Source organism: Halomonas sp. YLB-10 (assembly GCF_003856855.1).
Lineage (GTDB): Bacteria > Pseudomonadota > Gammaproteobacteria > Pseudomonadales > Halomonadaceae > Halomonas > Halomonas litopenaei.
Genome location: NZ_RRCU01000008.1, coordinates 56,526 through 285,060 on the forward strand (window position 1 = coordinate 56,526; position 228,535 = coordinate 285,060).

208 protein-coding genes, 1 tRNA gene and 1 pseudogene (1 of these 210 running past the window's edge) are annotated in these 228,535 nt (G+C 65.4%); 90 read left to right on the top strand and 120 right to left on the bottom strand.

The annotated features are described in order from the left end of the window. Together aceK and EBB56_RS17335 are read right to left on the bottom strand one after the other, a co-directional pair. Positions 1-1,677, bottom strand: partial view of a bifunctional isocitrate dehydrogenase kinase/phosphatase gene (gene aceK / locus EBB56_RS17330; protein ID WP_108131228.1) — the 5' portion only. Its footprint begins 66 nt before the window's first position; the window shows 1,677 of its 1,743 coding nt (coding positions 1-1,677); it begins with the start codon at positions 1,675-1,677; its stop codon lies beyond the left edge, outside the window. Positions 1,678-1,842: 165 nt separating this feature from the next. Continuing rightward, positions 1,843-3,321 carry a TrkH family potassium uptake protein gene (locus EBB56_RS17335; RefSeq protein WP_124804928.1) on the bottom strand — a complete coding sequence of 493 codons (1,479 nt, stop codon included), beginning with the start codon at positions 3,319-3,321 and terminating at the stop codon, positions 1,843-1,845. A 161-nt stretch (positions 3,322-3,482) separates the two neighbouring features. Between EBB56_RS17335 and EBB56_RS17340 the strand changes: the two genes are divergently transcribed. From EBB56_RS17340 to EBB56_RS17350, 3 genes are read left to right on the top strand one after another with little or no spacing between them, the layout of a single operon-like run. Continuing rightward, positions 3,483-4,259 carry a pseudouridine synthase gene (locus EBB56_RS17340; RefSeq protein WP_124804929.1) on the top strand — a complete coding sequence of 259 codons (777 nt, stop codon included), beginning with the start codon at positions 3,483-3,485 and terminating at the stop codon, positions 4,257-4,259. Then, on the top strand, positions 4,259-5,056 hold the full coding sequence (gene tcdA / locus EBB56_RS17345; protein ID WP_124804930.1) for a tRNA cyclic N6-threonylcarbamoyladenosine(37) synthase TcdA: 798 nt from the start codon (positions 4,259-4,261) through the stop codon (positions 5,054-5,056). The genes EBB56_RS17340 and tcdA overlap by 1 nt, the downstream gene beginning before the upstream one ends. A gap of 19 nt (positions 5,057-5,075) precedes the next feature. Further along, positions 5,076-5,309 carry a DUF1653 domain-containing protein gene (locus EBB56_RS17350; RefSeq protein ID WP_045993070.1) on the top strand — a complete coding sequence of 78 codons (234 nt, stop codon included), beginning with the start codon at positions 5,076-5,078 and terminating at the stop codon, positions 5,307-5,309. A gap of 365 nt (positions 5,310-5,674) precedes the next feature. On the opposite strand, the gene bfr is transcribed toward EBB56_RS17350, so the two are convergent. The 5 genes from bfr to lptF all read right to left on the bottom strand — a co-directional run bounded on the left by bfr (position 5,675) and on the right by lptF (position 9,737). After that, positions 5,675-6,160: a bacterioferritin gene (gene bfr, locus EBB56_RS17355; protein WP_045994716.1), complete on the bottom strand. Its 486-nt coding sequence runs from the start codon at positions 6,158-6,160 to the stop codon at positions 5,675-5,677. Positions 6,161-6,510: 350 nt separating this feature from the next. After that, on the bottom strand, positions 6,511-6,717 hold the full coding sequence (locus tag EBB56_RS17360; protein ID WP_045994717.1) for a bacterioferritin-associated ferredoxin: 207 nt from the start codon (positions 6,715-6,717) through the stop codon (positions 6,511-6,513). 197 nt (positions 6,718-6,914) lie between these two features. Continuing rightward, entirely contained in the window at positions 6,915-7,394 is a 480-nt protein-coding gene (locus EBB56_RS17365; RefSeq protein ID WP_124804931.1) for an RDD family protein, read from the bottom strand. 199 nt (positions 7,395-7,593) lie between these two features. Beyond that, on the bottom strand, positions 7,594-8,658 hold the full coding sequence (gene lptG / locus EBB56_RS17370; RefSeq protein WP_124804932.1) for an LPS export ABC transporter permease LptG: 1,065 nt from the start codon (positions 8,656-8,658) through the stop codon (positions 7,594-7,596). Further along, positions 8,655-9,737, bottom strand: coding sequence for an LPS export ABC transporter permease LptF (lptF, locus tag EBB56_RS17375; protein ID WP_124804933.1), 1,083 nt, complete (start codon positions 9,735-9,737; stop codon positions 8,655-8,657). The genes lptG and lptF overlap by 4 nt, the downstream gene beginning before the upstream one ends. 194 nt (positions 9,738-9,931) lie before the next feature. Between lptF and EBB56_RS17380 the strand changes: the two genes are divergently transcribed. The 4 genes from EBB56_RS17380 to EBB56_RS17395 all read left to right on the top strand — a co-directional run bounded on the left by EBB56_RS17380 (position 9,932) and on the right by EBB56_RS17395 (position 16,422). Beyond that, positions 9,932-11,449 (top strand): leucyl aminopeptidase, encoded by a 1,518-nt coding sequence (locus EBB56_RS17380; RefSeq protein ID WP_045994720.1) that lies wholly within the window; start codon positions 9,932-9,934, stop codon positions 11,447-11,449. A gap of 241 nt (positions 11,450-11,690) precedes the next feature. Continuing rightward, positions 11,691-12,785 carry a branched-chain amino acid aminotransferase gene (locus EBB56_RS17385; RefSeq protein WP_045994721.1) on the top strand — a complete coding sequence of 365 codons (1,095 nt, stop codon included), beginning with the start codon at positions 11,691-11,693 and terminating at the stop codon, positions 12,783-12,785. A 66-nt stretch (positions 12,786-12,851) separates the two neighbouring features. Continuing rightward, positions 12,852-13,343, top strand: coding sequence for a DNA polymerase III subunit chi (locus EBB56_RS17390; protein WP_124804934.1), 492 nt, complete (start codon positions 12,852-12,854; stop codon positions 13,341-13,343). Between the two features lie 232 nt (positions 13,344-13,575). Then, the gene (locus tag EBB56_RS17395; protein WP_124804935.1) at positions 13,576-16,422 is read left to right on the top strand and encodes a valine--tRNA ligase; all 2,847 of its coding nucleotides are present in this window, start codon (positions 13,576-13,578) and stop codon (positions 16,420-16,422) included. A 135-nt stretch (positions 16,423-16,557) separates the two neighbouring features. Here EBB56_RS17395 and EBB56_RS17400 read toward each other — a convergent pair whose 3' ends face one another. Next, positions 16,558-16,803, bottom strand: coding sequence for a helix-hairpin-helix domain-containing protein (locus EBB56_RS17400; RefSeq protein ID WP_124804936.1), 246 nt, complete (start codon positions 16,801-16,803; stop codon positions 16,558-16,560). A gap of 482 nt (positions 16,804-17,285) precedes the next feature. Between EBB56_RS17400 and EBB56_RS17405 the strand changes: the two genes are divergently transcribed. Continuing rightward, complete coding sequence (locus tag EBB56_RS17405) at positions 17,286-17,879, top strand: hypothetical protein (RefSeq protein WP_124804937.1); 594 nt, start codon at positions 17,286-17,288, stop codon at positions 17,877-17,879. A 24-nt stretch (positions 17,880-17,903) separates the two neighbouring features. Here EBB56_RS17405 and EBB56_RS17410 read toward each other — a convergent pair whose 3' ends face one another. Beyond that, a complete protein-coding gene (locus EBB56_RS17410) occupies positions 17,904-18,365 on the bottom strand; it encodes an META domain-containing protein (protein WP_124804938.1) in 462 nt (153 codons plus the stop codon). 226 nt (positions 18,366-18,591) lie between these two features. Between EBB56_RS17410 and EBB56_RS17415 the strand changes: the two genes are divergently transcribed. The 4 genes from EBB56_RS17415 (at position 18,592) to EBB56_RS17430 (ending at position 22,974) form a co-directional block, all read left to right on the top strand. After that, positions 18,592-18,996 (top strand): DoxX family protein, encoded by a 405-nt coding sequence (locus tag EBB56_RS17415; protein ID WP_045991298.1) that lies wholly within the window; start codon positions 18,592-18,594, stop codon positions 18,994-18,996. Positions 18,997-19,268: 272 nt separating this feature from the next. After that, a complete protein-coding gene (locus tag EBB56_RS17420) occupies positions 19,269-20,732 on the top strand; it encodes a DASS family sodium-coupled anion symporter (protein WP_124804939.1) in 1,464 nt (487 codons plus the stop codon). Between the two features lie 602 nt (positions 20,733-21,334). Further along, positions 21,335-21,799: an NfeD family protein gene (locus EBB56_RS17425; protein ID WP_108131216.1), complete on the top strand. Its 465-nt coding sequence runs from the start codon at positions 21,335-21,337 to the stop codon at positions 21,797-21,799. Between the two features lie 137 nt (positions 21,800-21,936). Next, the gene (locus EBB56_RS17430; protein WP_045991301.1) at positions 21,937-22,974 is read left to right on the top strand and encodes an SPFH domain-containing protein; all 1,038 of its coding nucleotides are present in this window, start codon (positions 21,937-21,939) and stop codon (positions 22,972-22,974) included. Between the two features lie 175 nt (positions 22,975-23,149). On the opposite strand, the gene rpoH is transcribed toward EBB56_RS17430, so the two are convergent. The 4 genes from rpoH to ftsY all read right to left on the bottom strand — a co-directional run bounded on the left by rpoH (position 23,150) and on the right by ftsY (position 27,384). Further along, on the bottom strand, positions 23,150-24,016 hold the full coding sequence (rpoH, locus tag EBB56_RS17435; RefSeq protein ID WP_124804940.1) for an RNA polymerase sigma factor RpoH: 867 nt from the start codon (positions 24,014-24,016) through the stop codon (positions 23,150-23,152). A 130-nt stretch (positions 24,017-24,146) separates the two neighbouring features. Then, positions 24,147-25,190 (bottom strand): permease-like cell division protein FtsX, encoded by a 1,044-nt coding sequence (gene ftsX / locus EBB56_RS17440; RefSeq protein ID WP_045991303.1) that lies wholly within the window; start codon positions 25,188-25,190, stop codon positions 24,147-24,149. After that, positions 25,187-25,855: a cell division ATP-binding protein FtsE gene (gene ftsE, locus EBB56_RS17445; protein WP_045991304.1), complete on the bottom strand. Its 669-nt coding sequence runs from the start codon at positions 25,853-25,855 to the stop codon at positions 25,187-25,189. Before ftsE ends, ftsX begins: the two co-directional genes overlap by 4 nt. After that, a complete protein-coding gene (gene ftsY / locus EBB56_RS17450; protein ID WP_124804941.1) occupies positions 25,852-27,384 on the bottom strand; it encodes a signal recognition particle-docking protein FtsY in 1,533 nt (510 codons plus the stop codon). The genes ftsE and ftsY overlap by 4 nt, the downstream gene beginning before the upstream one ends. Positions 27,385-27,555: 171 nt before the next feature. On the opposite strand from ftsY, the gene rsmD reads away from it, so the two are divergent. Together rsmD and zapB are read left to right on the top strand one after the other, a co-directional pair. Further along, a complete protein-coding gene (gene rsmD, locus EBB56_RS17455; protein ID WP_108131214.1) occupies positions 27,556-28,230 on the top strand; it encodes a 16S rRNA (guanine(966)-N(2))-methyltransferase RsmD in 675 nt (224 codons plus the stop codon). A gap of 164 nt (positions 28,231-28,394) precedes the next feature. Next, entirely contained in the window at positions 28,395-28,616 is a 222-nt protein-coding gene (gene zapB, locus EBB56_RS17460) for a cell division protein ZapB (protein WP_045991307.1), read from the top strand. Positions 28,617-28,787: 171 nt separating this feature from the next. On the opposite strand, the gene EBB56_RS17465 is transcribed toward zapB, so the two are convergent. From EBB56_RS17465 to prfB, 7 genes are all read right to left on the bottom strand, one after another. Further along, positions 28,788-29,369, bottom strand: coding sequence for a GNAT family N-acetyltransferase (locus tag EBB56_RS17465; RefSeq protein WP_231498432.1), 582 nt, complete (start codon positions 29,367-29,369; stop codon positions 28,788-28,790). Then, the gene (locus EBB56_RS17470) at positions 29,341-30,282 is read right to left on the bottom strand and encodes a hypothetical protein (RefSeq protein WP_124804942.1); all 942 of its coding nucleotides are present in this window, start codon (positions 30,280-30,282) and stop codon (positions 29,341-29,343) included. Before EBB56_RS17470 ends, EBB56_RS17465 begins: the two co-directional genes overlap by 29 nt. Next, positions 30,279-30,590, bottom strand: a complete 312-nt coding sequence (locus tag EBB56_RS17475) for a BolA family transcriptional regulator (RefSeq protein ID WP_045991309.1) — start codon at positions 30,588-30,590, stop codon at positions 30,279-30,281. The genes EBB56_RS17470 and EBB56_RS17475 overlap by 4 nt, the downstream gene beginning before the upstream one ends. A 72-nt stretch (positions 30,591-30,662) precedes the next feature. Further along, positions 30,663-32,129, bottom strand: a complete 1,467-nt coding sequence (locus EBB56_RS17480) for an MFS transporter (protein WP_108131212.1) — start codon at positions 32,127-32,129, stop codon at positions 30,663-30,665. A 163-nt stretch (positions 32,130-32,292) separates the two neighbouring features. Continuing rightward, complete coding sequence (locus EBB56_RS17485) at positions 32,293-32,679, bottom strand: hypothetical protein (protein WP_045991311.1); 387 nt, start codon at positions 32,677-32,679, stop codon at positions 32,293-32,295. Between the two features lie 159 nt (positions 32,680-32,838). Next, positions 32,839-34,368, bottom strand: coding sequence for a lysine--tRNA ligase (gene lysS / locus EBB56_RS17490; protein ID WP_124804943.1), 1,530 nt, complete (start codon positions 34,366-34,368; stop codon positions 32,839-32,841). A gap of 150 nt (positions 34,369-34,518) precedes the next feature. Further along, positions 34,519-35,617 (bottom strand): peptide chain release factor 2 gene (gene prfB / locus EBB56_RS17495; protein WP_197037043.1). Its coding sequence is split into 2 segments (ribosomal slippage): positions 34,519-35,541 and positions 35,543-35,617, totalling 1,098 coding nucleotides; the frame shifts between segments, so codons are not numbered across the junction. 386 nt (positions 35,618-36,003) lie between these two features. On the opposite strand from prfB, the gene EBB56_RS17500 reads away from it, so the two are divergent. The 5 genes from EBB56_RS17500 to EBB56_RS17520 all read left to right on the top strand — a co-directional run bounded on the left by EBB56_RS17500 (position 36,004) and on the right by EBB56_RS17520 (position 43,030). Further along, entirely contained in the window at positions 36,004-37,635 is a 1,632-nt protein-coding gene (locus EBB56_RS17500; RefSeq protein WP_124804944.1) for a peptide ABC transporter substrate-binding protein, read from the top strand. 230 nt (positions 37,636-37,865) lie between these two features. Next, positions 37,866-39,479: an ABC transporter substrate-binding protein gene (locus tag EBB56_RS17505; RefSeq protein WP_260425386.1), complete on the top strand. Its 1,614-nt coding sequence runs from the start codon at positions 37,866-37,868 to the stop codon at positions 39,477-39,479. Positions 39,480-39,554: 75 nt separating this feature from the next. Then, positions 39,555-40,481, top strand: coding sequence for an oligopeptide ABC transporter permease OppB (gene oppB, locus EBB56_RS17510; protein WP_045991315.1), 927 nt, complete (start codon positions 39,555-39,557; stop codon positions 40,479-40,481). Between the two features lie 9 nt (positions 40,482-40,490). Further along, positions 40,491-41,375, top strand: a complete 885-nt coding sequence (locus tag EBB56_RS17515; protein ID WP_045991316.1) for an ABC transporter permease — start codon at positions 40,491-40,493, stop codon at positions 41,373-41,375. 20 nt (positions 41,376-41,395) lie between these two features. Then, the gene (locus EBB56_RS17520) at positions 41,396-43,030 is read left to right on the top strand and encodes an ABC transporter ATP-binding protein (RefSeq protein WP_045991317.1); all 1,635 of its coding nucleotides are present in this window, start codon (positions 41,396-41,398) and stop codon (positions 43,028-43,030) included. Between the two features lie 104 nt (positions 43,031-43,134). Here EBB56_RS17520 and EBB56_RS17525 read toward each other — a convergent pair whose 3' ends face one another. The 3 genes from EBB56_RS17525 to EBB56_RS17535 form a co-directional block, all read right to left on the bottom strand. Beyond that, the gene (locus EBB56_RS17525) at positions 43,135-44,181 is read right to left on the bottom strand and encodes an MBL fold metallo-hydrolase (protein WP_108131208.1); all 1,047 of its coding nucleotides are present in this window, start codon (positions 44,179-44,181) and stop codon (positions 43,135-43,137) included. Positions 44,182-44,228: 47 nt separating this feature from the next. After that, entirely contained in the window at positions 44,229-46,163 is a 1,935-nt protein-coding gene (locus EBB56_RS17530; protein WP_124804945.1) for a TonB-dependent receptor domain-containing protein, read from the bottom strand. Between the two features lie 364 nt (positions 46,164-46,527). Then, positions 46,528-47,841 (bottom strand): outer membrane protein transport protein, encoded by a 1,314-nt coding sequence (locus EBB56_RS17535; RefSeq protein WP_311767541.1) that lies wholly within the window; start codon positions 47,839-47,841, stop codon positions 46,528-46,530. A 394-nt stretch (positions 47,842-48,235) separates the two neighbouring features. Here EBB56_RS17535 and EBB56_RS17540 point away from each other — a divergent pair, with 394 nt between their 5' ends. From EBB56_RS17540 to EBB56_RS17560, 6 genes are all read left to right on the top strand, one after another. Beyond that, positions 48,236-48,685: a MerR family transcriptional regulator gene (locus EBB56_RS17540; protein ID WP_124804946.1), complete on the top strand. Its 450-nt coding sequence runs from the start codon at positions 48,236-48,238 to the stop codon at positions 48,683-48,685. Next, the gene (locus tag EBB56_RS17545; RefSeq protein ID WP_260425387.1) at positions 48,682-51,432 is read left to right on the top strand and encodes a heavy metal translocating P-type ATPase; all 2,751 of its coding nucleotides are present in this window, start codon (positions 48,682-48,684) and stop codon (positions 51,430-51,432) included. The genes EBB56_RS17540 and EBB56_RS17545 overlap by 4 nt, the downstream gene beginning before the upstream one ends. Before the next feature lie 95 nt (positions 51,433-51,527). Further along, on the top strand, positions 51,528-51,983 hold the full coding sequence (locus EBB56_RS17550) for a VOC family protein (RefSeq protein WP_124804947.1): 456 nt from the start codon (positions 51,528-51,530) through the stop codon (positions 51,981-51,983). A gap of 489 nt (positions 51,984-52,472) precedes the next feature. Further along, a complete protein-coding gene (locus EBB56_RS21940; protein ID WP_185696471.1) occupies positions 52,473-52,622 on the top strand; it encodes a hypothetical protein in 150 nt (49 codons plus the stop codon). Next, on the top strand, positions 52,619-53,059 hold the full coding sequence (locus tag EBB56_RS17555; RefSeq protein WP_045991323.1) for a DUF411 domain-containing protein: 441 nt from the start codon (positions 52,619-52,621) through the stop codon (positions 53,057-53,059). The genes EBB56_RS21940 and EBB56_RS17555 overlap by 4 nt, the downstream gene beginning before the upstream one ends. A 190-nt stretch (positions 53,060-53,249) precedes the next feature. Continuing rightward, the gene (locus EBB56_RS17560) at positions 53,250-54,734 is read left to right on the top strand and encodes a multicopper oxidase family protein (protein WP_045991324.1); all 1,485 of its coding nucleotides are present in this window, start codon (positions 53,250-53,252) and stop codon (positions 54,732-54,734) included. An 86-nt stretch (positions 54,735-54,820) separates the two neighbouring features. Here the strand turns inward: EBB56_RS17560 and recJ are convergent, their stop codons facing one another. The 11 genes from recJ to ffh all read right to left on the bottom strand — a co-directional run bounded on the left by recJ (position 54,821) and on the right by ffh (position 66,070). Beyond that, entirely contained in the window at positions 54,821-56,632 is a 1,812-nt protein-coding gene (recJ, locus tag EBB56_RS17565) for a single-stranded-DNA-specific exonuclease RecJ (protein WP_124804948.1), read from the bottom strand. Positions 56,633-56,763: 131 nt separating this feature from the next. After that, positions 56,764-57,381 (bottom strand): glutathione S-transferase family protein, encoded by a 618-nt coding sequence (locus tag EBB56_RS17570; RefSeq protein WP_045991326.1) that lies wholly within the window; start codon positions 57,379-57,381, stop codon positions 56,764-56,766. Between the two features lie 120 nt (positions 57,382-57,501). After that, positions 57,502-58,893 carry a threonine synthase gene (thrC, locus tag EBB56_RS17575; protein ID WP_124804949.1) on the bottom strand — a complete coding sequence of 464 codons (1,392 nt, stop codon included), beginning with the start codon at positions 58,891-58,893 and terminating at the stop codon, positions 57,502-57,504. A 91-nt stretch (positions 58,894-58,984) separates the two neighbouring features. Further along, positions 58,985-60,301 carry a homoserine dehydrogenase gene (locus EBB56_RS17580; protein ID WP_045991328.1) on the bottom strand — a complete coding sequence of 439 codons (1,317 nt, stop codon included), beginning with the start codon at positions 60,299-60,301 and terminating at the stop codon, positions 58,985-58,987. A 104-nt stretch (positions 60,302-60,405) separates the two neighbouring features. Beyond that, entirely contained in the window at positions 60,406-61,143 is a 738-nt protein-coding gene (locus EBB56_RS17585) for a DsbC family protein (RefSeq protein ID WP_124804950.1), read from the bottom strand. Positions 61,144-61,146: 3 nt separating this feature from the next. Beyond that, a complete protein-coding gene (gene xerD / locus EBB56_RS17590) occupies positions 61,147-62,043 on the bottom strand; it encodes a site-specific tyrosine recombinase XerD (protein WP_253028922.1) in 897 nt (298 codons plus the stop codon). Positions 62,044-62,199: 156 nt separating this feature from the next. Beyond that, the gene (rplS, locus tag EBB56_RS17595; protein WP_045991330.1) at positions 62,200-62,556 is read right to left on the bottom strand and encodes a 50S ribosomal protein L19; all 357 of its coding nucleotides are present in this window, start codon (positions 62,554-62,556) and stop codon (positions 62,200-62,202) included. A gap of 110 nt (positions 62,557-62,666) precedes the next feature. Continuing rightward, on the bottom strand, positions 62,667-63,473 hold the full coding sequence (trmD, locus tag EBB56_RS17600) for a tRNA (guanosine(37)-N1)-methyltransferase TrmD (protein WP_108131204.1): 807 nt from the start codon (positions 63,471-63,473) through the stop codon (positions 62,667-62,669). 42 nt (positions 63,474-63,515) lie between these two features. After that, positions 63,516-64,085 (bottom strand): ribosome maturation factor RimM, encoded by a 570-nt coding sequence (gene rimM / locus EBB56_RS17605; RefSeq protein WP_045991332.1) that lies wholly within the window; start codon positions 64,083-64,085, stop codon positions 63,516-63,518. A 50-nt stretch (positions 64,086-64,135) separates the two neighbouring features. Then, the gene (gene rpsP / locus EBB56_RS17610; RefSeq protein WP_045991333.1) at positions 64,136-64,384 is read right to left on the bottom strand and encodes a 30S ribosomal protein S16; all 249 of its coding nucleotides are present in this window, start codon (positions 64,382-64,384) and stop codon (positions 64,136-64,138) included. Positions 64,385-64,660: 276 nt separating this feature from the next. Further along, on the bottom strand, positions 64,661-66,070 hold the full coding sequence (gene ffh, locus EBB56_RS17615) for a signal recognition particle protein (RefSeq protein ID WP_045991334.1): 1,410 nt from the start codon (positions 66,068-66,070) through the stop codon (positions 64,661-64,663). A 267-nt stretch (positions 66,071-66,337) separates the two neighbouring features. On the opposite strand from ffh, the gene EBB56_RS17620 reads away from it, so the two are divergent. Together EBB56_RS17620 and EBB56_RS17625 are read left to right on the top strand one after the other, a co-directional pair. Beyond that, complete coding sequence (locus EBB56_RS17620) at positions 66,338-67,138, top strand: inner membrane protein YpjD (RefSeq protein ID WP_045991335.1); 801 nt, start codon at positions 66,338-66,340, stop codon at positions 67,136-67,138. A gap of 75 nt (positions 67,139-67,213) precedes the next feature. Further along, positions 67,214-68,509 (top strand): HlyC/CorC family transporter, encoded by a 1,296-nt coding sequence (locus tag EBB56_RS17625; RefSeq protein ID WP_124804951.1) that lies wholly within the window; start codon positions 67,214-67,216, stop codon positions 68,507-68,509. 214 nt (positions 68,510-68,723) lie between these two features. On the opposite strand, the gene EBB56_RS17630 is transcribed toward EBB56_RS17625, so the two are convergent. Further along, positions 68,724-69,353, bottom strand: a complete 630-nt coding sequence (locus EBB56_RS17630; RefSeq protein WP_409360219.1) for a 1-acyl-sn-glycerol-3-phosphate acyltransferase — start codon at positions 69,351-69,353, stop codon at positions 68,724-68,726. A gap of 74 nt (positions 69,354-69,427) precedes the next feature. Continuing rightward, positions 69,428-70,078 carry a TetR/AcrR family transcriptional regulator gene (locus EBB56_RS17635; protein ID WP_108131203.1) on the bottom strand — a complete coding sequence of 217 codons (651 nt, stop codon included), beginning with the start codon at positions 70,076-70,078 and terminating at the stop codon, positions 69,428-69,430. A 180-nt stretch (positions 70,079-70,258) separates the two neighbouring features. On the opposite strand from EBB56_RS17635, the gene EBB56_RS17640 reads away from it, so the two are divergent. Together EBB56_RS17640 and EBB56_RS17645 are read left to right on the top strand one after the other, a co-directional pair. Continuing rightward, positions 70,259-70,942, top strand: coding sequence for an SOS response-associated peptidase (locus EBB56_RS17640; RefSeq protein ID WP_124804952.1), 684 nt, complete (start codon positions 70,259-70,261; stop codon positions 70,940-70,942). Beyond that, on the top strand, positions 70,942-73,866 hold the full coding sequence (locus tag EBB56_RS17645; protein WP_124804953.1) for an insulinase family protein: 2,925 nt from the start codon (positions 70,942-70,944) through the stop codon (positions 73,864-73,866). The genes EBB56_RS17640 and EBB56_RS17645 overlap by 1 nt, the downstream gene beginning before the upstream one ends. 239 nt (positions 73,867-74,105) lie before the next feature. Here EBB56_RS17645 and sbcB read toward each other — a convergent pair whose 3' ends face one another. From sbcB to minC, 4 genes are all read right to left on the bottom strand, one after another. After that, positions 74,106-75,596, bottom strand: coding sequence for an exodeoxyribonuclease I (gene sbcB, locus EBB56_RS17650; protein WP_124804954.1), 1,491 nt, complete (start codon positions 75,594-75,596; stop codon positions 74,106-74,108). Positions 75,597-75,811: 215 nt separating this feature from the next. Further along, the gene (gene minE / locus EBB56_RS17655; protein ID WP_045991341.1) at positions 75,812-76,066 is read right to left on the bottom strand and encodes a cell division topological specificity factor MinE; all 255 of its coding nucleotides are present in this window, start codon (positions 76,064-76,066) and stop codon (positions 75,812-75,814) included. Beyond that, positions 76,063-76,884 carry a septum site-determining protein MinD gene (minD, locus tag EBB56_RS17660; protein ID WP_045991342.1) on the bottom strand — a complete coding sequence of 274 codons (822 nt, stop codon included), beginning with the start codon at positions 76,882-76,884 and terminating at the stop codon, positions 76,063-76,065. Before minD ends, minE begins: the two co-directional genes overlap by 4 nt. 172 nt (positions 76,885-77,056) lie before the next feature. Then, entirely contained in the window at positions 77,057-77,797 is a 741-nt protein-coding gene (gene minC, locus EBB56_RS17665; RefSeq protein ID WP_045991343.1) for a septum site-determining protein MinC, read from the bottom strand. A 258-nt stretch (positions 77,798-78,055) separates the two neighbouring features. On the opposite strand from minC, the gene EBB56_RS17670 reads away from it, so the two are divergent. Further along, positions 78,056-80,833, top strand: coding sequence for a DUF349 domain-containing protein (locus EBB56_RS17670; RefSeq protein WP_124804955.1), 2,778 nt, complete (start codon positions 78,056-78,058; stop codon positions 80,831-80,833). 137 nt (positions 80,834-80,970) lie between these two features. On the opposite strand, the gene phbB is transcribed toward EBB56_RS17670, so the two are convergent. Beyond that, positions 80,971-81,717 carry an acetoacetyl-CoA reductase gene (gene phbB, locus EBB56_RS17675; protein ID WP_045991345.1) on the bottom strand — a complete coding sequence of 249 codons (747 nt, stop codon included), beginning with the start codon at positions 81,715-81,717 and terminating at the stop codon, positions 80,971-80,973. 369 nt (positions 81,718-82,086) lie between these two features. Between phbB and EBB56_RS17680 the strand changes: the two genes are divergently transcribed. Together EBB56_RS17680 and EBB56_RS17685 are read left to right on the top strand one after the other, a co-directional pair. Then, a tRNA-Met gene (locus EBB56_RS17680) sits at positions 82,087-82,163 on the top strand. A gap of 403 nt (positions 82,164-82,566) precedes the next feature. Further along, positions 82,567-83,511, top strand: coding sequence for a co-chaperone YbbN (locus EBB56_RS17685; protein WP_124804956.1), 945 nt, complete (start codon positions 82,567-82,569; stop codon positions 83,509-83,511). Between the two features lie 104 nt (positions 83,512-83,615). Here EBB56_RS17685 and EBB56_RS17690 read toward each other — a convergent pair whose 3' ends face one another. Continuing rightward, positions 83,616-84,800: a MalY/PatB family protein gene (locus EBB56_RS17690; RefSeq protein ID WP_108131197.1), complete on the bottom strand. Its 1,185-nt coding sequence runs from the start codon at positions 84,798-84,800 to the stop codon at positions 83,616-83,618. A gap of 83 nt (positions 84,801-84,883) precedes the next feature. On the opposite strand from EBB56_RS17690, the gene EBB56_RS17695 reads away from it, so the two are divergent. Beyond that, on the top strand, positions 84,884-85,318 hold the full coding sequence (locus EBB56_RS17695) for a hypothetical protein (RefSeq protein ID WP_045991372.1): 435 nt from the start codon (positions 84,884-84,886) through the stop codon (positions 85,316-85,318). A gap of 16 nt (positions 85,319-85,334) precedes the next feature. Here EBB56_RS17695 and EBB56_RS17700 read toward each other — a convergent pair whose 3' ends face one another. Continuing rightward, positions 85,335-85,676, bottom strand: coding sequence for a hypothetical protein (locus tag EBB56_RS17700; RefSeq protein WP_181248579.1), 342 nt, complete (start codon positions 85,674-85,676; stop codon positions 85,335-85,337). A 56-nt stretch (positions 85,677-85,732) separates the two neighbouring features. On the opposite strand from EBB56_RS17700, the gene EBB56_RS17705 reads away from it, so the two are divergent. The 7 genes from EBB56_RS17705 (at position 85,733) to EBB56_RS17735 (ending at position 90,172) form a co-directional block, all read left to right on the top strand. After that, the gene (locus EBB56_RS17705; RefSeq protein WP_124804957.1) at positions 85,733-86,536 is read left to right on the top strand and encodes a hypothetical protein; all 804 of its coding nucleotides are present in this window, start codon (positions 85,733-85,735) and stop codon (positions 86,534-86,536) included. Between the two features lie 136 nt (positions 86,537-86,672). Then, a complete protein-coding gene (locus EBB56_RS17710) occupies positions 86,673-87,077 on the top strand; it encodes a thioesterase family protein (RefSeq protein WP_045991349.1) in 405 nt (134 codons plus the stop codon). Between the two features lie 2 nt (positions 87,078-87,079). Beyond that, positions 87,080-87,547: a Cys-tRNA(Pro) deacylase gene (gene ybaK / locus EBB56_RS17715; RefSeq protein WP_045991350.1), complete on the top strand. Its 468-nt coding sequence runs from the start codon at positions 87,080-87,082 to the stop codon at positions 87,545-87,547. Positions 87,548-87,711: 164 nt separating this feature from the next. Next, positions 87,712-88,026, top strand: coding sequence for a hypothetical protein (locus EBB56_RS17720; protein ID WP_045991351.1), 315 nt, complete (start codon positions 87,712-87,714; stop codon positions 88,024-88,026). After that, complete coding sequence (locus EBB56_RS17725; RefSeq protein WP_045991352.1) at positions 88,010-88,531, top strand: DUF501 domain-containing protein; 522 nt, start codon at positions 88,010-88,012, stop codon at positions 88,529-88,531. The genes EBB56_RS17720 and EBB56_RS17725 overlap by 17 nt, the downstream gene beginning before the upstream one ends. Before the next feature lie 54 nt (positions 88,532-88,585). Further along, positions 88,586-89,137 carry a TIGR00730 family Rossman fold protein gene (locus tag EBB56_RS17730; protein WP_045991353.1) on the top strand — a complete coding sequence of 184 codons (552 nt, stop codon included), beginning with the start codon at positions 88,586-88,588 and terminating at the stop codon, positions 89,135-89,137. Between the two features lie 66 nt (positions 89,138-89,203). Further along, positions 89,204-90,172 carry an NAD(P)H-quinone oxidoreductase gene (locus EBB56_RS17735; protein WP_124804958.1) on the top strand — a complete coding sequence of 323 codons (969 nt, stop codon included), beginning with the start codon at positions 89,204-89,206 and terminating at the stop codon, positions 90,170-90,172. 187 nt (positions 90,173-90,359) lie between these two features. Here EBB56_RS17735 and EBB56_RS17740 read toward each other — a convergent pair whose 3' ends face one another. Next, complete coding sequence (locus EBB56_RS17740; protein ID WP_108131597.1) at positions 90,360-90,866, bottom strand: hypothetical protein; 507 nt, start codon at positions 90,864-90,866, stop codon at positions 90,360-90,362. Between the two features lie 336 nt (positions 90,867-91,202). Beyond that, positions 91,203-91,658: pseudogene (locus EBB56_RS17745) on the bottom strand (tetratricopeptide repeat protein); the annotation flags it as partial. A gap of 258 nt (positions 91,659-91,916) precedes the next feature. On the opposite strand from EBB56_RS17745, the gene EBB56_RS17750 reads away from it, so the two are divergent. Together EBB56_RS17750 and yaaA are read left to right on the top strand one after the other, a co-directional pair. Beyond that, positions 91,917-92,942, top strand: coding sequence for an NADP(H)-dependent aldo-keto reductase (locus EBB56_RS17750; protein ID WP_124804959.1), 1,026 nt, complete (start codon positions 91,917-91,919; stop codon positions 92,940-92,942). Positions 92,943-93,112: 170 nt separating this feature from the next. Then, the gene (gene yaaA / locus EBB56_RS17755) at positions 93,113-93,889 is read left to right on the top strand and encodes a peroxide stress protein YaaA (protein WP_045991356.1); all 777 of its coding nucleotides are present in this window, start codon (positions 93,113-93,115) and stop codon (positions 93,887-93,889) included. Between the two features lie 124 nt (positions 93,890-94,013). Here the strand turns inward: yaaA and EBB56_RS17760 are convergent, their stop codons facing one another. Further along, the gene (locus EBB56_RS17760) at positions 94,014-94,595 is read right to left on the bottom strand and encodes an isochorismatase family protein (RefSeq protein WP_045991357.1); all 582 of its coding nucleotides are present in this window, start codon (positions 94,593-94,595) and stop codon (positions 94,014-94,016) included. Between the two features lie 138 nt (positions 94,596-94,733). On the opposite strand from EBB56_RS17760, the gene EBB56_RS17765 reads away from it, so the two are divergent. After that, positions 94,734-95,579 carry a Tim44 domain-containing protein gene (locus EBB56_RS17765; RefSeq protein WP_045991358.1) on the top strand — a complete coding sequence of 282 codons (846 nt, stop codon included), beginning with the start codon at positions 94,734-94,736 and terminating at the stop codon, positions 95,577-95,579. Between the two features lie 235 nt (positions 95,580-95,814). On the opposite strand, the gene EBB56_RS17770 is transcribed toward EBB56_RS17765, so the two are convergent. From EBB56_RS17770 to EBB56_RS17785, 4 genes are all read right to left on the bottom strand, one after another. Continuing rightward, the gene (locus tag EBB56_RS17770; RefSeq protein ID WP_052704223.1) at positions 95,815-96,564 is read right to left on the bottom strand and encodes a hypothetical protein; all 750 of its coding nucleotides are present in this window, start codon (positions 96,562-96,564) and stop codon (positions 95,815-95,817) included. 185 nt (positions 96,565-96,749) lie between these two features. Further along, a complete protein-coding gene (locus EBB56_RS17775) occupies positions 96,750-97,499 on the bottom strand; it encodes a carbonic anhydrase (protein ID WP_240184196.1) in 750 nt (249 codons plus the stop codon). 174 nt (positions 97,500-97,673) lie between these two features. Next, a complete protein-coding gene (locus EBB56_RS17780; RefSeq protein ID WP_045991360.1) occupies positions 97,674-97,871 on the bottom strand; it encodes a hypothetical protein in 198 nt (65 codons plus the stop codon). Positions 97,872-98,036: 165 nt separating this feature from the next. Beyond that, entirely contained in the window at positions 98,037-99,500 is a 1,464-nt protein-coding gene (locus EBB56_RS17785) for an aldehyde dehydrogenase family protein (RefSeq protein WP_108131189.1), read from the bottom strand. A gap of 545 nt (positions 99,501-100,045) precedes the next feature. On the opposite strand from EBB56_RS17785, the gene adhE reads away from it, so the two are divergent. The 4 genes from adhE (at position 100,046) to EBB56_RS17805 (ending at position 106,039) form a co-directional block, all read left to right on the top strand. Continuing rightward, the gene (gene adhE / locus EBB56_RS17790) at positions 100,046-102,829 is read left to right on the top strand and encodes a bifunctional acetaldehyde-CoA/alcohol dehydrogenase (RefSeq protein ID WP_124804960.1); all 2,784 of its coding nucleotides are present in this window, start codon (positions 100,046-100,048) and stop codon (positions 102,827-102,829) included. A 274-nt stretch (positions 102,830-103,103) separates the two neighbouring features. Continuing rightward, a complete protein-coding gene (locus EBB56_RS17795) occupies positions 103,104-104,042 on the top strand; it encodes a helix-turn-helix domain-containing protein (protein ID WP_045991363.1) in 939 nt (312 codons plus the stop codon). Between the two features lie 118 nt (positions 104,043-104,160). After that, positions 104,161-105,561: an amidase gene (locus EBB56_RS17800; RefSeq protein ID WP_108131186.1), complete on the top strand. Its 1,401-nt coding sequence runs from the start codon at positions 104,161-104,163 to the stop codon at positions 105,559-105,561. 106 nt (positions 105,562-105,667) lie between these two features. Then, positions 105,668-106,039, top strand: coding sequence for a DnaJ family domain-containing protein (locus EBB56_RS17805; RefSeq protein ID WP_108448480.1), 372 nt, complete (start codon positions 105,668-105,670; stop codon positions 106,037-106,039). Between the two features lie 27 nt (positions 106,040-106,066). On the opposite strand, the gene EBB56_RS17810 is transcribed toward EBB56_RS17805, so the two are convergent. From EBB56_RS17810 to EBB56_RS17875, 14 genes are all read right to left on the bottom strand, one after another. Beyond that, positions 106,067-106,531, bottom strand: a complete 465-nt coding sequence (locus tag EBB56_RS17810) for a hypothetical protein (RefSeq protein ID WP_108131184.1) — start codon at positions 106,529-106,531, stop codon at positions 106,067-106,069. Positions 106,532-106,910: 379 nt separating this feature from the next. Then, on the bottom strand, positions 106,911-108,137 hold the full coding sequence (locus EBB56_RS17815) for a benzoate/H(+) symporter BenE family transporter (protein WP_124804961.1): 1,227 nt from the start codon (positions 108,135-108,137) through the stop codon (positions 106,911-106,913). A 188-nt stretch (positions 108,138-108,325) separates the two neighbouring features. After that, positions 108,326-109,099 carry a benzoate diol dehydrogenase BenD gene (benD, locus tag EBB56_RS17820; protein WP_124804962.1) on the bottom strand — a complete coding sequence of 258 codons (774 nt, stop codon included), beginning with the start codon at positions 109,097-109,099 and terminating at the stop codon, positions 108,326-108,328. A 53-nt stretch (positions 109,100-109,152) separates the two neighbouring features. After that, positions 109,153-109,923 carry an ABC transporter ATP-binding protein gene (locus EBB56_RS17825; protein WP_108131181.1) on the bottom strand — a complete coding sequence of 257 codons (771 nt, stop codon included), beginning with the start codon at positions 109,921-109,923 and terminating at the stop codon, positions 109,153-109,155. Then, the gene (locus tag EBB56_RS17830) at positions 109,920-110,738 is read right to left on the bottom strand and encodes an ABC transporter ATP-binding protein (RefSeq protein ID WP_124804963.1); all 819 of its coding nucleotides are present in this window, start codon (positions 110,736-110,738) and stop codon (positions 109,920-109,922) included. Before EBB56_RS17830 ends, EBB56_RS17825 begins: the two co-directional genes overlap by 4 nt. Beyond that, a complete protein-coding gene (locus EBB56_RS17835; RefSeq protein ID WP_124804964.1) occupies positions 110,735-111,829 on the bottom strand; it encodes a branched-chain amino acid ABC transporter permease in 1,095 nt (364 codons plus the stop codon). The genes EBB56_RS17830 and EBB56_RS17835 overlap by 4 nt, the downstream gene beginning before the upstream one ends. A gap of 91 nt (positions 111,830-111,920) precedes the next feature. Then, positions 111,921-112,781 (bottom strand): branched-chain amino acid ABC transporter permease, encoded by an 861-nt coding sequence (locus tag EBB56_RS17840; RefSeq protein WP_045991438.1) that lies wholly within the window; start codon positions 112,779-112,781, stop codon positions 111,921-111,923. Between the two features lie 90 nt (positions 112,782-112,871). Beyond that, the gene (locus EBB56_RS17845) at positions 112,872-114,125 is read right to left on the bottom strand and encodes an ABC transporter substrate-binding protein (RefSeq protein WP_124804965.1); all 1,254 of its coding nucleotides are present in this window, start codon (positions 114,123-114,125) and stop codon (positions 112,872-112,874) included. Between the two features lie 159 nt (positions 114,126-114,284). Beyond that, a complete protein-coding gene (gene benC, locus EBB56_RS17850; RefSeq protein WP_045991437.1) occupies positions 114,285-115,304 on the bottom strand; it encodes a benzoate 1,2-dioxygenase electron transfer component BenC in 1,020 nt (339 codons plus the stop codon). 20 nt (positions 115,305-115,324) lie between these two features. After that, positions 115,325-115,813, bottom strand: a complete 489-nt coding sequence (gene benB, locus EBB56_RS17855) for a benzoate 1,2-dioxygenase small subunit (protein ID WP_108131177.1) — start codon at positions 115,811-115,813, stop codon at positions 115,325-115,327. A gap of 23 nt (positions 115,814-115,836) precedes the next feature. Next, positions 115,837-117,204: a Rieske 2Fe-2S domain-containing protein gene (locus tag EBB56_RS17860; protein WP_108131176.1), complete on the bottom strand. Its 1,368-nt coding sequence runs from the start codon at positions 117,202-117,204 to the stop codon at positions 115,837-115,839. 166 nt (positions 117,205-117,370) lie between these two features. Further along, a complete protein-coding gene (gene catA, locus EBB56_RS17865; protein ID WP_124804966.1) occupies positions 117,371-118,330 on the bottom strand; it encodes a catechol 1,2-dioxygenase in 960 nt (319 codons plus the stop codon). Positions 118,331-118,436: 106 nt separating this feature from the next. Beyond that, positions 118,437-118,727, bottom strand: coding sequence for a muconolactone Delta-isomerase (gene catC, locus EBB56_RS17870; RefSeq protein WP_045991433.1), 291 nt, complete (start codon positions 118,725-118,727; stop codon positions 118,437-118,439). Positions 118,728-118,802: 75 nt separating this feature from the next. Further along, entirely contained in the window at positions 118,803-119,921 is a 1,119-nt protein-coding gene (locus EBB56_RS17875; protein ID WP_124804967.1) for a muconate/chloromuconate family cycloisomerase, read from the bottom strand. 287 nt (positions 119,922-120,208) lie between these two features. Here EBB56_RS17875 and EBB56_RS17880 point away from each other — a divergent pair, with 287 nt between their 5' ends. Next, positions 120,209-121,111, top strand: a complete 903-nt coding sequence (locus tag EBB56_RS17880) for a LysR family transcriptional regulator (protein ID WP_124804968.1) — start codon at positions 120,209-120,211, stop codon at positions 121,109-121,111. A 61-nt stretch (positions 121,112-121,172) separates the two neighbouring features. Here EBB56_RS17880 and EBB56_RS17885 read toward each other — a convergent pair whose 3' ends face one another. From EBB56_RS17885 to EBB56_RS17935, 11 genes are all read right to left on the bottom strand, one after another. Continuing rightward, positions 121,173-121,535 (bottom strand): RidA family protein, encoded by a 363-nt coding sequence (locus tag EBB56_RS17885; protein WP_108131173.1) that lies wholly within the window; start codon positions 121,533-121,535, stop codon positions 121,173-121,175. A 131-nt stretch (positions 121,536-121,666) separates the two neighbouring features. Then, the gene (gene pcaG, locus EBB56_RS17890; RefSeq protein ID WP_083970203.1) at positions 121,667-122,305 is read right to left on the bottom strand and encodes a protocatechuate 3,4-dioxygenase subunit alpha; all 639 of its coding nucleotides are present in this window, start codon (positions 122,303-122,305) and stop codon (positions 121,667-121,669) included. A 62-nt stretch (positions 122,306-122,367) separates the two neighbouring features. Beyond that, positions 122,368-123,105 (bottom strand): protocatechuate 3,4-dioxygenase subunit beta, encoded by a 738-nt coding sequence (pcaH, locus tag EBB56_RS17895; RefSeq protein WP_124804969.1) that lies wholly within the window; start codon positions 123,103-123,105, stop codon positions 122,368-122,370. Positions 123,106-123,318: 213 nt separating this feature from the next. Beyond that, positions 123,319-124,299, bottom strand: a complete 981-nt coding sequence (pcaQ, locus tag EBB56_RS17900; RefSeq protein WP_260425388.1) for a pca operon transcription factor PcaQ — start codon at positions 124,297-124,299, stop codon at positions 123,319-123,321. 28 nt (positions 124,300-124,327) lie between these two features. After that, a complete protein-coding gene (locus EBB56_RS17905) occupies positions 124,328-124,765 on the bottom strand; it encodes a hypothetical protein (protein WP_045991427.1) in 438 nt (145 codons plus the stop codon). 456 nt (positions 124,766-125,221) lie between these two features. Then, positions 125,222-126,049: a 3-keto-5-aminohexanoate cleavage protein gene (locus EBB56_RS17910; protein ID WP_124804970.1), complete on the bottom strand. Its 828-nt coding sequence runs from the start codon at positions 126,047-126,049 to the stop codon at positions 125,222-125,224. 370 nt (positions 126,050-126,419) lie between these two features. Further along, positions 126,420-127,598, bottom strand: a complete 1,179-nt coding sequence (locus EBB56_RS17915) for an alpha/beta fold hydrolase (protein WP_124804971.1) — start codon at positions 127,596-127,598, stop codon at positions 126,420-126,422. 18 nt (positions 127,599-127,616) lie between these two features. Further along, positions 127,617-128,822 (bottom strand): 3-oxoadipyl-CoA thiolase, encoded by a 1,206-nt coding sequence (gene pcaF, locus EBB56_RS17920; protein WP_108131170.1) that lies wholly within the window; start codon positions 128,820-128,822, stop codon positions 127,617-127,619. 72 nt (positions 128,823-128,894) lie between these two features. Further along, on the bottom strand, positions 128,895-129,662 hold the full coding sequence (locus EBB56_RS17925; protein WP_331281207.1) for a CoA-transferase subunit beta: 768 nt from the start codon (positions 129,660-129,662) through the stop codon (positions 128,895-128,897). Positions 129,663-129,670: 8 nt separating this feature from the next. After that, positions 129,671-130,492 carry a CoA transferase subunit A gene (locus EBB56_RS17930; protein WP_108131168.1) on the bottom strand — a complete coding sequence of 274 codons (822 nt, stop codon included), beginning with the start codon at positions 130,490-130,492 and terminating at the stop codon, positions 129,671-129,673. A 183-nt stretch (positions 130,493-130,675) separates the two neighbouring features. After that, positions 130,676-132,064 carry an adenylosuccinate lyase family protein gene (locus EBB56_RS17935; RefSeq protein WP_124804972.1) on the bottom strand — a complete coding sequence of 463 codons (1,389 nt, stop codon included), beginning with the start codon at positions 132,062-132,064 and terminating at the stop codon, positions 130,676-130,678. A gap of 356 nt (positions 132,065-132,420) precedes the next feature. On the opposite strand from EBB56_RS17935, the gene EBB56_RS17940 reads away from it, so the two are divergent. The 3 genes from EBB56_RS17940 (at position 132,421) to EBB56_RS17950 (ending at position 135,468) form a co-directional block, all read left to right on the top strand. Next, the gene (locus EBB56_RS17940) at positions 132,421-133,212 is read left to right on the top strand and encodes an IclR family transcriptional regulator C-terminal domain-containing protein (RefSeq protein WP_124804973.1); all 792 of its coding nucleotides are present in this window, start codon (positions 132,421-132,423) and stop codon (positions 133,210-133,212) included. A 68-nt stretch (positions 133,213-133,280) separates the two neighbouring features. Continuing rightward, entirely contained in the window at positions 133,281-134,252 is a 972-nt protein-coding gene (locus EBB56_RS17945) for an AEC family transporter (RefSeq protein ID WP_124804974.1), read from the top strand. A gap of 292 nt (positions 134,253-134,544) precedes the next feature. Then, a complete protein-coding gene (locus tag EBB56_RS17950) occupies positions 134,545-135,468 on the top strand; it encodes a DMT family transporter (protein ID WP_124804975.1) in 924 nt (307 codons plus the stop codon). A 21-nt stretch (positions 135,469-135,489) separates the two neighbouring features. Here EBB56_RS17950 and aroQ read toward each other — a convergent pair whose 3' ends face one another. The 4 genes from aroQ to dacB form a co-directional block, all read right to left on the bottom strand. After that, entirely contained in the window at positions 135,490-135,930 is a 441-nt protein-coding gene (aroQ, locus tag EBB56_RS17955) for a type II 3-dehydroquinate dehydratase (RefSeq protein ID WP_108131164.1), read from the bottom strand. A gap of 260 nt (positions 135,931-136,190) precedes the next feature. Next, entirely contained in the window at positions 136,191-139,166 is a 2,976-nt protein-coding gene (glnE, locus tag EBB56_RS17960) for a bifunctional [glutamate--ammonia ligase]-adenylyl-L-tyrosine phosphorylase/[glutamate--ammonia-ligase] adenylyltransferase (RefSeq protein WP_124804976.1), read from the bottom strand. Positions 139,167-139,313: 147 nt separating this feature from the next. Then, the gene (locus EBB56_RS17965; protein WP_045991417.1) at positions 139,314-139,688 is read right to left on the bottom strand and encodes a diacylglycerol kinase; all 375 of its coding nucleotides are present in this window, start codon (positions 139,686-139,688) and stop codon (positions 139,314-139,316) included. A 37-nt stretch (positions 139,689-139,725) separates the two neighbouring features. Beyond that, complete coding sequence (gene dacB / locus EBB56_RS17970) at positions 139,726-141,204, bottom strand: D-alanyl-D-alanine carboxypeptidase/D-alanyl-D-alanine-endopeptidase (RefSeq protein WP_045991416.1); 1,479 nt, start codon at positions 141,202-141,204, stop codon at positions 139,726-139,728. A 316-nt stretch (positions 141,205-141,520) separates the two neighbouring features. Here dacB and EBB56_RS17975 point away from each other — a divergent pair, with 316 nt between their 5' ends. Beyond that, positions 141,521-142,945 carry a mechanosensitive ion channel family protein gene (locus EBB56_RS17975; protein WP_185696472.1) on the top strand — a complete coding sequence of 475 codons (1,425 nt, stop codon included), beginning with the start codon at positions 141,521-141,523 and terminating at the stop codon, positions 142,943-142,945. Here EBB56_RS17975 and EBB56_RS17980 read toward each other — a convergent pair. Both EBB56_RS17980 and EBB56_RS17985 read right to left on the bottom strand, forming a co-directional pair. Continuing rightward, the gene (locus EBB56_RS17980) at positions 142,939-143,268 is read right to left on the bottom strand and encodes a multidrug efflux SMR transporter (protein ID WP_045991415.1); all 330 of its coding nucleotides are present in this window, start codon (positions 143,266-143,268) and stop codon (positions 142,939-142,941) included. The genes EBB56_RS17975 and EBB56_RS17980 overlap by 7 nt on opposite strands. Further along, positions 143,265-143,681: a PACE efflux transporter gene (locus EBB56_RS17985; RefSeq protein ID WP_124804978.1), complete on the bottom strand. Its 417-nt coding sequence runs from the start codon at positions 143,679-143,681 to the stop codon at positions 143,265-143,267. Before EBB56_RS17985 ends, EBB56_RS17980 begins: the two co-directional genes overlap by 4 nt. A 113-nt stretch (positions 143,682-143,794) precedes the next feature. Between EBB56_RS17985 and EBB56_RS17990 the strand changes: the two genes are divergently transcribed. Next, the gene (locus EBB56_RS17990; RefSeq protein WP_124804979.1) at positions 143,795-144,700 is read left to right on the top strand and encodes a LysR family transcriptional regulator; all 906 of its coding nucleotides are present in this window, start codon (positions 143,795-143,797) and stop codon (positions 144,698-144,700) included. Positions 144,701-144,759: 59 nt separating this feature from the next. On the opposite strand, the gene EBB56_RS17995 is transcribed toward EBB56_RS17990, so the two are convergent. Then, on the bottom strand, positions 144,760-145,449 hold the full coding sequence (locus EBB56_RS17995) for a tRNA (guanosine(46)-N(7))-methyltransferase TrmB (RefSeq protein WP_045991412.1): 690 nt from the start codon (positions 145,447-145,449) through the stop codon (positions 144,760-144,762). 543 nt (positions 145,450-145,992) lie between these two features. Here EBB56_RS17995 and EBB56_RS18000 point away from each other — a divergent pair. From EBB56_RS18000 to EBB56_RS18010, 3 genes are all read left to right on the top strand, one after another. Then, positions 145,993-147,924 (top strand): beta-ketoacyl synthase, encoded by a 1,932-nt coding sequence (locus tag EBB56_RS18000; RefSeq protein ID WP_045991411.1) that lies wholly within the window; start codon positions 145,993-145,995, stop codon positions 147,922-147,924. Continuing rightward, positions 147,924-148,403 carry a pantetheine-phosphate adenylyltransferase gene (gene coaD / locus EBB56_RS18005; RefSeq protein WP_045991410.1) on the top strand — a complete coding sequence of 160 codons (480 nt, stop codon included), beginning with the start codon at positions 147,924-147,926 and terminating at the stop codon, positions 148,401-148,403. Before EBB56_RS18000 ends, coaD begins: the two co-directional genes overlap by 1 nt. 187 nt (positions 148,404-148,590) lie before the next feature. Next, positions 148,591-148,839, top strand: a complete 249-nt coding sequence (locus EBB56_RS18010) for a YfhL family 4Fe-4S dicluster ferredoxin (protein WP_045991409.1) — start codon at positions 148,591-148,593, stop codon at positions 148,837-148,839. A gap of 137 nt (positions 148,840-148,976) precedes the next feature. On the opposite strand, the gene EBB56_RS18015 is transcribed toward EBB56_RS18010, so the two are convergent. The 10 genes from EBB56_RS18015 to EBB56_RS18060 all read right to left on the bottom strand — a co-directional run bounded on the left by EBB56_RS18015 (position 148,977) and on the right by EBB56_RS18060 (position 158,326). Next, positions 148,977-149,414: a TadE/TadG family type IV pilus assembly protein gene (locus EBB56_RS18015; RefSeq protein ID WP_124804980.1), complete on the bottom strand. Its 438-nt coding sequence runs from the start codon at positions 149,412-149,414 to the stop codon at positions 148,977-148,979. A gap of 3 nt (positions 149,415-149,417) precedes the next feature. Beyond that, entirely contained in the window at positions 149,418-151,043 is a 1,626-nt protein-coding gene (locus EBB56_RS18020; RefSeq protein ID WP_185696473.1) for a pilus assembly protein TadG-related protein, read from the bottom strand. A gap of 154 nt (positions 151,044-151,197) precedes the next feature. Beyond that, positions 151,198-151,632, bottom strand: coding sequence for a DUF3613 domain-containing protein (locus EBB56_RS18025; RefSeq protein ID WP_108131154.1), 435 nt, complete (start codon positions 151,630-151,632; stop codon positions 151,198-151,200). Continuing rightward, a complete protein-coding gene (locus EBB56_RS18030; RefSeq protein ID WP_124804982.1) occupies positions 151,629-152,438 on the bottom strand; it encodes a M48 family metallopeptidase in 810 nt (269 codons plus the stop codon). The genes EBB56_RS18025 and EBB56_RS18030 overlap by 4 nt, the downstream gene beginning before the upstream one ends. Positions 152,439-152,460: 22 nt before the next feature. Next, positions 152,461-153,339: a type II secretion system F family protein gene (locus tag EBB56_RS18035; RefSeq protein WP_108448447.1), complete on the bottom strand. Its 879-nt coding sequence runs from the start codon at positions 153,337-153,339 to the stop codon at positions 152,461-152,463. 44 nt (positions 153,340-153,383) lie between these two features. Further along, positions 153,384-154,262: a type II secretion system F family protein gene (locus EBB56_RS18040; RefSeq protein WP_124804983.1), complete on the bottom strand. Its 879-nt coding sequence runs from the start codon at positions 154,260-154,262 to the stop codon at positions 153,384-153,386. Beyond that, entirely contained in the window at positions 154,259-155,539 is a 1,281-nt protein-coding gene (locus EBB56_RS18045; protein ID WP_124804984.1) for a CpaF family protein, read from the bottom strand. Before EBB56_RS18045 ends, EBB56_RS18040 begins: the two co-directional genes overlap by 4 nt. Before the next feature lie 43 nt (positions 155,540-155,582). Next, positions 155,583-156,902: a type II and III secretion system protein family protein gene (locus EBB56_RS18050; RefSeq protein WP_185696474.1), complete on the bottom strand. Its 1,320-nt coding sequence runs from the start codon at positions 156,900-156,902 to the stop codon at positions 155,583-155,585. A 205-nt stretch (positions 156,903-157,107) separates the two neighbouring features. Further along, positions 157,108-158,025 carry a Flp pilus assembly protein CpaB gene (cpaB, locus tag EBB56_RS18055; protein WP_052704229.1) on the bottom strand — a complete coding sequence of 306 codons (918 nt, stop codon included), beginning with the start codon at positions 158,023-158,025 and terminating at the stop codon, positions 157,108-157,110. Positions 158,026-158,083: 58 nt separating this feature from the next. After that, the gene (locus EBB56_RS18060) at positions 158,084-158,326 is read right to left on the bottom strand and encodes a Flp family type IVb pilin (protein WP_108131149.1); all 243 of its coding nucleotides are present in this window, start codon (positions 158,324-158,326) and stop codon (positions 158,084-158,086) included. Between the two features lie 439 nt (positions 158,327-158,765). Between EBB56_RS18060 and EBB56_RS18065 the strand changes: the two genes are divergently transcribed. The 3 genes from EBB56_RS18065 (at position 158,766) to EBB56_RS18075 (ending at position 162,245) form a co-directional block, all read left to right on the top strand. Next, positions 158,766-160,109: an MATE family efflux transporter gene (locus EBB56_RS18065; protein WP_231498423.1), complete on the top strand. Its 1,344-nt coding sequence runs from the start codon at positions 158,766-158,768 to the stop codon at positions 160,107-160,109. Between the two features lie 151 nt (positions 160,110-160,260). Then, the gene (locus tag EBB56_RS18070; protein ID WP_045991402.1) at positions 160,261-161,568 is read left to right on the top strand and encodes a short-chain fatty acid transporter; all 1,308 of its coding nucleotides are present in this window, start codon (positions 160,261-160,263) and stop codon (positions 161,566-161,568) included. Between the two features lie 173 nt (positions 161,569-161,741). After that, positions 161,742-162,245, top strand: coding sequence for an acyl-CoA thioesterase (locus EBB56_RS18075; RefSeq protein WP_045991401.1), 504 nt, complete (start codon positions 161,742-161,744; stop codon positions 162,243-162,245). 120 nt (positions 162,246-162,365) lie between these two features. Here the strand turns inward: EBB56_RS18075 and EBB56_RS18080 are convergent, their stop codons facing one another. The 3 genes from EBB56_RS18080 to EBB56_RS18090 form a co-directional block, all read right to left on the bottom strand. Further along, a complete protein-coding gene (locus EBB56_RS18080; RefSeq protein WP_045991400.1) occupies positions 162,366-162,680 on the bottom strand; it encodes an I78 family peptidase inhibitor in 315 nt (104 codons plus the stop codon). Positions 162,681-163,036: 356 nt separating this feature from the next. Further along, positions 163,037-163,168, bottom strand: coding sequence for an entericidin A/B family lipoprotein (locus EBB56_RS18085; protein ID WP_045991399.1), 132 nt, complete (start codon positions 163,166-163,168; stop codon positions 163,037-163,039). A gap of 159 nt (positions 163,169-163,327) precedes the next feature. Then, complete coding sequence (locus tag EBB56_RS18090; protein WP_124804986.1) at positions 163,328-164,074, bottom strand: sulfite exporter TauE/SafE family protein; 747 nt, start codon at positions 164,072-164,074, stop codon at positions 163,328-163,330. Between the two features lie 91 nt (positions 164,075-164,165). Between EBB56_RS18090 and EBB56_RS18095 the strand changes: the two genes are divergently transcribed. Then, positions 164,166-164,591, top strand: a complete 426-nt coding sequence (locus tag EBB56_RS18095) for an HIT domain-containing protein (protein WP_045991397.1) — start codon at positions 164,166-164,168, stop codon at positions 164,589-164,591. 108 nt (positions 164,592-164,699) lie between these two features. Here EBB56_RS18095 and EBB56_RS18100 read toward each other — a convergent pair whose 3' ends face one another. Genes EBB56_RS18100 through EBB56_RS18115 form a run of 4 tightly spaced genes read right to left on the bottom strand, consistent with a single transcriptional unit; the run spans position 164,700 to position 167,366 of the window. After that, positions 164,700-165,734, bottom strand: coding sequence for a nickel/cobalt transporter (locus EBB56_RS18100; RefSeq protein WP_124804987.1), 1,035 nt, complete (start codon positions 165,732-165,734; stop codon positions 164,700-164,702). Beyond that, positions 165,728-166,372, bottom strand: a complete 645-nt coding sequence (locus tag EBB56_RS18105; protein ID WP_231498421.1) for a DUF1007 family protein — start codon at positions 166,370-166,372, stop codon at positions 165,728-165,730. The genes EBB56_RS18100 and EBB56_RS18105 overlap by 7 nt, the downstream gene beginning before the upstream one ends. 59 nt (positions 166,373-166,431) lie before the next feature. Next, on the bottom strand, positions 166,432-166,815 hold the full coding sequence (locus EBB56_RS18110) for a hypothetical protein (RefSeq protein ID WP_260425389.1): 384 nt from the start codon (positions 166,813-166,815) through the stop codon (positions 166,432-166,434). A 17-nt stretch (positions 166,816-166,832) separates the two neighbouring features. Beyond that, positions 166,833-167,366, bottom strand: coding sequence for a hypothetical protein (locus EBB56_RS18115; RefSeq protein ID WP_108195008.1), 534 nt, complete (start codon positions 167,364-167,366; stop codon positions 166,833-166,835). 212 nt (positions 167,367-167,578) lie between these two features. Here EBB56_RS18115 and EBB56_RS18120 point away from each other — a divergent pair, with 212 nt between their 5' ends. Further along, complete coding sequence (locus EBB56_RS18120) at positions 167,579-168,715, top strand: glycerate kinase (protein WP_124804989.1); 1,137 nt, start codon at positions 167,579-167,581, stop codon at positions 168,713-168,715. Positions 168,716-168,897: 182 nt separating this feature from the next. Then, positions 168,898-169,371: a Dps family protein gene (locus EBB56_RS18125; RefSeq protein ID WP_108131144.1), complete on the top strand. Its 474-nt coding sequence runs from the start codon at positions 168,898-168,900 to the stop codon at positions 169,369-169,371. Between the two features lie 78 nt (positions 169,372-169,449). On the opposite strand, the gene rmuC is transcribed toward EBB56_RS18125, so the two are convergent. The 3 genes from rmuC to EBB56_RS18140 are packed head-to-tail and all read right to left on the bottom strand — an operon-like array spanning position 169,450 to position 174,907. Beyond that, the gene (rmuC, locus tag EBB56_RS18130; protein WP_124804990.1) at positions 169,450-170,892 is read right to left on the bottom strand and encodes a DNA recombination protein RmuC; all 1,443 of its coding nucleotides are present in this window, start codon (positions 170,890-170,892) and stop codon (positions 169,450-169,452) included. 12 nt (positions 170,893-170,904) lie between these two features. Continuing rightward, positions 170,905-172,371: an aminoacyl-histidine dipeptidase gene (locus EBB56_RS18135; RefSeq protein WP_124804991.1), complete on the bottom strand. Its 1,467-nt coding sequence runs from the start codon at positions 172,369-172,371 to the stop codon at positions 170,905-170,907. 34 nt (positions 172,372-172,405) lie between these two features. Beyond that, the gene (locus tag EBB56_RS18140; protein ID WP_124804992.1) at positions 172,406-174,907 is read right to left on the bottom strand and encodes a GNAT family N-acetyltransferase; all 2,502 of its coding nucleotides are present in this window, start codon (positions 174,905-174,907) and stop codon (positions 172,406-172,408) included. A gap of 374 nt (positions 174,908-175,281) precedes the next feature. On the opposite strand from EBB56_RS18140, the gene dctP reads away from it, so the two are divergent. The 4 genes from dctP (at position 175,282) to EBB56_RS18160 (ending at position 179,468) form a co-directional block, all read left to right on the top strand. Further along, positions 175,282-176,388 (top strand): TRAP transporter substrate-binding protein DctP, encoded by a 1,107-nt coding sequence (gene dctP, locus EBB56_RS18145; RefSeq protein ID WP_045991388.1) that lies wholly within the window; start codon positions 175,282-175,284, stop codon positions 176,386-176,388. 86 nt (positions 176,389-176,474) lie between these two features. After that, positions 176,475-176,987 carry a TRAP transporter small permease subunit gene (locus EBB56_RS18150; protein WP_045991387.1) on the top strand — a complete coding sequence of 171 codons (513 nt, stop codon included), beginning with the start codon at positions 176,475-176,477 and terminating at the stop codon, positions 176,985-176,987. Then, on the top strand, positions 176,984-178,312 hold the full coding sequence (locus EBB56_RS18155; protein ID WP_045991386.1) for a TRAP transporter large permease subunit: 1,329 nt from the start codon (positions 176,984-176,986) through the stop codon (positions 178,310-178,312). Before EBB56_RS18150 ends, EBB56_RS18155 begins: the two co-directional genes overlap by 4 nt. 196 nt (positions 178,313-178,508) lie before the next feature. Continuing rightward, positions 178,509-179,468: an alpha/beta fold hydrolase gene (locus tag EBB56_RS18160; RefSeq protein ID WP_124804993.1), complete on the top strand. Its 960-nt coding sequence runs from the start codon at positions 178,509-178,511 to the stop codon at positions 179,466-179,468. An 83-nt stretch (positions 179,469-179,551) separates the two neighbouring features. On the opposite strand, the gene EBB56_RS18165 is transcribed toward EBB56_RS18160, so the two are convergent. The 3 genes from EBB56_RS18165 to EBB56_RS18175 are packed head-to-tail and all read right to left on the bottom strand — an operon-like array spanning position 179,552 to position 184,367. Next, a complete protein-coding gene (locus EBB56_RS18165; RefSeq protein WP_045991384.1) occupies positions 179,552-182,596 on the bottom strand; it encodes an efflux RND transporter permease subunit in 3,045 nt (1,014 codons plus the stop codon). Positions 182,597-182,599: 3 nt separating this feature from the next. Beyond that, positions 182,600-183,757 (bottom strand): efflux RND transporter periplasmic adaptor subunit, encoded by a 1,158-nt coding sequence (locus EBB56_RS18170; protein ID WP_045991383.1) that lies wholly within the window; start codon positions 183,755-183,757, stop codon positions 182,600-182,602. A gap of 16 nt (positions 183,758-183,773) precedes the next feature. Beyond that, positions 183,774-184,367, bottom strand: coding sequence for a TetR/AcrR family transcriptional regulator (locus tag EBB56_RS18175; RefSeq protein WP_124804994.1), 594 nt, complete (start codon positions 184,365-184,367; stop codon positions 183,774-183,776). A 217-nt stretch (positions 184,368-184,584) separates the two neighbouring features. Between EBB56_RS18175 and EBB56_RS18180 the strand changes: the two genes are divergently transcribed. Beyond that, on the top strand, positions 184,585-186,240 hold the full coding sequence (locus EBB56_RS18180) for an iron ABC transporter permease (RefSeq protein WP_231498506.1): 1,656 nt from the start codon (positions 184,585-184,587) through the stop codon (positions 186,238-186,240). Between the two features lie 66 nt (positions 186,241-186,306). Here EBB56_RS18180 and EBB56_RS18185 read toward each other — a convergent pair whose 3' ends face one another. Then, positions 186,307-187,452 carry an ABC transporter ATP-binding protein gene (locus tag EBB56_RS18185; protein WP_045991380.1) on the bottom strand — a complete coding sequence of 382 codons (1,146 nt, stop codon included), beginning with the start codon at positions 187,450-187,452 and terminating at the stop codon, positions 186,307-186,309. A 382-nt stretch (positions 187,453-187,834) separates the two neighbouring features. Here EBB56_RS18185 and EBB56_RS18190 point away from each other — a divergent pair, with 382 nt between their 5' ends. Further along, a complete protein-coding gene (locus EBB56_RS18190; protein ID WP_108131134.1) occupies positions 187,835-188,854 on the top strand; it encodes a Fe(3+) ABC transporter substrate-binding protein in 1,020 nt (339 codons plus the stop codon). Between the two features lie 146 nt (positions 188,855-189,000). Here EBB56_RS18190 and EBB56_RS18195 read toward each other — a convergent pair whose 3' ends face one another. After that, positions 189,001-189,510 carry a hypothetical protein gene (locus EBB56_RS18195; RefSeq protein ID WP_124804995.1) on the bottom strand — a complete coding sequence of 170 codons (510 nt, stop codon included), beginning with the start codon at positions 189,508-189,510 and terminating at the stop codon, positions 189,001-189,003. A gap of 265 nt (positions 189,511-189,775) precedes the next feature. Further along, on the bottom strand, positions 189,776-190,684 hold the full coding sequence (locus EBB56_RS18200; RefSeq protein ID WP_260425392.1) for a LysR family transcriptional regulator: 909 nt from the start codon (positions 190,682-190,684) through the stop codon (positions 189,776-189,778). Between the two features lie 202 nt (positions 190,685-190,886). Between EBB56_RS18200 and EBB56_RS18205 the strand changes: the two genes are divergently transcribed. The 4 genes from EBB56_RS18205 (at position 190,887) to EBB56_RS18220 (ending at position 195,553) form a co-directional block, all read left to right on the top strand. Next, positions 190,887-192,254 (top strand): uracil-xanthine permease family protein, encoded by a 1,368-nt coding sequence (locus tag EBB56_RS18205; protein ID WP_124804997.1) that lies wholly within the window; start codon positions 190,887-190,889, stop codon positions 192,252-192,254. Then, entirely contained in the window at positions 192,251-193,705 is a 1,455-nt protein-coding gene (locus tag EBB56_RS18210) for an amidohydrolase family protein (protein ID WP_124804998.1), read from the top strand. The genes EBB56_RS18205 and EBB56_RS18210 overlap by 4 nt, the downstream gene beginning before the upstream one ends. Then, entirely contained in the window at positions 193,699-194,412 is a 714-nt protein-coding gene (locus tag EBB56_RS18215) for a sulfite exporter TauE/SafE family protein (RefSeq protein WP_197037042.1), read from the top strand. The genes EBB56_RS18210 and EBB56_RS18215 overlap by 7 nt, the downstream gene beginning before the upstream one ends. Before the next feature lie 73 nt (positions 194,413-194,485). Beyond that, on the top strand, positions 194,486-195,553 hold the full coding sequence (locus tag EBB56_RS18220; RefSeq protein WP_124804999.1) for a sodium:calcium antiporter: 1,068 nt from the start codon (positions 194,486-194,488) through the stop codon (positions 195,551-195,553). 8 nt (positions 195,554-195,561) lie between these two features. Here EBB56_RS18220 and EBB56_RS18225 read toward each other — a convergent pair whose 3' ends face one another. Together EBB56_RS18225 and EBB56_RS18230 are read right to left on the bottom strand one after the other, a co-directional pair. After that, complete coding sequence (locus tag EBB56_RS18225) at positions 195,562-196,290, bottom strand: haloacid dehalogenase type II (protein WP_124805000.1); 729 nt, start codon at positions 196,288-196,290, stop codon at positions 195,562-195,564. 79 nt (positions 196,291-196,369) lie between these two features. Further along, complete coding sequence (locus EBB56_RS18230; protein ID WP_124805001.1) at positions 196,370-197,251, bottom strand: LysR family transcriptional regulator; 882 nt, start codon at positions 197,249-197,251, stop codon at positions 196,370-196,372. Between the two features lie 89 nt (positions 197,252-197,340). On the opposite strand from EBB56_RS18230, the gene EBB56_RS18235 reads away from it, so the two are divergent. After that, complete coding sequence (locus tag EBB56_RS18235; RefSeq protein WP_124805002.1) at positions 197,341-198,087, top strand: NAD(P)H-dependent oxidoreductase; 747 nt, start codon at positions 197,341-197,343, stop codon at positions 198,085-198,087. A gap of 38 nt (positions 198,088-198,125) precedes the next feature. Here EBB56_RS18235 and polA read toward each other — a convergent pair whose 3' ends face one another. Beyond that, positions 198,126-200,927 carry a DNA polymerase I gene (gene polA, locus EBB56_RS18240; protein WP_124805003.1) on the bottom strand — a complete coding sequence of 934 codons (2,802 nt, stop codon included), beginning with the start codon at positions 200,925-200,927 and terminating at the stop codon, positions 198,126-198,128. Between the two features lie 297 nt (positions 200,928-201,224). Here polA and EBB56_RS18245 point away from each other — a divergent pair, with 297 nt between their 5' ends. The 4 genes from EBB56_RS18245 (at position 201,225) to EBB56_RS18260 (ending at position 205,878) form a co-directional block, all read left to right on the top strand. Beyond that, positions 201,225-201,494: a DUF2782 domain-containing protein gene (locus tag EBB56_RS18245; RefSeq protein ID WP_124805004.1), complete on the top strand. Its 270-nt coding sequence runs from the start codon at positions 201,225-201,227 to the stop codon at positions 201,492-201,494. Between the two features lie 166 nt (positions 201,495-201,660). Then, on the top strand, positions 201,661-202,626 hold the full coding sequence (locus EBB56_RS18250; protein WP_124805005.1) for a homoserine kinase: 966 nt from the start codon (positions 201,661-201,663) through the stop codon (positions 202,624-202,626). Further along, positions 202,623-204,542, top strand: coding sequence for a biosynthetic arginine decarboxylase (gene speA / locus EBB56_RS18255; RefSeq protein ID WP_124805006.1), 1,920 nt, complete (start codon positions 202,623-202,625; stop codon positions 204,540-204,542). Before EBB56_RS18250 ends, speA begins: the two co-directional genes overlap by 4 nt. Before the next feature lie 229 nt (positions 204,543-204,771). Beyond that, on the top strand, positions 204,772-205,878 hold the full coding sequence (locus tag EBB56_RS18260; protein ID WP_045992625.1) for an alcohol dehydrogenase family protein: 1,107 nt from the start codon (positions 204,772-204,774) through the stop codon (positions 205,876-205,878). Positions 205,879-205,913: 35 nt separating this feature from the next. Here EBB56_RS18260 and EBB56_RS18265 read toward each other — a convergent pair whose 3' ends face one another. From EBB56_RS18265 to EBB56_RS18285, 5 genes are all read right to left on the bottom strand, one after another. After that, positions 205,914-206,591: a fumarylacetoacetate hydrolase family protein gene (locus tag EBB56_RS18265; RefSeq protein ID WP_045992624.1), complete on the bottom strand. Its 678-nt coding sequence runs from the start codon at positions 206,589-206,591 to the stop codon at positions 205,914-205,916. Positions 206,592-206,739: 148 nt separating this feature from the next. After that, complete coding sequence (thpD, locus tag EBB56_RS18270) at positions 206,740-207,741, bottom strand: ectoine hydroxylase (protein WP_083970389.1); 1,002 nt, start codon at positions 207,739-207,741, stop codon at positions 206,740-206,742. A 359-nt stretch (positions 207,742-208,100) separates the two neighbouring features. Continuing rightward, positions 208,101-209,900 (bottom strand): glycosyltransferase family 39 protein, encoded by a 1,800-nt coding sequence (locus EBB56_RS18275; protein ID WP_124805007.1) that lies wholly within the window; start codon positions 209,898-209,900, stop codon positions 208,101-208,103. A 4-nt stretch (positions 209,901-209,904) separates the two neighbouring features. Further along, complete coding sequence (locus tag EBB56_RS18280) at positions 209,905-210,237, bottom strand: lipid-A-disaccharide synthase N-terminal domain-containing protein (protein ID WP_124805008.1); 333 nt, start codon at positions 210,235-210,237, stop codon at positions 209,905-209,907. Continuing rightward, complete coding sequence (locus EBB56_RS18285) at positions 210,234-211,154, bottom strand: glycosyltransferase family 2 protein (RefSeq protein WP_124805009.1); 921 nt, start codon at positions 211,152-211,154, stop codon at positions 210,234-210,236. Before EBB56_RS18285 ends, EBB56_RS18280 begins: the two co-directional genes overlap by 4 nt. Before the next feature lie 245 nt (positions 211,155-211,399). Between EBB56_RS18285 and EBB56_RS18290 the strand changes: the two genes are divergently transcribed. From EBB56_RS18290 to EBB56_RS18300, 3 genes are read left to right on the top strand one after another with little or no spacing between them, the layout of a single operon-like run. Next, positions 211,400-211,921, top strand: coding sequence for a GNAT family N-acetyltransferase (locus tag EBB56_RS18290; RefSeq protein WP_108131119.1), 522 nt, complete (start codon positions 211,400-211,402; stop codon positions 211,919-211,921). Next, positions 211,918-212,958 carry an alpha/beta hydrolase gene (locus tag EBB56_RS18295; RefSeq protein ID WP_124805010.1) on the top strand — a complete coding sequence of 347 codons (1,041 nt, stop codon included), beginning with the start codon at positions 211,918-211,920 and terminating at the stop codon, positions 212,956-212,958. Before EBB56_RS18290 ends, EBB56_RS18295 begins: the two co-directional genes overlap by 4 nt. A 51-nt stretch (positions 212,959-213,009) precedes the next feature. Further along, positions 213,010-214,068: a putative zinc-binding metallopeptidase gene (locus EBB56_RS18300; RefSeq protein ID WP_124805011.1), complete on the top strand. Its 1,059-nt coding sequence runs from the start codon at positions 213,010-213,012 to the stop codon at positions 214,066-214,068. 198 nt (positions 214,069-214,266) lie between these two features. Here EBB56_RS18300 and EBB56_RS18305 read toward each other — a convergent pair whose 3' ends face one another. Together EBB56_RS18305 and EBB56_RS18310 are read right to left on the bottom strand one after the other, a co-directional pair. Continuing rightward, positions 214,267-215,253 carry an alpha-E domain-containing protein gene (locus tag EBB56_RS18305; protein ID WP_231498416.1) on the bottom strand — a complete coding sequence of 329 codons (987 nt, stop codon included), beginning with the start codon at positions 215,251-215,253 and terminating at the stop codon, positions 214,267-214,269. Between the two features lie 4 nt (positions 215,254-215,257). Beyond that, positions 215,258-216,715, bottom strand: a complete 1,458-nt coding sequence (locus EBB56_RS18310) for a circularly permuted type 2 ATP-grasp protein (RefSeq protein ID WP_124805012.1) — start codon at positions 216,713-216,715, stop codon at positions 215,258-215,260. A gap of 583 nt (positions 216,716-217,298) precedes the next feature. On the opposite strand from EBB56_RS18310, the gene EBB56_RS18315 reads away from it, so the two are divergent. Continuing rightward, positions 217,299-218,237 carry a transglutaminase family protein gene (locus EBB56_RS18315; protein WP_108448414.1) on the top strand — a complete coding sequence of 313 codons (939 nt, stop codon included), beginning with the start codon at positions 217,299-217,301 and terminating at the stop codon, positions 218,235-218,237. Between the two features lie 76 nt (positions 218,238-218,313). Continuing rightward, positions 218,314-218,802: a phosphatidylglycerophosphatase A gene (locus tag EBB56_RS18320; protein WP_108448413.1), complete on the top strand. Its 489-nt coding sequence runs from the start codon at positions 218,314-218,316 to the stop codon at positions 218,800-218,802. A 186-nt stretch (positions 218,803-218,988) separates the two neighbouring features. On the opposite strand, the gene EBB56_RS18325 is transcribed toward EBB56_RS18320, so the two are convergent. Beyond that, positions 218,989-219,507, bottom strand: a complete 519-nt coding sequence (locus tag EBB56_RS18325) for a fasciclin domain-containing protein (RefSeq protein ID WP_108448412.1) — start codon at positions 219,505-219,507, stop codon at positions 218,989-218,991. Positions 219,508-219,910: 403 nt separating this feature from the next. Between EBB56_RS18325 and EBB56_RS18330 the strand changes: the two genes are divergently transcribed. From EBB56_RS18330 to EBB56_RS18340, 3 genes are all read left to right on the top strand, one after another. Further along, positions 219,911-220,174, top strand: a complete 264-nt coding sequence (locus EBB56_RS18330) for a hypothetical protein (protein WP_045992616.1) — start codon at positions 219,911-219,913, stop codon at positions 220,172-220,174. Beyond that, a complete protein-coding gene (locus EBB56_RS18335; RefSeq protein ID WP_108448410.1) occupies positions 220,171-220,389 on the top strand; it encodes a hypothetical protein in 219 nt (72 codons plus the stop codon). Before EBB56_RS18330 ends, EBB56_RS18335 begins: the two co-directional genes overlap by 4 nt. Before the next feature lie 382 nt (positions 220,390-220,771). After that, the gene (locus EBB56_RS18340; protein ID WP_124805013.1) at positions 220,772-222,235 is read left to right on the top strand and encodes a Na+/H+ antiporter family protein; all 1,464 of its coding nucleotides are present in this window, start codon (positions 220,772-220,774) and stop codon (positions 222,233-222,235) included. A gap of 103 nt (positions 222,236-222,338) precedes the next feature. Here EBB56_RS18340 and EBB56_RS18345 read toward each other — a convergent pair whose 3' ends face one another. Then, positions 222,339-223,229 (bottom strand): LysR family transcriptional regulator, encoded by an 891-nt coding sequence (locus tag EBB56_RS18345; protein ID WP_124805014.1) that lies wholly within the window; start codon positions 223,227-223,229, stop codon positions 222,339-222,341. A 173-nt stretch (positions 223,230-223,402) separates the two neighbouring features. Between EBB56_RS18345 and EBB56_RS18350 the strand changes: the two genes are divergently transcribed. The 5 genes from EBB56_RS18350 to EBB56_RS18370 all read left to right on the top strand — a co-directional run bounded on the left by EBB56_RS18350 (position 223,403) and on the right by EBB56_RS18370 (position 228,286). Then, positions 223,403-224,599, top strand: coding sequence for a M20 aminoacylase family protein (locus EBB56_RS18350; protein ID WP_045992613.1), 1,197 nt, complete (start codon positions 223,403-223,405; stop codon positions 224,597-224,599). A 44-nt stretch (positions 224,600-224,643) separates the two neighbouring features. Next, a complete protein-coding gene (locus EBB56_RS18355; RefSeq protein ID WP_045992612.1) occupies positions 224,644-224,868 on the top strand; it encodes a DUF3311 domain-containing protein in 225 nt (74 codons plus the stop codon). Continuing rightward, complete coding sequence (locus EBB56_RS18360; protein ID WP_108448407.1) at positions 224,861-226,336, top strand: sodium:solute symporter; 1,476 nt, start codon at positions 224,861-224,863, stop codon at positions 226,334-226,336. Before EBB56_RS18355 ends, EBB56_RS18360 begins: the two co-directional genes overlap by 8 nt. Positions 226,337-226,505: 169 nt before the next feature. Then, the gene (locus EBB56_RS18365; RefSeq protein ID WP_108448406.1) at positions 226,506-227,174 is read left to right on the top strand and encodes a TetR/AcrR family transcriptional regulator; all 669 of its coding nucleotides are present in this window, start codon (positions 226,506-226,508) and stop codon (positions 227,172-227,174) included. A gap of 131 nt (positions 227,175-227,305) precedes the next feature. Beyond that, positions 227,306-228,286 (top strand): MDR family oxidoreductase, encoded by a 981-nt coding sequence (locus tag EBB56_RS18370; RefSeq protein WP_045992609.1) that lies wholly within the window; start codon positions 227,306-227,308, stop codon positions 228,284-228,286. Positions 228,287-228,535 lie beyond the last annotated feature (249 nt).

Below are 228,535 nucleotides of genomic sequence, written 5' to 3' on the forward strand. Positions count from 1 at the left end.
CACCTGACCGTCGGTGATCGCCGCCTGCAGGCTCTTCCAGTAGTCGGCATCGAAAAGCTCCGGATGCAGTTCGAAGAACAGCTTGCGCAACTGCACATTGGCGAACAGGAAGGGCCCGAATTCCTCGGGGAAAATATCATTGGGCCCCACCGAGTACCAGGGTTCGTCGGCCAGCTCCTGCTCGGGGTAGAGGGGCTCCGGGATATGCCGGAAGTTGCACTCGGTGAGATAGCTCACCTCGTCGTAGTCGTAGAAGATCACCCGCCCGTGGCGGGTCACCCCGAAGTTCTTCAGCAGCATGTCGCCGGGGAAGATGTTGGCCGCCGCCATCTGCTTGATGGCGTTGCCGTAGTCCTTGAGCACCGCACGGGTCTCGGTCTCGTCGCACTGTTCCAGATACAGATTCAGCGGGGTCATCATGCGCTCGGTGTAGCAGTGCTTGATGATGACCTTGTCGTCCTTCAGGTAGACGTTGCTCGGCGCCACTTCCAGTAGATGCTCCAGGCATTCGGGATCGAAGTGGTCCTTGCGCGACACCAGGTAGGAAAACTCCTGGGTATCGGCCATCCGGCCGACCCGGTCATGGCGCTTGACCAGGCCGTACTTCTCGCGCACGTTGTCGCGACTCATCGCCTTGGACGGGTCGAAGCGATCCTTGATGATCTTGAACACGGTGCGGTGTGAGGGCAGCACGAACACCGCCATCACCATGCCGCGCACCCCGGGGGCGATGATGAACTTGTCCTCGCGCCGCGCGATCTGCTGGTTCAGGGCGCGGAAGAACTCGGTCTTGCCGTGCTTGAAGAAGCCGATGGCAGCGTAGAGTTCGCTGATCGGCTTGTCCGGCATCAGCATGTGTAGGTAGGCCACGAACTCACGGGGCACGGTGGCATCGACCTGGAAGTAGACCCGGGTGAAGGAGAAGATGATCGACACCTCGTCGGGCTCGATCAGCACCGTATCCAGGTGCAGCCCCTTGCCCTCCTCGTGGAGCACCGGCAGCACCAGCGGCACCTGCTCGCCATCGCGGTGGATGCGGCCGACCAGGTAGGCGCCCTTGTTGCGGTAGAAGACGCTCTTCAGCAGTTCGATTTCGGTGTCCGTGCCGTCCGCCAGCCCTTGCGGCAGGTGCTCGACCAGAAAGTCACGCGCCAGATGCCCGCAGTGGCCCAGGTCGATGAACTCCATGCCCAGTTCGGCCCCCTCCAGCGCCTCGGCGATGGCCCTCGACCAGTCCCCTTCCACCGCGATGTGTCGGCACAGCTCGATGCCCGAGTGGTGTGACGCGGCGTCCCTGGAGGAGTTGACGAACATCCAGTCATCGCGGATGTGGCGGTGATGAAAGATCGAGCAGAACAGCGAATTGAAGTAGGTCTCGGCCAGCTCGTAGTCGAGTCGCTGACCGATCAGCTCGACATAGTGCCCCTTGGCCTCACGCCAGCACTCGCAGTGGGTCAGGATGTCCTCGTCAAAGGTGCGCTGCAGGCGCCCCAGGGTCTCGTCGACCTTTTCCTGATAGAGGTTGATCCGCTCCGCCGAGGCCTGCTGGGCCTCGCGCCAGGCGGCGTCGCGAAAGCGTCTATTGGCGTCCAGGGTGATCTGCTTGAAGCGCGAGCGGTACTCGTCGAATCCATGCAGGATGGTGGCGGCGATGCGATAGGCAGGGGACAGTTTCATCACGGGGCTCCCGACGGGCGTCAGCTCAGAATGACCGCCGCCGCCACCTTCGGCGAGACGACCAATGTCGACTGTCATGTTGCCGTGCAACATGGCAGCCGCCAAGCCGTCTGTCCAACCCGGCACACTACGCCATCGATCACCTCCCCCACCGCCGCCAAAGACCTATTTGCGCCAGAACATCGGGGTCAACAGTACCAGCACGGTCAGGATTTCCAGGCGGCCCATCAGCATGCCCACACACAACAGCCACTTGGCGGCGTCGGGCAGGGTGGAAAAGTTGCCGGCTGGGCCGATGATATCGCCAAGTCCTGGCCCGACGTTGGCCACCGCCGTGGCCGCCCCGGTCAGTGCCGTGACCAGATCGAGGCCCAGCATGGCGAGGGCCAGGGCGAGGCCGGCGATGGTCAGAAAGAAGAAGAAGGAGAAGGCCACCACGCCCCGGCTGATCTCATCGGACAGCGGCGCACCGTTGTAGCGAGAGACGAAGACCCCATGGGTGTGGATCAAGAAGCGCAGCTGGCTCAGCAGCATCTTGATCGCCACCTGGAAGCGAAAGATCTTCATGCCTCCGCTGGTCGACCCACTGCAGCCACCGACAAAGGTCAGATAGAAGAACGCCATGGCGGCGAACGGGCCCCACTGGCTGTAGTCGTCACTGGCGTAGCCGGTGGTGGTCACCACCGAGACCACGTTGAAGGCGGTGTGAGTCAGGGCATCGAACATCGCCTCGCCTCGCCATACCCGATAGAGGCTGAGGATCAGCGTCACCACCACCAGTAGCCAGACCAGCCCACGGACCTGCTCGTCGCGCCACAAGGCCAGCGGCGAGCCGCGCAGAAAGCGGATGTAGAGTACGAAGGGCAAGGCGCCAAGCAGCATGAAGAAGGTGCCCATCCACAACAGATGCGGCTGGTCGGCGTAGGCCCCGAAGGAGGCATCCGAGTTGGCGAAGCCGCCGGTCGACACCGAGCTCATGGCGTGCACCACCGCGTCTACCGGTGCCATGCCACCAATGCCGTAGGCCAGGATCGCCACCAGGGTGCCCAGGGCGTAGATGCCGAGCGTGGCCTTGGCGATGCCGCCGGTGCGCGGCATCACCTTGTCCGACCAGTCCGAGGATTCGGTCTGAAAAAGGCGCATGCCGCCGACCTTGAGAAACGGCAGGATGGCGATGCCCATGACGATGATGCCGATGCCGCCGAGCCACTGCATCAAACCCCGCCACAGCTTGAGACCATCGGACAGCTGGTCGATATCGGTGAGGATGGTGGAGCCGGTGGTGGTGATCGCCGAGACCGACTCGAACACCGCATTGGTCAGCGACAGATGGGGCGCGCCAAGCACCAGCGGCAGGCTGGCGAAACCGCTGATACTGACCCAGCTCAGGGTGGTCAGCACGAACATCTGCTGGGTCTTGAGCGCCACCGGTATCCGCCAGGTCAGCCACCAGCACATCAGCACCGTGGCCAGCACCACCAGCAGGGAACGAGCGAAGGCCGGCGCGTCGGCGTCGCCTTCCCATACCAGCACCCCCCAGGGCAGCAGCATGAACAGCGCCAGCACCAGCCAAAGTACCGACAGTACCTTGAGGACCGGTGCCCAGTCCCTGCACCAGCGCAGCATCCCTATCCCTCGGGTCATAGCCTGCTCTCTCACCGATTGTCGGGGCTCATCATAGACCAAAGCCGTAGCCAGAGATGCCCCTCGACTCACGGAGTCGTCGCAATCCGGATGACAGATCGCCGCAACATGGCGACAATAGCGCGCCTCGAGCCCGCATTCACGCCATAGGTATCGCCGCGATGTCCCTGCCCTTGCCCATTCTCTACCAGGACGACGATCTGGTGGCGGTGCACAAGCCGTCAGGGCTGCTGGTGCATCGCAGCGCGCTGGCCCGTGGCGAGCGCGAATTCCTGCTGCAGCGCCTGCGCGACCAGTTGGGCCAGCGGGTCTACCCGGTGCACCGGCTCGACCGGCCTACCTCGGGGGTCATGGTGTTCGCGCTGTCCTCGGACATGGCCCGGGGGCTGGCCGAGGCCTTCACCGAGCGCCAGGTGACCAAGCGTTACCTGGCGGTGGTGCGCGGCATCGGCCCCGAGACCGAGCGCATCGACCGGGCACTGCGCGAGGAAGACGGTAGCCGGCCCAAGGCCGAGATGCCGGCGATGCCCGCGATCACCGAGGTGCGCCGACTCGACAGCGTGGAGCTGCCGGTACGTATCGACCGCTACCCCCAGGTTCGCTACTCGCTGATGGAAGCTCGCCCGCTGACCGGCCGGCGCCACCAGATACGCCGTCATCTGTCCGGCATCGGCTACCCGATCATCGGCGACGCCAAGCACGGCAAGGGCAATCACAACCGCTTCTTTCGCGACAGCCTGGACTGCGATCGGCTGCTGCTGGCGGCGACCTCGCTCGAGTTCGAGCACCCTCGCCATCGCACCCCGATGGCGCTGTGCTGCCCACTGGACGCCTGCATGACGCGGCTGTTCGACCGTTTCGGCTGGCGCGCCCACCTGCCCCGGCCAGTCAGCACCACCAACGCCAACGTGACCGCAACGACCCAGCGAGATTCCTGATGAGCACTGACCCCAGCGACAACGACTATGACCTGCGCTTTGGTGGTATTCGCCGTCTCTACGGCACCACCGCCAGCGCCCGCCTGGCGCAAGCCCACGTGGTGGTGGTCGGGGTCGGCGGTGTCGGCAGCTGGGCGGTGGAGGCGCTGGCCAGAAGCGGCGTCGGCAAGCTGACCCTGATCGACCTCGACGACGTCTGCGTATCCAACGTCAATCGCCAGCTTCACGCCCTCGACGGCACCATCGGGCGGCCCAAGGTGGAAGTGCTGGCCGAGCGCTGCCGGGCCATCCACCCCGGCATCGAGGTCGTCGCCGATGTCGCCTTCGCCACCCCGACCAATCTCGCCGAACGCATTCCCGAGGACGCCGATCATCTGATCGACGCCATCGACAGCGTGGTGGCCAAGGCCGCACTGATCGCCTGGTGCAAGCGCCGCAAGCTGCCGCTGACAGTCACCGGCGCCGCCGGCGGACAGACCGACCCCACCCGGATCAAGGTGGCCGACCTGACCCGCACGGAGCATGACCCCCTGCTTGCCAAGGTGCGCTCGCGCCTGCGCCGCGACCATGGCTTTTCGCGCAACCCCAAGCGCCGCTTCAGCGTCGAGTGCGTCTACTCCGACGAGCAGCTGGTCTACCCCGGCCAGGACGGTGAGGTCTGCCACACCAAGCCTGGTGCCGGCGACTCCACGCGCCTGGACTGCGAGAGCGGCTTCGGCGCCGCCACCTTTGTCACCGGCAGCTTCGGCTTTGTCGCCGCCTCGCGGGCGCTGGCCAGACTGACCCGGGTGAAATGAGCCAGACAAGGAACAGACCATGACAACCCCGCAATCCCCCCTTCCGGTGCCCGGCATCTATCGCCACTACAAGGGCCCGCTCTACGAGGTGACCGGCGTCGCCCATCACAGCGAAAGCGAAGAGGCTCTGGTGGTGTACCGCGCGCTCTACGGGGACTACGGCCTGTGGGTGCGCCCGCTTGAGATGTTCTGCGAGAGCGTCGACGTCGAAGGTGTCACCACTCCGCGCTTTGCCCTCGAGAAGGCGTTCTAGGGCTTGTCTGAAAACTGCCTGCACTCGGTAATACGGCGTTAAAAATCGGCTGGTGCGCCAGCCCGGTCAAAATGCTCATTTACACCCCGTAAACTGCGCTTTCTCACCGATTTTTGCCTTGTCTAACCTTCGCTCGTCGACTTTTCCGACAGCGCCTAGCAGACCGTGACGGCGCCCGGATCATGTTCGCTGGTCCGACGCTGCCAGTTCGATAACGCTGGTCCAGCAGCGCCAGCCCGGCGAGGCGAGTCCATACGCCCTGGCCAGCGCGCAGGCAACGGAACACGCAGACGCAAAAAGGGGAAGCCGCTGGCCTCCCCTTTTTGCTTGCCTGGGCGCTGTCGATGCAATGCGCCAGCGCTAAATCACTCTTCGCCGCCGGCCTTTTGCATTTGCGTCTGCAGATACGCCTGCAAGCCGACCTTGTCCATCAGACCCAGCTCGGTCTCGATGATGTCGATGTGCTCTTCCTCGTCATCGAGGATCTTCTGGAACAGGTCACGGCTGACGTAGTCCCGCACCTGCTCGCAGTAGGTGATGGCTTCGATCAGGTCGTCACGCCCGGTATGCTCCGCGGCTAGGTCGGCCTCGAGCATCTCGCGGGTGTCCTCGCCGATATGCAGCTTGCCGAGGTCCTGCAGGTTGGGGATGCCTTCGAGAAAGAGGATGCGCTCGATCAGAATGTCGGCGTGCTTCATCTCTTCGATGGACTCGTCGTACTCCCACTTGGCCAGCCGGGCCAGGCCCCAGTCCTTGTACATCTTGGCGTGCAGGAAGTACTGATTGATGGCCACCAACTCGTTGCCCAGCACCTTGTTGAGATGCTCGATGACCTTGGGATCGCCTTTCATGGAAAACTCCTCAATGCTTGCCGGACTTGTGCTTGCCGGTCATGTGCTTGCCGGTGATTGCCGACCGGCCGTGGCCAGTCGTCGTTGATCGAACCGTCTTGCATCGGACGCCGCAGAGGCGACGTCTCTCCTTGGCCTCGCCCGCCTTCACAGGGCAACAGACGCGGGGCTACAGACACACTGGCACGACAAGCAATGCCCTACCAGCTCCCGTCAAGAAGCAGTATAGGGCATCCATGAAAAAACTCAATAAAATCAGAATCTTGAAAACCGCAACTACAACGATATCGATTGCTAATTCAAAAGACTACCGCAAAGGAAGTAGCGCAAGAGCGTACCGACGACCAAGGCTATACCGCATAGGCCAGCGCTTCGACTTCCAGACTCGACGCTTCCTGGATGGCGTCGCGGGTGATCTGCTTGCCCACACAGGCGCATTTGCCGCACTGGGTGCCACAACCGGTCTCACGCTGAACCTGACGCCAGCTACGCGCGCCATCATCGACGCTCTGACGAATCTGTCGGTCACTGACCCCTTTGCACAGGCATACGTACATCGCCATCTCTCCTGAATCACTATAGCCAATGTAAATGATTCCCATAGCGACGCGCAACCTTTTCAAGAGTAATTCGTATTTACCTTAGCTAAAGATTTGAATTTACATGACTCAGCTCAAGCGCTGCCCCTGCCGACAGCCAATCGACAGCATCCAGAAAACCAGGAAGGAAACAGAGGGGAGCGACTCGTGCAGGGCTATCGCTTCGCCGCCTTCGGCAGCACTACCACCTGAGTGCCAGACGCCAGATCCGCCCAGCTGCGCCGTTCCGCGTCGAACAGCACCCACCAGTGGCCCAGCCCCAGCGGCACGAAGGAAAACGCTCCCACGGCGAAGCGCAGCATGGTCTGACGCAGGCTGATGGGCCCGCCGTCGAGGGTCTGGACGCGCAGGCGCCAGGCCTGCATCCCCAGGGTCATGCCCCCGCGGCGCCAGAAGAAGGCAAAAAAGGCAAAGGCCGCGACCACCAGCAGCAGTCGCAGGCTGAGCACCTGCCAAACGCCTGCCCCCACCTCTTCCGGGGCCAGGCCCAGCAGCTTGCGCACCACCAGCACGTGCAAGGTGGTAATCGCGATCCAGATGGCCAGCAACAGAAAACTGTCGTAGAACATGGCGCCCAGGCGCCGGCCCAGCCCCGCGGGCCAGACATCATCGAGAAGGGGAAAGCGTCGTGTCATCGGGTTTGCTCAGCAGGTGAAGTCTCGGCAAGGCGCATACTAACGTTGGCGCCGGGACTATCGAGAGTGTCCATGCCGGCGCTGGGCATGCCGCCCTTCATCCCGACCGCCTCAATAGGTGAAGTCCCAGCAGGGCGCACACTAACGTTGGGGCCGGGGCGATCGAGAGTGCCCAAGCCGGCGCCAGGCATGCCGCCCTTCACCCCGACCGCCTCAATAGGTGAAGTCCCAGCAGGGCGCACACGAGGGTGGGGGCCAGCACCGCCCAAGCCGGCGAAAAGCCGAATACCGTGGAGGCCGGTGCCAGCAGATCCTGGAGGTACTTGAACACCAGCCCGGTGATGACCCCGTAGAATACCCTCGTCCCGGCGGCCACGGTGCGCAGCGGGCCGAACACGAAGGACGCCGCTACCAATACCAGCGAGGCCATGGTCAGGGGCATCAGCATCTTCTGCCAGAAGTACAGAAGCGGCTGGGTGGCCTCCAGGCCCTGCTCGTCCAGATAGCTGGCGTAGGCCCACAGCTCGCTCGGCGCCTGGGTCTCCACGTCGCGCAGCAGACGCGACAGCTGAGTCGGCGACAGGCTGGTGTCCCAGCGCAGGCTAGCCACCTTGTCGACCTCGGTGCGGTCATCGGCAAAGCGGGTCGTCTCGACCTGCTGCAACTCCCAGAAGTCGCCCTGCCACACCGCACGCCTGGCAGTGGTTACCGAATCCAGCCGGTGGCCGTCGAATTCGTAGCGGGTCAGATCCAGCACGGTGTCGTCGGCGCGAATCGCACCAAAGCGATAGAAGTCGTCGCCCTCGCGCTGCCAGCCACCGCGTTCGGTGACCACCGCGCCCTCGCCCTGCATCTGCTGCACCTTCCAGGCGTGGGCGAACTGCTCGGTTCTGGGGCTGACGAACTCTGCCACCGTCAGCACGATCACCACCACCAGGATGATCGGCTTCATCACCCCCCAGACGATGCGCGCCAGCGACCGTCCCGCCGCCCGCATCACCGTCAGCTCGTTGTTGGAAGCCATGCTGCCGAGTCCAATCAGGGCGCCGATCAACACGCCTACCGGGGCATACTGATAAAAGCGCCAGGGCAGGCGCATGCACAGAAACAGGAAGACCTCGAAGGCACCATAGCCGCCTTCGATGTCTCCGAGGTCATCGATATAGGTGATGATCAGGTCCAGGCCCAGCAGCACCACCTGCACTACCAGAATGGCAGCGAGGACGTTGCGGGCGATGTAGCCGTCCAGGCGATCGAGAATCATCCGCTCATTCCCTTGCGTTGGGCATTGAAGGCCAGTCCCAGGCCGAGGATCAGGAAGCCTGCGTGGATCGGCCACATGCCGATGACCGCCGGCAGGCTGCCGCTGCCGATGGCGTCCATGGCCGCCAGCAGCAGACTCAGGTAGGCCACGTACAGAAAGATCGCCGGCAGCAGCTTGGCAAAGCGGCCCTGGCGTGGATTGACCCGGGACAGCGGCTGGGCCAGCAGGGTCAGCACGAACACCATCAAGGGGGCGCCGAGTCGCCACTGCAACTGGGCCCTGGCCTCGGGCGAAGTGTCATTCAGCAGGGTCGTGGTGGTGGCAAACTCCGCCGAGTCGGTCTCGACCGCCTCCACCGCCCGCGCCAGACGCACGGCGTAGGTACCGAACTCGAGCCGCTCGGCGTCGGCGCGACCGGCCTCTGCGCTATAGCGTTCACCGTCTTCCAGCACCAGATAGCGACTGCCGGTGTCCGGATCCACCGACTGGTAGCCTTGGGTCGCCCGGGTCACCACGCTCTCGGGCGAGCCATCACTGCGCTTCTGGCGTTCGCTGATGAACACCTCCTGCATGCGCTCGCCGTCCTCGGACACATCGCTTGCATAAGCGATACGCCCACTGCCGAACTCCTGAAAACGCCCTGGCGCCAGCGCCGAGAAGTCGAGCTTGCTGCGCTGTTCTTCCAGCACCAGTTCGTTGTGCAAGGCACCAGCGGGGGTCAGCCACAGGCTGAATATCCCGACCAGCAGCGCCACCAGGGCGGCGGGCACCAGGCTGACCGTCAGCAAGCGGTTGGGGCTGGTGCCGCAGGCCACCAGCACGGTGATCTCGCTGTTGAGGTAGAGCTGGCCATAGGCCAGCAGAATTCCGAGAAAGAACGCCAGCGGCAGGATCAGCTCGAGAAAGCCCGGCATGTGATAGAGCATCAGCGAGCCGAGGATGTTCGCCGGGATCTCGCCTTCGGCGGCGTTGGCAAAATAGCGGATAAACCGACTGCCCATGATCACCAGCAGCAGCACCCCGGCCACCGCCGACATGGTCAGCAGAATCTCGCGGGTGAGGTAACGGAATATGATCAATGCGCGCTCCTGCTCTCGGTCGTCCTCACCGGTCGTCCCTGATCCAGTATAGGTCCCTGATCGATGTCTCTACCCGATCGATCGCTGCGGCCACGGTGATCATGCAAACCCCGGGGGCCTTGGGTACACTGGATGGACTCGGCATCGTGCCGGCATTATCCAGAATCCCCCCACACTTGTCTTGTGGAGTCAGCATGGAATTCCCTGTAAAGACGGCCAACCCGGTCAAGATCGAGACCGCTTGCCTGGTCATCCCGGTGTTCAAGGACGGTGAACTTACTCCTGCCGCCGCCAAGCTCGACGACGCCAGCGAGCGTCTGATCGGACAGTTGATCGAGCGTGGCGATTTCAACGCCAAGCTCGGCAACGTCCAGCTGGTGCCCTTTGCGCCTGGGCTGTGCGCCGACCGCCTGCTGCTGGTCGGCTTCGGCGAGCGCGACAAGTGCCACGAAGGTGCCTTCTGCAAGGCCGTGGACGCCGCCTTCGCGAGCCTCGGTCAGCTGACCGTGGACGAAGTCTCGGTAGCCCTCACCGACGTGCCCGTCGAGGATCGCGACGCCGGCTGGAAGGCCCACAAGATCGCCGAGAGCGCGCTGCGCGCCAGCTACCGCTTCACCGACTTCAAGAAGGAGAGTGGCCCGGCTCCCAGCCTCAAGACGGTGTCGATCCTGCTCAGTGAGGGCGAAGACCAGAACGCGGCCAGCGAAGGCGCCCGCCAGGGTGCCGCCGTGGGCCAGGGCATCAACCTGGCCCGCCAGCTCGGCAACCTGCCGGGCAACGTCTGCACGCCGCGCTACCTCGCCAGCGAGGCCGAGCGCCTGGCCAGCGAATCCGATGGCGCCCTGACCACCGAGATCCTCGACGAGGCAGCCCTCGAGGAGCTCGGCGCGCACTCGCTGTTGTCGGTCGGTCATGGCAGCGACGAGCCGTCGCGACTGATCGTGATGCGCTATCAAGGCGCGGACGACGAAAACGAGTCGCCCCACGTGCTCGTCGGCAAGGGCATCACCTTCGACACCGGCGGCATCTCGCTCAAGCCCGGTGCCGGCATGGACGAGATGAAGTTCGACATGTGCGGCGCCGCCAGCGTGTTCGGCGCGGTAGCTTCGATCCTGGCAATCAAGCCGAAGATCAACCTGGTCGCCATCGTCGCCGCCGCCGAGAACATGCCCAGCGGTCGCGCGACCAAGCCTGGCGACATCATCAAGACGCTGAAGGGGCTGTCGGTGGAGGTGCTCAACACCGACGCCGAGGGCCGCCTGGTGCTGTGTGATGCCCTGACCTACGCCGAGCGCTTCGAGCCGGCCAGCGTCGTCGACATCGCCACCCTCACCGGTGCCGCCATCATTGCGCTTGGCCACCACGCCACCGGCCTGATGTCCAACGACGACGACCTGGCGCTGGACCTTCTCGACGCCGGCGAAACCGCCTGGGATCGCGCCTGGCATCTGCCGCTGTGGGACGAGTACCAGGAGCAGCTGGACTCCAACTTCGCCGACCTGGCCAACATCGGCGGGCGCCCGGCGGGCACCATCACCGCCGGCTGCTTCCTGTCGCGCTTCGCCACCGACTTCCCCTGGGCGCACCTGGACGTGGCCGGCACCGCCTGGAACAGCGGCAGCGCCAAGGGTGCCACAGGCCGCCCGGTGGGCCTGCTGACCCGCTACCTGCTCGACCGCGAGGCAGAGGTGGTCAACACCGACCAGGACTGACCCGGCAAGTCCGCCGTCCACACGGGTGCCGACAGACGTCGGCACCCGCCCCGGCGGGCTTCCCCGTCCTACAGGCTTTCCCGACCCACAGGCTTTCCCGAAAGGGCGAGCCTGTGTCATTCTGATTCCATCGGCAGGCACGATGCCTGCCCACCCCATCCCGGTCGAGCCCCCTGACTCGACCTCGATCCGCTGTCGCCGCAGAGCCCTTGCGGCGCGATACGATTCTGGAGAACGACCCGTGTCCATCCAAGGCTTCTCGCTCGAGCCCAACGCCAACGCCACCGACGCGAGCATCCGTAACACCATTCTCGAGAACCCGGGCTTCGGTCGTCACTTCACCGACCACATGGCCCACATCCGCTGGACCGAGGACGCCGGCTTCCACGGCCATCAGGTACGTCCCTACGGCCCGCTGTCACTGGACCCGGCCGCCTCGGTGCTGCACTACGCCCAGGAAATCTTCGAGGGCATGAAGGCCTACCGCCACGCCGACGGCAGCGTCTGGACCTTCCGCCCGGAAAAGAACGCCGCGCGCTTTCGCGCCAGCGCCCGTCGACTGGCCCTGCCGGAACTGTCCGACGAGGACTTCATCGGCGCGGTCAAGGCACTGGTCGCCCAGGACATCGACTGGGTGCCGACGCCGGCAAGCGCCGCCGAGGAATCCAGTCTCTACCTGCGCCCCTTCATGATCGCCTCCGAGGCCTTCCTTGGCGTGCGCCCGTCCAAGGAGGTGGACTTCTACGTCATCGCCTCGCCGGTGGCGGCCTACTTCAAGGGTGGGGTCAAGCCGGTATCGATCTGGCTGTCGTCGAACTACAACCGCGCCGCCCCCGGCGGCACCGGCTACGCCAAGTGCGGCGGCAACTACGCCGCCTCGCTGCTGGCCCAGAAGGAAGCCGCCGACCACGGCTGCGACCAGGTGGCCTTCCTCGACGCCGTGGAAAACACCTGGATCGAGGAACTCGGCGGCATGAACCTGTTCTTCGTCACCCGTGACGGCCGTCTGGTCACCCCGCGCCTGACCGGCACCATCCTCGAGGGGGTGACCCGGGATTCCATGCTCGAACTGGCCAAGGATGAAGGCCTGACCCCGGAAGAGCGCCCCATCAGCATCGACGAGTGGCGCGATGGCGTGGCCTCCGGCGAAATCACCGAAGTCTTTGCCTGCGGTACCGCCGCGGTCATCACCCCCATCGGGCGACTGGTCAGCGAGGACGGCGTGATCGAGCACCCCGAGGGCAACGAGGTGGCCAGCCGACTGCGCAAGCGTCTGCTCGACATCCAGTACGGCCGTGTCGAAGACACCCATGGCTGGCTGACCCGTCTTGCCTGATCCGGCTCCTTCCCTACCAAAAGGCCGCCCCCGGGCGGCCTTCGTTCAGCCATCAAGTCAGAGCGCATGACCAAGATCGACTTCTACATCCTGCCGGACACCACCCTCGAGGCCCGCCTCGCCTTCGCCTGTCGGCTGACCGAGACCATCGCCCGCAAGGGCTACCGGCTCTACCTGTACGCCGAAGACGAAGCCATGGCCCGGGAGCTCGACCAGCGTCTGTGGGACTTTCGTCCCGACGCCTTCGTCCCCCATGCGCTCGAGGCCGGGGGCGGGGCCGATGCAAGAGCGGCCGGCGCTACAGAATCAACCCAGCAAGAAGCAAGGCCGGTACCCGTCACCATCGGCTGGCAGGGGCCGCCGCAAAGCCTCGACCCGCCGCCCCAGGCGATGCTCAACCTGTCGCCGGAAATCCCCGAGTGGTTTTCTCGCTTCGAGCGGGTGGCCGAGATCATCAACCAGCACCAGGACGTGCTGACGGTCAAGCGCGAGTGCTGGAAGACCTACAAGCAGCGCGGCTACCCGGTCACACCGCACCACCTCAAGGGTCAGGGGTAGGCTCCTGTCACCAAATCCTCTGGACACTGCCGGTCATCCCGTCAGCCCCTGACGCCCCGCCTCGGATCAGGGTATAATCGAGCCCATTTTTCGCAGGCCTCACTCGCGCAACCGCTCTTCGGCGGGAAGCTTTCGAGCCCGAGCGCCGGCTGTCGAACTCCAAGCCCAGCGCCATGCGCGAGCCTCTGTCTCGTGCCTGGCATGCCCCGGGCTCCGCTAGCAAGAGTACCCCATGGACAAGACCTACCAACCCGAAAGCATCGAAGCCCGCTGGTACGAGCGCTGGGAAAACGACGGACGGTTCGCGCCCTCGGGCAAGGGCGACCCCTTCGCCATCATGATTCCGCCACCCAACGTCACCGGCAGCCTGCACATGGGTCACGCCTTCCAGGACACCATCATGGACACCCTGATCCGCTGGCGGCGGATGCAGGGTCGCAACACCCTGTGGCAGGTGGGCACCGACCACGCCGGCATCGCCACCCAGATGCTGGTGGAGCGCAAGGTCGCCGCCGAGGAAGGCAAGACGCGCCACGACCTGGGGCGCGAGGCCTTCATCGACAAGGTGTGGGAATGGAAGCATGAGTCCGGCGGCCATATCACCCGCCAGCTCCGTCGCATGGGCGCAAGCCTCGACTGGAGCCGCGAGCGCTTCACCATGGATGAGGGCTTCTACAAGGCGGTGCAGGAGGTCTTCGTCCGCCTGTATGAAGAGGATCTGGTGTATCGCGGCAAGCGCCTGGTCAACTGGGACCCGACGCTGAACACCGCCATCTCCGATCTCGAGGTCGAGAATCGCGACCAGCAGGGTCAGTTCTGGCACTTCCGCTATCCGCTGGCCGACGGTGTCACCACCGACGCCGGCCTCGACCATCTGGTGGTCGCCACCACCCGCCCCGAGACCCTGCTCGGCGACAGCGCCGTGGCGGTCAATCCCGACGACGAGCGCTACGCCTCGCTGGTCGGCAAGTTCGTCGAGCTGCCGCTGGTCGGCCGTCGCATCCCCATCGTCGCCGATGAGCACGCCGACATGGACAAGGGCTCGGGCTGCGTGAAGATCACCCCGGCCCACGACTTCAACGACTATGAAGTCGGCAAGCGCGCTGGTCTTCCGCTGATCAATGTCTTCTCGAAGACCGCCCATATCCTCGAAGCCGCCGAGGCCTTCGACATCCAGGGCCGTCCGCTGACCGACATCGACACTAGCCTGCCTGCGGCATACGCCGGCCTCGACCGCTTTGCCGCTCGCAAGGCCATCGTCGCCGACATGGAGGCCAAGGGCCTGCTCGAGAAGACCGAAACGGTCAACAACACCCTGCCCTACGGCGATCGTTCCGGTGACGTGATCGAGCCGCTGCTGACCGATCAATGGTTCGTGGCGGTGGAAACACTGGCCAAGCCGGCCATCGAGGCGGTGGAAAACGGCGACATCCAGTTCGTGCCCAAAAACTACGAGAACATGTACTTCTCGTGGATGCGTGATCTGCAGGACTGGTGCATCTCGCGCCAGCTGTGGTGGGGCCACCGTATCCCTGCCTGGTATGACCAGGAGGGCAACGTCTATGTGGCGCGCACCGAAGCCGAGGCCCGCGAAAAGCACGGCATCGCAGGCGACGTCGCCCTGACCCAGGACGAGGACGTACTCGACACCTGGTTCAGCTCCGGGCTGTGGACCTTCGGCACCCTCGGCTGGCCCGAGCAGACCGAAGAGCTCAAGACCTTCCATCCCAGCAGCGTGCTGGTGACCGGCTTTGACATCATCTTCTTCTGGGTCGCGCGGATGATCATGCTGACCCTCAAGTTCACCGACGAGGTGCCGTTCAAGACGGTCTACGTCCACGGCCTGGTGCGTGACGGCCAGGGCCAGAAGATGTCCAAGTCCAAGGGCAACGTACTCGACCCCATCGACCTGATCGACGGCATCGATCTGGAGGCGCTGGTCGACAAGCGCACCGGCAACATGATGCAGCCGCAGAAGGCCAAGGCCATCGCCAAGGCGACCCGTTCGGAGTTCCCCGACGGCATCGAGGCCCACGGCACCGACGCCCTGCGCTATACCTTCCTGTCCCAGGCCACCACCGGTCGCGACATCAAGTTCGACATGGGCCGGCTGGACGGCTACCGCAACTTCTGCAACAAGCTGTGGAACGCCTCTCGCTACGTCTTGATGAACGCCGAGAACGAGGACTGCGGCCGCGAAGGCGGCGAGGTCGAGCTGTCGCTGGCCGACCGCTGGATCGAGGCCCGCCTGCAGCAGACGGTGGATCAGGTCACCCGTGCGATGGAGGAGTTCCGCTTCGACCACGCCTCCCAGGCGCTTTACGACTTCGTCTGGAACGAGTACTGCGACTGGTATCTGGAGCTGTCCAAGCCGGTACTGTGGGACGAAGGCGCCAGCGAGGCCGCCAAGCGCGGCACCCGGCGCACCCTGGTGCGGGTGCTGGAAGCCATCCTGCGCCTGGCCCATCCGATGATGCCCTACATCTCCGAGGAGATCTGGCAGCGCGTGGCGCCGCTCGCCGGCACCCTGGAAGGCGACAACGACTCGCTGATGGCCAAGGCCTGGCCGCTGTCGGATGAGGCGTTGATCGACCAGGACGCGATCCGTGACATCGAATGGCTCAAGGGGGTGATCGTGGCGGTCCGCAATATCCGCGCCGAGATGAACATCGCCCCGGGCAAGCCGCTCGACGCCCTGCTGACCAAGGGCAGCGAGGCCGACCAGGCGCGCCTGAGCGCCAATCGCCTGTTCCTGTCCAAGCTGGCCAAGCTGTCGTCCATCGAGTGGCTCGATGACGCCAGCACGGCGCCGCTGTCCGCCACCCAGCTGGTCGGCGACATGGAAGTACTGGTGCCGATGGCGGACCTGATCGACAAGGACGCCGAGCTCGCCCGCCTGGGCAAGGAGATCGACAAGCAGGACAAGTTGATCGGCGGCGTCGAGAAGAAGCTCGCCAACGAAGGCTTCGTGGCCAAGGCCCCGGCCGCCGTCATCGACAAGGAGCGCGGCAAGCTCGAGGAGTACCAGGCCGCCCGCCGGGTGCTGGTCGAACAGCGCGACAAGATCGCGGCCCTGTAGTCGCAGCGCTCTAGTCGCAGCGCTCTAGTCGAGTCCCGGCCCAAGCCGGCACGACCGACGTCAGCACCACCCGAGCCGACCCCGCCACTGGCGGGGTCGGCTCTTTTTGGTCCGCCATGATCTCAAGTCAGGGTCTCAGCCTACCTTGAGTCCTTGCCTGGCACGCACGATGGCCGCCTCCACCGCCGCCAGGGCGCGTGGCGAATTCTTCCAGCAGCTGGTGTTGAGCATCGATGCCACCTGCTCGGCGATCTCCCGGGACTCGAACGTCGCCAGACGCTCGAAGGAGTCGATGCCAAGCTGCTCAAAACGGCTGACGACGGTCGGCCCTACCCCGTGAAGCGCAAGCAGCGCCACCCTTTCTTCGTTGCTGAAGGCCATCCAGCCCCCCCCTGTCGGAACGTCGCTATTGGTTCGTGCCTGCCCCTCGCCTCAGGCAACCGTCTGCGTCGCCTCAGCCTGATCGGGTACGACACAAAGATGACGGTATGACTACAAAATTCAGTTTCTTCTATTAAAGCTTTTTGCGGCACAGTGAAGCTGTCAGCACAGCCGCTCCTTCAGGCCAATCGCCGATTCGGCCGCAGATACGACAGCAGACCGAACAACGGCCATACCAACGCGTACAACAACAATAGACATTTACAACATGACGCACTCGGGCCTTTCCCCCCCTGGCGTTCCCTGGCACTGCCGGGCTCGCCGCCCTGCCACGCCTTCGCCGCCGAACACGGCGTGCCCTGCTGTACCTGGCCGAGCTGTGTGGCCGTGTCGACCTTCAACGTCGCTGGCTGAATGCCAACGACCTGCCGCTGGTCGACATCGACCCAAGGCGCATCGCGCGCTGCGTCACGCGCTCTGGCTTGAGCCGTGAGTTGATCAGTGAAGGCGACTGGGACATCAGCCATGTTGCACCACTTTGCCAGGCACGCCTGAACGAGACCGCTGCAGTCGAGGACATCTTCGCCCACGACAGGCACTTCCGCGAGACCGCCCAGTACGCCCAGATGCATCAAGCGGTGGCTCGCTATCGTTCCGGCGAGTGCACCGACCCGGCACAGCAAGGCGCCTACTGGTGTCGCAGCGAGGAGGATATCGCTCGCTACTTCGAGACGCTGTCTCGTGCCTACCACGGCATTCGCCGACACGGCTACAAGACCCAGCAAGAACTGGCTCGCCAACACCCCGACGACAGTCGCCACCCCGATGACGAAATGCAGGTATTGATTACCCGGGATGGCGAGGTCGTGCTCGGCTACGGCGGTTCACACCGCCTGGCCATCGTGCAATTGCTGGGACTAGCTTCCGTTCCGGTGCGCGTGGTGGCGATCCATCCCCGGTGGCTCGATCGCTTCCAACAGCGAAAGCACAGCCTGCGATCCTGCCTGCATCATGCAAGCCGCGCTGCAGCCGACATCTCGAGTACCGCGCTCAGGAGGGACAACCGGAGTCGCTGATCGCCCCGATGAACACTGGCCCGGTCAGCTAGCGTCGCGAAAACCGCCCAGCACCAGCGAGTTAGGGCCGAAGAACACCAGTCGGTCATGGTCGATCAGGTAGCGATAGGCGTTGTCGAGCATCTCGCGGACCTGCTGGGCCCCCTGGGGATTGGCACAGGCCATGCGGGTGGCGGTCAGTTCGCTGAAGTCGATACGCTGGCTGTCACCGAAGCTCACCGTGCCGGTGAAGCGATTGCAGCCGTCGCTACCGCTGACACTGCCATCGGAAGCCACCTCGAAGTACGGCTTCTGCGGCATCGACAGGCGATCGCTGGTGCCCACCAGCAACAGGTTCCAGCGCTTGCCGACCAGCGGGCTCGAGACGCTGCCCGGGGCCGCCGTGTCGCCCCCACCCACCGTGGGCCCAGGCTGGCTGGAGCAGGCACTGAGCGCCAGGGTGAAAAGAGCGAAAGCGGCGGTGCGGCGAAGTCGTGACGGAACCATGCTATCTTCCTTGCAGCTGAGTCATCTGGATAAAGCCTAATATGCCAGAATTGCCTGCGTGGTCCGACCGTTTCGGTGATTCTGGTGTTGCGACCGAAGGCACCATGCCGACGTCATCGCGATCATGCTGCGAAGCCACGGATAACTCGGCGCGACTGTTTTCTGCCCAACGCCAGAAGTGAAAGGCTCTCGAGTCAAAAAAGCCCCTAGTGAAAAGGAAGTCACCATGCTCAACGCCCTCGACAACGACGACCTGGGAAAGCTGATCCTGCGCCTGGCCCTTGGCGTGATGATCCTGCTGCACGGCGTCAGCAAGCTGATCAATCCCGGCAGCCTGTCCTGGATCGGTGAAACCCTGGCCTCCCATGGCCTGCCCACTGTGCTGGCCTATGGCGTCCTGCTGGGCGAAGTCGTCGCACCTGTCATGGCGATCCTCGGCTGGAACACTCGCATCGCCGGTCTGCTGATCGCCGGCAACATGGTGGTGGCCATCTATCTGGCGCATATGGGTGAGCTGTTCAGCCTGACCAGCAGCGGCGGCTGGGCGCTGGAGCTGCAGGGCATGTTCCTGTTCGGCGCCCTGGCGATGATGTTCCTGGGCAGCGGCCGCACCGCGATCAAGCCCGACTAGGGACCGTTCACCTCCTCTCGCGCCATGCCGGGCAGTTCCCGGCATGGCGTCGGCCGCAGCCCTCACCCAACTCCTGCACCGTTATCTCCTGCCTTGGCGCTGCGACCTCCTCAGCGCAAGTTGCACTCGACATGACCATTTCGACGAAAGTCGTACTTCTGCTTGATGTCCGTCATTCGGACGTCGCTTCGTCTATGCGTAAATGAGCACAACACCTTCGGATTCTCTCTGTGGAGAGGTGATCACTCGATCTTCCCCAAAGGAGCTCGCTTATGCTCGCATTCAAACCGCTCCCCGCCCTGGTCTCGGTGACCCTGGGGCTGGCGCTCTGGTTCGTAATCCCCGTACCTGACGGCGTCAATCCCGAGGCCTGGCACCTGCTGGCGATCTTCGTCGCCACCATCGCCGCCATCATCGGCAAGACCATGCGCATCGGCGCCCTGGCGATCATTGCCATCACCGTGGTCGCGCTGACCGGCGTCACCAACCCGGACAGTTCCAAGGGCGCGGTCTCCGACGCCCTCTCGGGCTTTTCCAACCCGCTGATCTGGCTGATCGGCCTGGCCATCATGATCTCCCGCGGGCTGTCGAAGACGGGTCTGGGCAACCGCATCGGCTACGCCTTTATCGCCGCCTTCGGCAAACGCACCCTCGGCATCGGCTACGCCCTGTCCCTGGCGGAGCTGACCATCGCCCCGATCACCCCCAGCAACACCGCCCGGGGTGGCGGCATCATGCACCCGATCATGCGCTCCATCGCCGACAGCTTCGGCTCCTCCCCCGAGTCCGGCACCAGCAAGAAGATCGGCGAGTACCTGGCGCTGGTGAACTATCACGCCAACCCCATCACCTCGGCCATGTTCATCACCGCAACGGCCCCCAACCCCCTTATCGTCGACCTGATCGCCAAGGCTACCGACTCCGCCATCTCGATCACCTGGACCCAGTGGGCGCTGGCCGCGCTATTGCCCGGCCTGGTCGCCATCGCCTTGATGCCGGCGGTGCTGTACGTGCTGTATCCGCCGGAGCTCAAGCGCACCCCGGACGCCACCTCCTTCGCCCGCGAGCAGCTCACCGCCATGGGCGCGCTCGGCCGCGCCGAAAAGATCATGATCGGCGTGTTCGGCCTGCTGTTGATCCTGTGGGCCGGTATCCCGGCGATGCTGTTCGGCCCCGAGTTCAAGGTAAACTCCACCGCGGTGGCGCTGCTGGGACTGTCCATCCTGCTGGTCACCAATGTGCTGACCTGGGATGACATCCTCGGCGAGAAGTCCGCCTGGGACACCATCGTGTGGTTCGCCGCTCTGGTAATGATGGCAAGCTTCCTGGGCAAGCTCGGACTGATCGGCTGGTTCTCCGGGGTCATCGAGGAGGGCATCAGCAGCTTCAATATGGGCTGGTTCGGCATGGCCCTGGCGCTGACCGGCGTCTACTTCTACGCGCACTACTTCTTCGCCAGCACCACCGCCCATATCACCGCCATGTACGCCGCCTTCCTGGCCGCCGGTATCGCCCTCGGCATCCCTACCCTGTACATCGCCCTGCTGCTGGCCGGCGCCTCCTCGCTGATGATGTCGCTGACCCACTACGCCACCGGCACCGCCCCGATCATCTTCGGCTCCGGCTATGTGGAACTCGGCACCTGGTGGAAGGCCGGACTGGTGATGAGCCTGGTCAACCTGACAGTGTGGGTCGGTGTCGGCAGCCTATGGTGGAAGGTGCTGGGGTACTGGTAAGACGCCCGGAAGGCGGGTCCGCTCTTGATCAGAGCAGGAGCCTGGTCAACCTGACCGTCTGGGTCGGTGTCGCAGACTCTCTACGGTGGAAGGTGCTGGGGTACTGGCAAGACGCCCGGAAGGCGGGTCCGCTCTTGATCAGGGCAGGAGCCTGGTCAACCTGACCGTCTGGGTCGGTGTCGCAGACTCTCTACGGTGGAAGGTGCTGGGGTACTGGCAAGACGCCCGGAAGGCGGGTCCGCTCTTGATCAGAGCAGGAGCCTGGTCAACCTGACCGTCTGGGTCGGTGTCGGTAGCCTATGGTGGAAGGTGCTGGGGTACTGGTAAGACGCCCGGAAGGCGGGTCCGCTCTTGATCAGGGCAGGAGCCTGGTCAACCTGACCGTCTGGGTCGGTGTCGCAGACTCTCTACGGTGGAAGGTGCTGGGGTACTGGTAAGCCCCGTAACACGACAGACTTCCAGGCCTCGTGATATTGGACCACGCGCCACCGCAATCGCGGTGGCGCTGTCATCTGCGGGTCTCGCCGGCTTGCCGGGTCACGGCCGGCGGCGCAGAATCGGACAGGACAGGACGTCATTTCGCTGCTTCCAAGAGGCCCCTCATGGATTTTCTATCTCCCGCGCTGTGGTGGCTGCTGGCCGGACTCGCGGCTCTGCTGGTCGAGCTGCTGACCGGTTCCTACGTGCTGCTGGCCCTGGCGGCGGCACTCGCCCTCACCGCCCTGGCCGCCTGGCTGGGCGCCACTTTCACCCTGCAACTGATCGTCCTGGCGCTCGCCTGTGCCGTGCTGGTGCCGCTGGCGATTCGACAGCTCAGACGACGCGGCCGAGGCGCGAAAAAAGGCTTCGGCGTGGCTGGCAGCGGTGGAGGCCGCGGTCAACGCTTCGTGCTGGTCAGCCGCGACTTCGATGACGCACCCTGCATCAAGCTCGACGGTGATCTCTACCGTGCCAGCCTGGCGGACGAAGCAGGGAGTGGTCCTGCCCTTCGTCCGGGTGACGAGGTAACGCTGGTCCGCTTCGAGGGCACCCAGGCGGTGGTCCGTCCCGCCGGCGAAGGTTCTTGATCCCGGTCATGCGCTCGTTCGGGCAGCGGCCGCCAGACGCTATCGCCACTCGCCCGCCCATTGCCTAAGCTGGCTTTCGGCGGCGGGATGCCGTCGGTCGCCCTGGGCGACACTCTCGATACCAAGGAGGTACCTGCATGTTGCCGTATGCCATAAACCCGGGGCTATTGATTGCCCTGGTGGTGGTCGTCATCGCCGTAATCATGGTGATCAAGGGACTGGTGATCGTTCAGGAGTCCGAGGTGATGGTGATCGAGCGCCTCGGCGCCTACCACCGCACGCTGCAGAAGGGCATCAACTTCATCGTTCCGTTCTTCGACAAGCCAAGACCAATCAAGATGGTGCGCTACCTGCGCAAGGGCCAGGAGTTCACCCCGGTGCTGAGTCAGGAGACCCGCATCGACCTGCGCGAGTCGGTCATGGACTTCCCGTCCCAGCCGGTGGTCACCACCGACAACGTGACGGTGCGCATCGACGGCGCCATCTACTTTCAGATCATCGATCCGGCCAACGCCGTCTACAAGATCGAGAACATGAGTCAGGCGGTGGAGGTACTGGCCAAGACGACGCTGCGCTCGGTGGTCGGCCAGATGGAGCTGGACAAGATCTTCGAGTCCCGCGCCGAGGTCAACGCCAAGATCAAGGAACAGATGGAGGAACCTGCCTCCAAGTGGGGGGTGGCGATCAATCGCATCGAGGTGCAGGACATCGAGATGCCGACGGAGGTCAAGGAGGCCATGCACCTGCAGATGTCCGCCGAACGTCGCCGTCGAGCCACCGTCACCGAGGCCGAGGGCGAAAAGGCCGCGGCCATCGCCAAGGCCCAGGGCCAGAAGGAGTCAGCGATCCTCAACGCCCAGGGCGACAAGGAATCCGCCATTCTGCGTGCCCAGGGCGAAAGTCGCTCCATCGAGCTGGTACTGGGTGCCATGGGCGAAGGCGAGAAGAGCACCAGGGCGGTCATCGGCTATCTGCTCGGCCAGTCCTATATCTCGATGCTGCCGGAGATGGCCAAGCAGGGAGAGCGTGTGTTCGTGCCCTACGAGAGCTCGGCCCTGCTCGGCGCCATGGGCGCCTTTCGCGATCTCAGCGCCGGTGACGAGGCGCTGGGCGACATTGCCCGCCGCGCAGCCGCCGCTGGCGGCCTGACGGGTGCTGCCAGCGCCCAGGGCTAGGCGCTGGTACCAGGGCGTGTAGCGACTGGTATAGCGGCTGGTATAGCGGCTCAGGCAACCACCCTACAGCCCTTGTGGCAGTCGCCCTGGTACAAGCTCAGCCACAACTGAAAACGCCCGAACCGTGAGGTTCGGGCGTTTTCGTCCTGCCAGCGGCTGGCGCAATCGATGGCGGTCAGGCCGCCATGTTATCACCCAGACGTTCGCGGATCTTCTTCATGGCGTTCTTCTCGAGCTGACGAATGCGCTCGGCGGACACACCATAGACATCGGCCAGTTCATGCAGGGTCGCCTTGTTTTCGGCGAGCCAGCGCTGGCTCAGGATATCCCGCGAGCGCTCGTCGAGCTCGGCCAGCGCGCCCTGGAGGCGGCGGGTGGCGTCCTGCTCCCAGTCGCTGTCCTCGAGCTGGGTCGCCGGGTCCTGGCTGGCGTCGTCCAGATAGTGAACCGGTGCCTGATAGGCCGAATCCTCGTCCTCGGACGGTGAAGCATCGAAGCCGGCATCATGGGAGGCCAGACGACCTTCCATCTCGCGCACCACCTCGGGCTTGACGTCCAGGTCCTTGGCGATGGCGTCGACCTCGTCGCTGTTCAACCAGGCCAGGCGCTTCTTGGCGCCGCGCAGGTTGAAGAACAGCTTGCGCTGGGCCTTGGTGGTGGCGATCTTAACGATGCGCCAGTTGCGCAGCACGAACTCGTGGATCTCGGCCTTGATCCAGTGCACCGCGAAAGACACCAGGCGTACGCCCTGGGTCGGGTCGAAACGCTTGACGGCCTTCATCAGGCCGACGTTGCCTTCCTGAATCAGGTCAGCCTGGGGAAGTCCATAGCCGGAATAGCTGCGTGCGATGTGCACGACAAAACGCAGATGGGACATGACCAGACGGCGGGCGGCTTCCAGATCGCCTTCCTGCTGAAGGCGATGGGCCAGGTCCTGCTCTTCATCCACCGTCAGCAGCGGAATGCGATTGACGGCCTGAATATAGCCGTTGAGGTCGTGCCCCGGTGAAAGATGACCCACCGGCAGAAGACTGTTGCTCATGTGCAGGTTGTCTCCTCGAAGACCAACAAGATTTCGGATGCACCTTGGAGGATAAAAATAGGAAGAAGTTCCCCTTTGGTCGTAGACATCCGACGAAACCGTACAAGAAACGGGTGATTACCTGTTGCCGCTAGCGTGGCTTGATGCCCGCCAAGTGGCGGCTGACGGCGATCCAGGCTCCCAACCAGCCCAATAGTGTACTACAAGTCAGCAATGTTGTAGAGCCGACAAGGCCCAGGGTCGGTAGCTGATAGTGCGCGCCGTAGCTGGCCGCCAGCGATGCCACCGGCGCCGCCAGCCAGTCGCTGCCCAGGGTCAGAAGCCCCCACGCCAGCAGTCCGCCGCCCAGGCCATACCAGGCGCCGCTGTACAGAAAGGGTCGGCGTACAAAGGCATGGGTGGCGCCGATCAGGGTCACCACCTCGATCTCCTTGCGCCGGTTCTCCACCGCCAGGCGGATGGTGTTGCCCACCACCAGCAGCACGCCCAGACCAAACAGCACCCCCAGCGCCAGGGTCAGGCGACGACCCAGCTCAGCCAGTTGCCGCAGACGCTCGATCCAGGCCAGGTCGAGGCGCACCTCGGCCACCCCGGACATCGCCGACAGGCGCTCGGACAGCGCCGCCATGGCCTCCGGAGACGGCGTCGTCGGCGAGATCACCACCGCGGCGGGCAGCGGATTCTCGTCGAGCCGCGCCAGGGCATCATCGAGCCCCAGGGATTGCTGGAATTCCGCCATGCCCTGCTCGGCGGTGATCAATTCGGTGGCGGCGACCTCCGACTGAGCCTCCAGCGCTTCCAGGATGCGACCGGTCTCGGACTCGCTCACCCCCTTGTCGAGGTAGGCCGTCAGGGTGGCGCTGGCGTCCAGCTCGGCGTCCACCAGCTTGGCGCTGTCCAGTGACAGCCACAGGGCGCTGGGCAGCACCAGGGCGATGGCGATGGCGAGCATGGTCAAGAGGCTACCCACCGGCTGGCGCACCAGCCGGCGCAGGCTGTCCACACACATGGCGCGATGGTGGCGCAGCCAGGCTTGCCACTGCCCCTGTGCGCGCACCGTCTGCTGACGCGCACCGCGAGGTGACGTCGAGGCCTCCTGGCGGCCGCCCGTACGTGCGGCGGCCGAGGCGCCCCTGGGCGTCGCCGCGCCCTTGCGCGAATGGCGAGCGCTCATGCGGCCTCCTCGTCGGCCACCAGGCGCCCCTCGCTCAGGCGCAGGGTGCGGTGACGCAGCCTGGCGATCAACGCCAGATCGTGACTGGCGATCATCACCGTGGTGCCGATGCGATGAAAGTCCTCGAACAGCCCCATGATATCGGCGGACAACTGAGGGTCGAGATTACCGGTAGGCTCATCGGCCAGCAGCAGGGCGGGCTTGTTGACCACCGCCCGGGCGATGCCCACGCGCTGCTGCTCGCCGCCGGAAAGTTCGATGGGAAGCGCCTTTTCGCGGTGCAGCAGGCCGACCTTGTCGAGTGCGGCGCGGACCCGCCGCGCGATATCCCGCGGCGCCAGGCCGCGGATCTCCAGCGGCAACGCCACATTGTGATAGATCGAGCGGTCGAACAGCAGCTGGTGGTCCTGGAAGACCACCCCGATCTGACGCCGGTAGAACGGCAACTGGCTGGGATGCAGCTTGTCGATATCGTGACCGGCGACCATCACCCGTCCGCGACTGGGTCGCTCCAGGCGCATGATCAGCCGAAGCAGCGAACTCTTGCCGGCACCGGAATGGCCGGTGAGAAACACCATCTCGCCCCGCGAGACGCGAAAATCGATATTGGAGAGCGCCTCGAAGCGCCCTCCATAGCGCTTGCCGACGTGCTCGAAGGCGATCATTCGTCGGCGTCACTCGGGCGACGATCGAACAGGGCGTCGACGAAGTCCTCGGCCTTGAACGGCCGCAGGTCATCCAGACTCTCACCCACCCCGATAAAGCGGATCGGCGTCTTCAGCTGCTTGGCCAGGGCGAAGATCACGCCCCCCTTGGCGGTACCGTCGAGCTTGGTCAGGGTGATCCCGCTGACCGGAACCGCCTCGTTGAAGGTGGCCGCCTGGGACAAGGCGTTCTGGCCGGTACCGGCGTCGAGCACCAGCATCACCTCGTGAGGCGCCTGCGCATCGAGCTTGCCCATCACCCGATGGACCTTCTTGAGCTCTTCCATCAGGTGACTCTTGTTGTGCAGGCGACCAGCGGTATCGGCGATCAAGACGTCGACGCCACGGGCACGGGCCGCCGCCACGGCGTCATAGATCACCGAGGCGCTGTCGGCGCCGGTGTGCTGAGCCACCACCGGCACGCTGTTGCGCTCGCCCCACACCTTGAGCTGCTCTACCGCAGCCGCGCGGAAGGTATCCCCCGCCGCCAGCATCACGCTCTTGCCCTCGCGCTGGAAGCGCTGGGTCAGCTTGCCGATGGTGGTGGTCTTGCCGACGCCGTTGACGCCCACCACCAGGATGACGAAGGGCCCACCGTCGGCGGTCTCGAGGCTCAGGGGCTGGCTGACCTCGCCGAGCATGGCGGCCAGCTCCTGCTGCAGCGCACGATACAGCGCCTCCGGGTCCTTCAGCTCCTTGCGCGAGACGCGATCGGTCAGCGCCTCGATGATTTCGCTGGTGGCCTCGATACCGACGTCGGCCATCAGCAGCTGGGTCTCGATGTCCTCGATCAGCTCGTCATCGATCTGCTTGGCACCCATGAACAGGTCGGCCAGGCCGTCGCTCAGGTTGGCCCGAGTCTTGCCAAGGCCCTCGCGCATGCGCGCAAACCAGCCCTTCTTCTCGCCACCCTTGCCACCCTGCACCGGCGCTCTGGGCTTTTCCTGCAGGGCCGGGCCGGTGGGACGGCTGGGCTCGATCACCTCGGCGTGCTCGCGCTGGCCGGTGCCAGCGTCGGGAGCTGGCGGACTTGCAGGCTCGGGCACCTCCGCCTCGGCCAACTTGTGCGCCGAGGCCGGCGATTCATCTTCGGCGGGCTCGCCAGCCGGCTGGGGGGCGGCAGGCGGCGCCTGGTCGGCTTGCGACTCGCCGGACTTCTGCTCGACGGGCTCTTGCTTGTCGGGCTCAGGTTCAACGGGCGCCTGCTCGGCAGGGGTGGACGGCTCGGCAGGCGCTGGCGCTGCCGGCTCGACAGGCTCCGGCACCACCGCCTCGGCGGTCTCGGTCGGCTCGGGGCCAGATTCCCGGCCCTGCTGGGGCGGCTCGGCATCCGACGGTGAGCCTTGCGACAGCTCGTCGCCGAGGGGCTGTTCAGCCTCCCTGTCAGCCGCGCCTTCCGCCTCATCTGCAGACGACTGATCGACGACTTCCTGGTCCTTGGCGGGTTCTTCGCCCGTGTGCTTCTTCTTGCGCTTGAAAATACCGAACATGGATGACCTGACGCCTCAGCCGGTGAACGAACCGCCACATCCTACCACCCTGCCCGCTCGCTGTGGACACAGGACAGCCCCGAGGCGGCGACGCGACGCTGCCCACAGCCTGCCACAGAAGCGATGGCGAAGGCATGACGGCACCCTGCCATGGGGGTAGAATCGCCGCCCATGAGTCGACAACGTCCTTCAAGAAACCGTCCGCGCGGCGGCGCCGGAAAACCCCGCTCGGGCAAGAGTCCCTCGAGCGGTCGGCCGCCTGGCAAGCTGCGCATCATCGGTGGCGAACACCGCCGCCGCCAGCTACCGGTGCTCGACAAGCCCGGCCTGCGCCCGACCCCGGACCGAGTGCGCGAGACCCTATTCAACTGGCTCGGGGGCGAGCTGTACCGCGTTCGCGTGCTCGATCTGTTTGCCGGCACCGGAGCTCTGGGCCTGGAGGCGCTATCGCGCGGCGCCAGCGAGGCCCTGTTCGTCGAGCGCGATGCCCAGGTGGCCCAGGCGATCAGCGATAACCTGGCGACGCTGGCGATCGATCGCGCCCAGGTACGCCGCGCCGACGCCGCCGCGCTGCTGAAAGACGATACCGCCAGCCCCTTCGACCTGGTGTTTCTCGACCCGCCCTTTCGCCAGGGCCTTGCCGAGCCCTGCTGCCAGGCCCTGGAAGCCGGCTGGCTGGCGGATGAGGCCTGGATCTACGTGGAGGTCGAAAGCGGTCTGACTCCCGCCGTGCCCCCCACCTGGCAGCTACACCGAGAGGTCCGCGCCGGAGACAGCATGGGGCGTCTGTATCGACGCAGCGAAAGCGACGCCGACTCGCTCAAGGACGCTGCGCCTGAGAGCTGAGCCGGCAGTACCCCAAGCACGCGACTGTCGCAATTCCTGAGCCGAATCAGCAAAGCAGCCCCGTCGCCGCCCGGCGACGCTTGTTCGCCGGCGGCGGCGGCGTTACGCTCGTTCCATCGGGGCGCGCGTCGCGCCTTCACCCCACGTCATGTCAGGAGACGAGGATGAGCACGGAACTCTTCAACCAACTCGAAAAGAAGGTCTCCAGCGCCCTTGAGGCCCTGGAATTGCTGAAACTGGAAGCCGAGGAGTTGCGCGAGGAAAACGCTCGCCTGAAGCAGGATCGCGAAGAGTGGGAACGTCGCCTGACCGCCATCCTGGGCCAGCTCGATGAGGTGGAAGGCGAAACGGGCAATACCGAACAGGCGCCCGCCCATAGCCTCTGACCTGCCTTGTGTGCCGGCAGTGTCGACTCGAACGGCCGACTCGAACGGCTGATGCGAACGATCGACACGAATGAAAAGGGCTCCCATGGGGAGCCCTTTTGCATTGCGCGTACGATGGAAGCCCAGCCGCAGGCGGCCCAGACTAAAGAAAGCCGAGCGCTTCAGGCTGTTTCAGTCAAGCGCCAGCGACATCAGCAAGGCATCGACACGCTCGCCGCCATCGGCCAGCGGCGGATAGTAGCCGCGACGCACACCATCCTCGGCGAAGCCGGCGGCTCGGTAGCAGGCGATCGCCGCGCCGTTGTCGGCACGCACCTCCAGCAGCAGTCGCTCCGAGCCCCACTGGCGCGCTACCGCAATCAGGCTTGTCAGCAGCCGTGCGGCAAGCCCTTGGCGGCGAGCTTGCGGGGCCACCAGGATCGCTTCCAGCTCGGCCTCGAAGGGCTGGCGTGCCAGCAAGGCGTAGGCGTGAATAGCCCTCTGCCCCGTCATGCCCGCATCAAGGCCGCCTTCAACGCCGACATCACCCGCCGGACCCAGCCGATCGATCCCCAGCAGCAGGCGCTGGTCATCTTCCAGTGCCTGGGCCAGCGCCTGAGGGCTGGACAACGGCGCTGACGCCATCGCTTCCAGTCGCAAGAGGGCGTCAAGATCGGCGGCGCCAAGGACACGGACAGGACCGTAGCCGCCGCTATGCGGACAGCTCTGCTGGCCCGCTGTCGCCTCAAGCGCCATCGCTGTCGTCTCTGGCACCATCGCCTCCAGCACCATCACCTCGAGTGCCGTCGCTCCACTGTGCCTGCCACTCGCCGATCTGCGACCACAGCCGGCGCTTGGCCTCGGCACCGACGCCGTCATCGGCGAGCAGTTCGTCGAGCCCCGGGCCCTGCCACAACGGCAGCGCCAGGGTCTGGCTGCGCGGAGGCTGCGCGCTGTTGTCGGTGGTGTCAGACGGGGCCAGTGCTTGCATCAGCGCCTCCTGGCGGCCGAATACCAGCACCCGCTCCGGAGCCCAGCCACGACGAGCGCGACCGGCCACAAAGGCCTTGAGCCCCTGACGCGCCTCGTCCAACGGCCGCCTGACCGGCAAGCCCTCTTCCAGCGGCCAGGCAAGGGAGTCGAACACCGGTCGCTGCGACGGCCTGACCCCGGCGCCGGTCAGGATATTGAGCAGAAGCCGCTGGTGCAGGGGCCCCAGCGGTTCGTCACGGGCAACCAGCAAAAGCCAGCGACCGTCGAGACAGGCCACCTGACAGCCGAAGCGCAGCGGCTCGGCGCCTTCCTCCACCTCATCCTCTGCCGGCATGGCCGTAGGGGCCGTCGCTGCACCGTCGTCTGCATCGGGCACGATATCACCGAGCAGCGCCCTGGCCTTGCGCGGACCAGCCGGCGCCTGGGGGGCAGGAGCCTGGACGGCAGAGGACGAATCAGCGACAGCGGCCTGCTCGGTCGCCCCGGCGGACGTGTCGCCACCGCCGGCCGAGGCGGGCATGTCATCGAGCAGCGCATGCAGGCCCTTGGCACCGGGCTGGGGCCGCTCTTCGGGTACCGGCTCGGGCCAGTCGCAGGCTTCGGTCTCGCGGGCGTTGGGTAGCTGATAGCGGGCCACCCAGGCGGTCAGCCCCATGGCATCCAGATAGGCGAGCCGTGTCGGCTCCGGCGTCACGAGCGTGAGCCGCCCATGCAGTTGGGCGAGTCCGGACGCGGTGCACTGCGGCTATCCCACTCACCGGGGGTGTAAAGGTGCAGCGCCAGGGCGTGGACCGGGCCGGACAGTTCATCGGCCAGCAGCGAGTAGATCTGCTGGTGGCGCTTGACCGGCATCAGCCCGGAAAAGCGCTCGGAGACCAGGGTCACCTTGAAGTGGGTTTCCGAGTTCGGCGGCACGCTGTGCATGTGGCTCTCGTTCTCGACCACCAGTTCGGTGGGCTCCAGGGCCTTTAGCTTGTGTTCGATGGTCGCCTGAATACTCATGATGGGTACTCGCGTCTGTGACGGTTAATTTTGTACATACTGTGCCATTGTACGCCCTCGCCCAGCTGCTGACTAAGCCCGATCCGCGACCCGGTTCGGGGAGTCCTCGCCCACTCGTTCGGAGTAGCCGGCCCGCGCGGCCTTCTTCTGCTCCCGCGCCGCACGATACGCACGATGGGCCCGGGGGATACGCACCAGGCTGATCACCAGCGCCAGCAAGGTGGTGGCAGCGCCGACCCACAACGCCTGCTGAACGCCAGCGCCGGCGGCCAGGCACAGCCCGACCAGGGCCACCCCCAGCGACTGCCCCACCGTGCGGGTGGTACTCATCACCCCCGAGGCGTTGGCGCTGCGGGCCTTGGGTACGCTGGTCATCAGTTCACGGTTGTTGGGCGGCTGGAACAGGCCGAAGCCTGCGCCACACAGGGCGGTACGCCACAGGCTGTCGATCGCGCTGGCGTCCTGCGGCAGCGCCGCCAGGCTGACCAGCCCCAGCAACAGCATGACCAGGCCGACGCTCGCCACCACGCTCGGGTTGAAGCGATCGGCCAGACGACCAGACAGCGGCCCGACCACCATGATGGTCAGCGGCCAGGGGGTAAACAACCAGGCGGTATGCAGCGCCGAGTAGCCCATCTGCTGCTGGTAGAGAAACGACAGCGCAACGAAGGTCAGCCCCTGTCCGATGAAGGCGGTGCCCTGGGCGGACACTGCCAGGCTGAAACGCGGTTCACGAAACAGCCCCAGCGGCAGCAGCGGATGGGGAGCCCGCCCCTGGCGACGGATAAAGGCCACCGCCGACACCACCGTCACCGCCAACCAGGCCAGGATCTCGGCCAGCGGCGCGCGATGACCGACGGCGTCCATGCACATGAACAGTCCCGCCAGCATGGCCATGGAGGCCAGGGCGCCGAAGGCGTCGAAGTTGCCCTCGCGGCGTTCCTCCCTGGGCAGGGCTCGCCAGGCCATGACCGCGGCGGCGGCGCCCAGCGGCACGTTCAGGGCGAACAGCCACGGCCAGTTGGCCACCGACAGCACCAGACCACCGATCGACGGGCCGGCGGCGTAGCCCCCCGCCACCACCAGCGACGACAGGCCCAGGGCGCTGCCGAGCAGGCGCGAGGGAAAGATCGAGCGATAGAGGCTCGGCCCGATCGACAGGGTGGCGGCGGCGCCGACGCCCTGCAGGGCACGAAACACCAGCAGGGTCTCGAAGTTGGGCGACAGCGCGCTGCCTAGCGCCGCCACTACGAACAGGGTGAGCCCTGCCACGTAGACCTTGCGCCGACTGAGCAACTCACTGGCGGCGGCGAACACCAGCAGCATGGCCGCGCAGACCACCTGGAACAGGTTGGTGATCCACACCGCGCGGGCATCGGACACGCCCAGATCCCGCGCCATGGAGGGCAGCGCGATATTGATCATGGTGGTGTCCACCACCGCCATCAGGGTCCCCAGCACCAAGGCGATGACCGCCAGCCGTCGCTCCGGCCCGGGCAGGCCGTCGTCGCCGTCACGGGTGGAGAACAGTCGACTCATCGGGGCAATTCCTGGTGTTGTCTAGGCGGGTGTTGTCTTGCATCGGGGTGGTCAGGCACAGGAGGTCATGCCGGCACGCAACGAGACCGGCCGTGGCCGGTCTCGTCGACACCTGCGGGGTACATCCGGCAGACACTGATCAGCGGCGGCAGGCCGCGCTGTTTCAGTCCTGCTCGAGGTCGGCCAGCAGTTCGTCGTCCACCTCGGAGATCTCAAGCGCAGCCTCGCCATCCAGATCGATCGCCAGATAGCTGTGCTCGACCTGCAAGAAGCGCTGGAACAGCTCCCAGTTCAGGGCCTCGGGCCACTGCCGTTCGTCCTCTTCCCAGGCGCGCAGTTCGTTCTCGAGCACCTCGAGATAGCGCTCGCGAACGAAGGCTTCCAGCGCCTCGGGGGTGTCCATCTCCGGGATCAGGTAGACCGTGCTTTCCCGGTCGACGTCGGCGAGCGTGAGGTCGTCATCGCCCATGGTCGGTTCCAGGGCATTGATCCAGTCAACAAAGTGCTGGGTGGGTCTGACGCTCAGGGCGGAGCGGTTGAGCAGTTTCATCGCGGTCTCCTCGACGTCGAATCGCAGCCATTATGGGTGCTAAGGGCCTCGCTTGCCAGCAAAAGCCCGGCCCCGCCGACAATCCATCGGCCCGACCCCGCCGACAATCCATCGACCCGACCACTGGGGACATTGTCCTCGGTGGCCAGGCCGAACGGCTCAGGCCTCGCCGGCTTCCGGGCGCATCGCCGGGAACAGCAGCACGTCGCGGATCGAGGGGCTGTCGGTGAACAGCATCACCAGGCGGTCGATACCGATGCCCTCGCCGGCGGTGGGCGGCAGGCCTACCTCGAGCGCGCGCACGTAGTCGGCGTCGTAGTACATCGCCTCCAGGTCACCGGCGTCCTTCTCGGCCGCCTGGGCGCGGAAGCGCTCGGCCTGGTCCTCGGCGTCATTGAGCTCGGAGAAGCCGTTGGCGATCTCACGGCCGCCGACGAAGAACTCGAAGCGGTCGGTGACGAAGGGATTGGCGTCGTTGCGCCGCGCCAGCGGGCTGACCTCGGCCGGATACTCGGTGATGAAGGTCGGCTGGTCCAGGCGCGCCTCGGCCACCTCCTCGAAGATCTCGGTCTGCAGCTTGCCGAGTCCCCAACCATCCTTGACCTTGATGCCGAGGCGCTCGGCCAGGGCACGGGCGGCGTCGAGGTCGTCGATGTCCGCGGCCTCGATGCCTTCGCCGTGAGCCAGGATCGCCTCGCGCAGGGTCATCCGCACGAACGGCTGGCCCAGGTCGTAGGTCGCTCCCTGGTAGTTCAGGGTGGTGGTGCCGAGCACCTTCTGGGCGATCTCGCGCAGCATCGCCTCGGTCAGATCCATCAGCGCCTGGTAGTCCACGTAGGCCCAGTAGAACTCGACCATGGTGAACTCGGGGTTGTGGCGGGTGGAGAGCCCTTCGTTACGGAAGTTGCGGTTGATCTCGAAGACCCGCTCGAAGCCCCCCACCACCAGGCGCTTCAGGTAAAGCTCTGGCGCGATACGCAGGTACATGTCGATGTCCAGCGCATTGTGGTGGGTGATGAAGGGACGCGCCGTGGCGCCGCCGGGGATCGGCTGCAGCATCGGCGTTTCCACCTCCATGAAGCCGCGATCCTCGAAGAAGCGGCGCATGGCGCTGATGATGCCGGCACGGGTCTCGAACACGCGGCGCGAGTCCGGGTTCATGATCAGGTCGACATAGCGCTGGCGGTAACGCGCTTCCATGTCGGTGAGGCCGTGGAACTTGTCGGGCAGCGGGCGCAGGCTCTTGGTCAGGAGCTTGGCCTCGCGCATCATCACGTACAGGTCGCCCTTGCCGGACTTGTGCACCGGGCCCTGGCCGGCCACGATGTCGCCGATGTCCCAGCCCTTGATGTCCTCGAGCAGGGCGGAATCCAGCCCCTTCTTGTCGACGTAGAGCTGGATCTGGCCGCTGACGTCCTGGATCACGATAAAGGGACCGCGCTTGCGCATGATGCGCCCGGCGACCGCGGCCTCACGGCCCAGCGACTCCAGCGCTTCCTTATCGTACTCACCGAGTTCCGCCTCGAGCTCGGCGGCCAGGCTGTCACGGCGAAAGTCGTTGGGGAAGGCGCTGCCGCCCTCGGCCTCGGCGCGCTCGCGACGAGCCGCCAGCTTGGCGCGGCGCTCCGCGATCAGGCGGTTCTCTTCGGCAACGGCGTCATTGGTGGAAGGCGTATCCTGGTTGGCCATGGCTACTCGTCTCTGTCACGGCAGGGAAGCCGCCACGGCGGTTCCCCGAACGGCCCCGGCACGGGACCCATGAATGGTGGTGGCGAAACGCCCCGGGGCCACTTGGCTCCCGGGGCGAGGTCGCGACGCGGTGGGCTTGGCGACGGTCGCTTAAAGCCCCTGCTTGAGGCTCGCGACGATGTACTGGTCAAGATCGCCGTCGAGCACCTTGTCGCAGTTGCTCGACTGCACGCCGGTGCGCAGGTCCTTGATGCGCTGGTCGTCCAGCACATAGGAGCGGATCTGGCTGCCCCAGCCAATGTCGGCCTTGGAGTCCTCGGCCTCCTGCTTGGCGGCATTGCGCTTCTGCATTTCCAGCTCCCACAGCTTCGCCTTCAACTGCTTCATGGCGAAGTCGCGGTTGGCGTGCTGGCTGCGCTGGCTCTGGCACGACACCACCACGCCGGACGGCTCGTGGGTGATCCGCACCGCCGAGTCGGTGGTGTTGACGTGCTGACCACCGGCGCCGCTGGAGCGGTAGGTGTCGACGCGCAGATCCGCCGGATTGATCTCGACCTCGAAGCTGTCGTCGATCTCCGGCGACAGGAACACCGAGGCAAAGGAGGTGTGGCGGCGGCCGCCGGAGTCGAACGGACTCTTGCGCACCAGACGATGCACCCCGGTCTCGGTGCGCAGCCAGCCGAAGGCGTACTCGCCCTGGACGTGCACCGTGGCCGACTTGATCCCGGCCACTTCACCGGCCGACAGCTCGATGATCTCGGCCTTGAAGCCGTGGGACTCGGCCCAGCGCAGATACATGCGCAGCAGCATGTTGGCCCAGTCCTGGGCCTCGGTACCGCCGGAGCCCGCCTGGATGTCGAGATAGGCGCTGTTCTCGTCCATCTCGCCGGAGAACATGCGCCGAAACTCGAGCTTCTCGAGGTTGGCCTGCATCGAGGCCAGTTCCTTCTCGACCTCGGCCACGGTGGCCTCGTCGTCTTCCATCTCGGCCAGCTCCAGCAGGTCGCGGCTGTCGCCGAGGCCCTGGTCCAGCTCGTCGATGGTGGCGACCACCAGCTCCAGCGAGGCACGTTCCTTACCGAGCTTCTGGGCGTAGTCCGGGTCGTTCCAGACCGCCGGGTCCTCGAGCTCGCGGGTGACTTCCTCTAGCCGATCTTTCTTTTCGGCATAGTCAAAGATACCCCCTCAGGACGTCTGTCCGCTCAGACAGGTCCTTGATGAGGTTGTGAATCGGGTTGGTTTCCAACATGAAGTTCGCCTTTTGTCGTCCCTCGCCGGGTGCCGGCGTGCGCTCGCGATGCGCCGGTGGCGATGGGCCAGTTGCGATGATCGTCGGCCAGGCCGCGATAAAGGGGATGCATTGTAGCCAAAACGTCTAACCCCGTCATCCTGCTCCTGCCATCGAGCCCCCTTGCCACAAGGGCTCCCACGGGGCTATCGACGAAACGCAAGACGTCATGAAAATTTTCGTCTGGACAGCACCGGAGCCACGGCGCGATGGTCGATATCGACTAAGCGGGCTTAGCCGGTGTCGCACGCCTTGTGCGGCCTTCCCACAATGGCCGTGGTCGCAGCGAACCGCGCTGCCAACGGCCCGGCCCGCGACAACAATGCCAACACGAACAAGGAACTGACATGATCGCGAACCGTGCTCGCTGGGCCCGCCGCCTGGCGCTGGCCTCCGGCCTGACCCTGTCCTCGCTGGCGGCCGCCATCAGCGCACCGGCCATGGCCGAGACCCTCGATCTTGGCGTCACCGGCGAACTCGCCTCCTTCGACACCTCCCAGATCTCTGGCGGCGTGTGGGAGTCCCAGATCCTGATGGACGTTTACGAGGGCCTGGTCAAGAACGCCCCGGACGGCGAGATCCTGCCCGGCATGGCCACCGACTGGGAGGTCTCCGAGGACGGCAAGACCTACACCTTCAGCCTGCGCGAGGATGCCCGCTGGTCCGACGGCGAGCCTGTCACCGCCGAGGACTTCGTGTTCGGCTGGCGCCACCTGCTGGACCCGGCCAACGCCTCCAAGTACGCCTACATGCTCTATCCGGTGGTCAACGCCAGGGAGGTCAATACCGGCGAGCTGCCCCTGGAGGAGCTTGGCGTGGAAAGCCGCGACGATGGCCGCACCTTCGTGGTCCAGCTGACTCAACCGACGCCCTACTTCCTGCAGCTGCTGACCCACTACACCGGCTACCCCCAGCCACAGCACACCTTCGAGGAGTACGGCCGGGACTACGTGGATCTCGACAACATCGTCACCAACGGTGCCTTCACCCCCACCGAGTGGATCTCCCAGTCGCGCATCACCGTGGTCAAGAATCCCGAGTACTACGAGGCCGACCAGGTGGCGCTGGACGGCGTGCGCTACCACACCATCGAGGATCGCAACGCCGGCGTCTCGCGCTTTCGCGCGGGCGAGCTGGACATCATGACCGAGTACTCCTCGAGCATGTATCCGCTGTTGAAGGAAGAGATCCCCGAGGCCACCCACATGGCCACCTACCTCGGCAGCTACTACTACGTGTTCAACCACCGCGACGGTCATCCCACCGCCGACCCCAGGGTGCGCGAGGCGCTCAACATGGCGGTGCGCCGCGACGTCATCGCTCAGCAGATCATGGGCGGCACCTTCCAGAAGTCACTGTCCTTCGTGCCTGACGGCATCGATCACTATCAGGTGCAGAACACCAGCTTCGAAGACGCCGACGGCAATGACATCACCGATGACATGAACGCCCGCATGGCCCGTGCCAAGCAGTTGCTGGAAGAGGCCGGCTACAGCCAGGAGTCACCGCTCGAATTGCGCCTGCGCTACAACACCACCGACGAGCACAAGAAGATCGCGGTGGCGGTGTCGTCCATGTGGCGCCCGCTGGGTGTCGAGGTGGAGCTGGTCAATGCCGAGGCCACGGTGCACTACCAGACCATCGCCGAGGGGGACTTCGACGTGGCCCGGGCCGGCTGGATCGCCGACTACAACGACGCCGAGAACTTTCTGGCGCTGCTGCGCTCCGGCGTCGGCAACAACTACGGAGCCTACGCCAACGAGGAGTTCGACGCCCTCTACGACCAGGCCGCTGCCACCCTTGACCTGGATGAGCGCAAGGCCGTCATGGAAAGCGCCGAGGCCCTGGCCATGGACGACGACGCCCTGATCCCGATGCTCTACTACGTCTCGCGCAACCTGGTGAACCCGAAGATCAGCGGCTGGGAAGACAACATCGAGGACGATCACCCGTCTCGCTGGATCTCCTTCGACGAGTAGCAGCGCTGGGTTTGTAGATAGCAGCGCCGGGTTGGTAAACAGCAGCGCTGGGTTTTGTAAATAGCAGCGCCGGGTTTGTAGATAGCAGCGCTGGGTTGGTAAATAGCAGCGCTGGGCTATCTTCAAGGACTCGCTTCAAGGACTCGCTTCAACGACTCGCTGCGAGAACTCGCCTCCACCAGGAGGCGAGTCCCCTACCGACGCTCTGCCTACCCCACAAGGACTTCGCTATGGTCTCCATGGACGCCTTTCGTCCGCTGGCACTTGCCGGCCTGATGGCAACGACAAGCCTCGGACTCTGTCTGCCCGCTGCCGACGCCCAGGCCGCCACTCTTCAGGTCGGCAACGGCGCCGAGCCCAGCACCCTGGATCCGCAGAAGGTCAGCGGCAACTGGGAGAGCCGGATCACCCGCCAACTGTTCGATCGTCTGGTCAACTATGGCCCCGACGGCGCCCTGGTGCCGGGCCTGGCTGAATCCTGGGAGCTGTCCGACAACGGTCGGGTCATCACCTTCCGGCTGCGCGAGGCACAGTGGTCGGACGGCGAGCCGATCACCGCCGACGACGCCGTCTTCGCCCTGCAACGTCTGGTGACGCCGGCCACCGCCAACCACAACGCCAACCTCTACTACCCCATCATCAACGCCCGGGCGATCAACACCGGGGAGGCCGAACCCGAGAGCCTCGGCGTCACCGCGCTGGATTCCCACACCCTGGAAATCCGGCTGTCCGAGCCCACCGCCTATTTTCTTCAGGCCATGGCAATGACCGAGGCCGCACCTCTGCCCCGCCACCTGCTCACCAGCGGCGTCGAGGACTGGACCCGGCCAGGCACCCTGGTGGCCAGCGGCCCCTTCGTGCTCGCCGACTGGAAGCCCCAGGACAAGGTCGAGGTGGAGCGCAACCCTCGCTACTACGCCGCCGACGAGGTGGCGCTGGAGGGTGTCGACTTCCACGCCATCGAGGACACCTCGGCGCTGATGAACCGTTTTCGCTCAGGCGAGCTCGACATCGCCTACGGCGCGGTGCCTTCCGCGCGCTTCGAGTGGGCCCAGGAAAACCTGAGCGAGTCGCTGCGCGTCGGGCCGCTGATCGGCAGCTACTTCTATATGCTCAACCTGCGCGAAGGCACGCCGCTCAGCGATGAGCGGGTGCGTGAGGCGCTGAATCTGGCGCTCGACCGCGAGGTGATCACCGAGCGCCTGCTGGGCATGGGCCAGACGCCGTCCTACTGGTTCGTGCCGCGCACCATCGCCTCGCCCACCTCGGCAAGCCTCGACTTCCATGACCAGGGCATGGACAGCCGCCGGGCCAGGGCCCGTGAGCTGCTGGATCAGGCCGGCTACGGGCCGGATCGACCGCTTGAACTTGAGCTGTCCTACAACACCCTGGAAGACCACAAGAAGATCGCCGTGGCCATCGCCGCCATGTGGCGCCCGCTGGGGGTGGAAATAGATCTGGTCAATCGCGAGGCGGCGGTGCACTTCGCCGGCCTGCGCCAGGGCGACTTCGAGATCGCCCGCTACGGCTTCGTGGCCACGGTCAACGACCCCTACGACTTCCTCAACGCCTACGCGGCGGGAGGCTCGGCGGCGGCCAGCACCGGCTACGCGGACCCCGAGTACGACGCCTTGGTCGAGGCCAGCACCCATGAGCTCGACGTGGACCGACGCGCCGCGCTGATGACCGAGGCCGAGCAGCGCCTGCTGGAAGCCGACGTGATGCTGCCGATCTACGACTACGTGGTCGTCAATCTGGTCTCTCCGGACGTCAAGGGCTGGCAGCCCACGACGCTCGACGTGCATCCGCTGCGCTACGTGTCCGTGGACGGCGACGCGCCCTGACGACCACTCGCCCCAACCCAATCGTGGGCGCGGCCAGGGACGGCCCGCCCTTCATGTCAACCGAGGAACGGCGCCATGCTGAGCTACACCTTGAAACGCCTGGCCCAGGCCATACCGACGATGCTGATCGTCATCACCATCGCCTTCTTTCTGATGCGCATCGCCCCCGGCGGGCCCTTCGACGGCGAGCGCGCCCTGCCGCCGGAGATCGAGGCCAACCTGATGGCCGCCTATCACCTGGACGAACCGCTGTGGCAGCAGTACTTCCGCTACCTGGGCAACCTGGTCCAGGGCGACTTCGGGCCTTCGTTCAAGTACAAGGACTTCACCGTCACCGAGCTGATCATGCAGGGCTTCCCGGTAAGCCTGCAGATCGGCGGCCTGGCGATCCTGCTGGCGCTGGCGATCGGCCTGCCGCTGGGCATCATCGCCGCGCTAAAGCGCAATACCGCCGTGGACTACACGGTGATGGGCACGGCGCTGGCCGGCATCGCGGTGCCCAACTTCGTGGTGGCGCCGGTGCTGGCGCTGGTGTTCGGGGTGCTGCTCGGCTGGCTGCCGGCGGGGGGCTGGAACGACGGCGCCCTGCCCAACCTGATCCTGCCGGTGATCGCGCTATCGATCCAGCAGATCGCCTACATCGCGCGGATGATGCGCGCCAGCATGATCGAGGTGATGGGCAGCCACTATATTCGCACCGCCCGAGCCAAGGGGCTGACCGAGGCCGAGGTGGTCTGGCGCCACGCCCTGCGCCCCGCCCTGCTGCCGGTAACCTCCTACCTGGGCCCGGCCATCGCCGGCATCATCACAGGCTCGGTGGTGATCGAGCAGATCTTCGGCATCCCCGGCATCGGCCGCTACTTCGTCCAGGGCGCGCTCAACCGCGACTACACCCTGGTGATGGGCACGGTGGTGTTCTACGGCGCCCTGATCGTGTTGATGAACCTGATCGTGGACCTGATCTACTCGGCCCTCGATCCCCAAATCCGCTATGACGACTGAGGCGACGCCATGAGTACCGATTCCCTCGCCCCGACCGCCGCCCCCGTCGGCGACAGCCTCGGCCGCGACGCCTGGCGCCGGCTGAGCCAGAACCGCGCGGCCATGGCCAGCCTGTGGCTGCTCGGCCTGATGACCCTGGCCTGCTTTATCGGTCCCTGGCTGACCCCCTGGGGGCTGGCCGACGTCGACTGGAACGCCTTCGACGTGGGCCCGACCCTGGAAGGCGGCCACTGGCTCGGCACCGACGCCAACGGCCGCGACCTGCTGACCCGCACCCTCTATGGGGGCCAGGTGTCGCTGTCGGTGGCGCTGGTGGCGACCTTCGTCAGCCTGATCATCGGGGTGCTCTACGGCGCCGTGTCCGGCTATGTCGGCGGGCGCGTCGACAACCTGATGATGCGCTTCGTCGACATCATGTACTCGCTGCCGTTCATGTTCCTGGTGATCCTGCTGATGGTGGTGTTCGGCCGCAACATCTTCCTGATCTACGCCGCCATCGGCGCGGTGGAGTGGCTCGACATGGCGCGTATCGTGCGCGGCCAGACCCTGGCGCTCAAGCAGCGGGAGTTCGTCGAGGCGGCCCACGCCCTCGGCGTCAAGGACGGCAAGATCGTCACCCGCCACCTGATCCCCAACGCCATCGGCCCGGTGATCGTCTACGTCACCCTGACGGTGCCCAAGGTCATCCTGCTCGAGAGCTTCCTGTCGTTCCTCGGCCTCGGCGTGCAGGAGCCGCTGACCAGCTGGGGCGTGCTGATCTCCGAGGGTGCCGACATGATGCAGACCTCGCCCTGGATGCTGCTGGTGCCCTCGGTGTTCCTGGCGCTGACGCTGTTCTGCCTGAACTTCCTCGGCGACGGCCTCAGAGACGCCCTGGACCCCAAGACCCGCTGATCGACGACGGAGACGCGACCATGACCGACACACAACCCAAGAACCCCCGTCGTCCCGCCCGCGAGGCGCTGCTCGAGATCGAGGGGCTCAGCGTCAGCTTCGAGCTGCCCCACGGCACCGTCCAGGCGGTCAGGGACGTCAGCTTTGCCATCAATCCCGGCGAGACCCTGGCGCTGGTGGGCGAATCCGGCTCCGGCAAGTCGGTGACCTCCACCGCCGCCATGCGCCTGCTGCCGGAGCTCGCCCGGGCCGAGGGCGTCATCCGCTTCAAGGGCGAGGAACTGCTGGGTGCCACCGCCAAGCGCATGCGCCGGATTCGCGGTGGCAATATCGCCATGATCTTCCAGGAGCCGATGACCTCGCTCAATCCGCTGCACCGCATCGGCGACCAGATCAAGGAGGTGCTCGACCGCCACCAGAGCCTCAAGGGGCGCGCCGCCACCGCCAAGGCCATCGACCTGCTCGAGCAGGTCGGCATCCCCGAACCGGCAAGGCGGGTGTCGAGCTACCCCCACGAGCTGTCCGGCGGCCAGCGCCAGCGGGTGATGATCGCGATGGCCCTGGCCGGCGAGCCGGAGATGCTGATCGCCGACGAGCCCACCACCGCGCTGGACGTCACCGTCCAGGCCCAGATCCTCGAGCTGCTCAAGGACCTGCAACGCCGCTACGGCATGGCGATCCTGTTCATTACTCACGACCTGACCATCGTCAAGCACTTCGCCGACCGGGTCTGCGTGATGCGCCACGGCGAGCTGGTCGAGCAGGGTGAGACCCGGGAGGTCTTCGCCAACCCGCGCCACGAGTACACCCGCATGCTGATCGACGCCGAGCCACGCGGGCGCAAGGCGCCGGTGGCCGACAGCGAGCCCATGGTGCTCGAGGCCAAGGACATGCGCGTACGCTTCGCCCTCAAGAAGCGCCTGTTCGGTCCCAGCGAGTACTTCGAGGCGGTGCGAGGCATCGACGTCAGCATCCGTCGCGGCCAGACGGTGGGCATCGTCGGCGAATCGGGCTCTGGCAAGTCGACCCTGGGCCGCGCCCTGCTGAGGCTGCTCAAGAGCCAGGGCGAGATCCGCTTCCACGACACCCGCCTCGACGTGCTGGACAAGACCGCCATGCGGCCGATCCGCTCGAAGCTGCAGGTGGTGTTCCAGGACCCCTACGGCTCGCTGTCGCCGCGGCTGACCGTTGGCGACATCATCGGCGAAGGGCTCAAGGTCCACGCCCCGCACCTGTCCCGCGCCGAGCGCGAGGCCCAGGTGATGGCGGCGCTCAAGGAGGTGTCGCTGGATCCCTCGATGCGCAATCGCTACCCCCACGAGTTCTCCGGCGGCCAGCGCCAGCGGATCGCCATCGCCCGGGCGCTGGTGCTCAAGCCGGAGTTCCTGCTGCTCGACGAACCCACCTCGGCGCTGGATCGCTCGGTACAGGTCACCGTCATCGACCTCCTGCGCGACCTGCAACAGAAACACGGCCTGACCTATCTGTTCATCAGCCACGACCTGGCGGTGGTGCGGGCACTGGCCGACACCGTGCTGGTGATGAAGGATGGAGAGGTAGTGGAACAGGGCAGCGCCGAGGCGCTGTTCGCCGCGCCGAAGACCGAATACACCCGCAAGCTGCTGGCCGCCGCCATGCTCGATCAGGTGGCCTAGGCCAAGCGATCTACGAGCTCTACCTACGTAACGTAACAGGCGCTGCTTGAGCAGCGCCTGTTGTGCGAAGGCAGCGGCCGCTGCTTTGGCTCGTATGAACGTCTCTACTCTGTCGGATGCTCGCCTGCGTAGACACGCTCGGCCTGGGCCAGCGAACAGCTCATCAAGAGGTCCAGGGCACCCAGCGCCTGGTCGCTGACGAAGGGATGGGGATCGCCGGCTTGCCGCTGCTCCAACGCCTCGATCCGCGCCAGGGTGTTGTCGCGGGTGGGATGGTTGGACAGGAAGACGTCCACGCCCTGCTGTTCAGAGATCGTCTTCATTCGTGAGGCGGAGGCCGAGTACTCCCGCAAGCGGGCCTCGTCCGGCCCGAAGTTGAAACCGGTACCGCCCCACAGCACCGCCCGATGGGTACTGTCGCCATCCTTCAGCGGAATCACCAGCGACAGCGTGCCGAGGGTATGGCCGGGGGTCACGTAGGCCTCGAGGGCGGTATCGCCAAGAGTCAGGGTGTCGCCGTCGGCGATGGTGATATCGCGCACTGGAGGCTCGCCCCAGCGGGGATTGTCGATGGCCAGCTCCGGCTGTTCGAGGGCGGTCCAGTCCGCATCGCTCATGACCACCTGGGCTCCGTAGTTGTCGACCAGGTACTGCTGACCACCGTAGTGATCACCGTGGGCGTGGGTCACCACCAGATAGGTGATGTCCTCGGGATCCAGGCCCAGATCCACCAGCCCCTGCTCGATAAACTTCTGCGCTTCCTCGTTGTTGTTGAGGGCATCGATCAGAATGATCCCCTCGTTGGTGGTCAGCGCCCAGCTGGCGACGCCGGGCGTGCCGACGTAGTAGAGATTGTCGAATACCTGGGTCGGCATCGGCTCGGCCGGGCCGCGCTGGCGCCGGTCATCGCGACTGGACTCACGACGCTCCCGCTCTGCCGCCTCGCCTTTCGGACGCTGGCCCGCCACCTTGAGCCTGGCCGACAGGTCACACAGGCTGGACAGCCCGGGGAAGGCCTGTCCGGCCGCCAGGCCCCGCTCAGCCAGCTGCTCGGCCAGCTGCTCGGGCAGCTGCTGGGGAGGTTCATCCACCGCCAGGGCGGTCTGACTCAGGGTGAGGCTTACCACGGCCCCTGCGATCATCGCTTTCATGGTCCTTCCTGTTCGCTGCTGTTCGTTTAGGTGGGTCGCTGCGCGCTTTAGAACTCCAGGTCGAGCCCGACCCAGTAGCGCCGTCCATCGTCCACATGACCGAAGTTATCGAACTCGATGTCCTTGTCGGTCAGATTGTAGATGCCGGAAAGCACACGGATCTGTCGTGTCGCCTGCCAGCTGAGCCCCGCGTCCCAGGTAGCGTAGGACGGGGCCCGGATGGAGGTGCTGCTGTTGCTTGAGAGATTCACCGGCTGGCTTTCCTCGCCGCGGAAGGTAAAGCGCAGCCAGGGAGCGAGGGCCTCGGTGGCCTGCCAGTTGACGGTGGTATTGAACAGGTGGCGAGGCACCTGGGTCAGCGGCTGACCCTCGTTGTCACCGCTCTTCTGTTCGGAATCGGTGTAGGTGTAGGAGGCCTGGGCCTGCCAGCGTTCGCCGATCGGCATCTGGACACCAGCCTCGATGCCCTTGGTGATGGCGTCATCGATATTGACGTTGGTACGGGCGTCCGGGTCGCCGGCCGCCGCATCACCGCAGTCGCGATCGCCACAGGCGATGGTGGAGATCTTGTCATCGAAGTCGTTGTAGAACATCGTCAGGCTGGCCTGAAGGCCGTTGGCGCCATCATGCACCAGCCCCATCTCGTAGCTACGGGACTCTTCCGCGTCCAGATCAGGGTTGCCGTAGATATCGCCGCCCCGGCTCTCCTGGACCCAGTCGCCGGACAGCTCGCGCAGGTTGGGCGCGCGGAACCCGGTGGACATACCGCCCTTCAGGGTCCAGTCGGGCAGCAGGCTCCAGACACCGTAGAGTCGCGGGCTGTAGTGCTCACCGAAGAACTCGTGATCGTCCATGCGCAGCCCGGCGGTCAACGAGAAGCTGTCGGTCAGATACCATTCGTCTTCGAGAAAAAGCGCGTACTGGTAGACGGTGATCTCGTCGGTGCCTGCCAGGGCGTTGGTGGTGGTGTCCTCGAGTTTCTCGTCCTCCCAGGTGCCCCCGAAGGTCACGAAGTGGTCGCCCAGCGGCAGTACCCAGCGTGAATCCGCCACCGTATTGCGAATTTCGATATCGCGACCGACGTTGTCGGTTTCCTCCAGCTGCACGTAGGAATCCGAGGTCAGCAACCCCCAGTTGCCCTGGTGGGACAGCGCAACGGTCTTGTGTCGATTTTCGGTCTCGGCGTCGCTCGAACGCTCGGGCAGCGAGAATCCGGCACGACTGGTGCGATCCTGCTCTCGTCGACTGACATCAAGCGAAAGTGAGTGATCGGGCGTAGCCTCCAGCGACAGCCGCGCGGCCAGGTTGGAAAACTCGCGCTTGGCATAGCCGCGCTCGATCTTGTCCTCCTGGCGATGCTGGTACTGACCGGTCAGCTGCAGCCCGAGGACGTCGTCGGCCAGCGGACCGGACACATACAGCTGATTGTTGAATTCGTTGCCGGAGTCACTGTCTTCCTGAATCGTCGCCTCGGTACGCAGTTGGGTGACCCAATCCTCCGCGACCTTGCGGGTGATGATGTTGATGACTCCACCGATGGCATCGGACCCGTACAGGGTCGACATGGGGCCGCGGATGACCTCGATACGCTCGATGGCGCTCAACGGTGGCAGCCAGTCCTTCTGGAAGCCGCCCCCGCCGCTCGGCTGGGATTCCCGCGAAGTCTGCCGGCGACCGTCTACCAGCCACAGGGTGTACTGCGCCGGCATGCCACGCAGGCTGACGTCTTCGCCATCGCCACCGCCGGTCACCACGACGCCGGGCACATCCTGTAGCGCATCGGTGATGTCCCGGTAGGCACGTTTTTCAAGCGATTCCCGGGTCACCACGCTGATCGAAGCCGGTGCCTCGGTCTGCGTCTGCTCATAGCCCGCAGCGGTAACGACGATATTGTCCAGGGCGAGATCCTGTTGCGCCTGAACAGACAGGGAAGCCGCCCCCAGGGGCAGAACAGACCAGCGAATCATCAAGCGAAGGGACATCCGGAGCACCAGGTTGTTGTATTGACCAAATACGATTGATTCGCAATGTTAACCAACCGGGATACGTCCAGACAGCGTTTAGCGATCAGAAAACCGGCAAACCGATGCAACGGGATGTTCGACAATAGTGGACTTCGCCGATTCGCGTGCTATCACCCTGACGGTGAAGCATCGCTGTTGTTACCCCCTGCCCTTCCAGAAAGGCCTCCACTTGCAACGCTGATATCTTCTCTTGGCATGGCTGGCTTCCACGAACGACAGCGCCCCCTCCTGGGAGGGGGCGCTGCGCAGGGTCTGACTATGTTCTAGCGGAAGCCAATATCGGTCGCCTGGACCGAGGTGGTGGCCGGTCAGAAGCGATAGGTCAGAAGCGATAGGTCAGCTGGGCACCGAAGGCCTGGGCGGTGTTTTCGAAGTCCGCCTCGTAGGTGCCGCGATTTTCCTCTTCCTGGGACAGCTCGGCGTCGGATTCGTGGATATAGGAGTAGGCCACGTCCACGGTCAGATCCGGGGTCGGGGTCCAGCCGGCACCCAGCGAGAAGATGATGCGATCATCAGACGGCACACGCACGCTGCGGTACTCGTCCTTGATCGGGGTCTCGTCGTAGGCGAGGCCAGTACGCAGCACCCACTGGGGGTTGAGCTGATAGGCGGTACCGATGGAGTACTGCCAGCTGTCCTCATAGTTCTGGGCCTCGACGATCTCGCGAACATCGTTCTCGACACGCAGCTCATCGAACTCGCTCCAGTTGGTCATGGCGGCGCCGGCCATCACCGTCCAGCGATCATTGAGCTCGTGGGTTACCGAGAAGTCCCACACCTCGGGCAGGGTGATCGACAGATCGGCGTCGGTCTGCTGGGAGAAGGTGCCGGCCGCCACCGATCCCGGAACGGGGCCAGGTTGAGCGGCGCGGACGTTGGTGAAGCGCGCCTTGCCTTCGAGGTCATACTCCACCTCGGAGTGGTAGGCGAAGCCGAAGGTGGTGTGCTCCCAGGGCTTGTACATGGCACCGAAGGTAAAGCCCCAGGCGTTATCGTCGCCCTCGACGTCCACGTCGCCCTCGCCCGCCAGGCCATTCCCCCCCAGCGGTGCGCCGGTAGTGCCATCGAAAAGCCCCACCGGGCCTCCCGGGGTATTGGCGGTCAGCTCACCATCGATCTGGTTGTAGGTCAGGCCAAAGCCCGCCGAGAACTGCTCGCTGAACTTCACCGAGATGGTCGGCTGGATGGTGACCACCTCGACCTTGCTGCGATCACCGTAGAAACGCCCCTCGAACTGACCTTCGTAGTCGGTGATCAGGCCGAAGGGCGCATAGACACCGAGGCCAAAGTGCAGGTTGTCGTTGATCGGCTGGACGTAGAAGCCGAAGGGAATAAAGGTGTCCGGCACCATATCGCCTTCGTTGGAACCATCGCCGGCACTATCTATATCGGTATCCACGGTCAGGAAGGCGGTACCGGCGGTGACCTGGGCACGATCGAGAAACGACATGCCGGCCGGGTTGCCGAACACGATGGTGGCGTCGGTCACGGTGGAGGCACGGCCCGCGTTGGAGGTGCCCTGGCCGCTTACGCCCTGCTCGTTGAGCTGAAAGGCGCCGGCCATCGCCTGGCCGGAAAGAGCAGCGGTGGCCACGGCAACCGCCAGGGTCAAAGGCTTGAAGTTGTTGTGCATCATGTCGGCGTCCTTATTATCAGCAAGCGTGTCGGCGTACTTGTTATGGCGTAGTGGTTATTGTGCAGTTGCGTCCGCGCACTTGTCCGGGCGCAGTTCCTTTCCAGCATTCTTTGTAATTTGTTTGACCTGAATTGCTTGGCCCTGTCGACGGGCCTGCTCGCAGTGTTTGCGAAGGCGCCAAAGAGTTCAAGGCCAAACGTTCGTTTTAATGGCCAAATTACTCATACTTTGGTCAAAGAGCATTTGCCAATTCAGTCATTTCAAAGACTTAGACAAGCTAAACAAAACGCTTCCTGCATACTTCAGGCGCCCTTGACCTTTGTGCAACACACAGGTTTTACACTATCCCCATCGTTCTCCCATGCGCAGCGCCAGTGGGCGCCCAGGAGTGCACATGAAGGTCAGTGAACTGGCAAGAATCACCGGCGTGACTGCCGAGACGGTGCGCCACTACACCCGCGAGGGCCTGCTGGCGCCCGATCGAGACCCTGACAACGGCTATCACCTCTATGGCGACCGCGATCGCGAGCGTCTGGACTTTATCCAGCGCGCCCGAACCCTGGGATTCAGCCTGGCCGAGATTCGCGACATCCTGTCCCATGCCGATCAGGGGGATTCGCCCTGCCCCATGGTGCGCGACCTGCTGGCCGAACGGCTGCCGAAGATCCGCAGGCGCATCGCCGAGCTCGAGGCCCTGGCAGCGCGCATGGAAGACGCCATGCAGAGCTGGCAACACCTGCCAGACGGCGTGCCGGACGGACACAGCCTGTGCCGTCTGATCGAAAGCGTGCCGACGGCGTCCGTACCACAATCCGCCACGGCCAGACAGCGGGAGTCGTCATGAATCGCCTCGAGGAGCACCAATTTCAGGTGACCGGAATGTCCTGCCAGGGCTGCGTCGGGCGCATGCGCCGGGCCATCCAGGAGCACGACGCCGAAGCCCAGGTCGAAGGCGACCCCGGGAGCGGCACGCTGTCGGTTGCCTCATGCCTCGGCGCCGACGAATTAGCCGCCCTGCTGTCGCAAGCCGGCTACCCCGCAGAGGTGAGTGCCACCGATGAGCAGATAGCCAGCGACAGCACGACCACGCCACTAGCGCCCGCCGAGGCGAGTGCCACCGATGAGCAGATAACCGCCGACAGCGCGCCCACGCCACAAGCACCCGCCGAGGCGCCGTCGCCTCAGGAAGAGCCCTCAGCGTCGCTGCATAAAGAGCCCTCAGCGTCACTGCAAGAAGAGCCCTCAGCGCCTTCGCAGCGTCTGGCGATCCAGGGCATGACCTGCGCCGGCTGCGTGGCCAGTGTGCAGAAGGCGCTGGCCGCCACCCCAGGGGTCGAGCACGCCGAGGTCAACTTCGCCTCCCATACCGCGCGGATCCACGGCGACGTCGACGCCGAGGCGCTGGTTCAAGCGGTGGAATCCGTGGGCTACGGCGCCGAACCCATCGTCGACCTGCGCCAGGCCGAACGCCAGCGTGCCGAACGCAACCAGCGCGAATACCGACGCAAGCTCAAGGGCAGCCTGGCCTCGCTGGCGCTGGCGGTTCCGCTGATGGTGATGATGCTGATCCATCACCCTGAGCCGACGGGTCTTGCCCGCCTTGGCTGGGGGCTGGTGGGCCTGGCGACGCTGGCCGTGCTGGCGTTCCCGGGACGCGCCTTCTTCGTCGGCGCCTGGAAAGCGCTGCGTCACCACCAGGCCAACATGGATACCCTGATCGCACTGGGCACCGGCACCGCCTGGCTCTACTCCATGGCGGTGGTGGTGGCTGCCCCTTGGTTGCCACAGGCCGCCCGAGGGCTCTACTTCGAGGCCTCGAGCATGATCATCGGCCTGGTGTTGCTGGGCAAGGCGCTGGAACTGCGTGCCCAGGGCAGGACCTCGGACGCCCTGCATCGCCTGCTCGACCTGCAGAGCCAGAGCGCCCGAGTGGTGCGTGAAGAGGGCGAGCTGGACCTGCCCATCGACGAGGTTCGCCAGGGCGATCTGATCCGGGTGCGGCCCGGCGAGCGCCTGCCCGTGGATGGTGAGGTGGTCGAAGGCGACAGCCATATCGACGAATCGATGCTCTCGGGTGAGCCCGCGCCGGTGGCCCGAGGCCCGGGCGACGAGGTCAGCGCCGGCACGGTCAACGGCCGGGGGTCGTTGGTGTTCCGCGCGACCCGCGTCGGTGCCGATACCCGACTGGGGCGCATCACCGAACAGGTGGCCAACGCCCAGGGCTCCAAGCCACCCATCGGCAACCTGGCCGATCGCGTCTCGGCGGTGTTCGTGCCCAGCGTGATGATCATCGCCGTGCTCACCGCCCTGGCCTGGTACCACTTCGGCCCCGAGCCGCGGGTCATCCATATGCTGGTCACCGCCACCACGGTACTGATCATCGCCTGCCCCTGCGCACTGGGCCTGGCCACCCCGTTGTCGACCATGATCGGGGTGGGCAAGGCCGCCGAGCACGGCGTGCTGATACGCTCCGGCGAAGCGCTGCAGACCGCCAGTCGACTGACCACCCTGGTGGTGGACAAGACCGGCACCCTGACCGAAGGTCGCCCCAGGGTCACCGACTGCCGCTGGTTCGCTGGTGAAGCCAGCGACGACCGCACCCGGCTGCTGGGTCTGGTCGCGGCCATCGAGGCCCGTTCCGAACACCCCCTGGCCGAGGCCCTGGGCCGCTATGCACACGACCATGGCCATGACCATGCCGCCGCCGACACCAACACCAGCGACGAACTTGGCAACAACGCCGACAACACTTCTCTTACCACCAACAGCACCATCGAGGCCTTCGAAAGCCTGACCGGGCGCGGCGTGCGTGCCCGGGACGCCGAGGGACGACGCCTGGCCATCGGCAATGAGGCGATGATGCAGGAGGAAGGCGTCACACTCGCTGACCATGAGCTCGACGACTGGCAGGCCCAGGCCCGCACCCTGGTCTATCTGTCGCTGGACGGCGTCCTGACGGCGAGCTTCGCCATCGAGGATCCGTTGCGCGAGGACAGCCTCGACGCGGTGGCGCGACTGCGGGCCGATGGCCTCAAGGTGGTGATGCTGACCGGAGACAATAGCGCCACCGCCCGCGCGATTGGGGAAGAGGTCGGCATCGATGAGGTCCACGCCGAACTGTCGCCGGAGGACAAGCACGCCGAGATCGAGCGCCTTCAGGCCGAGGGCGAAGTCGTCGGCATGGTGGGCGACGGCATCAACGACGCCCCCGCCCTGGCCCGGGCCGACGTCGGCTTCGCCATCGGCCAGGGCACCGACGTGGCCATCGAAAGCGCCGGGGTGACGCTGATGCGCTCATCGCTTCACGGCGTCGCCGCCGCCATCGAGATCAGCCAGGCGACCCTGGCCAATATCCGCCAGAACCTGTGGGGCGCACTAGGCTACAACGCCCTGTGCATCCCCATCGCGGCCGGCCTTTTCTACCCGCTCACCGGCACCCTGCTGTCACCGATGATCGCTGGCGCCGCCATGTCGGCCTCGTCGATCACCGTAGTGGCCAACGCCAACCGGCTGCGACTCAAGCGCCTGCGCCCCCAGAACGCGCGAGCGCCACGCCCCGCCACCCCGCCATCGCAGGAGGTGCTGTCATGAGTATCGTGGTGACCCTGACGGGACTGGGATTGATCGGCCTGATTGTGTGGTGGTTCTGGCTATCCTGAAGAGACCGCCACGCCTAGGAGCGCCCCATGAGCAAGCCTTCCGTGAGTGACCTGGATTCGAGCCCCAGCCCCCGCCTCAGGTCGGTGCTGGAAACCGCCCTGTACGTGGCCGACATGGCGCGGGCCCGAGCCTTCTTCGAGGAGGTGATGGGGCTTGAGCCCTTCAACGCCGACCATCGCTTCACCGCCTACCAGGTCGGCCCTTCGGTACTGCTGCTGTTTCTCGAGGGCGAGACCCTGGAGACGGTGGTGCTGCCGGATGACATGGGCACCATCCCGCCCCACGACGGCCGCGGCTGGGTGCATATGGCGCTGGCCATCGACCGCGAGGAGCTTGGTGCCTGGGAGACGCGCCTCGACGCCCACGGGGTCGAGATCGAGGGTCGTACCCACTGGCCCAAGGGCGGCGAGAGCCTGTACTTCCGCGACCCCGACGGGCATCTGCTGGAACTCGCCACCCCGGGCATCTGGCCAAATTATTGACGTACCCGGAACCACTCCGGTGGAAAATACGCGGCGGCTGACCATAGGAAGCCTGCTTGCGAGGTCAATCAACTCCACAAGGGCAAGTTGATGAACCCCACGGCTCGAACACTGCTTTGCAACTGCATCAAACGCCTGGCCATGGCACCGATGGTGCTCATGGTCATGCTGGTAGTGCTGACGATCCTTGCTGGACCGACTGCCGTGGCCATGGAGGACTGCGCAGGCCCCTGTATCGCACTCCACAGCGACACACCAGACCACACACACCCGGAGTGCAGCGTCTGTGCCGCCGTCTCGCCGTTGCCGACCATCCACGACACACCGCCAGCCGGCTTGATCGACATCGTCGTCCCGGCTGGCACCAGTCACATCATTGCGCCGCCGAGGCGCCCTCCTCGTTCCTGACAGCAAAAAGCGTCATGTCACCACCGCACATCACAAGGCACCTACCCCGGTGCCACGCTTCTTCTGTCAGGAGTTACACCAATGAGCACGACATGTTTCGCCTTTATGGGTTCGATGGGCTGGATCGGTTGGCTAATGCCGATCGCCTGGCTGATCCTGCTGGGTCTCGGCATCTCCGCCCTCGGCAAGTACCTTCTCACCACTCACCGCTCTCGGGAGAAACAGTCATGAGCCACCGTCACGCCTCCCTGCTTTTCCTCGCCACCAGCCTGCTGGCTGCGGCGCCCGCGATGGCGGATCTGCCCGACACTGCCACCTTGTACAAGAATCCACAGTGCGGCTGCTGTGACGAGTACGCGCGCCTGCTGGAACAACGTGGTGTCGACGTGACCATCGTCGAGACTCGAGACATCGGTAGCATCAAGCAACGCCTCGGCATTCCGTTTGGCCTCGGCGCCTGTCATACCATCGAAATGGGGGGCTACGCGGTCGAGGGGCACGTGCCCTTCGCGGCGCTGGATCGACTCTTCGAACAGCACCCCGATACAGCCGGCATCGGTCTGGCCGGCATGCCTGCCGGCACCCCAGGCATGCCAGGCCCTCGCCAGCAGGAGTGGAACGTCTACGAGTTCCGCGATGGTGAGGCCAGGCCATTCATGACGCTCTGAACGCCCTCACGGGCACGGCCCCGGCAGCTGCCGGGGCATCACCACCAGCGCCACAGCGATCCAGGGCCAAGCAACCCGGTCTTGTCGCCTTGACCTATCTGCTCTCACCTGACGAGTCAAAAGACTCGCTTGTTCGGCCACAGTCTGTCGATGTGAGCGCAACAAGATGGTTACCGTGAAGGAGAAAAGCATGTTCATGACACGCCGCTCGTTCCTGATGGGCTCCTTGCTATCGGGTGGTGCCGTGCTGGCAGCCAACGCCACAGGTCGCTTGTACTCACTGCCGCAACTCAACGAGCTTTACATCCCGGAACTGATCGATGCCCGCAGCCGTCACCAGTCGATTGCGCTGGAAGTTCAGGAGGGCTCGCGCCATTTCTTCCCTGGCCGAGAAAGCATCACCTTGGGCTACAACGGGAGCTACCTAGGTCCCACGCTTCGGGTCCACCAGGGCGACGATTCCGAGGTCACCATCACCAACACCCTGGGTGAAGACACCACCGTGCACTGGCATGGGCTGCTGGTCTCCGGCAACCTGGACGGCGGCCCTCACCAGACGATCCCCGCCGGAGCCACCTGGCGACCGGTACTACCGATACGTCAGCGGGCATGCACTCTCTGGTACCACTCACACGCTCATGGGCGCACCGCCAGACAGGTCTACGCAGGCCTGGCAGGAATGTTGATCGTCAGTGACGACCATGAAAAATCGCTGGGCCTGCCCTCGGATTACGGTGTCGATGACATTCCCCTGATACTTCAGGATAAGCAGTTCGAGCAGGGAACCCTGGTATTACCACAGGGCATGATGACGACGATGCATGGACGACGTGGCGACACTCTCTTGGTCAACGGCACTGTCAACCCAGTAGCAAAGGTTCCTCCCCGGCTGGTGCGTCTGAGGATGGTCAATGGTGCCAACGCCAGGTTTTTCGATCTGGCGTTCTCCGACGCCAGAATCTTTCACTGGATTGCCTCGGAGGGAGGTCTGCTCGAGAAGCCTGTTGCGCTGCGCTCGCTACGCCTCGTTCCAGGAGAGCGAGCCGAAATTCTCGTCGATTTCTCCAATGGTCGCCCTGCGACCCTGACTACCGGACCAGACAGTAGTCTGTCGATGATGCGCATGATGACGCCCATGTCAGGGGCTAGCGAAACGACCGTCATCGAGTTCATTCCCCAAGGCTCCGGCAGCAGTTCCCTTCAGGTACCACAGCGGCTTCACGCCCCTGAACCCCGGATTCCCTCAACGGCACTGCGCAGACGTCGCTTCGAGTTGACCATGGGCATGGAGATGGGCATGGGCATGGGCATGGGAAACATGAGGAGGGACGAAACACGGATGAGCAGGGCCAGCTTCGGCATCAATGACCGTGCCTTCTCCATGGACAGAGTCGATGAGCGGGTCAACCTGGGTGATAGCGAAATATGGGAGGTGACCGGCGCAATGATGGCCCACCCCTTCCATGTACACGGCGTGCATTTCCAGGTCATCAGCCGCAACGGTTCTGCGCCGCAGACCCGTGACAAGGGCATGAAAGACACTGTGCTGGTGCGCGAGCCCGTCGAACTGCTGGTCCATTTCAACCAGCCTTCGCTGGGTGCGCCCTTCATGTATCACTGCCATATCCTCGAACACGAAGATAACGGCATGATGGGACAATTCACGGTAACCTGAAGCCAGCAGCGCCGGGACCTCCGGGCAACGAAGACCGAGGCTTGCCGGGATCACGGACCCTCGTTCGACCGCTTCAGTCGCCCGGCTTATTCAACGGGCTCTGCGTGCTCCACCATCAGCTGCAGCGACTCGCGTCCGCGGAAGCGGTTGCGATTGAGCTTGTAGGCGCAGTGGAGGGTGGCGCCCACGTCGAAGTCCGGCAACTGGCCCGGGGTCAGGCAGCGAAACCAGATGGCCTTCAGAGTCAGTCCGCGACAGGACAGCTCCAGGGTCAGGTGACTGCCGTCACCCACCGGCTTGAGCCGCTCCACCAGAAAGCACCCCTCGAACAGCGGCGCCTCGAACTCACGGCCGAAGGGACCAAGGCCCTCGATCTCGGCCAGGGTCTCGAGGCTTAGCTGATGCTCGCCGAGTTCACCGTCGGTGTAGAGTCTGGGCAACAGTTCCAGATCGCCGAGCTGTTCGCTGACCGCGGTGATCAGCGCCTGGCGGAAGTCGTCGAGGCGTTCCTGCACCACGCCGACGCCGGCGGCGCCCCGGTGGCCGCCGAAACGCGTAAGCGCCTCGGGGGCCAGGTCGTGGGCGCGCTGCAGAGCATCGCGCAGGTGCAGCGCCTCCACCGAGCGTCCGGAGCCGGTCAGCATTCCGGCCTCGGCGGCGGGGGTCAGCACCAGGGTCGGCCGCCCGTAGGCCTGCACCAGGCGCGAGGCGACGATGCCCTGAACCCCCGGATGGCCGTTCTCCAGATAGACGATGACCACCGGCTCGTCGGCGTCCAGCGCCCGGCGGGCCAGCAGCCTGGCCTCGGCGACCATGTCGGCTTCGATGGCCTTGCGCGACTGGTTGTCGGTGTCCAGGGTCTCCAGGTGACGCCGCGCCACCCCGTCATCCCCGGCCAACATGAAGTGAAGCGCCGCGTAGGGATCGTCGAGACGCGAACGGGCGTTGATTCTCGGCCCCATCTGGAAGCCCAGGGTCTCGGCGTCGAAGGGCACGCTGTCGGCGCCCAGGCGCTCCGCCATTACCCGCCAGCAGGGCTCGCCCATGCGATTGATCAGCGCAAGACCGTGGCGCACCACCGCCCGGTTGATGGCACTGCCACCCAGCGACACACAGTCGGCCACGGTGCCCAGCGCCACGTAGGACAGCCAGGGCGAGAGCTTGGGCGTGGACGGCGACAGTACCGCCTGTTCGATCAGTACCTGGCGGGTCAGCGACATCAACAGCCAGGCCACCATGCAGCCGGCGATGGTGGCGTCCGGGTAGTCGCAGTCGGCTCGGGTCGGATTGACCGTGGCATAGGCCGAGGGCGGCGGCCCTTCCTGGGGCAGAGCGTGGTGATCGCTGACCACCACGTCGATTCCCGCCGCCTTGAGCCTGGCGATACGCGCCTCGTCGCTGCTGCCGCAGTCGGCGGTAATCACCAGGCTGGGCCGCGGCGTCAGCTTCAGGGTGCGTTCCACCAGCGGCAGACTGATGCCATAGCCGTCATGAATACGGTGACCGATCAGACTGTGCAAACGTGACTCTGGCACCCCGAACAGTTCGTTCAGGGTGCGCCGGATCACCACGTGGGAGGTGATGCCGTCCACGTCGTAATCGGTGAGGATGCCGATGTGCTCGCCCTCGGCCACCGCCTGAGCGATGCGCTCGGCCGCTCTCGGCGCATCGGCCAGACACTCGGGATGGACCAGATGACGCAGACTCGGATCGACCAGCGGGCCGAGTTCGCCCTGGTAGTCGGGCAGGCGTCCGGCCAGCAGCCGGGCCTGAAGCTCCGACAGCCCGGCCTCGAGCCCCTGCCGATACAGCCTTTCGTTGCGAGGACGCGGTTCGATACGCGGACGCGGCTCGGCATGCTCGCTCGAGCCGGCATTTGCCGGAGAAGAGTGGGACATCGGATTCTCTGGAAGGTTGAAGCGAGGGTGGCGCAGGAGGGTGACGGGAACCGAGAAGGTCGGCGCAGATGGCGTGCTGACCGCCACCTGCGCCGACGCGATACCGGCGCGTCCAACGCGGCTGGATCGACTTAACTGATCGGCAGCATCACGTGTTCGCGATAGGCGCTGCGCTGGGTCAGCTTCTCGTACCAGGCCTCGAGGTTCGGCAGGCTCGGGCGCTCGATATCCAGGGCGAACCACAGGTAGACGTAGGCCCCCAGCGGAATATCACCGATGCCGAATTCCTCGCCGGACAGCCAGGGCTGGCGAGCCAGCGCACCGTCGGCGATACGCAGGCTCTTCTCGAACCCGGCCAGGCCACGCTCGATGGCCGCATCGTCGCGGGTCTCGGGGGTGCCGCGCACCAGGTTCATGATCAGGTCCCGATAGGGGCCCGCCAGACTGCCAAGCGCCCAGTCCATCCACATGCTGCAGCGCGCCCTGGCGCCGGCAGAGTCGGTCGCGAGCCGACCGTCACCGTGCACATCGGCCAGATAGCGGACGATGGTGTGGGATTCCCACAGCACCAGGTCGCCGTCCTCGAGACAGGGAATCAGGCCGTTGGGATTCTTGGCCAGGAATTCCGGCGTATCGAGCCCACCGAAGGGCCCTCCCAGATCGACCCGTTCGAGGTCGATCCCCAGCTCGATGGCACACCAGACGGGCTTCTTGACGTTGACCGAGTTGTTGCGTCCCCACAGCTTCATGGAAGTCTCCCTGTCGGGATGCCCGGCAGCGGGCACCCTTGGCAAAAACCGATGGATAAGAACCGATTGGCACAGAACCGAGCCGAACGCCGCAAGGCGCTCGGCCCCATCCCGAAGGCTTCAGCGACGACGATGTTCGGCGACGAAGGCCTGTACCGCTTCGAGTCTAGCCGGCAGCACCTCGTAGCGTTCCTCGCGCTCGAGCAGATCGTCCATATGTGGCGGTAGCGGCACACCCGGGAAGCCGGCCTTGACCACCGCCTCGGCAAACTTGGCCGGGTGGGCGGTGGCCAGGGTGATCATCGGCGTAGAGGCGTCCCTGCGCTCGCGCTCGGCGGCACGATAGCCGGTAGCGGTGTGGGGATCGAGGATCTCCTGGGTGCGGTGGTGGGCCTCGCGGATCACCTCGAGGATGGTGGTGTCATCCACGCTGTGGCTCGAGAACACCTCGCGCAGCCGGCCCAGCGGGGCTTCGGCCAGCACCGTCGGCTCGTTCTGGAAGCGCCCGAGCAGCTCGTCCACGGCGCCGCCGTCGCGGTCGTAGGCTTCGAACAGCAGACGCTCGAAGTTGGACGACACCACGATGTCCATGGACGGCGCCAGGGTGGCCAGCAGCTCCTGCTTGGAGAAGTCGTTGTCGGCCAGGGTGCGATGGAGGATGTCGTTGGCGTTGGTGGCGACGATGAACTGCTTCACCGGCAGCCCCATGCGGTAGGCCACGTAGCCGGCGAAGACGTTGCCGAAGTTGGCCGAGGGCACGCAGAAGCTGACCTGACGCTGGGGCGCACCCACCGCCACGGCGGAGGCTACGTAGTAGACCACCTGGGCCATGATCCGCGCCCAGTTGATCGAATTCACCGCCACCAGCCGAGCCCCGTCGAGGAAGCTCTGGTCGGCGAAGCTGGCCTTGACCATGGCCTGGGCGTCGTCGAAGTTGCCTTCGATGGCGACGTTGAAGACGTTGTCGGCCAGCACCGTGGTCATCTGCCGGCGCTGCACCTCGGACACCCGGTTGTGGGGGTGCAGGATAAAGATGTCGAGGTTGTCACAGTGACGACAGCCCTCGATCGCCGCCGAGCCGGTGTCGCCGGACGTGGCGCCCATGATCACCGCGCGCTCGCCACGCTTCTTGAGGAAGTGATCGAGGATACGTCCGAGCAGCTGCAGGGCCACGTCCTTGAACGCCAGGGTCGGACCGTGGAACAGCTCGAGCAGGAAGTGGTTGGCGTCGAGCTGATTGAGCGGCACCACGGCGTCGTGGCTGAAGGTCGCGTAGGCGTCCTTGACCAGGCCACGGAAGGTGTCGTCGTCGATCTCGCCGCCGACGAAGGGCTTCATCACCCGAAAGGCGATCTCGGCGTAGGACAGCCCGGCCATGTCGGCCAGGTCGTCGGCGCTCAGGTGAGGGAAGTCCTCGGGAACGTAGAGGCCACCGTCGGCGGCCATGCCGGTAAGGACGACTTCTTCGAAGGACAGCGCGGGCGCCTGCCCGCGGGTGCTGATATAGCGCATCTTGTGATTCCTTGCCGCCGCCCGGGGCGCGGCCTGAGATTCCAGCGAAGCGCCCGCGAAAGCGAGCCTGGGCCCGCTCCCGCAGGCATCATCAGTCCTGCTCGTCGAGGCTCTCGACGCGAATGCGGGTCACCGAGCCGGCGATGTCGGCCAGGGACTCTATGCGGCGAATGGCCTCGTTCATGTGCTTCTCGAGGGTACGGTGGGTCAGCAGGATGATCGGCACCAGTTCGCCCTCGGTGGCCTCCTTCTGGATCAGCGCCTCGATGGAGATACCCTCCTCGGAGAGGATGGTCGCCACCCGCGCCAGCACGCCGGGGCGGTCCACCGCCAGCAGGCGCAGGTAGTAGGCCGTGGTGATGTCTTCCATGGGCATGATCGGCAGCTCGTCACAGTCATCGGTGACGCCGCAGAAGGCCAGATAAGGCGTGCGATAGCGGTGCTCGGTGGAGATGTCGCGGGCCACGTCGAGTAGGTCGGCGACCACCGCCGAGGCGGTGGGCTCGTCACCGGCGCCGGCACCGTAGTAGAGGGTCGGACCAACGGCGTCACCCATCACGGCGATGGCGTTCTTGACCCCGTGGACGCTGGCCAGGAGCCGCTCCTTGGGAATCAGCGTCGGATGGACGCGCAGTTCGAGGCCGTCACCGGTGCGCTTGGAGATGCCCAGGTGCTTGATGATGTAGCCCAGGTTGTCGGCCTGCTCGACGTCCTCGGCGGTGACCCGAGAGATACCCTCGGTGTAGGCCTTCTCGAACTGCAGCGGCACACCGTAGGCGATGGACGCCAGGATGGTCAGCTTGTGGGCGGCGTCGATGCCTTCCACGTCGAAGGTCGGATCGGCCTCGGCGTAGCCCAGCGCCTGGGCCTCGGCGAGCACGTCCTCGAACGCCCGGCCCTCGTCGCGCATATGGGTCAGGATGTAGTTGCCGGTACCGTTGATGATACCCGCCACCCAGCTGATGCGGTTGGCACCCAGGCCCTCGCGCAGCGACTTGATTACCGGGATACCGCCGGCCACGGCGGCCTCGAAGGCCACGATCACGCCCTTTTCATGGGCCGCCTTGAAGATCTCGTTGCCGTGCACCGCGATCAGCGCCTTGTTGGCGGTGACCACGTGCTTGCCATTCTCGATGGCCATCATCACCAGCTCGCGAGCCACGTCGTAGCCGCCGATCAGCTCCACCACCACGTCGATATCGGGGTTGGTCGCCACCTCGAAGACGTCCTTGGTGGTACGAATACCGGTAAGGTCACAGGCGGGATTGATGCTGCGATGGGCGACCTGCTCGATCACCAGCGGGCGACCGGCACGCCGAGCGATCTCGTCGGCGTTGCGCGTCAGTACATTGAAGGTGCCGCCACCGACGGTACCCAGCCCACAGATTCCCACTCTCACCGGTTTCAATGTCATTCTCCCTTCTCGACCGTCGCCGCAAGCGACGGCTGTGTCAGCGATTTGGCGAGGCCCGAGTCTGGCTCGAGCCTTCTCGATTGTGTTGTCAGACGGGCTCAGCCGTCGATGCCGAGGCGCTCGGCCAGCCGTTCGGCGGGCACATAGCCCGGGACCATGGTGCCGTCGGGCAGGATGATCGCCGGCGTGCCCTGCACGCCCAGCTCCAGCCCCAGATGATACTGCCGCTCCACCGGATTGTCGCAGCTTGTGGCGCCGCTCGGAACCTCTCCACTCTTGGCGGCGGTCATCGCCTCGCTGGTATTGTCGGCGCACCACACCTGTTCGAGCTGGCGGGCGCCTTCGCTCTGCATGCCGCCACGCGGGAAGGCCAGGTAGTTGACCTGGATGCCCAGCTCGTTGAGGCGCGGCACTTCCTCGTGCAGCTTGCGGCAGTAAGGACAGGTGGTATCGGTGAAGACGTGGATGGTGGCCTTGGGCTCATCGACCCCGCGATAGACGATCTGCTCGGACTCGTTGATGGCCGCCACGCGGCTGGCGCGGCTGGCGTTGCGGCTCTGCTCGGACAGGTTGACCAGGCCGTCCTCGGCGTTCTGGTACAGATCCCCCACCAGGAAGTGGCTGCCGCTCTCGTTGGTGTAAAAGGACTCCCCGGTCTCCAGACGCACCTCGTAGATGCCGTCCATGGGGGTATCCAGCACCTGACTCACCGGCATCTTCTGGCCGTTCACCTCAAGCTCGTTGAGCGCGGCGGGAGGGGCCGCCAGCGCACCGCTGGTCCACAGGGCAGCGGTGAGCAGAGCGGGCAGGGAAAGCACGAACAGAGGGCGTTTCATGGGTCAGCCTCGAGGATGATGGTCGGCGTGCAGGGCTTCCAGTCGCGCCTGCGCCACATGGGTGTAGATCTGGGTCGTCGACAGGTCCGAGTGCCCCAGCAGCATCTGTACGACACGCAGATTGGCCCCATGATTCAACAGATGGGTGGCAAAGGCGTGCCTCAGGGTGTGTGGCGACAGCGGACGATCGATGCCTGCCACACTGGCGTAGTGCTTGATTCGGTGCCAGAAGGTCTGGCGGGTCATGGCGCCGTCGCCCCGCCCGGGGAACAGCGCCGGACGCTGGATATCGCTCATCAGCTCGCTACGCCCCTGGCGCAGGTAGCGCTCCAGCCAGTGGCCGGCTTCCTCGCCCAGCGGCACGAGACGGTCCTTCTGCCCCTTGCCGCGCACCCGCACCACGCCCTGGCGCAGATTGATCGCATCGGTGGTCAGACCGACCAGTTCGCTGACGCGAAGCCCTGCGCCATACAGCACCTCGAGCATGGCGCGATCGCGCAGTCCCAGAGCGGTGGACAGGTCCGGCGCATTCAGCAGGCGCTCGACCTCGTCCTCGTCCAGGGTGTCCGGCAACGATGGCCGCACCCGCGGCAGGCGCACCCGGGCCAGCGGATCCGCTTCGATCATCCCTTCGGCCAGGGCCCAGCGGTAGAAGCGCCTGAGGCTCGACAGCAGCCGGGCATTGCTGGTGAGCTTGTAGCCCTGCTCGCGACGCGAGTCCAGCCAGTCCGGCAAGGTCCGCTCACCCGGCGTGAGCAACGCGCACGACTGACCAGAAAGCCAGTTGGCCCAGGCCTCCAGATCGTGGCGATAGGCGCTCAGGGTATGGTCGCTGACGCCCTGCTCGAGCCATAGCTGGTCGAGGAAGCGGTCGATTGTCTGACGATCGCCGGCGCTCAAGCAACACCTCCTGGGCTGTGGGGCTGGCCATCGAGGGCACTGGTGAAGCACGAGAAGGCCCCCAATGCACCGACACCCCGCCCCACGAAGGTGGTGACGGGGTGTCGGGCAAGGGAGGCAGGGCCTCCCTCGGACTGGCTGACAGCGCTGGCTGTTTTAAGCCAGCTTTTCCTTGATACGAGCAGACTTGCCGCTACGCTCACGGAGGTAGTACAGCTTGGCCTGGCGCACGTCACCGCGACGCTTGACGCTGATGGAGTCGACCAGCGGGCTGTAGGTCTGGAAGGTACGCTCGACGCCGACGCCGTGGGAGATCTTGCGCACGGTGAAAGCGGAGTTCAGACCGCGGTTACGCTTGCCGATGACCACGCCTTCGAAGGCCTGGAGACGCTCGCGGTTGCCTTCCTTGACCTTGACCTGAACGACGATGGTGTCGCCCGGTGCAAAGTCCGGCACCTGCTTGCTCATCTGCTCGGCTTCGAGCGCCTGGATCACCTTGTTCTTGCTGCTCATTTGACTCACTCCTGAAATCGTTGTGATCCATCGATCGGTCGTGGGTGCCGATGGATCGTGATCCCGGCCCTCGAAGCTCGAGCGCGCGGGTCGTTGATGACGCAGGTCCGTCAGCGGCGACTGGCCGCCTCGTCGGAATCCCGACGTTCGTCCTGCACCTCCGCCTTGTCGGCGTGTTCGTCGATGAACTCGTTCAACAGCCGCTTCTGCTCCTTCGACAGCTGCCTGCCCTCGAGCAGGTCGGGCCGCCGTTGCCAGGTACGCCCCAGGGACTGTTTCATCCGCCACTGACGGATCTGTCCGTGGTGACCGCTGAGCAGCACGTCCGGCACCTTGCGACCGTCGATTTCCTCCGGGCGCGTATAGTGCGGACAGTCCAGCAGACCGTCGTTGAAGGAGTCCTCGACCGCGGAATCCTGATGCCCCAGTACACCGGGCACCAGCCTTGCCGCCGTATCGATCAGCACCATGGCGGGCAGCTCTCCCCCGCTCAGGACATAGTCGCCGATCGACCACTCCTCATCGATGTCCGCTTCGACCACGCGTTCATCGATGCCTTCGTAACGCCCCGCCACCACCACCAGGGGCGGTCCGGACGCCAGTTCCCGCGCGCCCTGTTGATCCAGTCTGCGCCCCTGGGGCGACAGGTAGATCACCTTGGGACGCTCGCCGGTGGCCGCCTGGGCTCGGCTGCGGGCGTCGTGGATGGCACTTCTCAGGGTGTCGACCTTCATCAGCATGCCGGGACCACCGCCATAGGGGCGATCATCCACGGTGCGATGGCGGTCGGTGGCGTAGTCCCGGGGGTTCCAGAACTCCAGCGTCACCTGGCCCTTGTCGACGGCCCTGCCGGTCACGCCGTGACGAGTAATCGCCTCGAACATTTCCGGAAACAGTGACACCACCCCTATCCACACGTTATCGATCTCCTGTCGACGCGGTTTTCGAACGCACTGCGCTCAAAACTCCGGGTCCCAGTCGACCAGCATCTCTCCTGCCTCGAGATCGACGCGCTTGACCACGTCATCGGGCAGGTAGGGAAGCAGACGTTCGCGATCGTCCGGGGCGTCGCCGCCCTTCACGACCATGACGTCGTTGGCACCGGTCTCGAACAGGTAGGCCAGGCGTCCCAGAGACACCCCTTCCAGCGTGACGACCCTGAGGCCTTCCAGCTGGTGCCAGTAGTACTCTTCACTGTCGAGTTCGGGCAGGTCTTGCTTGGCCAGCAGGATGTCCGCTCCGGCCAGACTCTCGGCACGGTCACGGTCATCGACACCGTCCAGTTGGGCGACCAGGCCCTGTCCCTGCTTGCGCCCCTGCTTGAGGCGATGGCGCGAAATCTGTCCGTCGTGACGGACCACCCATTCGGCATAGTCGAGAATGCCTTCCATGGGTGAGGTGTAGGAATACACCTTCAGCCAGCCCTTGATGCCGTAAGGACTGGTCAGCTTGCCCAGCACGACGTAATCGTCGCTGTGGCGATCGTCTTGCGCTTGGCGCTGCGCGCTAGGGCGTTGTGGCGATGCCATCTGGGTCAAACCTCTTTCACACCGGGACATTCACAGGCAAGGCTTGCGCCTCAGGCCTGCTTGCGAGCTTCCTTGACCAGCTCGGCGACGCGGTCAGACAGCTGCGCGCCGTGGGACTGCCAGTGGGCGATGCGGTCGAGGTCGATGCGCAGACGCTCTTCCTGGCCACGGGCCACCGGGTTGAAGAAGCCCAGACGCTCGATGAAGCGGCCGTCGCGGGCGTTGCGGGAATCGGTCACGGCGAGGTGGTAGAAGGGACGCTTCTTGGCGCCACCACGTGCCAGACGAATGGTAACCATACGTTGACTGTCCTTCGGTTGGGATTTCAGATAACGGCGACGGCCAGGCCAGCCACCGGTGTTTCGCTCACGACGAGGGCCGCGCCAGGCGCGGTCCTCGAGTGAAGAGGCAGTATTCTACGGAAAACCACCCCCCAAGGGAACCTTTTTTGCCGCTCATCCCTTGACGAGCGGCGCACCAGCGGTGCCAGGGCCGAGAGTGGCGGGCCCAGCGTATTGCATCTTCATCACGCTTGGGCGCTTGGCATTAAAAACAGCATCAGCGAAAAAACTGACTCAGCGCCAGGGCATGCCGCCGGGGCCACCCATGCCACCCATGCCTCCGGGGCCGCCAGGGCCACCTCCGCCCATCATGCCGGACATGCCCCTCATCATTTTCTGCATGCCGCCTTTCTTACCGGCCTTCTTCATCATCTTCTGCATCTGCTTGTGCTGCTTGAGCAGACGATTGAGGTCCGGCACCTGCAGGCCGGCACCGGCGGCGATACGGCGCTTGCGCGAGCCGTTGATGATGTCCGGATTACGGCGTTCCTTCGGCGTCATCGAGTTGATCAGCGCCTCGAGCTTGCCAAGCTCCTTTTCGGGCCCAGGCCCCTGGGCCATCTCGGCCATCTGCCCCATGCCCGGCAGCTTGCCCATCAGGCCGCTCATGCCGCCCATCTTCTTGAGCTGCTGGAGCTGTTCGCGGAAGTCCTCGAGATCGAAGCCCTGGCCTTTCTTGACCTTCTTGGCGAGCTGTTCGGCCTTGCCCTTGTCGACGGTACGCTCGGCTTCCTCGATCAGCGACAGCACGTCGCCCATGCCGAGGATGCGCGAGGCCACACGATCCGGATGGAAGGGCTCGAGGGCATCGACCTTCTCGCCGACACCCATGAACTTGATCGGACGACCGGTGACGTGACGCACCGACAGGGCGGCACCGCCACGGGCATCACCGTCGGCCTTGGTCAGCACTACCCCGGTCAGCGGCAGGGCATCGGCGAAGGCGCGGGCGGTGTTGGCCGCATCCTGGCCGGTCATGGAGTCGACCACAAACAGCGTTTCGGAGGGCTCGATGGCCTGATGCAGCCCCTGGATCTCCTGCATCATCGCTTCGTCGATGGCCAGGCGACCCGCGGTATCGACCAACACTACGTCATGGAACTGGATCTTGGCGTGTTTCAGCGCCGCCGTGGCGATGTCCACCGGGGCCTGATCCGAGCGCGACGGGAAGAAGTCGACCTCGACCTCCTTGGCCAGGGTCTCGAGCTGGTCGATGGCGGCGGGGCGGTAGACGTCGGTGGAAACCACCAGCACCTTCTTCTTTTCGCGCTCGCGCAGATACTTGCCCAGCTTGGCCACCGAGGTGGTCTTGCCCGCACCCTGCAGACCGGCCATCAGCACCACGGAGGGCGTGCCCTTGAGCGATAGCCCTTCGTTGGCCTCGCCCATGGTGACTTCCAGCTCCTGCTGGACAATCTTGATGAACTGCTGGCCCGGCGACAGGCTGCGGGAGACCTCCTGGCCCACGGCACGTTCGCGCACTCGCTCGATGAACGCCTTGACCACCGGCAGGGCAACGTCCGCCTCGAGCAGCGCCTTGCGCACCTCGCGCAGGGTGTCCTTGATGTTGTCGTCGGTCAGGCGTGCCTGACCCTTGATCGACTTCAGCGTCTGGGACAGACGCTCGCTCAGGTTCTGAAACATGGGCCTCTCCAAATGCGATGGCCTCAAGGCGCCCTTGTCGAGACGCCCCTTGAGACGGCCGCCGGTGCGCGGCCTTGACGATGGCGCAAATTATACGCCTTGTGACGCGGACTCTCCATGCAGTTGCCGGCAAGACAGCCGAAGAAGGCCGCCCGCTGGCTGTCAGCCGAGGCGCTATCCGGTATAGTCGGTGTCGAGGGGAAGGCATTCCCCGGACCCAGGATCCCTATCTTCAAAGGCGCCGGCAAGGCGCACGGACAGCACAGCATGCAGGCGTTACCTCTGGCTCTACTGGCCTTTGTCTTCTATCTGGCGGCTGCCTCCTGGCAAGGGCTGACCCTGATTCGCCGGGTACCTCCGCGCGACCTACTGGTGCGTGGCTTCGGCACCCTGGCGGCGGCTCTCCACCTGGTCGTCGCCGGCGGCCTGCTTGCCCTCGAGGGCTCGATGCTGCCAGGACTGTCCACCAGCGCGGTGCTGGTCACCGCCCTGGCGGTGGTGGTGCTGCTGGGCGCCAGCCTGTTCAAGCCGGTACTCAATATCGCCGCCGTGCTGTTCCCCTTTGCCGGCGTGGTGCTGCTGCTCGGTACCGAACTACCGACCCCCACCAGCGCCAACGGCATGACCCCCGGCATCGCCTTCCACGCCGTCAGCTCCGCCCTGGCCTTCGCGGTGCTGGCCATCGCCTCGCTGCAGGCGATACTGGTAGGTGTCCAGAACAAGGCCCTCAAGCATCACCGGATACGCGGCGTGGTACAGGCACTGCCGCCGCTGACCACCATGGAGCGGGTGCTGTTCGAGATGATCTGGGTGGGCATGGCCCTGCTTACGCTGGCCATCGCTAGCGGGTTCGTGTTCCTCGACAACATGTTCGCCCAGCACCTGGTCCACAAGACGGTGCTGTCGCTGCTGGCCTGGCTGGTGTTCGCGGTACTGCTGCTGTGTCACTACCGCCTTGGATGGCGAGGCATGCGGGCGGTGCGCTGGACCCTGGGAGGCTATATCGCACTGCTTCTGGCCTACTTTGGTAGCAAGTTTGTCCTTGAGGTGCTGTTAGCGCACAGCTAGACAGGAGGTCTCCTTGACACTCCCGGCCCGACCCCCTACAACTCGACCCCTACCCGCGACCAAGGATTTCACGTCTTGAACGACGACTTTCCGGTGGGCCTGCTGTTCGGCCTGCTCTTTCTGCTGATTGCCCTATCGGGCTTCTTCTCCAGTTCCGAGACCGGCATGATGTCGATCAACCGCTATCGGTTGAGCCACCAGGCCAACAGCGGACAGCGCAACGCCAAGCGCGTGATGCGCCTGCTCGCGCGTCCCGACCGGCTGATCGGCGTCATCCTGATCGGCAACAACTTCGTCAACAACCTGGCGGCCTCCATCGCCACCATCATCGCCATCCACTTCTTTGGCGATGTCAGCGGACCCGCCATCTCCACGGCGATCCTGACCATCGTGGTGCTGATCTTTGCCGAGGTCACCCCCAAGACCTTTGCTGCGGTGAAGCCGGAGCGCATCGCCTACCCGGCCTCGATGATCCTGGAGCCGCTGCTCAAGCTGCTGTATCCGCTGGTGTGGGTGGTCAACGTGATCTCCAACGGCCTGCTCAGGCTGCTTGGCGTCAAGAATATCGACGGTAATGGTGACAACCTCACCCGCGACGAGTTGCGCACCGTGGTCCACGAGGCCGGCACCCTGATTCCCCATCGCCACCAGGCCATGCTGCTGTCGATTCTGGATCTCGAGAATGTCACCGTGAACGACATCATGGTGCCGCGCCATGAGGTGGTCGGCATCGATCTCGACGACAGTCTCGAGGATATCCTGACCCAGATCCGCACCAGCCAGCACACCCGGCTGCCGGTGTTCAAGGGCGACATCAACAGCATCATCGGCATGCTGCACCTGCGCAATGCCGCCCGCTTCCTGTCCAGAGGCGAGGTGACCAAGGCTGCCATCGTGCAGGAAGCGCGGGAGCCCTACTTCATCCCCGAATCGACGCCGCTGCACACCCAGCTGTTGAACTTTCAGAAGCAGAAGCGCCGCATTGGCATCGTGGTGGACGAGTACGGCGACGTGGAGGGCCTGGTGACCCTGGAGGACATCCTCGAGGAGATCGTCGGTGAATTCACCACCGACGTGGCCGGCCAGGAACAGGACATGCTGCCCCAGAGCGATGGCAGCCACGTGATCGACGGCACCGCCAATATCCGTGATATCAACAAGTCGCTGGGCTGGCACTTGCCCACCGACGGCCCCAAGACGCTGAACGGGGTGATACTGGAACACCTCGAGTCCTTCCCCGACGGCCCGGCCTGCCTGCAGATCGGCAACATCCGCATGGAAATCCTCGAAATGCGCGACAACCTGATCACCTCGGTCAGCTGCTGGCCCGGCACTCGCCGCGTCCTGGCAGAGTCCGACGCGGACGACTGACCACCGCAAGGACCAGAGGTACGTCAGTCGCGACGCGACATGCAGGGAAGGAACCGGCGAGCAAGGCACCAGCAGGCAGAGTACTTGCCAGCAAAGCACTGACAAGCAAGGTATTTACGAGAAAGGGACGGCCGAGGCCGTCCCTTTCTGCGTTATCCCTTCCCTAACCCGACCTTCCCTCTGTCGGAGCCTCCACACCCCGGCGGCGGTTGCCTCAGGGCTTACCGGTCTCGACCCAGCGATCGGCTTCGGCCTTGAGCTCGCGCACCCGGGCCTCCAGCGACTGACGGGTGGCTTGCCCCGGCGGCACCGGCTCGTCGAAGTAGAGCGCCACCCGGGCGCGGCAGCGCCTGGGGAAATGGGCCAGGGCCTTGCCGTGACGATTGGACGTCCACGAGCCCCACAGGCCCGACAGCGCGGCGGGAATCACCGGCACCGGGTCCCTCGACAGGATCAGATCGAGGCCCCGGCGGAAGGTCTTGACCTCACCATCCGACGTCAGCCGCCCTTCCGGGAACAGCATCACCACGTCGCCGTTTCTCAAGGCGCGGCTGACTTCTTCCAGGGCGCGACGCACATTGCCCGGGTCACGACGATCCGACTCCACGGGTATCGCCCCGACCATGCGGAACAGCCAGTTGAGGCGCTTCGACTCGTAGATCGGGCGATCCATCAAGAAGCGCAGCGGCCTGGGGCTGCCGCCGCCCATCACCAGCGCATCCATGAAGCTGACATGATTGCACACCACCAGCGCCGGCCCGCGCGGGGGCACGAAGCGACGCCCCTGGAAGCGAAGTCGGTACAACACATGGATAAAGGCAAACACGAAACGTCGGATATACACCGCCGGGGCGCGATAGAAGCGCCAGGCAGCGATGCAGGCAAGCAGGCCGACAAGGCCCCAGACGAGTACGTCGATCACGGCGTGTCGTTCACCTGTCTATCGCCCCTCTGGTCACGGCCTATCTGCTTGAGTCCGGCGAGGGTGGTCGACAGCAGTTGATCGAGCAGCTCCTCGACCTCAAAGGCGCCGCCCTGGGAATAGCCAAGACGATCATTGAGCCCCAGCTGCACCAGGCCATGAACGCTGCCCCACAGGGTTCGCGCCAGGCGCTGCGCCTCGAGCGATTCGAGATCCGGTTGATACTCGGTCAGGGTCCCCTCGACCCGGGCAAACAGTGCGCCGATCATATCGGTCTGGCGCTGATCGAGCTCGCCTTCCTGGGCCAGCGGATAGTCGAACATCAGCTGCCAGCGATGGGCGTCTTCGCGGGCGAACTTCCAGTACCCCTGGGCCAGGGCACGCAGCCGGGCCTCGGGCTCGGTGGTGTCCACCAGCAGGGGCTCCATCACCGTGCGCAGCCGACCAAGGCTTTCCAGGTTGACGTGCTGAAGCAGGTTGTTGAAGCTGCCGTAGAGTTTCAGCAGGGTGCTCGGCGCACAGCCCACCTCCCGGGCCAACGAGCGCAGCGACAGGGCATGCACCGGCTGCTCAGCCAGCCAGGCATCGCAGGCGGCCATCACCTGGGCGTGAAGCTCCTCGGGGGCATGCTGTCTTGGACGCGCCATCGCTCTTCTCTCTCGCGGCCGGACATCGGCGGCTTCAGGTTCAGCGGTATCGTTCAGCATACATTAATCGAACACTGTTTTCGACCGCTCATTACGCCCCCTTCGCCGTGACAACGGGCTCAAGGCTTTCCTGACACCGGGAGCTTGGGTACGCTGGCCCTCCAGATCGCAGGAGCCCCCATGACCGGCCGCCTCTATATTCCCGCCCGCGCCATCGAGACCGCCCTCGACGACCTCGATGCTCCGGCCCAGGCCATCAGCGGCGTCAACATGGCCCCGCGCCGTCCACTGTCGATCATCCGCCTGGAAGCTGGACGCCCTACCCTGGGGATCGGTTTCTGGGGCCTGACACCGCCCTGGTTGCAGGTACTCGATCACGCCCCCCACTGCGCCCGCGCCGAAAGCCTCGACTCGCGCCCGATGTTCCGTGACGCCTTCCGCGCGCGGCGCTGCCTGGTGCCGGTAGCCGGCGCCTACGCCTGGCAGCCGCGTCCGAACTACAAGCAGCCCTTCCTGATCACCAGAGCAGACCGCGGGCCGATGCTGCTGGCCGGACTATGGTGTAGGTTTCACACCACCCTTACCGACTATAACGACTCCTTCGCCTTGATCACGGTACCTAGCCCTGGCTTTCTGGCCCCCCTGACCGACCGTCTGCCGGCGGTCATAGCCCCCGGTCAAGCCAGGGCCTGGCTGGACCCGCAGAGTGATCCCGAGGACCTCAAGTCACTGTTGAGCCCCCCTCCCGGGGAACTGTTGGGCGCTTTTCCGGTATCAAGACGAGTGAACAATCCTCAAGAGCAAGACCCATCCTGTGCCCACCCCATCGGCAAGGTGTGGCGCCAGACTTCCAAGGAGACGTGATGGCTTCGACCCTCACACGACGCGGCGCCAGCGCCCTCGTCGCCACCCTGATCGGCCTGTGGCTACCGCTGGCTCAGGCTTCCGCGGCCCCGGCCGCTACCAGCGAGCAACCGCCCACGGCTCAGGCCGACGCCGACGTGGCCACCGCCACGACGCCGATCGTCAGCCCCCACGATGATCGCGACTATCGCGTACTGACCCTGGACAACGGCCTCGACGTCCTGCTGGTCAGCGATCCCGAGGCCGACAAGGCGGCGGCTTCACTCAATGTGTCGGTGGGCAGCGCCCAGGATCCCGATGACCTGCAGGGGCTCGCCCACCTGCTCGAACATATGCTGTTTCTGGGCACCGAGGCCTACCCCGAGCCCGACGCCTACCAGGGCTACATCAGCCGCCACGGCGGGCGCCACAACGCCTTCACCGCCTCGCTGGACACCAACTACTTCTTCGATGTGGAACCCGAGGCCTTCGAAGGCGCTCTGGATCGCTTCAGTCGGTTCTTCATCGACCCGCTGTTCAACGCCGACCGCCTGGGCAGCGAGCGCAACGTGGTGCACTCCGAATATCAGGCGCGCCTGCGCGATGACGCACGCCGCGAGAACGAGGTCCTCGACGCCCTGCTCAATCCTGCCAACCCCACCGTGGGTTTCTCAGTGGGCAGCAAGGAGACCCTGGCCGAGCGGCCCGAAGGGGAGCCCAGCCTGCGCGAGCGGGTCATGAACTTCTACGAGAACCACTACGGCGCCAACGTCATGCATCTGGCGGTGGTGGCGCCGATGCCGTTGGATCAACTGCAGACACTGGTGGTCGAACGTTTCGCCGAGGTGCCCGATCGCGGCCTCGAGGCACCCGTCATCGACACCCCACTGGTGGATCGCTCACGCCTGCCGCTGGCCGCCGAGGCCCAGTCGCTGCGCGACGCTCGCCGCGTCAGCTTTCTGTTCCCGGTTCCCGACCCCGTGCTCAGCTATCGCCACAAGCCGGCCAGCTACATCGCCAACCTGATCGGTCATGAGGGGCCCGGCAGCCTGTTGAGCCGCCTGCGCGAGGCCGGCTGGGCCGACGGCCTGTCCGCCGGCGTCACCCGAGGTGACGGCCGCCATGCACTGCTGGCCGTGGATGTCAGCCTGACCCCTGAGGGTCGCGAGCATCTCGATCGCATCCAGGCCAGTCTGTTTGCCACCATCGAGCAGATTCGCCAACAGGGCATCAGCGAGGAACGCTACGACGAGCAGGCCAGCCTGTCCGAGCAGGCGTTCCAGTTCCAGCAGCACGGTAACGCCCTGGACGAGGCCATGCGCCTGTCCATGAGCCTGACCCACTACCCGCTCGAGGACGTCAACCGCGCCGGCTACCGCATGGACGGGCTCGACGCAGAGGAAGTGCGTCGCTGGCTCGATGCGCTGCGCCCCGACAACATGATCCGCCTATACACCGGCCCCGAGGTCGAAGGCGACCAACGTAGCCGCTACTACGACACCGCCTGGCAGGAGACGCCATTGGCCGACACCGCAGCCGACCCCCTGGCGGGGCTGGCGCTGCCCGAGCCCAATCCCTTTATCGCCGAGGACCTGGCGCTGCTTGAGGCCCACGACGAGCGCCCCTCACTGCTGATCGACACCCCCGAGGCCGACGCCTGGTACAAGGCCGATGCCGAGTACGATACGCCCAAGGCCTCCTGGCGCTTCAGCCTGCAGCACCCTGGCGCCAGCCAGTCCCCGCGCCAGGCCGTGCTGACACAACTGCTGGCCGGCTGGCTCAACGACAGCCTCAACGAGAAGCTCTACGCCGCACGTCTGGCGGGACAGAAGTATGAAGCCTATGCCCACTCGCGTGGCATGACGCTGTCCTTCACCGGCTGGCGTGACCGCCAGGACAGGGTGATACGGGAGGTGATCGACCAGCTCAAGCAGGGTGAGATCCTCGACGCAAGCGTTGCCCGAGTACGCTACGGCCTGGAAAAGCAATGGGGCAATGCACCACGCAATCCGCTCTATCACCAGGGTCAACGCACCCTGTCCGAGGCGCTGATTCGGCCCCAGTGGTCCCCCCAGGTACTGCTGGAGGCGCTGTCCGACCTCGAGCCCCAGGACCTGCGCGACTTCCGCGAGCGCTTCCTCGACGAGCTGCACCTGCAGGCGCTGGTGGTCGGCAACCTGGAAGAGTCGCTGGCACGCGACGAGGCCGAGCAGGCCATCGCGGCGCTTGAGCCCAGCCTTGGCGCGGACGCCATCACCGACCTGCAGGTACTCAAGGCAGTGGATCTGCCGAGCCTGACGCCGGACTCCAGCCGAGACGAGTCGCTGCTGATTCGCTACCTGCAGGGGCCGGACCAGGGTATCGCCACCCAGGCCCGCATCGCGGTGCTCGGCAAGCTGCTCGAGACTCCCTTCTACCAGCAGTTGCGTACCGAACAGCAGCTCGGGTACATCGTCAGCGCAGGCTACTCACCGCTGCTGCACGCTCCGGGCATCAGCCTGCTGGTGCAGTCTCCCTCCACCCAGAGCGACGAGCTCAAGGCCAGGGTCAGCGACTTCCTCGACCGTGTGCCCGAGCGTCTGGACAGCCTGGATGACGACACCCTGGCCACCTATCGCCAGGCGGTCCACGACGAGATTACCCAGCGTGATTCAGGCCTCGAGGAGCGCACCACCCGCCTGTGGCAGGCGCTGTCCTACGGCGACACCGACTTCGATAGGCGTGAGCGGCTGGCCGCCGCGGTGCTCGAGGTCGACGCCGCCAGCCTGAAGGACAGCTGGCAGCGTCTGGGTGGCGCCGCAGTGGTGGACGTGACCTTCGATCCGGGCGCCGCACCCAGCGACGTCATGGCGTTGAAAGGCGACCTGGAAGCCCTGCCCGGTGACGAGGAAGAAGCGCTGTCACCGACGCCGGCGGACACCAGCGCCCAGGCGGCCAAACCCTGACAGGGCTCTGCCAAAAGGCCCTGGCCCACCCCATCGCCCCCTGCTTGGGGGCGATCCCGCCAGGCTGGCGACGCCGCCGCCGACAGCAGTGACGACAAGGCCCGACCGGCATCGCCGGTCGGGCCTTGTCGTTTCACCCGCTTCATCACACCTGATACATGGCACCTGATTCATGGCGCCATATTGATGATGCCCGACACGGCCAGCGCGACGCCGTGCGTCTGCGCCAGGCTGGTCCCCTAGCCGAACGCCTGGGCGGGCATGATCGACTCCACAAACATCACCATCTCCTCGAGGATCTGGCGTTCGCGATCGCTCAGCGAGGTCTGGTTCAGACGTTCGATTTCACGCGCGAAGTCCTTTAGCGTCAGGCTCGCCAGCGCCGAGTCGTTCATCCGCTCCCACCGGAAGGTCTCCCAGCGCGCCTGCTCCTCGCCGGTCAGGGTGTCCGGATAGCTGCGGGCGCGGTAGCGAAACAGCATCTCCTCCAGGCGCGGGTCCTGGAAGGCAAAGCTGGCGTCGACCAGATCCCAGGGATCCATGGCACGCACGCGCTCCATCTGCTGGCGGTCGGCAGGAGAGAAGAACCCGCCGGAGTAGAGCATCAGGTCCGGATCCCTCGGCGGCTCCGGCGGTGGCTCGGCGAACACCTCCTGCACCTTGGCGACGATATCGGGGTCCTTGGCCAGCCGCTGGTAGTGACCGCGACAGGCGTCCATCTCGAGCCCCATGCGCGCCACGATCTCGCCGTACTCGCCCTGATGGGGCCCCGACACATCCTTGAGCGCACTGGGCGGAAAGATCACCGGGCACTTGTTGATGTGCACGACCTTCAGCGGAATCCGGCTTTCCCCCTCGGCCAGGTCGTCATTGCTGACAAATACCCGAGCACGAATCTCCTGGGGCGAGAGACGCAGCAAGTCGGCAGGGTCCAGCGACAGGTCGTAGACGATGACGCCGTTGGGATTGATCGGGTGTTCGGCCAGGGGCATCACCAGAGACCCGCAGGCACGGCTGGCCGGATAGCGCCGGGAGATATGCACCACCGGCTTGCGCTGGGTCGTATCCAGGCGTTTGCGCACCTCACGCTTGGCCCTGAGCGACAGCAGGTAGTCGAACAGGTTGGCATTGGCGCCACGCAACAGTCGCGCCAGGGCGATGGTGGCGCGCACATCGGCCAGGGCGTCGTGGGCGCCGGCATGCTCGATACCGTTGGCCGCGGTCAGGTCTTCCAGGCGAAAGCTGGGACTGCCGTCCTCGCGCCTTGGCCACTCGATGCCCTCTGGCCTCAAGGCGTGAAAGGCGCGCACCACGTCGATCAGATCCCAGCGCGAATTGCCGTTCTGCCACTCCCGTGCATAGGGGTCGATCAGGTTGCGGTAAAACAGGTGACGACTGACCTCATCGTCGAAGCGCAGGCTGTTGTAACCCACCGCACAGGTCCCGGCGACGCTCATCTCGTCGACGATGGCGCCGGCGAACTCGGCTTCGGGCACACCGTTGCGCCTCGCCTGCTGGGGCGTAATACCGGTGATCAGGCAGGCCATGGGGTGCGGCAAGGCATCATCGGCGGGCTTGCAGAACAGCTCCACCGGCTCGCCAATCTCGTTGAACTCGGCGTCGGTACGGATGGCCGCGAACTGCGAGGGACGATCGCGCCGAGGATCGGCACCAAAGGTCTCGTAGTCGTGCCACAGAAAGGTCAGCGGAGCGGCTTTCGGCTGCGCCATGGGATTGCGGTCTCCACGCGTACGTCAAAGGCCCGTCAGCCTAGCACAGGCCAACGCCGGGCTCAGCCTGCACGATCACAGGTCGGGTCCGGCGCGGGAAGGAAATACACGAAAGACGCCCAAGGGGCGTCATCTTGATGGCTGGCATTGTCGATATCGCATCGGCGATGTGGCATCGACGATATCACGACGTTCAAGCAACACCAGGCGCTGCATCAACTGCTGCGCGGCAGGGTCACGTTGAGCTCGAGCACCGAGCAGTTGTCCTCGCTGTCCAGCGACATATTGATGGCATCGTCGTCCACCTCGACATAACGGCGGATGACCTCAAGCAACTCCTTCTCCAGCATCGGCAGGAAGTCAGGCTGTCCCCGCTGGCTACGCTGGTGCGCCACGATGATCTGCAGCCGCTCCTTGGCGACAGACGCGGACTTCTTGCGTTCGCGCTTCAGGAAATCGAGTAGTTTCACCGGCGACCTCCTCCTCCGAACATGCGGCTCAGCAGGCTTTTCTTCTGATACTCGTGGAAGCGCAAGGGCACCTCCTCTCCGATCAGGCGGCTGACCGTATCCATATAGGCCTGGCCAGCGTCACTGCTGTCGTCGTGGGTGACCGGGACCCCCTGGTTGGAGGCTCTCAGCACGGCCTCGGACTCGGGAATCAAACCTACCAGGTTGATCGCCAGGATCTCGCGAATGTCCTCGAGATTCAGCATGTCTCCCTGGTCGACCCGTCCGGGGTTGTAGCGGGTGATCAGCAGGTGCTCCTTGATCGGGTCCTTGCCCTGCTCGGCCCGCCGGGTCTTCGATGACAACAGCCCAAGGATACGGTCGGAGTCACGCACCGAAGACACCTCGGGGTTGGTCACCACGATGGCTTCGTCGGCGAAGTACATGGCCAGCTGGGCACCACGTTCGATACCGGCGGGTGAATCGCACAGTATGTAGTCGAAGTCCTTGGTCAGGGTGTCCAGCACCTTCTCGACGCCCTCCTGGGTCAAGGCATCCTTGTCCCGAGTCTGGGAGGCAGGAAGGATATGCAGGTTGTCCACGCGCTTGTCACGGATCAGCGCCTGGTTCAGCCCGGCCTCGCCCTGGATGACGTTGACCAGGTCGTAGACCACACGGCGCTCGCAGCCCATGATCAAGTCGAGGTTCCGCAGACCGACATCGAAGTCGATCACTACCGTCTTGTTGCCTCTGAGTGCCAGCCCGGTGGCAATGGCTGCCGCACTGGTTGTCTTGCCGACCCCGCCTTTACCGGAGGTCACAACGATGATCTTGGCCAAGTGTCGCATCCTGTCGTCGTAAAGTTGTTGGTCCTGTGTGGTCACCGCAGTGACCAGGCACGGCCTTATAAAAATCGCTGTCCCGCGCTAAAGCGCCCGCTGATGCGGCAACGCCCCGCTGAAGGCGCTTCACAAGCCCGGCTGAAGGCTCCTTACAAGCCCAGCTGAAGGCTCACTTCAGCGCGGTGATCCCCAACTGATCGTCCGTCAGCACGACCTGGACGGAGGAGCCGAGCAGCTGGGGGTCGATATCTTCGAGACGCTTGTAGTTGCCCGCCACTGACAACAGCTCCGCATGCAGCTCACGGCAGAAGATGCCTGCCTGGTGGTCGCCGTGAATGCCAGCGAGGGCACGCCCCCTGAGGGCACCGTAGACGTGGACATTGCCCGCCGCCAGCACCTCGGCCCCGGCATTGACCGCACCGATCACGGTCAGGTCGCCGTCGGGAGCGGTGATCTGCTGGCCGGAACGCACGGTGCCACGAAAGATACGTCCGCCATGAGGCGCGTCAGCCTCCACTTCCTCGACCACGGTGACGTCTTCGTCTTCCTGCACCGGAACGCTTTCCAGGGTACGCGCACGAGCGGCATCCTGGGGGGGGAACCAGCCAAGTCCGAGCGCCCAGGCGGACTGCTTGACCGGATCTGCACCACCACGCACCGCTACCGGCAGCAGCTTGTGCGCCCGGCACACCGCACAGATACGTTCCAGGGCCAGGTGAGGTTCGTCGAGCTTCTCGACGCTGAGCACCACCGGGGTGTGCTGAAAGAAGGCTGGCGACTGCGAGAGCTTGCCCGCGAGCTGATCGCGAATTTCCTCGGGATCCGCACTGGAAAGCTCCATCACCGTCATGGGCAGCATCCCACCCTTGAACGTAAACGCCATGCTGTCCCTGTCCACTTTGAGGCTCATTGCCGAACTCCACGTCGGGTGTTGGTCGGGGGATGATCTCAAGCTAAGTCAGAGCCCCCGGTCCTGCAACCGATCATAAGCCTCAATTGTCCTCCTGTCAGTGTCTCCAATCAGCCACAGCCCTGCGCTGAGGCCTTTTCTGATGGTGGCGCGCATGCTTAGATAAACTTTCTATCTCGACGCCCGGCTTTGCCTGGCGCAATAACAAGATGGTGAAGCCGTTTCGCCACCTTTCTTTATTTCTTTGCAGGAAGCCCCATGCCCGGACTCCTCCGCCGCCTTTTCTCGCCACGCTGGCGACATCCCGATCCACAGGTCCGACGCGATGCCGCCGAACGGCTCGACCCCCAGAGCCAACGCGAGGCCCTCGAGACCCTGGTCCAGGACACCGAGCCCGACGTCCGTCTCGCCGCGGCGAAACGCCTGGACGACCCACAGCGACTGCAGGAGCTGCGCGTTGAGGGTAAAGGATCACGCGAGCTGGATCGTCAGCTCATCGCGCTGCTGATCGGTCGCCAGGGCGGCATCGAACTTGGCCGCCGCCAGCAGATCGTCGAGTCCCTGGACGACGCGGCGATGCTCGAGGAGATCGCCCTCCAGGGCGATAACCAGCAGCTGCGACTCGCCGCCCTGGCCAGGCTCGATGACGAGGCCGCCCTGATTCGCCAGGCCTGCGACAACGGCATCGCCGCCGTACGTCACGCCGCCGCCGAGCGGGTCACCTCCGAGGAAGGTCTCAAGCAGCTGGCCCAGGCGGCCCGCCGGGATCGCCACGTGGTGCGCGACGCCAAGGAACGCCTGGGTCGACTGCGCGCCGACGCCGACGCCGTGGAACAGGCTCGGGAACGACGCGAGCAACTGCTGGCCAGTCTCGAGCAGCACGCCCGCGCCACCTGGGAGCCCCTCTACGCTGGGCGCTTCCGCCATCTGGAGCGCGAGTGGTCTCGACTGGCGGATCTGCCCGACGCCGGGCAGGAGCAGCGCTACCAGGAGGCCAGCCTGCGCTGTCGCAAGGTGATTCACGATCACGAGGCCCAGGAACACGCCCTGCGTGCCGACCGACAGCGCCGCGAGCAGGCCGACCAGGACCGAGAGGCACTGGTCATGGCGCTGGAAGAAAGCCTGGCCGCGCTCTACCAGGGCGAATATGTCGGTGAACAGGACCTGGCCAGCCTGCGCGCTCAGAAGCAGTTGATGGCCAACCGCTGGCAGGCACTGTCCGAGATCCACCTGGCCGACGACGGCCTGCGCCAGCGCTACGACAAGGCCTTGAAGAACTACGACGCCATCAACCAGGCCCACCAGCGCCTGGTCGAGCGCGCCCTGCCGCTGGAGGAAGCCATCAGGGCCGGCGACGAGGCTGCGCTCAAGCAGCTGGTGAGCGACTGCAAGTGGCCCGAAGGTCTGCCGCCAGACCCGAGGCTCGAACGTGCCCGACACCATCTTCGCCTGGAGAAGGATCTTTCCGGAGACGAACCGTCGGAGTCCCAGCTCACACGCTTCGATGAGGAACTGGATCGTCTCGAGGCGCTGCTCGACGAGGGTACCTTCAAGGGAGCAAGCCGCCTGCACCAGCGGCTTCGCCACCTCGCCGATCAGCTGCCGTCCTCGGCCGGTGCCCAGCAGTCTCGACTCAAGCGCCTCGGCGCACGACTCGCCGAACTGCGTGACTGGCGCGGCTTCGTCGCCGGTCCCAAGCGCGAGCAACTGTGCCAGGCCATCGAGGCCCTGGAGCAGGACGCCACCCTCACCGACCGTGACCGTGACCGCCGCCATCGCCAGCTGGTCAAGGAGTGGAAGGCACTGGGCGACGCCGCGGCCAACCGCGAGCAGTCCGAGCGCTTTCGGGCAACCTCCGAACGTATTCGCGAGTCGCTCAAGGCCTGGCGTGAACAACAACAGCGCCTGCGCGAGGCCAACCTGGCAGAACGCGAAGCGCTGTGCGAGCAGATCGAGGCCCTTCTGGAGCAGCCCGCCGCCCAGGCCGACCCCGACGCGCTGCGCGAGATCCGCGACCAGGCCAGGGAACAGTGGCGCCGCACCGCCCCTGTCCCGCGCGATCACGCTGAGGCCATCGGACGACGCTTCGGCCGCATCCGGCACCAGTTGCAGGCGCTGATCGATCGCCGCGCCAACGAGATCGCCGACGCCAAGCGTGAGGTGATCGACCAGGCCCGAGCGCTGGTCGATGCACGACTGCCGGCACGCCAGCGAGCCGACCAGGCCAAGGCACTGCAACAGCGCTGGCGCGAACTGGGGCGCGCGCCCAAGGGCGAGGAGCAGACCCTGTGGCGAGAATTCCGCCAACTATGCGACCAGATCTTCGCCCAGCGTGACGCCGAGCGCGATGATCGTGCCCAGCGTGCTCGCGAGCGGCTGGAACAGATGCAGGCCCTGATCGACCGCATCGATGCCTGGCAACCCGCGGCAAGCAGCGAGGCCGACTGGCTGGACAAGGCGGTGGATGAGGCCAGCGCGCTGGAACCGCTGCCCTCGGGCCGGCGCACCGAAGGCATGCGCAAGCGCTGGACCGGCATCGTACGGGCTCGGCGCGAGCGCCTGGAACGGCTCTCCGTGGCAGAAGTCGTCGGTCGTTGGCGCGAGGTCAAACCCCTGATTCTCGAGCACCTTGAGGCCGACGATGACTGCCTCGCCGGTCGCCTCTGCAGTGATGTGGAGATTCCTGCCGCGTTATCGTTGCCGCCGGCGCTGAAACAGGCCCACGCACAGCGCAACGCCGCACGACGCGATCCTGCTCCAGCGGAGGAAGTCGCCGAGCGTCTGGCACGACTGCGGGTGCACCTGGCGCTCCTGGCGGGCCATCCGATCGGCCACCAGGACGAGCCACTGCGCCTGGCGATCCAGGTCGACCGCCTCAACGATAGCCTTGGCCAGGCGCCGAGCCGGGAAGACGAGCTGATCTCGGTACTGTGCGGGCTGCTGGCCACCGGTCCAGTGTCGCGCCAGCAGTGGGAGCGCGAGGTACAGGAGCTCGACGCCCTGCTGGATGGGCTGAGTCAACTGCCACCACCCTGAGCGATGCACGGCTTGCCGTGCCTCCCCCCCCCCCTCTTTCAACCCCTGAAAACCACGATGCGAGGCCTTTTGGCCTCGCATCGTGGTTTCTGGCGAAATGTACATCGCCGAGCCTCGTGAGCCCGGCGCGACGTCTGTCAGCCCATGAACTGACCGCCATTGATGTCGATATTGGCACCGGTGATAAAACCGTTGTCCTTGCTGGCCAGGAAATTGACCAGGCGGCCGATCTCTTCCGGCGTGCCGTACCGCTTCATCGGGATGGTCTCGCGAATGGCCTCGCGCACCTTCTCCGGAATCTTCATGATCATGTCGGTGGCGATATAGCCAGGCGAGATGGTGTTGACGGTGATGCCCTTGGTCGCAGTTTCCTGCGCCAGCGCCATGGTCAGACCGTGCATGCCGGCCTTGGCGGCGGAATAGTTCACCTGGCCGAACTGCCCCTTGCGGCCGTTGATGGACGAAATGTTGATGATCCGTCCGTAGCCCTGCTCCAGCATGCTCTCGATCACGCTGCGGCAGGTATTGAAGACGCTGTTGAGGTTGGTGTCGATGACCACGTTCCACTGGTCCGCCGACATCTTCTTCAAGGTGCCATCCTTGGTGATACCGGCACAGTTGACCAGCACTGCGATCGGCCCATGCTGGTCCTCGATCGCCTTGACGCCATTCTGGCAGGCCTCGAAATCGGTCAGATCGATGCCGGCGATGTCGATATTGTCATAGCCATCCGACTTCTGGGTCTCCAGCCAGGTCTTGGCCTTGTCAGGATTGTTGTAACCGGCCACTACCTGATAGCCGGCATCCGCCAGTTCGCGACAGATTGAGCTTCCGATACCACCAGTACCACCGGTGACCCACGCGACGGGCTTTTGCTGAGTCATAGACGACCTCCCTGATTGTCCTTCACGCCGCCGCTTGGCGACGGCACTTGTTGTTGCAAGCATGTATAGCAGTGGATGCTCTGGTGCTGCGCATTCGCGCAACCAGGAACCTCGGGCCCAGAGCGATCGCGGGTGGCCTCCTGCCACTGCGACGCCCAGCCCCACCTGCCTACCTCGGCAGGCCTTCGTCGTGGTACTGCGTCGAATCAACGTCCACAACGACTATCCACCAGGCTAGCGTCTAGCACTGACATTTGCATGACAGCCCCTCCAGTATGGACCACAGCGCCCGAACGGCACGACCCATCACACCCGAAATCGCACAGGGTTGACGCAGCCAGAATTATCCGTATACTACGTCCTCGTTGATGCGGGGTGGAGCAGTCTGGTAGCTCGTCGGGCTCATAACCCGAAGGTCATCGGTTCAAATCCGGTCCCCGCTACCAAATACGAAAACGAGGCAGTCCTTCGGGACTGCCTCGTTTTTTTGTTGGCTATCCGGTGCTGGCCGAGGCCAGCGCTTCGCCACCAGACGCCGTTGCGGCATCGCTGTACTACGAAGCCCGCCCCCTGATTAAATCTTAATTTTTCTGTGCCAATTCGATATTTTTTGGCGCTTCCGTGTCCCCGGATTAGCCATCCACCCCTCCTTCTTTCGTCGAAGAGCTGACCTCGATCAACCCGAGTCGGTCAAGAATCGACCGTCGCCGCAGCCCTTTACCGCGTCTTGGGCACACCGCTGGCCAGTCATCGATTCCAGGCATGCTCCGGCGTATCGGCAGGCGCCTTGAAGTCGGTGGCCGTCGCCCGCATCTTTAGGGCAATTCACTTTTGACAAGGTTGTGTCCCATGCCCATCGTCGACCCTCGTACAGGCGAACCTCTGAGCAGCGATCCGAGCAGCGAACCCGCCCAGGGTGCCGCCGCGGCGTCCCAGGGGCCGGCCGACAGCGACCTGATCTTCGACGTCGACCGCAGCAACATTCAGCAGGTGCTGGAGCTGTCCATGCGCATCCCGGTGCTGCTGGACTGCTGGGCCCCTTGGTGCGAGCCCTGCAAGAACCTGATGCCGGTGCTGGAAAAGCTGACCCGCGAGTACGCCGGCACCTTCCTGCTGGCCAAGCTCAACATCGACGACAACCAGGACATCGCCGGCCAGCTCGGCGTACGCTCGGTACCCGACGTCAAGTTGATCAGCCAGGGCGGTCTGGTGGACCACTTCCAGGGCGCCTTGCCGGAAAAGGAAATTCGCGAGTGGCTGGGCCGCTACTTCCCGGCCCCGGAAGATGCTCCGGCAAGCCCCGAAGAACAGGCCGAGCAGGCCCTGGCGGCGGGCGACACCGCCACCGCGCTGGAGATCCTGCAGCAGCTGACACAGCAGTACCCCGACCACTTGGCCTACCAGATCCAGATGGCCCGAGTGCTGGTGGCGGAAGGTCGCAATGATGAAGCGCGCGCCCTGCTTCACGCGCTACCTCCGGAAGACCGCGACGGTCCCGAGGCCCGCGGCGTTCGTGCCAGCATCGAGTTCGGCGAAGAAGCGCCCGACGCCGAGACCCTGGCCGCCCTGGAGGGGCGTGACGACAGCGAGGCCAACTATCTGAGGGCGCTGCGCCAGGTGGCCGACGGTGACTATGAACCCGGCCTGGAAGGATTGCTGGCAGTGATGAAGCGCGACCGTGCCTACGGTGACGACCTGGCGCGCAAGACCCTGCTGCGGGTGTTCGACGCACTCGGCGCCGATCATCCGCTGACGGTGAGCTACCGCCGCAAGCTGTTCGCCCTGCTCTACTGAGTGGATCGAGACGTCGAGCGCCTTGCCGCTCATCGCCTGAGCATGAAAACGGGGCCCCTTCGAGGGCCCCGTTTTCGTTGTTGAGGATATTACGCCAGCGCCACTCAGCCGCCCAACACCTGGTCCAGGCGCGCCAGCGCCTCGTCAAGCTGGATGGCCGTGGTGCCGAAATTGAGCCGCGCAAAGCCCGGCCAGCCGAAGTCGGCGCCATCCGACAGCGCGACCCCGGCTCGCTCGAGCAATGCCGAGGCAGGCGATTTTTCGGCCCCCAGGGTCGACTGGCGCAGATCGAGCCAGGCCAGATAGGTCGACTCGGGGGCGCTGAAGCCCACGCCGGGCCAGCCAGCGACACGCTCGACCAGCGTCTGGCGGTGGCCACGCAGTACCGTCAACAACTCCTGGCGCCAGGGCTCGCCGTGGCGATAGGCGGCCTCTGCCGCCACCAGCCCGAGCACATTGGCGTCCGGCATCAATCCCTTGGCGGTATCACGAAAGCGCTTTCTCAGGCCGGCGTCGGGGCAAATCGCGCAGGCGGCGGTCAGCCCAGCCAGATTGAACGTCTTGGAGGGCGCCCACAGGGTGATGATGCGATCAGCCAGCGCCGGGAAGGCGGCGGCCAGGGGCTGGTGGCGCGCTCCTTCGTCGAGCAGCAGGTCGCAGTGCAGCTCGTCTGAGACCACAATCAACCGATGACGCTCGACCAGTTCGGCCAGTCCTTCGAGCTCTTCGCGGCGCCAGGCTCGTCCGGTGGGGTTGTGGGGCTGGCACCACAACAGCAGCCGGGTCCGCTCGGTGATCGCCGCCTCCAGCGCCTCGAGGTCCAGCGTCCAGGGCTCGCCCGGCGCCTGGGGCGGGCGCATGGCTGCCTGCTGGGGCAGGCGCCCGGTGCGCCTGGCCACCTGCAAGAACGGCGGATAGATTGGCGTCACCGTCAGCACCCCATCGCCAGGCTCGGTAAAGGCCAGGCTCGCCAGGTGCAACGCCGGAACCACCCCCGGCAGCCAGTGCTGCCAGCGGGCCTCGATGTCCCAGCCATAGTGGCTGGCACTCCAGTCGATCAGCGTCTGTTCCAGACTTTCCGCCACCAGACCGTAGCCAAAGACGCCATGATCGATGCGCGCCGACAGCGCCTCGACCACCGCCTCGGGCGAGCGGAAGTCCATGTCCGCGACCCACAGCGGCAGGACGTCATCACCGTGGCGGTGCCACTTCTGTGACGGCCAATGTGGCGAACGATCATCACCGCGGGGCTGTCGTCGATCGATCGGCGTGGCAAAATCGGGTTTCATGGTCATCTCCCTGACGATGGCTGGTCGGTTGCCAGGATACCCTGGCCAAGCACTTGAAGGACGCTTCCCCCATGACAAGCACCATGCCGCATCACGGATTCTTCGCCAAGGTATGCCGAGGAATGCCTGCCCTGATCGGCCAGTGGCTGGCGCTTGGACGCGGCGACCCCGATCGCCTGGCGCTGATCCTGGCAGAAACCGCCCGGGTCGCCGGCCTCGGCGACCCGGGAGAGACCCCGGACGGCGCCACACTGGAGCGCTGGGCCGCCGCCGACAACGACGAGATCCCACCCCACTGGGCGGTGCGTACCGCGCTGTTCCTGCTGGTCCAGATGCCTGCGCGGCCGACACCCGGCGATGAGCCCGAGGCCTGCGCCTGGGCCTACTGCTGGCTGCGCAATCGCGCCTTCGACAGCCGCGACGCCGCCGTCGATGCCCTGCCGGAACACCTTCGCCAACCGCTGGCGGCCGCGGTGACCGCCGCCTGGGTCGATCGCCAGGGGCTCAGGCTGGTCTAGGCACCGCACTGAAGCCCTAGCCTCTTCGCCGGGTCGGCCGCTTCGGCCGAAACCCATCCGGCTTGGTCGACAGCCATTCGACGAAGGAACGAATCTCCGGATGTGCCAGCAGCGCCTCGCGGCTGCGATAATGGTCGGCCAGCTCACGCTCGCTCAGCAGCGCGTGAAGATGGCGGTGGCAGCCATGGCACACCCACAGGATCGCCGTCAGGCGCTCGACGCGATCGTGGCGCTTGCGATAGCGCGCCTTGCCGTGCAGCGAACGCGGTATCAGATGATGCTTGGTCAGGGGCGCCCCTCGCGCGCACAGCTCGCAGCGCTCCGGCCTCGGGGGCGGCGACAGCTCGGTCATGGTCATCTCACTTGAACCTGGTCACCAGATACCTACGATAACCCAAGGAACCCCCTCCCCTCATGGACGTCCCCCTTCATTGGCAACTGGCCAAACTGCTTATCTCCGTCGGCGTCGTGCTCGGCCTGTCGGTCATCGCCGAGCGGGTCAGCACCCGGGTCGCCGGCCTGCTCTCCGGCTACCCGTTGGGCACCGCCATCGCACTGTTCTTCATTGGCCTGGAGCTGTCGCCCCAGTTCGCCAGCGACAGCGCCGTACACACCCTGGCCGGCTTCACCGCGACCCTGGCACTGGGCGGCGGCTACCTGCTGGCCGCACGCGGTGACGGGCTCAAGGGCGTGGCCCAGGGAACCGCGGGTGGCCTTGCCGCCTGGCTCGCCACCAGCAGCCTGCTGACCCAGGTCGATTTCAGCCGCCTCGGTGGCACCCTCACCACCCTGGCCGCCATCATCGTCTTCACCTGGCTCTATCGTCGGGTCCCCGACGTCAAGGCCACCCCCAAGGGCGGTTTCTCCTGGCCGGCGCTGGCGCTTCGGGCAGGGCTCGCCGCGGGCATCATCTTCCTGATCACCGGCCTCGCCCATGTGGTGCCGAGCGCCTGGGCCGGGGTCATGGCGGCGTTCCCGGTGACCATGTACCCGTTCCTGGTGATCCTCCACCTGACCCAGGGGGCAGCGCCGGTGGCCACGGTCATCAAGCACTATCCTGCGGGCCTGGGCTCGCTTCTGTGCTACGCCCTGGTGGTGTCACTGACCTACGCAAGCCTCGGCCTGTGGCCAGGCACCCTGCTGGGCTTCGCCGCCGCCACCCTGTGGCTATTGTCGTGGATGCGAGTGCAGCAGTGGTGGGCAGGCCGCCGAAGTTGAGAGACAAGGGCTGAGCTAAAGGCTGAGCCAAGCGTTGAGCCAAGACGGGCGCGCCGACGCCCGCATCTTGACCTAGCGCTTGCTTGGGATAATCCTGAAACCCTGACATCACCACCACAACAAACGAGAACGCCCTATGCTGACCCGCACCATCGAGCCCGCCTTCTACGACACCGACGCCCTCGGTCACGTCAACAATACCCGCCTGCCGGCCTGGTTCGAGCTGGCACGCAACGACCTCTTCCGACTGTTCACCCCGGACCTGGACCCGGCCAAGTGGCGGTTGATCATGGCACGCATGGAGATCGACTATCGCGCCGAACTCCACTATGGCCATGACATCGAGGTTCGCACTTACCTGTCACGCCTGGGCAACAGCTCCTTCACCGTGACCCAGGAAGCCCACCAGAAGGGCGAGCTGACCAATCTCGGCCACACCGTGCTGGTGCACTTCGACCACCAGACCAAGAAGGCGGTGCCGATTGAAGGCGAACTGCGCGAAGCCCTGATGGAGCACCTTCACGAACCGGAGATCGCCTGACCATGACCCCTGCCGTCAAGACGCTGGAAAAGGCCGGCAGACCGTTTTCCACCCTCAGCTACGAGCATGACCCGCGCTCGCCGGCCTACGGCGAGGAGGCGGCCGAGGCGCTGGGGCTGGACCCCGCGGCGGTGTTCAAGACCCTGCTGGCAAGCATCGATGGCCAGCGCCTGGTGGTGGCCATCGTGCCGGTGTCGCGCAAGCTCGACCTCAAGACCCTGGCCAAGGCGGCCAAGGGTCGCAAGGCCGCCATGGCCGAGGCCGAAGCGGCCGAACGTGCCACCGGCTATGTGGTCGGCGGCATCAGCCCGCTGGGTCAGAAGAAGCGTCTGGCCACCTTTATCGATGACAGCTGTCACGACCACAGCCAGATCCACGTCAGCGGCGGACGCCGCGGCCTGGAAATCACCCTGGCCCCGGACGACCTGATCGCGCTGACCGATGCCCAGGTGGTGGCGCTGGCGAGATAGCCCTTCGAAATAGCCCTTCGAGATAGCGTTTCAAGATAGCGCTTCGAGACAGCCTTTCGAGCTAGCCCTTCGAGACCGCCCCGTTCGCGGTAAAAAGACCGGCCGAACAAGCGTCAAAATGGCAAAAATGCTAGGGTGGAGCCATATCGACACCAGAGGTGCCCATGGCGATCCGCTACACCCTGTGGCTGGACCCGGACGACAAGGTCCGCCATCGCGCCGCCGAGGCCAGCCTGGAAGCCTTCTTCCTCGAGCGCTTCGCTGACTATCCGCACATTCGCTTGTTCGGCGCCGATCCCTACGATTATGATGCCCCGTTCAATCGCCTCTACGACGTGCTGATCGCACGCGGCGCCGAGTTCATCGAGCGCGAGCAGGCCTACGTCCCCACCCCGGAACAGCTCAATCGTGCCTTCTTTCGCGCGGTGGGGCGCTCCACCAAATTCGTAAGAGACAACCCCGATGGTGATCCGTCCTGACACGCCCCCCGATGCCGCCCAGACGGCGATCATCGCCGAGCAGCTCGGTCGCGAGCCCCGCGGCATCGAGGCCCTTGCCGCCACCGACGGCGAAGGCACTCCGCTGGTGCTGCGCATGGCCCCGATCGTCGACGGCAAGCCGTTTCCCACCCTGTTCTGGCTGAGTTCCGAGCTGCTCAAGGTGGAGCTGTCACGGATCGAGGCCGCCGGCGTGATCAAGTCGCTGGAAGCCCGGCTGAAGGAGGATGACGACTTCCGTGCGGCCTACCATGCAAGCCACCAGGACTACATCGCGACCCGCTGGGCGCACATGAGCGCCGAGCAGCGTGCCGAGGTCGAGCGTCTGGGCTATGACAAGGTGCTGCGTGAACGCGGCATCGGCGGCATCGCCAACCACGATCAGGTGCGCTGCCTGCACACCCAGTACGCCCATCACCTGTGCGGCAACAATGTGATCGGCCAGTGGGTCGACGAGCACTACGGCATCATCGATCTATTGCCCTGAGCTGCTCGCAGACAAGCGCTCTCCCCCTTCACGCCGCGACAGGAAGAACGTTCCATGGCCCAGATCTGTGTCTATCTTGGTTCACGCCAGGGCGAAGATCCCCGCTTTCTCGAGGATACCCGCGCCTTCGGCCGGCGCCTGGCCGAACGCGGTCATGGCCTGGTCTACGGTGGCGCCAGTGTCGGCCTGATGGGCGCGCTGGCCGATGCCACCCTGGAGGCCGGAGGCCAGGTCATCGGCGTCATGCCCCACCACCTGGTGGACCGGGAGCTGGCCCACGATGGCCTGACCGAACTGGTTCGTGTCGGCGACATGCACGAGCGCAAGGCCCAGATGGCGGCCAACGCCGACGCCTTCGTGATGCTGCCGGGCGGGATCGGCACCCTGGAGGAATTCTTCGAGACCTGGACCTGGCGCTACCTCGGCCTGCACGCCAAGCCCATCGGCATTCTCGACACCTGCGCCTTCTATCGCCCCTTGCTTAGGTTCCTCCACGCCGGGGTGGAGCAGGGCTTTCTCGACACCGCCACGCTCGATACGCTGATCAGTGCAGCCAACCCCGACGCCCTGCTGGAGGCGCTCGAGGCCCGCCTGGACAAGCGCTAGGCTCCTGCGTCCAAGCGGCTTCTCAGCCGCCTCGTCGACCTCTCATTTCATCATGGAGGATGTCCGATGTACGCCATGCAGCAAGACGGCGACCGCCTGATCTGGCGGTCCACCGACGATCTCCCCGCCCCCCGGGCCAGAGAAGTGCATATCGAGGTGGCCTGGGCCGGCGTCAATCGCGCCGACCTGATGCAGCGCGCCGGTCAGTACCCACCGCCCCCAGGCGTCTCCGAGGTGCTGGGACTGGAAGTCAGCGGTAGCGTGGTGGCGCTCGGCCCCGAGGTCGAAAAGCTCCAGGTTGGACAGCAAGTGTGCGCGCTGCTCGCCGGTGGCGGCTACGCAGAGAAGGTCTGCGTGGACGAACGCCAGGTGCTGCCGGTGCCCGATGGCCTTGGCCTGCGCGAGGCCGCCGCCCTGCCGGAGGTCTACGCCACCGCCTGGCTGAACCTGTTCATCGAAGGCCAACTCGCCGAAGGCGAGCAGGTGCTGCTGCACGCCGCCGCCAGCGGCGTCGGTACCGCCGCGATCCAGCTGTGCCGCGAGTTCGGTCACCCCTGCTTTGTCACCGTGGGCAGCGATGAAAAGCTCAAGCGCTGCCTGTCGCTGGGTGCCAGGGCGGGCTGGAACCGCCACCAGGGCAGCTTCGTCGAGGCGGTCAAGGCATTCGGCGAGGTCAACCTGATCCTCGACCCGGTGGGGGCCAGCTATCTGGCCGACAATCAACGGGTGCTGGCCGCCGACGGACGAATGGTGGTGATCGGGCTGATGGGCGGACGCCACGCCGAGCTCGATATCGGCCGCCTGCTGATGAAGCGCCAGCGCCTGATCGGCTCGACCCTGCGGGCCAGGTCACCGGAAGACAAGGGCAGGATTCTGGGTGAACTCGCTCGCCACGTATGGCCAAGGCTCGAGCGCGGCGAACTCGCTCCGCTGATCGACGCCGACTGGCCCATCGAGGAGGTCGAGGCCGCCCACCAGCACCTCGCCGACAATGCCAACACCGGCAAGCTGCTGCTGCGTGTCGCCGCCGATTGATCTCGCTCCCTGAAGGTTCACACCCGCATACGTTATCCACAGACGGTCAGCCGGACCGGCTGTGGGTAACTGTTTAGGTAGGCAGGCTCCCAACAGCTCCATAGAGAGCGGCGCCATGGCGAAGCAAAGAGTGCGAGAAAGAACGCGAGAAAGAGTGAGCGTCAGCGAGAGTGATAAACAGTGAGCGTCAGCGGCGCGCGCTGAGCTCCTGGGTGCGGGCGAAGGTCAGCTGCAGCAGCCGGGCGTCCTCGCCGGCGCGATGGCGCTGGATGCCCCGCTCCTCGATCACCGACTCCTTGATGTCGCTCCACATCGCCATCTGGGTCTCGTCGAGCAACCGCCGCAGCGCTTCCAGGCGGAAGGCGGGGATCATGCCGGCGTGGTGAAACAGCAGCGACATCCAGGTGTTGTCGTACCCCCAGCTATCGCTGTAGGCGATGCCGATATCGTGCAGCTCATCGTTAAGCCAACGGGCGACGTGACGTACCGGATAGCCCTCGCGCTCGAGCCGGGCCCGGGATATCCCGTGCAGCAGCTCGGCCTTGGGATCCCAGTGGGTCCATTCCTCGAGGGGCTGAATCAGAAAGGCGCAGCAGCTGCCGTCCGGCCGCGCCAGGCCGATCTCGATCGGGTAGCTGCCGCGCCCGAATCCAGAGGCTTCGATATCCAGCAGAGTCGGTAACACCACAGGCAGCAAACCTCGTCGTGACAGTCGGCCAAAACGCCTCCCCGACGTCACCCGACAACGAAAACCGTACCCGAGGCCCAAACTACCAGCGGCGGCCAGGGAATCCTGAACCGCCGCTCGTCTCGGCCTCACCGGGACCCGTGCGCGACCCAACCGCCGCGCCTGATACCTCTAGTGTCGCTGTTGGGCTTCCGCTTTGTCCAGCGTGACACCGTCTTGCCTGGCGGACTGCCCCGGAACAGGCTGTCCATTGGCCAGGGCGCTATTGGCCGAACCTGGCGAGGCCTGGCGTGCCAAGGTTTGCCCTGACGAAGGCTGTCCTGACGAGGCCTGCCCTGCCGAAGCCAGCACCGCCCAGTAGGCGGCACGCTCTGGATCCACCGGTAGCGACAGCTCACCATCCCGGTAGGCGCGCTCCAGGCGCGCCGCCGCCAACGCATGACCCGCTTCCCCGGCCCGGGCGTACCAGGTCACGGCGTGGTCGTGGCGCGCCGGGTACAGCGCGCAGCCATGTTCGTGGATCTGGCCTGCCTGGTACTGCGCCCTGACGTCCCCGCCATGGGCGGCCTGCAGCACGTAGCGAGCGCCGCGTGCCTTGTCCTGGGGTGCCCGTGACCGGTGAAACAGCATGTGCCCGTACAACGACAGTGCTGCCGGGTGCCCGGCGTCCGCACAGCGTTGAAACAGACGCATGGTCAGCCTCTGGGTTCGCGGCGAGCGGGGCAACCAGCGAGTGTGAAACAACTGCTGGGCCAGACGGTACTCGAGCCGCGTCTTCAGTGACGATGCCTGCTGCATGGCAACAACCTTGAGTCCAAAGGATGGAAGTCGGACCGGACACCTCCTGTGTCGCGGGCGATCTCCTGTTGAATCGACGGTGCCACGGACTCCTCCGCGGCAACGGGGTGGCAAGCATACGCCTGGCCCGATACGGACTCAACCCCCGGGATTTGGCGACCCCTATCGGCCAAAGGTACCATCTCGATGCTTTGCAGCAAAAACGGTCCGGCGGCGGCGCTGCGCGCCCCTGACAAAGGCCTACCAGAATGAGTCCCCATGCAGATCCGTCCCCTTGGCAACACCGGCATCGACGTCAGTCGCCTGTGCCTTGGAACCATGACCTTCGGCGAGCAGAACACCGAGGCCGAGGCCCAGCTCGACCGCGCGGTGGCCTTCGGCGTCAACTTCATCGACGCCGCCGAGATGTACCCGGTGCCGCCCAAGGCCGACACCCAGGGACTGACCGAGAGCTATCTAGGCTCCTGGCTCAAGGGCCGCCAAAGCCGCGACGACGTGGTCATCGCCACCAAAGCTGCCGGCCCCGGTATCAAGCACATCCGCGGCGGACCTCGCCTGACTCGCGCCCATCTTCATGAGGCCATCGACGCAAGCCTTGCACGCCTGAACACCGACTACGTCGATCTCTACCAGCTGCACTGGCCGGACCGTTCGACCAACTTCTTCGGTCGCCTGGGCTATACCCACGACGAGGACGAGCAGGCCACCGATCTGGAAGAGACACTGTCGGCCCTCAAGGAACTGGTCGATGCCGGCAAGGTACGTGCCGTGGGTCTGTCCAACGAGACACCCTGGGGCGTGATGCGCTGCCTGCAACTGGCCGAGACCCTGGGCCTGCCGCGGGTCGCCTCGATACAGAACCCCTACAACCTGCTCAACCGGACCTTCGAGGTGGGGCTGGCAGAGATCGCTCACCGCGAACAGGTGGGACTGCTGGCCTACTCGCCGCTGGCCTTCGGTGTGCTGTCGGGCAAGTATCTGGACGGCGCCCGTCCGCCTGGCGCCCGCCTGACCCTGTGGGACCGCTTCAGCCGCTACAGCTCCGATCAGGCGATCGATGCCACCCGCGCCTACGTCGAACTGGCCCACGAGCACGCCCTGGACCCGGCCCAGATGGCGCTGGCCTACGTCAACTCGCGCTCCTTCCTGACCAGCAACATCATCGGCGCGACCACCATGGAGCAGCTCGAGAGCAACCTCGCCTCGGAGTCCCTGGTGCTGGCCGACGAAGTCATCGAAGGCATCGAGGCCATCCATCACAGGCTGCCCAACCCCAGCCCCTGAAGCGGCCTCGCCCCCTCGGCCTCAAGCAAAGAACAACGCCTGCCCTTGCCGGCAGGCATGCCCTCTTTACTATGGCGTCCATAGCCTCGCCCTCGTCCCGAGCGGCGGCGGGGCTTGGTACAATGACGGCCACTTGCCAATTTTCCCTACCTGACATCAGGAGCACGCCCATGCTCAGCGTGATCTCTCCGGCCAAGACGCTGGACTTCGAGACCCCGGCCACCACCGATATCCACAGCGAGCCCGACTACCTCGACCGCTCCCGCGAGCTGATCGACATCCTGCGCGACTACAGCCCGGCCCGCATCTCGGAGCTGATGGGCGTCAGCGACAAGATCGCCGGACTCAACGCGGCGCGCTTCGGTCAGTGGCAGACCCCGTTCACTCCGGACAACGCCAAGGTCGCCGCCCAGGCCTTCCAGGGCGACGTCTACGTCGGCCTGCAGGCCGACGCCTTCGATGAAGCTGACAACCGCTTCGCCCAGGATCATCTGCGCATCCTGTCGGGCCTCTATGGCCTGCTGCGCCCGCTGGATCTGATCCAGCCCTATCGCCTGGAAATGGGCACCCGTCTGGAAAACGCCAAGGGCAAGGACCTCTACGCCTTCTGGAAGCCGCTGCTGACCGAGGAGCTCGACCGGGCGGTGGCACAGAGCGGAACACCTGTGCTGGTCAACCTGGCCTCCAACGAGTACTTCAAGGCCATCGATGCCAGAAAGCTCAAGGCCGAAGTGGTCACCCCGGTGTTCAAGGACTGGAAGAACGATCGCTACAAGATCATCAGCTTCTACGCCAAGAAGGCCCGGGGACTGATGGCCGCCTGGATGATCCAGCAACGCCTGGACGACAAGGAAGGGCTCAAGGACTTCGACGTGGCCGGGTACCGCTTCAACGCCGCCGAGTCCGAGGGTGGCACCCTGGTGTTCACCCGCGACAACCCCGCCTGAGTCGCGCCGCCGCTACGCCGGTAGCGCTCGTCCGTGCGCCGCAGACGGTGCACGGTGCCACCTTTCAGCGATCATGAAGGCGTGGCTTTATTGTCTGGCTTGGCTGGCGCGCCAGCTGTGATCCTCAGGGCGCCAGCCGCAGCGGCCGGGACGCCCTGGGGCGCAGCAGTTCACGATGCACCTCGCGAAAGGTCGCGTCGTCACAGCGTTCCAGCCATTCGTAGGCCACCATGTCGGCGCTGACTTGCCAGGCGCCGGCCTGTCTTGCGCGCTCGCCGGCAAGTCTCGCTTCATCGCTGCGGCGACTGACGCAGCCTTCGACCAGCCAGAACAGCTCGACACCCCGTTCCAGCAGGCCAAGTGCCGTCTGCAGCACACAGATATGGGCTTCGGCCCCGGCAATCACGACCTGACGCGGCGCAGCCGCCTCGAAGGCCTGTGCAATATCGCGCTCCCGGCAGGCGTTGAAGTGACTCTTGGTGAACCAGCGGGTGCTCTGTGGCAGGGCACATTTCAGTCGCGGCTCGGTCGCCCCGAGCCCCTGAGGATACTGCTCGGTCACCCACACAGGCACCTCCAGGCGCTCTGCCACGGCCGCCAGCCAGCCGATCTCGGTGATCGCCTGATCCCCTCTTTCCACCACCGGCATCAATGCCGTCTGCACGTCGACCACCAGCAGCAGACTGTCACTACGTTCGATCAGCATGGGGTCTCCTCGACTTTTCGTTGTACACGGCTTCCCGCGGCGCCCGTTATCGCTAGAATGGACGAGCGACGTGCCTCTGACCACCAGGGTCAAAGGCCCAGACTGGCCAATGCAGGCCGAACTACGGAGATGTCTTCGATGCGTCACCTTCTCGTGATGATCCTTGTCGGCGTGATGGGCTTCGGCCTTGCCGTCGACAGCGCCGACGCCCGCCGCCTGGGTGGCGGCAAGAGTGTTGGTTCCTACTCGCGCCAGGCCAGCCCCAGTGCGACCCAGTCACAGAACACCGCTCGTCCCAACGCCGCCCCGACCGCCGGCAAGAAGAGCGGCCTGATGGGCGGTATGCTCGGCGGTCTGCTGGCCGGCAGCCTGCTCGGCGCGCTGTTCTTCGGCGGCGCCTTCGATGGCCTCGGCATGGTCGACCTGCTGCTGATGGCAGGCGCGGCCTTCCTGCTGTTCAAGCTGCTGGCACGGCGGCGCACGGCCACCGCATCGGCGGGAGGCGGTTCATCCGGCATGCACCGTGAACAGCACCAGAGCTCACCGTTCAACATGCCAGGCTCCGCCGGAGGTCTCGGTGCCCACAGCGCAGGCACTCAGACCGGAGGGCCTCAGGGAGACCCCGCCTGGTTCGACCGTGAACGCTTCCTCGGCGGTGCCAAGGAGCACTTCATGACCCTGCAGCGGGCCTGGGACAACAACGACCTGCCGCGCATCCAGGAGTACGTGACGCCGGAACTCTACAACCTGCTGCGCGAACAGCGGGCCCAGGAGCCGGCCAACAACCAGACCGAAATCGTGCGCCTGTTTGCGGAGCTCGGCGGCGTTCAGGAGTTCGCCAACCAGGCCGAGGCGCGGGTGCTGTTCCACGGCGTGCTCAAGGAAAACGGCAGCGAAACCGAGTTCAACGAGACCTGGCACCTGATCCGCGAAATGCGTGACGATGCCCCCTGGTACATCCAGGGCATCGAGCAGAACGGCTGATCATCGTCGCTGCCTGCCGCCCTCAGCGGCGGGCAGTGATGGCCACCCAGACCACAGATAGGCAACACAAAAAGGCCGAGATCCTGGATCTCGGCCTTTTTGTGTTTCTGACGGGCTCAAGGGCCGGTGGGTGCGTCTGAAGGCGCCATGAAGGCGCCATGAAGGCGCCAAGCCTGAAGAAACCGAGCCTGTAGAACCGACGCCCGGCGCAAAAGCCCCGACCAGAAGGTTCGACTTACTGGGCCGCCTCGTCGGTCGCCTGCTCGACCTCGTCACCGGCTTCCTCGACCGCCTGACCCGCGCTCTCGGCAGCCGCATCGGCCCCCTGTTCGGCGTCACCGGCCATATCGCTCAGGGCATTCTGGGCGTCCTCTGCCAGATTGCTCATGCCCTCCATGGCCTCGTTGGCCTGCTCTTGCACGGCATCGGCAGCATCACCCAGCGCTTCCTGAGCGTCGTCGACCAGGTTGGAGGCTCCTGCGGCAGCCTCGTCGGCCTGCTGTTCGGCATCGGCAGCGGTTTCGTCCATCGCCTGCTCGGCGTCCTCGGCCTGCTGCTCGGCATCGGCGGCGGCTTCATCCATCGCCTGTTCAGCGTCGGCAGCAGTTTCATCCATCGCCTGCTCCGCCTCTTCGGCCTGCTGTTCGGCATCGGCAGCGGCTTCATCCATCGCCTGCTCAGCGTCGTCGGCGGTCTCGCTCATCGCCTCTCCGGCGTCCTCGGCCTGCTGCTCCGCTTCGGCGGCGGCTTCATCCATCGCCTGCTCGGCATCGTCGGCGGTCTCGCTCATCGCCTCTCCGGCGTCCTCGGCCAACTGCTCCGCTTCGGCGGCGGTCTCCTGCGCCTGCTCTTCCACCGCTTCGCGTGCATCGTCCACCTGAGCGCCAGCGTCTTCGGCCGCGTCGTCCTCGCAACCCGCCAGTACCAGCATCATGGACGCCACAGCGCTGGCCAGGGCCAGACGACGAAACATTCCTTGCTTCATGAAGCACCTCCAGGAGAAAAATTTGTAACTTCCCCGTTTACATTAGAGTGACAATCGCGACTTGGCTAGTACCGACGGCATCAATGATGCCATGCAAGTGCCGGCCCGGACCCAGCGCAGCAGCGCCGACGACGTCCGGGAGCGATGCTTATCACCATGTGACAAGGTGTTGTCGAGCGACGGAACTACTTGAGTGGCACTCTGGCATTCAGAGGCTGCAGCGGCCGGTTATTGGCGTCCCCGATCGCAGCAGAGAACGACTCGACCTGATCAGATGAAATATCCTGCGTGCTCTGCATGATCACCCAGCGGACGCCTTCGGAGCAGGGTGGAGTGGTCAAGGAACCGTTCAGGCGATAGTAGTCATGCTGGGCCGGCAACATCTGCGTGAAGTTCACGGTATCGGTTACGTCGGCACGTTCACCGGCGGTATCTGGCAGGCTATCGGCAAGCGAGCGCAATGCTGCATTTTCCTCGCCTTCCTCGAACAGCACCGTGACTACCGCCAGGTTGCCGTCCTTGTCGCTGTGCACCAGATGCGCTTCCAGCGGGAACCGGCGTCCGTCTACCGTGTGCTCGGAAGGCGCGTGAAAGTGCATCTGCTGCAGGATGAAGAGATCCCCATCAAGCGTCAGCGTGTTGCCCTCGGGGGAGGCTACCTGCACCGTGTGGCCATTGTTGAAGACCCTGGTCCCGGTGGTCGCGTAGTCAAGTTGTAGCGGTGGAAGTTCGGCATCGATAGCGCCATCGATATCGACGGGCGACTGGTTGCGACCCAGGCCACACATACTGAAGTCGTCGTCGATGTCAGCCCAGTAGGCAGGTCCCGTGTCTCCCGTGTAGGACCAGTGTGACGTTTCGGGCGCGGCGGCCATCACTGCCTGGGACATCATCAGGCCGCTCAGTGCCGCCGCGATCTTGATCCGCTTGATCATGAAACAACTCCGTTGCACACAGAAAAGGCCTGCCCCTGGGGACAGACCTCTTATCCTGATACTCCTCAGCGGCGAAGACAGGCGACATCACCGACCCACAAGGTCAGTGTGAGCAGACCCGTCCTTCACGCTGCCTCTCTCGGCATAGCGCCGCTGACGGTGAAGCCTGTTACATCAGTTGGTGGCTTCCTCGGCCGACTCTTCCATCTCTTCGCCCATGTCTTCCATGGACTCACCGGCATCCTCGACCGCCTGATCCATTTCCTCGCCGGCCTGCTCGGCAGGGCCTTCCTCTTCGCAGGCGGCCAGACCACCCGCCATCATCGCGATCACGAAAGCCATTCCGAAACGACGCATCATGCTGTTTTTCATAACATCTCCTTGTCTAAGACGTTGGTCGTGATTCCCTTTCACCCTAGCGCTGTCGGTTGACCCTGGCCAGGGTCCAGGGACGCTCACAGAGGGTTCAAGTCACAACCCTAAGTCTACTTGACTCTAGCAGGCGGCACGCGCTTCGCACCGTATCCGAGGAATCCATCAGAAGGGATAGTCGCGAGGCTCGTGCTGGACGCTGACCCATTGCACGGTTGTCATCTCGTTCAGCACCCAGTCGCCGTTGAAGCGGCCGATCCCGGAATTCTTCTCACCACCGAACGGCATGTGTGGTTCGTCGTTCACCGGCATGTCATTGACGTGCACCATTCCCGACTCTATCTGGCGTGCCACCCGTTCGCCGCGCGCCGGACAACCGCTGAAGACCGCTGCGGAGAGGCCATACTCGGTGGCATTGGCGATGCGTATCGCCTCGGCCTCACCGTCGGCCTTGATGATGCCGGCGATCGGACCAAATATCTCGTTGCAGGCCAGGTCCATCTCCTCGCTGACATGGCTGAACACCCAGGGATGCAGGCAAGGGCCTTCAAGAGAGCCCTCGAGCGCCACCCGGGCACCAGACTCCCGGGCCCTGTCGATGGTGTCCTTCAGCCCGTCTAGCTGTTGATCGTTGATGATCGGTCCGATGACGGTATCTGCGTCGGAGGGGTCCCCGACCTTGAGCCCCTTGACCCGCTCGACGAAGCGCTCGACAAAGGCGTCGTGGATCGACGCATCGACGATGATACGGTTGATGGCGATGCAGATCTGGCCCTGATGCATGAACTTGCCGACCACCGCCGCCCGTACGGCCCGATCGATGTCAGCGTCATCGAGCACCACAAAGGGACTGTTGCCGCCGAGTTCCAGTGCCACTGGCTTGATATGTTCTCCGCCGACCGCCCCCTTGGCGATCTGTCGGCCCACCTCGGTGGAACCGGTGAAGGAGATAAGCTTGGCTAGCCGATGTCCGACCAGCGGGTCGCCGAGCTCGCTGCCGGCACCAACCAGAACACTGAGGAGCCCCTTTGGCAGCCCCGCTTCCTCGTAAAGCCGTGCCAGCAGCAATCCACCGGTCAAGGGGGTATCGCTGGCAGGCTTGAGCACCACGGCGTTACCCAGCGCAAGGGCGGGGCCGATGGTGCGCTGGGTCAGGTGGAAGGGAAAGTTCCAGGGACTGATCACGCCAATCACGCCCAGCGGCTTGCGATAGACCCTATGGTCCTTGCCCGGGACGCTCGAAGCGGCAGTGGTACCTTGCACGCGAGTGGCCATGGCGGCGGCTTCGAGCGACATCTCCCAGGCATTGTTCCACTCGAGTTCGGCCTTGATGCGAGTGCTGCCCGACTCGCGGATGAGCCACTCGACCAGTTCATCCTTGCGCTCTTCCATCAGTTCGGCGACACGGCGCAGTACAGCCGCTCTGTGGGTAGCGCTGGTATCCGCCCACTGCCGTTGCGCTCGGTCGGCTGCATCAAAGGCATGCTCGACGTCGGAGCAATCTGCCTGGGTGATCTCCACCAGTTGTTTCTGGTGGTAGGGGTCCATCACCTTGAGCGACTCGCCGGAACTTCCAGCCCTCCATTCACCGGCGATCGGCTGCAGATGAAGATCCTTGAGGCTCCACATAACGACTCCTTTCGCTCCGTATAGCTTTCGTCCAACTATCGTCACACGAGGCTAGTCAACCATCACTCGGGTCGCAAGACCCGTCGGAGTGACGATTTGTGTCCTGACATTATTGCCAATGGCCTCTCCTGACCGAGGTGGAGTCTACCTCTCCTCCTCCACAGGGGGCTCGGCTGAAGCGCCCTCCCTACCCCAGCCCACGGATAGGCTGAGCTGATGCTTGCGATCATCATGATGTTCGAATCAGCGGAATACCGGCGACAAAACTGACCCCTGTCAGCAGAGCTGAATCGAGACAGCCATAGACTGAATCTCGACGGGAAGACATCAAGCCACTTTTCAAGCCGCTTTGCTTCTTATGCTCGCCGACGCCCGAGCCTTATGCCCGCCGACGCCCGAGCCCGACGCTCGCCGACGCCCAAGCCCTAGGCTCGCCGACGCCCGAGCCAGGCACATGCCCAGCTCCGAGCAACAGGCACTGCACACGCCAAGGAGGTTTCGCAGGTCGCTTTTTCTTTCCTTTGTCATGTTACTGGAGGCCAATGATGGCTGTTACCAACCTCGCTGAACTCGACGCTCTCGTCGCCAGGGTCAAGGCCGCGCAACGGGTCTTTGCCAGCTTCTCTCAAGAGAAGGTCGATGCGATCTTTCGCGCCGCCTCGCTTGCCGCCAACCAGGCCCGCATACCGCTGGCCCGCCAGGCGGTAGAAGAGACCGCCATGGGCGTGCTCGAGGACAAGGTGATCAAGAACCACTTTGCCTCGGAGTTCATCTACAACAAGTACAAGGACGACAGGACCTGCGGCGTCATCGCCACCCACGATGAAGCCGGCACCATGACCATCGCCGAGCCGGTGGGCCTGATCTGCGGCATCATCCCCACCACCAACCCCACCTCCACGGCCATCTTCAAGGCGCTGATCTCGCTGAAGACCCGCAACGGCATCATCTTCTCGCCCCACCCGCGCGCACGTCACTGCACCAACGCCGCCGCGAAGCTGGTGCTGGAGGCGGCAGTGGCTGCCGGTGCACCACAGGACATCATCGGCTGGATCGACCAGCCCTCGGTGGAGTTGTCCGAGGCCCTGATGAAGCACGAGGGCATCAACCTGATCCTGGCCACCGGCGGCCCCGGCATGGTCAAGGCGGCCTACTCCTCGGGCAAGCCGGCCATCGGCGTGGGTGCCGGCAACGTGCCGGTGGTGATCGACGAGAGCGCGGACATCAAGCGCGCGGTGGCCTCGATCCTGATGTCCAAGACCTTCGACAATGGCGTGGTGTGCGCCTCGGAGCAGGCGGTGATCGTGCTCGACGAGGTCTACGACGAGGTACGTGAACGCTTCGCCTCCCACGCGGCCTACCTGCTGTCCGCCGACGAGGCCGACCAGGTCCGTCAGGTGCTTCTGAAAAATGGCGCGCTCAACGCCGCCATCGTCGGCCAGTCGGCGGCGACCATCGCCGGGCTCGCCGGCATCGAGGTGCCCGCCGACACCAAGATCCTGATCGGCGAGGGCGAGCGGGTCAGCATCGACGACGCCTTTGCCCACGAGAAGCTGTCACCGACGCTCGGCATGTTCCGCGCCAGCTCCTTCGAGGACGCGGTGGACCAGGCCTGCACCATGGTCGAGTTTGGCGGCATCGGCCATACCTCAGGGCTCTACACCAACCAGGACACTCAGCAGTCGCGTATCCGCTACTTCGGCGACCGCCTCAAGACCGCGCGCATCCTGGTCAATATCCCCACCTCCCACGGCGGCATCGGCGACATGTACAACTTCGACATGGCGCCCTCGCTGACCCTCGGCTGCGGTTCCTGGGGCGGCAACTCGATCTCCGAAAATGTCGGTCCCAAGCACCTGATCAACACCAAGACCGTGGCCAAGCGGGCGGAAAACATGCTGTGGCACAAGCTCCCCGAATCGATCTACTTCCGTCGCGGCAGCCTGTCGGTGGCGCTGACCGACCTCAATGACAAGAAGCGCGCCTTTATCGTCACCGACCGCTTCCTGTTCAACAACGGCTACGCCGATGAGCTGATGGCACTGCTCAAGGGACTCGGCATGGAGGTCCACACCTTCTACGACGTCGAGGCCGACCCCACCATGTCGATCGTCGACAAGGGCGCCGAGGCCATGGCCAGCTTCCAGCCCGACGTGATCCTGGCGCTCGGTGGCGGCTCGCCGATGGACGCCGCCAAGATCATGTGGGTCAAGTACGAGCACCCGGACGTGCACTTCCAGGATCTGGCGATGCGCTTCATGGACATCCGCAAGCGGATCTACCAGTTCCCCACCATGGGCGAAAAGGCCAGCCTGGTCTGCATCCCCACCACCTCCGGAACCGGCTCCGAGGTCACGCCTTTCGCGGTGGTCACCGACGACGCCACCGGCATCAAGTACCCGCTGGCGGACTATCAGCTGACCCCGGACATGGCCATCGTCGATGCCAACCTGGTGATGAAGATGCCCAGATCGCTGACCGCCTTCGGGGGTTATGACGCCGTGACCCACGCGCTGGAGGCCTACGTCTCGGTGTTGGCCAACGAGTTCTCCGACGGTCACGCGCTGCAGGCGCTGAAGCTGCTGAAGCAATACCTGCCGGCCAGCTACCGTGAGGGCGAGCGCGACGCCGTGGCCCGCGAGAAGGTCCACAGTGGCGCCAGCATCGCCGGCATGGCCTTTGCCAATGCCTTCCTTGGCGTGTGCCACTCCATGGCCCACAAGCTTGGCGCCGAGTTCCACCTGCCCCATGGCCTGGCCAATGCGCTGCTGATTACCAACGTGGTGCGCTTCAACGCCAACGACAACCCGACCAAGCAGACTGCCTTCTCCCAGTACGACCGGCCCAAGGCGCGCAGCCGCTACGCCGAGGTCGCCGATCACCTGGGGCTGTCCCAGGCCGGTGACCGTACCGCCCAGAAGGTCGAACGCCTGATCAACTGGCTCGATGAGCTCAAGCGCGACCTGGACATCCCCACCTCGATCAAGGACGCCGGCGTCCCCGAGGCCGACTTCCTGGCCAAGCTCGATGAAGTGGCCGCGGAGGCCTTCGATGACCAGTGCACCGGCGCCAACCCGCGCTACCCCTTGATCAGCGAGCTCAAGGAAGTGCTGCGGGCGTCCTACTACGGCGAGGTCTACGTGGAGGGTGAGACATTCGCCGGCACCACCGTGATCAAGAAGAGCGAAGCGCGCGCGCCTGCTCGGACGCCTGCCAATGCCCCTGACAAGGCCCCGGAAAAGGCCCGACAGAACGCCAGGGACGAAGCGAGCACACCCGCCGGCAAGGCGGCTGGCCGCAAGGCGAAGAAGGAGAAGGCCGACGCCTGAGCCCAAGCTAGCGCCAGAGCCCTTGGCAGGGCTTGATCGAAAGGGGTCCCGCCACGACCACAGCCCCCGCGAGAGCGATCTCGCGGGGGCTGTTGCGTCTCGCAAACAGTCACCAGTGCTTATCCCCTGCGCTAAGGGCCCAACCGGCGTGCATGCCGCCGCCAAACCCGCCTGCGCTATGCCTGTGCTATACCTGCGCTATAGTGTCGGGACGATGGCTGCATCAATGTCCATTTTGAGACCCTGTGGCCGCCCCGCCTGGAAGGACACCTGCATGACGGCCGCCTTTACCACCCGACAGATCGACTCCCGAGAGCGCTTCGCCTTCTGGCACGACGTCGTCTGCAGCCACTGCATTCCAGCCGACAGCCAATGCCTCGACGAACGGCCCTTCCATGGCAGCCTCAACATCAGGCAATACGGCGACGTCGCCATCAGTACCATGGCCGCCTCTTCCCACCGCTGGCGCCGGCAGTCACACCACCTGTCCCGCGACAGCGACGATGACCTGTGGCTCGGCTTTCTCGAGAACGCCACGGCCAGACTCGACCAGGATCAGCGGCGGATCGCCATCGGGCCCGGCGACCTGGTGCTGTACGATGCCTGCCGCCCGTTCGAATGGTGCCTGAGCGCCAGCGCGCTTCATCTGGTGCGCCTTCCTCGGGCGCCCTTGATGCGTCGCCTGACCTCCACCGAGCCGCTGACCGCGCGACCTATCCCGGCGACCTTGCCCGGCGCCACCTCTTTGAAGGCGTTGATCCGAGACGGCGCCCGGCTAGACGCCGAAGCCTCGTCGATCGGGCTCGGCGAGGCGATGGTCGATCTGGCGGCTCTGGTGCTCGAGGGGCTGGGCGGCGCTGGCGACAGTCGCAACGACGTGCTCTACCGACGCCTTTGTCACTACCTGCAACAACAGCACCAGGACCCGTCCCTGAGCCTCGATCGCATCGCCCGGGACAACCATGTCTCTCGGCGCACCCTCACCCGGCTGTTCGCTCAGCACGGTCACACCCCCATGGCAGCACTGTGGGCGATTCGCCTGGAGCAGAGTCGCGCCACCCTGCGGGCAGGTGGTATCCGCAGCGTCACCGAGGTCGCCCTGGAGCATGGCTTCACCAGTGTCTCCCATTTCAGCCGAAGCTTCCGTCAGGCCTACGGTCATTCGCCCTCTACCTTGCTGCAAGCAGGTCGCCACGCACCCGAGACGATGTGACCCCACCAGCTCGCTCTGGCCCTCTCGGGCCACCGCTTGGCCCGTTCAGGCAAACCTGAGTCCCTCGCCCTGCCTACCCTGAAGGTGAGCGTCTTCTCTCACCATCAGGATGACAACAATGACAGACCATCCGCTGCACTTTGACGGCCTTATCGAGGTCGGCCGTCGAATCCAGTCCAGGGAACTGAGCGCCGTCGAGGTCACTCGAACCATGCTCGAGCGAATCGACAGCGTCGATACCACCCTGAACAGCTTTGTCACCGTCATGGCCGACAGTGCACTTGAACAGGCCGCCCAGGCGGACCGCGATCTGGCCGCTGGCATCCACAAGGGGCCGCTTCAGGGTGTTCCAGTGGCCGTCAAGGATCTGCTGTGGACAGCGGGGACCCGGACGACCCACGGCATGCCCCTGCACCGTGACCACGTGCCCCGGGAAACGGCCAGCGTGGTCACACGCCTCGACCAGGCCGGGGCCGTGCTGCTAGGCAAGCTGCAGCAGACCGAAGGCGCCTTCGCCGATCACCACCCCGACATCACGCCGCCCACCAACCCCTGGGGCGAGGCCCTGTGGTCAGGCGCCTCGTCCAGCGGTTCCGGCGTGGCCACCGCCGCCGGGCTGTGCTTTGGCTCGCTGGGCACCGACACCGGTGGCTCGATTCGCTTCCCCTCGGCCGCCAACGGCGTCACCGGCCTCAAGCCGAGCTGGGGCCGAGTCAGCCGACACGGCGCCTTCGAGCTGGCGGCCTCGATGGACCACATCGGGCCGATCGCCCGCAGCGCCGCCGACGCAGGGGCGCTGCTTGGCGTTATTGCCGGTGCCGACGAACGTGACCCCACCGCCGTCCCCCTCGCCGTGCCGGATTACCTGGCCGGCATGACACGGGGCCTGAAGGGCCTGCGTATCGGGCTCGACCCTCACTGGGCCATCGAAGCGGTGGATAACGAAACCCGCGGCGTCCTCGAACAGGTCGTGTCCACGCTAGGACAGCTCGGTGCAGTGATCGAGGAAATCGACTTCCCCGACACCCAGCAGGCGGTATTCGACTGGGCGCCACTGTGCGGCGTGGAGACCGCCGTCGCCCATGCCGAGACCTTCCCCAGCCAGCGCGAAGCGTACGGCCCTGGTCTTGCTGGTCTGATCGACCTGGGCCGCGCCCAGAGCGCCATGGACCACCAGCAACGACTGCTGCGCCGGGCCGAGTTCAAGGGCCGGGTCGATCGCCTCTTGGCCAGTATCGACCTGCTGATCGCCCCGGTCACCGCCTACGCCGCCCCGTCGATGGCGTTCATGGAGAAGTTCGGCGAGGATGAAGCGCTGTTTTCCGGCATGCTGCGCTATACCTGTCCTTTCGACCTGAGCGGGCACCCGACCATTACCCTGCCGGCGGGCTTCAGCCAGCAGGGCGGGCCCATCGCCTTCCAGTTCATCGCACCGATGTTCAATGAAGCGATGCTGGTACGCGCTGGCTGGGCCTTCCAGCAGGTCACCGACTGGCATCGTCGACATCCAGAGCTGTAGCCCTCGCGCCTTCCTTCTCTTGATGGCTCCCGCTGGCGGGTGATGGGAGCGCTCCGATGGCCTAAAGTCGGGTCAACAGGACCGCTTTACGCCACGAGGTGCTCCCATGTCCCTGCTCGACCAACTGGCCGAGGCACGTATCCAGAAGGCGCAGCAGGAAGGCGCCTTCGACGACCTGCCGGATCACGGCAAGCCCATCGAACTCGACGACGACAGCATGATTCCCGAGGCGCTGCGGGCAGGCTACCGACTGCTGAAGAACTCAGGCTATCTGCCCCCGGAGCTTCAGCTTCAGCGCGAGATTCGTGAGGTGGAAGACCTGCTGGCGCAGACACAGGAAGCCGCCGAGCGAAGCGCTTGCGAGAAACGCCTGCGTCTTCTGCGCGCACGGCTTGGCGAAAGCGGGCGGGGTGCCAGTCGGCTTCTTGAGCTGGGGCGCTATCATGACCGGCTGCTGGAGAAGTGGGAGGGAGACTGACCCTGCGGTTACCGTCAGTACGGTGTGCTAGCGTGAGTCCGACCGGGTGTGCAACGGGACGTCGCGTTGGCGCCAGCGCCGTGACCGCCACAGCCCCAGCGCCAGCAAGACACCGGCGGCGATGACCGGCAGCATGGGCGGCGACGCCGGCGTCCTGAGGGCCACCCCGACCTGGGCGTAGAGCGAGGTCGCGCACAGCACAAAGCCGGCCAGCGGCACCGTCCAGGTCGCCCAGGCAGCCCCCTTCCGAAACGGCCCCCACAGCAGCACACCGACCAGCAGCGCCACGCTGAGACAGGCGCCCCCCAGGGCGTGCATCAGCGCCAGCAGGACCTGCCGGGTACCTGGAGCGACCGACGCCCAGTCGAGCCCCATGGCGGCGGCGTGGTAGGGCATGAACTCGCTGCTGCCGAGATAGACCAGGCCGAAGGCGATCAGAATCAGGGTCGCCAGTGCATGGCAGGCGAGAGCACTTCTTGAATACGGGGTCACGGCGGTTTCCTGGTGATTCGAGCGAGTACAGCGGACATCTTTGCCTAGGGCTTGTCTGAAAAGTGCCTGCACTCGGTAATACGGCGTTAAAAATCGGATCAAAATGCTCATTTACACTCCGTAAACTGCGCTTTCTCACCGATTTTTGCCTTGTCTAACCTTCGCTCGTCGACTTTTCGGACAGCGCCCAAATAGGGCTCCGCCGATGATAGCCGGCAACTTTGTCACCCCGCGCTCCCACCCTGACGCCGCGATCGTTTCAGCACACTAATCCGACGGTATCAGACGGCCGCAGGTCAGGCTCACCGACGGTGCTGACATCGATGAATTCGCGACGCTCGAGCGCCATTCGGCCTGGGACCATGCATCACCGCCAGCGTCAGGCTGCGGCGCGTCCACCATGCAGCAACCTGACCGCCAGCATGCCGATCACCCCCCCCCAGAAGGCCGCGCCCAGACCGAACAGGCTCATGCCCGAGGCCGTCACCATAAAGGCGATCACCGAGGCCTCGCGGTGGTCCTCGGCGGCGATCATGGCGGCCAGGTTGCTGGTGATCGCACCGATCAAGGCAAGCCCCGCCAGTACCGCCACAAAGGCCCCGGGCAAGGAGGTGAAGAGCGCCACGATAGTACCGGCGAACAGCCCGCCGACCAGGTAGAAGACGCCGTTGGCGACCCCGGCGACGTAGCGACGGCCCGGGTCCTGGTGGGCATCCTTGCCGGTGCAAAGCGCAGCGGTGATGGCCGCGATCACCGTGGTGATGCCGCCAAAGCAGGCGGTGGCGAAGGAGGTCAGGCTGGCCACCGTCAGAATCGGCCGAGCCCTGGTGTGATAGCCCGCTGCGTGCAGGATTGCCATTCCCGGCAGGAACTGGCCGGTCAGGCTCACCACCACCAGCGGCAACGCGAGGCTCAGGGTGCTGGTGATGCTCCACTCGGGAGCGATGAAACGGGGAATCGCCAGGTGCACACCGACGCCGGCGAGACTCGCGCCTTCCAGCACCACGGCGAGCACCACACCGGTGATCAGCAACAGGATCAGGCTGTAGCGCGGCGCCAGCCGCTTGAACACCAGATAGGCCAGCAGCATGCCGACGGCGAGCCAGGGCGAGGTCTCGATGGCCGCAAAGGCACCGAGGCCAAACTGGAACAGGATGCCCGCCATCATGCCGGCGGCCACGCCCGACGGAATCAGCGCCATCAACCGGTCGAAGCTGCCGGTGATACCGATGATCAGCATCAGCACCGCCGCTGTCAGGTAGGCGCCTACCGCCTCGCCCAGCGACAGCTCCGGGAACAGGGTGATCAGCAGCGCCGTACCCGGCGCCGACCAGGCCGTCACCACCGGCACCCTGAGCCACAGGCTCAGGACGATGCCCGACACCGCCGCCCCCAGCGAAATGGCCCACACCCAGGAGGTCATCATCTCGGGTGAGATATCCGCCGCCGCCCCGGCCTGGAAGAAGATCGCCAGCGGCCCCGAGTAGGAAATCAGCACCGCGACAAAGCCTGCCGTCACCGCCGACAGTGACAGGTCACGAAAAAGGGACGACCCTGCAGCCGCCCCTTGGGGTGCGGTTACGGTATCGGAGTCGGTTCGGCGCATGGGCTGGCTCCTTGATGATGGCGTCGATGTACGGCCAGGAATGTCACCTGGTGGGTCCCCCGGCGACGTCGACGGAAGACAAAAAAGGCCCGGCACGCGGCCAGGCCAAGGAGGATACAAGATTCACCACGCCGTCCCGCAGGTACAGCGGGATGCAAGGTGGGTCCACGTCACGCGGCATCAACCGGCTAGCCCAGGTCGCCGCCGGCCACCGGCACCACCGTGCCGGTGATATAGCTGGCGTCGCGGGAGGCCAGAAACAGGATCGGCCTGACCTGCTCGTCCAGGGTGCCGTAGCGGTGCATCAGGCTCGACGCCAGGGTCTGGTCGATCAACTGCTGGTACCACAGCTTGTCCTGTTCGCTCTGGGGCTCGGCGTTGCGCGGCGTCAGCCGGGGCGGCGCCTCGGTGCCGCCGGGGGCGGTGGCATTGACCCGTACGCCGTGCTCGGCCATCTCGATGGCCAGCGCCACGGTCATGGCGTTCACCCCGCCCTTGGCTGAAGCGTAGGGCACCCGATTGACCCCGCGGGTGGCCACCGAGGAGACGTTGACGATATTGCCGCCGCTGTCGATCAGGTGGGGCAGCGCCGCGCGACAGCACCACAGCGTCGGAAACAGCGAGCGACGCACCTCGGCCTCGACCTGCTCCGGGCTGTAGTGGGTGTAGGGCTTGGCCCAGATGGTCCCGCCGACGTTGTTGACAAGTACGTCCAGTCGCCCGAAGCGCTCGATGGCGCTCTTGATGGCGCTCTCGGCGCCCTCCCAGGTTTCCAGATCGGCGTTCAGGGCAAGGACCTCGACTCCCTGCTCGCCAAGCTCGCGGGCCACCTGGTGGACATGTTCGGCGCGATCGACCAGCACCAGGGCAGCGCCCTCGTCGCCGGCCCGCTCGGCCAGACGCCGACCGATCCCCTGGGCGGCGCCGGTGATCAGCATCACCTGTCCTTCGAATCGCTTCATGTTGCTGTCCTTCTGCTGTCGGATGCGGTGGGTGAAGTGGCCACGGCGTGGCCTCAGCCCACACCGAGGTGGGTATCGAGGATCGAGGGATCGGCCCTCAGCGCCTGGCTGTCACCGTCGAACACCACCTTGCCCTTGACGATCAACAGGTGGCGGTCGCCCACCTCGAGCAGGTTGTCGATGTTCTTGTCGACGATGATGCTGGCGATGCCCGAGGCCTTGATGGTGCGCAGGATCGACCAGATCTCGTCGCGGATCAGCGGCGCCAGCCCTTCGGTAGCCTCGTCGAGAATCAACAGGCGCGGGTTGAGCATCAGCGCGCGACCGATCGACAGCATCTGCTGCTCGCCGCCGGACAGCAGCGAACCATCGTGGCCGATGCGCTCCTTGAGCCGGGGAAAGGTGTCCAGCACCCGCTCGATGTCCCAATCGGTGCGACCGTCAGCCCCCGGACGTGCGGCCATCACCAGATGCTCGCGCACGCTGATACCGGGAAAGATGCCCCGCCCTTCGGGCACATAACCGATGCCCTGACGAATGATCTGCCAGGGACGGCGCTTGCGAGTATCCAGCCCCATGATCCGCACCTCGCCATGGCGCGGCGGCACAAAGCCGAGGATCGACTTCAAGGTGGTGGTCTTGCCCATCCCGTTGCGACCGAGCAGGCTCAGCGTCTCGCCGGCCCTGAGGGTCAGATCCACCCCGTGCAGCACATGGCTTTCGCCGTAGAAGGTGTGCAGGCCTGTAGCCTCGATCAACGGCGACTCGACATCCTCGGCAGCGTCCACCCGTTGAGTTCCTGCCTCCTTGATCGCCACATTCATGACGTCACCTCGCTATTGCTGGAGCCGTTGCCGATATCGACGCTATCGCTGGGGCGACTGTCCTCGCTGCTGTCGTGACGTCCCAGATAGACGTCACGCACCGTTTCGCTTGCACGAATGCTCTCGGTGTCGCCGCTTTCCAGCACGCAACCGTCGACCATCACGGTGATGCGATCGGCCAGGCGGAACACCGAGTCCATGTCGTGTTCGATCAACACGATGGTGTAGTCGCGAGACAGCCGCTTGAGCAGGTCGGCGACCTGGTCGGTCTCCTCCCGGCCCATGCCGGCCATCGGCTCGTCCAGCAGCATCAGCTGTGGCTGGGTCGCCAGCACCATGGCGATCTGCAGCTGGCGCTGCTCGCCGTAGCTCATGCCGGAGGACACCGTATGGGCCCGGGTCACCAGACCACAGGTGTCCAGCGCGGCCAGCGCCCGCTCATCGACTTCGCGGGCCCGCCGGCGCGACCGCCAGCTGCCGATGACGCCACCGTGGTGGATGCGCGCGGCCAGCTGGCAGTTCTGCAGACAGCTCAGGCGCGGAAAGATATTGGTCTTCTGGTGGCTGCGACCGATACCGAGTCGGGCGACCTGGTGGGCCTTCTTGCCCTGGATCGCACTGCCGCGATACTCGATCTCGCCGCGGGTCGGCGGAATCTCGCCGGACAGCAGATTGATCAGGGTGCTCTTGCCGGCACCGTTGGGGCCGAGGATGGCGTGGATCTCGCCCTGCTCGACCTCGAAGTCGACGTCATTGACCGCCAGCAGGCCACCGAAGCTGCGGGTCAGCCCGCGGGTCTTGAGCATGCTGCTCATGAGGACACCTCCCCGACGCTTTTGCCGACGTTCTTGCCGTCGCTGTCGGAGGCGGAAGTCTGTTTGCCCGTCGCCAAATTGTCCTTGCCACCGCCAAGCCGCCCCAGCAGCGACGCCTGGCGCCCTGGCGGGTCGAGCAGCAGCCCGGCGATGCCCTTGGGCAGCACCAGCACCGCGACGATGATGGTCAGGCCCATCAGGATCGGCCAGTGGTTGGTCAGGTGCTCGTAGAAGTACAGCAGCAGTTCGTAGGCGAAGGCGCCGAGGATCGGCCCGAAGATGGTGCCCATGCCGCCGAGGATGACCATCATCAGCACCTCGCCGGAGTGGTGCCAGCCAAGCTGGGCCGGGTTGGCGAAGCCGTACTGCATGGCCGCCAGCATGCCGGCGACGCCGGCGATCATCGCCGAGACCACGAAGGCGATCAGCTTGTAGCCGGTGGTGGCGTAGCCCAGCGCCTGCATGCGGTGCTCGTTGTCGTGGATGCCGTCGAGCACCTGGCCGAAGTGGGAACGGGTCAGGGCGCGCAGGATAAGATAGACCGCTACCAGCAGAGCCAGGCAGAAGTAGAAGAACGTCAGCGGGTTGTCGAGGTCGATCAGCGGTGTCTCGCCCATGGCAAGGCTCGGGCGGAACATGATGAAGACGCCGTCGGTACCGCCGGTCATGCTGGAGGTGCTGACGGTGTAGAACAGCATCTGGCCGAAGGCCAGGGTGGTCATGATGAAGAAGATGCCCTTGGTACGCAGCACCAGCAGGCCGACGATGGCGGCGACCAGGCCGGAGACCAGCATCACCAGCGGCAGCATCCACCACAGCGAGGCGGCGCTGAAGTCGGGGCTGGCCATCGCCAGGGTGTAGGCCCCCAGGCCGAAGAACAGCGCATGGCCCAGGCTGACCAGGCCAAGGATACCGACCAGCAGGTCGAGACTGACGGCGAACAGGGCGAAGATCAGCATCAGGGTCAGTTTCTCCATGAAGAAGGCGCTGGACTCCCCGAATACCGCCGGCCCCCAGGCCGGATAGGCGATCAGCAGCGCCAGGCCCGCCAGCAGCAGGACCGTCACGCGCTTGGGATATCGATGCAACATGGTGTTTCTCCTCCAGACGGGTATCCCGTCTGCAAAGGGGTCCGATCAGGCGGCAAGGGATGCCCGAGCGGAGGGTGATTGTCGTCGGGTCTCAGGCGAACAGGCCGCGCGGCTTGATCAACAGCACCAGCGCCATGATCAGGTAGATCAGCATGCTGGCGAGACTCGGGATCAGCACCGGACCGAAGGTCTCGGCCATGCCGATCAACAGCGCGCCGAAGAAGGCCCCCTTGATCGAGCCGATGCCGCCGATGACCACCACCACAAAGCAGGTGATCAAGATCGAGTCGCCCATGCCCGGCGTGATCGACGACAGCGGCGCCGCCATCATCCCGGCGAAGGCCGCCAGTGCCACGCCGACGCTGAAGATCAGGGTGAACAGGGTGCGGATATTGATGCCGAGCCCTTCGACCATCTCGCGATTGACGGCGCCGGCGCGGATCACGATACCGAGCCGGGTGTGGCGGATGATCCAGTAGATGGCCCCCGCCAGCACCAGGCACACCGCCGCCACGAACAGCCGATAGACCGGGTACTGCAGGTTGTCGGTCAGGGCGATGGCGCCGGTAAAGGGCTCCGGCAGCGCCACCGAGTGGACGTCGCCGCCCCAGATGATGCGCTGGGCCTCGTTGAGCACCAGGATCAGGCCGAAGGTCAACAGCACCTGGTAGAGGTGGTCACGCTTGTACAGGGTGTCGAGAAACAGCCGCTCGATGACCAGCCCCAGCAGTACCGCGATGGGCACCGCGATCAGGATCGCCAGCCAGAAGTTGCCGAGGCGCTGGGTCAGGTCGAAGGCCAGGTAGGCGCCGATCATGTACATGGCGCCGTGGGCCAGGTTGATGATGCCCATGATGCCGAAGATCAGCGTCAGGCCGCTGGCGATGAGGAACAGCAGCAGGCCGTACTGAAAGCCGTTGAGCAGCTGCACCCCGAAGAAGGCAAGGTCCATGAAGAACTCCTTTGGCGTTGGCCCGCCCGAGAGCGCCCGGTATTCGCGGGCACCTCGGCCAGGTCATTGACGCGGTGAACGAAGGTCGCCTCAGCTCTTCATCGGGCAGGCGCTGTCGGGAACTTCCAGCTGCTCGCTGGCGATCGAGGTGACGTGGTGCTCGCCGTCCCTTACCTCGCGCAGGTAGACGTTCTGGATCGGGTGGTGGGAGGCCGAGAAGCTCACCGGGCCACGCGGGCTGTCGAGTTCTACCGCTTCCAGCGCCGCGATCAGCGCCTCGCGGTCGGGCTCGCCGTCAATCGAGGCGTAGGCCTGGGCCAGCAGCTTGCCGGCGTCGTAGCCCTGCACCGCGTAGGTGTCCGGGGCCTCGCCGTAGGCTTCCTGGTAGGCCGAGACAAAGGCCTGGTTCTGGGGGGTGTCCAGGGTCTCGGCGTAGTGCATGGTGGTCTGCACGCCGTTGGCGGCCTCACCCAAAGCCCCCAGGTTGCCGTCGGTCAAGAAGCCCGAACCATACAGCGGAATGCTGTCGTTGAGCCCGGCGGCGGCGTAGTCCCGCACGAAGCCGACCCCGCCACCACCGGCAAAGAAGGTGTAGACGGCGTCCGGGGCGATGCTGGCGATCTGCGCCAGGTAGGTCTGGAACTCGGTGCTCGGAAACGGCACCAGTATCTGCTCGACGATCTCGCCGCCGGCATCGGTGAAGGCCTGCTCGAAGCCGGCCAGGTCTTCCTTGCCGCCGGCGTAGTCCCAGGTGATGGTGACGATCTTGCGATGGCCCTGGTCATAGGCCACCTGGCCCATGGGATAGCTGTTCTGCCACATGCTGAACGAGGTGCGAAAGACGTTGGGCATGCACAGCTGGTTGGTGGCCGCCTCGAGTCCGGCGTTGGGAATGATGGTGATGGCGCCGGTCTGCTTGGCCACCCGCAGCATGCCCATGGCGACGCCGGAGTGGACCGGACCGATGACCACGTCGACGCCATCACCCTTGACCAGGCGGCTCATGTTCTGGGGTGCCTTGGAGGGGTTGGCCTCGGAGTCCAGGGTCACGTACTCGACGCCATGACCGCCGAGGCTGCCGCCCTCCTGCTCGATGGCGAGCTTCAGCCCATTGGTGATGGACTCGCCCAGTGCCGCGTAGGTGCCGGAGTACGGCAGCATCAGCCCGAGCTTGACGTCGTGCTCGGCCAGGGCCTGGGTGGACAGGGCGGCGCCGGCCAGCGCCAGGGTCGCGGCCTGCAGCGAACGTGCAAGCGGGCCAGGGCGCCGGGATGACAGGGAAGCCTGGCGGCGGCTGTACGTGTTATCGGTGTTGAGGTTTTTATCGATAGTGAGCTTGGCCATGATCATGTCTCGTCAGGTTGTGATTATCGTTATGAGATTGCGGGGCTCTCGCTGGACAGGGAGCCCCGGCCTGCGGCTGTCTGTTGTCGGCTGACGGCTGTCTCTTGTCGGCAAGGGCGAAAGGTCTCCCTCGCCGAATCTGGTTCCGGGCAGGACGCGTCAGTTGGGCGTGAACTTTTCGTAGTGAAAGCTCGCCGGCTTGATGCCCTGCTGGTCGAAGTGCTTGAGCACCGCGTCCACCATCGGCGGCGGGCCGCACAGGTAGACGTCGACGTCGCCGTCATGCAGCTTCTGCGGGTCCATGTGATGGGTGACGTAGCCCTTGCGCTCGTGGCTGCTGTCCTCGTCGGCGACCACCGTCAGGTAGTCGAAGTCGGGCAGCGCCTCGACCGCCGCGTCGAGTTCTTCGCACTTGACCAGGTGATCGTCCTTGGTCACGCCATAGATCATGTGGATCGGCTGGCCTGCTCCCTCGCCCTGGGCCTCGAGCGCGGCAAGCTGCTTGAGCATCGACAGGAAGGGAGCAAGCCCGGTGCCGCCGGCCAGCATCAGGATCGGGCGCTGGATGGCGCGCAGGTAGAAGCTGCCCATGGGGCCAGTCACCGCCATGGCGTCACCGGCCTTGGCCTTGTCCGCCAGATAGCCGCTCATCAGTCCGTCCGGCACATTGCGGATCAGAAAGCTTGCGCGGGACTCCCCCGGCAGCGAGCTGAACGAGTAGCTTCTGTGTTCACCACAGCCCGGTACCTCCAGGTGCACGTACTGCCCCGGCAGGAAGTTCAGCGGCTCGCCTTCGATATCGATGGCAAGCTCGATGGAGTCCTCGGACAAGGGCTCGACGTGGACCACCGTGGAGGCACGGCTGTCGACCTCGGTCTTGCATACGGTCGAGGCCACCGGCACCGACAGCACGCAGTCCGAGGACGGCACCATCTGGCAGGTCAGCACCTGCCCCTCGTGCAGCTCCTCGTCGGACAACGCCTCATCGATGTACTCGTCACCCAGCTCGAACTCGCCCTGGTCGCAGTGGCACTTGCAGGTGCCGCAGACGCCGTCGGAGCAGTCCATCGGCAGGTTGACCTTGTTGCGGTAGGCCGCATCGAGGACGGTCTCGCCCTCGTTGCAGTCGATAAAGCGCGACACCCCGTCTTCGAAGTTGAGCGCGATGGTGAAGCTCATGGTCGTTCTCCTTCACCGACTTAAATGTGATAAACGTCGATGACCTGGTGGATATAATCGTTATTGAGCTGCACCTTCTTGCGCGTGATAAGCGGGCTGTCGCCGGACACGTCCAGGGTGTAGAAAGACACCCCGAAGTAGCTGTCGGTCTGCTTGTAGCGGTGGCTCAGGGTGTGCCAGTTGAAGCGCACCTCCAGGCTGTCGCCCTCCTCCTTCATCACCTCGATATTGGTGATCTGGTGGGTGGTGCGCGGCTCCGGCGTGCTGGCGCCACTGCGCTCGGTCTTGATCCGATAGACGCGATCCTCGAGCCCTTCCCGATTGGGGTAGTAGATCAGCGAGATCTCGCTGTTCGGGTCGCCGGTCAGGGTGTCGTCGTCGTCCCAGCAGGGCATCCAGAACTCGGCCTTCTTGTGGTACAGGGTTAGCCACTCGTCCCACTCGCGTTCGTCCAGAAGGCGTGCTTCGCGATAAAGAAAGGCCTGGATGTCGTGATAGCTGATGCTCATGATTCGTCTCCTTTCCGCAGGATTCAGGCTGAGGCCGTGGCAATGAACTGGCTGCGTTCCTTGTCGATGGCGCGCAGCATTTCCTCGACCCAGTGCTGGTGGTGCAGCACGTAGAGGCCTTCGTCCTCCGGCGAGGCACCGCTCTTCAGCGGCTTCATGTCGATGGCGCTGGCGTCTTCGTCGGGACCATCGATCCATTGCTTGGCGCCACGCGACAGGTCATTCCACTCGGCCAGGGCACCGTTGTAGCCGTTCTGGCAGCCGCGGAATTCCTCCAGGTCATCCGGCGTGCCCATGCCGCTGACGTTGAAGAAGTCCTCGTACTGGCGGATGCGCACGCGACGGTTCTCCGCCGATTCACCCTTGGGCGCGAAGCAGTAGATGGTGACCTCGGTACGGTCCACCGCCAGCGGACGCAGCACCCTAATCTGGGTCGAGAACTGGTCCATCAGATAGACGTTGGGGTACAGACACAGGTTGCGGGTCTGGTTGACGATGTTGTCGGCGCGGGCCTCGCCCAGCTCCTTCTCGATGCGCTCCTTGTGCTCGTAGACCGGACGCACCTCGGGATTAAGCAGCCGGGTCCACAGCATCATGTGGCCGTTCTCGTAGGAGTAGAAACCGCCCTTGGACTTGGACCAGCCGTCGGCGTCTACCGCCTTGGTGCCGCCTTCGTCGTAGTTGCGACGGTCCATGGTGGAGGCGTAGTTCCAGTGCACGGTGCTGACGTGGTAGCCGTCGGCGCCGTTCTCGGCCTGCAGCTTCCAGTTGCCGGTGTAGGTGTAGGACGAGGTGCCGCGCAGGATCTCGAGACCTTCCGGGGCTTGGTCGACGATGTTGTCGATGACCTTCATGGTCTCGCCCAGGTACTCCTCGATGGGCATGACGTCGTCGCTCAGGCTGCCGAACAGGAAGCCCTTGTAATTGCTGAATTTGGGCAGGCGCTTGAGGTCGTGGGAGCCGTCCTGCTTGAAGGCGTCCGGGTAGGCGCCGGCCTTCTCGTTCTTGGCCTTGAGCAGACGCCCGTCGTTCTTGAAGGTCCAGCCGTGGAAGGGACAGGTGAAGGTGCCCTTGTTGCCCTGCTTGCGACGGCAGATGGTGGCACCGCGGTGGGCGCAGGCGTTGATCAGGGCGTGAAGCTCGCCCTCCTTGTCGCGAGTGATGACCACCGGCTGGCGCCCCATGTTCAGGGTGAAGTAGTCACCGGGCTCGGCGATCTGGCTCTCGTGGGCCATGAACAGCCAGTTGCCCTCGAAGATGTGCTTCATCTCGAGCTCGAAGAACTCGGGGTCGGTGAACATGCTGCGGTGGCAGCGAAAGACGCCCTGTTCGGGGTCATCCTCGACGGCACCACGCACGCGGGCTTCGATCTGATCGAGTTTATTGCTCATCGTTGTTCTCCTCTCTCATTCGGGCAGCTGTTCCGAGTCGCTCGCCCAGCCCACCCTTTGGGGCAACATGCCCGTAGGGCAGGCGTGGCTTGGCGCGGCGCTGTCCACCACGGGGGCTCCCGTGGAACTCGGCGGTTAGTTCAGGGTTGTCGCGAGTCCAGGCGGCTCAGCCGTCCTCGAGGGCGCGGGGGCGCTTGTGACGCTGCTGCAGCTCGGTCTCGCTGGTGGCGGCAAGCTCGATGTCGAACACCACCTCGGTGAAGGGCCCCTCGAGGCCACGATCGCTGGCCTCGCTGGCGTCCTCGATGCGCCTGGCGTCCACCACCAGCTCCTCGCGGGTGGCGAAGGCGAAGTCGTCGTAGGTGTAGGGGTCGCCGGCGAGGTTGATCTGGGTGGTCAGGTGCTTGTACCCGGGCGCCGAGATAAAGAAGTGGATATGCGCCGGTCGCTGGCCATGACGACCGAGCAGGTCCAGCACCTGCTGGGTCGGGCTGTCCGGGGGGCAACCGTAGCCGGAGGGGATGACGCTGCGCGCGCGATAGCGGCCATCGGCGTCGGTGTAGATGGTACGACGCAGGTGGAAGTCGGCCTGGGACGGGTCGAAGAAGCTGTAGTTGCCCTTGCTGTCGGCGTGCCAGATCTCGACCTTGGCCCGTGAGATCGGCTGGCCCTGGGTATCGCGTACCTGACCGGTCAGCCACATTGCCTCGGCGTCGGTGTCCGAGCCGTCGTCCAGGCGCGCCTCGCCCTCGGACTCCGGGGCACCGGCGACGTACAGGGGCCCCTCGATGGTGCGCGGGGTACCCCCGGCAAGGCCGCGGGCAGCGTCCTCGGCGTCCATGCGCATGTCGAGGTAATGATCGAAGCCCAGACCCGGGGCCAGCAGGCCGTACTGGGTCTCGGCGCCGAGCGCGTTGAGCACGCTGACGCCCTGCCAGAATTCTTCCGGGGTGACGTCGAAGTCATCGATCAGCTTGTACAGGTCCGACAGCAGACGATGCAGGATTTCCTTGGCCCGCTCGTTGCCTTCGGTCTTGTCGAAGCCGGCGACGGTATTGAGGAAGTCCTGTACCTCCGGGGTGTCGAAGATGCGCACTGACTTGGTGGTGGGATTGAGACTGTTCATCTGGCGGTCCTCAGGTGTGGCGTACTTGTCGTTATCGTTGTTGGCGGTACTGGCCGGGGCCTGGCGATTCGCTCTGCCCCGACGTCTGGCTGGCCAGGGGCAGACCCTAGCTGTCGTCATCGCGGATCGAGGACGGGTGGCGGCACAGCGGCTTGACGCGGATCTCCATGTAGGGAAACAGCGGCAGGTTCGATACCAGCTCCTGCAGCTCGGCGTTGTCGGCCACGTCGAACACGCTGACGTTGGAATAGCTGCCGGCCACCCGCCACAGATGGCGCCACTTGCCGGAGCGCTGCAGCTCCTGGGCGTAGTCCTTCTCGCGGGCCTTGATCTCGGCGGCGCGCTCCGGCGCCATATCCGGCGGCAGCTTGACGGTCATTTCCACCTGAAACAGCATCTTCGTTCTCCTCTCGATCGGGGGCCGTCGATGCCGCCCTGGAGGCTCGCGCGGCCGGTCTGATGGCGATGTCGCTTAGCTGCGTGCGTACTCGCGCAGCTTGTCGTGATCCAGTTCGAGCCCGAGTCCCGGGCCTTGCGGCAGCGCCACGCCAAAGTCGTCGTAGCGCAGGGGGGTGGTGACGATGTCATCGGTCAACAGCAAGGGGCCGAACATCTCGGTGCCCCAGGCCATCTCGGGCAGGGTCGCCCAGGCGTGCAGCGAAGCGGCGGTACCGATGGTGCCCTCGAGCATGGTGCCGCCGTAGAGGCCAATGCCCCCGGCGTCGGCCAGGTGGGCCAGGCGCAGCGCGCCGCGCGGCCCGGCGCTCTTGGCGATCTTCAGGGCGAAGGCGCCGCTGAAGCCGGACTCGATCAGTGCCAGCCCGCAGCGCAGGTCCTGGACGCCTTCGTCGGCCAGCATGGTCACCTCGAAGCGATTGGCCAGTCGTGCAAGCCCAGCCCGCTCGTGGGCCGGAATGGGTTGCTCGATCAGGTCGACCCCGGCCTCCTCGAGGGCGGCGATGGCGCGCACCGCGGTGGCCTCGTCCCAGGCCTGGTTGACGTCGACCCTGACGCTGGCGCGATCCCCCAGTGCGGCCTTGATGGCGGCAACGTGGCGCACGTCGTGATCCACCTCGTTGGCGCCGATCTTGAGCTTGAAGTCACGATGGCGACGCTGCTCGAGGCGCTTTCTGGCCTCCTCGATATCCTTGTCGGTATCGCCACTGGCCAGCGTCCACAGCACCGGCAGGTGATCGTGGCGGGCGCCGCCCAGCAGTGTCGCCAGGGGCACGCCGAGACGCTTGCCCTGGGCATCCAGCAGCGCGGTCTCGAGCGCCGACTTGGCGATGACGTTGCCCTTGGCCAGCTTGTCGAGCCGGGCCATGGCGAGGTTGACGTTGTCCGCCGCCAGGCCGACCAGCGCCGGCGCCAGGTAGGTGTCGATGTTGACCTTCATGCTCTCCGGGCTTTCCGGGCCATAGGCCAGGCCGCCGATGGTGGTGGCCTCGCCGATGCCTTCGATACCGTCTGCGCACTTGAGGCGTACGATCACCAGCGTCTGGGTGGCCATGGTGGCCATCGACAGCTTGTGCGGTCGGATGGTGGGCAGGTCGACCAGCAGGGTCTCGACGCTTTCGATCAGGGCGGTCATGGTGGCTCCGGCGATTACCATCAGCTCGTTGTCATCCACGGGCTGGCGATCTGGGTGACGATCTGGGTGATGAGGAAAGCCGCAAGCGCTGCAAAGCCTCGGCGACTCGTAAGCGATCAAGCCATACCTTGGTAAGATTTCTCTTACGCTGCGAAGCACCACTGCCATCGACATCGGAAGAGAACTACCGCGGAAAGGCGCTTGATCCGGCGATTGAGTGCAGTGTGATTGTCTTTGAGGGGCACAACCAATATGGTCTGGGTAGATCGCAATACCCTGGAGGTATCATGGAGCTTCGACACCTGCGCTATTTCTGTGCCGCAGCGGAAGAGCTGAACATCACCCGGGCGGCCGCCAGGCTGCATATGGCGCAGCCCCCTTTGACCCGGCAGATCAATCAGTTGGAGGAAGAACTGGGGGCCCAGTTATTCATTCGCGGCCCCCGAGGGCTGACCCTGACGCCCACCGGCAAGTTCTTCCATGAGCATGCCCTGCAGATGCTCGAGAAGCTCGATACCACGGTGGCGGCGGTGCGCCGTATGTCTCGAAGCCACAAGGAAATGTTCGGTATCGGCTTTGTGCCCTCGCTGTTCTACGGGCAGCTGCCGCTGCTGGTGCGCGGGTTGCGACAAAAGGACGAGGTGGAGCTGACCCTGGCCGAATTGACCACGGTGGAGCAGGTGCAGGCGCTGAAGGCAGGACGTATCGATATCGGCTTCGGACGCCTGAGGATCGACGATCCCGACGTGGAACAGGAGGTGCTGTTCGAGGAACCGATGATGGCGGCGGTGCCGGAGGGCCACCCGCTGGTGGGCACCACCCCGACCATGGAGGAGCTCGCCCGCTACCCGCTGGTGCTGTACCCGGCGAGCCCGCGCCCGAGCCTTGCCGACCTGGTGCTGGGGCTGTTTCGCCGCCGAGGGCTCAAGGTCACGGTGGTGCAGGAGGCCAACGAGATGCAGACGGCGCTGGGCCTGGTGGTGTCGGACTTCGGCATCACCCTGGTGCCGGAGCAGGTCAAGCGACAGAACCGCGATGGCATTCGCTACCTGTACCTGGCGGAGAAACACATCACCTCACCGATCGTCTGCAGCCGGCGCCGGGGAGAGACGCCCAGCGCGACCATGCAGGCGGCCAACGCCATCCTTGAGGTGCTGGTGGAGAATCGTCGGACGGGCAAGTACCCGTGAAACATATCGAGTGGTGGCAGGGCCTGGGCCCTGCCTGCGGCGCGTTGATAGCGCTGCGGTGTTAGCGAAACTCTTCCCCCGCCGCTGCCACAAATGCCATCTCGACCAGCAGTTCGGGGTTGGCAAGCTCGGCCTTGACGCAGGCGCGGCTGGGGGCCGTGCCGGGCTCGAACCAGGCCTCCCAGGCGACGTTCAGGGCATCGAAGTGGGCAAAGTCGGTCAGGTAGATGGTCACCGAGATGATGCGTGTCTTGTCGCTGGCCACCTTGGCCAGCGACTCCTCGGCCTGTTCGAAGATCTGCTCCACCTGGCCGGTGATATCGGCGCGGGTGTCCGCCTCGGCGACTTCGACGAAGTGGGCCATGCCATTGAACACGGTGATGTCGGACCAGCGGGGGGTGGGATTGATGCGGTGGATATCCATGGAGGTGCCTCGAAGCCAGGGCGGAAAAGACCGCTAGCATAGGCCATGGAAGCGTCGGTGCAAACGCGGGCAAATAACGACACGGACGCCGCGGTTCACGCCACGACGTCCGTGTGGTCAGGCGAACGCGATCAGAAGTCGAAGAACACCGTCTCTCCCTCCCCCTGCAGCACGATATCCAGACGATAGCGTGGCAGGCCGCCTTCCCCGCCCTCTTCACGCCGGGCGATCAGCGTCTGGCGCCGGGCCGGCGACTCGATCGCACCCAACACCGGGCAGCCGGCATTGGCTTTGTGCTCGTCATCGAAGTAGAGCCGGGTCTGCAGATGCAGGTTCACGCCCCGGGCGAAGATCGTGAGGTTGATGTGCGGGGCCATGGTGCGACCGTCGGGCCGAGCGATGGCGCCGGGCTTGACGGTCACAAAGCGCCACTCGCTGTTGCCCTCGGCGGTGGTCGCGGTACGCCCGAAGCTGTTGAACGGCGCCTTGAGGTCGAACGCCGTCTGATAGTCACCGTTGGCGTCGGCCTGCCAGGCCTCCAGCAGGGCGTCGCGGACCAGGTCGCCGTTACCGTCGATGACCCGTCCCGCCACCTCGATACGCTCGCCTTCGGCGTTATCCTTGGCCAGTTCGTTCCAGATCTCCTCGTCGCGCTCGGGCAGGCCGGCGACGGCCAGCGCCAGGCCGATGTGCACGTAGGGGCCGGCGGTCTGGGACGCGGTCTCGCGCAGCATCAGGTTCGCGGTGGGGGTAAGGTTTGGCTGTTGCATGAGGTCTCCTCGCTGCCGTGGGCCGACTCGGGCACCACGGCACCTGTTGTTCCTGTTCTTGTTCACTGATTCTCGAAATAGGTCTGCAGTTCGCCACGCACCACCAGGTCGAAGCGGTAGGCCAGGGCGTCCATGGGACGCGAGCGGGCCATGTCGAGTCGACCGATCATGGTGCCCACGGCCTCCTCGTCCTTCAGGGTCTGGACGATGGGGCAGATCGGAATCAGCGGGTCACCCTCGAAGTACATCTGGGTGATCAACCGGGTGGAGATGGCCGGGCCCATGACGCTCACATGAATGTGCGCCGGGCGCCAGGTGTTGATGCCATTGGGCCAGGGATAGGGGCCGGGCTTGATGGTGCGGAAGTGGTACCAGCCATCGTCGTCGGTGAGACAGCGCCCGACGCCGCCGAAGTTGGGGTCCAGCGGGGCCAGATAGCTGTCCTTCTTGTGGCGATAGCGGCCACCGGCATTGGCCTGCCACATCTCTACCAGAGTCTGCGGCACCGGCTTGCCGAACTGGTCGACGACCCGGCCGAACATGATCACCCGCTCCCCCACCGGCAGACCGGGGCTATCGGCATCGCGGAAGTTCAACAGCAGGTCGTTGTCATGGGGTCCCATGCGCAGGCGGCTAAACTCAGGGCCGGTGAGTTCCGACACGCTGGGGGTCTGCAGGCTGACCAGCGCCTGGGAGGGCGAGCGCGGCACCGAGGTCTTGTAGCCGGGGGTACAGGCGGCGGGGTGCCACTGGCGATCCCGCTCGACGAAGCGACGATTGAGGTTCCGATTGAGGGTCATGGGGGAAGAGGTCCTGGCGTGATTGTTGGTTGTTCACACGCGCCTCGAGACACGAGGCGATGACAGCAGTGTGACCAGCCAAGCCCGGGGAGCCAATTGAGACCTTGGCCGGTCGTCATAACCCAGGGGTTATGACGACCGGATCGCGGGGCGTCGAATCGCAGGAACGAGTACGTACTGGCCTGCTGCTTCGCCCCAGATATTTCGGCGCCGCTACTGGGATCTTGCCGCGGCGGCCTGGCGCAGCGACTCGGCGAAGCCTTCCAGCGCCAGGCTGGGGCTCAAAGAGGTGTTGGTACACAGCCCTACCGAGCCACCCTGGTGCTCGAAGGACAGTGCCAGCTCGACCAGCTGGCCGCTTTCCAGATCCTCGGCCACCGCCTCGAAGGGCGCCACCCAGATGGCATCGGTGTCCAGTGTGAAGCGCCGGCTGACCGGCAGCGACAGGGTCTCCAGACAGGGCGCGGGCAAACTGATGGCGTGACGCACACAGAAGCTGTCGACCCGCTGACGCAAGGTAGTCTGAGGGGGAGGCACGGCCCAGGGGTAGTCGCTCAGGACCTCGGGAGGACAGGGCGAGACGGTGGCCAGCGGATGCCCCTGGCGCACCACCAGCCGCAGCGATTCGTAGTAGAGATGTTCGAAGGCCAGGTCACGAATCTCGCGGGCTTCGGTCATACGCCCCACCACCACGTCGAGCTCACCCAGCGCCAGCCGCGACAGCAGAAAGGCGCTGGCGCCGGTGGTCACGGTCACGCTGGTCTCCAGGCCCAGCGGCGAGGCCTGGAAGTGCTGAATCGCCGCCGGCAGCAGCCGCGATTCCACCGTCGACAGCGCCCCGACCCTGAGCCAACGCTGCCCACCATGGCCGTCCGCCAGCGCCACCACGCCCTCTTCCAGGGCGCGCAGCGCAGGCCCCGCGTGGCGCAACAGGGTGAGTCCCGCCTGGGTCAGACTGACGCCCTGGGCGCTACGCTCGAACAGGCTGGCGCCAACGATCTCCTCGAGTTCACGGATGGCCTTGGAGATGCCCGGCTGGGTGATCGCCAGGGCGTCGGCGGCACGGGCGAAGCTGCGGCTGCGCGACACCTCGAGGAAGGCGTTGAGATGGCGCAGCTTGATACGATGATTGAGCATGGTGGCCTGCGATCTGGCGACGTGACGGGTGTCCAGCGTGGCGCCGTGGCGTGGCACCTCGTCAGCCTCCACCACGCCGACAGCGCTAGCGACAGGCTGCCAGCACGCGCTCGATGGGCTCGTCGGCGCCACTCAGCGGGAAGCGTGAGGGACGGGTATCCTGGGGTGTGACCACCGCCACGTTGCCGCCTTGCAGGGTCTTGGTCAAACCGAGGGGAGACGGGGCGAACCACACGCCGTCGTGGGGGGAGTGGCGTGACTCCAGGCGATACCCGATGCCGTCCACCAGCACCTCCAGCGGCTTGCGCCGATCGGCGCCCATCTGGGAGGCATAACCGGCCACAGATACCATGGGCACACCGTTCCAGCACACCAGTGCCAGAGAATGACCGCTGCCATCATCGACTCGCGCCGCCGGGGCGTCGCCGAACATCTGGTGGGCCTGGGTGTAGCGCCACTCTGCCGACGCCGTATTCGCCATCAGGGTGCCGAGCAGTATCGCCACAAACGTCTTGAACCACATCAATAGTTGACCTCTTGCTGCCGAAACGGGCATGCATCGGGCACTCCCTGCCTGACGGAATCCTCTCCTTCTCCTTTTGCCAAGTCTAGCAACTGACCGAGGATCCACGAATGGAGCAGCAGGGTTGCCCTGCCACCTATGGCATGGCAAGTCACCAACGGCCAGGAAGCCTTGCTGCCTGCCTGGAGGATTCTGTGCTCCGTGAGTCAGCTATTTACCACTCTTTTACCCCAAGCGGCAAACCATGTCCCTCATGCCGATGATTCGCCGCTTCCCCAGCCCAGTTCCTTGGCAAGGGCCGGCGCATGCCCTTCAGGGAGCCTGAGCCCCCGATACAGGCGCTTCTCGATCAGCAGCAGACGAACCGATGGGGAAGCAGCCCAGACGGCCATCGCCAGCTATGGCGGATGTTCCAGTCCGAGAGCCAGCCTTCCATAGGCTGAAGATGCCTCCCGATCATTCAGTCAGGTCGAGCATCCGGCGGGCCTGCTGCCAGGTGGCCACCGGCCGCTCGTACTTCTCGCACAGGGTCACGACGCGCTCGACCAGGGCCGCATTGGAGGGAGCCAGGGTATGACGATCGAGGCGCACGTTATCCTCGAGCCCGGTGCGGGTATGCCCGCCCGCAGCGATCGACCACTCGTTGAGCAGGGCCTGGTTGGGCCCGATCCCGGCGCCGCACCACTGGGCGTCCGGTGCGAGCCGATTCAGCGTTTCGACGTAGAAGTCGAGGGTGGGCTTGTCCACCGGCATGGCGTTCTTGACGCCCATGACGAACTGGACGTAAAGCGGCCCCTTGAGCTTGCCTTGTTTCGACAGCGCCACCGCCTGATGGATATGCGACAGGTCGAACGCTTCGATCTCGGGCTTGACGTCGTACTTGAGCATTTCGTCGGCGAGCCACTCCACCAGCTGGGGCGGATTCTCGTAGACGCGGTTGGGGAAGTTATTGGAGCCCACCGAGAGGCTTGCCATGTCGGGCTTGAGGCGTAGCATGCCGCCGCGCGCCTCTCCGGCCCCGGAGCGACCGCCGGTGGAAAGCTGGATGATCATGCCCGGGCAATGGGTCTTCAGGCCTTCCATCAGCCTGGCAAACTTCTCCGGATCCGACGTGGGCGACTGATCGTCGTTACGCACGTGACAATGGGCGATGGCGGCTCCCGCCTCGAAGGCCGCCTGGGTGCTTTCGACTTGCTCTTCGATGGTCACGGGAATGGCCGGATTATGCTCCTTGCGGCCCACGCTGCCAGTGATGGCGACACAGATGATGCAGGGAGTAGACATGAGTCCTCTCTTGTTATCGAAACGCTAAGATAGGGAAAACCAAGACGAGCAGCCCCACGACGGGCAGGCGACATTGGTCCCGAGCTCATCCTTGAAGTAACGGTGGGCCTGCAAGTGGAGCGAGATGCCGCAGGCGAACAGAGGCAGGCTCGAAGGCGATGCCAGGTACCGGGGTCCTACTGACGATAGGTCTGCCGATGCGGGCCGGCGAACTGACGTCCGCACCGTTTCACGACGGCATCAGGCACGCTCGCGCCGGGGATGCTGACGCAGGAACAAGGAGCCGCCAGACACAGGCCGACATCACCAGACATGGGGCTCCCCGTCACCTTCATTCAGTGGCTTCCATCAAACGCATGACGACGAACCTTCAGGGCTCGACCGTCCCCCAGCCCAGTTCCTTGGCCAGGGCAAAGGCATGATTGGCCGCCGGCACGCCGGCATAGATGGCCACGTGCATCAGCACCTGACGCAGCTCCGCCTCGCTGAGGCCGATACGCTGGGCGGTCTTCAGGTGCAGGGTCAGCTCCTCGCGCCCCAGGGCGGCGAGAATGCCGGTGGTGATCATGCTGCGCTCGCGTCTCGTCAGGTCGTCGTTGGACCACAGCTCGCCCCAGGCCAGCCGTGTGATCATCTGCTGAAACGGAGTGTCCAGGCTGTTGGCATTGTGGGTGGAGCGGGCCACGTGTTCCTCGCCCAGCACCTGCTTGCGGGTCGCAAGGCCAGTGGAATAATCGACGCCCTCCGCGCCCACATCGCCCAGGTCCACCGCCATCACCGCCAGCAGCTTCTCGGCGAATCGGCTTGGCGCCTCTACCGAAGGCACGTGACCGACGCCCTCGAGCACCTCGAGCGGGGCGCCGTCGCACTCGGCCGCCAGGGCCTCCAGGGTGGCCGGTGGCGTCGCCAGGTCCTCGCTGCCACCGAACAGCTGCACCTTGACGCCCTTGCCGGAGAGCTTGCCGGTGAAGGTGTCTCGCCCCAGCATTTCGCAGAGCAGCGCGTAGGACTCGTCGTCACCGCGCCCCATCTGGGTGCACCAGCCCGCCTTGAGGGCCGGCTCGGCGTCGAAGCAAGCGGCAGCGAACCAGCGCGGCACGATCTCGCCGGACATCGCCGCCAGGCCCTCGCGCCGCACACGCTCGGCCCTGGTGGTCCATAGCTCGCTGGTGCCGATCACCGCCCCGGTGTTGGTCAGGGCGGCGGAGAACAGGCGCTCGCCGTGCTCGCTGATCAGCTGCTGCCCCACCACGCCACCGATGGAGGTACCGACGAAGTGGAAGCGGCCTGCGCCGGCGTGGTCGGCCAGGGCGATGGCTTCCTTCGCCAGTTCGGCCGGAGTGATCGGCCCGTCGCCCCAGGCCTGGCTGGCGCCGTGACCGGGCAGGTCCCAGGTCAACACCCGGTAGCGTGGCAGCAGCACCGGCAGGACGTCGTCCCACACCGCCTGGCTCATGCCCAGCGGATGCGACAGCACCACCAGAGGGTTGGCCTCGGCGCCGAGCAGGCGATACGCGACGCTGCGTCCTTCGATATTCAGAAATGCCATTACCTCTCTCCTGTTCCTCTATACCCGTTCGATCAGGGTGGCGATGCCCTGCCCCACGCCCACACACATGGTGCACAAGGCGTAGCGCTTGCCGCTCCTGTTGAGCTCGTGGGCGGCGGTCATCAACAGGCGCGCCCCGGACATGCCGAGCGGATGGCCCAGGGCGATGGCCCCGCCGTTGGGGTTGACCCGGGGGTCATCGTCGGCGACGCCGAGGTCGCGCAGACAGGCCAGGGCCTGGGCGGCGAAGGCTTCGTTGAGTTCGATCACGTCGATCTCGTCGATCGTAACGCCACTGCGCTCGAGCAGCCGGCGCACCGCCGGGACCGGGCCATAGCCCATGATGCGCGGCTCCACCCCGCCGGTGGCCATGCCGACGATACGCGCCATCGGCACCAGGCCATGGCGCTCCACCGCCGCCTGGCTTGCGACCAGCATGGCACAGGCGCCGTCGTTGACCCCGGAGGCGTTGCCGGCGGTGACACTGCCATTGTCCTTGAAGGGGGTCGGCAGGGCGGCCAGCTTCTCCAGGGTGGTACCGGCGCGAGGATGCTCGTCGATGTCGAACACCAGCGGCTGCTGCTTGCGCCGGGGGATCTCGATGGGGGTGATTTCCTCGGCGAAGCGACCTTCCTGCTGGGCCCGCGCGACCTTTTGCTGGGAGCGTACGGCAAAGGCGTCCTGATCGGCGCGGGAGATGTCGAACTGTTCGGCTACATTCTCGGCGGTCTCGGGCATCGAGTGGGTATCGTGAAGCTTCTTCATCAGCGGGTTGACGAAGCGCCAGCCGATGGTCGTGTCCTCGATCTGCTGCCCCCGGGAGAAGGCGCCTTCCGCCTTGCCCATGACGTAAGGCGCCCGGGACATCGACTCCACCCCGCCGGCCAGGGCCAGGTCCATCTCGCCGGCCTTGATCGCGCGCATGGCGGTGCCTACCGCATCCATGCCGGAGCCGCACAGACGATTCATGGTGGTACCGGGCACCGAGGTCGGCAGACCCGCCAGCAGCGCCGACATGCGCGCCACGTTGCGGTTGTCCTCGCCGGCCTGGTTGGCACAGCCCATGAAGACCTCTTCGATGGCGCCGGGATCAAGCTCTGGCGCCTGGGCCAGCACCGCCTTGAAGATGTCGGCGGCCAGGTCGTCGGGACGCACGCTTGCCAGGGTGCCACCGAAGCGCCCGATGGCGCTGCGACGGGGATGACAGAGAAAGACGTCGGTCATGTCGGACTCCTTGAGCACCCCGCGCGCTGGCGCGGGGTCTGTCGGGGAAGGGGGAAGATGCGGGAGGGCGGGTTACTGGCCGCTGTGGGCACGATCGGTGCGCGCCTTCAGCTCACGCAGCACCTCGAGCTCATGGGCACTGGGGACCGGCGTGGTCTCGAGTTCGGCGGCGAAACGAATATCCCAGCCGGTGGCCTCCTGGACCTGCTCGCGCGTCACGCCGGGATGCAGCGAGACCACCGTCAGTTCACGATCCTCGGGGTCCGGCTTCATCACGCACAGGTCACTGATCACGCGAGTCGGCCCCTTGCCGATATTGGGTACACCGTCGCGTCCCTTGCCGTCGCGGCCGAAGCCCAGGGTGGTGATGAAATCGACGTCACGCACGAAGGCCCGCGGCGAGTGCTTCAGGGTGATGAACACTTCACCTGCGTTGGTAGCGATCTCCGGCGCCCCGCCGCCACCGGGCAAGCGTACCTTGGGTGCGGTGTAGTCGCCGATCAGGGTGGTGTTGAGGTTGGCGTAGCGATCGATCTGGGCGGTTCCCAGAAAGCCCACACTGACCTTTCCGCCCTGCAGCCAGTAGCGAAACATCTCCGGCACCGACACCGTGGTCAGCGCCGACTCGCACAGCTCGCCATCGCCGATCGACAGCGGCAGCACGTCCGGCCTGGTCTGCAGGGTGCCGGATTCGTAGATCAGCACCACCTCGGGGGCATGGGTCAGCCGCGCCAGGTTGGCGGCCTCGGACGGCAGGCCGATACCGACGAAACAGGTCATGCCGTTTTCCAGCGCCCGGGCGGCGGTGACCGTCATCATCTCGCTGGCGCTGTAGTCGATTGCGGTGCTCATCGGGCGTCCTCCGCGGTGTTCATGATGTTGTCGTCGATCCAGCGGGTGAAGGCGTCACGGTCGCGGGCGATGGCGTCCCACTCCTTGTAGAAGCGGTTGTCACGCGGGTAGTAGCCGTGGGCGTAGGACGGCAGCGAGCCCTTTTCGGCCACGGCGATGGCGTCGATGGCCCAGCCTGGGATCACACAGGCGTTGGGGTGGGTGTCCAGGTCATCGACGATCTCCTCGACGGTGACGATGGCGCGGCTGGCTGCCAGCACCGCTTCCTTCTGCACCCCGATGATGCCCTCGACCAGCACATTGCCGGCACGGTCGGCCTTCTGGGCGTGAACGATGGAGACGTCCGGGCGCACCGAGGGCACCGCCGCCAGGCGCTCGCCGGTGAAGGGGCACTCGATGAACTTGATCTGGTCATTGACGTTGGGCAGCTCGCTGCCGACGTAGCCGCGCAGCACCGCCAGCGGCAATCCGGCGGCGCCGGCCTCGAAGGCGCAGGCCATGGCGGCGTGGCTGTGCTCGAGAATCTCGACCTTGTGGGGCCAGCCCTTTTCCACCGCATCACGCAGGCGATGGAGCGAGCCGACGCCAGGGTTGCCCCCCCAGGAAAAGATCACCTTCTTCACGCAGCCGGCACCGATCAACTGGTCGTAGATCAGGTCCGGGGTCATCCGGATCAGGGTGAGGTCGCGCCTACGCTGGCGAATGACCTCATGCCCGGCGGCGAAAGGAATCAGGTGGGTAAAGCCTTCCATGGCGACGGTGGCGCCGTCGTGGACGTAGCGCCTTACCGCTTCGTCAAGACTCAGGATCTCGGCCATGTGGGTTGCCTCTGTTAACGATGAACCAATGCGGTGGACAGAACAGCCTTGTTCGCTATGTGAACGTAGGTTTGTTATACGAACAAGTTACTGCTGATCGTCAGGGCCGTCAAACGCAAAAAGGGCGGGAACGGCATACGCCGCTCCCGCCCCTTCACGTCCTTCTACCAATCAATCAACGTGTTAGCGTTGCTCCAGCCACTCCCTGGCCTTGCTGGCCTGTTGTCGGCTGCTACCAATGTATAACGCCGGATCGGTGGCGGCCTTGAGCTGCTCGACACTGATATCGGGGGGCTGCCGGGGAGTCTCACTGCTCTGCTCTGCGGTGGATGGCTCGCCCGCCTCCGCCTTCAGCACTCCGTGCAAGACCTCGTGATAAGGACGCCCCTGGCGGCGCGCGGTCTCGGCAGCCTCGGCCGCCAGCGCCTTGGCCCTGTCGCTGCCGAGGTGGGGTGTCAGCAGGCGCGCCACCGGCTCGGCCATGATCGCGCCGCCGGTCAACGCCAGGTTGGCGGCCATGCGCTCAGGATGTACTTCGAGTCCTTCCAGCAGGGTTGCCGCCTGCTCCAGCGCCCCTTCCACCAGCAGCACCGATTCGCTGAGCGGTGCCCACTCGGCGTGCCACTCGCCGAGGCCCCGTTCCAGCGGCTGGGCCACGGCACCGATGATCACCGTGGTGTGGCCGTGCACCCGACGCGACGCGCCGCGAATCAGGGCGCAGCGTACCGGATTGCGCTTGTGCGGCATCGACGACGATTCGCCCATGCCAGGGGCGCTCGGCTCGCTGACTTCGCCGACCTCGGTCTGAGTCAGCAGGGCGACGTCCAGCGCCAGGCTTTCCAACGCCCCGGCGACGGCGTCCAGGGCGGTCTGCAAGGCATGGATCGGCTGGCGGTCGGTATGCCAGGGCAGTACCGGGCAGGACAGGCCAAGCTCCTCGGCCAAGGCCTGCATCAGCTCGAGCCCCTGTTCCCCCCAGCCCGAGTGCACCCCCACAGCACCGCCGAACTGCACCGGCAGTCCTTCGGCGGCGATATCCCCAAGCCGGCGTCGCGCACGCTCGAGCCCGATGCCCCACTGGGCCGCCTTGACCCCAAAGGTCATCGGCAGCGCTTGCTGCATCAGGGTACGGCCGACCATGGGCGTCTGCTCGTGGTCACGCATCAGCGCGAGAACCGCGTTGCGACAGCGCTCGAGCAGGCCATCCAGGCTCGCCAGGCGCGGCGTCAGCAGGTGCATCAGCGCCGAATCCACCACATCCTGGCTGGTCGCCCCCTGGTGCCAGCACGCCTTGAGCTCGTCCGGCAACGCCGCTCGCCCGGCCTTGACGAAGGGGATCGCCGCGTTGCCTCCGCTGGCGATACCCCGGGCGATGGCCGCGGTGTCGAAGTCGTGATGCTCAAGCGCCGCCGCCATGCGCCCGGCGCTGCCCGCTGGCAGTGCGCCGACACCTTCCTGGACGCGAGCCAGGGCGAGTTCGAAGGCCAACATCGAGGCCACCAGGTCATCGTCGCGACAGGCTTCCAGGGCACTCTGGCTCATGAATGGATGGCTCAGCAGGGCGTCGGACATGGCAAGGTTCCTCTTCTTCCGGGGAGCGAATGGGGCGTATCGACCGGGGCGAGTTCAAGGGGATAGCAGCAAGGAAACAACGACAAGGACACGCGATGGCGACAGCATGGCCGCTCCACCAATAGTCGCACAGGTGTTCGCACTTCGAACAAGCATGCTAGATTATCGACAACACGGGAGCAAACCGTCGCCCACAGAAGACGAATGTCTTCTTGCTGCCATGACATCGGGGGCCGTATCCGGACGCTGCCCTGCTATCATCGTCGCTCGGGCTGTACAACGCTCTCACGTCGTGGCGCTCGATCACTGCAACACTAGATCTTAGTGACACTCGAATCTGAAAAAAGGACACCTCGATGGATACGGCACCGGCCGACGCCGCCCTGAGCCCGGATGACCGCGACTTCGTCACTGCCCTCGCCAGCGGCCTCGACGTCATTCTGGCCTTCGACGAGGCCCACCCTCGGATGACCTTGAGTGAGGTGGCGGCGCGCACCGGCATGAACCGTGCCCGCGCCAGACGCTTTCTACTGACGCTGCATGCCCTGGGCTATGTGCGCAAGGACCATCGCCACTTCGAGCTGGCGCCGCGGGTGCTCAAGCTCGGCTACGCCTTCCTGTCCGCCAACAATTATCAGCACCTGATCCAGCAGGTGCTCGAGGACATCACCGCCGAAAGCGGCGAGTCCTCTTCTCTTGGCGTACTCGACGGCGATGAGGTCACCTATGTGGCGCGCTCGGCGTCGCGCCAGCGGCTGATGGCCATCACCCTGTCGGTGGGCACGCGGCTGCCCGCCGCCTACACCTCGATGGGGCGCATGCTGCTGGCACAGAAGACCGACGACGAACTGGATGCCTTTATCGAGCGCACCACCCTCGAGCGCTTCACCGACAAGACGATCACCGACAAGGCTGAGCTCAAGCGCGCCATCCTCCAGGCTCGTCAGCAGGGCTATGCCATCGTCGATCAGGAGCTGGATTCTGGGCTGCGTTCGTTGGCAGTACCCGCCTTCGACGCCAACGGCGAGCTGATCGGCGCGATCAATATCAGCACCAACGCCGCCAGAATCGACCACGACACCCTGCTTGAGCACTACCTGCCGCTGCTCCAGGGCAAGGCTCGCCAGATTCGTGCCAACGTGAGCTGATCGTCCTTGTCTGAGCGCACCGGGGACAGGCGCACATGGGGAAGTATGACAATGGCAGGGAGGCCTGAATGCTAGCGATACTCTCCATCACCACACCGATCTTTCTGCTGATCGGCGTCGGCTTTCTGGCCCGGCGCTGGAACCTGGTATCGCCGGTGCAGCTCTCCGGTGTCGCCAACTTCGTGCTGTACGCCGCGCTGCCGGCACTGATCCTCGGCGCCCTGACCCGCAACTCGCTTGGCGAAGTGATCAGCCTGCCGCTGCTGGCAGCCTACGCCCTGGGTTCCGTGGCCACCTTCGTCGCCTGCCTGTGGCTGCCGCGCAATCGCCAAAAGAAGTCCCCCACCGAGCGGGCCATCCAGGCCCTTGGCATGTCCGCCTCCAACAGCGGCTTTGTCGCCTACCCGATCGCTGCCCTGGCGCTGGGTCAGGCGGCGGCGGGTATCGTCATGGTCCACACCATGATGGTCGAAATCCTGCTGGTGATTCCCGGCGCACTGGTACTGGCCGAGGTCGGTCAGCAGCGCGACACCCGCGCCGGTGATGCCCTGCGCCAGACCCTGACCAGGCTAACCCGCAACCCGATCCTGATCTCGCTGAGCCTGGGGCTGGCACTGGCGGCACTGGGAATACGCCTGCCGGCGACGCTGGATCGCACCATCGAGCTGCTGGCCGGCGCCGCCGGGCCCGCTGCGCTGTTCGTCATCGGCGGCACCCTGTACGGCCTCAAGATCCGCGGCATGGTCAAGGACATGGGCCAGATCATGCTCGGCAAGCTGGTACTCCACCCGCTGCTGGTGCTGGGCATGCTGCTGGCGTTCCAGGCCGTCCTGGCGCCCTTGCCCCCCCTGATCTTCGCCGGCGCCATGATCTTCGCTGCCTGCCCGATGATCAGCATCTACCCGCTGATCGCCCAGCGCTTCGGCATGGAGGGCGTGGGTGCCGCCGCCCTGATGGCAAGCACGCTGTCGAGTTTCGTGACCCTTAGCATCGTCCTGTGGGCGCTGTCACACACCGGCCTGATGCCGCTGCTTGGCTGAACCTGTTGCGCTGCCGACGAGTGACACTGGTTTGATGTCAGCTCACTACCTGACTCTCGAGTTTCGTGACCCTTAGCGTCGTCCTGTGGGCGCTGTCACACACCGGTCTGATGCCGCTGCTTGGCTGACACCATTGCGCTGCCGACAACTGACTGAGGCCTGATGCCCAACCCTGGCTGACTCGCTGGCGACCGACTGCTGGCTCACGTACCATGAAAGGCATCATTTAGCTTGCTACTTTTTTTGTCGGCGCCGAATGTCGCCGTCCCGCTTCGACCGCCAACGGCCCGCCATGTCCACACCTTCATCGACACCAGACACTACGTCCCTGACGCCGCCACAGGCCCTCAACCGCGACCGGCCGATGAAGGGCATTGCCTTCATGCTGGCGGCGGGGCTCTTGTTCTGCATGCTCGACACCGGGGTCAAGACTCTGGCCCAGGACTACTCGCCGGTGCAGGTGGTATGGGCGCGCTACGTTGGCCATATGCTGGTGCTGACCGGCTACCTGGTCTATCTGGGACGTGGGCCGGGCATGGCCATGCTGAAGACGTCATCCCTGGGCGGCCAGTTCGTTCGTGGCCTGCTGCTGCTGGGGGCCAGCACCTTCGCCTACCTGGCCTTTCGCACCCTGCCGATCCTGCAGGTCTACGTCATCAACTTCAGCTCGCCGCTGCTGGTGACCCTGCTGGCGATTCCGCTACTCAAGGAGCGGGTCGGCTGGCGCCAGTGGCTGGCGATCCTGGTGGGCTTCGGTGGGGTGGTGATCTGCGTAGGCCCGGTGGACTGGCGCGCCAACCCGGCCATTCTTCTGCCGTTCGGCCTGACCGCCTGTTTCGCGCTCTACCAGCTGTCTACCCGACGTTTCGGGCGCGAGGACCATCCGCTCACTTCGCTGTTCTACGCGGGCCTTGCCGGCGCCCTGGTCAGCTCGGCGGTGGTTCCGGCCTTCTGGACCCCGGTGGCACTGGGGGATCTGCCGCTGTTCGTCTTTGTCGGCCTGATGGGCGCGGCCAGTCAGCTCACGCTGATCCTGGCCATGCGCTACGCGCCGGCCTCGCTGGTCTCGCCCTTTCTGTACCTGCAGATCGTCTGGGCGGCGCTGTTCGGCTTCATCTTCTTCGGCGACGTGCCACGCCCGGAGACCTGGATCGGCGCGGCGCTGATCAGCGCCGCCGGGATCACCCTGGCGCTGACTCGCGGGCGCGATCGCTGAACCGGCGTCAGCCCTTTCCGATCACCCCTTCCTGATCACTGCATCCAGGGCGGCGTGGTAGCCCTGACTGCCGAGCCCGGCGATGACGCCATCGGCACGCAGCGATACGTAGGAGTGGTGGCGGAAGCTCTCGCGCTTGTGCACGTTGGACAGGTGCACCTCGATCACCGTGCCGTCGAAGGCGTTCAGGGCATCGAGGATCGCCACCGAGGTGTGGGTATAGGCCGCAGGGTTGATGATGATGGCGACGGTGCCATCGAGACGTGCGGCATGGATGGCGTCGATCAGCTCACCTTCGTGATTGCTCTGGCGACTGGCGAGCTCCCAGCCTTCAAGCACGGCGTGCTCGCGCAGCGCGTTGTCGATATCGGCCAGGGTCTCGTGGCCGTAGATCTCGGGCTCTCGGGTACCCAGCAGATTGAGGTTGGGGCCGTGCAGGACCAGTACCTTGCCACTCATCAAGGATTCTCCTTCAACAGTTCACGCCGTGGGGGGCAAAAAGAGAGACGGCCTGCTCGTTGGCGGCACGCTTTCGCTCATCCTCACAGAACTGCTTGAAGGCGTCCACGCCCAGGACCACGAACCGACTGGCGCGAACAGGCAGCGAGGTGCGACGCTTGAATCCACGGTCATGTCGCTTCACCAGGTGTTTGCCCTGTTGCCCTGGCGTGCCTCGCCCTCTTGCGGTGTGCCACTCGAGCGGGGCTGGGCCCCGCCGTCATTCACCCCTGTTCAGGCTCGAGCCAGGCTTTCCAGGCGTCGATGATGGCTCGGCGGTGGTCCTTGAACGCCTCGACGTCGCCGCGGGCGCTTTCCCGCGTCAGGGCGGCGCGGTGGTTGGCGCTGCGCGCGGCCAGGTAGGCGTCGCGCAGCGCCTGGGCCTCGTCGGCCTCGAGATGGTCGGTCTCCTCCAGGGTCTCGAGGATGCGCATGTTGTCGCTGAAGCGCATCAGCTCCGGTGTCTGGTGAGACAGCGCCAGCACCGCGTACTGGCACAGGAACTCGATGTCGACCATGCCGCCGGGGTCGTGCTTGAGGTCGAAGGTATCGTCGGAGCCCTTCGAGCCCAGGTGATCGCGCATCTTGTGGCGCATCTTGACCACCTCCTCGCGCAGCGCCTCGCGATCGCGCTCGCGGCCGAGGATCTCCCGGCGCACCTCTTCGAAGCCTTCGGCCAGGGTCGCGTCGCCGGCCACCACCCGGGAGCGCACCAGCGCCTGGTGCTCCCAGGTCCAGGCCTGCTCGCGCTGGTACTCGGCGAAGGCCTTGAGCGGGCTGACCAGCAGGCCGGAGTTGCCCGAGGGGCGTAGCCGCATGTCGACCTCGTAGAGCGAACCGGCCGGCGTCACCGCCGACAGCAGGTGGATGATGCGCTGGCCCAGCCGGGTGAAGAAGACGGTGTTGTCGATGACCCGCTTGCCATCGGTTTCGCCCTGGGAGGCGCAGTCGTGCAGGAACACCAGGTCGAGATCCGAGCCGTAGCCAAGCTCGATGCCGCCAAGCTTGCCGTAGCCGACGATCAGAAACTCCGGCGCTTTACCGGCGCGCTCGCCGTCCTTGCCCAGCGGATAGCCGTGCTTGCGGGTCAGGGTCTTCCAGGCCATGGCCAGCACGGCGTCGAGGATCACCTCGGCGATGTAGGTGAGGTAGTCGCTGACCTTCATCAGATGGCGGGTGCCGGCGATGTCCGAGGCCGCCACGTGCAGCACCTGGGCGTGCTTGAACACCCGCAGTGCCTCGAGCTGGGCTTCCTCGTCGTCCTCGGGAATCCGCGCCAGGGTCTGGCGCAGCTCGTCGGCCAGGCGCGCCTTGTCCGCCGGGGTGTAGAGGGTGTCCGGGGTCAGCAGCTCGTCGAGCAGGATCGGGTAGCGGGCGATCTGTTCGGCGATCCAGGGACTTGCGCCGCACAGCTTCATCAGGTGGCCCAGGGCGTCGGGGTTCTCGCGCAACAGCGCCAGGTAAGCGGTGCGCCTGAGCACCGCCTCGATCAACGGCAGCACCCGCTCAAGCGCCGCATCCGGGGCCTCGCTCTCGGCCACCGCGTCCAGCAGCATCGGCATCAGTGCATCGAGGCGCTCGTAGCCCACCCGCTGCATGGCCTGAACCTGGCGTGACCCGGCCAGTCCCTTGATTCGCTTGAGTGCGGTGGCGGCATCGTCGAAGCCGGCGTCCTGCAGTGTCGCCTGGGCCTCGTCGTCGTCCGGCTCGCCGCGCCATAGCTGGCGCCAGGTATCGAGACTGGCACCCTCGTCGACGCCATCTTCCTCGACCTCGTCCTCGGGGTCGCTGATGACCGCGTCGAAGTGCTTGCGCACCCGCCCACGCACTTCGTCCAGGCGCGCCATCAGCGCCGGCCAGCCCTGGGCGTTCATCGCCAGCGCCACCCGCTCGCGGTCGAGGTCGTCGTCGGGCAGCGCCTGGGTCTGGCGGTCCTCGAGGGCCTGGATGGCGTGCTCCAGGTCGCGCAGAAAGGCGTAGTCCGGCAGCAGTTCGTCGATCACGTCCTGGGGCAGCAGGCCCAACTCCGGCAGCCGCTGCATGGAGGTCTTCAGCGAGGTTACCTGCAGCTCCGTATCCCGCCCGCCGCGGATCAGCTGAAACGCCTGAACGATGAACTCCACCTCGCGGATGCCGCCGGGCCCCAGCTTGATATTGCCCTGCATGCCCTTGCGACGGACCTCGCGATTGATCATCGCCTTGAGTTCGCGCAGCGACTCGATGGCGCCGAAGTCCAGGTACTTGCGGTAGACGAAGGGGCGGATGCTCGACAACAGCTCGTAGCCGGCGTCGATATCGCCGGCCACCGGGCGCGCCTTGAGCATGGCGTAGCGCTCCCACTCGCGGCCCTGATCCTGGTAGTAGCCGGCCAGCGAAGAAAAGCTGCCGACCAGGGGGCCACCGTCACCCAGCGGGCGCAGGCGCATGTCGACGCGAAAGACGAAGCCGTCGGCGGTCACCGGGTCCAGCGCCGAGATCAGCTTCTGACCGAGCTTGGTGAAGTACTCGACGTGGTCCAGCGACTTGCGCCCACCCTGGGTCTCGCCCTTCTCGGGGTAGGCGAAGATCAGATCGATGTCGGACGACAGGTTCAGCTCGCCGGCGCCCAGCTTGCCCATGCCGAGCACCACCAGGCGCTGTTCGCTGCCGTCCTCGCGCGGGGCCGGACGCCCCCAGCGGGCCTCGACAAAGCGCTCGAGCCAGCCAAGCGCCCCTTCCAGGCAGACCTCGGCCAGGCGCGACACCGCGGCACCGGTGGCCCAGGCGTCGACGCCCTCGGGACGGTTGATGTCGCGCCACACGATGGCCAGCATGCGCGCGGCACGAAAGCGCCGAATCGCCGCCTGCATGGCGGCCTCATCCTCGGCGGCCTCGAGGCCCTCGTCGAGCAGCTGCCTAAGCGCCTCGGGCGTCAAGGCACGATCCAGCTCACCGCTGGAGTCCAGGCAACCCAGCCACTGGGGATGGCGACACAGGGTCTCGCAGGCGAACTCGGAGATCGCCAGCACCCGGGCGAGCTCGACCCGACGATGGGGCTCCAGCGCCTGATAAAGTTCGCCGGGGGGCTCATTGCCGCTCATTTCGGCGACGTTGTCTGCCTGTTCGAGCCGCGAGGCAAGGCGCTCCCAGGCGGCATCCAGGGCACCGACAAGGGCGGTGGGGATGTCGTCTCGGGGCAAGAAATCCTGGCTCAGCTGCATGGCGGCTCTCCTTGTTCACTCGTCGCCCCCGTGCGCAGATCACGGCGGGCCTGGGCCTGTGCTCCTCCCCTGAGCATACTCAAGCCCGGGCCTGTGAGCACGGTCCCTTGGGCCATCAGGCAAGCCCGGTCGTGTGAGCACGGCCGCCTATGCCATCAGGAACTTCTCCACGGCCAGCAGCCCCCAGGTCAGCCCCGCCATCGCCAGCGACAGCATCACCGCCGCCGAGCCGATGTCCTTGGCCCGACCGGACAGCACATGGCGCTCGGGGCCGATGCGATCGACCACGCTCTCGATGGCACTGTTGAGCAGTTCCACGATCAGCACCATGAAGCAGCTACCGACCAGCAGGATCCACTCCACCGGGGTGTCACCGATCCACCAGGCCAGCGGTACCAGCACCAGGCACAGCGCGAGCTCCTGACGAAAGGCGGATTCGTGACGAAAGGCGGCCCGCAGGCCCTTGAGCGAGTAACGCGTCGAGTGAATTAGGTGGCGCCAGCCGGTGTGTCCGGGCTTCATGAGGGTTCCTCGTGGCGAAAGGGGCGCTCCCGGCCCCTCAGTGGTTGGCAATCATGCGGTCGAGATCCAGGGATACCAGGTCAAGCACCCTGGCCCAGCTGATGTAAGGGGTGTTGGCGGTGCCGTTGACCAGCACGGTGAAGACGCCGAAGCGGTGGCTGGCGGTACGGAAGTAGCCGGTTACCGCGCGTACCGCCACCGGCTGATTGAGGGTGCCGGTCTTGAGCGTCACGTGGCTCTGGAAGGTCGGCGAACCGCGCCGGATAAAGCGCATGGGGCCGTTGGTCGGGGCCTGCAGGCCGGCGTTGAACACCGGGAACAGGTCCGCCCGCCCGAACATGTACTCGAGCAGGGCGTTGCCGCCCTGGGCCGAGATCTTGTTGCCGGTGGTCAGGCCGCTGCCGCTTTCCAGGGTCACCTCGCCGTGGCCGGGCACCCGGGCGACGAAGGCCTCCAGCGCCGCACCGGCCTGATCGAGTTCGACCCGCGGCCCCTCCACCAGATCCAGCGCCAGCACATCGGCCATGTAGTTGTTGGAGTAGTTGAGCATGCGCAGCAGGATCTCCTGCAGCGGCTTGCCGTCCACCGCTGCCAGGCGACGGGCGCCGCCGGGGGGCGCCTCGCTGCTGGTGGCCACGCCGCCTTCGACGAGGATGCCGGAGCGCGCCAGCATGGCGTTGAGGGTCGCCGCCGTCTGGGCCGCCGGGTCGGCGCTGGCACGGTAGACCTCGCGCGGCAGGGCGTTGGACGAGATCTGGCCGCTGACCGTCAGGGTCTCGCCTTCGGCGCCATTGACCCGGGTCGCCTGCAGGCTGGTGCCGGCGTTGGCGCCCTGGGTGGTGACCCTGTTGTTGACCGCGAACAGCGGCGCCTGGCTGTTGCAGCCGGTGATACGCGCCGGGCCGCCGACGGCACCAGGCGCCACCTGCACGCACCAGCTACCGTAGTTGACCCCGGCCGAGGTCAGCAGCGCGCTGTAGGCGTTGTCGGAGCGCTCGCGGGCGGTGCAGCGATCGATGGTCCGGCAGGTCACCGGGCCGAAGCGCCATTGACTGACCACCAGCCGTCCGGTCACCCGGCGCACCCCGGCCTGGTGCAGACGCTGGGCCAGGCGCCACAGGTCCTCGCTGGTCAGGCTGGGATCGCCTCCCCCCACCATAACCAGATCGCCGGCCAGGGTACCGTCGCTTCCCGGGCGCGCGGTGCTGACAAGCTCGGTGGTGAAACGATGCTGCGGGCCCCAGGCATCCAGCGCCGCTGCCGCGGTGTAGACCTTGGTCACCGAGGCCGGGGTAAGCTGGCGCTCCGGGGTCAGGCTGCCGAGGGTCTCGCCAGGCGCGTCACCGGTGCCGAGCAGACGTGCCTCGGCACTGATCAGAAAGCCCTGCTTGGATAATTCGGCCAGATTGCCGAAGCCGGCGGCCTGCGCCGAGGCGGCGGACAACAGCGTGAGGCACAACGCCACCAGGGCGGAAACGAGGAGAACGGGCCAGGCGAATGGCGAGCGAGGCGACATGAAGACTTCCCTGCGATGAACGGGCGTTGCGCCCATGCGGCGCAACGAGGGCCGAGTCTACCGCCTGGCGTCCAAGGATTCGACTATAGCTTGATGACATGACCACGCACGCTCTCTACGCCACCGGGCCGGCGGCGGATCGGTGACGATTCTCACAATCCTCGGAGAACCACCCGCCTAATTCGACCGACGTCACCCGACGCACGACCGCGCGTATCGACGAGCAGAAACAGCGCCAGCCAAGCACAGCCTGCAGTGGCTAAGCCAGGAAAATACCAGCATGCTGAGAAGCGACTTGCATTCGTGGAGAAAGGCCATGCGCGGGATCCTGTACGTACTGATCCTTGGCACCATGCTTGGCAACGTCGTACTCGACAGCAGCGCACGTGCCCAGGAGGCGCCGAGCGTCGAGGGCACCCAGACGATCGCGGTCTCAGAGCGCACCGAGGATGCCGATATCGAACGTCGATTGACCGGCATTCTGGCCTCGGCCGGCTGGTATCGTAGTCTCGCCGTCGAGGTCAAGGAAGGCATCGTCTACCTGGACGGTGCGACGGCCTCGGGGAACCACCGCGACTGGGCCGGTTCCCTGGCCGCCAAGACCGAGGGCGTTGTCGCCGTCGTCAATCGCATCGAGGTGCAGCCCGAATTCACGCTGTCGCTGACGCCGGTCATCGACGAACTTGGGCGCTTTGGCCGCGAGGCGTTGACCTATGTACCGCTGGCCTTGCTGGCGTTGCTGGTGCTGCCGCTGGCCTGGCTGCTTGCACGCCTGGTCTCGGCGCTGGCCAGGCGTCTGTTGCGCAAGCGTGTCGCCTCGCCCTTTCTACGCCAGGTGCTGGCCCGTGCCATCGCCCTTCCTGTGTTGCTGCTCGGCATCTATCTCATCCTGCAGGTCGCCGGGTTGACCGGCCTGGCGTTCTCCGTGGTCGGCGGCGCCGGCATGATCGGCATTGTCGTATCCTTTGCCTTTCGCGACATCGCCGAGAACTTCCTGGCCACGCTGATCATGTCGATACGCCAGCCCTTTCGTCGCGGCGACTGGATCACCGTCGCAGAGCACAGCGGAATCGTGCAAAGCATGAACGCCCGCTCGACGGTGCTGCTGTCTGCCGAGGGCAATCATATTCAGATTCCCAATGCCACGATCTTCAAGACGATCGTCATCAACTACTCCACCTCACCAGGCCTCAGGACCAGCGTCGATATCGGCATCGGCTACGATGACTCTGTCACCCATGCCCAGACGCTGATCCATCAGGTTCTGACCGCGCACGAAGCGATCATCGCGCACCCCGAACCCATGGTACTGGTCGATGCCCTTGGCGCATCCACGGTCAATCTCAAGGCCTACTTCTGGTTTGACGGCCAGACCATCGCCGGCGTCAAGCTGCGCTCGGCAGTACTGCGCCAGATCAAGAACACCTTGACCGAAGCCGGTATCTCGATGCCGGACGAGGCCCGGGAAATCATCTTTCCCCAGGGTGTACCCGTCGTTTCCCCATCAGAAGTCTCCGCCGTCGAGCCGCCTCAGGGAGTCGCGACACCGTCCACGACAGCACCGAGCAACGTCGTCCCGGCCAGCGACAATGCCGACGTCACCAGTGCCGAAGGCGGCCTTGAGACCGAACGCCGGGCCATCGAGCAGTCCATCGGCACTACGACGCCGCCGGAAGGCCGCACCGACCTGCTGGGCGGCAACGACTCAACCCGGTCACACGACGAACCACCCCATCAGTGAGAGGACACCGAGGAAAACAGCTGAATGACAGCGACACCTCCCACGATCATGGCCAATCCGATCACCGCGGGAAGGTCTGGCTTCTCGCCGTAGACCACGATACCCACCAGGGTCACCAGCACGATGCCAAGCCCCGCCCAGAAGGCGTAGGCGATGCCTACCGGCACGCTGCGCAGCACCAGTGACAACAGATAGAAGGCCGCCAGGTAGCCGACCACCACCACCACGCTTGGCCACAGCCGGGTGAACTCATTGGAGGCCTTGAGCGCCGAGGTGGCGATGACCTCGGCCACGATGGCGAGCGCCAGGTACAAGTAGCTCATCCGTTAGCTCCGTGGAGTCGACGTTCGACGATGCGGTCGAACAGGGAATTGAAGACCATGGCATAGACCAGAAAGAACAGCATGAAGCCGGCGTCGAGCCAGAATGCCTCGACCAGGCCGATCTCCATCCACCAGGCCACCGCCGGCAGGGTCATGATCAGAAGCCCGGTCTCGAAGCCCATGGCCTGGGCGAAGCGCTGGGACAGGGTGCGCCGACGGGTCGGCAGCCAGCGATCGAACAGCCAGTTCCAGACCAGGTTCCAGAGCATGGCGGCGGTGGCCAGCCCCGCCGCCAGCGCGCCCATCTCACCCAGACCGTGGCCTGTCAGCACGCTGGCCAACGGGGTGACGATCACCAGCCCGCCGAGTTCAAACGACACCATATGGACCAGGCGTTCCTTGAGCGACCGCATTTGACTACCCCCGCCGACGGCATGATGACTATCGATGGATCGCTATTCTAGTGACTTGGACGATGGTTGCCAGGTAGCTACTATCAGGTTTTACGATAGGTGAGACCCGCCCCATGCACTGGACCCTGGATCAGCTGCGCCTGTTCATTGCCTGCGCCGAGCGCGGCTCCTTCTCCGCCGCGGCGCGCCACCTTGGCCGCGCCCAGTCGGCAGTGAGCACCGCCATCGCCCATCTCGAGCTCGATCTGGCCTGTGAGTTGTTCGACCGCAGTTCGCGCTCGCCAACCCTGACCCCGGCGGGTCAGGCGCTGCTGCCGGAAGCCAGGGCGGTACTGGCCCAGTGCGAGCGCCTGAACGCGCGAGCCGCGACCCTGTCCCAGGGCGAAGAGGCCCAGCTGGTGGTGGCGATCCACGAGGCGCTGGTCGAGATGCCGCCGGTGGATGCCACTCTGGAGGCACTGGCGCAACACTACCCGGCGCTGTCGCTGACCCTGCTCTACGGCGCCCAGGGCGACGTCGCCGACTGGGTCGAACAGGGCACCGCCCATCTCGGCATCCTGTTGAGCCAGGCCCACGCCGCCGGCCCGCTGGAGGGTCGGCGTATCGCCCACCTGCGCCAGCGCTGGGTGGCGGGTAGCGACCACCCCCTGGCCAGCGTCCACTCGGTAACCCGTAGCGAACTGGCCCATCATCGCCAGCTGATGATCGCCTCGCGCCAGCCAGACCGTCAGGCCGAACAACCGTTGAGCCCCCAGCACTGGCGACTCAACAGCTTCTACTCCATGGCCGAGTTGACCGCCCGCGGGCTTGGCTGGTCGCTGGTGCCGGAGCACATCGCGCACTATCCGCCTTTCCGTCGCCAGCTGGTCGAGCTGACCGGACCGGGACTCGGCGAGCCCCCCACCATCGAGGTGGAAACGGTGGCCCGCCGCGACGCCGCCCGCGGCCCCATCGCCAGCTGGCTCGCCCGGACCCTGGGCGAAAGCTTCCGCGCGCTGGAGCACAGTTCGTCCCGGTGAGCCATTTGCCGTGATTACCCCCTGGTAGAGTGCCGGCCTGGGAGTCGGCGAGTGGCCGCTTACATGCCGGGCATCAGCCCCGGGCGATGGTCAAGGTTGACGACCAGGTGCCACAGCGGCTGGTGGTGCTCGTGGTACTTGCGCTCGAAGTGGGTGAGCGGGTCATCGCCGGGATCGAAGGGGCCCAGCGGTGTGGTGACGCCGGTGGCCCGGGACACGGCGATGGCGAACTCCTCGATGTACAGACGCCAGTTGGAGCGCACCTCGAGGCGTCCGCCCAGGCCGACGATGGCGGGAAATACCGGATGCCCGTGCCAGCGCAGCTTGAGCTGCACCGACTTGGGATAGGGGTTGGGGTACAGCAGGTAGTGGCGCTCCGGTCGCCAGCCTTCGGCCAGCGCCAGCCGCCAGAAGTCGACCAGGTCGGCGCGCACCAGCAGGGCGTTGTCCGGCAGCCGGCCGTGGTCCCGCGACAGTCGATCGGCGCTGCGATCGACGCCGATCACGCAGTGCTCGGGAAACCGCTCGGCCAGCTTGCGGGTCGACAGCCCGACCCCACAGCAGGCGTCGAGAATAAGCCCTCGCTCACCCTGAGCCCTGCGCCAGGTCTCGGCCTCGGCGAAGGCTTCGCGGGTGTGCTCGGCCAGCGGCTTGCGCCAGACATGGGACAGACCGCGACTGACCCGACGCGGCAGGTCCTCGTGGGGGCCGGTCTGGTTCGAGGTGACGATGCGGGGGGCGTCGGACATGGGCGATCTCGGGCAGTGGAAACGGCGAGGCGAAGACCTGGTCTTGCCCTGGCGTGCAGTGTATCAAGTGCCTCACGCGTAAGCAGGGGCTTACACCGCAGGACTCGTCCCGCCTTCACCATTCACGTTGTCGAGCGAGACCAGGCGCGAGCCCCGGCGCCAAGCCTTTCTCCCCCTTGGCTTCACCGAAACGCGCATGACTGAGGCAAGACCAAGTGCTAACATCGCTGGCCTGAATCCCTCTCCCATGGCAATATCGAACGGCGTTTTGCTTGGGGCGCACGCGGCATCGCGCGAGGCACGACTCCTCGCCGCCAGAATGGTGAGGTTCAGGCTCCTCTCGACCGACGCTTGCAGGCGATCGTCACGCTATCGCTGCAAGGCAACACGAGAGTCGAGCCGTCTTTACCTCGTTCACGGACAGCCAGGCTGTCCGGGGCTGTCGCAGCGCCCTTCAATGTCGTTTCTCCGCTCCGAGAGCGAGCCTTTCACCCGCTTCAATACGAGGACTCCGGCTTGTCACACTTACCGGTGATCGTGGGCATGGGCGGCGTCAACCCGGCCGGCCGTACCTCGGGCCACCAGGCCTTCCGTCGCACCGTGCTCGACGCCCTTCCCGAGGCCGAGCAGACCTCCACCCTGCTCGGCCTGGCGGCGATGATGCGCCTGGCGCACTGCGACGCCGACCAGCGCTGGCACAACGCCCAGGGGCAGGTGCTCGATGCCGCCCAGCTGGCGCAGGAGACCCGCGACCAGGTGCTCAGTCACACCCTGATTCGTCGCATCGAGGATCCCCGTTTCAATGACGAGGGGCTGCCCGCCAATCGCCGCGCCAACCTGGCGCTGGAATCGCCGTTGACCTTTCGCCTGCGCCGCAGGCAGCTACCGGACAACCTGCCGCCCACCTGGCAGGTGCGTGAGGTCGATCGCCATCATCTGGAAGTCACGGTACCCGCCGGCCAGATGGACGTGATGCTGCCAGAGACCCGCCAGGCCCAGGTCCGTGCCGCAGGCCAGTTGCCCAGCGGCTTCGACCCGAGTCAGCTCTACCGTAGCGTGCATCACCCGCGCGGGCTGTCCATGGCGGTATTCGCCGCCAGCGACTGCCTCGGTGACAGTGGACTCGACTGGGACTCGCTGCGCGACCGCCTGGACCCGGACGCCATCGCCGTCTATGCCGGCAACTCCATCGGTCAGCTCGACGACGAGGGCTGGGGAGGCCTGCTCAAGAGCTTCGTCTCGGGCAAGCGCGCCACCTCCAAGCAGATGCCGCTGGGCTACGGCCAGATGCCCGCTGACTTCCTCAATGCCTATGTGCTGGGTAGCGTCGGTGCCACCGGCGCCGCTCTGGGCGCCTGCGCCAGCTTCCTCTACAACCTGCGCCTGGGCATCGACGACATCAGAAGCGGCCGCCGCCGCATCGTCATGGTCGGCACCTCGGACGCCCCGATCACCCCCGAGATCATCGAGGGCTTTCGCACCATGGGGGCGCTGGCCGACGACGACAGCCTCAAGGCGCTGGACGCCCTGGAGCTTCTGACCGACGCCGACTACCAGCGCGCCAGCCGCCCCTTCGCCCGCAACTGCGGCTTTACCATGGGTGAGTCCAGCCAGTTCGTGATGCTGATGGACGACAGCCTGGCGCTGGAAGTGGGTGCCGATATCCTGGCCGCCGCACCGGAGGTGTTCGTCAACGCCGACGGCTGGAAGCGTTCGATCTCGGCCCCCGGCATCGGCAACTACGTGACCCTCGGCAAGGCCTGCTCGCTGATTCGCGACATGCTCGGCGAGACCAGCCTGCGAGAACGCAGCTATATCCACGCCCACGGCACCTCGACGCCGAAGAACCGCACCACCGAGTCCCATGTGTTCGACGCCGTGGCCAAGGCCCACGGCATCACCGACTGGCCGGTGGTGGCGATCAAGGCCTACCTTGGCCACTCCCAGGGCAGCGCCGCCGGCGACCAGCTCACCAACGCCCTGGGCAGCTTCGCCTACGGCCTGCTGCCGGGCATCTGTACCCTCGACCGGGTCGCCGACGACGTCCACGCCGAGCGCCTGCGACTGTTCAAGGACACCCAGGCGTTCAAGGCCGACGCCAGCCTGATCAACGCCAAGGGCTTTGGCGGCAACAACGCCACCGGGGTGCTGATCTCCCCCGAGGCCACCGAACGGCTGCTGGCCAAGCGCCACGGCGCCGATGCCATGGCCGCCTGGCGCGAGCGTCGCGAGGCCACGCGGGCCCAGGCCGCCGTCTACCACCAACAGGCCGATGCGGGACACTTCGCCGTGCGCTATCGTTTCGGTGAAGGCGTGCTGGAAGGCCCTGAGCTTGAGGTCGGTGCCGACAGCATCCACATCCCCGGCTACCAGCAGCCGGTGTCGCTGAGCGTGGACAATCCCTTTGGCCGGCTCGACGAAGCCGGCGACGAGCTGGACACGCCGTTCGCTGACGAGAGACAGGAGAAGAGGTGATGACCACCGCCATCTATCCTGGCACCTTCGATCCCATCACCAATGGCCACTATGACCTGATCGAGCGCGCCTCGCGGCTGTTCGGCAAGGTGGTGGTGGCCATCGCCTCGAGCCCTGGCAAGGGCCCGACGCTGGACCTGGACACCCGCCTGGCGCTGACCCGCGAGGTGGTTGCCTCCCTTGGCAACGTCGAGGTGGTGGGCTTTTCCGGCCTGATGACGGAGTTCATGAAAGAGCAGAACGCCCGGGTGCTGCTGAGAGGCCTGCGCGCCGTCTCCGACTTCGAGTACGAGCTGCAATTGGCCAACATGAACCGCGCCCAGATGCCGGACCTGGAGACCGTGTTCCTGACCCCGGAGGTGGAGAACTCCTACATTTCCTCCACCCTGGTGCGGGAGATCTCTCGGCTGGGCGGCGACATATCGAAGCATGTACACCCCAAGGTCGCACAAACCCTGCGTAGCCATTACAATACTTGACCATCACACTGGGAATTGACCTCGGCGCGCTGCGACCAGGCCGTGGTCTTCCCGTTGATCCCGAACTCCAGGGTGGCTATCGGCCATGCCGAGCCCCCGTGCAGCCTGCCCGGCCCCCTCGCGACGGCGAGATTCCGGCGGCACGCTGCCTTGGCCCTGTGGCCACGACTCTGCGCGAGGACCCCCAATGTCACTGATGATCACCGACGAGTGCATCAACTGCGACGTCTGCGAACCGGAATGCCCCAATGGCGCCATTTCTCCCGGCGAGGAGATCTACGTCATCGACCCCAACCTGTGCACCGAATGCGTGGGCCACTATGACGAGCCCCAGTGCCAACAGGTGTGTCCGGTGGACTGCATTCCGCTGGACCCGGAGCGGGTCGAGAGCCACGATCAGCTGATGGAGAAGTACCACATCATCACCGCTGCCTGAGTCCGGCAACGGGCCAGGCCTGCTCGACGACGCACACCACGGCCCGCACACCACCTCTCGCAAGCCACGACCCGAAAATCTCAACGAGCCGCCCAGGGGCGGCTCGTGTCGTTTCAAGGCCAGGGGCGGCACCCCGGCTAGAGCTTGATCACCGCCCGCCCACTCAAGGCGTCGGGCAGATCGGGGACGCTGATGCCCGCCACGCTCAAGGTCTTTATCGAAAGCGAGCGCTCAAGACACACCGTGAGGGTGTCGTCCTCGATCGCCACCCTGGCACCTTCGATGCAGCCAGGGGTATCGTCGGCGAGCCAGCCCATGGCCTCGATGCTGTCCAGCACTCGCTGGGTGGCCTCGGCCAGCATATCCTCGTCGGCGAGCCAGGGGGCGCTCGCCACCACCGCGGCAGACCTGGCCGCCTCGCTGGTCACCTGGGTCAACTGGTGCTGCTGCACCATGGCCACCGAATAGCTGACCAGGGCGTACAGCAACAGCAGGAAGATCGGCAGCACGATGGCAAACTCGATAGCCACTGCTCCGCCCTGGCGGCACGCACGCGTGCCCTTGCCTCTATGCATGGTCTAGGTTCCTCCTCGACAGCCGGCCTGGGTGGTCTCGCAGGCAGTCAACGACTCGACGCCTCCGGCGTCCACCGCCAGCACCCGCACCTCCAGGGTGTTGATACCGATGCCCAACCCCTCGAGCAGCGGCTCGAGCAGTATCGTATTGACGTCCGTGAGGGTCCCGGACAGCAGCGCCGAGAGCCCCAGGTCTGATAGCAGGCCGCTGAGCACGCCGGTCAGTTGAGCCCCCCCCTGGTCATCGAACTCCGCCCCCTTCTGCGCTGGCCAGCGGATGAGCTGCGTGGCATCACCAGTCCCGCCGGAGCGCACGGTCTGCGAAACCGAACCGATGCCGAGCAATCCAGTACCCTCCACCGACTGGGTAACCTCGAGCATTTCGCGCCTGGCGGCGAGCGTCAGCGCGAGGCTATCGTCCGCTGGGGCCAGTGAACCGATCGCCGCCTTGCCACTGGCCCCGGTCACTCGCGTGCTCGCCTTCACACCGATCAGCCCAAGAACATTCAGCTCGACATCCAGCGCCACCCCGAGCTGGGCATTGCGTGCCACGCTGCGATAGCAACTGGAAGGTGCACAATCGCTCGCGAGGCTTGCCGCTGAGGGCCCCGGAGGGCCCACGGCGATGCTCGGCGGCGAGATGACGTCGAGTTCAAGCGAGATATCGGCAAGGTCTAGCCCCAGGCCGACAACAAGCGGCGAGAGATCGGCCAAGCCGAGGCTGACGCCATCCTGCTGCTTGCTGGTCGTCAGCAGCAGCGCCCCTTCGAGCAGATCCCGGACCGGAACGCGTGCTTCGAGCAAGGATGTCATCGACACTTCGCCGCTGGTATCGATCGCCAGCAGCTCGCCCAGGGTGAAGCTCTCGCCTGGCGCGTCGCCAAGCACCGGGTTGCCACCCGCCAGATCCAACACCGATGCCAGTCGACTGCCCAGCGTGTGCAGATCCAGAGGTTCGTTCAAGGTCTGGGCCAAGTTCTGAGTCAGGCCCTCATCGAGGTCGACGTCCAGCGCTTCCACGTCCAGCACCTCGCCCAGGCTGACGTCCAGGCCCACGCCGTCATCTGCACCCAGCACGGTGAGATCGAGACTCCCCCCGATCAGCTTGCCGAGCAGCGCATCGAGCAGCGTCGACTCGCTGGTATCGAGCGCAAGCAGGCGGGTGCCGGCGCTCAGGGTCACCACCGCGGTTCGCCGCGCCACACCGCTGGCCTGGAGCATGACCAGATCTTCCACCTCGTTCCCGAGCAGCTCTCCCAGGTTGGCCAGCAGGCTGCTGGGCACCTGGCGGTTCAGGACCACGCTGACGGCGTTGGCCAGTCCCTCCTCGTCATCAAAAACACCTTCATCGTCCAGCGCCCCCTGGGTCACCGCCAGAGTGGCCTCGCCCTGTTCGCTATCGGCGCCCACGACGACGCCGTTGGCCGCGGCGGCGGCGATGGCGGCCTGGCGCAGCTCTCCCGAGCGGCACGCCTCGCCCTGAAACAGCGCGTCGCAGCTTGCTGCCGTCGAGACCGCCGCCAGGTCGGCAGCCTGCTGAAGTCGGCGCTGCTCGAGATACAGGCGACCGGCGTCCAGTGCCAGCGTCACCACCACCACCAGCCCCACCAGCAAGAAGGCGGTCATCACGCCGATGGCGCCACGCTGGGAGGCTGGGCCACACCTGCGCTCCTTCGCTCGCCCAATCGCCTGAGCACGATCGCCCACCGGCCAGCCGGTTCTGGCCTTTCCGGTTACGTGATTCGGCCAGGGCTCAACCCGCGGCGATGGCGCCATGGCACGTCTAGTCCTCGCCAAAGCCCGTCTCGATATAGCGCTCAGGAATCGGGTGGCCGAAGCTGTCCACATAGCGCTGGTAGATCTGACCTTGCACCTTGCCCGAAAGCGCCTGGGGCGAGGGTGACGCCAGGCGCCCGTCGCGCTGGACGGCCAGTAGCGTGCGGGTACGCTCGCCGAAGGGATCCCGGGTGGCCGGCAGGCGCACGACCTGCGACGAGGCAACGGCCTGGGAGCTGGTCTGCGCGGTTCCTGTCTGCGCGGTTCCTGTCTGCTGCGCGCTGGCGCTGTCGGGCCAGAACACCAGCGCCAGGCTGACCAGCAGGCAGATAAGGGCGACGGTGACCAGCGTTCGCGGCTCGAGCAAGGTCTTTTTCGACAACAGGTTCGACAACATGGACAGGCGCTCCTTGCACGGATGGATGGATCGACGAGGCTTCATGACTCTTCACTCCCGGACGGCGCCCGCGCACGTGGTAGCGACTGCGATGCCGGAGCCGATGCAGAGAGCACCGTGGCTGAAGCGCTATCGCGCACGCCCACCAGCCTTGCATCCACGCCGAAGTGCCGGGCGGCGTCGGCGGCACGCTGCCGCTGTCCGCTGCGGCTCAGCGCCAGCACCAGATTGGCGGCGGCCTGCTCGTGCCCCGGGTCCAGCTCGAGCGCGGTGCGGAACTCCTCGGCAGCGGCCCGATTGTCCCCCGCCAGCATCAGCAGGTAGCCCAGGTCGTTGCGAATGCGTGGATCGATCGGCCGTGTCTGGCGGGCTTCGCGCATCAGCGCCAGCGCCTGCTCACGCCGTCCCTCACTGAATGCATTGCGGGCCATCCCGCGATAGCCGTCTGCGGCCAGGCAGGTGCCCAGCAGGGCCTCGTAGGCCCGGTCGCTGGCGACAGTGTCGCCGACGGCGCGTAGCGCCTCGCCCTCAAGCCGCCAGGCCAGCGGTAGACCATAGTCGCCGGCCTCTAGATGGGCCGCGGCCGAGCGCGGCTTGTCGTCGTCCAGCATGCGCTGGATCAGCGACAGCTCGACGCCGATCTCGGCGTCGTAGCGTCGGCCACAGGGGCCGACGCTCTGCTCCGGGGCGGCCCGCGAGATGTCCGGTGACAGCGCGCCCAGCGCCGCCATCGACGTCGGGCCATCCGGTGTACTCGAGCATCCGGTCATCAGCACCACACCGGTGACCAGCCACAGGGGACGCATCTTCGGTGATGGCGAGCGCTTGTTCAGCGTTTTTGTCATGCGCATGGGCGCCTCCAGCGATCCGTTGTCATGGTCCACCGAGCGACCCCATCAGGCCGCCCAGGTTGACCAGCGCAGGCCCTGCCATGACGATCAGCAGGGCGGGAAACAGGCACAGCATCATGACCAGCGACATGGTGCCGGAGAGCTGGCTGACCTTCTGTTGCAGCCGGGTACGCCGCTGCGCCCCGAGGCGATCGACCAGGGTCGCCAGACTGTCCCTGGCTCGCCCGCCGGTACGGGCGATCTGGGCGAACAGCAGAAAGAACTGCTCGACCCCTTCGCTGGCCTGCACCGCGGCCGCCTCTTCCAGCACCCGTTCCCGGTCCTGGCCGCTGTCGATACGATTGGCCACGACACGAAGCTCCAGCACCATGTCCGGGGTGGTCGCACCAAGCTGCTGGATCAGCCGGTTGAGCAGGCTCTCCAGGGTCATGCCGGTGTCCCACAGCATCCGCGTCACCTGCAGCACCAGCTCGATATCCTCGTCGAGTCGCCGAATACGTCGCCGCCGCTTGCGCTCCATGGCGAGCCAGCCGAGCCCGAGCGCGAAGCCTCCCCAGGCGGCTCCCATGACAACCACCGCCATCGGTGGCCTGCCACCGGCCAGCGCCAGAAGCCCCCCCAGCATCACCGCACCGACAGCGAGCACGCCCCAGGCCAGCAACACCGCAAGCTGCGCCTTGGCACCGACATGCCCACACTGGCGCAGGCGCAACGACAGTCGCGCCGCCATACCCTGCTGACGGGACCGACTACGCCACAGGCCACGCCCCTCGCGCAGCAGCCGGGATTCGTCGTGGCGTCGCTCGCCCTCGGCGCCCAGCGGCCGGCGGGCGCTGATCAACAGCAGTGACGCCGCCAGCGCCAACGCCATCACCGCCCCGCTCCACCATAGGTTCCACATCCGCGCCTCCTGTTCGTTATCGTCATGTCGCGACGCGCCCGGGTTTACACCGACTTGAGCATTCGCCACAGCAGCCAGCCGCCGCCGAGCTGCAGCGCCACCGCCAGCATCAACGCCTGGCGTCCGCCGGCGCTTTCGAGCATCGGTGCCAGAAATTCCGGCTGGGTGAAGTGGATAAACAGCGTCAACGCCAGCGGCGACAGTCCCAGCACCCAGGCGCTGACGCGGGTCTCGCCGGTCATGGCGGCGAGTTCTCGGCCACTTTGCTCGCGTTGATGCAGGGCCGAGGCGAAGGCGTCGAGCATCTCGGAAAGGCTGCCGCCGTGACGCTGATTGATGCGTATCGCGGTGGCCAGCAGCCGCAGTTCGTCGAGCCTGAGTATCTGGCCCTCCCGGGCCAGGCCCTCGTCCAGCTCCTGGCCCAGCTGGCGACGCAGCTTTACCCGGGAAAGGGCATCCGACAACGGCGGTCGAGAGCGCTTGATGGCCTGTTCGAAGGCGGTTTCCAGGCCCTGACCGGCGCTGAGCCCTCGCGTGATATGCCCAAGAAAGGGCCCAAGCTGGCGCCTCGCCCGGCGTCGCAGCCTCGCCGCCCTGAAGCGAATCAGGGCGTTGGCTGCCAGCACCATGACCAGCACCATGGCGGGGCCCCACACCGCCCCCAGCCGCGACAGCAGCAGCATCGCCAGCACCAGCAGGCAGCCTCCCGACAGCGCCACGACGGCCGGCGAGGCCGGCAGCCCCGCCGCGGTGAGCCTCTCCACCAGCCACTCCATCAACGAATCCTGGGACATCAGCCGCCGCCGGGCGGTGCGTGTGCCACCTGCGGCGCGTTCTGTAAGCGCACTGGCGCTCTTCAGCAGCAGCCAGGCGGCGCCCCCCAGGCACAGGGCTACCAGCGAAAACATCCCCCAGACCGTCATGGCGAAGGCTCCTGCAGGGAGCTCAGCAGCCGGCGCCAGCCGATCGGTGAGTCATCGTCGCCCGGTGGCTGCAGCGATGGCACCGCGCCACCGCCGGCTCGGTACAAGGGCTCCAGCTGGACTTCGCCGCACTGGAGACCACCGACTCGCAGTACCTCGGCCACCCGACGCTTGCCGTCGCTACCCCGCTCCACATGGACGATCAGATCGAGGGCGGTGGTGATGATCTGGCGTACCAGGGCGTCGGTGCCCTGAAAGCGTGACATCCGTACCATCATTTCCAGGCGCACCACGGCGTCGCCGGCGGAGTTGGCGTGCACCGTGCTCATGGAGCCCTGGTGGCCGGTATTCATGGCCTGCAGCATGTCGAGCACCTCGTCGCCCCGGCTCTCCCCCAGCAGCACCCGGTCAGGACGCATGCGCAGGGCGTTCTTGACCAGGGCGCTGGCGCCGACTTCGCCCTCGCCTTCGATGTTTGGCGCCCGGGTCTCGAGGCGTACCACGTGATGGCTGGCGAGTTGCAGCTCAGCGCTGTCCTCGATGGTCACCACCCGCTGGCTGGCCGGTATCGCCCCACTCAAGACGTTGAGCAGGGTGGTCTTGCCGGCACCGGTGCCGCCGCTGATCAGCACATTGCAGCGCTCTTCCACCGCCCGGCGCAGAAAGGTCATGAGGTTGGGCGGCACACTGCCCATGGCCACCAGGTCATCGGCACCCAGCGCCTCGCGGCGAAACTTGCGAATCGACACGCTGGGGCCATTGAGCGACAGCGGCGCGATGATGGCGTTGACCCGGGAGCCGTCGGCCAGTCGCGCGTCGACCATGGGGCTCGACTCGTCCAGCCGTTTACCCAGGGGGGCCAGCATGCGTCGCACCACCCTCAGCACATGGTCGTCGTCGAGGAAGTTGACCGCGCAGGGTTCGAGCCGACCACCGCGCTCGATAAACACCTGGGAATGGCCGTTGATCAGGATGTCCGAGATACCGTCATCGGCGAGCAGCGGCTCCAGCGGCCCAAAGCCATTGAGCTCGCGGCAGACACCTTCGACAAGCCGCTCGAGACACTCGTCGGAGCGGGCGTAGCCCCTGAGTCTGAGGGTCTCCTCGATCAGCTCCCGTACCCGCTGGCGTAGCTGCAGCGGATCGTCCAGCAGCCCCCGTGAATCATCCTCGAGGCGCTCGATGACCAGCTGGTGCAACTCGCTGACCAGCCCAGGCCCCACCACCGGGGCGGACTGGGGCTCAGTTTCCTGGACTCGCTTTTGACGAAAGTGCATGCATCCTCCTGATCGCCGAACACCAGCCGTCGAACGCCAACCTTCAGGGACTGAAGCCGACCTCGGAGACACGCTGGATCTCCTGGGCATCACGGGGATCGAACATCAGCTCGAGAAAATTGGGGTCATAGTCCTCGAAAGCCTCCCCAGGCATCGGCCCCAGATCGACGCCGGCAGCCAGTGGCCGCACCAGATGGGGGGTCACGATCATCACCAGCTCCTTCTCGTCGCGATCCAGTCGGGTGGAGCGAAAGAAGCTGCCGATCACCGGGATATCGCCAAGCCCCGGAATCTTGTCCACGCTCTGGATGATGTTGCGACTGACCAGGCCACTGATGATGAAGCTCTCGCCGTTGCCGAGCTGCACGGTGGTGTCGGTCCTGCGCACGTTGAGTGCCGGCACCGCCACTCCTGCGGTCTGCACGCCCCGGGAGAAGTCGAGTTCGGACACCTCGGGCGCCACCTTGAGCATGATCCGACGCTCATCGAGCACCGTCGGCGTCAGCTGCAGGCGGATACCGAACTCCTTGAAGTCGACGCTGATCTCGTCATCGCCGCTTTGCATCGGGAAGGGAAACTCGCCACCGGCCAGGAAGCTGGCGGTCTGGCCCGACAGGCTGACCAGGCTGGGTTCGGCCAGGGTGTAGGCGAAGCCGTTGGCGCTCAGCGCACTGATCGCCGACAGCACCCCGCTGGTGTTGACCTGGATGATCGAGAAGCCCCCGTCTCCGGCGTTGGGTGCCACCGCACCGCCAGAAAGGAAGTCGAGGGTCTCGTCGCTGCGCCCCAGCGCGAAGCGGGTGGAGCCGGCCTGGTTGCGACCGATGAAGAAGCCGGCCGAAGCCATGCGACTGCGGTTGACCTCGACGACGCGGATATCCGTCTGCACCTGAATAGGGCCTAGCTGCTGGCTGGCATCGATGGGAGGGGTAGCGAAGCGTGACACCGCCTGATCGTGGCGTTCCAACGACCTCGTAACGCCACGGATCTCGGCGCTGGAAGAATGGGGGGCCAGCGAGTACTCGCCTTCGAGCCCCTCGCCGCCGGCGGGACGTACCTGAATGAACGTCTCGCGGGGCTGACTGGCCCCCGCCGTCCACACCTTGAGGGTGGTGCTGCCCGGCCCCACCGCGGTGACCAGCAGCGAACGCGGGTCCAGAACCTGGGCCTCGACCACGTCGCCCCGCCCCACCGCCGTGCGGGTGATACGGCCGGGCTGGCCCAGCCACTCCTGATCGCCGACCGCCAGGGTCAGCGGCGGCTGTTGCGCCAGCGCCTGGCCGTTGCTTGCCGTGACACCGGCCAGCATAAGTGCCAGACCGAATACAAGGCCAAGCACCAGGCTGCGCCCAAGGCCGAACATCAGGCTCGGTGCCGAAGGGGCCGCGTTCGCCAGACGGCTAACCGGCGTTCCGGCGCACGTACCCCCGCGCCCCGATCTGCGTGGGACGATCTCATTGTCTCGCGTCATGGTCCTTCCTGTTCCCTGCGCGGGCGCGGTATCTCGCCTTTCCCTCGGCGACTACCGGCCTCTCGTTATGGTTGTCTGCCTGCTTCTTCCACCGCCGTCACGGCAGGGTGACCACGCTACGACTGGCGCCGACGTGCTGCACTACCCGATAGCCGGTCTGTGGCGGCGCGGGAGCACTTTTCGCTGCCGGTCGCTCGACACCGGTCAACTCCTCGAAGCTGACGGTCTGGCCCGGCTCACTGAGGCTCTGACCCAGGGATACCGGCAGGAAGCTGGCGCCGCCTGCCATCATGCGCAGATCATCGATCCCCTCGCCAAAGCCGGCGGCCTCCTCGCTGCCCACCACCGCCAGGCGCAGCCGCCCGGTGGTCTCGGCCAGCAGCAACCGGGCGGTCTCGGTCTCGGGCATCGCCAGCACCGCGGTGCGCTCTCCCCCCTTTTCGTCGTCACCGTCGACACCCACCAGTCGCTCACCGACCCCCAGCACCGACACGTCGGCAAACAGTCGTCGTGCCAGGCGATGTCGCTCGCCACCTTCCCCCTGAGCCTCGGCAAAATAGAGCACGTCGACTCGATCCCCCGGGGCGACGAAACCTCCGCCCCCGATCACTGCATCGATGCCGACCCCCACCGCGCGAAAGCCCGGAGGCACCACCTCGGCCAGAGCGCTGCCACCGACAAAGCCGCTTTCACGCAGCACGTCGCCTTCCGCCAGAGGACGTGCCAGGCGCGTGTCGGGCAACTGATCGAGAGCAGAGAAGGTGCTTGCAGGCGGCTCGGGGAAGTAGGCCAGGCGCAACGCGTCTTCGAGATCGGCAGGGCGCTCCCCCGCTGCCAGGTCCCTGGCCGCCACCAGAACCGGATGGCCCAGAGGTTCGGGGGTGGGCTCGGGGCCTGACACCGAATCGACGCTCGTCGTCATCGCGGTGCGACTTAGCGACCAGCCGATAAAGGCCATGACACAGGCAAGTACTACCAACCCGACGGCTGCCCAGCGCAACACCATTGGCGACATTCAAGCAACTCCCTTAGCATTCTAATATAAATCAATCGCAAATAAGACGGAGCGCATATTAGGGATCTTCGGTTGTCGGCGGGTTAATCGTATTGCTGATATTTTCGACAAAAGTGTTTAGCGCTTCCGGTATTCCCCCACTACTAAACGCGGCCACCAAGGCTACGGCTATAAGCGCAATAATGACCGCATACTCGATCGCGCTGGCTCCGCGCTGCCCACGGTAGCGGGGGTGATTCAGGGAGGAAATCTTGCGCACAGGGGCCGCCTCGCCCCGGGAAAAGCGCTGGAATACTTTCATTTTGACACTCCTGCGTAAAATCGTTTTTTTCTTTGTATATCGTCAGCTTTTCGCGAGTGATTCCTGTTTTCTTCTTATACCTCCTGCCTCTTATTAATCCTTTTTTATTAATATCGACCTCTCTTTATTAGTAGTCATCCTGACTATTTTTGTCATCCTCTAGAATGAAACCAAACGTATCTATTGATTAACAGGAGATACAGATTGTTTCATCACACGAGATGACACTTGAATGATATATCGGACATTTCAACTCCAGGCATGGCCCTGCCCTGAGCAACCACTTCCCGCGACGCGACCGCCATGCCTGGCGACGGCATTACCTTGAGGCCGTCGCCTTGGGGTCATGGCCTTGACCCCCTTCCCCCATCACCGGACACTTGCCCACCTCGCCGCCGTCCCGTAGCGCCCTTGCCTTCAGCCGAACAGGCCTTTCATCGTGTCGACCTCCACCAGCACCTTCTCGTCCACCCTCGAACGCCTGCCGCGCATCGCCGGCCTGGCCTGGCCGATCATCCTGTCCAATATCACGGTGCCGCTGCTGGGCCTCGTCGACACCGCCGTGGTCGGCCACCTGCCCGACTCACGCTACCTGGCCGGAGTGACGCTGGGCGCGACCCTGTTCGGCTTCCTCTACTGGGGGTTTGGCTTTCTGCGCATGGGGACCACCGGCCTGACCTCCCAGGCGCTGGGACGCGAGCGCGACGATCAGGTGCGCCATCTGCTGGGGCAGTCGTTGCTGTTGGCAGGAGGGATCGGACTTGCGCTGATCCTGCTGGGTGACCCGCTGATCGCGCTGGGGCTATGGCTACTGGATGGAAGCCCCGAGGCTACCGGGCTCGCCGAGAGCTATGCCGCCATTCGTCTGCTGTCGGCGCCAGCGGTGCTGGCCAACTACGCCATCCTCGGCTGGTTCCTCGGCCAGCAGAACAGTCGGGTGACGCTGTTGCTGCTGCTGACCAACAACGGCGTCAATATCGTGCTCGATGTGCTGTTCGTGGTGGGCCTCGACATGACCAGCGACGGCGTGGCCTGGGCCACGGTAATCGCCGACTACACCACCGCCGCCCTGGGGCTGTGGCTGTGCCGTCGACGCCTGGGCCGACTGGGTGGACATTTCGAGCGGGCGCGACTGTTGACCATTGGCGCCTACCGGGAGCTGTTCTCGGTCAACGCCAACCTGTTCGTGCGCACCCTTGGCCTGCTGTTCGCCCAGGCCTTCTTTACCGCCCAGGGGGCGTCCCAGGGGGACACCGTGCTGGCCGCCAACGCGGTGCTGCTGCAGTTCATCATGCTGACCTCCTACGGCCTGGACGGCTTCGCCAACGCCGCCGAGGCCCTCACCGGTCACGCCATCGGTCGCCGTCGTTTCGATGACTTCGCGCTGTCGGTGCGCGCGGCGGCGTTGTGCTCGCTGGCCACCGCGGCCCTGGCAAGCCTCGCCTTCGCGCTGGGTGGCAACGCCCTGATCGCGCTGCTTACCGGCCTGCCGGAGGTGCGCGCCACGGCGGCCCAGTTTCTGCCCTGGATGGTCGCCATGCCGCTGATCGCGGTGTGGAGCTACCTGCTCGATGGGGTCTTCATCGGCGCCACCGCGATTGCCGAAATGCGCAACTCCATCTTCATCGGTCTGGCGGTCTATCTGCCGCTGTGGTGGCTGACCCAGGGGCTCGGCAACCACGGCCTGTGGCTGGCCTTTACGACCTTTACCGCAGTGCGCTCGGCGGTACTTGTGACCTACTATCTTCGCTATCGCAGCACGCGCTGGCGTGACACTGCCTGAGGAGCGACGGCCGAAGATCACCGATGGTGAATGTGCCGAGACGTTATCTGCCTTACAGGTGGTTTTGACTCACGGGCGCCTGCTGCGGCACCGTTGACTCCCAGTGGCCCGGGAAGGCCCTCTTTCACAACCAGAAGAAGCGATACACGCCATGCTGAGAGCATTGTCACGACCCGCCGTGAAACTGGTGGAACGCTATCTGCCAGATCCCTACATCTTCGTCCTGTTGCTGACGATCATCGCCGCCGCAGCAGCCATCGCCATCGAACGCCAGTCGCCCATGGCCGTGCTCACCTATTGGGGTGACGGCTTCTGGAACCTGCTGAGCTTCTCCATGCAGATGCTGCTGGTGCTGGTCACCGGCTTCATGCTGGCAAGCTCACCGCCGGTCAAGCGACTGCTGCAGAGCCTGGCAGGCCTTGCCAACAATGCCGGCGCTGCCATCCTGCTGGTGACCCTGGTGTCGCTGGCGGCCAGCTGGATCAACTGGGGCTTCGGTCTGGTGGTCGGCGCCCTGTTCGCCAAGGAGCTGGCCCGGGTCATTCGGGTGGACTATCGCCTGCTGGTGGCCAGCGCCTACTCCGGCTTCGTGGTCTGGCACGGTGGTCTTGCCGGCTCGGTGCCGCTGACCATCGCCACCGATGGCCACTTCTCGGTGGAGCAGATCGGCGTGATCGGCACCAGCGAGACGATCTTCTCCTACTTCAACCTGTTGATCGTGCTAGCTCTTTTCATCGCGGTGCCGCTGGTCAACCGGCTGATGCTGCCCGGCGAAAAGGAAAGCGTCTACGTCGATCCGGCGCTGCTGGGAGATGACGAGGACCGTCGGGTACGCATCACCCGCCCGGCCGAGCGCCTCGAGAACAGCATGACTCTGGCGCTGCTGGTAGGCGTACCGGGTCTGATCTATCTAATCAGCTACTTCGTCGGCGGCGGCGGTCTGAACCTGAACGTGGTCAACTTCATGTTCCTGTTCCTGGCCATCATCCTCCACCGCACCCCCCAGAGCCTGCTCAACAGCCTGCACGAGGGCATCAAGGGTGGCGCCGGCATCGTCATCCAGTTCCCCTTCTACGCCGGCATCATGGCCATCATGATCCAGTCGGGACTGGCCGAGACCATGTCCGAGGCGATGATCTCCTTTGCCACCGAGACCAGCCTGCCGTTCTGGACCTTCCTCAGCGCAGGCATCGTCAACATGTTCGTGCCCTCCGGCGGCGGCCAGTGGGCGGTTCAGGCCCCGGTGGTCATTCCTGCCGCCCAGGCGCTTGGCGTAGATATTCCCCGTGCAGCCATGGCCGTGGCCTGGGGTGACGCCTGGACCAACCTGCTGCAGCCCTTCTGGGCGCTGCCGGTACTTGGCATCGCCGGGCTAAAGGCCAAGGACATCATGGGCTTCTGCCTGATCCAGTTGTTCGTCACCGGTATCATCATCTCGGTCTGCCTGACCTGGCTGTAGAGGCCTCCCGGAGCGTCAGCCGGGCGCCTGGCGGCCTGTACAGCCGAGGCGACAACTGACTTTCAACGAGCGCCTTGTCCCCTTGCCGGGGGGCAAGGCGTTATGCTGTGGTGGAGCGCCAGACAGACGCCAACAGCCCCCCCCCCCGCGCACCGTATTCCGAGGAAACTTCGATGGCAGAGCAGAGCCTACCGGGTCAGCACGAATTGAGCATGACCGTACTGATGACCCCCGACATGGCCAATTTCAGTGGCAAGGTACACGGTGGCGCCATCCTCAAGAAGCTCGACGAGGTCGCCTACGCCTGCGCCAGTCGCTACTCGGGCCATTATGTGGTGACCCTGTCGGTGGACCAGGTGCGCTTCAAGCAACCGATCCACGTGGGCGAGCTGGTGACTTTTCTGGCCAGCGTCAACCATGTGGGCCGCTCTTCCATGGAGATCGGCATCAAGGTGGTGGCGGAGGACATCCGCCAGAAGGTCATTCGCCACACCAACAGCTGCTACCTGACCATGGTGGCGGTGGACCCCGACGGCCGCCCGGCCTCGGTGCCTCCGCTGACCCTGGACACGCCGATCCGCAAGCTGCGCTACGAAAAAGCCGCGCTGCGCAAGAAGTTACGCAAGCAGGCCGAAGAGGAAGAAATGCGAACGAACCAGGAACTGGGCGAGCGCTGAAGGTGTGTCATCGCCCGACAGCTCGATAGGTCTTCACACAACAAGTCCACACAACAAGTCCACACAACAAGGCCGCCCCGAAGGGCGGCCTTGTCGATTGCCGGGCGGGCAGCGTGACGCTCAGCCGCAGGCCAGCTCACGGATGACATCGGCATCATCCAGGCGCACGTTGAGGCGATCCAGCCGCAGGTCCATGGTGGCAACCCCGCCGGGACGCAGCACCCGCACCGTCTTGGCCCCGCTCTCGGCCTTGAGCCGTTCATCGAAGCTGGCGTCGTAGCTCTGGCCGACCAGGCCCTGCACCGCCTCGGCGTCGCAGGCCTCGGCCATGGGAGCGCGCTCCGGCGGCAGCGGTGCCGGTTCGCCGGATCCGCCGGACGACGACGAGCAGCCGGCCAGAGCCGCGACCAGCAGCAGGGGAAGAAGTGGTTTCATCGATGGCCTCCAGTGCCAGAAATCCTTGTGCAAGCGCCCGCCAGCCTCGTATCGCTGCAGCGCGCCTCAAAACCTATCACGGCGCTGCGCCTGACGGACAGGCCGTGGTCAACTCGTTGCCAACTGACAGACCTGGCGGTCGGGACGACGAACATGGAACCTGTTGGAGACAGCAATGGCGGGAAAGTTCCGACGGAGAAACAGATAGCGCGAGTCAGCAGAGGCACGGCGACAAAGAGCACCCATGGGGAGAACAGCGACGACGAGGCGGCTCACCGCCGTGGTTCTTCTCGCTGCCCCTACGTTTCCTGGCTCGGTCTAGCGGGAACGTTTCCGGCTAGACCGAGCCTTTCTGGCTAGCTGGAGCTTTTCTGGATCGCCTCTCCACCCTTCTCGATATCCTCGCCCACCCCACGAACGGTGTTGCAGCCGTTCAACAGCGCCAGGGTGAATACTGATACCAGAATCAACGACAGCATCCTTTTCATGGTTCCTATCTCCTTGCAGCCAGGCAGGTAAGCGAAATACATCATCCTCTGACAATCTAGCACGATCACCGCCCATCGCTAGCCTCCCAGCCAACGCTCGGACGAGGTAATCCGCCACACGGCACAACGCCAGACGCCGTCCGGCTACTGCGAAGCCCCTCACGACAGCGCCAGCTTGAGAATGATCACGGCAATCACCGCCACCGTCAGCCACTTGACCACCATGGCGCCACGGGAACTCATGTTGACCTTCACCGCCAGCCAGGCCCCGGTCATGCTGCCGGCAGCCAGCACCAGGCCGTAGCTCCAGCGCACCTGGTCGTGCCACAGGAAGATGGCCAGCGCCGGCAGGGTGTAGACCAGGATGATCAGTACCTTGAAGGCGTTGACCTGGCCAAGATCGATCTTGAGCATGCGATAGAGCACGATCATGAACAGGATGCCGACACCCACCTGCAGAAAGCCGCCATAGAGCCCGATGACAAACATCGCCAGATAGACCCCAGGGGTCAGTCGCTCGACGGTCAGCGGGCGGGTGTCGAGCTTCGGCTGGGGCAACAGCATGATGATCGCCGCGGCCACCATCACCACCATCAAAATGGTTTCGAACAGGGCGTCGCTGACCCTGAGCGCCAGCCACACCCCCAGCATCGAGCCCAGTACCGCGGGCACCGACAGGCGCAGGCTGAGACGGATATGACGGGCACCGGCGCGGAAGAAGTTGGCCACCGCCGACACGCTCTGCAGGGTGATCGACACCCGGTTGGTACCGTTGGCCACCTGCGGCGGCAGGCCCAGAAACATCAACAGCGGCAGGGTCAGCATCGACCCCCCGGCCGCCAGCACATTGATAAAACCTGCCACGATACCCGCAAGCAGCAGGGCCACTCCCTCGACTGGCGTCATCTGTCGTCCTCTGTTCGAATCATCTGCGTTGTCACCCTGCCCACCCGCTCTGATGTACCCTAGGCGCTGGACACCATCCTGGAGGCCTTGCATGAGCGACTTCGTCGTCGATCCGCGCCTCGTCGCGGACAGCTACCCCATCACCGAACTGCCACTGTGTCAGCTGCGGCTGATGGACGACGCCCGCTATCCCTGGCTGGTGCTGATCCCGCGCCGCGCCGAGGTGAGCGAGGTGTACGATCTGTCCGAACAGGACCAGCAGCAGCTATGGCGAGAGGCCACCCGCATCGGCAAGGCGTTGAAGGCCTATGCCAGCGGCGACAAGCTCAATATCGCCAGCCTCGGCAATATGGTCGCGCAACTGCACATCCACGTCATCGTTCGCCACCAGGGAGACCCCGCCTGGCCTGGCCCGGTGTGGGGTCAGGGGCAGGCGACGCCCTACGACAAGGACAGCCTTGCCGCCACCAAGGACCGTATCCTGGCGCTGGCAGGCGGGCTTTCCTTCAAGGGTTGAACGAGACGGTGTCATGCTCGGGGCAGTGCCCCAGGCATGGCCCCGGGCCGCCAGATAGCGGACTACAGCCCAGGTCCCATCGCGAAAGCCAGGTCGAAGCGGCCTGGCTCAGGCTCCCAGTCCCCCTGGTCGCCCTCCGGGGGACATCAGTGGCAGGCTGGGGTCGCTGGCGCCGACCTGAGACATCAGCAGGATCCCGAGCCCCGCGATCAACAGCCCCCCGGTCAGCGCCACCAGCGCGCCCAGCCGCGCCATCACTCGACCACGAGCGGCAGAGGTCCGTGCGGCACGAGCGGCGACCCAGTCCCGCGCCAACACGCTGGCAAGCCCCAGCGTCGATACCGTCAAGGCAGTACCCAGCGACATGGCCAGTACCGCAGCCCCCCCCATCCAGGGCTGGCCGAGCAGGCTGGTCACCCCCATCAGCAGCACCGCCCCTGAGCAGGGTCTTGCGCCGATCGCCAGCACCGCAAGCCAGGCCTCCCGACGCGGCCCGTGGGGCGAGACATGATGATGGCCGGAGCAGCAATCGTGGTGTTCGTGGTGACCGTGGTATTGGTGGTGGCGGCGCGGTTCATGAGGGCCATGGTGGCCATCATGAGAAGGCGCCGGGTCCGCCGAGGAAGATCGCGCGATCTTGAGCAGTCGTCCAAGCGCCCGTGCACTCAGCCACAGGCCCAGCAGCGCGACCAGCGCAAAGCTCAGTCGCTCAACCCAGACCACGCTGCCCAGGGCCTCCCGGGTCAGCCAGCCAAGCCCCTGCACCAGCGCCAGGATCAGCACGATGGCCACCGCACCCTGCAGCAGGGCGGCCGCCACCGACAGCGCCAGGGCCCGCCGCCAGGCTCCGCCCTGGGAGACCAGGTAGGCACTGATCACGGCCTTGCCGTGGCCTGGCCCGGCGGCATGGAAGACACCGTAGAACAGGCTCAGGCCGATCAAGGTCAGCCAGGCGTCGGAGGAAGGCGTCCGGTCGAGCAGCGTTACCGCCTGGGTCAAGCGGCGGTGCAGGTCGGCCTGCATGGCGATGACCCAGTGTCCGAGGGCGTCCAGCGCTCCGCTGGCCTCGAGCGCCAGGATGAGCACCGCCACCACGCCCAGCGCCAGAGCCAGCTGCAGCCAGGGTCGTTGCCTGCTCAGCATGACACCCGCCCCGTCTCGGCAAAGAAGCGACCGAGCCCCTGGGGGGCGCTATCGTCGACATCGAGCTGGGCCGCCGCCATGACCTTCTCGGGATCGGGGTCGGCGACGATGATCGACGCCTGACAGGCATCCGGCACGCTCAACGCCTGGGCCAGAGGCCCCTCGTCGTCGGCTTCGTGCACCACCTCGACGTAGTAGGAGGGATCGAAGACGCGATATTCCAGGGTACTGCCGGCAAGGTCCTGAGGCTCGGCCAGCGGCAGCCGAAAGTGCAGCACCACGCGCTCGTCACGGGCCATCACCGTGGCTTCGCTGACCGCTGCGAAGGCCAGCGCCTTGCCGTCGACCTCGGCCTCGGTAAAGAAGTCCCGAGGCGCAAGATTGACCAGCATGTCGCCCCCCAGGCGATCCAGCGCGGCGTCCTGGCCATCCTCGGCGGCGCGAGCCTCCTCGAGCAGCACCAGGCTGTAGAAGGGATCCAGGCGCCACACCTGGCGCAGGGCGGTGACCCTGCCCTGGTCGTCGGTCTCGAGCGTCACCGACAGATCCACCCAGCTATGGGGATGCGCCATCGCCAGTGTGGCGGGCGCCAGCCACAGGCCGGCGCCCAGCGCGAGAGACAGAAGAAATGCCGCCACGGCGCGGCGATGCAAGTCCAAAGCGGCCTGAAATCCGGCCACAGCACGCGAGAGATAGATCAACGGGCGAGTCTTCCTTGTAGTTCGACAAACAGGGGTTCCACCACTGCAGGCGGCAGGCGCCGCCCGCCACGGTAACCTTGCAGCGAGACGCTGGCACCGGAGGCGCCGGCAGGCTCGACCCGCGCCTCGATGCGATAGCCCGGCGGACGTGCCAGGGAGGCGTCGATACGCCCCAGTTCGCCGTCGGCCTGGGTGATGACATAGCCCTGCTCCATCAGCATCGCCAGGGTTTCGTTCAGGGCCGGCCCGGGCGCTACCGCGACCAGCATCTGGCGCGGCGGCTCGGCTACCGACGATGAGCTGGCGCACCCCGACAGCCAGACGGCCATCAGTACCACCGCCAGCGCCAGCAGTCTCTTTCCGGGGGCCTTTCCCTCCACTGATGTCCACCTTCGCGTCATTGCACACCCCCGCTGCTGGATGCCACCGACGCCAGTTGCTGACGCACCGATGCACAGAAGTCGGCGTCACTGGCGGTGCGCGACTCACGTAGCTGGCCGGTCCAGTCAAACAGGCGAATATCCCGCGTCAGACGGACGTCCTGGCCATCCAGCGCCACCGAGACCCGCTCGACCCGGGTCGCATCGTCGTTGGTACCCCAGCCCCAGGAGCCAAAGCCGACCCCTACGCCGGCGCCGACGTGGCCACCGCTGCCACCCAGCACGAAGCCGCCCAGGCGTGGGCGCACGGCGTCGGCGTTATGGTAGGTGGTGCGCTCGGTCTTCTCGGCGCTGACCACCCCGAGTGCGGTATCGGTATCACGCACCAGGAAGTCGCGGCCTTCCAGCACCGTGACCACATCGGCCAGGGATACCGAGCCGGCTACCACCGGCCATTGACACCCGGACGAGGGAGCGGGTTCCGCCACCGGCATCTGCTGAGGCGTGCTCTGACAGGCGCTTAGCCAGGGCAACAGGCCCAGCACCGCCACTGATGAGCATTTCGCCCAAATGTTGCGGCCTCTATCGGGCAAATTTTTGTACATTTGCATCAAGACCTCCCAGCCAGGGGCGTGAAATACTGTCAAGAGTCTACGCTGTCCCGAGCCACGGGCAAACGCTCGCCCAGCCGAACCTCGGGCCCAGCGGCGATCCGCCTGTCGCCCCTCAGGCGTGCGCCCACCTTTTCACCAGAGGACCGACCATGAACCTGTTGATCTGCCCCGACAGTTACAAGGATGCCCTGGCCGCCAGCGACGCCGCCCGCGCCATTGCCGAGGGGGCCCGCCGCGCCGACCCGGACATCACCATCGACGAGTGCCCCATGGCCGATGGTGGCGAGGGCAGCCTCGACGCCCTGCTCGGCGCCACCGGGGCCGAAAAACGCAGCGTCAGGGTACAGGACGCCCTGGGGCGCCCCGCCGAGGCCGCCTGGGGTTGGCACCCAGAGTCCCGCACCGGCTATATCGAGCTGGCCGAGGCCAGCGGCCTGCAGGCGCTGAGCTCGTCAGAGCGCACCGCGCTGGACAGCACCACCCACGGCGTCGGCGAGCTGATCCTGGCCGCCCTGGACGCTGGCGCCGAACGCCTGTTGATCACCCTGGGCGGCAGCGCCACCAACGACGGGGGCGCCGGCATGCTGGTGGCCCTGGGCGCCCGTCTGCTCGACGCCGACGACCAGCCGATTCCCCCCACCGGGGCGGGACTCGAGGGACTGGCACGGGTGGATCTGTCGGGGCTCGATTCGCGCCTGGCCGACGTCAGGGTGGAGGCGGCGGTGGACGTGGACAATCCGCTGCTGGGCGAGCGCGGCGCCAGCGCGGTATTCGGTCCCCAGAAGGGTGCCAGCGAAGCCGATGTAGCGCGCCTGGACGCCGCCCTGGCGCACTGGGCCGACAAGGCCGCCGAGTGCCTCGGCGAGGACCTGCGCGACGCCCCCGGCACGGGCGCGGCCGGAGGCATGGGCTTTGCCGTCGCTGCCTTCCTTGGCGGCGAGCTTCGCCCAGGTATCGAGATGATCATGGAACAGGCCGGCATGGACGAACGCCTGGCACGAGCGGATCTGGTGATTACCGGCGAGGGTCAGCTCGATGGCCAGAGCCTGTCGGGCAAGACCCCGATCGGCATTTCGCGGGCGGCCCGCGCCAAGGGGGTGCCGGTGATCGTGCTGGTCGGTCGTATGGCACCAGGCTGGCAGGCGGCGCTGGACGAGGGCGTCAGCGCCGCCTTCGCCCTGGCCGACGGCCCGATGGCACTGGACGAGGCGCTGGAACGCTGCGCCGAGCTGCTCGCCGATCGAAGCGAGAACCTGATTCGCACGCTCCAGGCCATCGGCCGTTGAAGGGAGGCCCGGCCTACCGAGGTGACAAGGCTGCCCTTGAAAGCGGCCTTCGTCGTCCCTATGTCATCCCTACGTCATAGGCAGGCGTCATCAATGGACGCTATCGTGGCGATGGAAGAGATTCACTCTCCAACGCCCTCCCTTAGGGATAGACTGGAACACAGCGATCAAGGAGGTATTGCATGAGCGACACTAACGCCATCGGCCTGCATTCAGGCAGCGCCAGCGATCTGGCCGAAAAGCTCAACGAGCTCCTGGCCAACTACCAGATCTTCTACATGAACGTTCGTGGCTATCACTGGAACGTGAAGGGCTCGAACTTCTTCGAACTCCACGAAAAATTCGAGGAGTTCTACACCGACCTGCTGGCCAAGGTGGACGAGGTCGCCGAGCGCATCCTGACCCTCGGACACAAGCCGGTTCACGCCTATAGCGACTATATCTCGCTGTCGCGCATCACCGAGGCCAAGGACGTGCATGACGGCGAAGCCTGCGTGCGCGGCGTGCTGGAAGGCTACCAGCGGCTGATCGAACTGCAGCGCGAGATCCTGTCCGTGGCCTCTGACGCCGACGATGAAGGCACCGCCTCCCAGGTCGGAGACTACATCCGCGAGCAGGAAAAGACCGTGTGGATGCTGGGCGCCTACCTAGGCTGACCCCCTGGCGACCCACGCAGTGCAAAGGAAGACGCCCCGCTCGGCTTGAGCGGGGCGTCGTCGTTTACGAGGGTCACTTCAGGCGTCGTCGACGGCCTGACCATCGTTGCCCAGCGTCGCCGGCGACTGAGCCGCCCTTTTGAGCTCCTCCGGCAGCGGCTTTTTCATCCGCGCGCCGAGGCGTTCGAGCTCGAGCGCCTGAGCGACCAGGCTGCCCTGGCCCTGGGACAGCCGGTTCATCGCCTGGTGATGACTGGCGCTGGCGCGCTCCAGGTGCTTGCCGACGTCGTCGAGGCTGTCGACGAACCCCGAGAACTTGGCCAGCAGGCGCTCTGCCCGTGACACGATGACCCGGGCGTTCTCGTTCTGGCGCTCCATGCTCCAGAGCCCCGCCACGGTCCGCAGACTGGCCAGCAGGGTGGTCGGGGTGACCACCACCACCTGGCGGTCGAAGGCTTCCTGGAACAGCGAAGGATCACGCTCGAAGGCCGCGGCGAAGGCCGGTTCCACCGGTACGAACAGGAACACGAAGTCCGGCGAATGCAGCCCCGGCAGGGCCGGGTAGTCCTTGGCGGCGAGTCCGCGGATATGGCTGCGCAGCGAGGTCAGGTGGGCGCTCATGGCGCTTTCGCGCTCGGTCTCGTCGTCGGCGTTGACCACCCGGGTCCAGGCGGTCAGGGAGACCTTGGCGTCGACGATCAGGTGGCGATCCTCGGGCAGGTAGATGATGGCGTCGGGACGCTGGCGTCCCTGCTCGCCGTTCATCGACACCTCGCGACGGTACTCGATGTCGCGCCGCAGGCCGCTGCGTTCCAGCACGGTCTCCAGCATCAACTCGCCCCAGCCGCCCTGGGCCTTCTGGTCGCCCTTGAGCGCCCGGGCAAGCCCCGCCGCCTCCTCGCCGAGGCGGGCGTTGAGACCCGCCAGCTGCTCGATCTGGGCCTTGAGCGATACCGCCTCGCGGCTGTGCTGTCCGGTCAGGTCCTCGACCCGCTGGCGGAACTGGTCCACCTGCTCGCGAAACGGCTTGAGCAGCGACTCGAGTCCCTCGCGGCTCTGGGTCTGGTAGGCCTGCTGGCGCTCGTCGAAGACCTGGCCCGCGAGCCGATGAAATTCCTGCTTGAGCTGCTCCCGGGAGGATTCCACCAGCGCCATCTGCTCGCGATGACGCGCCGCCATCTGCTCGCGCTCGGTCTCCAGGCGGGCGTTGTGCTCACGCACATCGGCGAGCTGCTGACGGGTGGCGCCGAGCTCGCCCCGCTGGGTCTCGAGCTGCTCTCGGCTGGCGTCGAGCTGGGCATCGCTGATGGCCAGCTCCTGCTCGAGCTGGCGTGCGGCCTCGCGCCGCTGCTCGAGCTGAACCTTGGTCGTCTCGAGCTCTGCTGCCAGGGCCTGTTCACGCCGCTGCCCCTGTCGATGCCCTCGCCAGGCCAGCGCCAGCAACGTCATCGCCAGCAGCGAGACGCCGGCAAGAGCCGGCGCCAGGGGCTGGGCGAACAGTGACTCGAGGGCCGGACTCATCTCAGCCTCATATCAGCGGGTGCCCTCGGCCAGGTCGCCGATCAGCGCCTTGAGCAGGCCGTAGAATTCCTCCACTGAGGCGATCTCGACGCGCTCGTCCGGCGAGTGGGCGCCGCGAATCAGGGGGCCGAAGGAAATCATCTGAAGCTCGGGGTACTTGCCGCCGAGAATCCCGCACTCGAGCCCGGCGTGGATGACCTTGATCTCCGGGTCCACCGCCAGGCGCTGACGATGCAGCTCACAGAAGCGCTTGAGCAGGTCGCTGTCGGGCTGAGGCGTCCAGCCGGGGTAGCCGTTCTCGACCCGGGTACGGGCACCGATCAGCTCGAACAGCGCGGTGAAGCGCTCGGCCAGATCCATGGTGGCGCTGTCGCGCAGTGAACGCACCAGGGCGCACAGGTGAAAGCGGCCGTTCTCGAGGCTGACCACGCCCAGGTTGTTGGAGGTCTCGACCACGCCTGGTACCTCGACGCTCATGCGCTCGACACCGCAGGGCGCGGCGTGCAGTGCCGCCACCAGCAGGCGGCTGGCGTGGCGGGTCAGCGCTTCCTCGCGCGGCGTGGCGCAGGGCTCCAGGGTGAGCCGCAGGCCCTCGTCGACGCCGGACAGCTCTCGGCGCATGTCGGCCTCGAGGCGCTCAATGCGCGAGCGCAGCGCGTCGATCTCGTCCCGAGGCACCATCACCACCGCCTCGGCCTCGCGGGGGATGGCGTTTCTCAGGGTGCCGCCACGGTAGTCGACCAGGCGCACCTCGCAGCTGTCGAGGGCGCGCAGCACCCGCACCAGCAGGCGATTGGCGTTGCCCAGCCCCTTGTCGATATCGATTCCGGAGTGGCCACCACGCAGTCCCTTGAGGCTCAGCGTCAGGGCTTCTTCGTCCTCGCCCACCGACTCCACCGGCAACTGGGCCTCGACCACCACGTCGGCGCCACCGGCACAACCGATGTAGACCTGGCCACGGTCCTCGGAATCCAGGTTGAGCAACAGGCTGCCCTCCAGCCAGCCTTCGGCCAGATTCAGCGCACCGCCCATGGAGGTTTCTTCCTCCAGGGTGAAGATCGCCTCCAGCGGACCATGGACGAGTTCATCATCGCCGAGGATCGCCAGCGCCGCCGCCACCCCCAGGCCATTGTCGGCGCCCAGGGTGGTCTGGTCGGCCTTGAGCCAGCCGTCCTCGACCCGCGTGACGATGGGATCCCGGGTGAAGTCGTGGGGCTTGTCGGCGTTGGCCTGGGCCACCATGTCCAGATGGCCCTGGAGGATCACACCCGGTGCCCCTTCGCGCCCGCGGCTCGCCGGCTTGGACAGGCGCAGGTTGCCGTAGGCGTCACGGTCGTGGGCGATGCCGCGCTCGTCTGCCCAGGCTTCAAGGATCTCGACCAGAGCCGCCTCGTGGCCCGAGGGGCGCGGCGTGTTGCACAGGGTACGGAAGTGACGCCAGACGGCGGTCGGAGCGAGGCTATCGAGATGTTCGTTCATGATGTCTATGTCTGCCTTTGCGAATGTTGGCACTCTACCCTCGCCCCGGGGCCTTGGAAAGGGTCTCCAGCAGTGCCAGGGCTCGGCCCACGGCGTCCCGCAACCATTGCTTGACCTGTGCCTTGCCGCGCAGCGATAGCCCGTGCGCCAGGGAACTTTCCGAACGTCCCTGAAACGCCCACGCTGCGAGCCAGGCCAGACTGTCGTGGTCATCGTCAGCCTTGGACCTCGCCTTGGACCTGGGCGACGACATCGACGACGACAGTGACAGCGACGCCAGCCGGCGAACCAGGGCCTGGATGGCCGGACGCGCCAGCGCCGGCTCGCGCTGGCCCCTGGCCAGGTCCTGGAGCTCACGACGGTCATCGGCGTCGAGCGAAAAGCGATCTTCGGCGTCGAGCGAAAAGCGGTCATCGGCGTCGAGAGAAAAGCGGTCATCGGCGTCGAATGCACAGCGATCGCCGACGCTTGCCAGCAACGCCAGCACCAAAGGTGGCGACAGGCGTGTCAGTTCGAACGCCAGCAGCCCCGGCAACTGCCGCTCAAAGCGCCGCGACAGCCGCTCGATCAGGTCCCGGTTGTGCTCCCCCAGGGCCAGCGCCACCATCGCCGCATGCTCGCCGGTGGCGGCCTCTCGGGTCAGCCCCAGGCGCACCGGGCGAAATCCCTGGGCCTGCCAGAACGCCAGCAGTTCCGGATCGGCACCGAAGCTCGCCCCCAGCATCGCCTTGCCGGCCTGTTCGGCCTGGCGTGCCGCCTCCTGGATAAGCCGCGCCCCGCACCCCAGGCGGCGCCAGTCGGGGTGTACGGCGATCCGTGTGATCCGAGCGCTGGGTACCTTCAGCGCCGCGGCTTCACCGGCGTGGGCCGCCAGCGACTGGGCCATCAGGTGACCACGTGGGCGTCGCTGTCCCAGCAGCACCCGCTCGGCCAGATCGGCATCGAAGCCCCCCTCGTCGACGCACACGCACACCGCCAGCGGCGCACGTGATGTCCCGAGGATCGAGATGCGGGTCGCCGGCGCGTCAAGCAGCGCCCGCAGGTCCGCCGGGGTGGTGCGGTAGTGAGCCTGGACCAGTAGGCCGAAGATGGCTCTCAGGGAGGCTTCGTCCCGGGCCAGGACATCGCGATCGAGCGTGGTACAGGGCAGCTCGGCCAACTTTTGACCAGGACAAGGCGCACTCACCCTCGCCCCCTTCGGCACTGTGGGAAGTTCTGCATCCAGACACAGCAGCGCGTCGATGGCCCGCTCAAGGGGGTCTCCATCGGCCCAGCGTATCGGCGTCCTGAGCTCGATGGCCTGCCACTGGGGCGTCTGCGCCTCCAGATGACGACGAAAGCGCAACGCAAAGCCTCGCCCCGAGCCCTCGTAGCCGTGCACCGTGGTGGCGAAGGCAAGCCGCGGAAATGCCGCCAGCCACTCGCCCAGCAGCGCCGCCGGAATCGCCGCCGCCTCGTCCACCAGCAGCAGCGAGCCGGGGCCGCCGGCTTCCCCCCGGGCGACGGCGTCCGTCAGAGCGTCAGGGGCGATAAAACGCACCCGTCCCCCGGGCGCCTCGAAGTCCCTTTCGTCGCCCTGTCCCTCGGGCAGCAGCGCCGCCAGGCGCTCGAATACCGGCGCCACCGAGGACGCCCGTGGCGCGGTCACCAGGATATCCAGTGGCGCCTGGCGCTGCTGCTCGGCCTTGACCAGCAAGCGGGCGCAGGCGATGCCCAGCGCCGCCGACTTGCCGCGACCACGGTCGGCGGTGATCACCAACGGGCGGCGACGCCTGAGCCGCGTCAGCCGACGTACCACCTCGGCCTGGTCGGGGCTCAGGCAATCCGGGTCGGGGCTGTCTAGACACGGGCTGTCTGGACAAGGGTTGTCTGAACATGAGCCATCGGCAAAAGGGCTTTCCTGGCCATCATCGGGCGTTGCCGTCAGGCCCTCCCCCTGCCGCCAGCGCAGCATGCCGGGAAAACCCGCCAGCAGCCGATGGCAGCGATCGAGGTAGCGACTTGTGAGCTGTTCCGACCGCCAAGGGTGGGCCGCCAGGCGGCGGTAGTCGTCGTCGGGTCGGCGGCCACCGTCGTCGGCGGTCAACAGCACCAGCAGGCCTCCCGCCACCAGGGTGCCGGCCACCGCCCCCAGGGCGTCAGGATCGAGGCCAGTGCCTGGCGAGGCGGCGTCGAACACCACCAGGTCGTGCTCGCCGCCGAGCCGGGTACGCGCCTTGGCGGCGGGAAGGCGCTCAAGCGACGGCGGGGGGGTGGCGGCTCTGTCATGGGCCCCGGTGGCGGCTCTGTCATGGGCCCCGGTGCCGGCACTGTCATGGGCCCCGGTGCCGGCACTGTCAGCAGACTTGTCGATCGACGTTTCCCCGACCCACAGCGGCGCCGACCATCCGCCTTGGGCCAGGCACTCGTGGGCAACGCCCCGCGCCCGGTCAGGAGCCTCGCTCACCCACAGCAAGCCGCGAAAGCGCCGCCCTCGCAGTTGCTGTCGAAAGGCAGCGAGCCGCGCGAGGTCCTGTCGGGTCAAAAAGTGGGACATTAAGGCTCCCTGATAAATCAACTTTGGTCTAAAGGCTGCGCCGATTAAACGATCGAGCCGACTACGGCAGCGCAGCATAGATGTCGCTCTAACTTATTCATTTTGCTGAATTGTCGAAACTTTTTCTCACGCTATCGACTGTGCAGTCGCCAAAAAAGTGTGCCGTTTCATCGACATGGGTCGCATCGATCATCTCTTGAAGACCGTGCTAGCTTGATGAAGCCGAGGCGCCATCGTGGGCCAACCCCACGCTGGAACGCCACTACCCCCAGGCACCGAACCCAAGACAATGGCCCAGGGTGCCAGACGCAATTTCGGTGAGGCAGCGATCGCCTCCTTTGCACAGAACACAACAACCCACGGGGAGCACCTGCATGAAGCAAATGACCAAGTTTACCCTGACCAGCATGGCTGCCGGCATCGCCCTGGCCGCCCTGTCGAGTGGCGCCATGGCCCAGGAAAAGTGGACCATGACCACCACCTGGCCGGAAAACCTCGACCTGATCCAGATCGACAAGCACTGGGCCGAGCTGGTCAACCAGCTGGCCGGGGACGAGATCCAGATCGAGTTCTACGCCGGCGGCACCCTGATGCCCGGCACCGAGGTCTTCGACGCCACCGAGACCGGCAGCATCCAGGCCGCCGGCGACTGGCCGGGCTACTGGGCCGGCCGCAGCCCGGCGTTCTCGCCGCTGGCAGCCACCCCCAGCCTGTTCAACGGCATGGACTACCTGAACTGGATCACCCAGTGGGGCGGCTTCGAGCTCTACCAGGAGATCTACGGCCAGTACAACCTGGTCTACCTGCCCTACGGTATCACCAACAACGAGTCCGGCTTCCGCGGCGGCACTCCGATCGCGTCTCTCGCCGACATCGAAGGCAAGCGTCTGCGTCTGTCCGGGCGTGACCAGGGCCGGGTGCTCGAGCAGCTTGGTGGTTCCCAGGTCACCCTGGCCGGCGGCGAGATCTACCAGGCCATCGAGCGTGGTGTGGTCGACGGCGCCGAGTTCTCGACCCCCGGTGTCGACTACAAGGCCGGCTTCTCCGAGGTTGCCGACTACTGGATGACGCCGGGCTGGCACCAGTCTGCCAGCGTGTTCGGCGTGATGATCAACAAGGACGCCTGGGACGCTCTGTCCGAGGAGACCCAGGAGAAGCTGAAGATCGCCTCCGAGGCTACCATGGCCTGGTCGCTGGCCTGGTCCGAGAAGCAGTCCACCGAGGGTACCGCCAAGTTCCTCGAGGACGGCACCACCATCAACCAGCTGTCCGAGGAAGACCTGGCCCAGATCCAGGAGGTCACCAACCAGGTGATCGTGCAGGGTTCCTGCGAGGACCCGATGCTCGGCAAGGTCTACCAGTCGATGATCAGCTACATGCAGGACTACGCTCAGTGGCGTGACGTCTCGGTGCCCTACAACATGAGCCGCGTCACCGACAACCTGCCGTCGCTTGACGAGATCGAAGCCTGCCTCGAGTAACAACCAGGCACGTTTCTGTCACTACCGGCCGGCGGCTCTCTGCGCGAGGCCGCCGGTCATCGTTGGACTTCGACGAGAACCCCACCATGAACGCCATTGCCAAGGCCATCGACTGCTTGAACGAGTGGTTCGGCCGTTTGATCGCTCCGCTGATCGCGATCATCACCCTCGTGGTGGTCTACGACATCGCGATGCGCTTCTTTATCGGACGCCCCAGCGACTGGGCCTTCGACGTCACCACCATGCTGTTCGGTACCCATTTCATGCTGATGGCCGCCTACGGGCTGCGCCATCACGCCCATGTGGAGGTGGACATCGTCAAGCAGCTGCTGTCCCGGCGCGGTCGCGCACTGATCGACCTGCTCGGCTACCTGCTGTTCTTCACCCCCTTCATCATCATGTTCATTACCTATAGCTGGCGCTTCTTCGAGCGCTCCTGGAGCCGCGCCGAGTCCACCTACGGCATCGTCTCGATCCCGGTCTATCCGGTGAAGGCCGTGCTGGTCATCGCCAGCGTGCTGATCCTCTTGCAGGCCATCGCCATCGTCATTCGCGCCATCAATGAGCTGACAGGCCAGGGCGTGGAGGAAGCCAAATGAGCGCTGAACTTCTGACCATCTTCATGTTTGCAGGCCTGATGCTGGGGCTGTTCATGGGCCACCCGCTGGCCTTCGTGCTGGGCGGTGTCGCGGTACTCGGCGCCTGGTTCGGCCCCGGTCCCCAGGTGCTCGGCATCATCATCAACAACATCTATGGGCGCGCCATGGACAATTATGTCCTGGTGGCGATCCCGCTGTTTATTCTGATGGCGCGCTTTCTCAACGACTCGGGCGTCACCGAGAAGATGTTCGAGAGCATGCGCCTGTTGCTCGGCCGCGTGCGCGGCGGCCTGGCGCTGACCGTGGTCATCGTCTCGGTGCTGCTGGCGGCCACCACCGGCATCGTCGGCGCCTCCATCGCGGTGATGGGCCTGATCGCCCTGGCACCGATGCTCAAGTACGGCTACAACAAGGGCCTGTCCGCCGGCGTCATCATGGCCAGCGGCTGTCTCGGCATCCTGATTCCGCCAAGCATCATGCTGATCCTGATGGCCAGCTACTCGCCGGTGTCGGTGGGCGCGCTGTTCGCCGGTGCCCTGGTGCCGGGTCTGCTGCTGGGCTCGATGTACGCGCTCTACGTGCTGGTGATCTGCCTGATCAAGCCCGACTTCGGCCCTCCTGTAGGCGCCGAGGAGCGTGCCGAGACCAGCACCGGGGAGCTGGTGATCCGCTTGTGCAAGTACGTACTGCCGCCGATGAGCCTGATCCTCGGGGTGCTGGGCGCCCTGTTCACCGGTATCGCCACCGCCACCGAGGCCTCGGCCATCGGCGTGACCCTGGCCTTCCTGCTGTTCCTGATCTTCGGTGATCGCAAGCTGTCGACCTGCTACAACACCTTCATCGAGGCCGGCAAGACCACCACCATGGTGATGTTCGTGCTGGTGGGGGCGACCGCCTTCACCGGTGTGTTCTCCATCGGCGGCGGCATGGACGTGATCAGCGAACTGGTGCTGGCGATGCCCGGTGGCACCACCGGCGCACTGATCCTGATGTTCCTGCTGGTATTCGTGCTGGGCATGTTCCTCGACTGGACCGGCATCGTGCTGCTGAGCTTCCCGATCATGCTGCCGATCATCGAGACCATGGGCGTCGACATGCTGTGGTTCGTGGTGATGGTGGCGGTGGTATTGCAGACCTCCTTCCTGACCCCGCCCTTCGGCTATGCGCTGTTCTACCTGAAGGGCGTGGCGCCACCGGAGGTCGAGACCCTCGACCTGTACAAGGCGGTGATCCCGTTCTGCGCGCTGATATTGATTGCCTGCGTGCTGATGTCCTACTTCCCCGCCCTGGTCACAGGCCTGCCCTCGATGCTGCTGGGCTACTGACCCTCAGGGTAGCCTCCAGCACAACCACACAGCCCCCGCTTCGCGGGGGCTACTCGTTTAGAACGACGATTTTGACAGTGCGTTTCCGGCATATTCTTCGACTTTTCACCCCCTCGCGCTCCTGATTGGGTAAAGCCTCGACGCCGTTCCTGCATCGTATTAAGAGTTCTTAGACACTCTGTGCAAGGGCAGCATCATGGCCAACGTGACCCGCTTCACCCTCTCCGCCTCCGATGCCTATCCGCTCGGCGCCAGCCACTTCGAGGCCACACAGCCGCTGCGTGGGGTGGTGATCATTCACTCCGCTTCGGCGGTGTCACAACGCCTCTATCAGGGCTTCGCATTGTTTCTGGCCGAGCAAGGCTTCCACGTGCTGAGCTACGACTATCGCGGCATCGGGCGGTCGCGACCGGAGCATCTCGAGAAACTGGGGGTGCGCATGCAGGACTGGGCCGAGCTAGACGCCGACAGCGTGACCCAGTGGGCTCGCCAGCACTGGCCGGACTTGCCGCTGCTTGCCATCGGTCACAGCTTCGGTGGCCATGCCATCGGCCTGGGCGACGCCAGTCGACACTTGAGCGGCGCGGTGCTGATCGCCTGCAATGCCAGTTGTCTGCGCTTCATCTCATCTCCCTGGCTGCGGCTGCGCGCCTGGATGCTGCTCAAGCTGATATTTCCCTTGCTGTCCCGCCTCAATGGCTATGTGCCCTGCCGACGGCTCGGTATCAGCGAGGACGTGCCGGAGGGCGTGGCCCGCCAGTGCAGCCGCTGGACCAGCCTGCCGCGCTACTTCTTCGACGACCCGGAACTCAACGCCGAAGTGCGATTCGCCCGCGTGGCGTTACCTCTGCTGGTGGTGGGGCTCGACGACGACCCCTACGCCAGCAGCGACAGCATCGACCTGCTGGCAGGCTACTTCACCGGGGCTTCGATCAAGCGCCTGCAGCTGTCTCCCAGGGTAATGGGCAGTGGTGTGCTGGGGCACCTGGAAGGATTTCGCCGCCGCCACCGTGACACCCTGTGGCCGCTGGTTTCTTCCTGGCTGGTGGAGCGGGCCCCGTCGACGCAGCCAGATGGCGTGTCAGCCGCCCCCTGGTCCCCCATCGCCGACGAGGCTGGCCCCCATGGGGCCAGCGTTCAGGGAGCAGGCGGCTAGGCAGCGGCGGTTGGAATGTCGCGCCAGAATCAGCCGGCGCGCACTCGCACCATGGTGCGGGTGGCTAGGCAGCGGCGGCAGGATCAGCCAGCGCGAATTCGCATCAGGGTGCAATACGCCACCGGCAGGATCACCAGGGTCAACAGGGTGGCGACGCCCAGACCGAACACGATGACCACCGCCATGGAGGCGAAGAAGGCATCGGTGAACAGCGGCAGCATCCCCAGCATGGTGGTCACGGCGGCCATGGTCACCGGCCGCACACGACTGACCGCGGCCTGGATCACGGCGTCGTGGGCATTGTCCTGCTGGCCACGCTGCACGTTGATCTCTTCCATCAGCACGATGGCGTTCTTCAGCACCATGCCGATCAGGCTCAAGGTGCCGAGCAGCGCCATGAAGGTGAAGGGCGCCCCGAGCAACGCCAGGCCACCGATGATACCGATCAGCATCAGCGGCACGATCGACCAGATCGCCAGCGCCTGGCGCAGCCGGCCAAACAGCAGCACGGTGATGATGAACATGCCGAGCAGGCCCATGGGCAGCGATGACAGCAGCGCCTTCTGAGCGTCGCTGGCAGTTTCGTACTCACCGCCCCATTCGATGGCATAGCCCGGCGGCAGCTCGATGGCCTCGACCTGGGGACGCAGCCGCGCCAGCACGCTGGCAGCGGTCTCACCGGACAGCGGCATCGGCTCGGCGTACACCGCCAGCATGCGACGCCGGTCACGACGCTTGATCAGCGGATCACGCAGCTCGGTGTGCAGCTCGCCGAGCACGTTGCCGGCGCTGAGATAACGTCCCTGCTCTTCACTCCAGACGTTGACCGCGCTGAGGTTGTCGATGTCGTGGCGCTGGTCCTCCCGGGAGCGCATCACGATCGGAATCAGCTCGCTGCCTTCGCGGTAGACGCCGACCTGCTCGCCGTCATTGTTGAGCCTGAGCGCCTGGTGCAAGGCGTCCCGGGTGACTCCGACGCGACGTGCCTGTTGCTCGAGGAACTCGGGCACGATGACGCTCTCGCGATTGCTCCAGGACAGCCGGATGCTGTCGGTCATCGGCTCGTCCTGGAAGATGCCACGCACCTCGGCGCCCAGGCGGTGCAGGGTCTCGGGATCGTCACCGTAGATGCGCGCCTCGATGCTGGCCTTGGCCGAGGGGCCGACCTGCAACGCCTGGACCTTGTACTGGACCCGGGGGAAGTCCTCGCGCAGGGTCTCGATCACCTCTTTCATGCGGGCTTCCCGGGACGCGCGGTCCTCGGTCTCGACGATCAGCTGACCAAAACTCGCATAGCGGTCCTCGGGGGCATAGGTCAGGGTGAAGCGCTGTGCGCCGCCACCGATCACGCTGGTCACCCGGGTCACGTCCTGCATCTCCAGCACCTGCGTCTCGAGGCGCGCGATGGTGCGCTCGGTCTCCAGCACGTCGGTGCCCTCCGGCAACCACACATCGGCAAAGAACAGCGGTGTGGTGGCGTCGGGAAAGAAGGCGTTCTTGACCTGCCCCGACAGCGACAAGGCACCAGCCAGCAGCGCCACCGCCAGCACCAATGTCAGGTAGCGGAACCGAATCCCCACCACCAACAGGCGGCGAAACACCCGGAACAGTAGGCCACGATAGGGATCGCTATCCCCCTCCTCGCCCGCTTCGATGCGTTCCTTGAAGAACAGATCGAAGAAGAAGGGGGTCAGGGTCAGGGCGGTGATCCAGCTCAGGAACAGCGAATAGCACAATACCCAGAACAGTGACCCGACGAACTCGCCGGTAGCGTCCGGCGACAGCCCGATGGGAGCAAAGGCGGTGATCGCGATGACCGTGGCACCCAGCAGCGGCAGGCGATTCTGACCGACCACCTCCAGCGCCGCCTGGCGCTTGGTCTTGCCCCGGGCAAGGCCGATCATCATGCCCTCGGTGACCACGATGGCGTTGTCCACCAGCATGCCGAGGGCAATGATCAAGGCGCCCAGCGAGATCTTCTGCAGCTGGATGCCGTGAATCGACATCATGATGAAGGTGCCGAGGATGGTCAGCAGCAGGATCAGGCCCATCAGCAGCCCGCTACGCACCCCCATGAACAGCAACAGCACCAGTATGACGATGCCGACCGCCTCGGCCAGGTTGATCAGAAAGCCGTTGACCGCGTCCTCCACCACCTCGGGCTGGTGGTAGACGGTGGCCAGTTCCATGCCCAGCGGCATGCGCTGTTCGAGCTCGGAAAGCCGCTTCTCGACCCGTTCGCCGACCTCCACCACGTTGACGCCGGAACCAAACGAGATGCCGATGGACAGCGCGGACTGCCCCCCTGCGTGGTAGAGCAACTGGGGCGTATCGGTGGTCTGGCGAGTGACCTCGGCGATATCGCCAAGGCGGATCAGGCCGTCACCGGGACGGCCCACCACCAGCCGCTCGAGCGACTCGACGCTGTCGAACTCGCCGGTGGGCTGCACCGACAGCGACAGGCCATCGAGCTTGATATGGCCCGCGTCGCCCACCACGTTCTGGGCGTTGAGCAGGTCACTCAACTGCTGTGGCGAGATCCCCAGCGCGCGCATCCGGTCACGGTCCAGCGACACCACCACCTGGTCCTGCACGGTGCCGGCGATGGCGACCTTCTTGACCCCGTCGACCAGGCGCAGCTCCCGCTGCAGCAGGTCGGCGTGGTCTTCCAGGTCCTGCTGGCTGTAGTCCTCGCCGGTCAGGGTCAACAGCAGGCCGAAGACGTCACCGAAGTCATCGTTGACGATGGAGGTCCCGGCGCCGGGGGGCAGCTCGGCCTGGACGTCGCTGATCTTGCGCCGCAGCAGGTCCCAGTACTGGGCAAGTTCGTGCTCGCGCACCGTGTTCTCGAGCTCCACGGTGATCTGCGACAGGCCGTCGGCGTTGACCGAGCTGACCCGCTTCAGGTCGGGCATCTGCTGGATCGCCTTCTCCAGGCGCAGGGTGACCTCCTCTTCTACCTGTTCTGGCGTGGCGCCGGGGTACTGGGTCGAAATGATGGCGTTGCGGATGGTGAACTCGGGAAACTCCAGCTGCCCGAGCCCGAAGAAAGACACCACCCCGCCAACGGCCAGCAGCAGGGTGATCATCCAGCTGATGACCTTCTGGCGCAGAAAGTAGTCGACCATCGATCAGAGCCCCTCTTCCTTGATCCAGGGTCGTACCCTGCGTCCTTCCTGCATGCGTTCGGCACCGGCGGCGACCAGCCGGTCGCCGGCCTCGAGCTCGCCCTCGATCAGCATCCCCTGGGTGGTGATGCGCCCCGGCACGACCGGCACCGCCTCGACACGTCCAGGGCCGTCGGCGCGGGACTCGTCGTCGGGCACGAAGCGCCACACCACCGCCTGGTCAGGCTGCGATTCCCGCGTGGCCACCGCCGCCACCGGCACCCGCCAGGGATCCTGGCTATCACCGGTCAGGGCGCTCATGTCCAGCAGCACCGTGGCGCTCATGCCCGACAGCACCGTGATGTCGTCGGGTTCAGGCAAGGTCAGGGTGACCTCATAGCTCAGCGACCCCTGGCTGACGCTGCTGTCGTGCTCCTTGTAGCGGGCCGGGTAGCGCTGCTGCTGGTTCTCGGCGAAGGTCACCCAGACCACCGCATCCTCGCCGTCCTGCACCGCCTGGGCGCGCTCGTCATTGATCCGACGGACCTGCTGCTCCGGCAGCTGGAAGGTCACGTCGATGGACCCCGGCTGCTGCAGCTCGGCGATGGTCTGCTGGGCACCGACCACCTGATAGTTGTCCACCGGAACCGACGCAATCACGCCGCTGAAGGGCGCGCTGAGCTCGGTGTAGCTGAGCTGGTCCTGGGCCTGCTTGAGCTGGGCCTGGGCCGACAGAAACTCGGCACGTGCCTCGTCGAAGCGGGACCGACTGATGGCACCACGCTCCAGCGAGATACGCATGCGCTCGTAGGTCGCCTCGGCCAGGTTGTAGCTCGAACGGGCGTTGGCCAGCTGACTCTTGGCGTCACGATCGTCGAGGCGGGCGACAAGGTCGCCTTCTTCGACGTCATCCCCCGGCTGCACGGCCAGCTCGCGCAGTTCCCCACCGACCCGGAACGACAGCTCCGAACGCTCCGAGGCCTGCACCTGGCCGGGATAACGCATCAACATGCCCTGACGCCCGGCGTCCAGCGACACCAGCTTCACCGGGTGTACCTGCTGCTGGGACAAGGGCGGCTGGTCGGATTCACAGCCGGCGACAAGCGCCACGACGGCAAGCAGACTGAACCTGGCCAGCAGGCGCTCAAGGCGCGACGTCGGAGGAAACGTAGAGAAGGTCATGGGGGCTCCTGAGGCGTCAGGGACGCGAGTTGTCGTGGCGAACGGCAATGGCGTCCCAGGCCATCGCAAAGGCCTGGTCGATATTGGTGTGGGTGGGCTCGAACGGGTGGCTCCCCTGGCTCTGCACCAGGTGGTAGATCGGGCGGAACATGAAGCTTTCCAGCAGCGCAAGCCCAACCGGCTTGAGCACGCCATCCCGATGCCCCTGGGCGATGGCATCGAGCAAGGGCGCCAGGCGCAGATCGTTGCGCTCGCGGACCCGATCATTCATCCATACCGAATGGCCGAAGGCGTCGTGGAAGCGAAACAGGCGCGGCTGGTCGAGGGCCAGATGAAACAGCGCATGCCACATCTCGCGCAGCGCCTGGCGCAGCTCGAGTGCCGCATCGAAGGCCTCCAGGGCGGTATCGATCAGCTGGTCACAAACGTGCACAAAGGTCGCCTCCAGCAGGGCGTCCTTGTCGGCAAAGTGGATATAGAGGGTGGCGGGCGACACCCTGGCGCGACGCGCGATACGGGCCACCGAGGCCACGCCGAAGCCGTGCTCGGTGACCTCGACCAGGGTCGCCTCGAGCAGTGCCACCCGCTTGGTGTCGTCGCGTGGGCGCATGACATTTACCCTCTTTTGAGATGCCTCTTAAAATAAATGAATAGTTATTCACTTTCAAAGCCCGCCGAGCCAAGGTCTCACTTCCGTTTGGTGCGCGCCTCCATGCCTCCCCTTGATGGCCAACTGCAGCCGCCGGCACGGACTGGTATGATCTGGCCTCCCGTCCGTCAGCGGTGCCCGCAGCAGGAGTCCGTCCGTGTCCAGCAGTACTCATTCCGTGGCCAAGGTTCGTTCCCGGCGGCTTTCGCGCTGGGGCTGGTTGACGCTGGCTGTCGCCGCGGTGGTGGCACTGCCGGTGCTGGTGATCCTGGCCCATATTCTGGTGCCCGCCGGCGATATCTGGCGTCACCTGGCCGACACTGTGCTGACGCGTTATCTGCTCAACACCCTGTTCCTGGTACTCAGCGTCGGCCTTGGTACCCTGGCCATCGGTACCGGCTGCGCCTGGCTGGTAGTGATGTGCCGTTTTCCCGGCAAGCGCCTGTTCGAATGGGCCATGCTGCTGCCGTTGGCGGTACCCACCTACGTCATCGCCTACGCCTACACCGACTTTCTGCAGTACGCAGGGCCGGTGCAGGAGGCCCTGCGCGAAGCCTTCGGCTGGTCCCGCGGGGACTACTGGTTTCCCGACATCCGCTCGTTACCGGGTGCCGCCACCCTGATCACCCTGGTGCTCTACCCCTACGTGTACATGCTGGCCAGGGCGGCCTTCCTCGAGCAGTCGGTGTGCATGCTCGACGTGGGACGCACCCTGGGCCGCGGCCCCTGGCAGATGTTTACCCAGGTGGCGGTACCGCTGGCGCGACCGGCGCTGGTGGGGGGCGTGTCGCTGGCCTTGATGGAAACCCTCAACGAGTTCGGCGCGGTGCAGTACTTCGGCGTGGATACCTTCACCACCGGCATCTATCGCACCTGGTTCGGACTTGGCGAACAGGTCGCCGCCGCCCAGCTGGCGGCGTGTCTGCTGGCCTTCGTGATCCTGTTCGTGCTGCTGGAGCGCTGGTCCCGGGGCAAGCGCCGCTTCCACCACACCTCTCACCGCTACCAGCAACTACCGGAGTACCGTCTAAGCGGTGCACGCGCCTGGGCGGCCACCCTGGCCTGCGCGCTGCCGGTGACGGTGGGCTTCCTGTTGCCCTGCCTGCTGCTGGGGTACATGGCGCTGAAGGCCGGAGACAGCGTGCTGGGCAGCGCCTTTTTCGAGTACGCCGGCAACAGCCTGCTGCTGGCAGCCGTCGCCGCCCTGATCGCGGTGGGGCTGGCGGTGGTGCTGAGCTATGGCGCCCGACTCGAACAGGGCCCGCTGACCCGCACGGCCACGCGGGTGGCCTCGCTGGGCTACGCGATTCCGGGGTCGGTGGTGGCGGTAGGCATCCTGATCCCCTTCGCCTGGGTCGACGTCCAGCTCAACCAGCTGTACAAGGCCGCCACCGGGGAGGTGATCGGCCTGATCCTCAGCGGTACCGCCTTTATCCTGATCTATGCCTATGTGGTGCGTTTTCTCGCGGTGTCGTTCAACGCCGTGGAAGCGAGCCTGGGCAAGGTCACCCCGTCGATGGACGCGGCCGCCCGCACCCTCGGCGAGACCGCCACCGGCACCCTGCGCAAGGTGCATACGCCGATCATGCGCGGCAGCCTGCTGGCCGCCGGGATCCTGGTCTTCGTCGATGTGATGAAGGAGCTGCCGGCCACCATCATCCTGCGCCCGTTCAACTTCGACACCCTGGCGGTACGAGCCCACAACCTGGCCGCTGACGAACGCCTGGCCGAGGCCTCGACAGCGTCCCTGGCCATCGTTGCCGTGGGGATCATTCCGGTGGTGCTGCTGAGCCTGGCGATGCGCCGCTCGCGCCCGGGCCAGGCCAGCGACTGACGCAGGCCCCTGCTGGATACGACCCGATACGAATAGTCCCCCCCTGGTGCGCCGGGGCCAGGGGGTCTAGACGGCCTCGGCGCCGGACGCCTCGGCGGGGAACACGAATACCTGGGCCGGGTCGAGACTGACCTGCACGGCCTGGCCTTCCCTCGGCAGAAAGACCCCGGGTACCCGGGCGTGCATGTGGGCCTCCTGGCCATCGATACCGTGCACGCAGAGGTGCAGCAGACTGCAACGCCCCAGCAGTCGTGCCATCAGCACGTGGCTGTGGTGGGCGTGCTGGCCGTCGCTCTCGATTTCCACCACCCTGAGCGCCTCCGGGCGCATCAGCACCTGGGCGCGGGCGCCGTCAGGCAGGTCGGTGGCGACGGGCCCCACCGCGGTATGCACATAGCCACGCTGGGCGACGCCTTCCAGGCGATTGACGTCCCCGAAGAAGGTCACCACGAAGGGGTCGGCCGGCGCGCAGTAGAGCTCTTCCGGCGTGCCTACCTGCACCACCCGACCATCGCGCATCAGCACGATGCGATCGGCCATGAACATCGCCTCTTCGGGGTCATGGGTCACCAGTAGGGTGCCTGCGCCCACCTGCTTGAGCACGTGCAGGGTGTCATCACGGATACGGTCCCTGAGACGCGCGTCGAGGCTCGAGAAAGGCTCGTCCAGCAGCATCAATTGCGGCGAGGGCGCCAGGGCCCTGGCCAGGGCCACCCGCTGCTGCTGGCCACCGGACAGGGTGTGCGGGAAGGCCTCGGAGTAGCCGTCCATACCCAGCTGAGCGAGCAGCTCCAGGGCTCGTTCACGGCGCGCGCGCGCCGGCATCCCCTTGAGCCCGAAGGTCACGTTGTCGAGCACGCTCAAGTGGGGAAACAGTGCCGATTCCTGGAAGGCCAGCCCCACGCTGCGCTTCTCCGGCGGCACGTGGGGGCGCCCCGGTGCGGCCAGGGTCTGGCCGTCAAACTTGAGCTCCCCCTGCTGCAACGCCTCGAGTCCGGCGACGATGCGCAGCAGCGTCGTCTTGCCACAGCCCGACGGCCCGAGCAGGCACACCACCTCGCCCGGCGCGATGTCGAAGGAGGCGTCGCTGACGGCAAGTTTGCTGTCGTATCGATGCTGGATATTGCGCACAGCCAGCAGAGGATCGGCGACAACGCCTTCCTCGAAGGTCTGCTCGGAAACGGTGGCGGAGCTGGCAAGGTGTGAGGTCATGGAGGGGATCGCGTGTCGAAGGTCGGATGGACGACGGCGAAAGCCGATGGATTGGCCATGGTAACGCGAATCCTTTCGACACGCCTTCTCCTTTGCCTGTGCGATATCTCCCGCTCCAACAGGTCAGCCTCGCAGTTCTGCCGGCTCCCGAAGCAGCGGGTGCCAGGGGGCGCAGCGCCAGGCTAGAGCGCCCGATGGTCGGAGGTATCCGCCCCCGACGTAGCCCCCATCAGTACATCGATCGTGCCCCCTCCACTATGCCGAGAGAAGCACCCTGCATCAGCCCAAGGAGGCACAGTGATTGACGCCGTGCCCGGGAGGTCGTTCAATACGGACACCGAATGACACGTATTATCATTCCATCCGCCACTCGAGGTCTCCGATGTCCAACGTCTCTCGTCTTGCCATCGCCATCGCCCTGGCCGGCGCTTCCGGTCTCGCCTACGCCGACGGCAGCGTCAATGTGTACTCGGCACGTCACTACGACTCCGACCAGGCCATGTACGACGCCTTCACCGAACAGACCGGCATCGAGGTCAACGTGCTGCAGGGCGATTCCGACCAGCTCATCCAGCGCATCAAGCGCGAGGGCGAAGCCAGCCCCGCCGACATCATGATGACCGTGGACGCCGGCCGCCTGTGGCGCGCCGAGGAGGAAGGCATCTTCGCGCCGGTGGACTCCGAGGTACTCAACGAGCGCCTGCCCGAGAGCATGCGCCACCCCGAAGGCGACTGGTTCGGCTTCAGCCAGCGCGTGCGGGCGATCTTCTACAACCCCGAGACCATCGAGCCCGAGCAGGTCGACAGCTACGAGAAGCTGGCGGACCCCAGCCTCAAGGGCAAGATCTGCATCCGTTCCTCCAACAACATCTACAACCAGTCACTGCTGGCCTCGATGGTCGAGCACCACGGTGAGGAAGGTGCCGAAGAGTGGGCCCAGGGCGTGGTCGACAACATGGCTCGCGACCCCGAGGGTGGCGACCGCGACCAGATCAAGGGCGTAGCCAGCGGCGAGTGCGACGTGGCGGTGGCCAACCACTACTACTACGTGCGTCTGCTGACCTCCGACGACGCCGACGAGCGCGAGGCCGCCGAAAGCGTGCAGATCCTGTTCCCCAACCAGGATGACCGTGGTGCCCACGTCAACGTCGGTGGTGCCGGCCTGGTCAAGGGTGCACCTAACCACGACAACGCCGTCGCCTTCCTCGAGTTCCTGGCCTCCGACGAAGCTCAGGAACTGTTCGCCGTGGGCAACCACGAATTCCCGGTGGTCGAGGGCGTCGCCGTGGACGAGGTACTCGGCTCCTGGGGCGAGTTCAAGAAGGACGAAGTCAACGTCAGCGTGCTGGGCGAGAACAACCCGGAAGCGGTCAAGATCTTCGATCGCGTCGGCTGGCGCTAGGCTCAATCACGCCGGGCCCTCGCCGCTGACGAGGGCCTGCGCAAGCAGCACAAACGCCAAGGCCACAACGACAGGGCCCGTGCCGATCGGCACGGGCCCTGTCGTTGGTGCAGCCAATGGACCCGTCATGGGTCCAACAGCGGCAGTCAGCCGTCGGTGGACTCCAGACGCTGATCATCCGGGTGCTGCCACACATCCAGGCTGCCCATACGGCGGCCGCGGTCGTTGAGGAAGGTTTCCAGCGTCACGGTGGTGTCGCTGCCGGCCCTGGAGAAGACCAGACGATCAGACGTCTCGCGGGTGGAGGTCCAGTCACTGCCCAGGCACTGGCCAAGGGCCTCACCACCGGCCACCAGGGCACCACGTGGGTCGTCACTGTCCATCCGTCCGAAACAGGAGTAGTGATCCGGGCGCTGCGCCGAGGTGATCAGACAGGAGTCGTGGAAGGCCTGGACATCGGTTTCCCAGCTGCGGGTCAGCCGAGTGTCGTCGAAGCGTCCCTTGATGTCGGTGAAATCATTGTCGGCACTGGCCACGGCCTGATTGAGGGCGTCGCAGTCGAACATCTCGGCCGCCGTCTGCGGTTGTGAGGTCGACGCACAGCCAGCCAGTGTCAGCATGGCCACAGCGGCCCATCCCATCTTTCCCCGTGTCATATCCTTGTCTCCGGCAGTGAGGCCGTGGCAACCACGACCAGATAAGCAATCCATGACCGACACCATAGCACCCGCAGTGCCATCTCGGCAGTCTGAAGACCTACTTCGCGTGACGCGAGTGACTAGGCGCTGTCCGAAAAGTCGACGAGCGAAGGTTAGACAAGGCAAAAATCGGTGAGAAAGCGCAGTTTACGGGGTGTAAATGAGCATTTTGATCCGATTTTTAACGCCGTATTACCGAGCGCAGGCACTTTTCAGACAAGCCCTAGACGGTGGTGGCGACATCCAGTTCCTTCAGCGCCTCATCCAGCATTTCGGCGAATACGGCGATGGCCAGAGGCAGCGGCCGATCCTTGGCCACACACATTTCCAACTGTGCCGCAGCGATACCACGATCCCGCAAAGGCACAAAGACAAGCTCCCCCTCGGCCAGCTCACGTGTCACATCCAGCGGATTGAGAAACGCCACCCCCACGCCCTCTCTGGCGAGCGACTTCATGCTCAGGATGCGGCCACACGCGGCAACGGCGGAGAGCCGCACGTCCTGAGTGGACAGCGCGCGTTCCAGAGTAGAGCCACGAAACATTGCCTGGTCCGGCAAGATCACCGGGACGTTCTCGAAATCCTTGAGGCGCAGCTCGCTCGCCCTGGCCAGAGCGTGCCACGGCGCCATGACCACCCCGAAACGCAATTCGAGCCGTCGCAGGGTACGCAGGCGCGGATTGGACGGCGGGTTGATGCAAAGTCCGATGTCAGCCTCTCCCGACAGGATAGCGTCGATGATGGGGTCGGTAAGATCGGTGGACAGGTCGAAACGCACACGAGGATAGCGCTCCATGAAGCGCCGAATGGTCACCGGCAGCAGGCGGTCGGTCACTGACTCCACCGACGCGACCCGCACCTCACTGGTACCGGTGCCACGGATATCGTCCAGCACCCCCAGCAGCTGACGTTCGTCCCGCTGCCACTGTCGCACCTGATAGACCAGCAGCTCGCCCGCCGAGGACAGGCGCAGGCCGCGGGGAAGCCGCTCAAACAGCGGTACGCCAAGCTCGTCCTCCAGCTTGAGGATCTGGCGATTGACCGCCGAGGCCGCCACATGGAGGTGGTCTGCGGCCCTGCGGATCGACCCTTGTCGGGCAACCTCATCGAAATAGCGTAGCGCGGTGGTCATCAAGGGCACGCGGTGTCTCCTGATTCGTCAGACCATGGCTGGCTCACTGATCGTTGCCATTTCGGCAACACATCTCACGAAAAACGATGATAGACGCGCACACTGACTCAGCGCTAGCTTTCCTCTGAAACCTGCTGAAGAAACGCGATTCGACAAACACCTGGACGCACACTCTTGAACGACAACAACAATGAGGCCACCCATGTCTTCTCCTCTTCGCACCGATTCCGTCGATCCGGTGGATGAACGGCTGCCACTGAAGGCTGCCATCCTCTACGGCTTGCAGCACGTATTGGTGATGGCAGCCGCACCGATCACGGCGGTCTTCCTGGTCGGCCAGGCGCTGGGCTTCGGGCCTGACGTCACGGTACCGCTGATGAGCGCCACCTTCCTCGCCTGTGGTCTCGGCACCCTGCTGCAATCGATCGGGGTACTGGGCTTCGGCGCGAGACTCCCGTTCGTGCAGGTACCTGGCGGTGCCCCCATCGTCATCTTTCTGGCGATCGCCCAGGCCACCGATATCCAGACCGCCACCGGTGCGGTGATTCTGACCGCCTTGTTCTACTTCCTGGCACTGCCCTTCTTCACCCGAGTTCTCCGCTTCTTTCCGCCCATCGTGATCGGCACCATGCTGCTGCTGGTGGCCATCAACCTGGTCAAGATCTTCGGTGGCCTCATCGCCGGGCGCCCTGACAGCCCCGACTTCGCCGCCCCTTCGACCATTCTGCTGGCGCTGGCCACCATCGCCTGCATCGTCGTGAGTGCCAGAGTGTTTACCGGCGCCCTGCGTCGCATCTCGGTGATGATCGGGCTTGTCATGGGTGCGCTGATCGCGGCAGCCTTCGGTCACCTCAGCGTGGCGGGCATCCTCGATGGCCCCTTGATCGCCCTGCCCCAACTCTTTCCTTTCGGCATGCCCAAGTTCGACCTGCTGGCGTCGCTGCCGCTGATCATCTTCAGCGTGGTGTCGATGACCGAGGCCACCGGCCAGACCATGGCCACCGCCGAGATCGTCGGCAAGCGAGGCGACGCCAAGGCCCTGGTTCCCAGGAACATTCGCGCCGACGCCCTGGGCTCGCTGTTCGGCGGCTGCCTCGGCACCTCGCTGATCATCACCAGCGGCGAGAATATCGGCATCATCCGGGCCACTGGCGTGCGCTCGCGCTATGTCACCATCGCCGCCGGCTGTCTGCTGATCCTGCTGGCCATGCTGGCACCTCTGGGCCGACTGGCCGCTACCCTGCCGACACCGGTGGTGGCCGGCACCGCCGTCATCGTCTTCGCCATTATCGGGGTCATGGGCATCAATATCCTGCGCCGCGTCGACTTCAATGAGCACGGCAACCTCTTCACCCTGGCCTCGGCGCTGGCCATGGGTCTGCTGCCGATCGTTGTCCCGGGCTTCTACTCTGCCTTCCCGACCCACCTGCAGATCATCCTGGGTAATGGACTGGCCATGGGCACCCTCACCGCGGTGATCGTCAACCTGGCCTTCTACCACCTGGGCAGCGGCAACAGCGCCCGAGAGACCCAGCCCACCCACACCGAAGCTCCGGAGACAGATTCATGACGCTCGATCAGCAACTGCGCCAGCGACTCTCGTCCAGCGAGCTGCTGCTGTGCCCTGGCGAACTGCTCGCGAATGGAAGCATTCAACGTGACATGGGAGTCGTGACGAGCGCCGGGCGCTTCATCGATATCGGACCCAAGGAAGCCCTGATCGCCCGTCATCCGACGTTGTCCCCGATCGACCTGCCGGGACACCTGATGATGCCGGGGTTCGTCGACAGCCACCATCACCTGACCCAGTCACTGGGCAAGTCGCTGGTGTTCGGAGAACCCTCCGAAATCTTTCGACGCATCTGGGTGCCTCTGGAATCCAGCCTGGACGAGCGACTGCTTCACTTGTCGTCCAAACTGGCGGCGCTCGAGGCCTTGCGCGGAGGCTTTACGACTGCGGTGGACGCGGGCACCCGCAGTGCGGGGGAAATCGGCGCACTCGCCAAGGCGGCCGAAGAGAGCGGGCTTCGCTGCGTGCTCGGCATGATCTGCAATGATCGGGGCGGTAGCGGTTCGCCCCAGCAACGCAACGCCATCCTCGACCGTGCCGTGGCCCACCTGGCGGACTACCGCGACCACGCGTTGATCCATCCATCCCTGGCAATTTCCATTCCCGAAGCGGCCAGCGACGATATGCTCAATGACGTCGCCACGCTATGCCGCGACAAGGGAGCGATCTTCCAGAGCCACGTCAACGAGCACCTCCAGGCGGTCGAACGTTCTCTGGTAACGCGCTCACAGCGGCCGCTGGAGCATCTGCATGCGGTGGGCGCACTCGGCCCACAGACCCTGATCGCCCACGCCACCCTGGTCACGCCAGACGAACTCAATCTGCTGCGAGATACCGATACCGCGGTGGCCTTCAATCCGGTCGCCAGCAGCTGGAAAGGCAACGCGGTGGCGCCCGCCCTGCAGATGGCGGCGCTTGGCATCCGTTTCGGGCTCGGTACAGACGGGACCCGCAGTGACGGCTTTCGCCTGATGGATGCGGCCGAGACCAGCCAGCGAATGGCCTTCGGTCTGGCTACCGGCGACAGCTCCTGCGGCGGTGGCTGGCGCTGGCTGGAGCACGCTACCCAGGGCAGCGCCGAGTGCTGCGGGCTTGGCAGTATCACCGGCGACATCACTGTGGATAAAGCCGCCGACTTCCTGCTGGTGGATCTCGAGGTGCCTGAGATGACGCCTTCCTGGGACCGGCCCTGGGAACTTGTGCGCTACGGCAATCGGGATCAGATCGAAGCCGTGTTCACCGCTGGCCGACTGAGACTCTGGCAAGGCTGGCCAGTGGACTGGGACGCACGGGCACTGCTTGCTGAAGTCCGCGAGGTGGCTCCCGCCGCCATCAACAAGGCACCGATCCAGCGGGTCCATCCGACCTCCGAGGTGCATCGCGAGCGCCATGGAAAAGCTGGTGAAGCGACGCCCTCAAGGCAGCGAGGCAATGGGGAGCCCCGATGCTGACGACCACTACCTATGCGATCGCCGCCGTAGCCACCCTGCTGGCGTCCTTCGTCCAGGGAGCCATCGGTATCGGTTTCGCGCTGATTGTGGCCCCGGTGCTGGGAATTCTGGCACCGACTCTGCTGCCGGTGGCATTGCTGGTCCTGATGCTTCCGCTGAATCTGCTGGTGGCGCTGCGCGAGCGCGAGGCCATCGATTGGCGCGGCAGCGCCTGGATCAGCGCTGGACGATTGCCAGGCACCCTGGCCGGGCTCGCGGTGTTGATGGTGCTGAGCACTCAGGGGCTCAACCAGTTGATCGGAGCGTCCACCGTGCTCGCGGTGCTGGTCGCCCTCTTTGCTCCGGTGTTTCGACCGGGCACCGGCGCCTGCCTCACGGTGGGTGCCATCACCGGCGTCACCGAAACCGCCACCGGGGTCGGTGGCCCTCCCCTGGCCCTGCTCTACCAGCATCGACCGGGTCCCGAGCTACGCTCCACCATTGCCTGCTGCTTCGTGGTCGGCGAGGTACTGTCACTGTTGATTCTCGCCATGGCAGGTGCCGTGCAACAGACACAGCTGTGGTGGGCGCTCGCTCTTCTTCCCCCTCTGCTGATCGGAACCGTCTTGAGCCGAATCATGCACCAGCGTCTGGATGCGAAGCGCCTGCGTCAGGGCGTCCTGTTGTTTGCGCTGCTCTCCGGGCTGTTCCTGATGGTGCCGCGATAGCCAGCGTCTGTCTTTTGCGCGAGCGATCAGGAAGGCTAAGCTGACAGGGCCACTTCTCGCTCAAGGATAGGGAATGTCCGCCATCTTGCTCTGGACGCTGGTCGCCATCATCGCCACCGCCATCATCTGGAAGGGCAGCGGTCTGCTCGAACGCTCGAGCCAGCGCCTGTCGGCCTACTACCGGCTGCCGGAAATCGTTCAGGGCGCCATCGTGGTGGCGGTGGGCTCGAGCTTCCCGGAGCTGTCCACCACCGTCATCTCGACCCTGGTCCACGGCGAGTTCGAGCTCGGTGTGGCGGCCATCGTCGGCTCGGCGCTGTTCAATATTCTGGTGATTCCCGGGCTCAGCGGGCTGGCCTCGAAGTCACCGCTTCAGGCCAATCGCGACCTGGTCTACAAGGAAGCCCAGTTCTACATGATCGCGGTGGCGGTGCTGACCCTGACCTTCGCCTTCGCCGCCATCTACCATCCGGTGGAGACCTCGCCCCAGGGCGGCAGCATCCAGGGCGAGATGACCCGCTGGCTGGCCTTGATGCCGGTAGCCCTGTACGGGCTCTACCTATTTGTGCAGTACCAGGACACTCTGGATCATGAATCCGACGAGGACGTCAGCGACATCCGCCCGGGACGAGAGTGGGGACGACTGGCGCTGTCGCTGGTGGTCATCGTGGTCGGCGTCGAGGGGCTGGTGCGCGCGGCGATCAATTTCGGCGAGATCTTCGGCACTCCGAGTTTCCTGTGGGGCATCACCGTGGTCGCGGCCGGCACCTCGATTCCCGATGCCTTCGTCTCCATCCGCGCGGCACGCCAGGGACGCGGCGTCACCAGCATCGCCAATGTGCTAGGCAGCAACACCTTCGACCTGCTGGTGTGCATCCCGGCAGGCGTGCTGATCGCCGGTACCGCGGTGATCGACTTCTCGCTGGCGGCGCCGATGATGGCCGCGCTGACCTTCGCCACGGTGCTGCTGTTTCTGATGATGCGCACCCACATGATCCTGTCGCGGCGCGAGTCGATCTGTCTGCTGGTGGTCTACGCGGCCTTCGTGGTGTGGGTCTCGCTCGAGTCCTTCGGCACCATCGACCTGGTGCCGCACCTGCCGCCATCGGGCGCTGTCAGCGCCCACGCCACGACTGGATAGCGATGACACTAGGCGCCCAGACGATCGGCCAGATCGATCAACGAGGTGCAGTGGAGATCGTTGTCGGGCGAACCTTCCACCGCCTTGGGGGCGTCTTCGCCGAACTCATGGGGACGCTCGATGTAGGCGGTCTTGAGGCCGCAGCGGCGGGCGGCGTCGAGGTCGTCCTGGTGGGCGGCCACCAGCATCACCTCCTCGGGGGCCACCTCGAAGACCTCGGCCACTCCCAGGTAGGTGTCGGGATGGGGCTTGTAGGCGCGAAAGACCTCGGCGGACAGGATCAGGTCCCAGGGCAGGCCGGCGTGCTTGGCCATATTGGCGAGCAGCCCCAGGTTGCCATTGGACAGGGTGCACAGGGTATAGCCGCGCTTGAGCCGTGACAGCCCCTCGACGCTGTCGGGCCAGGGCGCCAGACGATGCCAGGCGCGGTTGAGATGGGCCCTGCCCGCCTCGTCCAGTGCCAGCCGGTGGCGATCGAGCAGCTCATCGAGAATCATCCGATGCAAGTCGTCGATACGCGTCCAGCCAAGCTCGCCGGACATCACCCTGTCCATGGCCGGCCGATAGCCCGCGCGCCAGGCTCTGGCGAAGTCCGCGGGCGTCATCGATGCCGCTGCGCATGGCGACGTGAGCAAACCCAGCGCCTCGACCTCCCGGGCGATGCTCCCGTGCCAGTCGACCACGGTGCCGAAGATATCGAAGGCGAGTATCTGCGGGCGTACCGGTGTTGTCGTCATCGTCGCTCTCCTTGTTTCGCGGCCGGTGGGTCTTGTCCGAAGTCGTAGCGGTACCCTACGTCGGGTACCAAGGCTTGGCCTAGCGCTTTGGGTCTGCCGCCCCGGGCGCCAACCTCGCCCTGAGCGACTCGGCAAGAAAGTCGATAAACAGGCGTATACGCACGACCTGACGCATGTCCTGGTGGGCCAACAGCCACAGGTCGACCGCCAACGCCTCCAACTCATCTCCCACCTGTTTCAAGCCGACATCAGCATCGCCCAGATAACGAGGAAGCACCACCGCCCCCAAGCCACGCCTGGCGGCCTGCTGCCGCCCCAGCAGGCTATCGCAACGGAAGCGGACCATCGCTTGCTCGACCTTGTCTTCCATCCAAGCCGCCAGCGCCGCATCGTCGGGGCGCTGTCCCTGATCAATCCAGGCGGTAATATCGCCCGGCTCGGAGATGTCGCCATCGCGAGCCACGTAGATCGCCTGGCGGATCGAACCGACTCGCCGACCGACCAACGTCTCGGGTGGCTGGTTGGAGGGCCGAATCGCCACCTCGGCGTCGCGAGCAGCCAGATCATAGAGGGCATTGGAGACCGAGACATCAAGCACGATGGCGGGATGGCATTGCTGGAACGCCTCGAATACCGGCATCAGCAGCCCCTGCAGCAAGGAGTCTGTCAGGGTGACGCGAATGACGCCCTCCAGCCGTTGATCCCTCCCCTGGATGCGGCGCGTCACCCCTTCTACCTCCTGGTGCACGCGCGCTGCCGCCTGCGCCATCTCTTCCCCCGCCAAGGTGGGCTGGTAACCGCCGGGTGAGCGCTCGAACAACAGCACGCCAAGGCGCCGCTCGATGTTTCGCAGGCGCCGAAACACGGTGGCGTGGCTGACGCCAAGCTGGCGTGCCGCCCCTGAGAGAGAGCCCGAGCGCGAAATCTCGAGCACCGTCCTCAAGTCGTCCCAACTGTTCATTTTTGCAAAGCCTACTGACAAGAATAGGGAATTTCGTTGCACAAGTGTAAGGCATAGCCTGAACCACACCCACCGCAACGGAGTCGACCATGAATGTCCTGATCGTTCACTGTCACCCTGAACCCCACTCCTTGAACGGCGCCTTGACCGCCATCACCGCCGACACTCTGACCTCCCAGGGCCATAGGGTGGTCATCAGCGACCTGTACGCTGAAGGCTTCGATGCCATTGAACACCCTCGCCACTATCGCAATCGCCAGGATTCGCAGGTGTTTAGTGCACTGACGGAACAACGCCATGCCTTCGAAGAAGGACAGCTTCCCGAGGATGTCGCAAGAGAAATCCAACGGCTGGAACAGGCAGAGCTGGTGATTTTTCAGTTTCCACTGTGGTGGCATGGACCACCGGCCATGCTCAAGGGCTGGTTCGATCGCGTGATGGTGTACGGAGGGATGTACTCTGGAAGTCGCCGCTATGATCACGGGCGACTCAAGGGCAAACGCGCCATCTGCGCGGTGACGACAGGATCGCCGGCGGAAGCCTTCGAGCCCGCCGGCAGAGCGGGAGACATTGTTCGGCTGATGTACCCCTTCCACTGTTCCCTGTATTACCTGGGCCTCGAAGTGCTGCCACCACAGCTCGCCTTCGGCATCCAGGGCGGCGGCCTCGCCTATCAGGAGGAGACCGCATTCTGCCGGCACCTCGAAAGCACCAAGGCCGACTGGCGGGCCAGGCTCAAGGGCCTGGAAGGGGAGTCGACGATCCCCTTCTCAGGGTGGGATGACTGGGACGAGCAAGGTCGGCTGGGGCTGCGTCATCCTCTGCGATGGCGATAGAAGCTCCGACTCGGCACTCCAGTATCCGCGGCAACGCCTTAGTGCGCTTCGTCCCAGTTGTCACCGCACTCGGCCTCGACGATCAGCGGCACGTCGAGGCTGGCGGCGTTCTGCATGCGCGTCTTGACCTCTTCCATGAAGGCCTCGGCCTGGTCCTCTCTGACCTCGAACACCAGTTCGTCATGGACCTGCATCACCATCCAGGCGTCGAAGCCGTCGCTGCCGGCCTGGTCTGCGAGCCAGGCGTCCATATCGATCATCGCGCGCTTGATGATGTCCGCCGCGGTGCCCTGCATCGGTGCGTTGATGGCGGTACGCTCGGCGCCCTGGCGCCGGGCACGGTTCTGGGAGTGGATCTCCGGCAGGTAGAGCCGGCGTCCGAACACCGTCTCGACGTAGCCGTCTTCGGCGGCCTGGGCGCGGATGCGCTCCATGTAGCGTGCGACTCCGGGATAACGATCGAAGTAGCGGTCGATATAGGTCTTGGCCTGGCTCTGCTCGATATGCAGCTGGCGGCCCAGGCCCCAGGCGCTCATGCCGTAGATCAGGCCGAAGTTGATCGCCTTGGCGCTGCGCCGCTGCTCACCGTTGACCTTGTCCAGGGCCACCCCGAACACCTCGGCGGCGGTGGCGGCGTGGATGTCCTTGTCCTCGGCGAAGGCTGACAACAGGCCCTTGTCGCCGGACAGGTGGGCCATGATGCGCAGCTCGATCTGGGAGTAGTCCGCCGCCACGATGCGATAGCCCGGGCGTGCCACGAAGGCCTGGCGGATGCGCCGTCCCTCGTCGGTGCGAATCGGAATATTCTGCAGGTTGGGGTCGGAAGACGACAGCCGCCCGGTGGCAGTCACTGCCTGGTGGTAGCTGGTGTGGACCCGGCCGGTGGCCTTGTTGACCAGCTTCGGCAGCTTGTCGGTGTAGGTCGAGCGCAGCTTGGACAGGCCGCGATGCTCGATGATCACCTTGGGCAGCGGGTAGTCCAGCGCCAGCTCCTCGAGCACCGCCTCGGCGGTGGAGGGCGCGCCCTTGGGGGTCTTCTTGATCACCGGGATGCCCTGCTCCTCGAACAGGATCTGGCCGAGCTGCTTGGGCGAGCCCAGGTTGAACTCGCGCCCGGCAAGCTCATAGGCGCGGGCCTCGAGCTCGCGAATGCGCTCCCCCAGCTCCCGGCTCTGGGTGTGCAGTAGCTCCGCGTCCAGCGCCACGCCGTTGCGCTCCATGCGCGACAGCACCCGCACCAGCGGGCGTTCGAGCTCGTCGAGGACCTCGGCCAGGCGGCCAGTCTCGTCCACTCGCGGGCGCAGCGTCTGGTGCAGCCGCAGGGTGATGTCGACGTCCTCGCAGGCGTAGGGCGCGGCCTGTTCCAGTGCGATCTGGTTGAAGGTCAGCTGCTTGGCGCCCTTGCCGGCGATGTCCTCGAACTTGACGGTGCCCTCGCCCAGGTACTTGAGCGCCAGCGAGTCCATGTCGTGGCGGGTGGCGGTGGAGTCGAGCACATAGGACTCGAGCATGGTATCCACCAGGGGCCCCTTGACCGGGGTGTCGTAGCGCGCCAGCACCGAGATATCGTACTTGAGATTCTGGCCGATCTTGGCGATCGCCTCGTCGGCCAGGATCGGCGCCAGCGCCTCGAGCACCGCCTTGCGATCGAGCTGGGCCGGGGCATCGAGATAGTCGTGGCCCAGCGGAATGTAGGCCGCCTCGCCGGGCGTCAGGCACAGGCCGACACCGACGATGTCGGCCTCCATGTAGTTGAGGCTGGTGGTCTCCAGATCGAAGCAGAAGGCCTCGGCAGCGGCCAGTCGCTCAAGCCAGGCGTCCAGCTCGGCCTGCTCGAGGATCACCGTATCCTGGCGCTCGCTGGAAGGCGTCGCCTGGGCCTTGTTCTTGTTATCGCCTTCGCCTCCGTTGTCCCCCTCGGGGGTGGCGGAACCACCGGCAACGTCATCGACGCCTTCATCCTGGCCGGCCAGCAGCTCCGACAGCCAGTTCTTGAACTCCAGGCGTTGATACAGCGTCTTCAGCGCCTCTCGATCCGGCGCGGCGATGGCCAGATCATCGAGGCCGAGCTCCAGCTCGCAGTCGGTCTTGATGGTCGCCAGTTCGTAGGACAGGTAGGCCTTGTCGCGGTGCTCGTCGAGCTTCTTCGGCAGCGTCTTGGCGCCACGAAACGACAGCGTCTTGACCTTGTCGAGATCGCCGTAGATGACGTCGAGCCCGCCTTCCATGCCCTGCAGCAGGCCGATGGCGGTCTTCTCGCCCACTCCGGGGACTCCGGGGATGTTGTCGACCTTGTCGCCCATCAGCGCCAGGTAGTCGATGATCAGCTCCGGCGGCAGGCCGAACTTGTCCTTGACCCCGTCCACGTCGAGGGTCTCGCCCTTCATGGTGTTGACCAGGGTGATATGGCCATTGACCAGCTGGGCCATGTCCTTGTCACCGGTGGAAATCACCGCGTCGCGACCGGCGTCGGTGGCCATCTTCGCCAGGGTGCCGATGACGTCGTCGGCCTCGACCCCCTCGATGCACAACAGTGGCAGGCCGAGCGCACGCACGCACTCGTGCAGTGGCTTCACCTGGGCGCGCAGGTCGTCGGGCATCGGTGGCCGCTGGGCCTTGTACTGGTCGTAGAGCTCGTCGCGGAAGGTCTTGCCCGGGGCGTCGAAGATCACCGCCATGGGACTGTCCGGGTAGTCCTTGATCAGCCGCTTGAGCATGTTGATCACGCCCTTGATGGCGCCGGTGGGCTGACCCTCGGAGGTGGTCAGCGGCGGCAGAGCGTGGAAGGCACGGTACAGATAGGAGGAACCGTCGACGAGAACGATGGGGCTTGAGGCCATGGATCGGCGTCCCTGTAAGGATAAATGACTACGATGCCACCCATGATACGCATCCCTTTCGTCTTTTGCCGGACGCTTTTGCGACCCTCGACGCGGTCACGGCCATCGCCCTGTCCCTGCGTCAGCCCCTGGCCCGCCCCACGCCCGCCCCCTGTGCCGGCCATCAGGCGTCGACCTGGGGCATCGGCCCTGTTCCTTTACTTTGCGAGGGGAACCTGTGCCGACGTATCATGGTCTGATCGAACAGTGTTCCCTTTGTTTTGCCAACCGTTCATTCTCCCATCCTGGAGACCCACCATGACGATCACCCGCATTGCGAGCGCCCTCCTGCTGTCGCTGGCCCTGCTGGCCGCCGCTTCGCCGGTGCTCGCCCAGGCGCAACCCGACATCAGCGTCCGCCAGGAAGCCAACCAGACGCTGCGCGAGTACCGCGTCAACGGCAAGCTGTACGCCATCAAGGTCGAGCCCAAGGATGGCAGCGCCTACTTCCTGGTGGACCGCAACGGCGACGGCAACTTCGAGCGCCAGGGCGGCGGCAATGTCGAGATTCCCGGCTGGGTTCGCTGACCCAAGGCCGCTGCCTGGGCGGCGCACCCGCCGCTGCGTCCCCTAGCTGTTGATGCCCGTCTGGCAAGCGGCGCGAAAGCCCGCTGAGACCACTCCCGTAGATCACGTGCAACTCGGTGCCAAGTCGCTACAATAGGCGCCTTGGCAACCCCGGGCGAGACGATTCATGGCCGTATTCACTCCGCTTGACGACGCACAGGTCGCAGGCTTTCTCAGCCGTTTTGACGTCGGCGAACTGACGAAGCTGCAGGGCGTGCCCGCGGGCACCGAGAACAGCACCTTCTTTGTCACCACCGACCGTCGCGAACTGGTGCTGACGCTGTTCGAGCAGGGAGAGCACGAAGAGCTGCCGTTCTTCGTCGAGCTGCTCGACTTCCTCGACGAGCACCGAATCCCGGTGGCCGGGCCGATTCACGACCGTGACGGTATCGCCCTGCACGAACTGGCGGGTCGGCCGGCGCTGCTGTTTCCGCGCCTGCCGGGCGCCCATCCCAGCGCGCCCGACATGACCCAGTGCCGAGCGCTGGGGCAGGCGCTCGGCGAGATGCATCGTGTCTCCCGCCACTTCGGTGGACACCGTCCCAATCCTCGCGATATTCATTGGCTGTCGGCCATGCACCACAAGGTGCTGGTCTACCTCTCGCCCGAGGACCAGGCGCTGATGCAGGACGAGGTCGACGCCTATCAGGCCGCGCTGGAAAGCGCGGAGCCGCTGCCCCAGGGCGCCCTGCACGGCGACCTGTTTCGCGACAACACGCTGTTCGACGGCGAGCGCCTGGGTGGCCTCATCGACTTCTACAACGGCTGCACCGGCGACCTGCTGTTCGACCTGGCCATCGTCATCAATGACTGGGCCACCGACGCCGACGGTCGCCTGGTAGCCGAGCGCCACGACGCTCTGCTCGAGGCCTACCTGGCCGAACGCCCGCTGACCGCCACCGAGCGCGAACTATGGCCGCTGATGCTGCGCCTGACCGCCCTGCGCTACTGGCTGTCTCGCCTGCTGGTGGTCTACGTGGATCCGCCGGCCCACGACCTGACCCCCCACGATCCCGAACAGTTCCGGCGCATCCTGCTTGCGCGCCTGGAACATGGAGCCCTGCCCTTGCCAGATATCGAGGCCCGCCCGTGAGCCACAAGCCCGACGCCGACTCCGCCGTGCAACGCGCCCGCCGCACCTGGAACATCGACCAGTGGGGCAGCGGCTACTTTGACGTGGACGAGGACGGACAGGCACTGGTCCGCCCGCTAGGCGAGGTCGAACCCGGCCCCAGCCTGCCGCTGCGTGGCCTGGTCGACCAGATCCGCCAGGCCGGCCTGCGCCTGCCGGTGCTGATCCGCTTCACCGATATCCTGCACGACCGGGTCGAGCAGCTGTGCGCGGCCTTCGACCAGGCCATGGGCGAGGAAAACTTCGAGAGCGGCTACACCGCGGTGTATCCGATCAAGGTCAACCAGCAGCGCCGAGTGGTGGAAGAGATCCTCGCCACCAACGAGCGCGGGCGCGACCGGGTTGGCCTGGAGGCCGGCAGCAAGCCGGAACTGCTGGCGGTGCTGGCGCTGTCCGGCGATGGCCCCTCGCTGATCGTGTGCAACGGCTACAAGGATCGCGAGTACATTCGCCTGGCGCTGATGGGCGAGAAGCTCGGCCATCGGGTCTATCTGGTGGTGGAGAAGCTCTCCGAGCTGCCGATGATCCTCGAGGAGGCCGAACGCCTGGGGGTGACCCCGCGCATCGGCCTGCGTGCCCGACTGTCCTCGGTGGGCCGCGGCAAGTGGCAGGACACCGGCGGAGAGAAGTCCAAGTTCGGCCTGACCGCCGGCCAGATCCTGACCGTGGTCGAGCGCCTGACCGAAGCCGGGCGACTCGACAGCCTGCAGCTGGTGCACTTCCACCTGGGCTCCCAGATTGCCAACATCGGTGATATCCAGCGTGGCCTGCGCGAGTGCGCGCGCTTCTACCAGTACCTGCGCCAACTGGGCGCGCCGGTGGACACCGTGGACGTGGGCGGTGGACTTGGGGTCGACTACGAGGGCACCCACTCGCGCAACTTCTGCTCGATCAACTACTCGATGCTCGAGTACGCCCGTAACGTGGTCTACGCCTTCAATCAGGTGTGTGCCGCCGAAGGTCTGCCCCAGCCGCATCTGATCAGTGAATCCGGCCGCGCCCTGACCGCCCACCACGCGGTGCTGATCACCAACGTGATCGGCGAGGAAAGCGTGGACACCGCGCCGCCGAGCGAACGCAAGAGCGATGACCCCGAGGTCGAGGCGCTGTGGCGCACCCTGGACTTCCTCAAGCGCGAGCCGGAACCGCGTGGGCTGGTGGAGGCCTGGCACGACCTGATCCAGGACATGGGCGACCTGCACGACCGCTTCGTGCTGGGGGCCGCCGATCTGGCCGCCCGCGCCGAGGGCGAGAGCGTCTACTTCGCCGCCTGCGCCGCCCTGAGGTCACAGCTCGACCCACGCAATCGCGCCCACCGCGAGATCCTCGACGAGCTGGCCGAGAAACTCGCCGACAAGCTGTTCGTCAACTTCTCGCTGTTTCAGTCGATGCCCGACGTCTGGGGCATCAAGCAGATCTTCCCGGTGCTGCCGCTGTCCGGGCTCGACCGTCGCCCAAGCCGCCGTGGAGTGATTCAGGACATCACCTGCGACAGCGATGGGCGCATCGACAGCTACGTCGACGGCCAGGGGGTCGAAACCACCCTGCCGCTGCCGGAGTGGCGCGAAGACGACGAGCGCCTGCTCGGGTTCTTCATGGTCGGCGCCTACCAGGAGATCCTCGGTGACCTGCACAACCTGTTCGGCGACACCGACGCCGTCGATGCCTCGCTGGATCGCGACGGTGGCTGGCGCCTGACCAACCTGCAGTGGGGCGACCGGGTCTCCGACGTGCTCGGCTACGTCAACTTCAACGCCGACGTGCTGCGCGAACGGCTCCGGGTCCAGCTCACCCGCAGCAACCTCGACCCACGCGAACAGCGTCACTTCCTCGATGATCTGTCAGAAGGGCTCGACGGCTACACCTACCTGGAGTGAGCCGACCCGCACGCCCCACTCCGTGTGAGCCTTCGCCCGGCGATGCCTACAGGTATCGCCGGGCGCCTGCTATTGGGGACTTGAGCTCTTGCGCCTGGCCCACGCTCGTGGCGAGATATGCATCAAGCCAGACACATCTTGACCACAGGAGGACAGCGCCATCGCATCCCCGGCCCCCTACCCCCAAGACTCACAGCTCCGAGACTCACAGCGCAGCATTCCCCCCACCATGATGGCGGTGGTCACCACCGGCAACGGTGGCTACGACAAGCTCAGCTATCAACAAGTCCCGACCCCGACGCCGGGCCCCGGAGAGGTGCTGCTGCGGGTGCTCGCCGCCGGCGTCAACAACACCGAGATCAATACCCGGCTCGGCTGGTACTCCGCCAGCGTCAAGAGCGACACCCGGGCATCGGCGGACGCCTTCGATGACAGCGCCGAGAACGCCGCCGACTCCGAGGATGGCGGCTGGAACGGTGCCACTCCCTTTCCATTGATTCAGGGCACCGACTGCTGTGGCGAGGTAGTGGCCCTGGGTGCGCCGGGAGAGGAAGGTGCCAACGCCTCGGCCACGGCGGACCTGCTGGGTAAGCGGGTACTGGTACGCGCCTGCATGCGCACCAAGGGCTTCGATCACTGGGACTCGGTGTGGATGGCCTCGGACTTCGACGGAGCCTTCGCCCAGTTCGTCAAGGTGCCCGCAAGCGAGATATTCCCGGTGGACTGCAACTGGAGCGACGAGGAACTCGCCACCATCCCCTGCGCCTACGGCACCGCAGAGAACATGCTGCACCGCGCTGGTGTCGGCGCCGGCGACCGGGTGCTGGTCACCGGTGCCTCGGGAGGTGTCGGCTCGGCTGTGGTGCAGTTGGCCAAGCGCCGGGGTGCCCACGTCACGGCGGTGGCGGGCAGCGCCAAGCACGAGGCGATCCGCGCCCTTGGCGCCGACCACCTGCTCGACCGCGACGATGACCTGCTGGCAAGCCTCGGCGAGTCGAGCATCGACGTCGCGGTAGATAACGTTGCGGGCAAGGGCTTTGGCGGGGTGCTGGAGGTGCTCGACCGCGGCGGCCGCTACGTCTCCTCCGGTGCCATCGCAGGGCCGGTGGTGGAGCTCGACATGCGCAAGCTGTACCTCAAGGACGTGCGCCTGATCGGCTCCACCGCCTGGGACGAGCCGATCTTTCCGGACCTGATCGGCTACATCGAGCGCGGCGAGATTCGTCCCCTGCTGGCCAGGACCTTCCCGCTTGCGCAGATCGTCGAGGCCCAGCAGGCCTTTCTCGAGAAGCAGCACGTGGGCAACTTCGTGCTGCTGCCGCCGCCGCTGGACTGACGCCGAAGGCGTCGGGACTGCGGGTTAGCCAAGCGTTAACCGAGCACGCGGGTCTCGAGGGCGTGGCGCTGGCCGCTGGGCAGTGTCAGTTCGAAAGCCAGGCTCGCGCCCTTCTCCAGCTTGCCGACACCGGCCGGGGTGCCGGTCAGCACCACGTCACCCGGGGCCAGGGTGAAGTGCTGGCTCATCTCGGACAGCAGCGCCGGGATCGCGAACAGCATGTCTCGGGCCACGCCGTGCTGGCGACGTTCACCGTTCATGTCGAGGCTGAACTCGATGGCCGACCAGTCGAGCGGCGCCTCGATGGGCACGAAACGCGACAGCGGGCAGGCGCCATCGAAGGCCTTGGCGATCTCCCACGGATGCCCCTTCTTCTTCAGCGCCGACTGGACATCACGCAACGTCAGGTCCAGCGCAAGCCCGACCCCGACCACTGCCGCCTCGGCCTGCTCGGGCGTGGCCTCACGCAGGGTCTCGCCGATCAACAGCGCAAGCTCGGTCTCGAAGTGTACGTCGGAGCGCTCGAAGGGACCGCCGATCGGCTCTTCCAGGGGCACCACACTGGTCGCCGGCTTGATGAACAGCAAGGGTGCGTCGGGTACCGGGTTGTCGAGCTCCTTGGCGTGCTCGGCGTAGTTGCGTCCAACACAGACCACCTTGCCAAGTGGTTGGGAGAAGGCGTCACCGTCGACAAAGCTCGGGACGAGAGACATGGCAGGCTCCTGAAGGCATGAAGAAGGATAGGAAACGACACGGCCCAGCGAACGGGGTCGCGTGGCATGCAAAAAAGGCGCGCCCAAGGCGCGCCTTTCGAGTCTATCCCAGCCATCGCGCTCATCGCGAGCGGTGGCGACCGTCGCTTCAGGGATTGAAATCGCTGCCAGGCTCGTGGGCCAGGAAATCCGGGCGACGGCGGTTGGCCGCAAACGGCTCGACGCAGCGGTTGTCGACGCGGTTGTAGACAAAGAAGGCATTGCTGCGCGGATCCGGCGACATGTTGGCGTTGGAGCCATGCAACGTGTTGCAGTCGAACAGCAACAGCCCACCAGCGCTGCCCTTGGGCGCCTCGATACCGTTGCGATCGATCAGCTGGCGCAGGGCTTCCTGACTCGGCACCCCGATCTCCTGCTTCTGCAGCGACTTCTCGTGGTTGTTGTCCGGCGTCTCGCCAATGCAAGGCACGAACACCCGATGGGAGCCGGGAATCAGCATCAGCGGACCGTTGAACTCGTGGTTGTCGGTCAGCACGATGGAGGCACTCACCGCGTGCATGTCGGGCATGCCGTCCTCGGCGTGCCAGGTCTCGAAGTCCGAGTGCCAGTTGAAGCCCTTGCCCTCGAAGCCCGGCTTGTAGTTGATGCGCGACTGGTGGACGTAGCTCTCGCCGCCGAGAATCTGGCGAGCGCGGCCGACCAGACGTTCATCATTGGCCAGGTGGGCGAACACCCGGGACAGATAGTGCACGGCGAACAGCGAGCGGATCTCCTTGCCGCTCGGCTCGACGATGCTGTAGTCCTTGCCCCGATAGGCGTCGTTGTCGAGCAATGCCTTGAGCTCTTCGCGAAGGCGTGCGAGCTCTTCGCCACCGAGGAAGCCGGGCTCAAACAGAAAGCCCTTCTGCTCGAACTCGTCGAGCTGCTGCTGGCTCAGCGGCCCCTGGTCGGCGCTGCCCTTGACCACCGGGCCCTGGCGGTCGACCCACAGGCTGTCCATCGGTTCGGGCAATCGCGTCGGGTAGCGGGTGGCGCGAGCCTGGCCGCTGTCGAGCCCGGCGAAACGTTGCCAGTCGAAACGCTGCTGGTCTTGTGGGTCCAGGTTGCTGCGATGCTTGGTTTGCGGATTGGACGATGTCTGCACTTCCATCCGATCACCCTCCCTTGGTATTGATCAGCTTTCAGATTCGAACTCGTACCCGCGGCGCTACTTACCTGTACACCAGCGACTTACCTTTACGCCAGCGACGGCCCAGAAATGCTGCGCCACACACGCGTCACTGACCGTCAAAGGCCATATCACCGACTGCATCAAGGGCAGCATTCAAGGCCACATCACAGGGTGCATCTAAGGCTGCATCCCAAGGTGCATCTAAGGCTGAACTCAAGGCTGCATTCAAGGCTGCATTTGAGGTATAGCGCCGCCCTGAAGGAGAAGGCTATCTCCCCGAGCCCAAGCTACAAAAGCCGCCTCTTGAATTCAACCCTTGCACAACTTGCGTCCAACTTTCAGCGATGCGTCACTCCTGCTACCTCGCCGGGGACAGGCAGTGTCTCGGTGAAGTAGCGCCAGGCGCCGGAGCCGGGCAGCGACGTTGGCGCCAGGTAGAGCGGTGCTGCGCCGCGATCCTGGGGGCAGCCAGCGAAGGCGCTACCCGGCAGCAGCAGCCAGTCGTGGCGATTCTGATGGCCGAGGTCGAACCCTTGGCCAAGCTCGCCGCAGTCGATGTCTTCCAGATCCTTGTCCACCACCAGCATCCAGCGCCGGGAGGGTGCCTTGGCGAGCCAGGCCATGGCGGCAGGAAGCTCTTGCTCGATGGGCGTCATGTCGCCGAAGTGAACACTTGGCGTGCGCGCATGCAGCAGGATCTCCTCATCGAAGTTCAACAGCGCGATCTCACCGGCCGGCCCCACCAGCTCCGCCACCCTGGCCATCATGTCCCGGGGCGAGCGCTCCGGGTCCATCCAGACGTAGCCTTGGGTACTCCACCACCCCCACAGGCACCACAGGAACAGGGTCACGGCGACCAGGCCTCGGCGCGGCTTCACCACAAGCGCCAGGCCCAGGGCCAGGCCCCCCAGCGCCAGCCACTCCCACCAGGGAGTGATCCCGTAGCGATGGGCCAGACGCTCCAACGGCGCGACATCGCAGAGCCCTAGAAGGCCCGCCAATCCCAGCAGCCCGCCAAGCAGGATGACGGCTGCGAAGCCCGCGCGATTGGGGCCGATCCGCCTGGCAAGCGCCGGCAGCAGTGGCGCCAGCGCCAGCACCATCAGCGGCAGGGTCGGCAGCATATAGACGCCGCGTTTACCCGGTGACAGCGAGAAGAAGATCACGATCAACACCACGGCGCTTACAGGCAGCAGCGAACGCGCATCGCCGCGGCGAATGCGTCGCCACCAGTTGGGAAAGGCCCAGGGAAAGGTCAGCACCAGCGGCATCCAGGCCCAGGGCAGCACCTGGGCGATGTAGTAGTACCAGGGACGCAGGTGGGCCCAGGAGTCGGCGTAGCGCTCACCCGTCTGCTTGAACAGAATGTTGTCGCGATAGGCCACCAGGCTTGGGTCGTCGCTCAGGCTGGTGATCAGGATCATCGGCAACCCCCAGGCCAGCACCACCGCCAGCAGGCACCCCATTCCCTCGAGAAGGTCGCGAAGGCGGAGCGACGTCAGCCGGCCAGGCCCCTTGTTACCGCTGGCGCCGCCGCGCCCCAGCCACCACCAGGCGGGCAGCAGCGCCAGCGGCAGAAAGCCCACCCCCTTGGTCAGGATGCCGGCCCCCATGGCCGCAAAGCCCGCCCGCCACCACCAGCGAGAGGGCCCCAGCAGGGCATGGCGCAGCAGCCCGTAGGCGCCCAGGGTGGTAAAGAAGGTCAACAGCATGTCGATCTGGGCGGTCTTGGCCTGCAGCACGAACTGCAGGGTCGCCAGGGTGGCAATGCCCGCCAGCAGACCAATGCGCTGGCCATACAGGCGCCGGCTCAGATCCACGATCAGCGCCAGGGTGCCGAGCCCGGCCAGCAGCGACGGCAGCAGAAAGCCGATTCGCATCGAGCCGGTCAGCCAGATGCCCAGGGCGCTCGCCCACATGAAGATCGGCGGCTTGTCAGCGTAGAGTTCACCGCCGCGATGGGGGATCCAGAAATCTCCGGTCACCAGCATCTCGATGGCATTCAAGGCGAAACGGGGCTCATCGGCGGGCCAAGGATCGCGCCAGCCGAGACCGAGTGCCAGCAGCAGGACGGCGAAGGCGCAGAAGGCCAGCCAACCGGCCCAGGACAGGCGAAGAGGCATTCTCAAGGGGGGCATGACGCTATCCTCCGGCACGCAACGACGTCGATTCGATGGAAGACGGCGCCGGTTCGCCCGGCCGCTGCGAGGATCTGCCGATGGTATTGTTGCGCAGCAACATCACATTGCGCAGATAGATAAAGAGCCCGGCCCCCTGCCCAAGAATAAACACCGGGTCTCGGCGATGTATGGCGTAGACCAGCAGGGTCCCCCCCCCGGCCAGGCTGAGAAACCAGAAGGCCACCGGCACCACGCTGCGTTTCGCCCTCTCACTGGCGATCCACTGCACGACAAAGCGCGCCGAGAACAGCGCCTGGCCGAGAAAACCCACCGCCAACCACCAGGACAGCGTCATTGCGACGGCCCTGCGGCGGCCTGGTTCAGGGTAACGCTGCTGCTTGAGGCCGTACTGCCAAAGACGACACGGGGCAGGACAACATCGAGACCGTCAGGCATCGGCTGCTGCCGACCAGTTTTGCTGACGGTGGTGTCCGTCGCAAAGGCCAGCTCCCCATGCCACAGCGTCGTCCCGACCCGAGGCGGGTCGAGCGCATCATCGACACCACGACAGTCCACCGGTAGCCGGCAGCGATGTTGCAGCCAGCGCACTCCGACCAGATCGATGATGCCGACCCACAGGCGGTTGCCGAGACCATAGTGGGAACGCCCCGCCCCCCGGGGGCGGTGATTGACGGGGCGGGACAGACAACGCCCGCCCTGGGCAGTGACCAGGGCGGGCAGAAAGCGATGCATATGATCGAAGTACGGTAGCGAAAGAAACGCCTGCCGGCGGATCACCTTGAGACCACAGCCGCTATCCGGCGAGCCATCGCCGAGCAGTCGTGCTCGAACCGCGTTGGCCACCCTAGAAGACAGCCGCTTGAGCGCGGAGTCCTGGCGCGTGACGCGATGGCCGCCCACCAGGTCCACCCGCGCCGCCTTTGCGGCTTCCAGCAACGCAGGAATATCGGCGGGGTCATTCTGGCCATCGCCGTCCAGGGTCGCCAGCCACTCGCCTCGGGCATGCCTCGCTGCCTGCCATAGGGCGGTGCTCTGACCCGCGCTATCGCAATGGCGAAGTGGCCTCAGCGAGTCCTGACGGTGCGCCCGCGTCACCAGCAGCGGCCAGGTATCATCGTCAGAGCCATCGTCTACCACGATGACCTCGTAGGCCTGGTGCGACAGCGCCCGTTCGACTTCATCGAGCAGCGTGGGCAGGTTGGCGGCTTCGTTATGGGCGGGGATAACTACCGACAGGGTTATAGCGTGCATGGGATTCGCCTCGGACTGGGGAATACCGTCACCTTGCCCGGCGATACTTAAGCCACCCTTAATTCATAAATGCCGCCCTTGGTCACGACGTCACCGAGACGTCACCACGCTCACAGCGTCGCAGGAGCCTCCAGGCGAGACACCTTCATCGATCTCCTGTGCGAGACGACGTGCCACCGCATACTCGATGTCCGAAAACCGTTCCACCTGAGGTACCCTGAAGGCACCACTGCATCGAGGTAGCCATGTTGCGTTTCCAGCAAGAGGACCCCGCCGCCCCCGCCATGGCGGCGATGATCCGCGCCCACCGCCGCGGGCTGAAGAAACTGGCGCCCACCTCGCCGCCGGAAAGCCGCCATGCCCTGACCCTGGATGAACTGAAGGCGCCGGAGGTGACCCTGTGGGGGCTGTGGGAGGATGACGATCTGGTCGGCTGCGTCGCCCTGAAGGAAGTCAGCCACGACCATGGCGAGATCAAGTCCATGCGGACGGCACCAAGCCACCTTCGCCGGGGTCTGGCCTCCTTGATGCTCGACAAGGTGATCGAGGAGGCCAGACTGCGTGGCTATCGCCGGCTGAGCCTGGAGACCGGCTCACAGCCGGGCTTCGCTCCGGCTCGCCAGTTCTACACGCGTCACGGCTTTACCCCCTGTGCGCCCTTCGCCGGCTATGTCGAGGATCCCAACAGCGTCTACATGACCTTGGCCGTCATCGATGACGGGCGGGATGACGGCCTGGATGGCGAGCTGAAGGAGGCCAGCCGATGAGCGCAAGTGATGACGCCAGTCCCGACAACAGCGCCACACCGTTGCCCCTCGACAGTGCCGACACCCGCGAGCTGTCCTGCGCCGAAGCGGTAACCTTCGACAGTGGAGATACTCGCTGTCGCGGCTGGTGGTTTGAAGGTGTCGACGATGGTGCGGTGGTGGTCATGGCCCACGGTCTTGGTGGCACGGTGGCAGGCGGCCTTGTCGGCTACGCCCAGGCCCTGCATCACGCCGGCCACAGCGTGCTGGTCTTCGACTATCGTCACTTCGGCCGCTCCGACGGCGAGCCTCGCCAGCTGCTCGGCATCAAGCGCCAGCAACAGGACTACACGGCCGCCATCGACTATGCCCGGAGCCGGGCACCGGCCCTCCCGCTGGTGCTTTGGGGTACGTCATTCTCGTCGGCCCATGTCATCACTCTGGCGGCTCGTCGCGACGATGTCGCCGCGGTCATCGCCATGAACCCGATGCTCGACGGCCGGGCCTCGTCGCTGCTCAAGCTCAAGGACGCAGGGCTTGGCACTTTCCTGCGCATGACCGGGGTGGGGCTCGCCGACCTTGCCAGGGGCTGCCTCGGCCGGGCTCCTTGGTACCTGCCACTGGCCGGCGAGCCGGGGACCCTGGCCGCGCTCTCCGCCCCGGACGCCCTGACGGGGATCCTGTCGTTTGTCGATGACGACTTCGACAATCGCATTGCACCACGCGCCCTGCTGGGGCTTGGGCTCTACCGTCCGGTCACCCGGGCCCGCCAGGTTCACTGTCCGGTGCTGCTGCAACTTTGCCTGCGTGACAGCGTCGCGCCGATCGCCCCCGGCTACCGGCTGGCCGAAGCACTGGGATCACGGGCCACTCTCAAGACCTACGACACCGGCCACTTCGAGATCTACGAGGGTGACTGGCGGGCGGCCTTCGCCGACGACCAGCGGGAATTTCTCGCCCAGGCGCTGGCGCAGTCGCCGGCGCCAGCGCCCACGGCCCACGCCACCGAATCGCCTCAGCACACTCCAGACGAGACCGACCCGCCGCCCGCCCGGTAGCCTGGCTATACTGGCGACGACACCTGACTGGCCACGCCCGAGGGCATGCGAATGCGCCACTACCCCTGCCAACGCTGTGACAACCGCCTGTTCTTCGACAATACCCTCTGCCTGGTATGCCACTCCGAACTTGGCTGGTGCCCGGGTTGCCATGCCCTGGTGACGGTCGATCTCCAGCCCGATGGTCGCTACCGTTGCGTCGACGACACCTGCGCTACGCTACTGGTCAAGTGCCACAACTATTCCGTGGAAGGGGTCTGCAACCGCATGATCACCAGCGAGGAGGCCGACCGTGGCATGACGCTGTGTGACTGCTGTCGCCACAACCAGGCCATCCCCGACCTGTCGGTGCCCGGTCATCGTGAACGCTGGGCCAAGCTCGAGAGTGCCAAGCGCCGGCTTTTCTACACCCTCGACCTGCTGGGGCTGCCCCACGAGGTAGATGGCCGCCGCGCCAACCCGCCGCTGGCCTTCGCCTTCCTCGCCGACGAAGTGGCGGCGGAAGGCGACTGGCACTCCAGCGACGAGGGCATGCCGGTGTTCACCGGTCACGCCGGCGGACTCATCACCATCAACGTCAAGGAAGCCGACGACGTCGAGCGCGAGCGCCTGCGTAACGACTTCAATGAGGCCCACCGCACCCTGATCGGCCACTTCCGCCACGAGATCGGACACTATTACTGGGAGTTGTTGATCAAGAATCGGGACGAGCCTGCCTACATCGAGGTATTCGGTGACCACAACAACCCCAGCTACAGCGAAGCCCTCGATCGCCACTATCAGCAGGGACCACCGAATGACTGGCGCGGCCGCTTCGTGTCGGCCTACGCCACCATGCACCCCTGGGAGGACTTCGCCGAAACCTTCGGCTTCTACCTGGACATGGTCGCCATCCTCGATACCGCCGGACACTTCGGCATCACCCCCACCGGCTTCGACGAGGACCTCGAAGCGATGTTGACCACCTTTCGCCGCCTGAGTCTCGGCTTCAACGAGATGAATCGCGAGATGGGGCTGCTCGACCTGGTGCCCGAGGTGATCACCCCGACCATCGCCTGCAAGCTTTGCTATATCCACGACATGGTGCTGGCAGCGCGACGACAGCAGTGAACCGCCCGGTGCCCACCTAGCACCACCATGCGCCCCTCTCTTTCCAGGAGGGGCCGCAATGCTTGGCAAGGTCCGGCTTGGCTAGATCCGGCCTGGCTAGATACGGCTTGGCTAGATCCGGCCTGGCAAGATCCACCTTGGCTAGATTCAGCAGTGGCTCAGGGCAGGCGGGCCATGGGATACCTGGCCCGCCTGGCTTCACGCCTGGTCGCTGGCCGCCAGTAGCTCGCCATCGCCCAGGTCATCGAGGGTCGGGAAGTAGGTGCGGGCGATCGCCGTATGCAGCTCGGCAAAGCCCTGTTGCAGCACGTCGATAAAGTCGTGCAGGGCCTCGGGGGAGCGCACCAGGGCACGGACGTCGGCCTCGGCCACATCGGCCAGCACCAGCGTTGCCGTGGCCAGGGCGCGCTCATGTCGTGGCAGCGAGCGCAGCGCGCGAATACTGTCCTTGAGACTGCGCGACACCGAACGCGGGAACAGGGAGTCCTGCACCAGGAAACGCAGCACGTCGGTGGCCCTGACCCGGCAGCGCACGTGCTGTCGATACATCTGGTAGGCCGTCAACGACTTGAGCACGCTCATCCACTGCAGGTGCTCGAACGGACGAATCTCGTCGCTATCACGCTGCAGCAGGTTGGCCGAGCGCACATCGATGATGCGGGTGATCATGTCGGCCCGTTCGAGCTGGCGCCCGAGCATCATGAAGGTCCGTGATCCACCGTAGCTGAGGGTGCCCTCGATCAACCCGATCAACGTCTGACAGCCACGAATCACCAGCTTCAGAAAGCGCTCTCGGCGTCCCGGGCCGAGGCCCGCATCGGCATGGGCACTGGCGGTCATGTAGAGCTGGTTGATTTCTTCCCATACCTCCCGCGGCACCACGTCCCGCGTGGTGCGCAGATTCTCGCGGGCCTGGGCCAAGGCGGACAGGATCGAGCCGGAGTAGCGTCGGTCGGCACACAGGAACTGCACCACGTTGCGATCGTTGGGCTCGTCGTAGAGGGTCTCGAACACCTCGGCGCCCCCGGTGATATCGACCATCGCCGCCCATCCCAGCGGTTGGCGGTAGGGCATGTCGAGCATCAGGTGACTGGAGACGTTGATCAGCCGGGCGGTATCTTCGGCACGCTCGATGTAGCGGGCCATCCAGTACAGGTTTTCGGCGACTCTGGAAAGCATCAGCATGGTCTCAGTCCTCCCCCGTCTCGACGATCCAGGTGTCCTTGCTGCCGCCCCCTTGGGACGAGTTGACCACCAGCGAGCCCTTGACCAGGGCCACACGGGTCAAGCCACCGGTGGTGACGTAGGCACCGTCCTGGCCCGACAGGATGAAGGGGCGCAAATCGACGTGGCGCGGCTCGGGCCGGCCATCGAACAGCGTGGGGGTGGTGGACAGGTTCAGCATGGGCTGAGCCATGTAGTTGCGTGGGTTCTCCTGGATCAGCCTGGCGAAGGCATCACGCTCGGCCTGGGAGGCCTGAGGCCCCATCAACATGCCATAGCCGCCGGACTCGTTGGCGGGCTTTACCACCAGTTCATGCAGGTGCTCCAGCACATAGCGGCGGTCTTCCTCGAGCATGCACAGGTAGCTCGGCACATTGGGCAGCAGCGCCTCCTGATCCAGGTAGTACTTGATCAGTTTCGGCACGAAGGCGTAGACCACCTTGTCATCGGCGACACCGGCCCCCGGGGCGTTGGCCAGCGCCACCTTGCCGCTGCGCCAGGCCCGCATTAATCCGGGCACGCCCAGCACCGAGTCCTTGCGAAACGCCTCCGGGTCGAGGAAGGCGTCGTCGACGCGGCGGTAGATCACGTCTACACGGGTCAGCCCCTGGACGGTGCGCATGTAGACCACGTCGTCGTCATCGACCAGCAAATCCGGGCCCTGGACCAGTTGCACACCCATCTGCTGGGCCAGGTAGGCGTGCTCGTAGTAGGCCGAGTTGTAGATACCCGGGGTCAGCACCACCACCTGGGGATCGTCCCAGTGGCGTGGCGACATGCCCGCCAGCATGTCGTAAAGCTGGGGCACATAGTCGTCCACCGGATGAATCTTGCCCGAGGCAAACAGCTCCGGCAGCACGCGCTTGGTCACGTTGCGATTCTCGAGCATGTAGGACACCCCGGACGGTATCCGCAGGTTGTCCTCCAGCACATAGACGGTGCCGTCGCCACCACGCACCAGATCGGAGCCGCAGATATGCGCCCAGACCCCGTGGGGCGGATCGATCCCTACACACTGGGGGCGAAAGTTGACGGATTGCTCGAGCACCGCCGCCGGCAGCACGCCATCCTTGACGACCTTCTGGTCGTGGTACAGGTCGTCGATGAACAGGTTGAGCGCCTCGACCCGCTGCTTGAGGCCTGCCTCGGTGCGTCGCCACTCGTCGGCGGGGATGATGCGAGGCACGATGTCGAAAGGCCAGGCGCGGTCGATCATGCTGCCCTCGGAATACACCGTGAAGGTGATCCCCATGGTGCGAATGGCGATCTCTGCTGCGTTCTTGCGCTCTTCCAGCTCGTCAGGGGCAAAGCCCGCGAGCACGTTACACAGCATCTTGGCCGCCTCCCGCGGCATCCCGGGCGTCGCCACCAGTTCGTCATAGAACCCTGCGCAGTCGTACTGCTGCCAATCCACATGGCTCATCGGCACACCCTCGATTGTTTTCGGCATCCGGCGACCCGACAACGACGATGGCACCCCCGCCTTCGACCGTACCGGGTCCCTCCTTGCTGTATAGCAAGCTCTGTACCAGGCCGCCGAGAATAGGACACAGCGCCGCGCCTTCTCGCCGGACCGACGGGCGCAATTGAGCAGTTTGGACAAAAAGCGACCACTTGCTCCTGCCGAAAGTGCGCCACGAGCCAGCAAGAAGGGGCAGCGAGCACCGATCTGGTGCAATCCGGGCGGCACCTGGCGAGCGTGAGCGGCAGCTATCATCAGCCCTTGCGACGCCGGTCGAAAACCCCTGTTGCTGACAACGTCCACCTTTCGAGCTTGAGCAATCAGCAGGAGTCGGGTACATCTTGTCGCCACGGTTCGGGGGGGATATCGTCACCTTCTGCAACATTCGCCTACACCCAGGAGCCTCCTCGCTTCCCATGCCTGCCTCTTCTCGTTCCGCCCTCCCTGGCTCGTGCGCACCGCTGTCCTGCCCTGCTCAAGACAGCGGCGCCAGGCGGTGCCGTGTGGCCAGCCTTGGCAGGGGTGTCACGGCGGGATCCGGCAGATGATCTATCGACTTCGCCACACCACGCGCTACCACTACAGCGAGATCGTGACATTGAGCGAGAACGAGGCCTGCCTGATGCCCCGTGAGATGGCCTACCAGCAGGTTGCCTGGGCACATTTGTCGATCTCGCCGGGAGAGTCGCTACGCCAGAGCCGACAGGACGCCTTCGGCAACCATATCGCGCTGTTCGCGGTCGACACCCCCCATACCCAGCTCGAGATCACGCTGGAGGCGCAGGTCATGACCTCGCCTCGCGCCACACCACCGCAGGCCATCATGGGCTGGGAGCGGTGTCGAGAGCTGTTGGCAGACCGCCACCAGCCAGGTTTCCGCGAAGCACAGCCGTTTCTTGAAAACTCCGCCTATATCGAGCGCCGCCCGCTACTCGCCGCCTGGGCAGAAGACTGTTTTCCCGCTGGTGGCGATCTGGTGGACTGCGTGGAGCGCTTGAACCGTCGCATCCATGAGGAATTCCGCTACGACAGCGAGTTCAGCGACCTGGAGACGACACCGTCCCAGGTGCTCCAGCATCGCCGTGGGGTGTGTCAGGATTTCTCCCACCTGGCCATCGCCACCCTGCGCTCGGTGGGTCTGGCCGCGCGCTACGTCAGCGGCTACCTCGAGACGCTACCGCCTCCAGGACAGCCTCGACTGATGGGCGCCGACGCCTCCCACGCCTGGTTCTCCGTGCTGATACCCGGCTGGGGTTGGCTCGACTTCGACCCCACCAACGGTGTGCGCGCCGGCGAACGACACCTGTTGCTTGGCTGGGGCCGCGACTACGAGGACGTGGCGCCGCTCAAGGGCGTGGTGACCGGTGGTGGGCGCCAGCGCCTCGAGGTGGAAGTGGACGTTGTTCCCGCCGGGGAATTCGCGGCCACCGGACCGACCTCCGCCATCCCTGGCGATCACCCGGCAGCGCCGATAGCCGGCTGATTCGCTGTCCTTTATATTGCGCAGGCTCTGCCCGGCCTTGCCCTGCCCTGCCCACCGTCTTCTCAGGAGAGATTCCATGCAGGACCTGTTGATCTGGATTGCCACCGGCTTCGGCCTGGGCTATTCCCCCTGGGCGCCGGGGACGGTCGGCTCCCTGATCGGACTACCGGTCGCCTGGTGGCTGTTCCGGCTGCCGCTCGGCACGCGCCTGGCCGTTACCCTGACGCTCCTCGTGCTGGCCGTTCCCGTCTGCCACTTCGCTTCGATGTGGCTGGGCGGCGGCGACCTGCCCCAGATCGTGCTCGACGAATGGGTGGCCCTGCCCATCGCGGTGCTGGCCTTCTCGCGCTACCGACGACGCATCATCCTGCCGCTGGGCTATCTACTGTTTCGCCTGTTCGATATCTCCAAGCTGTCTCCGGTACGCGAGATCGAAGGTATTGGCGGGGGACTCGGCATCGTCGCCGACGACGCAATGGCGGCATTGTATGCAGCCCTCACCCTGATACTGCTGGTGCGCCTGACCCGCCGCTACTGGCAGCGAGATCCCGAGCAGTCCTCTTAAGCCAATAGCGGCCTGCCAATGCCGAGCGCTGCTTCCTATATCCACAGCCCTGACACAAAAAAACCGCCCTCGACGGGCGGCCAAACGGGACAGGGGTCTATCGAAACAGTGACCGGGGGAACTCGTGCCCGGCCTCTGGCGACCAGTGCAGCAGATGTTGCACTGGCGTCAGTCACTCAGCATCGGTTATTCAGGGATCAGCACGCTGTCCACCACGTGGATCACCCCATTGCTGGCCTTGATGTCGGACTCCACCACGGCGGCATTGCCTACGCTTGCCGAGCCTTCCTGGGCGTCGATGGCCATGTCGGTTCCCTGCAGGGTGGTCACCTCGGATGACTCCTCCAGTGACACTTCTCCTTCCACCATGTGGTAGGAAACGACCTCGACCAGACGTCGGTGGGAGGCCTTGTCGTCGCTCATCCACTCATCGAGTTGTCCTGGCTGCAGGGTACCGAAGGCTTCGTTCGTTGGAGCAAAGAGCGTATAGGTTTGATCTCCCTGTAGCGGCTCGTCGAGGCCAGCCTTCTCGACAGCATCAAGCAATGTCGAGAAACGTCCGTCGGCCTGGGCGACTTCGAGCAGATTGCGTGAGGGATCCTGCTGTTGCTGCTGATCCGCTTCGGCCACCCCGCCAGCGAGCAGCGCTACGCCGAGCACGCAGCTCGGCAGGAACGACGTTGCGGCAGACATTGCTTTTTTCATGCTCTCGCCTCCTTGCGGTGATTGCTCCGAGATGTCGCGTCGCCACTGCGCGCCTTCCGGGAACCTCTCTGTCGGGGCTGTTCAACCAGGACGACGCAGTTCATGTACAAAAATTAGATCAAGAACAAGTAACGTACAAGAAAAAGTTTTACGACAGCTTTCGTCACTCTGATCATCAAGGCGTCATCTTTTGACGTCATGATATGGGCGCTGCTCGGAAAGACGGTAATGACGGCGAAATGTCGATACGCTTCCGGCGACAGAAAACCTATACAATACTTGCATATCAAGCCTGGCGATGAGAACCTTTCGTACCGTTGAGGCTCGGCCAGGAGGGCCATACGCAGCCTCGCTTCCACAACGGAACGAACGACGGCACGTCATGCGCCAAGGAGGGCGACCCGTGTACTACCCGATTTCCTGTACCCGCTGTGGCCACGACCTGGCCAGCACACCGGGACCTGTAACGGCTCAGCCCAATGACTGGGAAGAGCTGAACTGCACCGAGTGCGGTGAGTTTCATGCCACCCTGGGCGCCTGGGAAGAACAGCAGACGCCCGACCGCCTGCGCTTTCTCAACAAGTCTCGCAGCCTGATGATGGCCATGCGACGTGAGCACGATGCCTTGATCGAGCAGCAGCACACCAAGGGAGAGCGAGTCGCATGATCACCGTCGCCCTGGACCTGAGCTGCACCATCTGTGGCCACTCCCGCTTCACGCTGCCTGTTGGTCAAGACGACGGCGACAGCGTTCACTGCGCCAACTGCACCGCCTACAAGTGCAAGGCCATGGACCTGGAGCGCGCGCTAATGGCGACTCTGCCAACGTCCATGCCTGCAGTACCGACTTCCTCTGGCGCCGCCCAGGCGGTACCCGCCTGAGCGATGGCTTGAGAGACAGCGTTTCAGCGCCCCGCTTTTCGCCGACGCGTCCTGGCGATTCACGCCGCCCCTTCCGGGGCGGCGTTTTTAATGGAAGGCAGCGTAGCCGCGTCTTTGCTTTCTTCCTTTCCTCCTTTCCCCCCTTGCCACCATGGCGGCGACTATCGAGACCACTATCGAGACCACTATCGAGACAGCTATCGAGGCAACTATCGAGACCAGTGCGGGCCACGGCCCAGGTTTGGGGTATCATTCGCCCGCTAGCGAACGGCCGTCAGGCTTCAACCTCCCCTAGAAGAGGACCAGCCCTCCGCGGTAACGCCACGCTCGCCGGCACTCTCACGCCCCCTGGACACGTGGCTCATGACGAGCCGGAGACCCCATGCAAGAGACCGCCCTTACCGACCCTTCTCCCAAGGCAAACCGTTTTGCCCGCACCCGCGCACTGCCGACCATTGCTCTGTGCGCCCTGATCTACGCCTCGACCCTGGCCGTCGGCTACCACATCAACGCGGCGGTGTTGACGATCCTCAGCATGATCGTGCTGTGCCTGCTGCGGATCCCCGTGGCCATCGCTCTGATCAGCGCCGCCATGCTAGGCGCGCTGCACGCCGGGCTGTCGATGAACGACGCCATCGGCGCCTTCAATGACAACCTGCTGGTCGGCGCCCAGGTCGGCCTGACCTACGTGATGATCGGCGCCTTCGCCGTGGCGCTGTCACGCTCGGGCCTGCTCGAACTGCTGGCCGATGCTATCTCGGCGCGCCTCGGCAGCGACGAGCAAAGTACCCGCAAGGGCGTGAAGTGGACGCTGTTCGGCCTGTTCATCGTCGCCTCACTGATGTCGCAGAATCTGGTGCCGGTGCACATCGCCTTCATTCCGATCCTGCTGCCTCCGCTGCTTGTGGTGCTCGATCGCCTGCGAGTCGACCGCCGCGCCGTGGCCTGCATCTTGGCCTGCTCGATCAGCGCCAGCTACCTGCTGCTGCCCACCGGCTTCGATGCCATCTTTCTCAACGAGATCCTGCTGGCCAACGTCAACAGCGTCGGCGCGGACTACGGGCTGACCGCCACCGCCGACATGGCCCCCAAGGCCATGGCACTACCGGTGCTGGGCCTGGTCGCGGGGCTGCTGGTGGCCGTTTTTATCAGCTATCGCCGCCCGCGCGACTACGTCACACCAAGCACCACCGCCGCCGCCGCCAGGCCCGCCTCGCCGGCTCGCCTGAAGCCGCTACAGCTGGTCATCACCTTGGGAGCCCTGGCGGTGGCCCTGGTCTTTCAGCTCAAGTTCGACTCGCTGTTGCTCGGAGCCATGGTCGGTTTTCTGATCCTGGGGGTCTCCGGTATCTTCCGCTGGCAGGAGCAGGATGACGTCTTCACCGACGGGCTGCGGATGATGGCGCAGATCGCGGTCATCATCACCGTCGCCTCCGGCTTTGCCGGCGTGCTGACCGCCACCGGCGAAATCGAGCCTCTGGTAGCGGCGTCGGCCGAACTGATCGGCGGCAACATGGCGCTGGGCGCAGCGGTGATGCTGGTGGTGGGACTGTTCATCACCATCGGCTTCGGCGACTCCTTCGCCAGTGTGCCGATCCTGGCATCCATCTACCTGCCGCTGGCGCTGACCCTGGGCTTCGACCCGCTGGCGGCGATGGCCTTGCTGGGCGCCTCGGCGGCCCTGGGCGACGCTGGCTCGCCGGCCTCGACCATCACCCTGGGCGCCACCGCCGGGCTTAACGCCGATGGCCAGCACGACCACATTCGCGACAGCGTTATTCCGACCTTCCTGCACTGCAACATCGGCATGCTGGTGTTCGCCTGGATCGCCGCCATGGTGCTGTAATGCGCAGCACCTGACACCAAGCCTCGCAGCAATGGCAAAGGCCACCCCTCGGGTGGCCTTTTGCACGGCACCAGGCCAAGCGCAGATAACAGGGCGCGGCCGTTCAGGCCAGCGACTGCGACTCTGCCACCTCGATCAAGCGCCGGACCGCCGGCAGGCTGGCGTCCCTGCGCCAGACCAGCATCAGCGGCAGCAGCATATCCAGATCCTCCAGGGGAAAGCTGACCACGCCTTCCGGGGCCCCGGCCATGGTCATTTCCGGCAATATCGTGCAGCCCATGCCCGCCGCCACCAGGCACAGCATGGTGGCGTTGTCGGTGCCTTCCTGCACCACGTGGGGGGTGAAGCCACGTCGCTGAAAGGCATGGATCAGCTTGTCGTGATAGACCGGTGTCGCGCTGCGCTCGAACCAGATGAAGTCTTCACCGGCCAGGTCCGCCAGTCGAGAGGGGGGATGCTGCGCCAGGCGTGATCCTTCGCTGGCTACCAGCACAAGACGATCTTCATAGAGGCAGTGGCTGTCGAGCTGATCATCATCGTCAGGGGGAAAGAACAGCATCCCCGCGTCCAGCTGATGATGGCGCAGCGCCTCCACCTGGGGCGCGGACAGCAGCGACTGTACCTTGAGGCTGACGTCCGGGTAACGCTGGCGATACCCGTTGAGCAGCTTGACGATCTGAGGCACCCACAGGTGCATGACGGTGACGCCCAGACGCAGCTGTCCGAGCTGTCCATCGGCAATCCGACGAGCATCGAGCTTGGCTGTCTCGAACTCTCGCAACAGTCGTCGCGCTTCGCCGTGAAAGGCAACCCCCGCAGCGGTCAAGCTTACGCCCTGCCGTGATCGCTCCAGCAGGGTGGCTCCCACCGACTCCTCCAGCAGCCTGAGCTGGCGGGTCAAGGCCGGCTGGGCCAACGGGATCTTTCTTGCCGCGCTGGAAATCGCGCCCTCCTCGACCACCGTCAGAAAGTAGCGCAGCTGCTTGAAGTCCATGTTCGATCCTTGTTGAGTGGGGCCACCACGCCAGTACCAGGATTCACCCAAGTCGACGGCTCATACGGCAAATCCATACAATAAAAGCATGGAAATATAAAAATAATAATATTTTATCTATGACATACCGCCAACCATGATGAAGGACACAATCAACAAGCGTCCGGAATCTCATGACCCAGCCTATCGACCCCACCTTCTTCGACGACCAGCACAGCAGTCTGACCGAACTGCGCCAGCACTTTCATCGGCATCCGGAGCTCGGCTTCAAGGAACACGCCACCTCCGCGCGTGTCTGCGATGAACTCGAGCGGCTCGATATCCCCTTCGACCACGGCCTGGGCGGCACCGGTGTCGTGGCCACCATCAGAGGGCTTGGCCCTGACAACGGTCGCCGTATTGGCCTGCGCGCCGACATGGACGCGCTGCCGATTCAGGAGGCAAGCGACCACGGCCATGTCTCCGAAGTGCCTGGTGTCATGCATGCCTGCGGCCACGATGGCCACACCACCATGCTGATCGGCGCCGCTCGCTACCTCGCCCGCCACCGCGATTTTTCCGGCACCATCCAGCTGGTGTTCCAACCGGCGGAAGAAGGCCTGGGCGGTGGACGAGCGATGGTCGAGGAGGGGCTGTTCGAGCGCTTCCCCATGGATGCGATCTACGGCCTGCACAACTGGCCGGCTCTGCCCCTGGGGCAGGTGGCGATTCGCCCGGGCCCGATCATGGCCGCCACCGATCGCCTGGATATCTGCATCCGCGGCAAGGGCGGCCACGGCGGGGTGAACCCACACCTTTCTACCGACCCGGTCAGAATGGCCGGCGCTCTGATCCAGGCCCTGCACAGCGTGGTCTCGCGCGATGCCGACCCGCTGTCTCCAGCGGCACTGAGCTTGTGCGGCATCAAGGGAGGTGAACTCGACGGCTTCGCCATCATTCCCGACGAGGTCCGACTGAGCGGCACGGTGCGAACCCTCGACAGCGCTACCCAGGATCGCATCGCCGAGGCCATCCAGCGCACCTGCGATGGTGTGGCGGCGACCTACGGCGGCGAGATAGACGTCGATCACCAGCGCATCTTTCCGGCCACGGTCAATCACCCGGCCGCGACCGACCACGTCATCGCCACCGCGAAGGAACTGCTGGGAGAGACCGCACTGGAGCGCGACGTGAATCCCAGCCTTGGTGGTGAAGACTTCGCCTTTATGCTCGAAAAGTGCCCGGGAGCCTACTTCTTCCTCGGCAGCGCCGAATCGGACACCACCCCGCCGCTTCATAACGCTCGCTACGACTTCAACGACGCCATCATTCCCGTGGGCAGCCGACTGCTGGTTGCCATCGCTCTTGGCGCCTTGAACGACCATCGCTGAGGCGATGCCGACAACGACCACACTCAACAACAAGAGGTCTTCCCATGAACCACCAAAAAGGCATGCCTTCCAAGGGCCTGCTGATCTACTTCGTGCTGTGCACCCTGGCCATGGTGTGGCCGGGTGCGCTGATCGCCAATCGCATCGATCCGATGGTGCTCGGCATGCCGTTCTTCATGTTCTGGTACGTGGCCTGGGTCTTCGCGCTGTTCGTGGGCCTGTTGATCGCCTATCGCAAGGATACCGGCGAGGAGGCAGACCATGAGTGATTCTCTGCTGATCACCGCCATGACGGTGGGCTATCTGGTCATCGTGCTGCTGGTGGGCCTGCGCGCAAGGCGTGGCCAGGGCTCCTCGCTGGAAGGCTACGTGGCGGGCGGTCGCCATATGGGCCTGCTGGTGCTGTTCTTCATCCTCGGTGCCGAGATCTTCTCCGCCTTTGCCTTCCTCGGTGCACCGGGTTGGGCCTACAGCAAGGGCGCCCCGGCGTTCTACATCATCGCCTACCTGACGCTGGCGGTGATCGTGTGGTGGCTGATCGCGCCGCATATCTCGCGGCTGGGTCGCCGCCACGGCTTTCTGACCCAGGCCGAGTTTCTGTCGGCCTGCTACCCCACTCCAAAGAATGTGCTGGGCCTGGTCATCGGTGTCGTCAGCGTGCTGGCGATGATTCCCTACCTGACCATCCAGATCGCTGGCGCCGGCATGCTGTTCGAAGCGGCGACCTCTGGCACCATTCCGTTCTGGCTGGGCAGTCTACTGGCCTGCGGCGTGGTGGCCGCCTACGTCTACGCCAGCGGCCTTCAGGGCATCGGCTGGACCAACCTGATGCAGGGCCTGATGATGGTCGTCATCGCCTGGGCACTGGGGCTGACCACGGCCAAGCAGTTCTTCGGCGGCGTCGGTGAAATGTTCCAGCAGATCAAGGACCAGGCGCCGGAATATCTGACCATGCCCGGTGCCACCGGGATGGGCTGGGGCGCCTTCTCCACTGCGGTGCTGGTCAGCGCGCTGGGCTGCGTGATGTGGCCTCACATCTTCATGAAGTTCTACAGCGCCAAGGACGTCAGGACGCTCAAGCGTGTCTTTGTGCTCTACCCGCTCTACAGCTACCTGCTGGTACCGCTGCTGATCATCGGCTTCGCCGGCATCGTGCTGCTCGCCGACACGCCACTGGATTCGCCTGACCGGGTGCTGCTGACCATCGTGGTGGAACTCGCCGACCTGCCCGCCTGGGTGATCGGACTGGCACTGTCCGGCGCCTTGGCGGCGGCCATGTCGACCGCCGCCAACCTGGCCCACACCTCGGCCACCATCCTGGTACGTGACGTGGTCCAGTTCACGCCCAGGATGCGCGCCCTGCCCGAGCACAAGGCGCTGTCACTGACGCGCTACGGGGTCATCGCGATATCGCTGATGGCGTACCTGCTGGCACTGGCCAACCCCGGCTCGCTGGTCAGCCTGCTGCTCGGAGCCTACGGCATTATTGTGCAACTGCTGCCGATGCTGCTGGGTGCCCTGTTCTGGCGTCGCGCGTCCCAGACCGCGGCCTTTATCGGGCTGAGTGTCGGCGCCGTCATCACCCTGCTGCTGCAATTCGGCATCGATGCGCCTTTCGGCTGGCACCCGGGCTTCTGCGGGTTGGTGGTCAACTCGGCGATCTTTGTCGTCATCAGCCTGATGCGCAAGTCGCGCGAGTCTCGCTCGCCGGTCGAGTGCCTGTCACCCCAGGTCTGATAGACCCTCGTCGATGACCTGCTCCAAGCGCCAGCGGCCCGATACCGGGCCGCTGGTGTCGTGTCAGGTGACGCTGTCGCCCCCCGTGGCCACCCTCGCGTGTCTTCTCGTTTCCTCTCGTGGTCAGCCCCATCATTGATTTTATAGACACCTGGTCTAAAATCATTGCATGACCAATCCGACGATAGCCAGGCGCCGGGGGCGACCGCCGAAGACCGACTACAGCGTCGGCGCCACCCAGGGCGACGCCAGAGCGGCGCTGATCGCCAGCGGCCTCGAGACCCTGACCGAACACGGCTTTCTGAGCGCGGGACTCGACGGCATGCTCAAGCGTGCCGGGGTGCCCAAGGGTTCCTTCTATCACTACTTTGCCAGCAAGGAAGCCTTCGGCCAGGCGGTGCTCGAGCGCTACGCCCGCTATTTTGCCGACAAGTTAGACCGCCATCTGCAAGACGATTCCCGGCCACCGCTCGAGCGCGTGCAGGCCTTTGTCGACGATGCCAAGGCCGGCATGGCACGCCACGACTATCGCCGTGGCTGTCTGGTGGGCAATCTCGGTCAGGAGGCGGCTGGCTTGCCACCGGACTACCGCGAGCAGCTGATCGCCACGCTCGCCGACTGGCAACGACGTCTCGCCGCTTGCCTGGAAGAAGCCCGCCACCACGGCGATATCGCCTCCGACAGAGACCCTGACCGGCTGGCCGAGGCCTTCTGGATCGGCTGGGAGGGCGCCATCATGCGCGCCAGGCTGGAACGCAGCCCGCGCCCGATCGATGTGTTCACCGACAGCTTCTTTTCGAGCCTGGACACCCAACGCCAGGGTCGTCCGTCGCCATGAACTGAACTGAGCCGACCTGACTTGACAATAGTCCGACACTGAACCAAGAGCCCGCTCCTGCGGGGTCGTATACGGCGCCCTGATACTGCTTGCGCCAATTTATAGACAAACCGTCTAAAAAGGAGACCGCCATGTTCGACGCCATCGTGATCCGCAAGGAAGGCGACACTCAGAAGGCCGCTATCGAGTCACTGGATGACCAGGCCCTGCCCGAGGGCGACGTGACCGTGAACGTCGAATACAGCACCCTGAACTACAAGGACGGGCTGGCCATCACCGGCAAGGGCCCGGTGGTCAAGTCCTTCCCCATGGTCCCGGGTATCGACCTTGCCGGCGTGGTGGAAGCCTCACAGCACCAGGACTTCCAGCCGGGTGACCGGGTGGTCCTGAACGGCTGGGGCGTCGGCGAGAAGCACTGGGGCGGGCTGGCCCAGAAGGCACGGCTGAACGGCGACTGGCTGATCCCGCTGCCCGAAGCCTTCAGCACCAGAAACGCCATGGCCATCGGCACCGCCGGCTACACCGCCATGCTCTCGGTGCTGGCGCTGGAGCGCCACGGGGTGACCCCGGACCAGGGCGAGGTGCTGGTCACCGGCGCCAGCGGTGGCGTCGGCAGCTTTGCCATCACCCTGCTGGCCAAGCTGGGCTACGAAGTCGTTGCCTCCACCGGCAAGGTCGAGGAGGCGGACTATCTGAAGGCACTGGGCGCCACCTCGATCATCGACCGCGGCGAGCTCGAACAGCCCGGAAAGCCCCTGGCCAGGGAACGCTGGGCGGGTGCCGTCGACAGCGTCGGCAGCCACACCCTGGTCAATGTGCTGGCCTCGACCCGCTACGGCGGCACGGTGACCTCCTGCGGCCTGGCCCAGGGCATGGACCTTCCCGCCACGGTGATGCCCTTCATCCTGCGCGGCGTGACCCTGGCCGGCATCGACAGCGTGATGCAGCCCAGAGAAGTTCGCCTGGAAGCCTGGCAGCGCCTGGCCGAGCTGATGCCTGAAGAGCGTCTCGACGACATCGCCAGCGAGATCCCGCTGAGCGAGGCCATCACCACCGCAGAGCGCCTGATGGAAGGCAAGGTCAGAGGTCGCGTGGTGGTCGCCACCCGCTAGGCCCGATGACACGTGCCCTGCTGGCCGCCGCCGGCAGGGCGCCTGATGTTGCTTTCCTCGGCGCTTTCTTGGGCCTTACCTGGCGCTTACCTGGCGCTGTCTTGGCGCTGTCATGGCTTCCTGCCGGCTCGCATACAGGCACCAGCACACCGCCACATATTCCATATGTGGAATTTTATTTCTACATAAGGAATTTTCTTGACGCCCTCAGGGTCGCTTCCTAGGCTGGTTTGAACTTGACGAGGAATC

Coding starts and splice junctions, on each gene's coding strand:
- EBB56_RS17335 (WP_124804928.1), bottom strand. CDS start 3,321: ATGACCCGAGGGATAGGGATGCTGCGCTGGTGCAGGGACTGGGCACCG.
- EBB56_RS17340 (WP_124804929.1), top strand. CDS start 3,483: ATGTCCCTGCCCTTGCCCATTCTCTACCAGGACGACGATCTGGTGGCG.
- tcdA (WP_124804930.1), top strand. CDS start 4,259: ATGAGCACTGACCCCAGCGACAACGACTATGACCTGCGCTTTGGTGGT.
- EBB56_RS17350 (WP_045993070.1), top strand. CDS start 5,076: ATGACAACCCCGCAATCCCCCCTTCCGGTGCCCGGCATCTATCGCCAC.
- bfr (WP_045994716.1), bottom strand. CDS start 6,160: ATGAAAGGCGATCCCAAGGTCATCGAGCATCTCAACAAGGTGCTGGGC.
- EBB56_RS17360 (WP_045994717.1), bottom strand. CDS start 6,717: ATGTACGTATGCCTGTGCAAAGGGGTCAGTGACCGACAGATTCGTCAG.
- EBB56_RS17365 (WP_124804931.1), bottom strand. CDS start 7,394: ATGACACGACGCTTTCCCCTTCTCGATGATGTCTGGCCCGCGGGGCTG.
- lptG (WP_124804932.1), bottom strand. CDS start 8,658: ATGATTCTCGATCGCCTGGACGGCTACATCGCCCGCAACGTCCTCGCT.
- EBB56_RS17380 (WP_045994720.1), top strand. CDS start 9,932: ATGGAATTCCCTGTAAAGACGGCCAACCCGGTCAAGATCGAGACCGCT.
- EBB56_RS17390 (WP_124804934.1), top strand. CDS start 12,852: ATGACCAAGATCGACTTCTACATCCTGCCGGACACCACCCTCGAGGCC.
- EBB56_RS17395 (WP_124804935.1), top strand. CDS start 13,576: ATGGACAAGACCTACCAACCCGAAAGCATCGAAGCCCGCTGGTACGAG.
- EBB56_RS17400 (WP_124804936.1), bottom strand. CDS start 16,803: ATGGCCTTCAGCAACGAAGAAAGGGTGGCGCTGCTTGCGCTTCACGGG.
- EBB56_RS17410 (WP_124804938.1), bottom strand. CDS start 18,365: ATGGTTCCGTCACGACTTCGCCGCACCGCCGCTTTCGCTCTTTTCACC.
- EBB56_RS17415 (WP_045991298.1), top strand. CDS start 18,592: ATGCTCAACGCCCTCGACAACGACGACCTGGGAAAGCTGATCCTGCGC.
- EBB56_RS17420 (WP_124804939.1), top strand. CDS start 19,269: ATGCTCGCATTCAAACCGCTCCCCGCCCTGGTCTCGGTGACCCTGGGG.
- EBB56_RS17425 (WP_108131216.1), top strand. CDS start 21,335: ATGGATTTTCTATCTCCCGCGCTGTGGTGGCTGCTGGCCGGACTCGCG.
- EBB56_RS17430 (WP_045991301.1), top strand. CDS start 21,937: ATGTTGCCGTATGCCATAAACCCGGGGCTATTGATTGCCCTGGTGGTG.
- rpoH (WP_124804940.1), bottom strand. CDS start 24,016: ATGAGCAACAGTCTTCTGCCGGTGGGTCATCTTTCACCGGGGCACGAC.
- ftsX (WP_045991303.1), bottom strand. CDS start 25,190: ATGAGCGCTCGCCATTCGCGCAAGGGCGCGGCGACGCCCAGGGGCGCC.
- ftsE (WP_045991304.1), bottom strand. CDS start 25,855: ATGATCGCCTTCGAGCACGTCGGCAAGCGCTATGGAGGGCGCTTCGAG.
- ftsY (WP_124804941.1), bottom strand. CDS start 27,384: ATGTTCGGTATTTTCAAGCGCAAGAAGAAGCACACGGGCGAAGAACCC.
- rsmD (WP_108131214.1), top strand. CDS start 27,556: ATGAGTCGACAACGTCCTTCAAGAAACCGTCCGCGCGGCGGCGCCGGA.
- zapB (WP_045991307.1), top strand. CDS start 28,395: ATGAGCACGGAACTCTTCAACCAACTCGAAAAGAAGGTCTCCAGCGCC.
- EBB56_RS17475 (WP_045991309.1), bottom strand. CDS start 30,590: ATGAGTATTCAGGCGACCATCGAACACAAGCTAAAGGCCCTGGAGCCC.
- EBB56_RS17480 (WP_108131212.1), bottom strand. CDS start 32,129: ATGAGTCGACTGTTCTCCACCCGTGACGGCGACGACGGCCTGCCCGGG.
- EBB56_RS17485 (WP_045991311.1), bottom strand. CDS start 32,679: ATGAAACTGCTCAACCGCTCCGCCCTGAGCGTCAGACCCACCCAGCAC.
- lysS (WP_124804943.1), bottom strand. CDS start 34,368: ATGGCCAACCAGGATACGCCTTCCACCAATGACGCCGTTGCCGAAGAG.
- EBB56_RS17500 (WP_124804944.1), top strand. CDS start 36,004: ATGATCGCGAACCGTGCTCGCTGGGCCCGCCGCCTGGCGCTGGCCTCC.
- EBB56_RS17505 (WP_260425386.1), top strand. CDS start 37,866: ATGGTCTCCATGGACGCCTTTCGTCCGCTGGCACTTGCCGGCCTGATG.
- oppB (WP_045991315.1), top strand. CDS start 39,555: ATGCTGAGCTACACCTTGAAACGCCTGGCCCAGGCCATACCGACGATG.
- EBB56_RS17515 (WP_045991316.1), top strand. CDS start 40,491: ATGAGTACCGATTCCCTCGCCCCGACCGCCGCCCCCGTCGGCGACAGC.
- EBB56_RS17520 (WP_045991317.1), top strand. CDS start 41,396: ATGACCGACACACAACCCAAGAACCCCCGTCGTCCCGCCCGCGAGGCG.
- EBB56_RS17525 (WP_108131208.1), bottom strand. CDS start 44,181: ATGAAAGCGATGATCGCAGGGGCCGTGGTAAGCCTCACCCTGAGTCAG.
- EBB56_RS17530 (WP_124804945.1), bottom strand. CDS start 46,163: ATGTCCCTTCGCTTGATGATTCGCTGGTCTGTTCTGCCCCTGGGGGCG.
- EBB56_RS17535 (WP_311767541.1), bottom strand. CDS start 47,841: ATGATGCACAACAACTTCAAGCCTTTGACCCTGGCGGTTGCCGTGGCC.
- EBB56_RS17540 (WP_124804946.1), top strand. CDS start 48,236: ATGAAGGTCAGTGAACTGGCAAGAATCACCGGCGTGACTGCCGAGACG.
- EBB56_RS17545 (WP_260425387.1), top strand. CDS start 48,682: ATGAATCGCCTCGAGGAGCACCAATTTCAGGTGACCGGAATGTCCTGC.
- EBB56_RS17550 (WP_124804947.1), top strand. CDS start 51,528: ATGAGCAAGCCTTCCGTGAGTGACCTGGATTCGAGCCCCAGCCCCCGC.
- EBB56_RS21940 (WP_185696471.1), top strand. CDS start 52,473: ATGAGCACGACATGTTTCGCCTTTATGGGTTCGATGGGCTGGATCGGT.
- EBB56_RS17555 (WP_045991323.1), top strand. CDS start 52,619: ATGAGCCACCGTCACGCCTCCCTGCTTTTCCTCGCCACCAGCCTGCTG.
- EBB56_RS17560 (WP_045991324.1), top strand. CDS start 53,250: ATGTTCATGACACGCCGCTCGTTCCTGATGGGCTCCTTGCTATCGGGT.
- recJ (WP_124804948.1), bottom strand. CDS start 56,632: ATGTCCCACTCTTCTCCGGCAAATGCCGGCTCGAGCGAGCATGCCGAG.
- EBB56_RS17570 (WP_045991326.1), bottom strand. CDS start 57,381: ATGAAGCTGTGGGGACGCAACAACTCGGTCAACGTCAAGAAGCCCGTC.
- thrC (WP_124804949.1), bottom strand. CDS start 58,893: ATGCGCTATATCAGCACCCGCGGGCAGGCGCCCGCGCTGTCCTTCGAA.
- EBB56_RS17585 (WP_124804950.1), bottom strand. CDS start 61,143: ATGAAACGCCCTCTGTTCGTGCTTTCCCTGCCCGCTCTGCTCACCGCT.
- rplS (WP_045991330.1), bottom strand. CDS start 62,556: ATGAGCAGCAAGAACAAGGTGATCCAGGCGCTCGAAGCCGAGCAGATG.
- rimM (WP_045991332.1), bottom strand. CDS start 64,085: ATGGCATCGCCACAACGCCCTAGCGCGCAGCGCCAAGCGCAAGACGAT.
- rpsP (WP_045991333.1), bottom strand. CDS start 64,384: ATGGTTACCATTCGTCTGGCACGTGGTGGCGCCAAGAAGCGTCCCTTC.
- ffh (WP_045991334.1), bottom strand. CDS start 66,070: ATGTTTCAGAACCTGAGCGAGCGTCTGTCCCAGACGCTGAAGTCGATC.
- EBB56_RS17620 (WP_045991335.1), top strand. CDS start 66,338: ATGCAGGCGTTACCTCTGGCTCTACTGGCCTTTGTCTTCTATCTGGCG.
- EBB56_RS17635 (WP_108131203.1), bottom strand. CDS start 70,078: ATGGCGCGTCCAAGACAGCATGCCCCCGAGGAGCTTCACGCCCAGGTG.
- EBB56_RS17640 (WP_124804952.1), top strand. CDS start 70,259: ATGACCGGCCGCCTCTATATTCCCGCCCGCGCCATCGAGACCGCCCTC.
- EBB56_RS17645 (WP_124804953.1), top strand. CDS start 70,942: ATGGCTTCGACCCTCACACGACGCGGCGCCAGCGCCCTCGTCGCCACC.
- sbcB (WP_124804954.1), bottom strand. CDS start 75,596: ATGGCGCAGCCGAAAGCCGCTCCGCTGACCTTTCTGTGGCACGACTAC.
- minC (WP_045991343.1), bottom strand. CDS start 77,797: ATGAGCCTCAAAGTGGACAGGGACAGCATGGCGTTTACGTTCAAGGGT.
- EBB56_RS17670 (WP_124804955.1), top strand. CDS start 78,056: ATGCCCGGACTCCTCCGCCGCCTTTTCTCGCCACGCTGGCGACATCCC.
- phbB (WP_045991345.1), bottom strand. CDS start 81,717: ATGACTCAGCAAAAGCCCGTCGCGTGGGTCACCGGTGGTACTGGTGGT.
- EBB56_RS17685 (WP_124804956.1), top strand. CDS start 82,567: ATGCCCATCGTCGACCCTCGTACAGGCGAACCTCTGAGCAGCGATCCG.
- EBB56_RS17690 (WP_108131197.1), bottom strand. CDS start 84,800: ATGAAACCCGATTTTGCCACGCCGATCGATCGACGACAGCCCCGCGGT.
- EBB56_RS17695 (WP_045991372.1), top strand. CDS start 84,884: ATGCCGCATCACGGATTCTTCGCCAAGGTATGCCGAGGAATGCCTGCC.
- EBB56_RS17700 (WP_181248579.1), bottom strand. CDS start 85,676: ATGACCATGACCGAGCTGTCGCCGCCCCCGAGGCCGGAGCGCTGCGAG.
- EBB56_RS17705 (WP_124804957.1), top strand. CDS start 85,733: ATGGACGTCCCCCTTCATTGGCAACTGGCCAAACTGCTTATCTCCGTC.
- EBB56_RS17710 (WP_045991349.1), top strand. CDS start 86,673: ATGCTGACCCGCACCATCGAGCCCGCCTTCTACGACACCGACGCCCTC.
- ybaK (WP_045991350.1), top strand. CDS start 87,080: ATGACCCCTGCCGTCAAGACGCTGGAAAAGGCCGGCAGACCGTTTTCC.
- EBB56_RS17720 (WP_045991351.1), top strand. CDS start 87,712: ATGGCGATCCGCTACACCCTGTGGCTGGACCCGGACGACAAGGTCCGC.
- EBB56_RS17725 (WP_045991352.1), top strand. CDS start 88,010: ATGGTGATCCGTCCTGACACGCCCCCCGATGCCGCCCAGACGGCGATC.
- EBB56_RS17730 (WP_045991353.1), top strand. CDS start 88,586: ATGGCCCAGATCTGTGTCTATCTTGGTTCACGCCAGGGCGAAGATCCC.
- EBB56_RS17735 (WP_124804958.1), top strand. CDS start 89,204: ATGTACGCCATGCAGCAAGACGGCGACCGCCTGATCTGGCGGTCCACC.
- EBB56_RS17750 (WP_124804959.1), top strand. CDS start 91,917: ATGCAGATCCGTCCCCTTGGCAACACCGGCATCGACGTCAGTCGCCTG.
- yaaA (WP_045991356.1), top strand. CDS start 93,113: ATGCTCAGCGTGATCTCTCCGGCCAAGACGCTGGACTTCGAGACCCCG.
- EBB56_RS17760 (WP_045991357.1), bottom strand. CDS start 94,595: ATGCTGATCGAACGTAGTGACAGTCTGCTGCTGGTGGTCGACGTGCAG.
- EBB56_RS17765 (WP_045991358.1), top strand. CDS start 94,734: ATGCGTCACCTTCTCGTGATGATCCTTGTCGGCGTGATGGGCTTCGGC.
- EBB56_RS17770 (WP_052704223.1), bottom strand. CDS start 96,564: ATGAAGCAAGGAATGTTTCGTCGTCTGGCCCTGGCCAGCGCTGTGGCG.
- EBB56_RS17775 (WP_240184196.1), bottom strand. CDS start 97,499: ATGATCAAGCGGATCAAGATCGCGGCGGCACTGAGCGGCCTGATGATG.
- EBB56_RS17780 (WP_045991360.1), bottom strand. CDS start 97,871: ATGAAAAACAGCATGATGCGTCGTTTCGGAATGGCTTTCGTGATCGCG.
- EBB56_RS17785 (WP_108131189.1), bottom strand. CDS start 99,500: ATGTGGAGCCTCAAGGATCTTCATCTGCAGCCGATCGCCGGTGAATGG.
- adhE (WP_124804960.1), top strand. CDS start 100,046: ATGGCTGTTACCAACCTCGCTGAACTCGACGCTCTCGTCGCCAGGGTC.
- EBB56_RS17795 (WP_045991363.1), top strand. CDS start 103,104: ATGACGGCCGCCTTTACCACCCGACAGATCGACTCCCGAGAGCGCTTC.
- EBB56_RS17800 (WP_108131186.1), top strand. CDS start 104,161: ATGACAGACCATCCGCTGCACTTTGACGGCCTTATCGAGGTCGGCCGT.
- EBB56_RS17805 (WP_108448480.1), top strand. CDS start 105,668: ATGTCCCTGCTCGACCAACTGGCCGAGGCACGTATCCAGAAGGCGCAG.
- EBB56_RS17815 (WP_124804961.1), bottom strand. CDS start 108,137: ATGCGCCGAACCGACTCCGATACCGTAACCGCACCCCAAGGGGCGGCT.
- benD (WP_124804962.1), bottom strand. CDS start 109,099: ATGAAGCGATTCGAAGGACAGGTGATGCTGATCACCGGCGCCGCCCAG.
- EBB56_RS17825 (WP_108131181.1), bottom strand. CDS start 109,923: ATGAATGTGGCGATCAAGGAGGCAGGAACTCAACGGGTGGACGCTGCC.
- EBB56_RS17830 (WP_124804963.1), bottom strand. CDS start 110,738: ATGAGCAGCATGCTCAAGACCCGCGGGCTGACCCGCAGCTTCGGTGGC.
- EBB56_RS17835 (WP_124804964.1), bottom strand. CDS start 111,829: ATGTTGCATCGATATCCCAAGCGCGTGACGGTCCTGCTGCTGGCGGGC.
- EBB56_RS17840 (WP_045991438.1), bottom strand. CDS start 112,781: ATGGACCTTGCCTTCTTCGGGGTGCAGCTGCTCAACGGCTTTCAGTAC.
- EBB56_RS17845 (WP_124804965.1), bottom strand. CDS start 114,125: ATGGCCAAGCTCACTATCGATAAAAACCTCAACACCGATAACACGTAC.
- benC (WP_045991437.1), bottom strand. CDS start 115,304: ATGAGCTTCACCATCGCGCTCAACTTCGAAGACGGGGTGTCGCGCTTT.
- benB (WP_108131177.1), bottom strand. CDS start 115,813: ATGAGCATCAGCTATCACGACATCCAGGCCTTTCTTTATCGCGAAGCA.
- EBB56_RS17860 (WP_108131176.1), bottom strand. CDS start 117,204: ATGAGCAATAAACTCGATCAGATCGAAGCCCGCGTGCGTGGTGCCGTC.
- catA (WP_124804966.1), bottom strand. CDS start 118,330: ATGAACAGTCTCAATCCCACCACCAAGTCAGTGCGCATCTTCGACACC.
- catC (WP_045991433.1), bottom strand. CDS start 118,727: ATGCTGTTTCAGGTGGAAATGACCGTCAAGCTGCCGCCGGATATGGCG.
- EBB56_RS17875 (WP_124804967.1), bottom strand. CDS start 119,921: ATGACCGCCCTGATCGAAAGCGTCGAGACCCTGCTGGTCGACCTGCCC.
- EBB56_RS17880 (WP_124804968.1), top strand. CDS start 120,209: ATGGAGCTTCGACACCTGCGCTATTTCTGTGCCGCAGCGGAAGAGCTG.
- EBB56_RS17885 (WP_108131173.1), bottom strand. CDS start 121,535: ATGGATATCCACCGCATCAATCCCACCCCCCGCTGGTCCGACATCACC.
- pcaG (WP_083970203.1), bottom strand. CDS start 122,305: ATGCAACAGCCAAACCTTACCCCCACCGCGAACCTGATGCTGCGCGAG.
- pcaH (WP_124804969.1), bottom strand. CDS start 123,105: ATGACCCTCAATCGGAACCTCAATCGTCGCTTCGTCGAGCGGGATCGC.
- EBB56_RS17905 (WP_045991427.1), bottom strand. CDS start 124,765: ATGTGGTTCAAGACGTTTGTGGCGATACTGCTCGGCACCCTGATGGCG.
- EBB56_RS17910 (WP_124804970.1), bottom strand. CDS start 126,049: ATGTCTACTCCCTGCATCATCTGTGTCGCCATCACTGGCAGCGTGGGC.
- EBB56_RS17915 (WP_124804971.1), bottom strand. CDS start 127,598: ATGGCATTTCTGAATATCGAAGGACGCAGCGTCGCGTATCGCCTGCTC.
- pcaF (WP_108131170.1), bottom strand. CDS start 128,822: ATGACCGACGTCTTTCTCTGTCATCCCCGTCGCAGCGCCATCGGGCGC.
- EBB56_RS17930 (WP_108131168.1), bottom strand. CDS start 130,492: ATGGCCGAGATCCTGAGTCTTGACGAAGCGGTAAGGCGCTACGTCCAC.
- EBB56_RS17935 (WP_124804972.1), bottom strand. CDS start 132,064: ATGTCCGACGCCCTGCTGAGCCATCCATTCATGAGCCAGAGTGCCCTG.
- EBB56_RS17940 (WP_124804973.1), top strand. CDS start 132,421: ATGGATACGGCACCGGCCGACGCCGCCCTGAGCCCGGATGACCGCGAC.
- EBB56_RS17945 (WP_124804974.1), top strand. CDS start 133,281: ATGCTAGCGATACTCTCCATCACCACACCGATCTTTCTGCTGATCGGC.
- EBB56_RS17950 (WP_124804975.1), top strand. CDS start 134,545: ATGTCCACACCTTCATCGACACCAGACACTACGTCCCTGACGCCGCCA.
- glnE (WP_124804976.1), bottom strand. CDS start 139,166: ATGCAGCTGAGCCAGGATTTCTTGCCCCGAGACGACATCCCCACCGCC.
- EBB56_RS17965 (WP_045991417.1), bottom strand. CDS start 139,688: ATGAAGCCCGGACACACCGGCTGGCGCCACCTAATTCACTCGACGCGT.
- dacB (WP_045991416.1), bottom strand. CDS start 141,204: ATGTCGCCTCGCTCGCCATTCGCCTGGCCCGTTCTCCTCGTTTCCGCC.
- EBB56_RS17975 (WP_185696472.1), top strand. CDS start 141,521: ATGCGCGGGATCCTGTACGTACTGATCCTTGGCACCATGCTTGGCAAC.
- EBB56_RS17980 (WP_045991415.1), bottom strand. CDS start 143,268: ATGAGCTACTTGTACCTGGCGCTCGCCATCGTGGCCGAGGTCATCGCC.
- EBB56_RS17985 (WP_124804978.1), bottom strand. CDS start 143,681: ATGCGGTCGCTCAAGGAACGCCTGGTCCATATGGTGTCGTTTGAACTC.
- EBB56_RS17990 (WP_124804979.1), top strand. CDS start 143,795: ATGCACTGGACCCTGGATCAGCTGCGCCTGTTCATTGCCTGCGCCGAG.
- EBB56_RS17995 (WP_045991412.1), bottom strand. CDS start 145,449: ATGTCCGACGCCCCCCGCATCGTCACCTCGAACCAGACCGGCCCCCAC.
- EBB56_RS18000 (WP_045991411.1), top strand. CDS start 145,993: ATGGGCGGCGTCAACCCGGCCGGCCGTACCTCGGGCCACCAGGCCTTC.
- coaD (WP_045991410.1), top strand. CDS start 147,924: ATGACCACCGCCATCTATCCTGGCACCTTCGATCCCATCACCAATGGC.
- EBB56_RS18010 (WP_045991409.1), top strand. CDS start 148,591: ATGTCACTGATGATCACCGACGAGTGCATCAACTGCGACGTCTGCGAA.
- EBB56_RS18015 (WP_124804980.1), bottom strand. CDS start 149,414: ATGCATAGAGGCAAGGGCACGCGTGCGTGCCGCCAGGGCGGAGCAGTG.
- EBB56_RS18025 (WP_108131154.1), bottom strand. CDS start 151,632: ATGAAGCCTCGTCGATCCATCCATCCGTGCAAGGAGCGCCTGTCCATG.
- EBB56_RS18030 (WP_124804982.1), bottom strand. CDS start 152,438: ATGCGCATGACAAAAACGCTGAACAAGCGCTCGCCATCACCGAAGATG.
- EBB56_RS18035 (WP_108448447.1), bottom strand. CDS start 153,339: ATGTGGAACCTATGGTGGAGCGGGGCGGTGATGGCGTTGGCGCTGGCG.
- EBB56_RS18040 (WP_124804983.1), bottom strand. CDS start 154,262: ATGACGGTCTGGGGGATGTTTTCGCTGGTAGCCCTGTGCCTGGGGGGC.
- EBB56_RS18045 (WP_124804984.1), bottom strand. CDS start 155,539: ATGCACTTTCGTCAAAAGCGAGTCCAGGAAACTGAGCCCCAGTCCGCC.
- EBB56_RS18050 (WP_185696474.1), bottom strand. CDS start 156,902: ATGTTCGGCCTTGGGCGCAGCCTGGTGCTTGGCCTTGTATTCGGTCTG.
- cpaB (WP_052704229.1), bottom strand. CDS start 158,025: ATGTCGCCAATGGTGTTGCGCTGGGCAGCCGTCGGGTTGGTAGTACTT.
- EBB56_RS18060 (WP_108131149.1), bottom strand. CDS start 158,326: ATGAAAGTATTCCAGCGCTTTTCCCGGGGCGAGGCGGCCCCTGTGCGC.
- EBB56_RS18070 (WP_045991402.1), top strand. CDS start 160,261: ATGCTGAGAGCATTGTCACGACCCGCCGTGAAACTGGTGGAACGCTAT.
- EBB56_RS18075 (WP_045991401.1), top strand. CDS start 161,742: ATGGCAGAGCAGAGCCTACCGGGTCAGCACGAATTGAGCATGACCGTA.
- EBB56_RS18080 (WP_045991400.1), bottom strand. CDS start 162,680: ATGAAACCACTTCTTCCCCTGCTGCTGGTCGCGGCTCTGGCCGGCTGC.
- EBB56_RS18085 (WP_045991399.1), bottom strand. CDS start 163,168: ATGAAAAGGATGCTGTCGTTGATTCTGGTATCAGTATTCACCCTGGCG.
- EBB56_RS18090 (WP_124804986.1), bottom strand. CDS start 164,074: ATGACGCCAGTCGAGGGAGTGGCCCTGCTGCTTGCGGGTATCGTGGCA.
- EBB56_RS18095 (WP_045991397.1), top strand. CDS start 164,166: ATGAGCGACTTCGTCGTCGATCCGCGCCTCGTCGCGGACAGCTACCCC.
- EBB56_RS18100 (WP_124804987.1), bottom strand. CDS start 165,734: ATGCTGAGCAGGCAACGACCCTGGCTGCAGCTGGCTCTGGCGCTGGGC.
- EBB56_RS18120 (WP_124804989.1), top strand. CDS start 167,579: ATGAACCTGTTGATCTGCCCCGACAGTTACAAGGATGCCCTGGCCGCC.
- EBB56_RS18125 (WP_108131144.1), top strand. CDS start 168,898: ATGAGCGACACTAACGCCATCGGCCTGCATTCAGGCAGCGCCAGCGAT.
- rmuC (WP_124804990.1), bottom strand. CDS start 170,892: ATGAGTCCGGCCCTCGAGTCACTGTTCGCCCAGCCCCTGGCGCCGGCT.
- EBB56_RS18135 (WP_124804991.1), bottom strand. CDS start 172,371: ATGAACGAACATCTCGATAGCCTCGCTCCGACCGCCGTCTGGCGTCAC.
- EBB56_RS18140 (WP_124804992.1), bottom strand. CDS start 174,907: ATGTCCCACTTTTTGACCCGACAGGACCTCGCGCGGCTCGCTGCCTTT.
- dctP (WP_045991388.1), top strand. CDS start 175,282: ATGAAGCAAATGACCAAGTTTACCCTGACCAGCATGGCTGCCGGCATC.
- EBB56_RS18150 (WP_045991387.1), top strand. CDS start 176,475: ATGAACGCCATTGCCAAGGCCATCGACTGCTTGAACGAGTGGTTCGGC.
- EBB56_RS18155 (WP_045991386.1), top strand. CDS start 176,984: ATGAGCGCTGAACTTCTGACCATCTTCATGTTTGCAGGCCTGATGCTG.
- EBB56_RS18160 (WP_124804993.1), top strand. CDS start 178,509: ATGGCCAACGTGACCCGCTTCACCCTCTCCGCCTCCGATGCCTATCCG.
- EBB56_RS18165 (WP_045991384.1), bottom strand. CDS start 182,596: ATGGTCGACTACTTTCTGCGCCAGAAGGTCATCAGCTGGATGATCACC.
- EBB56_RS18170 (WP_045991383.1), bottom strand. CDS start 183,757: ATGACCTTCTCTACGTTTCCTCCGACGTCGCGCCTTGAGCGCCTGCTG.
- EBB56_RS18175 (WP_124804994.1), bottom strand. CDS start 184,367: ATGCGCCCACGCGACGACACCAAGCGGGTGGCACTGCTCGAGGCGACC.
- EBB56_RS18185 (WP_045991380.1), bottom strand. CDS start 187,452: ATGACCTCACACCTTGCCAGCTCCGCCACCGTTTCCGAGCAGACCTTC.
- EBB56_RS18190 (WP_108131134.1), top strand. CDS start 187,835: ATGTCCAACGTCTCTCGTCTTGCCATCGCCATCGCCCTGGCCGGCGCT.
- EBB56_RS18195 (WP_124804995.1), bottom strand. CDS start 189,510: ATGACACGGGGAAAGATGGGATGGGCCGCTGTGGCCATGCTGACACTG.
- EBB56_RS18200 (WP_260425392.1), bottom strand. CDS start 190,684: ATGACCACCGCGCTACGCTATTTCGATGAGGTTGCCCGACAAGGGTCG.
- EBB56_RS18205 (WP_124804997.1), top strand. CDS start 190,887: ATGTCTTCTCCTCTTCGCACCGATTCCGTCGATCCGGTGGATGAACGG.
- EBB56_RS18210 (WP_124804998.1), top strand. CDS start 192,251: ATGACGCTCGATCAGCAACTGCGCCAGCGACTCTCGTCCAGCGAGCTG.
- EBB56_RS18215 (WP_197037042.1), top strand. CDS start 193,699: ATGCTGACGACCACTACCTATGCGATCGCCGCCGTAGCCACCCTGCTG.
- EBB56_RS18220 (WP_124804999.1), top strand. CDS start 194,486: ATGTCCGCCATCTTGCTCTGGACGCTGGTCGCCATCATCGCCACCGCC.
- EBB56_RS18225 (WP_124805000.1), bottom strand. CDS start 196,290: ATGACGACAACACCGGTACGCCCGCAGATACTCGCCTTCGATATCTTC.
- EBB56_RS18230 (WP_124805001.1), bottom strand. CDS start 197,251: ATGAACAGTTGGGACGACTTGAGGACGGTGCTCGAGATTTCGCGCTCG.
- EBB56_RS18235 (WP_124805002.1), top strand. CDS start 197,341: ATGAATGTCCTGATCGTTCACTGTCACCCTGAACCCCACTCCTTGAAC.
- polA (WP_124805003.1), bottom strand. CDS start 200,927: ATGGCCTCAAGCCCCATCGTTCTCGTCGACGGTTCCTCCTATCTGTAC.
- EBB56_RS18245 (WP_124805004.1), top strand. CDS start 201,225: ATGACGATCACCCGCATTGCGAGCGCCCTCCTGCTGTCGCTGGCCCTG.
- EBB56_RS18250 (WP_124805005.1), top strand. CDS start 201,661: ATGGCCGTATTCACTCCGCTTGACGACGCACAGGTCGCAGGCTTTCTC.
- EBB56_RS18260 (WP_045992625.1), top strand. CDS start 204,772: ATGATGGCGGTGGTCACCACCGGCAACGGTGGCTACGACAAGCTCAGC.
- EBB56_RS18265 (WP_045992624.1), bottom strand. CDS start 206,591: ATGTCTCTCGTCCCGAGCTTTGTCGACGGTGACGCCTTCTCCCAACCA.
- thpD (WP_083970389.1), bottom strand. CDS start 207,741: ATGGAAGTGCAGACATCGTCCAATCCGCAAACCAAGCATCGCAGCAAC.
- EBB56_RS18275 (WP_124805007.1), bottom strand. CDS start 209,900: ATGCCCCCCTTGAGAATGCCTCTTCGCCTGTCCTGGGCCGGTTGGCTG.
- EBB56_RS18280 (WP_124805008.1), bottom strand. CDS start 210,237: ATGACGCTGTCCTGGTGGTTGGCGGTGGGTTTTCTCGGCCAGGCGCTG.
- EBB56_RS18285 (WP_124805009.1), bottom strand. CDS start 211,154: ATGCACGCTATAACCCTGTCGGTAGTTATCCCCGCCCATAACGAAGCC.
- EBB56_RS18290 (WP_108131119.1), top strand. CDS start 211,400: ATGTTGCGTTTCCAGCAAGAGGACCCCGCCGCCCCCGCCATGGCGGCG.
- EBB56_RS18295 (WP_124805010.1), top strand. CDS start 211,918: ATGAGCGCAAGTGATGACGCCAGTCCCGACAACAGCGCCACACCGTTG.
- EBB56_RS18300 (WP_124805011.1), top strand. CDS start 213,010: ATGCGCCACTACCCCTGCCAACGCTGTGACAACCGCCTGTTCTTCGAC.
- EBB56_RS18305 (WP_231498416.1), bottom strand. CDS start 215,253: ATGCTGATGCTTTCCAGAGTCGCCGAAAACCTGTACTGGATGGCCCGC.
- EBB56_RS18310 (WP_124805012.1), bottom strand. CDS start 216,715: ATGAGCCATGTGGATTGGCAGCAGTACGACTGCGCAGGGTTCTATGAC.
- EBB56_RS18315 (WP_108448414.1), top strand. CDS start 217,299: ATGATCTATCGACTTCGCCACACCACGCGCTACCACTACAGCGAGATC.
- EBB56_RS18320 (WP_108448413.1), top strand. CDS start 218,314: ATGCAGGACCTGTTGATCTGGATTGCCACCGGCTTCGGCCTGGGCTAT.
- EBB56_RS18325 (WP_108448412.1), bottom strand. CDS start 219,507: ATGAAAAAAGCAATGTCTGCCGCAACGTCGTTCCTGCCGAGCTGCGTG.
- EBB56_RS18335 (WP_108448410.1), top strand. CDS start 220,171: ATGATCACCGTCGCCCTGGACCTGAGCTGCACCATCTGTGGCCACTCC.
- EBB56_RS18340 (WP_124805013.1), top strand. CDS start 220,772: ATGCAAGAGACCGCCCTTACCGACCCTTCTCCCAAGGCAAACCGTTTT.
- EBB56_RS18345 (WP_124805014.1), bottom strand. CDS start 223,229: ATGGACTTCAAGCAGCTGCGCTACTTTCTGACGGTGGTCGAGGAGGGC.
- EBB56_RS18350 (WP_045992613.1), top strand. CDS start 223,403: ATGACCCAGCCTATCGACCCCACCTTCTTCGACGACCAGCACAGCAGT.
- EBB56_RS18355 (WP_045992612.1), top strand. CDS start 224,644: ATGAACCACCAAAAAGGCATGCCTTCCAAGGGCCTGCTGATCTACTTC.
- EBB56_RS18360 (WP_108448407.1), top strand. CDS start 224,861: ATGAGTGATTCTCTGCTGATCACCGCCATGACGGTGGGCTATCTGGTC.
- EBB56_RS18365 (WP_108448406.1), top strand. CDS start 226,506: ATGACCAATCCGACGATAGCCAGGCGCCGGGGGCGACCGCCGAAGACC.
- EBB56_RS18370 (WP_045992609.1), top strand. CDS start 227,306: ATGTTCGACGCCATCGTGATCCGCAAGGAAGGCGACACTCAGAAGGCC.